This window comes from Colwellia sp. Bg11-12 (genome assembly GCF_014076955.1).
In the GTDB taxonomy this organism is placed as follows: domain Bacteria; phylum Pseudomonadota; class Gammaproteobacteria; order Enterobacterales; family Alteromonadaceae; genus Colwellia_A.
The window spans coordinates 173,014-403,699 of the sequence record NZ_JACGUZ010000071.1 but is presented as its reverse complement, the minus strand read 5'-3'; the positions used below and the strand labels follow the sequence as shown (position 1 = coordinate 403,699).

Sequence of the window (230,686 nt, the reverse complement as noted above, 5' to 3'; positions counted from 1 at the left end):
GACGCATTAAAAAACACGCCACTCATTTTACACCGTTCTCGTCCTTGGTCATGGCATCAATGGGCTGACAACGTCAATATTGACGATTTTGATCCGAAACAAATTATACAATTTGACAGTATGTTTGGCGTCGCACGTGCAGCTCAACAGGGAATGGGAATTGCTTTAGTACCACTTCCAATTAGTAAAACATGGTTTAGCGAGGAACTATTAGTGAAACTATTCGATGAAGAGCTAAATACCAATGACCGATACTATTTAATTCAACATGAGAATATGGAAAATAAAACTGAACTGACTTTATTCGCAAATTGGGTAAAAGAAACCTTCGCCAATGACAATAAGTAGCCTCGTAGGAGATGGGTGAAATTTATTCACTTAATACGTTTATTTTAATCGTTTGTTTAGCCAAATTAAACTTTCTATAGTAAACGTGCATTAACCCAATGCGCTTTTAAAAAGAGATACCAAAATGAATAGTGAACACGTTTTTTTAAAAAAATCATTAATGACTCTAGTGATGACTTTAGTGATAAGTAGCCCTTTAATGGCTTTTGAAAACAACTTAGCCTTAAAAGTGGCTATCGTTAAAGATGCTACTGGTAGTCAAGATATTGTTAAGGGAAACTTTAACTCGAGTATTAAAAAACTAACCGGACGTCATAAAAATGAAAATTCATACAACAGTAATATGAGTTTATGTGTTGCTTATTTACAAGCTGATAATGCCAAACAGTCAGAATTAGCATGTACTGCGGCAATCAACGATGTTGAAGCCATGGACTTATATAATGACAAAGCCCTATACCTTAAATCATTAAGTTACAGTAATCGTGGTATTTCGAGATATAAAAACAATGATATTTCTGGTGCCTTAACTGATTTAAGTGCAGCTGTGTTAATTGATGCAAACACGATTACCGTTGGTAACTTAAACATTGTAAAAAAGCGGCTCTATAAATCTCAAACCCTTGCTTCAACTTCAACACAGTTTGCCGAATAATCATCATTACAACGCTAATATTTAGGAGATACAACATGCTAAAGCGAATGCTATACAGTATTTCATCCGTAACTACTTTACTGCTTAATATTAAGCATTTATCAATAAGTCAGTGGGATATTGAAGAAACAGACAATACACAACACTTTAATAACTCGCGACAACAAAGGTAAATGAATGATCTATTTAAAATACAGTAGCAACGCAGTTAATTCATTTAACATTTAAATGATAAAAATAACGTTGCTACCTTATTTCCTTATACCCAACCCTTATAAAATCAAAGTACGGCAACCCCATTAAACACGCATTTTCCTATAAAAATACTTATCATTAAAATCGAGTTTTTATGAACTACATCAGTGTAATAGAGAGATATCATGAATATCACAAAGCTATTCATGAGCTTATGGCTTCAATCGTTGCAGGGGCTTTTGATGAAAATTTTTTTAACGATGAACGCTTACTGAAAAGCTCAATGGATTGGCTAACCAAACATTACCCTTTTATTGAGTTGATGTTCACTTTAGATGCCGATGGTATTCAACGTAGTAAAAACATTTCAAAGCATAACGCTGTCAATAAAAGCAGTGCAGAAGGCCCTGGAATAGACCGCTCTTATCGCCCTTACTATATCAAAGCAAGTGAAAATAATAACATTATTGTTACCGAGCCCTACTTATCAACCTCTAGCCATAATTTATGTATCTCTTCGTCAATGAAATATGCCAATAAAAATGGTGATGTGGTCGGTGTGTTAGTGATAGATATTAACTTATCTCAGGCAATTGAGTTTTTAATGGGCGATGTAAAACGAAAAAAATTCCACCCTTTTTTTGTTAGTATATATTCATGCATTGTTATTGGCCTTTTCTTTATCGTGGGTATTCTTTTATATTCGGCAGGTAGTGAAATAATTAATTTACTGCTTTCACCCACCCCTGAAGATCTTCAATTAAAACCGTTTGGCATTATTATTTTTCTGACCTTAGCACTCGCTATTTTCGACTTGGGTAAAACGACCATTGAAGAAGAAGTGCTCATGCAAAAAGATATATTACGCCACAGTTCGACACGACGAACAATAACTCGATTTATTGCTACCATCTTAATTGCTGTTTCGATAGAAGCTTTATTGCTGATGTTTAAATCGGTGCTTGGCTCGCCTGAATACTTAGTGAATGCAGTAGCGATGATGGCAACTTCAGTTGGACTACTGGTTGGATTAGGACTTTATGTTTATCTTGGCGCAAAAGCAGAAACATTATTAAAAAAATAGTGTTTGAAACATAAAGTTGTTGGTGATTTCAAGTATTAAAAAAAACCTTAACACGCCTGCTAAGGTTTTCATTGCTCTATTACGCTAGGGTTAACCCTAAGTTATATAAGGTTTTATCAAGGTGAATCATCGCTTCATCAGTAGGGCCAGGATAATCACCAGCAATGGGCACATTACCTAAATAACCTAAATCCTTTGTGCCTTCGGGGCTACAAAAGAAAGCAGCTAAAACAAGCTTTCTAAATCGACTAAATGCTCGAGAAATTCTTGTGAACTCTTCAGCTAAATCCTCTTTTTGATAAGCGATATCATCAATGATGTTAAGTTGATCTGCAGTTGACAATCCAGTGAAAGCCTTAGAAAATCTTAGTTTGGCTTCATCATTAAGCCAAACTAAAGCTGATAATATGGTTAAACGATCGCTTTGCTGTCTTTCATAGGGAGCACTTACCCATTCATCAACCACATCAGGAACATTAACTTCAGTTGCTGAAGGCACATGACCATCTCTAGGGACTAAGATATCAGCAAGTACTGCCACTAACGTTAGTTGCTCAGCGGTCAATGTTTTCGGCCAAGGTGATTTAGGCGGAATGATCATACTGGGATCTTTTCCGTAACCTTTCACTGTTATCGGCGATAGAGTCAAGTCAGGCCAATGCCCTTTTATTGAGTATCCCACCGCATTAGCGATAGTGGTCACCTGTTCACTGTCTTCACATCCGACAATCGAAGGTATTAACGTACTAGCCGATAATATGCCCAACCATTTTAATGATTCACGGCGAGTAATTGTCGATTTATAGTGAACATCACCGTCTTCTTTTATGATATTACTCATATTTACAGCTCCCCTTTACTTAATTGAGATGCTAGCCATGTCGCATTTCTCATGGCTAACGTCATAATAGTAAGCGTGCAGTTTTTATGAGGGTTAGAAGCGAAGACCCCAGCATCCATAACAAAGACATTTTTACAATCCCATGTTTGTCCATATTGGTTGGTCACTGAATCTTTCGGCGACTCGCCCATGCGAGTACTACCGACTTCATGAATAATTTGACCACCTTTTAAAATAGCCTTATCTGCACTCGGCAAAGGGTTGGTGAAAGTCGCTCCCATGGTTTCCAATATTTTTCTTGCAGTTTTTAAGCCGTGCTCAACTTGTTTAAGTTCGTGGTCAGCCCACTTCCAATGAAACTTGGCAACGGGTATTCCCCATTTATCAGTGACCTTATCGTCAATTTCCATATAGCAATGCTCATTAGGTAGCATTTCACCACGTAACGCTAAATATACGCCAGCGCCATAATATTGCTTGGCTTGGTCTTTAAGTTCTTTTCCATAACCTTGCAAGTTACCACTAACACCCGAGCCTGGTGCTCTAAAACCACTACCAATTTCAAAGTGATAACCACGAGGAAAATCGAGTTCACCTTTAGCGTGTTGCTTATGTCCCCACCAAGGAATAAATAAGTGGTTTGCAGTATGCCCGTCTTCGTTATAAATGGGACGACCTTCAAGCGCAGGAATATGAGCACCAACACCAGTGCCTGTAGAGTCCATTAAATTTCGGCCCACTTGTCCACTCGAATTAGCTAACCCATTAGGATGATGGGCATTTTTCGAGTTGAGTAATAATCTTGCTGATTCACAAGCGCTTGCCGCTAAAATAATAACGTTAGCGGCGAGCTTAATATCTTTACCCGTTTTTTTATCAACGTAGGTTAACGCGTTCGCCTGACCATTTTCATCAACATCAACTGTTCGAACCATTGCATCTGTAATAATTTTTAAATTACCCGTTGCCTTTGCCATTGGCAGTAATGACGTAGTCGTTTGAAAAGCGGCGCCTATTGAACAACCGTGTCCACATGGTGTTGCATAAAAACACGCCTGTCTGTCATCTTTGGGCCGGGTTAAAACGGCTCTATGCATTGGCGCGGTGGCAATACCTAATTTTTTGGCTGCAGCTGCTACTAAGAGTTCTGGAATACGCGCTTTAGGTGGCGGTTGTAATACCCCTTCAGCAGAATCAGGCATATCGTCTAAGCCCGTATTGGTGCCACAAATACCAACAAGTGTTTCTGTTTTATCATACCAAGGCGCTAACTCTTCATATTCAAATGGCCAATCTGCGCCTAAACCGTCGCGAGTTTTTCCTTTGAAATCATGTTCGCTAAAACGTAATGAGTACCTGCCCCAATGATTGGTTCGTCCGCCTAACATGCGTGCACGCCACCACATAAAATCAGAATTTTCACCGGTGGTATATGGCTCATTAGGTACTTGCCAGCCACCATCAACCGTCGCGTCATAAAAACCGAAGTCTTTATCAACATTACCTGCCCCCATCAATGGTGCTTCGGCATTTGTTTTAAACATTGGCGTTTCAGTTTTAGGGTCGTAATCTCGGCCTGCTTCTAACATTAAAACTTTATGGCCCGCTTTGGCTAACGTATACGCAGCCATTGCACCGCCAGCTCCAGAGCCAACAACCACGACTTCATAATCAAAATCTTTCATTATCTATCCCTGCGCTATAACGCTTTTATTTTTATATTTTTAAAAGCAACAGCATCGTTATGATCTTGCAAACCAATATGACCGACTTCGGTTAAAGCAAACCCCTGCCAATCTTTAAATTTACTTTTTGCGACAAGTTGCTGCCAGTTTTCACTACCGACAACAATGTCAGCCGTTAGTACATTGTTTTGCCATACCTTGAGTGATTTATTAATCATAAGAATACGTACGGTATTCCATTCACCTGCTGGCTTATGAGATTCAACAGGTGATGCGCTAATGTCATAGATTGAACCGGACAAATGCGAAGCAAGTTTGTTATCGCTATGGCGTTCATTATCAAGAATTTGCACTTCTACAGCATGAGAATATATTTGGCTGCCCACTTCGTCCGCCATAATAAAAATACCACTATTACCCGCAATTGATATTTTCCAATCTAATTTCAAGTCAAAATTTTCATAGGATTTTCTAGTCAAAATATCGCCAGCACCTTTTTCGCTGAGCCTCATTTCGCCTTGCTGTACTTGCCATTTACTGCTGAGTGTTTCTTTCTTGAAGCTACGCCATTGCGACATATCTTCACCATTAAAAAGTAACTGCCAACCTTGAGATTTTTCTGTTTCTGTCAGCTCGTTATCTTGAGCAGAAACTAATATGGGTGTGCTGATAAAAAACAATATTATGCTCGTTTTTATAACACTCAATACTGACTTTTTAGTGAATATTAACTTCTTCATTTGTTGACTCTTTTCAAAGTATATTAAAGTTGTTTAAGGATTTTATCTAAACCAATTTTGGACTGTTCAACAGCTTGTAATGGCGTTAAGCCATTAGGATATTCTTCTTGCTCAACGACAAACCAAAGTGTTCCACCAACCGCAATATTCGCTTTAGATAAATTCAACCAGTCAATAGTATCTTGTCCAATAATGGGGAGCTTCCCTAGAGTTCCTTCGGGTAAACGCACTTTATAATGCGTCGTTAATGTCCTGCCAGGATAGCGTTTTACATACTCAATAGGGTCTTTACCTGCGAAAGTTGTCCAACCTACATCTTGTTGCAATATCACGCTTTGTGATGTGTTTTGTGCAAGATAGTCCCAATAAGTAATTCCTTCGTAGGCGTCAAACTCATGATCATGATTATGAAATCCTGTTTTCATGCCCAACGGAGCCAGCTTTTTATCAAAATTATTCAGTAAAGACACAATTTCCTTAATACCTTCTGGGTGCCAAGCACGTTCATCCCAGCCAACAATCAACATGTTTACACCCAACTCTTTGTAGAATGCAACGGTCTTATCAAAATTTTTCTCGTTAAGTTGCTCAAACGAGATATGTGCTCCACTCCCCTTCAAGCCTAATTCATCAAGCACTGATTTAATGGCTTTTGAATCACCTGAAAACTCTCCGAATTCGTTAGCAAACTCAACACCTGAAAATCCCATTTGGGCAATTTGCTTTAATGTGCCTTTAAAGTCTGCTTTCACCTCATTTTTTACTGACCAAAGTTGCACACTTATTCTTGGCATGAGTAACTTGTCTGGTGCGATGCTTTTAGAAAAACATATCGGTGAGAAAGCTAATAATGCCGACATTAATACAATAAATTTTTTCATGGATGTTCTATTCCTTAAATTTTTACGATTTCATTCAGTACTATGCAAAGCTACCTTGCTGTAAACGTTGTTTTTTCATAAAAATGACCAGTCCGAAAAAAGCAAAAATTAGTACCAATGGAAACAAACTCAAATTAGCCAATGTTGCTTGACCCGCTGCGAGTTCTGCAACTTCAGATGTACTCTTTATTGCTAATGCTTGTTCACGAGCTTGATCAATCCAACCACCTATAACGGGGTTCCATAGACTTACAGCAAACATCCCTGCACCGCCTAGCATCGACATACCTAATGCTCCCGATTGCGGAATATTTTCAGCGACAAAGCCAATCATTGTTGGCCAAAAATAAGTAACACCAAACGCGAAGAGTAAGGCTGATACATAGACCATATTACCGGTCGCTATACTCATCGAGTAAATGCCTAAGGTGGTAACGATGGCAGAATAAAGCAATACGCCCGCAGGATTAAACTTGTGAATGATTGGCCCCGCAAAATATCGCCCTATTGCCATAACTCCAGTGATCATCGCCATAATTAGCATAGGTGAAGCACCTGATGCGCCAAGAATACGTTCGATCCACTGCTGGGTACCTAATTCACTGGTTGCCGTTAAGGTCATACAAAAGGCCATAAATAAAAATAACGGCGAGAATAGTGCTTTGATATTGTTACCCGTTGAGGTATCAATATTTTCACTTTCTGGAAATTGTTGACTCAAAATTAAATAACCATAAATGACCGTTGGAATGAGCATGATGGCAATTTGCGCTTGCCAACCAAAACTCATATCTGTCATCGTTTTAGAAATTAGCGCTCCTATGACTATGCCACCAGGAAACCACACATGAAAACGATTCAGCATAGTCGTTTTGTTTTTATGATACATATCGGTAATTAACGGATTACAACCGGCTTCTACGGCACCATTAGCAAATCCGATAAAAAAGCTGGAAATGAGTAATGTCCAAAAGCCCTCAGCAGACATGGTTAAGACTAAACCAATGATATGGCCAACAAAGGCAATAAGGACTAATTTCTTTGCGCCTAAAAAGTTATAAAGTAAACCACCAAACATAGTAGCAATGGGAAAACCTAAAAATGCCATAGCATTTATCCAACCCAATTGGGTATCCGATAAAGCAAAGTCTTGGCTAAGCTGTCCTAAGATCCCAGCTCTTATAGCAAAGGTCATTGCTGTTACGGTTAATGCTAAACAGCTAGCAATAAACAGCTTATTTTTATTAATTTCTGCTGTCATAATTTCCTGTTCCTGTTTCTATTTAAGCTCTTCTGGTTTTATCAACCTTAAAGCTCAAGTCCTAAAATTTTACGGTTCAATAAAGGGTTTTCATCACTTGAAGCAAAATCATCAAAAGCATGTTCTGGTGTTCTAATTAAATGCTTGGTGATAAAAGGAGCGCCTTCTTTGGCGCCATCATCAGGGTGTTTCAAGCAACATTCCCATTCAAGTACCGCCCAACCATCAAAACCATACTGTGTTAACTTACTAAAAATTTGCTTAAAATCTATTTGGCCGTCACCTAGAGAGCGAAAGCGCCCAGGTCGATTCTGCCAATCTTGATATCCACCATAAACGCCGCTTCGACCATTAGGTCTAAATTCTGCATCTTTGACATGAAAGGCTCTTATTCGATCATGATAAATGTCAATAAAAGCTAAGTAATCAAGTTGCTGTAAAACAAAATGGCTAGGGTCATATAAAATATTAGCCCTTGGATGATTGCCAGTAGCCTCAAGAAAACGTTCAAAGGTAACACCGTCGTGTAAATCTTCGCCAGGGTGAAGCTCATAACAAACGTCAACACCCACATCTTCAAATTTATTTAAAAGGGGTAACCAGCGTTTTGCAAGTTCTGCAAAACCATCTTCTACTAACCCGGGAGGACGTTGCGGCCAAGGGTAAATAGTTTGCCAAAGTAAAGCGCCAGAGAATGTAGCATGAGCCTTCAAACCAAAGTTAGCACTGACCTTTGCTGCCATACCTACTTGTTCTATTGCCCAATGCATTCGCGCTTGCGGGTTATTCTTAACTTCATCAATAGCAAAGCCGTCAAATTGTTTATCGTAAGCCGGATGAACAGCCACTAACTGCCCTTGCAAATGTGTTGATAACTCGCTAATTTCAAGTCCTGCTTCTCTGACTACCCCTTGAATTTCTTCACAATAGGTCTGGCTTTCATAAGCCAATTTTAAATCAAATAAACGTTTATCCCATGTTGGGATTTGTACGGCTTTGTAACCTAAACTCGCCACCCACTGGCAAATATTCGTTAAATTATTGAACGGTGCTTGGTCTTGAACAAATTGTGCGAGAAAAATTCCAGGCCCTTTTATTTGCGTCATCTTAGTTTTTCTCCGGAAATTTCGGTTTTATCTCTAGAGTAAAAGGGTGCCATTTCAGGTTTGATTGACTCGCAATGACAACATTTTCAATAAATGCCATACCACGAACGGCTTCTTCAATACCCGGGACATCAAAAGTAGCATTATCACTTTTCTCACCCTTATGATGAGCTCTGATCTGGGCGATAAAATTCTGATAGATATTGGCAAATGCTTCAAGGTACCCTTCAGGATGTCCCGCTGGCGTGCGCATTGCCCGCTGAGCCTCAGGACACATATCGCCGACACCCGCACGAATTTGTAATGTTGCTTGCCTATTAGATTTCAGCCATAACGTATTGGGGTCGAGTTGTGACCACTCAATACTTTTTTTATCACCGTAAATGCGCAGCTTTAAGTTGTTTTCATCACCTAACGATATTTGGCTAGCCAATAAAACGCCTTTAGCACCATTAGACAACTTAAGCATAACCGTGCCATCGTCATCTAAAGATCTCCCTGCGACAGTTGAGGTTAAATCAGCACATACATCGGTTATGTGTAAACCAGAAACATACTCGGCTAAATTAGCGGCATGCACGCCTATGTCTCCCATACAGCAGCTAACACCTGATTTTTCAGGATCTAAACGCCAGCTAGCTTGTTTACTTTTTTCGTCATCTTTTGAGGCTAACCAGCCTTGGCTATATTCCACAACAACTTTAACAATATTACCTAAATCACCTTGTTCAATTATGTGCTTTGCTTGTTTTACTAAAGGATAGCCATTGTAGGTATGTGTTAATCCATAAAGGCAGTTATGTTTTTTAATGAGACTTTCTAATGCCACTGCTTCAGATAAATTTAACGTAGCAGGTTTATCACTAAGTACATGAAAACCATGTTCTATCGCGGCTTTGGCAATAGGGAAATGCAAATAATTTGGCGTAACAATAACGACAAATTCCATCCTTTGCGCTTTAGGTAATAGGGCTTCACTTTTGAACATTTCGTCATAGCTGTCATAGCAACGGTTTTCGGGTAAGTAAAGCGAAAGCCCTGAAGCCTTACTTCGTGCCTCATTTGAACTGAATGCGCCACAGACCAATTCTATTTCGCCATCTATAAACGCAGCAATACGATGAACTCCGCCAATAAAAGCGTTTTGTCCACCACCGACCATCCCCATACGAACTTTTTTCATCAATAAACTCAGCACTCTTAAATTAATAATCACAAATACTATAGGGGTTTATTAAAAAACTGTGTTATTAATAAATCGGTTTCTAATGCAACAAATTCGGCGTCTGCTTTTTTAATTAAACGTACAAATATAAAATAGAGTTGAAATGAACGATAAAAATTTTGATAGTTTTGTTAATCAAATGGGGGTTAAGCAATTAATTCGCATGTTTGATCTATTACCCGATGTACTTTTTTGGATTAAAGATAACTCACATAATTTTATACATGCCAATCAGGCATTTATAGAGCACAAAGGCGTTAAGGGTATAGAGAAGATCATAGGTAAAACAGATTATGACTTTTCTCCGGCTCATATTGCAGAGCAATTTATTCGAGATGATGAAAAGGTACTAGCGGGAAAAAATGTTACTGAGCGATTAGAAATGAATATGACGCAATCGGGGGATACAGCTTGGTATGCAACATCAAAGCGTGCGATCACTAATGAAAATGGCGATACTATTGGTACTTATGGCATTACTCGTCATTTAGAAAAGCAAGCTAAAGCCTTGTCAAATGTTGATGCAGTAAAAGAGCCTGTTGACTATATTCGACAGAATTTTAAACACCCTTTTACTATTGAAGAACTCGCTGAAGTCGCTTATTTGTCAGTAAGTGCTTTAGAAAGACGCTTCAAAAAATATTTAGCTAAAACACCAAAACAGTTTATCAATGAAGTGAGACTTGAGAATGCACGTAAGTTATTGATCGAAACTAACATGCCTATCTCACAAGTGGGAGACGAAACCGGCTTTAGTGATCATAGCTATTTTAGTAAGCAGTTTCGTTTGTTTTTTGGTGAGTTACCTTCCGATTTTAGACGAAATTACTACAATAATCCCTAGCATCACTCGTAGAAAAATAGAGCAAACCTCTTATTTCGTAATTTTACGAAATACAATTCTTGCTTTTAATTCGTAATTTCGCTAAATTACGAATTAAGGTTTTATTGACGATGATAAATACAATGTCAGATGCATACCAAGCACTTTCTAGCCCTGTAAGGCGGAAAATATTAGCATTGCTAAAAGAAAAAGATTTGTCTGCTGGCGAAATTTCAGAGGAGATAGCAGTGGCCAAATCAACCTTGTCTGGACATTTCAATGTTTTAAAATCAGCAGACTTAGTGATCACCATTAAAGAAGGTACGACGATCATTTATTCATTAAACACCAGTGTTGTTGAAGATTTAATGAATGGACTATTTAATCTTTTCGAAAAGAAAAGCGGAAAATCAGAGAGTAAGGAGTCATTATGAATATTTTAAAGCTATGTTGGGGGATCGCTATAATCTCTCTTTTCACTTCGTTATATATGATCAATAGTTTACCTGAGGGTTTACAACTTCCCATTCATTGGAATATTGATGGCGAAGTAGATAGGTATGCCGATGGTTATATCGCTTTTTTATTTCCTCCAACGGTAATGATCATTATTTTAACTATTATTTCCGTATTAAGTGAACTTGACCCCCGCAAGAAAAACATACAATTATCGCATAAATCTATTGCAGCATTTAGTTTAGCGATCACATTATTAATGGTAACTATTCAAATCAGCTATATTGCTATGGTCAATGGTTTTGAAGTGCCTATGATGATGATTCTTGGATTCTCTATTGGTATATTATTTATTATTATTGGCAACTATTTAGGTAAAACCAGAAGTAATTTTTTTATTGGTATTAGAACCCCTTGGACATTATCGAGTGATGCAGTTTGGCAAAAAACACATCGATTGGCTGGTAAGTTATTTATGATCGCAGGTTTTATTATTGTTATTTCTTGTTCATTCATACCGAGTAATAACTTAGGAGTTTTAGTCATACTCACGGTACTACCCGCCGCTTTAATACCGTGCGTCTATAGCTGGTGGATATGGAAAGAAGAGCAAAAGAATGACTAAACTTATAATTAACACGCCAAGTAGCGTTAGTTAGTAAAATAGTAAATTACGATTATACTAACTAATAAGCCTTATTTTTTAGTTGGTATAATATTGAAAATTGCTTATCCCTTATATTTAACCCTACTTTTTTTGACCTTTGGCGCAAGTGCTCAGTCGGATACAATTTCACTTAATTACAAACCGAAATTAACACTTTATACTGAAAACTGGGCCCCTTACCAATATACTGATCCCCAGGGAAACGTAAAAGGATCCTCGATAGCAAAAGTAAAAAAAGTATTAGATGCCGCAAACTGGCCTTACGAAATTCAAGTAGTACCTTGGGCAAGAGCCATTTTTCAAATACATGTTGTACCCAATAGTTTAATTTTTTCTATTGCCCGAATTCCTGAACGTGAAAATAAATATCATTGGCTTGGTTTACTTAACACCGTAAAGTCAAAACTCATCACATCAAGTGAGAATAAAGATATAAAAATCAATAAGCTTTCAGATATAAAAAAGTATGTCTTGATACTAAAACGAAAGGAAGCTTCTAGCCTATATTTTTCAGAACATAATCTAATCAATGAGGAAAAAGTAATTTGGGTGACGAGCTCTACACAAGCACTTCATTTATTGAATATGGGCAGAGGAGATTTATATCCTGATACAGAAGTAGGCTTTACCTCAGCCGTTGAGAATAGCCCTTATAATTTGTCTCAGTTTAATTATGCTTACGACTTTACAGAGCTATCTACGAGTTTATATATAGCAACCTCTCGTTCTACTGACCTGCAACTGGTAAAAGACCTTTCCTTATTATTTAATGAAAAATAATAAACAATTTTTCTGAATAGCCTATTACAGCACTAGTCAAACTTCACCCTAGCGGGTAGAATCTAGCTCATCAATTTTTTAAGAACAATGAGATGCATTCAGATGGGTAGAGCATACCAAAACCGCAAATTGTCAATGGCGAAAACAGCCGGTGCGAAAACTAAAGTTTATTCTAAATACGGTAAAGCAATTTATGTGAGTGCCAAAGAAGGCGGTGTAGACCCTGACGGCAACTTAACACTTCGTGGTTTAATTGAACGAGCTAAAAAAGACCAAGTACCTACACATGTTATTGAAAATGCTATTAAGAAAGCATCTGGTGCTGGCGGTGAAGACTTTGTGGCGGCACGATATGAAGGTTTTGGTCCGGGTAACTGCATGGTTATTATCGATTGTTTAACCGATAACGGTAATCGTACCATTAAAGACGTTCGCCAATGTTTTACTAAAACGTATTCTAAAATTGGTTCATCAGGTACTGTTTCACACATGTTTAATCATCAAGCCGTATTTGCCTTTCAAGGTGAAGATGATGAAGCTGTTTTAGAGACCTTAATGATGGCTGATATTGATGTGACCGATGTTGAGCTTGAAGACGGTATCATTACTGTTTATGCCCCGCACACTGAGTTTTTCAAAATTAAAACTGAATTTGCGAATTCAATGCCAGAATTTGATTTAGAAGTTGAAGAAATTACATGGGTACCACAAACTTATACTGAAATTACCGGTGAAGATGACACGGCAAATTTTGAGAAGTTTATCGCTATGTTAGATGACTGTGATGATGTACAAAACGTTTATCATAATGCTGATATTGCCGAGTCATAATTTAACAGAGTACTGAGCTCAGGATGCTATTTCTCTGGCATCCTGTCTTCCCCATAATTACTTAGCCAGCTTTTCCAGCATGACATTGACCGCGTCTAAATGTTCTGGGTTGTTATGACACATCCCTTGGAATACTGCACAAATATCTAGAAAATCAGGTAAATCAGTACGCTGTGCCATTTTCATCAATCGCTTAGTTAAGCGCATTGAAGCGGTTGGCTTACTGGCTATATCCGTCGCTAAGGCTCGCACTGTTTCCATTAATAATTCAGGTTCAACAACATTGAGCACAACGCCCAATTCTTTTGCTTCATCCGCCGTTATAATACGTCCTGTGAAGGTGAGTTCAGCGGCCTTTTGATAACCGATAGCGCGTTGCATAAACCACGCACCACCATCACCAGGAATGAGCCCTAAATTAGCAAATGTTTCTCCGAATTTTGCTTTGGTTGAAGCAATACGGATGTCACACATATTAGCTACATCAAAACCTGCACCGATTGCTGCACCATTAATAGCCGCAATAATAGGCACTTCACATTTGTGTAAAGCAAGAGGGATTCGTTGAATACCTTGGCGGTAACGCGCTTCAAGTTCTTGAACATCGCCAGCAAAATCTCCACCACGCTCGGCCATATCTTTAATATTTCCACCAGAAGAAAATGCGGAGCCCGCACCGGTAATAATCAAAACTGCCACGTTAGCGTTTTTATTCACCCAATTAACGGTTTCAACAATATCATCCGCAATTGCTGTACTGGTTAACGCATTACGTACGTCATGACGATTAAACGTTAACGTAACAATATTATTGTCTAGGGCGAGTATGCAGTCTGATAATTGGGGAAGCTTTTCTTTCATCACTATTTCTCTTTAAGGTATTTGAGTGTTGACTTTTTTTCATCGCACTTCACTTGTTGCCAGTATGCTTCTAGCGTTTCGAGTGAGTGCTGTTCAAATATTATGCCTGAGTCTTGTACCTGCTTTTCAACACCATGAAATCGTGTAGTAAACTTCTGATTCGCTTGGCGTAATAGCTGTTCTGGGTCTTGCTTGGCATGACGACAAAGGTTGACAACCGCAAACATTAAATCACCGAGCTCTTCAGCCAATGCCTCGGGGTTATTCTGTTCAATCTCAACCTTAACCTCCTCAACTTCTTCCGCGACTTTAGCAAATACGTCTTCAATATTATGCCAATCAAACCCTGCATGAGCACAACGTTTTTGAATTTTAGCCGCTTGGCTCAGTGCAGGTAAATTTCTTGGAATATCCGCAAGAATACTGATGGGTTCGTTGGCATTTTTTTGTTGTCTTTCTTGCACTTTTTCATCTTCCCAATTTGCATTTATATCAGCATCAGAAACTAACTTTTTATCGCCAAAAACATGTGGGTGACGGCGGATCAATTTTTCACAAATGGCAGCGACCACACTGTCGAAATCAAATTGCTTCTGCTCTTGACCGAGTTGACTATAAAAAATAATTTGAAATAATAAATCACCTAATTCTTTTTCTAACTCAGAGAAGTCTTGCTGCTCAACAGCGTCAATTACTGCATCAGCTACTTCATAAGCTTCTTCGATGGTATGAGGAACTATCGAGGCAAAGTCTTGCTTAATGTCCCACGGACACCCTGTTTCTGGGTCGCGTAACGCTGACATAATCCAGCGAAGTTTATTCATTGAAGCTTGTTCAGTTAACATATTTATACGTTTTCCATAAGGTAGATAAAATAAAGCTAAAGTCTTTTAACCTCTAATACATCGTCGAGTTGCAGTAATTTCCCAATTAAACGACCTAATATTTCATTGTTTGGAATTTCGATATTTAATAACATAGCGACTGTTTGTTTACTGGCATCAGAACGACTTTCCATGCCGACAATACTGACACGTTCATTTGAGACAATCGTAGAAATATCACGGACTAACCCTTGACGATCACTTGCGATAACTTTAACCGTTGCAAGATAATTCTGTTGACTCTGCTCACCCCATTGCACTTCTACTTGACGCTCAGGTTGCTGATTTAATGCATTAGCGAATTGGTCACAATCGTTGCGATGTACCGAAATACCTCGTCCTTGGGTAATAAAACCCGCAATATCGTCACCAGGCACTGGATGACAACATTTTGCCATGTGTGTTAACAAATTACCGACACCCGATACGGTTATACCATTGGCGTCAGCTTTAAATTTTTGCTGAGTTTGTTGAGGTTTTACCAAGCTTTGTGGGTCAAGTTCAACAGGGGGGTTATTTCTTTCTTCATGATATTGCAAATGATTAATCACTTGCTGCAAGCGAGCATTACCTGAGCCTATCGCGGCATATAAATCATCAACGGTTTTAATATTAAAACGTTGGCTTGCTAACATTAAGTCTGCATCTGATAAATCAAGTTTAGATAACTCGCCATCTAACTGCTCTTTACCTGAGGCAATGTGTTTGTCACGGTCAAGAAGCTTAAAGAAATGTTGAATTTTCGATCTTGTTCTTGGTGCATGAGTATAATGCAGATTAGGGTTTAACCAATCTCGACTTGGGTTGGGTGTTTTACTGGTTAGTACTTCAACTTGATCGCCTGTTTTTAAACGATAAGTAAAAGGCACAATTCGACCAGAAACTTTAGCGCCGATACAACAATGGCCAACATTTGAATGAATATAATACGCAAAATCTAAGGGGGTAGCGCCTGCGGGCAAATCAATCACATCTCCATTTGGCGTGAATACATAAATACGGTCTTCAAAAACTTGGCTACGTAACTCATCCAATAAGTCACCACTTTCGCTTACATCATCTTGCCATTGTAATATTTTTCTTAACCAACTCACTTTTTCATCAAAACCCGTTTTTCTATCGGTATTTTTACCCCCTGCACTACCTTCTTTATAACGCCAATGGGCAGCGACCCCCATTTCTGCATCATCATGCATTTGCTGAGTTCTAATTTGAACTTCTACTGATTTACCCTCAGGGCCCAAAACGACCGTATGAATAGATTGATAACCATTGGGTTTTGGCGTTGCGACATAGTCATCAAATTCATTAGGTAAATGCTGCCAACTTGTATGAACTATGCCTAATGCGCCATAACAATCTTGTAGTTTATCAACAACAACTCTTACCGCTCTAACATCAAAGAGCTCTTCAAAATCAAGTGACTTGTGTTGCATTTTTTTCCAAATGCTAAAAATATGTTTAGGCCGGCCATAAACTTCACCATCGATATTTAAGTCTTTTAATTGCCCACTGAGGTTGCTAACAAAATCAGCCATGTATTGTTCTCGGTCAAGGCGTTTTTCATCTAATTGTTGGGCAATATCTTTATATACGTTTGGATGGAGGTAGCGAAAAGATATATCTTCAAGCTCCCATTTTAATTGGCCTATGCCTAACCTATTAGCCAGTGGCGCATAAATATTGGCTGTTTCTTTGGCAGCTAAAACACGTGTTTCTTCATCCGCATTTTTTACCAGTCGCAAGTAGCAAACTCGCTCAGCAAGTTTAATTACAACCGCACGTACATCGTCGACCATCGCAACTAACATTTTACGGATGTTGTCAACTTGGTTTGCAGACACTTGATTTGATTGACCTTGCTGCAGGGTTTTTATTGCCTGCATTTGGCTAACGCCATTACATAAGTTGAGTATTTTCTTAGAAAAATTTTCTTCAATGTATTCCAATGAAATACATTGATATTCATATAAGGGAAGTAAAAAAGCAGCACATAATGAATCACGGTCAAGATTCAAACTAGCAAGAATCTCGACCATTTCTAAAGACTTAGTCTGACACTCTTGCTGTTCAACGTAGAACTCACTCACTTGTTGCCAAAGCTTCTCGAGTGCTAAGTTTTTTTGGTCACTAAGTTCTAATGAGCTTAACCATTGCTCAAAATTTATTTCTGAAATTTGATGAGATTTACGTACCGACACCATAAAAATAACCTACTAAATTTTAGAGAAACAAAATGAATACCTACTTTACAAACAATACCATAGTCTCAATATGCTTTGTTTGAGAAAACATATCCATTAAGGATATTTTTTCAATACGATAACCTTGTGCTATTAATAACTCACTATCTTTAGCTAACGTTGCGGGATCACAACTTACATATAAAACGGTTGGAATATTTAAATGTGTCAATTGTTGCAGCGCTTCATATGCACCTGCTCGAGCAGGGTCTAATAGCAGCTTAGTGTATTTTTTATTGACCCAAGCTTCGTCCTTCCAATGGCTATTTAAGTCAGTTTGATAAAACTCACAATTAGCTAAACCATTTTGCAAAGCGTTTTTATGCGCATTAGTGACCATAAGCGCTACGCCTTCAATACCGACGACTTGCGCGACATTTTTTGCGATAGGTAAGCTAAAGTTACCTAAACCACAAAATAAATCTAGCACAATGTCTTGCTCAGTTAACTGCAACCAATCAATAGCTTGAGTTATCATACTTTTATTTATGTCGTGATTAACCTGAATAAAGTTATCACTACTAAAAGAGATAGCAATATTATTATCTAAAACATACTGTAGATTTTCTGGAATCGATTCATCTAGCGAAATTATCTCTTTACCAAAATCAAACAGCACATCACAACACAAATCATCACTGAATGTTTGCCAGTGCTGTTTATCTTGCTGGGTTAACTTATCAAGTTGACGCACCACAACAGTCACTTTTTCTGTAGCAATAACCTCTATATGACCAATAGCGTTTTTACCAGACAGTTTTTTTAGCAAGACTTTAAGGGGTGAGAAAATATTATTTAATGGCTGAATAAGTACAGGACAATTTTTAATATTAATTAAATGATTACTACCTCGCTGCCTAAAGCCAACAGTTGCTTGCCCAACTTTATTGTACTGCACACCAATACGGGCCTTTCGTCGATAATGCCAAGATTGACTGATTATAGGTGCTTGCCAAGGCAATAATTGATCATGATTATTACGCGAAAATAAGTCACTGACTTTTTGCTGTTTGAAGTCAAGCTGAGCGGCGGGTGACAAATGCTGTAAATCACAACCTCCACAACTGAGAAAGTGTTGACACTTCGCCGCTATTCGATCTTCATTGGGAACGATTACCGCTGTTAGCTTGCCACGGCTATATTTGTTTTTTTGCTCAATAACCTTCACCTGAACCACTTCATCAGGTAACGCACCATCAATAAATATAGGTTTTTTATTGTATTGACCAACGCCGCAGCCGTTAATATCAAGGCGCGTTATTTTAATTTTTACTTCTTGCCCTAATTCTTGTTTTTTAACTGTTGCTTTAAAAAAGTTGGCCATGACGAAATATACCTGTTAAGTGCTATAAATTTATATGACGATATGCCATGATAAGGTTATTCAAAGTCATGATTTTACACTAAAGTTCAGCAAATAATGCATAAAATAAGTCTGAAAGATTGGGTAATTTTACTTACCATAGTGCCAACCACGCTGATCGCTTTCTCGATCGCCAGCTATTTTTCCTATAGCCGGTATGATGAATTGAATAATTTTTTAACGCAGCGCTCACAAAGTATTATTGAACCCTTAGCGATTGCCAGCACTTTACCCATGTTGAACAAAGATCGTGTACAACTTCGTAATTTGATGAACTTCACCCATCGTAGTCAATCGTCTATTATCAAAAGTATTGCTGTTTTCACCAAAGATAACCAAGTTTTCGTCACCAGCTCTTATCACGGTGACGCTAATTTGCTGCGTCTTAAAGCTGGGCAAGTTATTCCTGATGGTACAATTTTTGCAAAAACGGGTGATGACTTTATTTTTCACAGCCCGATAGTTAATGAAACCTTAATTAATGACGCTACACGTTCCTCATCTCAAGATAATATCGGCTACATTGCTATGCAAGTTGATAGCAGTAAGATTCGGTTAAAACAGCAAGACCAAATGATATTCTCCTTTCTTATTGTACTTTTTGGTACAGCTTTTAGTGCCTTCTTTTCTTATCGGCTTATTAAAAACTTTACTCGTCCGATAGGCGCTATGGTGCAAGCTGTTGATCGAATAAGGGAAGGAAAGCTGGAAAGCAGAGTAACCGGACAATTGATTGGTGAGTTAAACTTTTTGAAAAATGGTGTCAATGCAATGGCTCAGTCATTAGGAGATTATCAAGAAGAAATGCAAGGCAGTATTGACCAAGCGACTACAGACTTACGAGAAAGTTTAGAGCAATTTGAAATACAAAACGTTCAACTTGATATTGCCAAACGAAAAGCACAAGAAGCCAATAAAGTTAAATCAGAATTTTTAGCCAATATGAGTCATGAACTTCGCACACCACTTAATGGCGTGATTGGTTTTACTCGCCAAGTATTAAAGACACCTTTAACCATTACTCAGCGTGACTACTTACAAACCATTGAGCGTTCGTCAGCTAACTTGCTGGCGATTATTAATGACATTTTAGATTTTTCGAAGTTAGACGCTGGAAAAATGGTGATTGAAAACATTCCTTTTTCAATGCGAGAAGCCGTAGAAGAGACTTTAACATTATTGGCGCCCACCTCTCATAAAAAAAATATCGAGTTATCTTTACGTGTTAACCCGCAATTACCTGATGCACTTATTGGCGATGCGATGAGAATTAAGCAGGTATTAATCAATCTAACCAGTAACGCAATGAAGTTCACCGACAAAGGCTCTGTTGATATAGATGTCGACAGCGAGCGTATTGAAAATAATATCGCTACTTTAAAAGTCACGATAAAAGATACGGGCATTGGTATGAGTAACGAGCAGCAAAAAACTATTTTTGACGCTTTTGGTCAAGCAGATAAAAGTGTTACTCGTCTTTATGGTGGCACTGGCCTTGGCTTGGTTATTTCTCAGCGTTTGGTTACTGAAATGAACGGTAATATGGGTTTTTCTACAGAGCAAGGCCAAGGTTCAACCTTTTGGTTTACTTTTCGTTGTGAAGTTAACCCTATTTCTCTTGGTAATATTTTTGATAACCATGAGCTTTCTGGAAAAAGTGTGCTTTATTTTGAACCTCATACTCATAGTCGTATTGCGACTAGTGAAATTCTTACCGATTGGGACTTGGACGTTCATCCGGCTCAAAACTTAGCACAAGTAAGCGATTTGCTCAGCGAAAAGTCACACTTTGATTTTGCCCTTATTAGTCATGATATCACGCCAACAGCGTTAGTAGAGTTGAAGGAGCTTATCGCAACACTTTCAACCAGCGTGACTCAAATTCATTTAGCAATAAACAGTAACTCTCCTAATTTACAAGAAGCACTGATTGCGAGTGGGGCCAAAAGTTGTTTAAGTAAACCAATCACACCAGAGCGATTAAATAAGGTCTTACTCCCTCAAAACCACCTACTTGATAACATTACATCAACCATTGAAGACAATAAGATCCCAGTAAAAATATTGGCAGTTGATGACAACGAAGCTAATTTAAAACTCATTAATGAACTTTTACTTGAACAAGTTACCGAAGTAACTACCGTTGTTAATGGTCAAGAAGCCGTAAATATTTGTAAAAATGAAAAGTTTTCAATGATATTTATGGATATTCAAATGCCAATAATGGACGGGATCTCGGCCCTAAAAAGTATTAAAGCGATGACTTTTAATGACAACACTCCAATCATTGCAGTAACGGCTCATGCCCTTAAAGAAGAAAAAGATAAACTGCTAAAACTTGGCTTCGACTCTTACATGACGAAACCCATTGACGAAGCGATGCTGCGCCATTGTATTTATGAATATTGTGATTTAACACAGCCATCACATGTTAAAACAATAAAAAATAGCAGCCTGAAGCGTACTCATTTACATGAAAACATAAATGAGACTAAAAACTTAACGATTGAGTCAACACATAATAATAAAGTGATTGACTGGCCTTTAGCATTAAAGCGAGCAGGTAATAAAGAAGAGCTCGCCAAAGAAATGCTCAAAGGTTTAGTGCAAAGCTTACCTGAAACTAAACTGAATATTTCTGAAGCGCTTACTTCACAAGATGTAGAACAATTAAAGGTACTCATTCATAAGCTCAATGGTGCTTGTTGTTATTCAGGAGTACCGAGCCTAGGGCGTGTCGTTCATCAGATTGAAACAGAGCTTAAAAGTGATGTCACCATTGATGACTTAGAGCCTGAGTTTTTTGAGTTTTTTGAGCATATTGATAATGTAATAAATCAAGCGCCTGAAATATTCAGCCATTCAACGAAGAACAAGCACTAGATACACTTTATTATTATAGATAATCAGTTAATGATCATTAACTGATATAGCTTTAGCCGTTTTTATAACCTAGCTGATTTACTGAATATTTGATTAAAGCAGTAACTGAGTAATATCTTGAACTAAACTTTTATTAGGTCTTTCAATGATCCGTCCTAATTCCTCTTTTTTAGTTTCATCTCGGTAAATGATAATAGTGGGTGTGTATTTGATATTATTATTTATTGCCAAGTGCTGAGGATCTGCTTTTTGATAATCAAGCGCAATAAGTCTTGCGTTAATATGCTTATTTGCTTTTAATAGTTTAAGTAATTTAGGCACTTCCCGCTCACTGTCATGGCACCAAGTCGCAAAATAAATATCTATTTTTAGCGTTTTAGGCCACTGAGCAATAAGTTCTTGCTCTTGCTCGCTGACTGAAAACGCCTCAAAATTTGTCTCAAATACGCTAAAGTCGTTCAACAGTTTAGCTTCACTGACCACACCCAATGCAAAATCATCGGCTTGCGCTGATAACGATAATAGGCTAATAAAAGCGGTTGATAACATTGTTAATAATAATTTTTTCATAGCGACTCTTGTTGGTTTATATCAGTATATACAAAACTGTAAACGTCAAAATCGTTTTAAGTATCACGTCTATCGTTTAGTCTTTCTTTAATTCGTTAGCTTTTAATAACATGGCTTTGCTTTCTTGTAAAAAGATATCGGCATAATCACCAAACCAATCAGATACTTGTGAAAACATAGTAACAAAAGCATCTTTATCACCCATTTCAACATCTTCTAACAGCTCTAAAAACCGATAAGCGAAACGTTTCATCATCGCGACATTATCGTGATTTGAAAAAATTATATCAGTATAAAGCACAGGGTCTTGTGCAAACAAACGCCCGACCATAATCAACTCTAGACGATAGATAGGCGAACTCATTTCAACAAGTTGTGAAATATCAGCTCCTTCTGTCATCAAATGATAACCATAAGCGATCGTTGAAAAATGTCGCATCACTTGCACCATCGACATTGCCTGATCGTGTGCTAAAGCATCTACGGGGTAAATTTTTGCCCCCCAGACCTGAAATTGTTTCAGCAACCAATTATATTGTTCAGGTAAGCGCCCTTCACAAGTAATAATGGTTTGTTTAATTAGCCCTGATACATCAGGTCCAAACATCGGATGTAAGCCAACAACAGGTCCTTTATGAACTTTCATCATTTCATAAAGGGGCATTTCTTTTACGCTGGTCACATCGGCTAAAATACATGTTTTTGATAAAAAAGATAACTTTTGGATAATCATTGATGTTAACCGAATAGGCACGGCAACAATAACAACGCCTGCTCCAGCAAGAATATTATCGCTATTTGACCAATCTTCCTGTTCGAGTATTTCTACCTGATAACCAGAGCGCTCAAATAAGTCGACAAATACTTTACCTAACTGACCACTACCACCAATAACAACAATTTTACCACACTCAGTATTAACACATTGATAACCACTCGCATCTTGGCTAATGTAAGAGTCACTCATTAATCGCCTTAAAATATCTTCGATTAATTCAGGAGATACACCAGCTTCCATCGCTTGTTGTCTGCGCATAGATAACAATTTAGCTTCCCGCTCAGGTGCATAAATAGGCATACCTACTTTGCTTTTAAGCTCTCCAACTTTGGTCGTGACTCTCCTGCGTTTTGCTAATAGCTCGACTAATTGAGTATCTATTTCATCAATTTCATTTCTCAGTTGATCTAACTGAGGAGCTATACTTTTATTATCCATTGGTTTACTCATTTACTTTTAGTGGCAGTTGCCTTCACTTCGGTTTACATTAAACGTTTTTTTAAGGCATCATTAAGTTTATTGGTCGCATTGGCTAGTAAAAGCGCGGTATCGTTAAAATCAATACATGCATCAGTGACTGAAATACCATATTTCAATAACTCTTTTGGACCACTCGTACTCTGGTTACCCGCATGAATATTACTTTCTAACATTATACCTATTATTGACTTATTACCTTCAACGATTTGATCAAAGACATTTTCTGCCACTAAGGGCTGACGGCGATAATCTTTGCTTGAGTTGCCATGTGAGCAATCAATAACGATACCAGGCTCTAAGCCATGAACACTCAATTCTTTCTCACACAACGCGACATTAACAACATCATAATTAGGTTTTTTGCCACCCCGCAAAATAACATGCCCATCAGGGTTGCCTGATGTTTTAATCAATGACACTTGCCCTTGACGGTTAATCCCCATAAAACGATGTGGAGATGCTGCTGACTGCAAAGCATTAATAGCAACATCTAAACTACCATTCGTGCCATTTTTAAAGCCGATTGGCATAGAGAGTCCTGAAGCCATCTCTCTGTGCGTTTGTGACTCAGTTGTTCTAGCACCAATCGCTGACCAACTAAATAATTCAGCCAAATATTGGGGGCTAATAGGGTCAAGTGCTTCGGTCGCTAATGGCAGACCTAACTCAGTTAAATAAATCAATAATTCTCGAGCTTTGCGTAAACCGGTTTCAACATCAAAGGTGCCGTCCATATGCGGATCGTTTATCAACCCTTTCCAACCAACAGTTGTGCGGGGTTTTTCAAAATATACACGCATAACAATATAAAGGTTATCTTGATGCTTATCGTGAAGCGCTTTTAATTTTTGTGCGTACTCTTTAGCAGCTTCAAGGTCATGAACTGAACAAGGGCCTGAAATGACTAATAAACGATGATCTTTTTTATGAATAATATTCGCGATAACTTTTCGGGCAGCCTTAACAAAATTCCGCCCGGTTTCTGACAAAGGCAATTCGTCTCTAAGCTGATCAGGTGTGATCAGTACATCTTCAGAATTAACGTGAATATCATTAAGTGTTTTCACATGAGTGTTTTTACTTGATAAAGAGTGAGGCATTGTATTTTCCATTTATCGCAAGATTATTTATTAAGGTAAATATAGAACAAAAGACTAAGTGTGACTTAGCAAAAGAAGGGAATGTAATAATATCGTTTATGTTGGATTTGCATAATAATTTTACCGATTGTAATTATGTAAAGTTAAGTTTACTCTGTTTGTATAGAATATCTTACAGATTATTTTTTTGAAGGTACAGGTTTTTTAGTGTTTTTATTCTAGCTTATTTAATTTTTGTGCATAAAGCCGCCTCTAATCGCTGTTTGTAAAAATATTACCAACCTAGATGCAGATACTTATAAATTATCTGGTACGAAAATGACGTGCACGCACTAATGCAGCGGAGAAACGCTAATAGCTACCATAGCGTTCATCCTAAACATAAAAAGCGCCCTTAGGCGCTTTTTATGTTTACAGTAAAGACTACATTGATGATTTAGCCACCATGAACAATTCGGTTACTGATTAAATGATCAACTACCGCTGGGTCTGCTAATGTTGACGTATCACCAAGAGTATCAATATCATTTTCAGCAATTTTACGTAAGATACGGCGCATAATTTTACCCGATCGTGTTTTTGGTAAACCCGGTGCATACTGAATGTAATCTGGTTTAGCAAAACGACCTAGCTCTTTAGCAACAAATTCTGTTAGTTCTTTAAGTAACTCTGCAGACTCGCTCGCATTGCCCATTAAAGTGACGTAAGCATAAACGCCTTGCCCTTTAATTTCATGTGGATAACCCACAACAGCAGCTTCTGCAACAGCAGGATGAAGTACTAATGCACTTTCGATTTCAGCAGTGCCTAAGCGATGACCCGAAACGTTAAGTACATCATCAACACGCCCCGTAATCCAGTAGAACCCGTCTTCATCACGACGCGCGCCATCACCGGTAAAATAATTACCTGGATACTGGCTTAAATAGGTTTGATAGAAACGGTCATGATCACCATAAACGGTCCGTAGCTGACCAGGCCAACTGCCTGTTATCATTAACAAACCTTGATCAGCACCTTCGAGGGTATTTCCTTCTTTATCAAACAGTGCCGGCTGTACGCCAAAAAATGGCTTACCGGCTGCACCCGGTTTCATATCAACCGCACCAGGTAATGAAGTAATTAAGATGCCACCCGTTTCTGTTTGCCACCAAGTATCAACAATTGGACAATTAGATTTACCAACAATTTCATAATACCAATGCCAAGCTTCAGGATTAATAGGTTCGCCAACAGTACCTAATATACGTAACGATGAAAGGTCTGATTGGTGAACTAAATCATCACCAACGCTCATTAAAGCACGAATAGCGGTAGGTGCAGTGTAGAAGATATTTACTTTATGTTTTTCACAAACCTGCCAAAATCGTCCGGCATCAGGATATGTTGGGACGCCTTCAAAAACCAGTGTCGTGGCACCATTAGCTAATGGGCCATAGAAAATATAAGAGTGGCCGGTTATCCAGCCAGCATCTGCGGTACACCAATAAATCTCACCATCTTTATAATCAAAAACATATTTATGAGTCATCGCAGCATAAAGAGAGTAACCACCACAAGTATGTAAAACACCTTTTGGCGTGCCTGTAGAGCCAGAGGTGTAAAGGATAAACAATGGGTCTTCTGCGTCCATCACTTCCGGTTCACAAACGGCTAATTGCTTGGCAGCTTCTTCTTCATAATTAACATCAATCTTGTCATTCCAAGCAACATCACCACCTGTTCGGGCAACAACAATAACGGTATGTACATTAGGGCATTCTGCAACAGCGTCATCAACGTTTACTTTTAAAGGAATAACACGTCCACCACGAAAACTTTCATCAGCGGTGATAACCACTTGGCAATCTGCATCGGCAACACGAGAACGAATGGCTTCAGTTGAAAAACCACCAAAAACAACCGAATGTACTGCTCCAATTCGAGCACACGCTAGCATTGCATAACCAACTTCAGGGATCATCGGCATATATATACAAACACGATCGCCTTTTTTAACGCCTCGTGCTTTTAGTAAGTTTGCAAAACGACAGACATGATCATGTAATTCTTGGTACGTAATTTTTTTGTCTTCGCTGGGATCATCGCCTTCCCAAATAATGGCAGTGTCGTTTGCTTTAGTCGCTAAGTGACGGTCAATACAGTTATAACTTACGTTTAATTTGCCACCAGAAAACCACTTAATATCAGCCGTTTTCAAGTCAACATCACTGACACTATCCCACGGTTTATACCAATCAAGAAATTTATCAGCTTGTTCAGCCCAGAATATATCCGGTTGCTCAATTGATTGCTTATACATCGCATCATAGGTTGCACTATCGATATGTGTATGTGCCTTGGCTTGCTCTAAAACTGGATAACAGCTTTTCAATTCGTTCATGTTGAGTCCTTCATTGCTGACTTGACGTTGCTAATATTATTATTGCTTAAATGGTCTTAAAATCCATATAAGCGGTAATAGATTTTGAGTTTTATTTTTAAAACAGTGGACAACATCATATAGGAAGTTAATTAGTGCGACTACTCAACTAAAGTCGAATACGACTGATTAATTTAACATTAAGCTGGAATAAATTGTTGTCCTTGCAATACATTAACACTGAAGACAATCAATGACAACGCTGTCATTTATCAGCTAAAAAAAAGCAAAAAAATTTGCACTTTGTTATAACAATATAACCGGTAGCGATTATGAGTTAACGAATAGTAATTTCTGGTGAACCGTTAATTTCGCCATCTTCTGTTATAATAACGGTGCCGTTATTATTCGATAGCACAGCAATACTACGTCCCTCTTCATTACGTATAAACAGTAATTCATAACCAAACTTACCTAAGCTACCCGCAGAAAACTTTTGAGCGAGTGATAACTTTTTCCACCAAACTGAATGTTCAGGAGGCTCTTTTCTTCTCTCAGTAAAGGGTTGTTTTTGTAAACGCATAACATGCCCGCCAATTAAGTAAATACTCACTACATTCTAGTAATATAGGCTCAAACACTTATCACACCTACTTTCAGTATAGAACAAATTGCTCACCAAGGGACTTTTATTATTTAACTAAGTAGAAAGTACCACAAACGCTGTTGCAAACAACGCTTCATCAGAAAGTGATATATGCCAATTTTTAGCGCCTAATTCTGTAGCTAGTACTTCTGCTCGATCATATAAATGCAGTTGAGGCTGGCCTGATGCTAATGATTTTATTTCAAAATGTTGAAATGAGACACCATTGGCTATCCCCGTGCCTAAGGCTTTTGATGCAGCTTCTTTTCCTGCCCAGCGCTTTGCTAAATAAAAAACTGGATTTTTTAATGATTGATATTTTTCATACTCTACCGGCGTAAGTACGCGAAGCGCTAAACGGTCCCGTACGTTAATTGCCATATTTTCTATACGGCTTATTTCAATAATATCAGTACCTATACCGACAACAGACATAATGAATCTCTTTTCTTAAAGCTCTCTTGTAAGCGCCGTATTAACATTTACAGATACTTAGCTACATTGAAGAAGGCAGCAATGTGACACATCCTGCCTTCGATATACTTAACGTTAACTTCGAGCTTCTAGCATCAACTGTTTCATATCACGAACAGCTCTATCTAGTCCGTCAATAACGGCTCGCGCAATAATAGCATGGCCAATATTTAGCTCTATGATCTCTTCGATGGCCGCAATAGGCTTTACATTAAAATAGTTTAAACCATGTCCAGCATTGACTTTTAAACCATTGGCATGCGCATATTTAATGCCTTCAATTAAACGGATCAGTTCAATTTTTTGATCTTGTTCATTTTCAGCATCAGCATAATGTCCAGTATGAATTTCAATATAAGGGGCTTTACTTGCAATAGCTGCATCGATTTGATTTTTATCTGCATCGATAAATAAACTTGTTTCAATACCTGCAGCAGATAATTGAGTAACTGCACGGGTAATTTTATCTAAATTAGCCACGACATCTAAGCCACCTTCAGTTGTAAGTTCTTCACGTTTTTCAGGAACAAGACAACAAAATACCGGCTTAACTTCACAAGCAATTGCTAACATTTCATCAGTGACTGCCATTTCTAAATTCATGCGTGTATGCAAAGTTTGCTTTAGCACGTGAATATCTCTGTCTTGGATATGACGACGGTCTTCACGTAAATGTACCGTAATACCATCAGCCCCAGCATGCTCTGCAACTGATGCAGCATAAACAGGATCAGGGTAATTTGTGCCCCTCACTTCTCGTAAGGTAGCAATATGGTCAACATTTACGCCTAATAAAAGTTCGCTCATTGTATTTATCTCTTAAATTTATGAATTTTTTGTAAATAATTTTCGGCTATTTAACGGTTTACCATCGAGTAAATGGTTAATAATTTGCCGCATCAATCCTTTATACGTTTGCATGACTTCTTTAGATGATAAATCTTCTTGTGCAATCGCTTTTAAATGCATTGAATTATAACCCGTTTGCACCAGCTTAGTGATTGCAGGCACAAACCCCTTCTCTGGAAGGTAATGGTAATGACTGTTATTTTCTGAAAATAGTGGTGAATAATCAATAGTCATTCCTAATTCTTCTAATAATCTATTTTCGAAGTGTCTCAATATAAATTCAATGGGACGTTGTTCAGATAGTTGTGAAATACTTTCTTGATATTGGCAATAGAGTTCATCGTAGGGAATATGTTCTCCCAATAAACGCACTTGTAGCTCGTTAAGGTAGAAACCACTGTAGAGGTAATTACCGCTGAGTTGATATGATTTTCTTTCTGGTTCAACCCGCTGTAAATACTTGAGATTACCTTGCCCTTTCAATACAATTTTTAGTGGAGAGAAAGGTTGCAGTAAAGCTTTTTTATTGGATTTTAACGACTTACCTAAGTAAGAAATTGCAGAGATTTTCCCTTGATGGGATGTTAAGAATTCAAGCAATATTTGATTTTCACGATAGGGCCGTGAATGTAATAAAAATGCGCTTTGCTCAAATTCTTCCATTATTTTGGGTCCAAAAAGGCAGGTTAGCAACTAGCCAGAGTATTCATCCCCATAACCCAAGCTACGTAAAGCACGTTCATCATCTGCCCAACCTGATTTCACTTTTACCCAGGTTTCGAGAAAAACTTTCTGTTCAAAAAGTGCTTCCATATCACGACGAGCTTCTTGACCAATTGTTTTAAGTCGCTCTCCTCCGTTACCTATAACCATACGCTTTTGGCTTTTTCGTTCCACTAAAATAAGCGCATTGATATGGATAATACCTTTTTCGTCCATTTTAAATTGTTCAACTTCAACCGTTGTTGAATAAGGCAGTTCATCACCCGTGAAACGAATAAGTTTCTCACGAATGATTTCAGATGCCATAAATCGACTCGAGCGATCAGTAACGTAGTCATCCGGAAACCAAAAGTCACCTTCAGGAAGTGAGTCAAGGCAAAGCTGACGAATAGTATCGACGTTATCACCTTTCGCTGCAGATATAGGGACGATATCACTAAAGTTGTGCTTCTCGCCTAATTTTTGCAAGTGGGGTAACAACGATTCTTTATCTTGCACGTTATCTATTTTATTAATAACTAAAATACAACGAGCGCCTGATTTTTTGATTTTACTGAGTACAAGTTCGTCATCAGTTGTCCAATGTGTCCCTTCAACAAGAAACACAACTAATTCAACTTCGGCAATTGAACTGCTGGCTGCACGGTTCATTAAACGATTAATCGCGCGTTTTTCGTCTGAATGTAACCCAGGAGTATCAACTAATACCGCTTGCTTATTTTTTTCGGTTAAAATACCTAAAATTCGATGGCGAGTCGTTTGTGGTTTACGTGAGGTAATACTAATTTTTTGACCTAACAAGCTGTTAAGCAATGTTGATTTACCAACATTAGGACGACCAACAATAGCAATTAAGCCACAATGTTTATTTTCACTTGTCATGATGATTTCGCTGAGTTATTTTTTATCAAAAATGAGCGCGAGTACTTGTTGCGCTGCGGCTTGTTCGGCTTTTCGGCGGCTAGTGCCTTTAGTGATAACTTCAGTATTTATCACACTAGTTGTGCATCGCACAGTAAATTGCTGGTTGTGAGACTGCCCACTTGTATGAATAACTTCATAAAGTGGTAAGGCAATTTTCCGTGCTTGTAAGTATTCCTGTAACCGTGTTTTAGGGTCTTTTTGCTCGTTACCCGGCTTAATGATATCTAAACGTTCAGCAAACCAACTCAGCACTAACGCTTTAGCGGTATCGTTATCTGAATCTAAATATACAGCACCAATAATAGCTTCAACGGCATCTTCTAAAATTGAGTCTCGGCGGTGTCCTCCACTCTTTAATTCACCAGGACCTAAAATTAAGTATTCACCTAAATTAAAGCCTCGTCCAATTTCGGCTAATGTTACGCCACGAACAAGACTAGAACGCATGCGAGTCAGATCACCTTCATCATGAGAAGGAAATTGCTGATAAAGCACTTCAGCAATAACAAAGCCAAGGATAGAATCACCCAAAAACTCTAAACGTTCATTGTGCGTACCTTTTGCACTGCGATGCGTTAACGCTTGCAATAATAAGTCGGTATTGTTGAAGGTATACCCTAAATTTTTACTGAGTCTTGTGATTGCGATTGCTGAGCTTTTAACCATTAATTAATCCAGCCTAAACGTGAGAAGCGCACATTAGTTGGCACCCATTTAGGTAAAAAACTGCTTTGATCGCGATCAAAGTCAAAACTCATCCAAATAGCGATTGCTTCGCCAACAAGATTTTCTTCTGGCACAAAACCCCAAAAGCGTCCATCAAGACTATTATCGCGATTGTCACCCATCACATAATAATGACCCGCGGGTACTACAAATTCATCTTGCTGTGTACCTGCTTGCTTATAATAATATTGAGTACGCGGCAATATTTGGTTATCAATTAAAATATCATGGCTTTTGTTTGGCATATCAGCTGTATAACGACTAAGCCCATACGAACCATCTGGTGACTCAGTTTCTTTTTTAAAAGTATTCACTACTTGTTCAAAGTCTGGACATTTAGCATCACTTTCTTGACAGGCAGGTTTGATATAGATTGATTTATTACGATAAATAATTCTATCGCCCGGTAAACCAATAACACGCTTTATATAGTCAATTTTTGGATCTTCTGGATATTTAAAAACAACAACATCGCCGCGTTCAGGTAAACCTATTTCAATAAATTTATTACGTACTACAGGATCACGTAAACCATAGTTAAATTTATTAACTAAAATAAAGTCGCCATCTAATAGCGTTGGCATCATAGAACCAGACGGTATTTGAAACGGTTCCCATAAGAATGAACGCAAAATCAAAACAAAGGCTATAACCGGAAATATTTGCACAGCAGTATCAACAATCGTTGAAGGCTCTGCTAATTTAGCGGCAACGTCATCTGGCAATGCTTCTTGGCATTGCGCTTGAGCGTTCGCTAATTTTAATTGGCGCTGTGGCGCTAGATAAAACTTATCTGCTAACCATACAATGCCAGTGATTCCAGTAATAATAACCAGGAATATTGAAAAATAAACAGCCATAATTTCCTTACTAACTTTCTAATTTAAGTACCGCTAAAAACGCTTCTTGAGGCACTTCAACGTTACCCACTTGCTTCATCCGTTTTTTACCGTCTTTCTGTTTCTGCAGTAACTTTTTCTTACGAGAAATATCGCCACCATAACATTTAGCCGTTACATTTTTTCGTAATTGCTTAACCGTTGTACGGGCAATGACGTTATTACCAATCGCGGCTTGAATGGCAATATCAAACATTTGACGATGAATAAGTTCTTTTAATTTATCAACGAGCATACGGCCACGTGACACTGAGTTAGCTCTGTGGGTTATCATCGCTAAGGCATCAACACGGTCGCCGTTAATCATTACATCAACGCGCACCATATCAGCAGCTTGGAATCGTACAAAATTATAATCAAGAGAAGCATAACCGCGACTCGTTGATTTTAATTTATCAAAGAAGTCCATAACAACTTCAGCCATCGGTAACTCATATCTCACGGCCACTTGATTGCCGTGATAGATAATATCTTTTTGTACACCACGTTTTTCGATACATAAAGTAATAACATTACCTAAATGTTCTTGTGGTACCAAGATATTGGCTTCAACGATAGGTTCTCTGATTTCATCAATACTGTTGATTGCCGGTAAATCACCGGGGTTATCGATAGAGACGATATCGCCATTGGTACAAGCAATTTCATAGTTAACCGTAGGTGCTGTAGTAATAAGGTCAAGATCATATTCACGAGCTAAACGCTCTTGAACAATTTCCATATGCAACATACCAAGGAAACCAATACGGAAACCAAAGCCAAGTGCTGATGAGTTCTCTGGTTCAAAGAACAACGACGCATCATTCAAGCTTAGTTTGTTCAAAGCATCGCGAAAATTTTCATAATCATCTGAGCTTATTGGGAAAATACCCGCATAAACTTGTGGCTGAACTTTTTTGAAACCCGCTAAAGGCTTATCCGCTTCTTTCTTAAAAAGCGTAATGGTATCACCGACTGGCGCGCCATGAATTTCTTTAATTCCGGCAATAATAAAACCAACTTCACCCGTTCTCAAAATACCAGTTTCTTTTTGCTTAGGTGTAAATATACCGACTTTATCAATTTGGTGTGTTTGCCCTGTAGACATCACCACCATTTTGTCGCCTTTTTTGACTTCACCGTTCATAACACGAACGAGCGAAACAACACCTTGGTAATTATCAAACCATGAATCAATGATCAACGCCTGTAAGTTACCCGCAGGATCTCCTGTTGGCGCAGGAATATTTGCAACAATAGTTTCTAAAACATCTTCAATGCCGATGCCTGTTTTTGCAGAACACTGCACAGCACCCGTAGCATCAATACCAATAATGTCTTCAATTTCTTCACTCACGCGATCAGGATCAGCTTGTGGTAAATCAATTTTATTCAAAATTGGAATAACTTCTAGCTCCATTTCAAGCGCGGTATAACAGTTGGCAACCGTCTGTGCTTCAACGCCTTGACCAGCATCAACAACAAGTAAGGCACCTTCACAAGAAGCTAATGAGCGCGAAACTTCGTAAGAGAAATCAACATGGCCAGGCGTGTCGATAAAGTTAAGCTGATAAGTTTCACCATTTTTAGCTTTGTAATCAAGCGTAACACTTTGCGCTTTAATGGTAATGCCACGTTCACGCTCAATGTCCATTGAGTCTAGGACTTGTGCTTCCATTTCACGTTCTTGTAAGCCACCACAATGTTGGATCAAGCGATCAGAAAGTGTAGATTTACCGTGATCGATATGGGCGATAATTGAAAAGTTACGTATATTTTTCATAAATGGAAGTTCAAATAATGCTGTGGTTAATTCAATAGTGGCGCGATTTTATCTAATTTAGCGCTCTGCGGCTATCTTTATGTTGTGTTAACTTGTGTATATGCTCGTTCCATTTCAAGATACGGCTTTCAGCCTGTCGTTAAAGGCATAAATACTCGGCAGTAATTGAAGAGAATAACGATCGTATTGTCGACATTAATTAACGAGAGAGTCCCCTTTATCGCCTTACACATTTGGCTAGAACAAATACACTCGTTTTAGTCAGTAATTTCGACAATATTTATTGATGAATGATTTATTCGAAGAATGCTTGGGATTAATAAATTACAATATTTACCACGCTTTTGCTGATATTTTGCTAAAGAAAAGCCGATGTAACCACCGAAAGCACCTAATGCTATCGCCAGTAATTCGTGAGCGAATATTTCATTTTCAACAAACCATTGCCCAAGGGAAGATGCTATAACTAACCCGAGCAAAGGCCATAAATATACTTGCCAAGCGGTTAATAATAAATGTTTATCCGATAAACCTAAAACGACTGTATCGCCAATTTTTACCGGTAAATTTGTCTCTAGTTCTAATCTAAGTCTGGGTTGTGGAAAAGCTTTAGCCACCTGCCCGCTTCCGCAGTTATCAACTTGTTTACAGCCACTGCAACTTGATTTTATTTGGCTTTCAACCGTGACTTTACTTTTAACGGTTCGATCAGCGCTTTCATTTTCCGCTGAATCTATTGAAACAACAGTAGCATTCTCTTCAATCATGGTTTTGGTGGTTTTATCGTAATAGAGTCTGCAATAGCTTTTGCCGTTGTAGAAGGAATTTTTCCAACAACACTGACTTCAATCCCTTCATTCACTTGGTTCAATGCCAACGTTGCTCCGTCCATAGCGAAATCAGCATTACGTTGCTTTTCTTGACTACCATTAACGTAAATTGAAATATCGACAAGACCGTCACTCAATAGCATAAACTCAACAGGCTGTTTCGTGAGTGATATTTTATGGCGATTAGCATTAATTTGAGTAAAACCTTCCGGTAACCAATTAACATCCCATTGCAACTCTTGATGTTGATACTCTTGCGGAATATCAACTAAGACTGGCAGTTCAGTTTCATTTAACTGTAATACACTTTCAGATGGCTTATCCGTTATCTCTAAATGTGTGAATTGAATTTGCTCTAATTGTTGCCCTTGTTTAGTAACAATAGACAATTTTAATAGCATGCTCGATTGCTGATCTAACCAAAGCCAATAAGCATAACGATGAGCATTTTTTGCTTCTATTCTGATCAGTTGTGCGGGTCGACCTAAAACTCGGCTGCGGCCAACAGAAATAAAATCATATATGTTTTCTAACTGAGAAATATCGCCCGCTAAAATAGCAGGAATAGGCCCACTAATTTGTTGAGAGGTAACCGAATAAGGAGGAAGCTCTGGCTCAATGTAACTAACGGTATTGCCTTTACGAAGAATATCGCGACGCGGGCCATTGAGTAGAGAAAGTATTTCGAGTTCAGTGCCGGTATCATCTACACCATGAAACCAATGATATGGCTGTGCTTGATTGTTTTTGACGACAACAAAAGAAGTACTAAAATTCAGTTTATTTAATGCGTTAGATAAACGTTCAAGCCAAGCTTTTGCTGGCTCACTTTCTTCACCAATCGCTGAAAAGCTTATACTTAACAGTAGTAAAACATAACTTAATAATTTCATTTATTACTTTCATTTACCTTTTTATCAACAATAGAATGAGTTTCATTTTGATCATCAGTGTTAGTATCATTAACAGCCAATGAACTTAATTTAACCTGTTGCTGATGATCAGAAAATAAAGCATGAAAACGACGCTGTTGATCAATAAAAGCTTGTTTCTGTGAAGCCCTATCAGGCTCTTGAAAGTTAAGGCTTACCGGTTCAGCAGTGCCAGCCATAGGAATAGTTTTTACTATTTGGCTCGGTAAAATAGTTTCATTATTTTGAGCAACATTACTTTGTACACCTAAAACCATTAAACCTGCAGCTGAAGCGGCAATCGCTAGTTGGCCAAAAGGTTTCGCAAACGCGACAACTTTTGCCTTTAATTTCAACGCGAAAACGTTATTATTTTTCGGCGCTAAAATGGTTGGCTCTGCTGCAATAGCTTGTGCTATTTCTGCAGACAAATCGAGTTGTAAAACATCTGGAGTGTCGTTGCGTAATACATCTCCAATTAAATGATAACGATCCCAAGTAGTCGACAAATGTTCATCGTTGATAATATCATCAAACGCGTTGTCATCATGTTGAAAATCATCAACACAAGACGACACTGTCTCAAACTTATTTTCACTCATATATACACCTTAAAAATTAACACTAACATTCGTGTGAATTAAATTAATTTTATCTTTAATACAACAAAGCTAACGTTAATAACTAGTTTTGTAGTAGTGGCCTAATTTTTTTATCTACCGCGTCTCGAGCTCTAAATATTCTCGAACGCACAGTCCCAACCGGACAATCCATGATATGTGCTATTTCTTCATAACTTAACCCTTCTAGCTCTCGAAGGTTAATTGCTGTGCGCAAATCATTGGGTAACTGTTCAATGGTATCAAAAATAACTTTTTTGATTTCATTGGTTAATAATAACTTTTCAGGAGAAGCGTTTTCTCGTAAAGCTTCACCTGAGTCATAAATTTCTGCATCCTCAACTTCTATATCAGAACCTGGTGGTTTTCGATTGCTAGCAACCATATGGTTTTTTGCGCAATTAACGGCTATTCGATAAAGCCAGGTATAAAAAGCACTGTCCCCTCTGAAGTTAGGTAAAGCTCTATAAGCTTTAATAAATGCTTCTTGAACTATATCCGGTACATCACTGTGATTCTTTACATAACGCGACACTAAATTTGCTACTTTATGCTGATACTTTGTCACCAAAAGGTTAAAAGCAGCCTTATCTCCGCGCTGTACTCGTTCAACCAGTTTTTGGTCAACGTTTATTTCGCTCATTTGAGCCAATACTCCTAATTATCACTTACTTCTAAAATCCGGTTCAACATTTGGCTCATGGCAAACACATCAAGTAGGACTGCACTTATTTGAAAAAGTTCGAAAAAAGATCAAAATAATTCATAAAACGATAAGAATTTATTTATTTTTCGAAATACAGCCCGTTTTATCTGTTCCCACAGGTGAATAACCGTTAAGATTCCTGCTATATATATAGAATACATCAAAATCAAAACTTTATGAACAAACAACACAACTGCGACGTATTAATTATTGGTAGTGGTGCCGCGGGTTTAACACTTGCGTTACATTTAGCGAATAATGCCGATATTATTGTATTGAGCAAGGCGTTAGTTAATGAAGGCTCCACCTTTTACGCACAAGGTGGTATCGCTGCTGTTTTTGATGAAAATGATAGTGTGGCAGCTCATGTTAGCGACACGTTAATTGCTGGTGCTGGTTTATGCGACCAAGACATAGTGCAGTATACCGCTGAAAATGCCCGTGCATGTTTAGAATGGCTTATTGGCCAAGGTGTTAACTTTGACCAAGAAGAAGATGAACAAGGTGAATTACGTTATCACTTAACCCGTGAAGGTGGGCACAGTCATCGCAGAATTCTTCATTCTGCTGACGCTACCGGTCAAGCCATTCAAACCACATTAGTTGATCAAGTTAAAAATCATCCGCGTATTAGAATTTTTGAACGTTACAATGCTGTTGATCTAGTCTGTGAGCCACCAACTGATGGCAACAATCAACAAAAGCGATGTATTGGTGCTTATATCTGGAACCGAAATAATGAATGTGTTGAGCGTATTTTTGCTAAGAAAACAATTTTAGCAACAGGTGGCGCAAGTAAGGTTTATCAATATACTTCAAACCCAGATGTTGCCAGTGGTGACGGGATAGCGATGGCGTGGCGAGCAGGTTGTCGTGTCGCTAATATGGAGTTTAATCAATTCCACCCCACTTGTTTATTTCATCCTGATGCTGGAAACTTTTTATTAACGGAAGCATTACGTGGTGAAGGTGCTATTTTACGCCGTCCTGACGGTAGTCGATTTATGCCAAGTTTCGATGAACGAGCTGAACTTGCCCCGCGTGATATCGTTGCCCGCGCCATTGATTTTGAAATGAAGCGCCTTGGCGCTGATTGCATGTATCTAGATATTAGCCACAAATCTGTTGATTTTATTAAACAACATTTTCCTAATATTTACGAGAAAACTCAATCTTTAGGTATCGACATTACCAAACAGCCTATGCCCGTTGTACCTGCTGCCCATTACACTTGTGGTGGTGTGATGATCAACAAGCAAGGGAAAACGGATATCGATAGCTTATATGCTATTGGGGAAGTTGCTTATACCGGTTTACACGGTGCTAATCGCATGGCAAGTAATTCATTATTAGAATGTTTAGTCTTTGCCCGCGCCGCCGCTTTAGATATCGAACAGAAAATAGATCTTAAGCAAAGTATTGTCGTTTTACCCGCCTGGGACGAAAGTCGTGTAACAAACTCCGACGAAGAAGTTGTTATACAGCATAACTGGCATGAACTACGATTATTTATGTGGGACTATGTCGGAATTGTTAGAACAACAAAACGTTTAGAAAGAGCCTTGCACCGTGTTGAATTATTACAGAGAGAAATCGATGATTATTATCAAAATTTTCGGGTCAGTAATAATTTATTAGAATTAAGAAATTTAGTACAAGTTGCTGAATTAATTATTCGGTGTGCAATGGAACGTAAAGAAAGCCGTGGCTTACATTACACACTCGACTATCCTGAATTAAGTGAAGCAGCGACCTCAACCATTTTAACCCCCTAATATCAGGTATTAGCTATCCGCGTTATTGCTTAACTTAATAATAACGCGGCATAATCTTGCATATTGCTTGGCTGACAAACTCTTTTGAGTAATAAAATAGCTGGGTAAGCTTAGTTTTACTAGCCACCTTTTTAAGGGTGATTGTTGAAGCAGATAAGCATTTTCAGATGAACGACTTTCAAAGACCAACCAACACCCCCAAAAACCTATTCGACTTTCCGGACTTAATTGCCTTTTATCGTCAACCGAAAACTGACACTCCCCCCTTATATTAAGGGTAAAACTAGCGGGTTGGGTATAAATAATACGCATAAAGTTTATTTTATTATACGTATCTATAACATCTATATTAAACTTTAACTCGCTTGAGGATGTGTTGCACCATGGCGTTAAGTTCTTTGTCTTCACAGACCTTATGCCCCATAAACCAAGCAAATAACTCAGGATCTTGCTCTTCTAATAAACGTTCAAAAGTTTGCTTGTCTTTTTCTGACAGCAAGTCATAAGCCTCTTCAACGAAAGGCATAAAAAGTATATCTAATTCAAGCATTCCACGACGGCAAGCCCATCTTAAACGCGGTTTATTATCGGTTAGTGACATACAACACCCTGTAAAATAAAATCTGTACTTATTCTAGCAAAGTCATTTGCCATTACAAAATTGTTTATCCGATCCAGAGAAATAAACTAACGAATCTCACCAGCACCTTGAATTTTCCAAGAAAGTCCTCATTATTTAACCTAACAATAAAACAACAATGCTAACTTAATTATGACAACCTCTGTTGAAAATACCCTACCTAGTTACGATAACCTCCCTGATGCTTGTGCCATTAGTTTAGCTGAATATGGTGCAATTGCTTTACATGGAGCAGAACAAAGTAAATATTTACAAGGACAAGTCACTTGTGATGTAAACACGCTTGCAGATGATAACTTATTACTAGGGGGTCATTGTGACGCTAAAGGAAAGGTACTTTCTGTTTTTCGTTTAATTAATCGTCAACAAACACATTTATTATTGCAACCGACAGCAAGTATTAGTAAGTCACTCGTTGAATTGAAAAAATTCGGCGTATTTGCCAAAGTCACTATTGAGCAAACAGCAGATTTAGCGTTTTATGCGATTGCCGGAAAAAACGCAACTGAAATTTTGCATCAGCAATTTGTTGAATTACCTAATAGCTTAACCCCCGTTTTGCAAGTTGGCAGTACCACGATTGTGTATTTAGCGGGCAAGCTAAAACGTTATCTTATTATTGATGAAGCGAAGATTGCAGAGAAAATAATCAGTGACTTTTCATTAGCGATTTACCCACAAGCGCTGTGGAATTTAATCGAAATTAACGAAGGTTTTCCTTTACTCGCTCCAGAAACAGTTTCTTCATATGTACCTCAAATGTTGAACTTACAAGCGATTCACGGCATAAGTTTTACTAAAGGCTGTTACTTAGGACAAGAAACTGTTGCGCGTATGCAATATTTAGGGAAAAACAAACGCGCGTTATTTTCGTTAAAAAGCCCTTCAGCCAATAATGAGTTAATAACCTTGCAAGCAGGTGATATTATTGAGCAGCAGTTAGGTGAAAACTGGCGTAAAGCAGGTGACCTTCTAGCCAGTTATATCAGTGGTGATGGTATTTATTATCTGCAGGCTGTTTTAGCCAGCGATATCGATAGCACCACAAACTTACGAATTAAAAACCATGAAAACTCTGCTCTAAGCTTGGTTGAATTACCCTATAAATTAGCGGAATAGTCGCTAGTTATATTTATTTAAAATTTAGGATATATAATGAAAATTTCAGAAAATAAAGTTGTCGTTTTACACTACGCCGTATCAGACAGCGAAGATACACTCATCGACAGCTCTTATGACCACAGCCCTTTATCTATTATTCACGGTACAGGTTATCTCATTCCAGGCTTAGAAGATGCCTTAACGGATCATGTTGTTGATGATAAATTCGAAGTCTCAGTAAGTGCTGAAAATGCTTATGGTGATCGCCATGATGAGTTTGTGCAAACCGTACCCAAAAGTATGTTTGAAAGCGTTGAAGATTTAGCGGTTGGTTCACAACTACGCGCTACAACCGACGATGGCGAGCAAACTGTTATTGTTATTGATGTAACAGATGATGAAATAACCGTTGACGGAAACCATCCATTAGCGGGTATTGATTTAAAGTTTGATGTTGAAATTTTAGAAGTCCGTGATGCTACAGAAGATGAATTGAAACATGGACACGTCCATGGTGAAGGCGGTTGTGGCCACAGCCACGACTAATCACCATAAATAATGAGTTCGAAAAATAAAAAAGCGAAATATAAGTACATTATATTTCGCTTTTTTCATTAATTATTTGCCGCTAATTCTTCATGACACTGATAACTTTTTCACGCACTTCTTGATAACGAATATTTTCGCAACAGCCAAAGCCAGGTAACTGTTTTATTTTATTACGGCTAAAAAGCGGCACGGTTAATCCGGTTAAAAATCGGCACATCGTTTCTAAAGATAATACACCTTTGTGCTTGGTCGACATATGTTCGATAAGTGTCGTTAGCATGTCAACTATCGCGGCGTCATCCGGCAAAGTACTTCTTTGTGAGTAGCTTAGCTTAGCAAAGTTTCCTCGGCATACAGAACAATGCCCACAATTTTCAGGGGTGTTTTTATCATTAAAGTACAAGGATAAATTTCGACTCAGGCAAGACGCTAATTCAAAGAAGCGCACCAGTGTCGCAATACGTTTTATTTCTTTTTCTTCTTTATCAACAAAATAATCATGTAATGACTTAGCAAGGTTCTCAGCCGACAATAACCTTTTATTGACACTAAATACTTCAGTGATTTTTTTTGTTTCCAAGGTGATCAATTGTTTCTCTTGTAGGTATTCCAAAGCAACAATCACTCGACCACGGTCACAGCCATAATGCTGAAATAACGCATCAAAATCTGGCTCTCCCCATACTTTCTTAAAGCCACTGTAGCTAAAAATAGTCGCAAGGAAGTCTTTGCGCTCACCTTCAAAACAATTTAATACATCGTCTTTATTGGTGGTAAATTTATATTTGAAATCAGCAAAGTATGAAAACAAGGGTTTAATAACGCCCTGTAGCTCTAACTGAACAAGTAATGTTCTCATCGGTAATTGGCGAATATTACTGGTATTTGACAACGACAAGCCTTGTAATTCCCAGCGATCATTGAGGCATTCTTGTTGAATATTGTGTATAACACATTCGATACCACTCAGTTCAGGTGTGTCACCAAAAACAAAATTTTCAACAGTATTTAACCCGTCTAAATTAGCCAATGTAATGCAATTTGACGCTAAACCATCACGACCTGCACGGCCAATTTCCTGACTGTAATTTTCAATTGATTTTGGTAAGTCATAATGAATAACAAAGCGGATATCTGCTTTATCTATACCCATGCCAAAAGCAATAGTCGCCACGATTATTTGTACTTTTCCCGACATAAAATCTTCTTGGATCTTCTGCCGTTTTTCGCTAATAAATCCAGCGTGATAAGGTTGAGCATTCAAACCTTGCTGTGACAAAAAGCTTGCTACATACTCAGCGCTTTGTTGTAGAGTCACATAAACGATACCACAACCGGTTTGCGCGTTGATGTTCGTTAGCAATTGTTGATTTTTATCTTTGCTTGAAACCGCTAACACTGTTAAATCTAAATTGTTTCGATAAAAGCCCGTTTGCACAATATGCTCGGGTAAAATGTCGAATTTAGATGCCATGTCCTTTTTTACTTTTTTTGTCGCTGTAGCGGTTAATAAAAGTACCAGCGGAATATTCAGTTCTTGGCGATAGTTAGGTAGTTTTAAATAATCGGGCCGAAAGTTATGACCCCATTCAGAGATACAATGCGCTTCATCGACAACCAACATTGAAACATTAACGGAATCAATAAATTGGCGAAAACGTTCATTTTTAAAACGTTCAACCGACACCATAAGAATCTTTATTTTACCGCTGCGAGTATCCGCCATCACTTGCTGATTTTGTACAGGCGTTAATGTTGAATCAATACTCGCCGCCGCTATGCCTTTCGTCTCTAAAAAGGCTAATTGGTCTTTCATTAGCGCCAGCAAAGGAGAAACAACAATAGTTAAGTGAGGAAGTTCTATAGCCGCTAACTGATAGCATAACGATTTACCTGAGCCAGTCGGAAATATTGCGAGAGAAGATTGGCCATTGAGGAGCTGTTCAATCGTTTGTTGCTGCCCATCACGAAAGGCATCAAAGCCAAAGATTTGCTTGAGTGAGTTAACAAGAGATGACACAAGAAATACCTATTAAATAAATGAATTAAAAAAACGAGTACCAACAGTCAATTGAAAATAACTGTTGATACTCGTTTTATAATACCAGAGTTATTTAAAAGGTTTTAATCACTTTAACTTTATCACTAACTTTTGCAGCATCAATATAACCAATGGCATCAGGGTTAGCCGCAACAAAACTTAAAACCTCAGCATCGTTGTCAAATTCTGCTAAAGGTTTGGCCTTACCAGAAAAAATTTGCTTAGCCCAATAAGATTTAACTTGGTAGCTAGTCTTTTTCAACACTTTACTTTCAAACTCTTCTCGAGCCGCACTTTCATCCTTTAAATTTGCTGCCATGACAGAAGCACCGTTAGCGAATGTCTTATTTTTACCTAAAAAAATACGAGAGATGTCTCTATCGGTAAGCGCACTAGAATTAGCCGGATTAACAATAACAGCAATATCTGCAGAAGCCGTTAAACTAAAGCCTATTGAAAGTAAGATCGCAGTGATTTTTATGTATTTCATCATCAATCTCCTAAAAAACAGTTACAAGTGAAGTACGGAATAAGCCAGCATCATAATTGCTGTCAATGTCATCACTATGACTGGTATATTCAAACTTTAATGATGCTGAGCTATGAAAGTCCCAACGTAAACCAAGGGTCACATAACTTGAGTCATTTTTTTGGCTATTTATGGCGCTTTGTGTAGGTAATTTTAAAGCATCAAGTGGCGTACCAGCAGGTAAACCACGGGTAAAATCATCCACGGTCGTTTCATCAACACCGTAAGTAATATGCACTAGGTAACGGTCAAAACGTTTACCTAACATCACATAATAAGATTCTTCATCACCTAATACCGAGTTATCTATTTCAAGGTTAGTGTATTCACCTATAACGATAATGTCGTCAAAATCCATTTGAAAACCAAGTTCCCAAAAAGTACCTTCATTTTCACGAATTCTGGTGTTATCTCCGTAGGCTGAATAACCAAAAGAATCCCAGCCATTTGCAAGTGCGTCTAAGTCTGTTAGGGGTATTGATACGTCAGCCATAAAATAAGCCGCTCTTAAAGTTAGCCACTCTCTGTTAAAGGTAGCAGCGCCCCCTAATAAATTATCCATCTTAGGCTTTGTTTTTTCACCAAACGCTTCTATTTCATCGGAATTATTACCCCCAATGAAATGATAGGTACTGTCAAACTCTCCAATAGTCGTACTATATATAGCGCTAATCCCATCAAAGGTATTAAAAATTAAATCATAAACACCTTGAGGAGGTGTTATCCACGGATACGCATAAGAAACATCTAAAAAATCTGAGTACATATACAAAGGTGCACGCTGACGCCCGGCTAAAAGTCTTAGTTTATCATTTACATTATAGCTAACATAAGCCCACTCGAATTTGGTATCCCAGTCATTATCACCGCGAGAAACAATTTGTGCAGTAACATCAAGACCTTCACCTATATTACTTGATGCTTGAATAGCCAGTAAAGAACCATTTTTAAAGTCAAATGTATCGTTAAAACCATACAATTCTTCATCACTCGATGTAGTAATACCACCTGTTATTGAAGCAAAACCACTTAAATTAATATCTGCTTGAGCTGCATAAGAAATAAAGCTACTGGCTATCGCCAGTGCCGCTATTTTACTTTTCATATTATTCACCTTAGAGTTTATATTTTTATATTCTTACTGTATTGTTAAAATAAAGTTGCTTTAATAGAAGCTAACCCAATGAAGTATAGATGAATATTAGAAAAAGTGTCAGAGATCAAAAGCAAAATGATAAAAGATAAAGAAAAAATAAAATACCAGCCGCTTTTGAGTAAAAATCACTTTTGAAATTGATGTATATATCGTCAAACTTAACGTATTTCATACAGATGTATAAAATATGTTAAGTTCACTGAACGTTTAAATACTGATTATATCTCTGCAGCGATTACCGATATTTCAATGAGTAACGCATTTCGTGCCATAGCAGCTTCAACACAAGCTCTTGCCGGAGCAAAGCCCTCGGGGATCCAGTTATCCCAAATGTTATTCATTTTTGAAAAGTCACTCATATCTTTTATGTAAATTGTTGCCGATAAAATATGCTTTTTATCACTACCTGCTTGATCAAGTAGTTCATCAACTTTTTCTAACATTGAATATGTTTGTTCTTCAATACCAAGGCTCGCATCTTTACAAACTTGCCCGCATAAATAGATAACACCGTTATGCTTAACGATACGGCTCATTCTTGTTTTTGTTTCTTGTCTGATAATAGTCATTTTTATTCAGTAATTATTGATTTTGTTAAAGTATATACTCTAGCTACAACAGAATGTAGCTTCGATACAGGTACCATGAATAAACTTTGACCGATGAATATCAAAATAACTATTATTCGTTGGATCTTGCAATTAAACATTCACAAACAGGCTAATTAAAGATAAAGTCTTTAATAGATGCAATACTTATTAAAAAGGAATACTGATGAACATTAATCAGTGGGTTGACGAATTATTTGAAGTTTTCGATGAAGACAAAGATGGCGCGATTAGTCGTAGTGAATTTGTTGAACTGATTGAGTGCCTTTTACAAGATAAAGGCCTTCGTATGTGTGAGAGCATTTTTAACAAATTTGATGTCAATCATAACAACTCTATTTCTAAAGAAGAACTCAAAGCGATGGTTATTGAATTAGCGTTGTAATTCCTATCATTATAAACTTATGATGTACTAAAAATTTATCCTGAAAAATAAAATAATTATTTTTCGTCTAATCAAGAGCTTACCCAAGCTCTTTTTTTATATCAAAAACTCCTTGGTCTGACCTCTTGTTTCAACTATTTTTTCTGTTATCATTTCAGTGTACACGTGTGCACTGAAAAAAAAGAAACATAACAGGATAATAAATGACAAGCCAAGTAAGTTACAGCAAGAATGAAGAAATCGCTAATACATTGACTCACGCACTAGGTGCCATATTGTCTATTATTGCCTGCTATATGTTATTAACCGCCGCTATAGCCGACAATAGTTTAGTGAGAATAATCAGTTTCTCTGTATATGGTGCCAGTTTGGTTTTATTGTTTACCGCCTCCACTTTTTATCATTCTTTTCAAGATATTCATAAAAAGCAGCTTTTTAAATTACTTGACCATTGTGCTATCTACTTATTAATAGCCGGCACTTATACCCCATTAATGTTAATTTCATTGAATGATCAACTAGGGATGATTATGTTAATGGTTATCTGGACTTTAGCCATACTGGGTGTGTTCTTTAAACTAAAGTTTGGCCACCGTTATAAAAAAACATCTTTGATCACCTATTTAGGTATGGGACTCATATCAATAACAATTATTGAACAGTTAAATGAAAAACTATCAAGCGAAGGCTTAACACTACTGGCATTAGGTGGAGCTATTTATTGTCTGGGCGTTATTTTCTATGTGCAAAAACGGATACATTTCAATCATGCTATTTGGCACCTGTTCGTACTAGGGGGCGCTATTTGTCATTTTTTTATGATCTACTTATACCTATAAGCACAAAGACGAGTTACTCATCGCCCAAAATTATCGATTATCAAGGTAGATAATCGATAAAGCATATGCCATGAATGAATTTTTACGTAATGCCAACGTTAAAATTGACTATACCTGTTTATCAACAAAACGTTGTAATGACTGTAATATTACAGGAAAGTTTTCCCCGCCAAGTCCTAAACGAAAATATGCCCCTGGTAGCCCAAATAAACAGGCTGGATAAACGAATATTCCCGTTTGCTCGGCAAGTTTTTCAGCCCAGTTAAGTATCGGTATTTCGGTATGACATTTAACTAATGTGAGTAAACCTGCTTGGGGAGGATGCCAACTAAAATATGCCTTGTTTTTTTCGATAAATAGCTGAAATAAGATAATATTTTTTTTGATGATGGTATTATTTTTTGTGATTATTTTTTGGTGATTTTCCAGAGCAATTTCTGCTAATTTTTCATCAACAATAGAGGTGCAGATCGACCCTTGTGCTTTTACTGCTAAGAGTTTTTTCAAAAAAGACTTACTTTTAGACATTGCCCAGCCGATACGAAGACCCGCCAAGCCAAAGCTCTTTGATAACACCGACACAACAATAGCGCGATCGTAATCTAAATAACGATGGGATAGATCAACATTATTATAGTTACTCGCTTGGGATACATCGTCCGCTAAAAGGTAGCAATTAAATTGTTTTGCTATCGCTAAAATTTGCTCAGCGAATTTAGTCTCTATTATGCTACCGCTTGGATTATGGGGCGAATTGAGGACAATTAATCGGGTGTTTTCGTTTACTAAGGCTAAAAGTTCTTGCTGATTAATCTGCCAGCTTTGTTGAAAATCAACCGTTAGGCACTTTACGGTTATTCCCATCTGCTCTGCCATTGTTACTAAAGAGGGATAACACGGTGTGATCACCACAATTTCAATGGCTGATTGTTGCTCAACACTAGTACTGTTTGTTATTTCATCTTCAAGAAGCACTGTTTGGTAAATAGCAGACAACGCTTCTTGGGCGCCACAAAAGGTTAAAACATTGTCAGCCGTGAGTTGCGCTTGATGATGATTATAATCTTGATGAAAAGCGGCAATAAGTGATCGTAAACGGTGACTTCCACTTATCGACGCATAAGATAACACCTGATCACCCAACAACGCTTCGAGGCTAGTTTCACCTAAAAGGCACAATTGCGCTGCGGACAACGACTGTCCGCAAGAGTTACTCAAATTGTGCTTAATAGTGACCTTTTGATTTTCTGCAAGCTGTTGACCAAAGGCGATATGTGCCGGTAAAATATTTTTCATCACTGGCTATACTTTCCGCTGCCAAACCGACATTTCGGTGGTTGTCACGGTATAAGTACATTCGTTTTTCTTAATCACTCTCGTTAAGGGCTGTGCATCTAAAAAAATAAACTCTTCCGCTAATTTTTCCTGTAAACCATCAAAGCCAATAACATTTTCACCATTGACTTTAAGCCCACCCAACCAATTTTCTTTTTCAGTGTGTTTCGCTGAGTATTGATGGTCGGTTAATACAAAAAGTAAACCTTGTTTATTAAGTCGCTTAGACAGTGTGGCTAACAACTGTTTAGGTTGATAACTTTTTTCTAGCGCATGCTCTACTAAAATCGCATCATAACCTTTAAAAATAGGTTTTAAATTGCTCGCATCACCCTGACTAAAAACAATTTGGTCAGCGTTGTTGTTTAGCGCTAACACCTTAAGAGACACCTCATGAAAACTCTGTATGTCACCAGAAATAACGTTGGTGTAACGGAGTGTTTTCTGTTGTTGAAGTTGCACACCAAATTGAATATAACGCGCAGAAAAATCTACCGCATCAATATGCTGAAAATGCGCTGACAACTCAAAAGCAGTTCGTCCAACACTACAACCTAAGTTCAATAACTTGTCGGTATTAATGCCCAGAGCTTTTACTTTACTAAGCAATAATTGGCTAACTTGTTGTGAATAGTTTTCAACACTTAAATGTTGATCACCATAATGACTTTCGAGTTGCTGACAAACTTCACGATCAGTTTCATATCGATTAACCGGCGTTAATGGTATTTTGCCATCGATATTTTCAACATAACGAAAACCAGCATGCTGAGTAAAGTGACGACGAAAAGCATAACGAGACGACGGAATGGTTTCATTGCCGGTAGAAATCCATGAACCGCCTTTAATTAAGTTATGTTTACCATCAAAGGTTGGCGTAGAAAAATCATCATAAAGTGGATGAACTTTAAACCCCTCATAACCATCTATTGCTGACTCATTCCATTGCCATACATTGCCAATAACATCATAAAAATCCCCCGTTGAAAATTCATCAATCGGGCATGAAGAAGCGTAACGGGCTAAGTTTATATTACCTAATACTTGTTCTTCATTATCGCTGGCATTATTGATTAGACAATGCCACTGTGCTTCAGTAGGCATAGCAATATTTTTTTGAGTTTGTTCACTTTTCCAATGACAGAAAGCTTTCGCTTCTAAGTAGTTCACTTCTGCAGGCCAATTCAAAGGTAAAGGCATTTCATTAAGTAAGTTGCGCTGCACGTATTCATCGTTATTTTTTCGCCAAAAACGTGGCATTTCAGCTTTAGTGAAACTTAGCCACTTTTGCCCTTCTTCGCTCCAATAATGTGGCTTTTTGTAACCACCTGCATCGATAAAAGCTAAAAACTCTTGATTAGAGACTAAATATTTAGAAGCTGAAAAGGCACTAACCTCAACAGATAACTCACCATATTCGTTGTCCCAGCCGTAAGTTTCATCGGTCAACTTTTTCCCTAATACAATAGATTGTTCTGTAACAGGTAATAATTCGTTCGCTGGAGCCGTTGAAAAATGAGCACAACTTGTCCATTGTCCCGCAACTTCAGATGGTTGTGTTAAGCAATCTAGCGGTAACATGCGCATAATAACTGATGAAGTCTCAAGATGGATGCGTTCATGCTCACAGCCCATCAATATCACCCAAGCTAACGAGTCTTGTTTGATAGGTAAGCTAATTTCCATGGTATCAATAAGGTTATTAACCACAGTGAAAACTTGTTGACGGTATTCTCTTACTTCATCAACATTAGGCCAGTCGTAATGCTCACTGTTGAGATCATCCCAGCTCATTTCATCAACACCAACAGCGCAAACAGCTTCTAACTTGGTATTAACACGCTTATTAATGTACTTACCCAAAAGTAATTTATTAATAAAGAAGGTAGCCGTATGGCCAAAATAAAAAATAAGTGGATGGCGTAAAGTCTCAGGCCGTAAATAATAGGCTTCATCTTTGTTGATTAAAGCAAACAACGACTCGTAAGTCGTCCAAGTATTATGGAAGTAACTTTTTAGCTCGGCGCGTTTATCATCTGTAGATAAACCATTAAGCTGTGGGGTAATATTTTGATTATTAATAAGAGTCATATTTTATTTTTAAATTAATTATGATGTATGAGTGAGAATAAGTTTTTGTTGATACGGCGCTAAAATCATTTGCTTTATTTTATCACCTAATAATAACTGCCCTGATATCTGTTCACCATATGAACAAGTAAATAACTTATTTAAACGTTCACTAAACCAGTGGTCGTTATCAAATAAGGATATTGCACCTACGCATTTTGTCAAAGTATTATCATACAATGATGAAGGTAAATTTTGCTGATGAACTTCTTTACGGAGCAATCTTCGGCAGTTATCACTGTTATATACTTCAAGTGCATCAATTAAGTTCAATAAAGAATAAATAATATTAAAATAAGCATTATATTGCATACTTGAAGCGCCAATTCTATGTTCGATACGGGCGGTTTTTTGCCAGTTCTGCTGTTTAACTAAGACTTTATTGTTATGATCATAAAGTAAGGGTTCTTCACCCATCGCCTGATTATGCTTTCCTACTTCTTTGTACAAAGCGATACTGCCCTGGTGCCCACCTGAAATATCGATAGGTGAACATAACTCAGCTGCTAAGCCATATTTACTTTTTAATGCTAAACGCTCAAACGCTTCTTCTTCAGGTAAATATATTAAACAACAGTTTAAACTCGTATCAAGAAAACATTGCTGCAAATATTCACCAAACCCGCGTTCAACTATAATGTTCTTACCTGTGCTATCAATGGCACTAATATTCATTTGTACTGCATTAGGAATATGAACAGCCCGTGTTTCAGTGGTGAATATATCGCCGCTACCACTGGCTAATTTACCTTTATCACCAGACCAGACAACCGGTTTAATTAATGTTTTACTGATACCTTGTTCAGCAAATAATCGTGGTAAAAACTTTATTGCTCGGCTTAAATTCTCTGCTTCTTTTAAAGGTGACTGGCCGTTAAATAAAGAAACATACTCCCACTGACTATTCCAATACTCCGGCACTAATTCGCCATCAATTCCTGCATGAACTAGCTGACGATTAATTTTTTGGTAGTCCAATGAGAACTTTTTTATTTTACTATCGAGTTGATAACAACCTTCTAATTCAAAATGAATTACAGGGGTAAAACCAAGCTGTTTTATATAGCTTTGTAATAAGAGAATGGCTTGAACAGTTAACGGTGTTGTATTATTCATAAGAGGTAATGGCTTTCTATTGATATATAACCACATTGTTTTTACCGTTATGCTTTGCCTGATAAAGGGCAGCATCGGCATGTAGATATAATGCTTCGCTCGTAGGGCTAATTTGAGACAAGGAAGCAATACCGATACTCACCGTAATATGCAACCCTGGATTTTCTGGAAAAACTTGCTGGCTAATTTTTTTCAAAAGTCGTTCAGCAATTACTTTACATTGCTTTTCATCAGTACGAGGTAAAATACATAAGAACTCTTCCCCCCCAATACGGCCAATGATATCTTCAGTACGAAACACATCATGGCAAAGATCAGCTAATTTTTTAATAACTGAATCGCCAACAGGGTGACCAAAAGTATCATTCACACTTTTAAAGTCATCAATATCAAACAAAATAACCGATAATTTTGTTTTTTCAACTAAAATATCTTTACAGTAATTTGATAAATATTCGAAAATATAGCGACGATTATATAAATTTGATAAAGGGTCTTTAATGGATATCGCGTACATTTTTTTATTGTTTTTATACTGAATGGCTATCACAGTAATCACAATCACACCGCCACATAGAATAAATATCAATAAATATACGTTCTGTCGTTTTTGTTGATTAAATGACTCACTTTCTAACATGGAAACTTTTTCTCGTTGTTGAGTCAGTGCATTTTCAATATACTTTCGCTCGTTTTCCATTGCCGCTCGGGCACTGGTTAAGCGTGTGCTAGAATTTTTCACCAATAATTTGTTATATTGTTGATAATACTGACGAGATAATTGAAACGCTTCACTGTCATTATTTCTTGCGTGAGCAAGCTCTGAGCCAAGCTTTATTACTTCAAGTTGCCATTTAGTTCCTACCAATTCAGGTAACGACATAAATATATTTTCAGCTTTAGTCAACGATGCTTGAGCTTGTTCCAATTCACCTAATTGAATAAAGCAGTGAACTTGTTGCTTGTATAACTCAGCGTTATAGTCAATTAATCCATTGAGTGTTAATGCGCGATTAATAACCGTGATCGCTTGTAAACAATCACCTTTTTCAGCGAGTGTCATCCCTAAACCATAGGCAGAGAAAAAAGAAATTTCGGTGTTAGGAGTATAAGCGATTTTTTTTTGATAAAGCTCAAAATAGTGAATCGCTTGATCGTATTTTTGCCAGTAACGATAAGTTGCAGCAATGCCATAAATAGCTTCTGAGACATGCGCGGGATAATTCAAACGTTCATAAGTGTTTAGCGCTTTTTGATAGTATTCAATCGACTTTTCGTAATCATCTAAATAACCATAAATAGCACCGTAAGTTTCATTGATAACGGCAATCAGAAAATATTCTTTTAATGCATAGGCTTCCAAATAAGCCTCCTGCATTTCATTTAACGACAACTCATAAAGTTCAGTGATACTTTTTGTATAGGCAAGCTCTTGCTTAGCAATAATAAATAAATAGGTTAAGTTGCTTTTCTTAGCTATAGCCATCGCTTTACGAAGAATAAGTACAGAATCAGCATACTGTGCATCTCGGCGATAAATAAGACCTTGGTAAATATAAAGACTACTTTGAATTTTGAGTGGTGTTTTAACATCAATAAGTGCAACAGCTTGGGCAACTGTTTTATTAAAATCTTCATAGAAGTAAAGTAAATTTTCTGCTTGCGCTTTACGTAATAACCACCAAAGTTGGTGTAACTTAGGCATATCAGAAAAAACATTCTCTAAGGTTAATAATTTTTGATATGTTTGCAAAGGCCGTTGGCGTATTTCATCATCCATGTCTAGCTGACTAAATGGCACATCAGCTTGGGCTACTGATAGCATATTGTTATTTGCCAGCGATTGCCCACATAGACAAGCAAACATAATAAAGACAAACGAAAGAAATCGACAACAATCAAACTTCATGACACATCCGTGATCAATGATATTTCTATATTTATTCCAGAATTTAACTGTAGCATAGCCATTTTTTTAAAACGAGTTAAAGCATTTATTTGTAAGACTATTAATATAGTAACCCATAACGCTCAAGGTTAATCATTGTAGAGTTTGTTAAAGGCGCTCAATTTAAAACCTTGCAGGTATTGCTCGCCAACCTTTATTACCGGCACAGATCTAAAGTTTGCTCGGCGAAACTCTTTTTGTCCTGCCGCCGTTTTTACATTACATAAACGATATGGAATGTTGTTTTTTTCAAAGTACGTTTTCGCCGTATCACAATGCGGGCAGTTGCTCATACTATATAAAACAATTTTTTTCACGAGGCTCGATTTCCTTTATTATTGATGCAAAGGGTTATTATCAATAACACGCTTTTTGAAAGCATACTCTCAATACGTTTTTGACTACTGAACTTGCTAGTTTACATCAATTGACCTTAAGAAAAACATTCACAATTAATGCAAAGGTAGTGTTAATTGTTCGCCTTACCCTATTTCCCTTTTAAGAGCGTAAGCAATTATAGACACTTTAGTTACGTTACCACCATTAAAATCGACTGTAATAGAGGTAGTAGACACTTAGCATTAGCGAGTTATAAACCTTTAAGTTATGATAAAAGTACAGGTTAAACGTTAACAAATAGAAAGAGCAATAGACATGGAAGCAAACCAAGTAAATACGAGTTCACCTTTAATAAAAACCTTTGTTTGGAGTAGAAACATTCGCTTATTCCATTGGTTAAATGTCTTGTCTGTATTACTGCTTATTGTTTTTGGCAGTATTATTTATTTTAGTAAAGATTTAGGTGTTTCAACTGACGGTAAAGTACTGCTTAAAACAATTCATGTTTGGATTGGTTATGTTTTTGCAACAAATTTAATTTTTAGAATTATCTTAGGCTTTGTGGGTAAAGGCTTTGAACGTTGGGGACAAACACTCCCTTTTAGTAAAGCATTTAAGAAAGAGCTTGCTGATTTTAAACAAGATAAAAATAAAGTCTTTAAAGGTCATAGTCCACTTGGAAAAATGATGGTTGCCGCATTCATGATAAGCCTGACGGTGCAAATGGTTTCTGGTTTAGTCATTGCTGGTACCGATATTTATTACCCGCCGTTTGGCCAATATTTTGCTAGCAGTATTGCTCAAGATAAAAGCCAGGTGGCAATAATTAAACCTTACAGTAAAGAAAATATTGATGCTGATGCGTACAAAGAAATGCGTAGCTTTAGAAAACCATTTATAACGGCACACGTTTATAGTTTTTACATTTTATTGCTCTTGATCCCACTACATATTTTAGCGGTATTTTTTGCTGAGCGACGTGAGAAACATTCTATTGTTTCTGCAATGATCCATGGTTATAAGTATTTACCAAAAGATAAATGATCTCCTTGAGCTTCGCTAAATAGCGAAGCTCAAATTTAGCCATTAGGTGCAATAGGCATAACATATTAATGATGTTAATTTCACTCATAAAAATGAGCTGCCATACCACCGACGAATGCCATCAAACGAGCACTATTTTCACTACTTCAATTGCTATTTAATTGTCTCTGCATCATTTGCATACTCCTCAAATTTTAAGGACAGTATCTCTATAAAATATAATGCACGGTTAAAGAACAAAACAAACACTGTATAAAACATCAGTTATTGTGCTAAGCTTATTTTAATGGATAGTGTTGACCCATGGAAATTCTATTGAAACTATATATCGCCGAAAAACCAAGCTTAGGACGCGCAATTGCCGCAGCGCTACCCAAACCTCACAAAAGTCAAAAGGGCTATATTGAACTTGGCAATGGTGATGTGGTGAGCTGGTGTATTGGCCATATCCTTGAGCAAGCAGATCCCGAAGTTTATAACGATGACTTTAAGAAATGGCGAATGGATCACTTGCCTATTATTCCTGAGCAATGGCAGTTAACGCCAAAAGCACAAACACGTTCACAGCTTACCGTACTGCGTAAACTGGTTAAGAGTGCAAGCGAAATTATTCATGCTGGCGATCCCGACAGAGAAGGTCAATTACTGGTTGATGAAGTTATTGATTTTTTAAAGGTCTCTAAAACTAAAAAGCAACAAGTTAAACGTTTATTGATCAGCGATTTAAATTTACCTGCCGTAAAAAGGTCACTCAACGCATTAAAAAGTAACCAAGATTTCATGCCTTTATCTATTTCAGCACTAGCTCGTTCTCGGGCTGATTGGTTATACGGTATAAATCTGACTCGGGCTTATACCTTACAAGGACAAAAAGCAGGTTTTAATGGTGTACTTTCAGTGGGTCGAGTACAAACACCACTGTTAGGTTTAGTCGTAGAAAAAGATCGCCAAATAGCACACTTTATTCCTCATGATTATTTCGATGTTTATGCAGATATTATTACACCAGCCGGTGAGAAATTTATCGCTAAATGGCAGCCCAGTGATGCTTGTGCACCTTACATGGATGACAATAAAAAAATTATTAACAAAGCACTTGCAGAAAACGTGGTTGGCCGTATCGCAGCAAAACCCGCCAAGGTTGCCTTAGTCACCGAACAAGACAAAAAACAATTTGCCGCACTCCCTTATAATTTATCTTCATTACAAATTGATGCCGCCAAACAGTTTTCTATGAACGCAAAACTAGTACTTGATGTTTGTCAGGCCTTGTATGAAAAACATAAACTGATCACTTATCCGAGATCCGACTCTAGATACTTACCCGTCGAACATCATCAGCAAGCGAGTTCTATTATTAAAATATTAGCTGACTCAAACAATAAATACGCCGAATTTGCTAAAGGCGCTGACTGTAGCATTAAAAGTAAGACTTGGAATAACAGCAAAGTAAGTGCTCACCACGCCATTATTCCAACAGAAAAATCAACCAATAATATTGCGCTTAATTCTTTTGAAATAAATATTTATCAGTTAATTGTTCGCCAATATCTTGCACAGTTTTATCCTCCTTATTGCTACCAGCAAACGCAAGTAGAGCTTGATATAGCGCAAGGGAAATTCACAGTTAATGCAAAGGTCCCACAACAACTGGGTTGGAAAGTTATGTTCCAATCAAGAAAAACACAAAACAACCTGTCGTCTAATAGCGAACAAGACGCATTGTCAGAACAAATTTTACCAAAATTAACTCAGGGTGAAACTCTACATTGTGAACAAGGTTTAATTGCTGAGAAGGTGACACAGGCACCAAAAGCCTACAACGATGCAACACTACTCAGTGCGATGACAGGTATTGCTCGTTTTGTTCAAAATACAGAAATTAAAAAAATTCTCAAAGGTACTGATGGCTTAGGTACAGAAGCGACTCGAGCGGGTATTATTGATTTACTCTTTAAACGTGGGTTTTTACAGCGTATAGGAAAGAATATAACGGCTACAGATATTGGCACCTCACTAATAAACGCTTTACCTAAAATGGCTACAACACCAGACATGACGGCACAATGGGAAGCAACCCTTACAGATATTAGTGAACGAAAAAGTAACTATCAAAATTTTATTACGCCATTAACGGCAACATTAAAGAGTATGGTGGCTGAAGCCGGACAGCAATCTTTTGATCAACTGCCAAAGATACCTTTTAAGCGAAAAGCTAAAAGGAAACCCCGCTTTAAAAAAGCAGGATAATTTCCTTTATTATCTTTATACCTTCACCGCAACGCTCCTGTGAAAATATAAAGAAGGTGGCTAATTAAGAATGCCCGTTAGTATTAATACCGAGATCACGGCCAAACATAATAATAGCGTACGCTTTGCTAATCTCACCAATAAACAAGGCTCTGCGGTACAATCATCAGGGTCGACCATAAAGTCTTCAGATTTTTGTGCCACACTGATCAATATTTGATTAGGTTGTTTGTTGATATCAAAAAAGTTTTCTAACCATACTGGCATTGCTTTCGAAAAGTGCCCTACTAGCATGTAACCAAAAGCCACAAGGCGAACCGGTAACCAGTCAACCCAAAATAATATATCTTTTAATAGTGGCGTTTTATTTTTTTCAATATTATCTATTGGCGTAGCTTCAGCTTTACTTTCGGCATTTACATTAATATCAGCTTCATCATTTTCAGTATCTACACTCTCTTCTTTTGCCACGTTTTCGAATATTTCAGGCGATTCATTCATGGTAACCAATAAACGATAAAATAGTGCGCCTGCTGGTCCAAAAACAACAAAGAAAATCATAATAGCAATAAAGTATCGGTAGTTTAACCACACTAATAGTTGACCAAAACTCATTGGCGCGCTGCTAGTGTCTTGTTGTAGTTGGCTATGGTGCAATTCACAGGTTGTCGGTTCACCTCGAAAAGCTGACAATAAGTAATCTTTATAGCACTGTCGAGTTTTAACACAACCAAAACAAATAATTAAGATGAGAGTTGAAAAGACCAAATAGAGTAAGCCATCATCAACAAGTTCGAGTAATAAATCGCAAGCAATTACAGGTATGGCAATAAAAATCAATTGAGACACAATTGACTGCTTAGCTAAATGCATTAGTTTAGAGCGTTTAAATAAACCAACATAAGCATGAAAATAAGTTTTAAACTGCCATGATGTTGTCGACAAGTAACGTTCAGCGGCTAATGCAATAAGTAAGCTAATAAGACTCATAAGATTTTCCTAATTTTTTAATACACTTTTTAAGTGAGTATATACCCTTTGCTATTGAATTAACTAGACTTTAAACAATCATGAAAATGTTGCCAATTAAAAGCATTGCCCGGATCTGTTTTTCTTCCAGGAGCAATGTCACTGTGCCCTGCTATATTATTTTTAATACTTGGGTAATTTTGTTGGAGCGTTTGGGTTAATTGTGCCAACGAGTGATATTGCGCGGTTGTGTAAGGAATATCATCCGCTCCTTCTAATTCAATACCAATAGAAAAATCATTACATCTATCTCGTCCTTGATATGAAGATACACCAGCATGCCACGCTTTATCGTCGAACGAAACATATTGAATAATTTGCCCCTCTCTGGTGATTAGACAATGGGCTGATACTTTTAATTGAGCAATTTCATCAAAATACGGATGAGCTTTTACATCTAACTTGCCTAAAAAAAAGTCAGTAATATATCCACCACCAAATTGTTTTGGCGGTAGTGATATATTGTGCACAACCAACAAGTTTACTGTGTCGGTTTTCTCTCGCATGCTAAAATGTGGCGATTTTTGCTGCTCTTCATTAACAAGCCAACCCAAACTGATGGGCATATTGCATTTATGCTTTATTGCTAATTTATTTTTAAAGTCTTTCGTCATACAATGGCGTTACTATTTGATTTTCAAGATCTGTATGTAGAGTATGACTGAATTTGATCCGACAAACAAAATGGGAAAAATATTTATTTGGCTAGCTTGGTTCTTTGCCTTAGCATTATTGGTGTTTTTTTTTCAAGATGTACTTGATAAGCAATGGGATCCGAATAAAGACCCTCAAATGAATTTAAATAGTCAAGGTAAAGCCGAAGTAACACTGCAGCAAGACCGCCAAGGGCATTATGTAGTACATGGTGAAATCAATGAGTTGCCGGTAGTTTTTTTACTTGATACAGGAGCAACTCAAGTGTCAATTCCAGCGCACATTGCCGAAGAATTACAGTTAAAGGGTTATGGTTCGTCACGCGTTAACACAGCAAATGGCACGACCACTGTTTATCAAACAAAATTACAACAACTGAGTATTGGTAATATCTATTTGTATGATGTTGCCGCCCACATCAACCCCAGTATGCAATCAAATCAAATTCTATTGGGCATGAGCGCACTAAAAAGGGTAGAATTCAGTCAAGTAGGTAAGCAACTTATTTTACGTGAACGATAACTTACCAACGAAGATCTACTCGCTATTAGCGACCAACTGAAAACTGACTTAATTACTTACAAACAAGAGAATAAAATTCAATGCTTAGTGTGCAACTACAACATGATATTAAAAAAACAGTAACGTGGGCATTATGTGAAGACTTGGGCGTTGATAACGCTAATGCATTAAAAAATAGCCAAGATATTACGGCTGAACTCATTCCGGCTCAAAATATCGCGGTTGCTAATATCATTACCCGCGAAGATTGTATCGTTTGTGGTGTTGCTTGGGTAAATGAAGTTTTTGCACAGCTCGATGCTATTTACGGTACTCAAACTCATATCACTTGGTTTGTTAACGATGGCGAGAGTGTTAAGGCCAATACCACTTTATTTGAATTGTCGGGTAACGCACGCATTCTGCTTACTGGCGAACGTAGTGCTTTAAATTTTTTACAGTCACTTTCTGGTACGGCAACATTAACCAGTACTTATGTAAAAGAGTTGTCAGACACGAACACGAAATTGCTTGATACCCGTAAAACCATCCCAGGTTTACGTAGCGCGCAAAAATATGCTGTAAAATGTGGTGGCGGTGTTAATCACCGTATTGGTTTATTTGATGCTTTCTTAATTAAAGAGAATCATATTGCTGCGTGTGGTGGTATTGAAAAGTCGATTCAAACCGCTCGAAAAAATCATCCAAACTTAACCGTTGAAGTCGAAGTTGAAAGTATAGACGAACTCAACCAAGCGCTAATTGCAGGCAGCGATATTATTATGCTTGATAACTTTAGTCATGAGATGATTGAACAAGCCGTTATAGCAACCGCTGAAATTTCACAAGGTAAAACAAAGTTAGAAGTTTCTGGCAACATGACCATAGAAACGCTGAAAAGTTACGCAAAAGCAGGCGTTGATTTTATTTCTGTGGGCGCCTTAACTAAAAATATCAACGCCATTGACCTTTCTATGCGCTTTGTTTAGCAGTTAATTACCGAAAAATAGTTAAAAAGTTGTTATTTATTAACTGCTTTTTAACTAAAAGCCAAAAAAAGCCAAAAAAAGTGTCACAAAATTTTACATTTCCTAATTTTTGTCGCAAGATGAATTCAGCCCCCGTAATTATGTATGGAAATACCTATTATGAAAAATGTAAAATCTTTAAAAAATAAATCTTTAAATAAAGCCAAGGGTTTTACCCTTATTGAATTAATGATCGTTGTTGCAATCATCGGTATTTTAGCCGCAGTTGCACTGCCTGCTTATCAAGATTACACAAAGAAAGCTAAATTCTCTGAGGTAGTTTCTGCGTCAGGCGCAGCTAAAACAGCTATTGAAATTTGTTTTCAGACTGAAGGTACCTTAATTGGCTGTACAGCTGGTGCATTTGGTATCCCTGCGGATATCGTTGCAGCTGAAGGTTATGTAGCAGGTCTAACAACGGCTGATGGCGTTATAAGCGCTACAGGTACTGCTGATGTAGATGGCCTAACATATATTATTACTCCTGTTGCAGCCGCATCAGGCAAGCTTGTTTGGGATCAAACGGGTACTTGTGAAGCTGCTGGCTGGTGTAAGTAATTAGCTAATTGCATACTGGAAAGCTCCTACTCCTAATAGTAGGGGCTTTTTTTATACCTTGTCTTTTCAACTCTTCCTTTTTACGAAACTCAAAATGAATTAAGCTATACTTATAATATACATTATGAGTAAATAGATAATATTACCCTACCGCTAAAAGGTTGCCATGAAAGGTCATCATAAACAATCAAGTGTTTTAACTGCGCTTTCAAAGCATGATATTGTCGACAAAAACATGGTCGATAGTATTGGTGCTGAATTCCTTCAGCAATCAAAACCTTTTATACGATTTCTCATTGAAGACAAAAATTTAAACGCTGATAACATTGCCACCATACTGGCTCGCAGTTTTGGTTATCCAATCATAGACCTTAATGCTTTTGATACGGCGATGATCCCCGATGGTATTCGCAACGAAAAATTGATCCGTAAACATAATGCTCTCCCCTTATTTTTACGCGGCAAAGTTTTATTTGTCGCGATGTCGGATCCAACCAATCTAGATGCTTTAGAAGATATTCAATTTAACACCGGGTTTCCTACCGAATTAGTGTTAACGAATGATCAAAACTTACAAGTCTTTATTGATAAAATCCTTGAAGAAGAAAGTGATGCCTTAGATATTACCGATATTGATGCTGCGGAACTTGCAGGTATTGACGTTCAAGAAGAACGTAAAGAAGATGATGTCGCTACAGGCGATAAAGAAGATGCACCCATTGTCGTCTATATCAATAAGATATTACTCGATGCTATTCGCAAAGGGGCTTCAGATTTACACTTTGAACCTTACGAAAAATCTTACCGTATACGCTTTCGTGTTGATGGTATTTTAACTGAGATGGCAAAGCCGCCAGTATCACTTGCCTCTCGTATGGCTGCACGTTTAAAAGTAATGTCAAAACTCGATATCGCTGAAAGGCGAGTCCCCCAAGATGGACGGATAAAATTAGCCTTGTCCAAGAAAAAATCAATTGATTTTCGTGTCTCAACCTTACCGACAATGTGGGGTGAAAAAGTTGTAATGCGTATACTTGACTCTTCAAGTGCGATGTTAGGTATTGAAATGCTGGGCTATGAGCCTGCACAAAAGCAAATTTACATGGACGCTTTAGAGCAACCACAAGGTATGATATTAGTCACTGGACCCACAGGTTCAGGTAAAACAGTTTCTCTTTACACCGGGTTAAATATTCTTAATACCGAAGAGCGTAATATATCAACAGCAGAAGATCCCGTAGAAATAAATTTAGATGGAGTCAATCAAGTACAAATTAATGTGCGTGCCGGTTTAACTTTCCCTAATGCACTCCGCTCTTTTCTTCGTCAAGATCCCGATATTGTAATGGTAGGGGAAATTCGTGATCTTGAAACCGCTGAAATTGCCATTAAAGCCGCACAAACCGGACACTTAGTGTTGTCCACGTTACACACAAATTCAGCATCAGAAACCCTGACTCGATTATTAAATATGGGTGTTCCTTCATATAACGTTGCCAGTTCGGTCAGTATTATTATTGCCCAGCGTTTAGCTAGACGTTTATGTAATCGTTGTAAAGTTGAAGATGTTATACCTAGACCTGAACTAGAAAAACAAGGTTTTACCCCTGCACAACTTAACGAAATAAAATTATTTAAACCCGTAGGTTGCGATCAATGTACGGGGGGCTACAAAGGTCGTGTTGGTGTTTATGAAGTGATAAAAATCAGTGAGAAAATGTCTTCTATTATTATGGAAGGCGGTAATTCTATGGATATCGCTCAGCAGTGTCAGAAAGAAGGTTACAATAACTTACGCCAATCTGGCTTAGAAAAAGCACATCAAGGTGTAACGAGCTTGGCTGAAATAAACCGTGTGACTACAGCCTAGTTAAGCCAGCCAACTATTATTTTTATAGATGTTGACTAGTATTAAAATTATAAACAATTTAACTTTTACAGGTAACCAATAAAATGGCAAATTCAGGGGCTAAGAAACGAAAATTACCACAAGCTAAAGCTCTTGATATTTTTATATGGCAAGGTGTGAACCGCAAAGGTAAAAAGGTCAATGGTGAGCTTCCCGCGGCAAGCATGCTTGAATTAAAATCTCAGCTACGCAAACAAGGTATCACCCCAGGTAAAGTAAAGAAAAAGGCCAAATCAATTTTTGGTAATGCTAATGACAAGAAAATATTACCCGCTGACATTGCTATTGTTACCCGGCAAATAGCAACAATGCTTGGCGCTGGTGTTCCTTTAGTTCAAACGGTTGAAATGATTGGTAAAGGTCATAGCAATGGTAATATGCAACGGTTGTTAGGAGACATCAGTAATAAACTACAATCAGGTATTCCTTTATCAGAATGTTTACGTGACCATCCTAAATATTTTGATGACTTATATTGTGATTTAGTTAATTCTGGCGAGCAATCAGGCGCACTTGAGACCATTTATGATCGAATTGCTACCTATAAAGAAAAAGCTGAAGCGTTAAAATCTAAAATAAAAAAAGCAATGACTTATCCTATCTCTGTATTAGTAATAGCATTCATTGTAACCTCGATATTATTAATTTTTGTTGTGCCTGTATTTCAAGATATTTTTGCCAGTTTTGGGGCTGAGCTACCCGCTTTCACGATGTTAGTCATCGCTATATCTGAATTTATGCAAGCATATTGGTATTTAGGTTTAGCGGGAATATTTATAGGAGTTTACTTTTTTAAAAAAGCCCACCTTAATAGTCAAAGTTTCAGAGACAGTATTGATAGAAAAATACTGAAAATTCCTGTTATTGGTTCCCTACTCGAAAAAGCGGCGGTTGCCCGCTACGCGAGAACACTTTCCACCACATTCGCAGCGGGTGTTCCTTTACCTGACGCTTTAGAGTCTGCAGCAGGTGCTTCGGGTAATGCGGTATTTCGTGATGCGATTTTAGAAATTCGTGCCGAAGTATCGTCAGGTATGCAAATGAACTTAGCAATGCGTAACTGTAATATTTTTCCTGACATGGTCATACAAATGGTCGCCATTGGCGAAGAGTCAGGCGCCGTCGATGATATGCTTGCAAAAGTAGCAACTATTTATGAACAGCAAGTCGATGATGCAGTAGACTCTCTAACCAGTTTATTAGAACCGATGATAATGGCCGTTCTCGGCGTTGTTATTGGCGGATTAATTATCGCTATGTATTTGCCTATTTTTGAGATCGGCAAAATAGTTTAGTTTGTCGTACTGACGGTTCCTAATAATGTTCAAAATACTATTTAACAATAACAATAAAAGGATTTATCTTGTCTGAATTCATTCAACTATTAGAAAGTAACTCATTGTTTTTTTATGGCTTAGTTTTTGTTTTATCGTTAATGATAGGCAGCTTCTTAAATGTAGTTATTTATCGTTTTCCAAAGATGCTCGAACAAGATTGGTACTATGAGTGTCGAGAATTCCTTGCCGACGAGCTTAAAGATTCGCCCTCAAAAGAAGCAACTACTATCACCTTGTCAACGCCAAATTCTACCTGCCCACATTGCCAACACAGTATTCGTGTTTACGAAAATATTCCAGTGATCAGCTGGTTATTTTTAAGAGGAAAATGTAGTCAGTGTAAAAATCCAATTTCAGCACGTTATCCATTGATTGAAATATCCACCGCCTTATTAAGCTTAGTTATCGCTCAACATTTTGGTGTCACTCTTATTACCTGCTATGCCCTAATACTCACTTGGGGATTGGTTGCCTTAACGATGATCGACTTTGATCACATGTTACTACCCGACCAAATTGTTTTACCTTTATTATGGCTCGGATTAATAGCCAACTTATCAAATGGACTTGTGCCTATTGAAGATGCTGTTATAGGCGCAATTGCAGGTTATAGCAGCTTGTTCATTATTTTTTGGTTATTTAAATTAGCAACAGGCAAAGAAGGTATGGGGTTTGGGGACTTCAAGTTATTTGCACTCTTTGGCGCTTGGATTGGTTGGCAATTACTTCCCTTGCTTATTTTAATGGCTTCAGTAGTAGGGGCCATTATCGGTATCAGTTTAATGCTTTTTAAAAATCATCAAAAAGAACAAGCAATTCCATTTGGTCCCTATCTTGCGATTGCTGGGTGGATCACTCTTTTATGGGGAAACAACATATGGTCATGGTACCTTCAACAAGTTCTATAATTGTATGAGCATTAATAGTACTCAAAAAATCGTTATTGGTTTAACTGGTGGTATAGGTAGCGGTAAAACCACTATCGCCAATTTTTTTAGGGATTTAGGTGTCGATATTGTTGATGCCGACATTGCAGCACGAACAGTTGTTGAGCCTGGCAGCATTGCGCTTGCTAAAATATCACAACATTTTGGTTTGCAGTTTATTCAGCCCGACGGCACACTTAATCGATCTTTACTGCGTAGCCAAATATTCAGTAATGAACAAGACAAACATTGGCTCAACAATTTATTACACCCGTTAATAAGACAAACAATGCTAGAAGAAATACAGCAAAGCCAATCTCCGTATTGCTTACTTGTTGCTCCGCTACTTATAGAGAATAATTTACAAAGTTTAGTCGCACGTATTTTAGTGATTGATATTAAAGAATCTGAGCAAGTTAAACGAGCTGCTTCAAGAGACCCCAGTTCAATTGATGAAATTAAACGTATTATGGCGAGTCAAATATCAAGAGAAAAACGTTTAACATATGCAGATGATATTATAAATAATAGCCAAAGTGATTTAAGTATTATAAAAAATGATGTCATAAAGCTTGACCTAAAATACCGAAATTTGGCATCAAATTAGTAAATTTGTACAAATTTCAATGTTTTTAGTAAAAAAATTCGCCATTTCTGTTAGGTGTAGTTAGTATGGAAAATTAATCACCAAACTTTAGTGATGACAATAAATTAATGACAAAAATTTTATATGAACATCCGCTTAACGAACGGATACGTAACTACCTTAAACTCGAGCATTTGTTTACTCAAGCAGAAGATTGTTTGCAACGTAAGATTTCAGTGAGTCATCAGGTTTTTTTTAACGCGTTATTTGCCATTATTGATACATTAGAACGAAATGATGTGCGCGGTGATCTCATAAAAGATCTGGAGAAGTTAGAACAAAACCTAGTTATTTGGTCACAAGCACCAGAAATTGACTCAAGTGTTCTAGCTGAGAACCTACAACAGACTGTAGAGCTTATTTGCCAACTAAAACCTAATACGCCGCAATGGGCTCAACTTAAGCATGATAAGTTCCTAGCGACGCTAAAACAACGCTTTGCCATGCAAGGTGGCAGCTCAAGCTTTGATTTACCACAGTTGCAGTTTTGGTTACATCAAGACAGCGAAATACTCGCTGAAGATGTACAAGGTTGGTTAGCTTTGTTAGATCAAATCAGAAGCGCTTTAGCTATTATATTAAAATTTATTCGTCAACGAGCAAATTTCACCCAAATTAATACTGAGAGCGGTTTTTACCAAGACAATGGTGAAGGTATTTTATTACTTCGTATTAAGGTCGACCAAACATCACTTTATTACCCAACCGTTAGTGGCAGCCGTTTGCGCTACTCAATTCGGTTTATGTCACCTTGTGATAAAACAGGCCGTAAGTATTCAAACAAAGCCACTTCATTTGAATTGGCGCGCTGTTAGTATTTTTATTATTTATTTTGTATAATCACCTAACTACAGTATTTTATTACAAGCCATCATTATGCCTCTAAAAGTATCTTGCCCAACTTGCCAGAAAGAAGTTATCTGGCAACCAGAAAGTCAATTTCGTCCCTTTTGTTGTAAACGTTGCCAGCTAATTGATATTGGTGAATGGGCCGATGAAGGACATAAAATTTCACAGCCATTGCAAGGTGATGTTCAATTAACCGAAGAGATGCTTGATGCACTTGAAGGTGAGTTTTTACAAAGTAATAAATTTTTTGTTGAACCTGAGTAGTGACTAGTGCTTAATTTTTAATGCTTCAACAATTGCTGCATTAGCGGCAGGAAAATCTAGCTTTATTAATTCATCTAAAGTAAACCACCCTGATTGTTGCCCTTCTTGGGCAACAGGCTCTTGTTGAAAGTTGTCAACAACATAAACATCTAATCGTACTTTTTTATCACCATAGTCATGGTCGATTTCAATAAGTGGATAGCAACTAAGAATATCTATCGCAATCTCTTCCTGTAATTCTCTATGCAAAGCTTGAGCGACTGTTTCATCTTTTTCTACTTTACCACCTGGAAACTCCCATTTTCCGCCTTGATGTGCGCTATCAAGACGCTTAGTCAAAAAATACTCCTGCTCTCTAACAATAACGCCTACAGCAACATGCACAATTTTTTGCATTTTATTCCCTAAACCTTTTCAATTAAACGATTAATACCCACATTTGTTCTATCGGTACATACAAATTTACAAATACAGTGACAGATGGATATGTGCAATATATTTGGCCAAAAAAAACGCCAGTTAATAACTGGCGTTTTATCATATCAACAGACAATAACGACTATGTTAATTTACCGTGACATTGCTTATACTTTTTCTTTGAACCACAAGGGCAAGGCTCATTACGCCCAACACGAGGCATTTCTGGCTTACTTTCTACATTACTTACTGATTCATGCTTATATTCTTTAGGTACGTCTTCAGCTTTACGGTGTTGCTCTTCAACAGCTTCAACATCAGATTCTGCACGAATTTTAACTTTACTTAGAATGCTAATAACATCGTATTTTAGGCTTTCTAATAATTCACCAAACAACTCAAAAGATTCACGCTTAAACTCTTGTTTAGGGTTTTTCTGTGCATAGCCACGTAAATGTATACCTTGGCGTAAATGGTCCATCGCCGCTAAATGTTCTTTCCAATGTGAATCTAAGCTTTGAAGCATAACTGCTTTTTCAAATTGGCGAATAACATCAGCACCAACTTGTTCTTCTTTCTCAGTGTAATTAGCTTCAACTTCTGCGAGCAGTTTTTCACGTAGGGTTTCTTCGTGTAACTTACTGTCTTCTTCAAGCCATTTTGCAATAGGGAACTCTAATGATAACTCACCTTTAAAACGCTCTTCTAGACCCGAGATATCCCACATTTCTTCCATAGATTGCTGCGGAATATGCTGGTTTATAATACCTGTTATAACGTCCGTACGAATATTTTTGATCACGTCAGCAATATCAGCTTCGTCCATTAATTCATTACGCTGTTCATAAATAACTTGGCGTTGATCATTAGAAACGTCATCAAACTCAAGCAACTGTTTGCGAATATCGAAGTTACGACCTTCTACTTTACGTTGAGCATTTTCAATACTGCGAGTCACCCATGGATGTTCAATGGCTTCGCCATGTTCCATTCCTAATTTACGCATCATATTAGAAATACGCTCTGAAGCGAAAATTCGCATCAAGGCATCTTCCATTGATAAATAAAAGCGTGTTGAACCAGCATCACCTTGACGACCTGAACGACCACGTAATTGATTATCGATACGGCGAGATTCATGACGTTCAGTTGCTACTATGTGTAAACCGCCTAGCTCTAATACTTTATTGTGCTGTACTATCCATTCTTCTTTCGCTTTAGCGATGCTTTCTTTACTTTGATCTTTTAATTTAGCAACAATCGCATCAAAATTCCCACCTAATACAATATCAGTACCACGACCAGCCATATTAGTTGCTATCGTTACCGCGCCAACTTTACCTGCGTCAGCAACAATTTCAGCTTCTTGCTGGTGAAACTTAGCATTCAATACTTTATGCTTAATTTTTGCTTTCTTTAAAAAATCAGATAAAAACTCAGATGTTTCAATACTAATCGTTCCAACAAGCACAGGTTGTCCGCGTTCGACACAATCTTTAATATCTTCTAAAATCGCTTCAAATTTTTCTTCGCCGGTTAAATAGATTAAATCGGCTAAATCTTTACGGATCATCGGTTGATTCGTTGGAATAACGACGGTCTCTAAACCATAAATATGGTTAAATTCAAACGCTTCAGTATCAGCTGTACCTGTCATTCCTGATAATTTTTCGTAGATACGGAAAAAGTTTTGGAAAGTAATTGAAGCTAAGGTTTGATTTTCGTTTTGAATATTCACCCCTTCTTTTGCTTCAACGGCTTGATGTAAACCTTCAGACCATCGACGACCTTCCATTGTACGGCCCGTATGTTCATCAACAATGACGATCTCGTCATCTTTAACAATATAGTCAACATCTTTTTGGAAAAGCTTATGAGCACGTAATGCCGCCATAACATGATGCAATAATGTTATATTGGTCGCTGAAAACAAAGAATCTCCATCTTGAATAAGACCTTTCTCATTCATGATTTCTTCGATTCTTATTTGACCGTGTTCAGTTAGATAAATTTGTTTAGATTTTTCATCAATCGTGAAGTCACCTTCAACAAAGTCTTTTGATTGACCTGTATCTTTGTCTTTATCTTCTTCACTTTGTAGCACTAACGTTGGTACAACTACATTTATTTGACGATAAAGTTCAGAGCTATCTTCAGCTTGTCCCGAAATAATCAATGGTGTTCTAGCTTCATCAATAAGGATTGAATCGACTTCATCAATAACAGCAAAGTTTAATGGCTTTTGAGTGCGCTCTTCAGGCGAAAATGCCATGTTGTCACGTAAGTAGTCAAAACCAAATTCGTTGTTTGTTCCATAAGTCACATCTGAATTGTACGCGGCTTGCTTTTCAGCAGATGATAAACCAGCAATGTTGCAGCCTACCGTCATATCTAAAAATTCAAATAATGGTCGACACCAATCAGCATCTCGTGTTGCAAGGTAGTCGTTCACGGTAATTACGTGAACACCCTTACCGGTTAATGCATTGAGGTAAGAAGGAAGTGTCGCGGTAAGCGTTTTACCTTCACCCGTTCGCATCTCAGCAATTTTACCGTCATTGAGTACCATTGCACCGATCATTTGTACGTCAAAGTGACGCATACCAAAGACACGTTTACTGGCTTCACGTACGACAGCAAATGCTTCTGGTAAGATACTTGAAAGTGATTCTTCGTTGGCTAAACGCTCTTTAAATTCTGCGGTTTTTGCTTTTAGTTCTTCGTCAGACAGAGCTTCAAGTACAGGCTCTAGGGCGTTTATTTTTAAAACTTCTTTATTCATTTGTTTAATTAATCGATCATTACGACTACCAAACATTTTTGTCATTAACTTTACAAACATCTTGTTAAACCATATAGCTATTAGAAGAAACTCTTCCACTGAAAATAAGGCGACCATTGATGATCACATAAATTGTTTTTATTTTGCTTTTCTATACACGAACTTTATTGGATCTATTTGTGCATTATTGCGTAAAATTTCGTAATGGATATGAGGTCCTGTCGAGCGCCCCGTACTACCCATACGTGCAATAATTTGTCCTTTGCTTACCACTTCTCCTACTTTAACTAATAATTCTTTGTTATGACCATAACGAGTTTTTAACCCTTTACCATGATTAATCTCGATAAGCTTCCCGTATCCGTAACGATCACTTGCCCATGTAACAACCCCCGAACCGGTCGTTATTATAGCCGCACCTTCTTTACCTGCGAAGTCTAAGCCCTTATGAACTGCTGCTTTGCCACTAAAAGGGTCTTTGCGCACGCCATAATATGAAGAAAGCCAACCACCTTTTATTGGTCGACCAGACAAATAACTCGTATTTTCTATATGGTGACCCAAAGTCACAGATTCAAGCGTGGTTAGTTGATTTTCTTCATGTTGTAAACTTTCTTCTAATACTGATATTTCAATCAGCATCTCTGCCAATGTTTTTTTATGACTAGTTTGGGTTTGTAACATTGGACCACCAGAGGGTGGTAATTGTTGAAAATTAAATTCATTTTCGGGGATTGACGCTTCACTCGCTAGACGATCACCTAGTGCATTTAATCGTAATACTTGGCTTTGAAGTTCAGCAAGTTTCATGGTTAATGCTGTTAGTTGCGGTTCACTTAACTGATTTGGGTTTATTTTAGCGGGTGAATTCAGCGCAAAAGGTACCGTTTGAGGTACTTCATCAGCAGAAAAAAGTAAATGAATCACAAAACCTGAAATTAGTGCAAAAACAGCCATCGCAGATAACCAATGCAACTTATTCAGTGTCATTGAAAATCTAACGTTCTTTCCACGATATAGTAGTGTTAAACTCATATTTCTTAAATACTATTCCAAAGTAGAGTGGTTAATGGCACGGAAAACAAGAAAACCTTCAGATATGTCAGAGCTCTTTCAATCATCGAAAGGCACTTTGGCACAAATAGCGGCAAAAACCAACTCTTTAACTATCTTGTCTGACATTGTACGCCAAACATGCCCTGACCTGCCAGCAGATGTCTGGCATATTGCCAATTTTAAGCAAAATTTTTTAGTGATTGAAGTCACTTCTGCCGTTTGGAGCCAACGATTACAGTTTGAGCGAATGAATATTTGTCGAGAACTCGCTGTTGCCACTGACAATGCTTATAATCAAATTGAAATTAAAGTATCACCTTACCGTAATAAGGTTGTATATCAATCTGAAGAAAAACCTGCAGAGCCTTTACATATCTCTCAAAATACCGCGAATCAATTACTTGCGATTGCCAAAAATGCCCCTGAGAGTCTAAAGAAAAAACTAGAAAAATTAGCAAAGCACGCTGAAAAAAATTCAATACAATAATTTTTCGCTCTAGTCGTATCAAGACCACTTATTATTAAATAAAAAACCAGTCATTCGACTGGTTTTTTTGTATTCATCGTAAGAAATATTAATTAAAAAGCGGCAGCTGTCACTTCTTGATATTGAATAGGAGACGGTGTTTCGTCTTCATAAGTCACCCATTCCCAACTTTCTTTTTGTTTAAAGACTTCTCTTAACAACAAATTATTTAAGCCATGCCCAGATTTAAAGGCGTTTAACTCACCTAAAATGCTATGACCACACATATATAAGTCGCCAATGGCGTCAAGTATTTTGTGTTTAACAAATTCATCATCATAGCGCAGCTCATCTTTATTAAGCATGCGATATTCGTCAAGTACAATAGCATTTTCTAAACTGCCACCTAACGCTAAATTGTGCGAGCGAAGTAACTCGATATCACTCATAAAGCCAAAAGTTCGTGCTCGGCTAATTTCTTTAATAAATGAACAACTTGATAAATCCATGCTCATGGTCTGACAGGTTTTGGAAATAACTGGGTGCTCAAATTCAATAGCAAAGTTAATCTTAAAACCATGATGAGGTTTTAACTCTGCCCATTTGTCACCTTCTTCAACACGGACTGTTTTTTTTATGCGAATAAAACGTTTTGCTACTGCTAATGTTTTGATGCCTACCGACTGTATTAAATATACGAACGGTAATGCACTACCGTCCATAATTGGGATCTCAGGAGAATCAATCTCAACAATCAAATTGTCAATCCCTAAACCTGCGGCAGCCGATAACAAGTGCTCGACGGTGGAAATCTTGACACCTTGCTCATTGACTAAGCACGTACATAAAGTTGTCTCGCCCACAGCTTCAGGCGTTGCTGAAATTTCAACAATCGGATCTAAATCTATGCGGCGAAAAACAATACCGGTATTTGCTGGCGCAGGACGGAGAGTCAACTGCACCTTTTCACCTTTGTGCAAACCAACACCAACGGCGGTTACACTGTCTTTTAATGTACGTTGTTTAATCATAAATGCCTTATTAAGCTTTTACTAACCTTGAAATGCACCGTCCACTTTTGACGGGCGCACAATATAGCAGAAAAACATAACAAAATCAAAATATCAGCTTTTAGCTTTATTTTATTTCACACATAACTGTTCAACCAGTAATGTTCTGATAACAAGTCAATGGAATAAGAGTAGACCTGATGATCACTACTTTTATTCGCTCATTGCACAAATAAGCCTTTATATTAATCCGCTTGCTTGCGTAAAAATGCAGGAATATCTAAATAGTTTTCGATATCAGCTGCAGTTTGTACTTGTGCATTACTATCTTGCATGGTTATGGGTGCTGCATTTACTTCTGCCTGTGGGCTAGCAATATACTCTTGTCCAACAGCAATAGGTGCCATTGAAGGTGCAGGATTTACTAACGTTATATCTGGCTTGCGATCTGCCCCAATACCGGTAGCAACTACAGTTACTCGCAGTTCATTACTCATTTCAGGATCAATAACCGCACCGACAACAACGGTTGCATTTTCTGATGCAAAAGCTTTTACTGCATTACCCACTGTTTCAAATTCGTCAATACTGATGTCCATGCCAGCAGTAATGTTAACCAAAATACCACGGGCACCGGATAAGTCTACATCTTCAAGTAACGGACTAGAAATGGCAGCTTCTGCAGCTTCTTCAGCTCGGTCTTCACCTGATGCTGTACCTGAGCCCATCATTGCAGTACCCATTTCTGACATAACAGTGCGTACATCGGCAAAATCGACGTTGATTAAACCTGGACGTGTAATAAGCTCAGCAATACCCTGTACAGCGCCTAATAATACGTTGTTAGCAGCTTTAAAAGCGTCAAGTAATGACGTGCCCGGGCCTAAGACTTTTAATAGCTTTTCATTGGGAATGGTAATTAACGAGTCAACACTTTTTGACAATAACTCAATACCTTGATCCGCATAATTCATTCGCTTTTTACCTTCGAATGGGAACGGCTTAGTGACAACCGCCACTGTTAATATACCCATTTCTTTTGCTATTTCAGCAACAACTGGAGCAGCGCCCGTTCCTGTACCACCGCCCATACCCGCGGCAATAAATACCATATCAGCACCTTGTAAGGTTTCTCTGATCGTTTCTCTGTCTTCTTCAGCACTTCGACGACCAATTTCAGGATTGGCACCAGCACCTAAGCCTTTAGTGACGTCAGCGCCAAGCTGCAAAGTAACATGGGCTGCTGAATTACGTAAAGCTTGTGAATCTGTATTTGCAGTAATAAATTCAACACCTTCAATGGTTTGGCAAACCATGTGTTCAACTGCGTTACCGCCACCACCACCAACACCAATGACTTTAATTACTGCTTCTTCGTTATGATCTTCCATTAATTCAAACATTTAATACTCTCCGATTTTTATTATGTTTTGTTCCACCAAAACGCGATTTACTTATTAACTTTTACTTAGCCATAAGACTGCTATAAAAGTATCTTTAACCATTCTTCTAATAGTTACCTTGGTAAGCGTTTAAAACTCACCTTTAAACCAGGCTAAAATTCGTGAGGTAATGCTAGCAATACCTTCACTTTTATTAGCCTCTGTACTTTGTTGTTCATTTGCTTGCATACCGTAATGCAATAAACCGACAACCGTTGAATAAGTTGAATCATCAACGTATTCTTTTAAACCACTCATACCTTTAGGTTTAGCAACACGTACCGGCATTTGAAACACTTCCTCAGCGAATTCAACAACACCTTCCATTTTGGCTGTTCCACCTGTTAATACATAACCCGCCGCTATTTGATCTTCTAATCCTGCTTCACGTAATTCTTCTTGAATGAGTTCAAAAAGCTCTTGATAACGAGGCTCTACAACTTCTGCTAACGTATGACGAGACATTGAACGAGCAGGACGACCGCCAACACTTGGCACTTCGATGTTCTCTTCCATACTCACCATTTGGCGAAGCGCACAAGCGTACTGCACCTTAATTTCTTCTGCGTGGCTTAATGGCGTTCTAAATATTTTGGCAATATCACTGGTGACCTGATTACCCGCCACAGGAATAACCGCGGTATGTCTTAAAGCACCGCCAGCAAATACCGCGATGTCCATCGTGCCTGCGCCCATATCAACCACACAAATACCGAGCTCTTTTTCATCATCCGTTAATACAGCATAACTAGAGGCTAACGCTGAAAAAATCAGTTGGTCAGCTTTTACTTCACAGCGCTCGACACATTTAACAATATTTTTTGCCATATCGTTTGCGCAAGTCACAATATGAACTTTTGCCTCCATACGCACACCTGACATGCCGATAGGACTTTTTATCCCATCTTGACAGTCAATGCTGAATTCTTGTGGTAGCACATGCAACATGCGTCGTTCAGCTGAAATAGGCACAGAACGTGCGGTATGTATTACGTTATCAACATCTTCTTGAATAACTTCTTTGTCGTTAATTGGCACCATACCGTTTTCATTTTGACAACTGATATGCTTACCTGAAATGCCTAAATATACCGAACTAATTTGGCAGTCAGCCATTAATTCTGCTTCGTTGATGGCACGTTGAATTGATTGAATAACTAAATTCAAATCATTAACACCACCTTTATCCATACCACGAGCAGGCTGATTCCCAACACCTACGATGCTTAATTGATTGTCTGGTGTTATTTCACCCACAGCAACAGATATTTTCGACGTTCCTATATCTAATCCTACTACTAGGTTTCTTTCGTTTACTTTTGACATTAAAGTTAAGCTCTTTGTTTTTTCTCTGCGGTTTTCCAACCAACAGCGAGTCCAGTGTCATAACGTAAATCAACATAATCTACTTGCTGATTTTCTTTTTTTGTTTTTATTATTTGTGGATAAATATCCATAAAACGTTGTACCCGCTCAATCTTGTTTTCTCGGCCTAAATTGAGCGTTATGCCGTTATTAAGCGTTAACTGCCAAGAGTGACGCTCAGTAAGTAGCAGTTCATCAATTGATAAGTCACTAAATTTCAGTAACTTACTTAAATTAACAAAGTTATCTAATGCAAGATTTTCACTACCTTCTGGGCCAAAAAATGCAGGTAACGCAGACAGTAATCGTGATGTATCTGCTTGAAATGCTTTACCGTATTCATTGATCAGAAAATCTTCATTCCACAAAGCAATCGGCGTTTGATCAACAACATAAATTTTCAGCTCATTAGGCCATTTTTTACGTACAGAAACTGAGTACACCCAAGGTAGTTCAGCCACTTTTTGTTGTACATCGTTAACATCAACGTTAAAAAAGTTACCTAAATTGACGCTTTCAATAGCGTTTTCTATATCTTGTCTAATAGTGAATGGCATCTCGCCACCGATAACAATAGAGGTCACCGGAGTTGATTCTTCAGATGACATCTTATTATTTAAAAACCAACTGAATGAAATAATAGCGACGATCACAAGCACAAAAAATGTTACACCTAGCCAAAATGACCAATGTAATTTTTCTTGCTGCTCTGCCATTGATGCTGCCAATGACGTTTGATTATGGCTATTTTTTGTCATTATTTATTGACCAGTGGTCCTGTACTTATTTCAACTATTTTTGTTACCAGTTCACTAAAACTTAAACCATGTACTTTTGCTGATTTAGGCACAAGTGATGTTTCTGTCATGCCTGGTACCGTATTTACTTCAAGTAACTGCCATTGATTTTTATTATTTCGCATAACATCGACACGACCCCAACCTTTTGCTCCCGTTGCTTTAAATGCTTTAAGCGCTAAAGCTTGCAGTGAGTGCTCATCTTCCTCACTTAAACCCGCGGGGCAATGATATTGCGTTGTGGTTGATTGATATTTTGCTTCATAATCATAGAATTCACGGGGTGTTTCCATATGAATAGCTGGTAGAGCCTCTTCACCTAAAATAGCCACGGTATATTCCGGGCCATTGATCCATGCTTCTACTAAAATTTGTTCATCGTATTCAAAAGCTGCCGTTAGTGCTTGGTGTAACTCATTAGCGGTTTGCGCTTTAGCCATACCAATACTCGAGCCTTCGTTCGCCGGCTTAACCATCACCATACCACCGAGTGCATCAAGAATATTGTGCGCTTGAGTTTCTTGATAATCATTTTTTTCCACAATAGCAAAAGCGGCGGTAGGTAAACCATGAGCTTGAAAAATTTGCTTACTACGAATTTTGTCCATCGATAATGCCGATCCTAAAACATCAGAACCGGTATATGGAATACCCATATACTGCAAAGCACCCTGCACGCACCCATCTTCGCCACCTCGACCATGTAAGGCGATAAACACACGATCAATATTACGCGTTGTTAAATCAGTTAAACAAAAACCTTTTGTGTCAATAAGCTCAACGTCAAAACCTGCTTGTCGTAAGCCACCTGCAATGGCTTTTCCAGAATTAAGTGAAACGTCTCGTTCTGCTGAATCTCCGCCATATAAAACAGCTAATCGTTGGTCTTTAAGTGCTTTCACTTTTCAGTCCCTTTTAAGTCAACATTTAATAACGGATTTTTAATGATTTTTCGTGCAATGACGCCAATAGTTCCAGCCCCTTGTGTGATCACCATATCGCCATCTTGCAGTTGCGCGTGCAATAACTCTGCTAACTTTTCAGCATCGCTGACATAAATAGGCTCAATTTGACCACGTTGGCGAATACTTCGAGCTAAACTTTTGCTGTCAGCACTGATGATAGGTGTTTCACCAGCGGCGTAAACATCAAGTAAAAATAAGCAGTCAACTTCAGATAACACTTCAACAAAATCTTCATACAAATCACGAGTACGAGAATAACGATGCGGCTCAAAAACCATCACTAAACGCTTTTCAGGCCAGCCGTTCCTCATCGCTTTAATGGTTGCTTTGACTTCTCGAGGGTGATGTCCATAATCATCAACTAAAACCATTTCGCCTTTATCGGTTGCTAAATTAGCAAGCTGTTCGAAACGTCTACCGATACCCGCAAATTTTTCTAAAGCACTCACAATAGCTTCGTCTGCTACGCCTTCATCGGTCGCTACGGCAATACTCGCCAAGGCATTGAGCACATTATGCTCACCGGGTAAGTTTACAGACATATCTACATCAGCAAAGCCTTCACGTTGCACGGTAAAATAACTAACTCCACCATTTTGTTGAAAGTTTTTCGCGCGCACATCGGCATCTTCACTAAAGCCATAAGTGATCACTTGACGACTCATTCGCGGTAATAATTCACGCACGACTGGGTTATCAATACAAACAACCGCTAAACCGTAAAATGGCAGGTTATGTAAAAATTCAATATAAGTATCTTTAAGCTTTTCAAAATCACCTTGGTAAGTTTCCATGTGATCTTCATCAATATTGGTGATCACGGAAACCATCGGTTGAAGATGTAAAAATGACGCGTCACTTTCATCAGCTTCAGCAATTAAGTAGCGACTGGTGCCTAAACGTGCATTGGTGCCAGCACTGTTCAATAAGCCGCCAATCACAAATGTTGGATCTAAATCACCTTCAGCAAAAATACTCGCGATCAAACTTGTTGTTGTTGTTTTTCCATGAGTACCCGCAATGGCAACACCATGTCGAAAACGCATCAATTCGGCTAACATTTCAGCACGGCGTACCACTGGAATACGTAATTTTTGTGCGTTCAACAACTCTGGATTGTTAGCGTTAATTGCGGTTGAAACAACAATGACGCTAGCGCCAATAATATTATCTTCGCCATGGCCTATAGTAATCTTCGCACCTAAGGCTATTAGACGGGTAACTACTTGGTTTTCACCAATATCAGAACCGGTAATTTGATAACCTTCATTTAACAATACTTCAGCAATACCTCCCATACCTGCTCCGCCTATGCCGACAAAGTGAATACACTTTACTCGTCGCATTTCAGGCGTTTTAATCGGTGCTGTGTTATTGGCAATTTTGTTTTTCATTACATTACTCATTTGTGAACTAACTCCGCGCAAGTATTCGCAACACAATGTGTTGCATCAGCGTGAGCAGCGTCGTGTGCAGCTTTCACCATAGATCGCACGACACTGTCAGAAACAAAGAGGCTGTTAAGCATTTGCGCTAAAGCTGTTCCGTTAAATTCTTTTTGTGGTAATAATTTTGCAGCACCACGAGAGACTAAATACATCGCATTTTTTGTTTGATGGTCATCAACAGCGTGTGGAAGTGGCACAAATATCGCGGGTTTAGCCGCCATCGCTAATTCTGAAACCGTTAAGGCACCCGAACGACAAACAACGACGTCAGCCCACTGATAAGCAGCAGCCATATCTTCAATAAATTCTGTTACTTTTACTTTGTCTGCTGACAAGCCAAATTTTTTATAACTTTCAAGTACAGCCGTTTGATTATCACGACCTGTTTGATGCCAAACATCAATATTTTGTAGCTGGATCTGCTTTAATGCCTGCGGCACTGTATCGTTTAAGATTTTAGCGCCAAGGCTACCCCCCACCACTAGCACTTTTTTACTACTGCTAGGGTTTGTGGGTACAACCGGCGTTAAAGCTGTTATTTCTTTACGTAATGGGTTACCAACCACTTGAAAATCAACATTACTTGCAAAAGCATTAGGGAATGCGCTTAACACTTTTGTTGCGATCTTCGCTAAGTAGCGGTTTGTCATGCCAGCAACCGCATTTTGTTCATGTAGCACTAAAGGAATACGCATTAACCATGCAGCAAAACCGCCTGGTCCACTTGCATAACCGCCCATACCTAATACAACATCAGGCTTTATCTTACGTAAGAGCCTAATTGACTGTAAAACCGACTGTAATAATTTAAACGGTATTTTAACGCGCTCAAATAAACTTTTATTACGAATACCCGCAATATTAATAAAAGAAATGTCGAAGCCGTGTTGCGGAACAATGGTTGCTTCCATACGCTTTTCAGTACCAAGCCAATGTATCGTCCAGCCTTGTGCTTTTAGCATTTCTGCAACGGCTATACCGGGAAAAATATGTCCACCCGTACCACCAGCCATCACTAATAAAGTAGGTGATTTCTTGCTAGTTTTTTCTTCAAATCCAGTCATATTGTTCACCCTCCTTATCATGTTCTGTTTTGGGTTTTTCTGCTGCTTTATTGATCAAGTTATTTTTCTTTATTTTGCTTTTTTTTAATTTTTTCTTAGTGGTTGCCTGAATACTTTGCAAGCGGATCTCATGATCAATTCTCATTAAGATAAACACCGCCATGGTCATGATTATCATCGAGCTACCACCGTAACTTAACAACGGCATGGTTAAACCTTTCGTGGGTACTGCGCCGACACTAGCCCCGACATTAACCGCTGCTTGAAAGCTAATCCAAATACCAATAGCGTAAGCAAAAAAACCTTCAAAATATTTTTCTTTTTGAAGCGCAATTCTGCCAAGTAATAGTGCTTTAATCACTAAAAACATGCTCAATAATAAGATCACGCTTATACCAACAAAACCAAACTCTTCTGCTACAACCGCCATCACAAAATCAGTATGTGCTTCAGGTAAATACTCTAACTTTTGAATACTATTGCCTAAACCTTGTCCAAATATTTCGCCACGGCCATACGCCATTAATGACTGTGTTAATTGATAACCACTTCCAAAAGGGTCTTCCCACGGGTCTAAAAAGCCAGTAACACGCGCCCAACGATAAGGAGAAAAATAAGCGAGCGCGGATAATAAACTAATGCCAACGCCAGATACACAAGCAAATTGCCAAAGTTTAGCGCCCGCTAAAAATAGTAAGCCAAAAGTAGTCACAAACATCACAATAATGGTGCCTAAATCGGGTTGCATTAATAACAATGCGCCGAGTACACCAAAGACAATCAGTGGTTTAGCGAACCCTTTCACATTTTCCATAACTTCATCGCGGCGGCGTACTAAGTAAGCAGATAAATAGCAAAAGAAAAACAATTTTGCCGGCTCTGCCGCTTGCAGGGTGATCGGCCCAACAACAATCCAGCGTGTTGACCCATTAACGGTTCGACCAATGACTAAGACCACCATTAAAAGCAAAATCCCCACGAGCAACAAATGCCCACTGTGTTTTTGCCAAAGGCTCATCGGTATACTCATGGTAATAAAAGCGACCATAAGGCTTATACATATATAGATAAAATGACGTTCTACAAAGTGGAATGGGTCGTTAAATAATCTTTCTGCAACCGGCATTGATGAACTTGCTACCATGATTAAGCCAATCATATACATACTGATCGCGAGTAATAAGTAGCTGCGATCAAACGTCGCGCTACTCTGACTTTGCTCTATTGATAACCATTGTGGTAATTTTATATTATCGAGACGCGATAAAACGGATGTAGCCATTAGTTCACCTCTCCCAGTAATTGAGTTTTGTTCTGTGAGGCAATATTATTAACGGCGTTAACAAAAACATCACCGCGCTCAGCAAAGTTTTTAAACATATCAATGCTGGCACAAGCCGGGGAAAGTAACACGATATCGCCAGATTTAACGATATCGCGTAACGTATTCACCGCTTCTTCAATACTGATGACTTGAGTATTTTTCGTTTGAGCTTGCTTTGCTAACAAAGCAATCTCATTACCGTCTTTACCTAAGGTAAAAACGTGTTCTACATATTTCGCTATAACCGTTTGTAAAGAGGAAAAATCAGCACCTTTGCCTTCGCCACCAGCAATAACATATAAGTTATTCGTTGCGGGCATCATTGCAGCTAAGCCTTCTATTGCCGCAAGTGTTGCACCCACATTGGTTGCTTTAGAATCGTTAATCCATTGTACATTTTTATAATTTGAAACAAGCTGACAGCGATGTTCTAAGCTTTTAAATTCAACAAGATGTTTTACCATTTCGTTTATAGACCAACCTGCACAGTGTCCCAAAGCTAATACAGCCAAACAGTTCAATGCATTGTGTAAACCTGCTATTGGCAGCTTATCCACACCAATAAGCGCTGTTGAGCCAAACATACATTGTGTTTGCCCATCAATTACATCAAGTCCAAAGTGACCTTGCGTTGCGGGCCCACTTCCAAATGAAATAACATTTTGTACGTTCCCCGTAACATGAGTGCTTACATCGTCACGATTAATAACAGCTGTTTGACACTGCGGGTATATGCCCTGTTTTATTGCTTTATAATTTTCTATTGTTTTATGACGATCTAGATGATCATCACTGATATTTAATACCGCTCCTGCAATCGCTTGCATACTGCGTAACGTTTCTAATTGAAAACTAGAGAGTTCTAAAACTAAGCAGTCGAGTATTTTTTTTGATTGATCAAGAACAGGAACGCCAATGTTTCCACCTAATTCAACTTTTTTACACAGTTTTTGTCCTACAAAAGCTAATAAGGAAACGACAGTAGATTTACCATTAGACCCCGTTACCGCGAGAATGGGCGTATTATTGTTTTGACAATAAAGCTCAACGTCACCCGCGACAATGGTCTTTTCATTTATTGCACCAGCGATATCGGCAATATGGGTATCAATACCTGGGCTAACCAATAGAATATCGGCTGAAGCGATAAGCGCTTTATCCCACCGACCTAAAATTAATGGTATTGATGGAAAATCTTGTTTAAAAACATCAACATTTAACGCGTTTTTACGACTGTCATTTACCGAGCATGTTAGGCCATTTTCTATTAAATAACGCACACAAGACAACCCTGTTAATCCTGCACCGAGGACAACAATTTTTTTGGCTGTTAACTGCGCGATTGCTAGCGGAGCTTGTGAGGTTTTTTGTGTCATTTTATACTTTTATACCTGTATTTTTTCGCTTAATTAATAATAATTAACGAAGTTTTAATGTTGCTAAACCAATGAGTACTAACACTAACGAGATGATCCAAAAACGGACAATAACTCTAGGCTCTGGCCAGCCTTTTAATTCGTAATGATGGTGAATAGGCGCCATACGGAAAATACGTTGACCACGTAATTTGTATGATCCAACCTGTAAAATTACCGACACCGTTTCCATCACAAAAACACCACCCATAATGAACAAGACTAATTCTTGACGAACTAAAACTGCGATAACACCTAAGGCAGCGCCCAATGCTAAAGAGCCAACATCGCCCATAAAAACTTGTGCTGGATAAGTGTTAAACCAAAGAAAACCTAAACCTGCACCAACAATAGCGGTACAAACAACAACGAGTTCACTCGCCATGGCTATATGAGGTATATGTAAATATTCAGAGAAATTTGCATGCCCTGTCATGTAAGCAAATATCGCAAATGCACCGGCAACCATTATTGTTGGCACTATCGCTAAGCCATCTAAACCGTCGGTTAAATTAACCGCGTTACTTGTACCTACAATGACAAAATAGGTCATCCCCACATAGAAAATACCCAGTTGAGGTAACACATCTTTGACGAACGGAATAAGTAAACTCGTTTCTTCTGGACTTTGCGCAAGAGAATATAAAAACAATGCGGTCGCTAAACCCGCGACAGTTTGCCAAAAATATTTCCAGCGAGCGATTAAGCCATTGGCGTCTTTTCGAATAACTTTTCTGTAATCATCAACAAAACCAATAATGCCAAAGCTGGTGATAACAAAAAGCACGACCCAAACATAGGTATTACTTAAGTCTGCCCATAACAAAACACTGACGATAATCGCCGCTAAAATTAAAATCCCGCCCATGGTCGGCGTACCCGTTTTGACCAAATGGCTTTGCGGACCATCGTCACGAACCACTTGACCCACTTGCATATTTTGTAAATAACGAATCAGTTTAGGGCCAAAGTATAAAGAAATAATTAACGCCGTTAAGGTACTGACAATGGCACGAAACGTTAGATATGAAAAAACATTAAAAAAACTGTAATACTGTGTTAAATATTCACTTAGCCAAACTAGCATGAACTTTTCTCCGATGAATTATGTTCTAAAGTTGACGAAGAGAGATCTGCCTTTTTACGCCAGTTAATAATATCTTGCACTACATTTTCCATACGGGCGCTACGTGAACCTTTAACTAAAATAGAGATCGCTTGTTGTTCATTTTCCAACAAGGAAATTAAGCAACGCATTAATGGTGTTCTTTCACTGAAATGGTGTCCCTGAAAAGCATCTGCTGAGCTTTGGCTCAACACACCAATGGTGAGTAATTCATCAATTTTACAGTGTTTAGCATACTCGCCCACTTCTTGATGATAACCACGCGCTTGCGCGCCTAATTCACCCATGTCACCCAAAATAAGGATGCGACGACCAGAATAGCTTGCCAGTAAGTCAGTGGCGGCTTTTATTGATTCAACATTCGCATTGTAAGTGTCATCAATTAATTTAAACGTTGGTGTTAACTGATGTAAGTTCAATCGTCCTTTCACTGACAACATTTCTGCCAGACCCAAACGAATATCATCAAGGCTTGCACCAAATTCTAAAGCAATGGTTGCTGCCGCTAAGGCATTACAAACATTGTGTTTACCGGGCACTGTTAATTCAATAAACGTATTGCCGCAATAGGTATGTAAAGTGAAGCTTGCACAACCGTTATCGTCGAGCACTGCATCACTAGAAAAGCAGTCAGCCGTTTGTTCGCAGGAGAATGTTCTTACCTTTTTATCGGTTAAGCGCCATTGCCATTTATTAGCTAATTTACAATCTTGATTATAAAGTGCCACGCCATTGCTGCTTAGCCCTTCAAAAATTTCACCTTTAGCGCGCGCAACACCGCATAAATCGCCAAAACCTTCTAAATGAGCCGCAGCAATATTATTAATAATGGCGACATCAGGCTTCACTAATGCTGTGGTATAAGCTATTTCGCCCATGTGATTTGCGCCTAATTCAACGACGGCAAAGTCATGTTGTGGTTCAAGGCGAAGTAACGTTAGTGGCACGCCAATATCATTATTAAAATTACCGTTTGTTGCTAATACGTTGCCTAGACGCGACAAAATAGCTGCGACCATTTCTTTAACTGTGGTTTTACCGCTACTACCAGTGATAGCAACCGTTTTAGGGGCAACTTTTTCTTTTACATAAGCCGCTATTTTACCTAATGCTATATGGGTATCGCTTACAATAATTTGAGGGATGTCAATTTCACATTGATGATCAACAATAGCGGCTTCACAGCCGAGTAAAATGACCTGTTCAAGAAAGCGGTGAGCATCGAAATTAGGTCCTTTTAATGCAAGGAACAATTCACCTTTAACTAAAGCTCGGCTATCAGTATTGATACTATCAATAGTAATATCTTTTCCAACAAGTTTGCCATCAACGGCCAGCGCTATTTCAGCTAAGCATAATGGGATCATAAAATAGCTCCGACAATTTCATTTTTTTGTTGGTAACGTTCATAAATTGATTTGATAAATTCACGTTCGTTATAGTTAATTTTTTCTTTACCCACAACGATATACTCTTCATGGCCTTTACCGGCAAGCAAGACCATGTCGTCAGCTTTAGCTTTTGCTAATGTGGCTACAATAGCCAATTCACGGTCGAGTAAAACGGTAACATCCTCAGGTTTAATACAACCTGCAAGCATATCAACGACAATATCTTCAGCTTGTTCTGTTCTTGGGTTATCAGTAGTAAATACGAGATGGTCAGCACAATTTTCCGCGGCTTGCGCCATCAGTGGCCGTTTACCTTTGTCTCGGTCACCACCGCAGCCAAAAACCACCCATAAATCGCCGATACAATGATGACGACAAGCATCTAATGCGCTTTTTAAAGCATCAGGCGTATGTGCATAGTCAACGATAGTGGTCGCCTTTTCATGGGCTTTGAAGGTTTCCATACGTCCAATAATGGGGGTTAACGATTTAACCGCAACGGCTATATCACTTAATAAGATATTTTTGCTCATTAAAACAGCGATAGCAGCAAGTAAATTTTCAATATTGAAATCGCCAATTAATACACTTTCAATTTTTTGTTCGCCCAGATGCGTATTCAGTGTGAATTTAACACCACTCGCATCCGTTTTAATATTGCAAGCTTGTGCATAAGCTGAAAATTTCGAAATAGCTAACGATTTACCATAAACAATAGTGGTTTGCTTATTTGGCCAATGCGCTAACCAATGTTGAGCTTGCTCGTCATCACCGTTTATAATCGCTATTTGCGCAGCATCATGGCTAAAAATTTTGTATTTAGCGTTAGCATAGTTAGCCATTGTTTTATGGTAATCAAGATGATCGCGTGACAAGTTAGTAAATACCGCAATATCGAGTAAGTTGGCCATAACACGTTGCTGTTCAAGCGCATGAGAAGATATTTCCATAGCCACATTTTTGCAATGGTCAGCCGAAAACTCAGCCATTAACTGATGCAACTGTGTCGCAGCTGGTGTAGTGTTCTCAACTGCTTGTAGTGATTCAATTTGTCCAGCGCCATTAGTACCTATAACAGCCGTTCTTTGTTGGCAGCTCGCTAATAATTTTGAAATTATTTGACTGGTACTGGTTTTGCCATTCGTGCCAGTAATACCTATCACTGTCATCGTTTGTTGTGGATTTTGATAATAAGCTTTTGAGAAAGCAAAAAGTTGTTCATTAAGCTTATAAAAATAGACTTGTGGTATTTTTTTGTCTGAGTCTGCTTTGGTTAGATAAACAATCTGACCATGCTGCGCTGCATCTGTGCATTCAGCGATAACGAAAGCACCCTCTAATGAGACGGCTTTAGCAATGTAATCATTGCCATTTTGCTGACTTCCTATCACCGCACAAAACACGTCGCCTGCTTTTAATTTACGCGTGTCGTTAACTAAATCGCCCAAGCTAAGAGGAAAGTCTGCTTGTTCTGCCAACCGTTCTGTCGGTAAATTAAACGCCTTTAAAACATCAAAAAAATTCGTTTGGCTCAATGAAAAAGTAAAATCAGGCATCTGCTTGCTCCTGTTTCGCTTTCGCTACCGGTTTACCTTTACTTTCTATCGGTCTATTTTCAGCAACACTTTTTGCGTCAGGTGCAATATTCAATACCCGTAGTGCGCCCTTCATGACTCTTGAAAAGACAGGAGAAGCGACTTCACCGCCGTGGTATAAATCACCGCCAGGTTCATTGATCACCACCACAACAACAATAGCGGGATCAGAAATAGGCGCCATACCCGCAAAGAGTCCAACGTACTCATTACCGTAACCACCCGCAAAAGCTTTAATAGCAGTGCCAGTTTTACCACCAACACGATAACCTTCTACTTTAGCATTTGAAGTATGTTCATCAACAACGTGCTCTAGCATCCCTACAACTTCTTGACTAGATTGCTGCGAGAAAACACGTACATCACGTAGCGGTATAGTATCAAGGGTACCTTGCTTAATAATAGTCAGTGGTTTTTTAATACCGCCATTAGCTAATGTTGAATAAAACCTTGCCAGTTGTATAGGAGTAACAGCAACCCCATGCCCCCATGACAAAGTGGCTAGTTCAAATTCAGACCAACGATGGCGATTATGCATAATACCAGAGCTTTCACCGACTAAGCCCACGCCAGTTTGTTCGCCAAACCCCGCATCAAAAAACTTATTAAGTAAAAATTCTTTTGGTACAGAAAGGGCTAACTTAGTGGTACCCATATTTGATGAATGCACTAAAATATCAGTAACACTTAGTTTTCCACGGTTAATCGGATCACCTACACGACGTCCGCCTAAGCGCATCCAACCTGGACTGGTATCAATAATGCTATCCGCTTTAACTGAGCCAAACTCTAATGCAGTTAATGCGGTTAATGGTTTTAAAGTAGAGCCTGGCTCATAAAAATCGGTAATCGCTCGGTTTCGAAAACGATGAATTGCCGTATTTCGGCGATTATTAGGATTATAAGACGGGCTATTAACCAATGCTAAAATTTCGCCCGTATGAACATTCGTAACAACAACTGAACCTGACGATGCTTTAAATGCTTTAACGGCACCTTTCAATTCTTTGTAAGCAATCGCTTGTATTCGTTGGTCAATACTTAATACGATATCTTTAGGCTGAGTAGATGCTTGTTCAGAAAGAATTTCTATTTTGCGACCTTTCGCATCTTTACGGTATTGTTTTTCACCATCAGTACCGGTGAGCAATTGATCATAAACACGTTCAACGCCCTCAATACCTTTATCATCAACGTTGGTAAAGCCAACAACATGAGCGCTAATTTCTCCTGACGGATAAAAGCGTTTTGATTCTTTACGTAAATGAATGCCAGGTATTTTAAGTTCTTTGATATATTTAGCCATAGCGGGCGACACTTTACGTTCAACGTAAACAAATCGTTTGCTTGGATTTTTAATGATCCGTTCAGTCAATTTATTTACATTACGCCCTAAAACATCAGCAAGTGCTTGCCAATGCTCTTTCATTGCGAGGGCATTATTTTCCATAACTATTTTAGGATCAGCCCAAACAGTTTCAACAGGTACACTTATTGCTAGTTCACGGCCATTGCGATCGACAATTGAACCTCGTTGTACCGTATGAGCTGTAGTGCGTAATGAGCGCATATCCCCTTGTTTTTTCAACATGTCAGGTTCAATGATTTGGATATATGCACTACGGGCCAGTAAACCGGCATAGACAAACACAATTAGGCCTAGCACCACGTAAAAACGCCATGCCACCGAAATTTGCTGTTTGTCTGGTTGTTTCTTCACTAACTTGCTCATTATAGTTGAATGATGACTTCCGAATTAATGTTCGGTCTTTTCATCTGTAATAACTTACCTGCTTTGCTTTCTATCGTGCTGTGCTCAGCTAGGCTGTTTTGCTCTAATAATAAATTCCGCCATTCAATATCTAATTCATCTCGTTCTGTTAATAATATTTCCAAACCACTGGTGGTTTGGCGGTTTAAATGGGTAAAGTAAATCACCGAAAATGCTGACATTACGACCATTAGTAACAACAAATATGTAAGTATATGTCGCTGAATGTCATACCAAATATCAAGTGGCAGTGCCATTTTCGAGTTTGCCATATCTATACCAACCGCATTAATGCGGTAATCTCATTGCAACCCGCATGACTGAGCTTCGTGAACGTTTATTTTCTTCCACTTCACTTTCACTAGGTTTTAGTCTTCGACCAATCAAGGCTAATTTTTTACCTTTATTGAGCTCTTCTTCACTAATAGGTAAGCCGCGAGGAACTTTCTTTCCTTGTGAGTGCTTTTTCATAAACTGCTTCACAAGGCGATCTTCTAACGAATGAAAGCTAATCACCACTAAACGGCCATTTTCTGCAAGTACGGACAGCGATGCAGCCAGCACTTTTTCGATTTGCTCTAACTCACTATTAATATAAATGCGGATAGCTTGAAAGCTGCGAGTCGCAGGATGCTTTTTAATTTCGCGTTGTGGCGCAGTCGTTTGAATAATTTTAGCTAATTGGCTGGTACGGGTATAAGGTGTTTCTTCACGGGTATCAACAATTGCGTTAGCAATTCGCCATGCATGTTTTTCTTCACCAAAGGTACGTAATACCCAAGTAATGTCTTCAACATCAGCCACAGCTATCCACTCAGCAGCTGTTTGGCCACGTGTAGTGTCCATACGCATATCGAGTGGGCCGTCTTTCATAAAGCTAAAGCCACGTTCTGCTTCGTCGAGTTGCGGCGAAGATACACCTAGGTCAAGTAAAATACCGTCAACTTTTTCAAGTAACTGATGTTTTTCTGCAATGTTTTCTAAATCGGCAAAACCTTCGTGTTCGATAGTAAATCGAGCATCATCAGCAAATTTTTCAGCCGCTTTAATCGCAGTAAGATCTCTATCAATGGCGATGAGTCGTCCATTTTCAGAAAGCTGAGAAAGAATAAGCGCTGAATGGCCGCCTCGGCCAAAAGTGCAATCGATATAGGTACCATTGGGGTTAATAGCGAGTCCGGCTACTGCTTCGTCAAGCAATACCGAGATATGTGAATTATCTAATTTCATTTTGGGTAATACCATGTTACTGAATACCAAGTGATCAATTCGGTATCGGGTTTATTAACTATTTTTAGTCTTAATTTTGCTCTTTACAGTGATAAATCTAACAAGCGGTCAGTCAACTCAATTTCACCTGACTGAATTTGGCTAATGCCTTTTTGCATTTGCGCTTGCCATGCATTTTCACTCCAAATTTCAAACTTTTTCAATTGTCCAACCAGCATCACACCTTTTTCTAAATTGGCATGAAGACGCAACGGACCATTAATCAATAAGCGACCACTCTTATCAATTTCACAATCAGAAGCATTACCTAAAAGTACTTGCTGTAACAATCGCTCTTGTGGGTTCATGCTAGACAAACTACACAATTTCAATTCTATTTCTTCCCATTCAGGAAGCGGGTATAGGAGTAGGCAGGGATGTTGAATGTCGACGGTACAAACCATTTTTCCTTGGCAATCAGCAAATAGCTCCTCGCGGTACTTGGTCGGTACCGTGATTCTATTTTTACTGTCGAGCGTAATTGCGCTAGTGCCTCTGAACATAATCCCTGCTTTATTATTTTAGTAATCCCTTAAGATCCACTAATTCCCACTTATTCCCACATTGATACAGTTTAGTGAGAAAAGTAAAGCCATGTCAAGCAAAGATTAGTATAAATGATTAGGCCTAACACCAATAAAATTAAGGCTTTGAGCAAAGTTGATGAATTTGTGGGGTTTTGTGGATCATCACCCCAACATATGCATTAAAATTAATTTTTAAGCTGTTTTCGAGGAAAACATCAGCGGTTAGCGACCACTTACGTGATACCAGCCAGCCCTATTATTACCCCCCTAAAAGCGAAGTATAATTTCAACTTAGTTGCGAAGAGATGGATGACTAACGTCTTAGTAAAGCTAGTCGCTATCGATTGTTGTTCAGTAAAGTTGAGTTGATTAAAAAGTAGAATAAAGACAATACCACCAAACGCACCTGTCAAATTCACAAAATAGCGCCAAAGACAGCCATAAAACTAACTACCCCATATACATTGACGCTTTCAAGTGTTGTGGGACAGAAAAGCATGCCAAGCCAGATAGCAGTAAAGGGTAAAATGAAGTTAGGATTGTTTAAGCAAAGGAACTCATCAATAATCAATGCTAGCTTTGCTGATCAAGTTTTTCAGTTAGAAATACAATCGCTGCTGCTGATAAGTTTTTGTTAGAAATATAACTGCGTCCTTTAGCATGCTTTATCAACCAACCCAGCTGGGTCTTTTTGATAAATAGCACATCAGACCACAACAACGTTAGGCTGGCATAAAATGATTTACTCACTATTCCTTGTTCATCTATCGTCAAGTCAACATTACCTTTTGCGGCTTTACTGAGCATTTGGCGCATAACCCACCAAGGTTTTTGATAATAAGTACTCACGGCTTCAAGAATGCCTAAAGCGAAAACAAACCAAGCGGCATAGGGATTCATTTGCGTAAACAGCACCAATAACATGCCCGCAATAGTTAAAGCGATTGATTTTTTATAAGCATTGATAGGGGTAACAATAACAACAGACTCACTAAAGCATTCTTGAAAGTGTGCTTTATCTAGTTCATAAGTTGTTGAGTAAGAAAACGGCTGCGACATAGTGGTTAGAAACTCAGGTAAAATAATAGTGTTATTTTACCTGAGTTTCTTTCAAATGATGAAGTAAATAGTCATTAATAGTTGTGACTATTTAATCTTCTTCATTGAGCGTTGGATTAACAACGTCTAACGTGATGTTTTCCTCTGCAATCATCTCAACTTCGACGCGGTCAACACGTTGTAAGCCTCGTGGTAATTTGTTACCTCGACGACCACGCTCACCGCGGTAATGTTCAACATCACTCGGCTTAAGGGTTAACTTGCGTTTGCCCGCATGTAACGTTACCGAACTGTCAGCTGAAATTACGTTAAGTAGCGAAACAAATTCTTCACGACTTTTCGCTCTAGCAGCAGAGATATTAATAATTTTATTACCTTTACCTTTGCTTAATACCGGTAGGTCTTTGACAGGAAATACCAACATTCTACCTTCAGACGTAATAGCGAGTACTAACATATTGTCAATATTGGTGATAGGTAATGGCCTATTCACTTTGGCGTTTGCTGGCAAGCTCAGTAATGCCTTACCATTTTTATTACGACTGATCATGTCAGAGAATTTCCCAACAAAACCATAACCAGCATCACTACTGAGTAAGTATTTACTTTCATCACTCGCCATTAAGCTGGTAACAAATGTTTCACCTGTTGATAAGCTAAAACGACCACTTAAGGGTTCGCCTTGGCTTCGTGCGGTCGGTAAGGTATGTGCATCGGTTGTATAAGCACGCCCCGTTGAGTCTATAAAAACTACCGGATTATTACTGCGCCCTTTTGATGAGCATAAGTAACTGTCCCCTGATTTATAACTCAACGCTTCGGGTTCAATGTCATGACCTTTAGCACAACGCGCCCAACCTTTTTGAGACACAACAACGGTAACCGCTTCACTGGGCACTAAATCTTTTTCAGAGAGTGCTTTGGCTTCACTGCGTTCAATAAGTACCGAACGACGGTCGTCACCATATTTTTCAGCGGCTTCTTGAATTTCCTTTTTCATCAGCGTGTTCATACGCGCTGTTGAATTTAAGATTTTTTCGAGATATTCACGCTCTATATTAAGTTCTGCTTGCTCTGCTCTTATTTTTATTTCTTCAAGTTTAGCAAGTTGACGAAGCTTAATTTCTAATATTGATTCCGCTTGACGTTCTGATAAATCAAAACGGGAAATTAATTCCTCTTTTGGCTTATCAAAATTTCGGATGATTTCAATAACTTCATCAATATTTAAATAGGCGATCAACAAACCGTCTAATAAATGCAAACGTGCCAAGACTTTGTCAAGACGATACTGTAAGCGACGACGAACGGTTTCGCGGCGATACTCAAGCCACTCAGATAAAATTACCCGCAAGTCTTTTACAGCAGGCTTATTATTTAAACCAATCATATTTAAGTTAACACGGTAACTTTTTTCTAAGTCGGTGCTTGCAAACAAGTGATTCATTAATTGTTCTATATCAACGCGATTAGAACGAGGAATAACAACTAAACGTGTCGGGTTTTCATGATCAGATTCGTCACGTAAATCTACCACCATGGGTAATTTTTTCGCGTTCATTTGTCCGGCAATTTGTTCGAGTATTTTTCCTCCCGAAGCTTGATGAGGTAAAGCAGTAATAACAATATCACCCTGCACTACTTCATAAATTGCACGCATTTTTATGCTGCCTTTACCGGTACGATATATTTTTTCAATATCGGCTTTAGGGGTAATTATTTCAGCATCTGTAGGGTAGTCAGGCCCTTTTACATATTCAAGTAAATCACCAATTTCTGCTTTAGGTTGTTCTATAAGATGAACACAGGCATTGGCAACTTCACGTACATTATGAGGCGGAATATCAGTAGCCATCCCCACCGCAATACCTGTAATACCATTTAACAATATATGTGGTAAACGAGCAGGTAAGGTTTTAGGTTCATTCATGGTACCGTCAAAATTGGGTGTCCAATCTACAGTGCCTTGTCCTAATTCAGCCAATAATATTTCACTAAAGCGTGATAGACGTGATTCTGTATAACGCATCGCGGCGAACGATTTTGGATCGTCCGGCGCACCCCAGTTTCCTTGTCCGTCAACCAATGGATATCGATATGAAAACGGCTGAGCCATTAGCACCATCGCTTCATAACAAGCAGAGTCGCCATGTGGGTGAAATTTACCCAACACATCGCCAACAGTACGTGCAGATTTTTTATATTTAGCGTTAGCAGACAAGCCTAATTCAGACATGGCATAAACAATACGTCTTTGTACGGGTTTCAAGCCATCGCCTATATGTGGCAAAGCTCGATCCATGATCACGTACATCGAATAGTTTAAATAAGACTCTTCGGTGAATTGTCGAAGTGGCCGCTGTTCAATACCTTCTAGGCTAAAATTAAGCGCGTCTGACATGAATTAATTCCTGAGTTGTCATCCTGTTAAGCGATAGCCCTAAAGGTGACTTTGATTATTATTTTTAGATTATATTTGCTAGGCTCTAGCTTATATGATTATACGAGAGGGGAAAATACTTCTTTAGCAATATGTCTAAATTAGTCGTTATTATCTTGGGTTTGATCCTTAAACTGACAAACTTGATTGCGACCATTGCCTTTAGCAGAGTACATGGCTATATCAGCAGCATTAAGTAAATCGTCAAAATTTGGCGCGACTTGCTCTAAACAAGCGACACCAATGCTTACAGTGAGATTTTGTTTAATGTTAAATTCAGACAAGTCTTTGTTCGCCACTTTTTCGCGTAAACGCTCAGCTATAGCTTTAGCTTCAGCACAACCGACCCCAGGTAAAACCCCAACAAACTCTTCTCCGCCTAAACGAGCAAACAGATCCCGAGAACGCATAGTTTCACTACCTAATTGGGCAATTATTTTAATAATTTCGTCACCAACATCATGACCATAATTGTCGTTTATATTTTTGAAAAAATCTATATCAAGCAAAATAACACTTAAGCTTTGTTTTTCATCTATTGCTTTACCTACCGCTTGAGCACCTTTTTCAAATAAAGTACGTCGGTTGTACAAGTTCGTTAAACTGTCAATTTTTGCTAAATATCTTAATTTTTTCTTCACTTTGATTTGTCTAAATAAAAGTATAAGAAAAACAACAACAGTAATGAACAAAATTGAAATATTACGTTGTTGGGCAAACTTTTTATTTTCTGCGGCAATAATTTTTAAACGTTTAATTTTATTTTGGTTGGCTAATAATTCATTCTGCTTAATTTTTTGATCTGTGGCATAGGTTTTATTCAGGTCTTTGATCTTTTCTGCACGGGTCCCATCAAAATATTGATAACCATTTCTTATATATTTTTTCTTATAATCGAATGCTTGCTTAAAGTCTTTCTGAGCAGAGAACGACTTAGCTAAAATAAGGTTTACTTCTGAAAACTCAGGTAAATACAACTGTTTTTCGGGAATTTCATCTCGTAAAACCAATGTTTTTTCAAGCCAAATTATTGCCTGTTTATCATTGTTTGAGTAGTGTTCGATTAAACCATGTATAAAAAATATTAAATATTTTTCTGCTGCGTTAAAGGTTGAGTTAATGTCTTCGAGTTGCAATAAAATATCTTCAACTTTAGCGGCATTCGTTGTAGATTTTTGTTGTACGAGAGATAACAAAGACAAAATTCGGTCATTAACGGGTAGAGGTTCTTTATTGTCAAAAATATTTTCGGGACCTACTGATACGCTTAAACTATTATTTTCTAGAGCGCTTACTTCATCCGCGCCTAAAAAAGGTCGAGCTATTGAAGAAAATGCAGCACTTGCAAAACACAGGCTCAGCAAGAGACTCTTTGAGATACCCGTGAAAAAAGTATGTCTCATTAAAAGTACACCCTATTTTTACCTAATTTTTTAGCTTGATACATATTAATATCCGCATCTTTTATGAGTTGAGCAAAACTTTTATCACTTTCTCTTTGGTTAGAAGATATACCAATACTTACTGTAACACTTGCAAGGTCTTTACAAGACCAGACTTGATTATAAATACTTAAGCGCAACCGTTCAGCAATCTCATAAGCACTTTGTGATGACGTATCAGGTAACAAAATAATAAACTCTTCACCACCAAAACGGCCAAAACTGTCATTTTCACGCATAATACTATTTGCTAACTCAGCAATATCTTTAAGTATTTTGTCGCCAGTATTATGTCCAAAATTATCATTTATTGCTTTAAAGTTATCAACGTCAAGCATAAGTAAACTAAAGAAACTTTGTTCTTTTTTTGCTTGAATAAGCATTTGTTCGCCCAATTCCATCAAGCGTCGGCGGTTAGCAACGCCAGTTAAATCATCTATTTGGCTAATGCGAACTAAATGTTTTTGACTTTGTACCATTTTAAGTAAAAACCAGGCAAGCGATAATACGACCAAGGCCACAAAAAATATCAATAATTGTAAGTTTTTTTCATGGTAAGTCACATCGCTCAGTTGCATTATTTGTACAGAACGCTCCTGCTCAAGAATTTTATTTTTTAAGTCTGCTTGCTTACTTTCATAACGCAGCCTAAGTTCTTCAACCTTTTCCATATTTACGTTCGACTGATCGTTAAATAAACGAGTGAGATATTGGGACTGTTTTTCGTAAGCTTGTTGATATTTTTCTGTTTTATAATAAATTTCAGACTGCAAATACATTAAATTATAATGTGAATAGGTATTTTTAGTTTGACTGTTTCGCGCTAATAAATTTTCAGAAATGTCTAAACTTTCAAGTGCTTCATCGTAGCGTTCCATTGCTTCAAGCACGTATGCCTTGTTTACATTAAAATACAATAACGCATTATGCTGCTGCACGCCTTTAAGGTGCTTTTCTGCAAGCGTAATATACTGATAGGCAACGTCTAAGTCAGGCGTTTTTTTCATAGCGTGTGACATAGATAAACGGGTGTAAACACCACCAATAAGTTCGTCATTACTTAATTTACTCGCGCTTTCTATAACCTCTTCAAACAAAGGGATCGCTTGTTCATAACGATTTTCTTCCATGTGATTTATCGCAATATTTTGTAAACTATTTAGCGCATAAAGTTCCATGCCTGCTTTTTTATAATGTTCATAAGACGCTTGGTAGAATTTTACTGATTTTTGAGAATTAAACATATAAGAGTATAAAATACCCAATTCACTATTAACCGACCCTTTAAGCTCCTCATTATCGAGTGTATTCGCAATGACCAAAGCATTATTGAGCATAGTTAGTGATTTTTCGAATTGTTCTGTTAAGTAATAAACTGCACCTAAATTTATAAAGCCATCAGCAATAAATTTTTTCGCATCTAATGATTCAGCGACCTCTAAACCATTCAGATAGTTTTCTACCGCGCCACTAGCATCCCCTAGGCTTTCTAAAGAAAAACCACGTAAATAGGAAAGTTCTGAAATTAAAATGGTTGGGCTAGTTAAATGCTGTGCTATTTTCAAACCTTGAGACGCAGCATTATGGGCTAATTTATATTGAGAGGTTTCAATATAAATTTCTGCCATTACTTGAAAGTATTTCACCTGATTTTCAACAGTAAGCGCGTTGATATTTGTTTGATAAGAATCTAGCAGCGCAAGTGCACCGGTAATATTGGTATTTTGTAAGTTTTCGACCCGTTCTACAAAAAAGGTGAAGTCACTATTTATTATTTCATCATTGGCAAATGTTTGCATTGATATGAATAAATAGTTAATTAAGAACCAAAAAATCAAGGCAACTTGTTTATAACGTTTTTTTAACAAATTCAACCTCTTATTTATAGTTTTGATGATCCTTTGATCAACTTCAGTTGCAGTATAAAACGATTTAAACCGAATGATAAACCGTTATTTATAATTAATTATTTTTCATTTTTTTTGATAAAAAATAAAACTAGAACAACAACAAGTTTTAATATAAATTAGTAACGTTTTCAGCATTATAAAGTCCCTGTAGCTCAGTTGGATAGAGCAAGCGCCTCCTAAGCGCTAGGTCGGACGTTCGAATCGTCTCAGGGACGCCACCTTCAAAGCTTGCAAATAATTTTAGCCAAGCATTAGGCTGTGATTCTTATTTTACATGAATATGTTAATGGCAATATTAGTTGAGCTATTTATGTCAGTTTTCTTGAACAACAAACTGATTGTTCATTGACGTAAATAAATGCATTCATGCCTTGAAAAACAGCATTATTAGAAATGTCATGTTACTTTATACCTCGCTGCCACCCTGAATATCCCCTTTATTTTAAACATAAAAAAGCCTCGTAAAACGAGGCTTATAAAATATATACGTCCACCATCGAGTATTACTTACTGGTTGACTTTTCTACTGTAACGTCCTTGTCACCTACGATTGAGTTATTACTCAATACTGCTAAAACAGCTAATACGATTACCGCAAAAAGCACTGTTGTCAGCTTAATTCCTCGTGAAGATGACCTGTTCATAAATGTTCCTGTGTCAGGTGTTTTTGTTGTTATTTTGACATCTGTACAAAACTCAACCAATCTATACGATTAATATCGATAATTCAACCATTTATCAGCAATCAATTTAGATGAAATACAAACAACCCTATAGTTACATTATGTTAACATTAGTGCCATTTTTAGAGGTTTGATCTAACTAATACTAAAAAAATCACTTATTTGCATAATATCGTTTGCAGTTTAGTGGTGGTCTAGGCGAAAATGGCATCACTTTCACCCTCATATACTTAGTTAAATATAAGTATAAATATAATAAAGATTTGGAGTCAATATGCCGTCTCGTCAAGAACTGGCCAATGCAATTAGAGCTTTAAGTATGGATGCCGTACAAAAAGCGAAATCCGGACACCCTGGAGCCCCAATGGGCATGGCAGATATTGCCGAAGTATTATGGCGCGATTTTCTCAAGCATAACCCAACTGACCCGAACTGGACTGACCGCGATCGTTTTGTTTTGTCGAATGGTCATGGTTCAATGCTTATATATTCTTTATTACATTTAACCGGTTATGAATTACCGATTGAAGAATTAAAGAACTTCCGCCAATTACATTCTAAAACACCTGGGCATCCAGAATATGGTTATACTCCAGGCGTAGAAACAACCACAGGCCCGTTAGGTGCTGGTATTTCTAATGCAGTTGGTATGGCAATAGCAGAAAGAACACTTGCCGCACAATTTAACCGTGATGGTCACGATATTGTTGATCACTTTACTTATTGCTTCTTAGGTGATGGTTGTTTAATGGAAGGTATTTCACATGAAGTATGTTCATTAGCTGGCACGTTAGGTTTAGGCAAACTCGTCGCTTTTTGGGACGACAACGGTATTTCAATTGACGGTAAAGTTGAAGGTTGGTTTACTGATGACACCCCTGCTCGTTTTGAAGCTTACGGCTGGCACGTAATAAGCGTTGACGGTCACGACTCAGCGGCTATAGCAGCGGCAATTACAGCAGCTAAAGCAGTCACTGATAAACCTTCAATGATTTGTTGTAAAACGATTATTGGTTTTGGCTCACCCAATAAAGAAGGCACGCATGATTGTCATGGCGCACCATTAGGTGATGACGAAATTGCAGCGACACGTAAAGCGTTAAATTGGCCACATGCCCCTTTTGAAATTCCAAGCGATGTTTACGCTGAATGGGATCAAAAAGAAAAAGGTCAATCAAGTCAAGTTTCTTGGAATGACCAATTTTCAGCATATCAACAAGCTCACCCCGAACTTGCTGCGGAATACGAGCGCAGAGTTATTAAAGGTGATTTACCAAGCGACTTCGAAGAAAAAGCCAATGCCTTAATACAGGCTTGCCAAGATAAAGGCGAAAATATTGCTTCGCGCAAAGCTTCGCAAAATACTATTGAAGCTTTTGGCGCTATCTTACCTGAGTTATTGGGTGGTTCTGCCGATTTAGCTGGATCTAACTTAACGTTATGGTCAGGTTCAAAAGGTATTGAGAAAGACGCTGCAGGTAACTACATTTATTACGGCGTACGTGAATTTGGTATGAGCGGTATTATGAATGGCGTTTCATTGCACGGTGGTTTCATTAACTACGGCGCAACGTTCATGATGTTTATGGAATACGCACGTAACGCAGTTCGTATGTCGGCTTTAATGGGTATTCAAAATATATTTGTCTACACTCATGATTCTATTGGTCAAGGTGAAGATGGTCCAACACATCAACCTGTAGAGCAGTTAACTAATTTACGTACGACTCCGAATATGGATACTTGGCGCCCGTGTGATGCAACAGAATCTGTTGTTGCTTGGAAGTCAGCAATTGAACGTAAAAATGGCCCTACGTCATTAATATTCTCTCGCCAAGGTTTAGCTGCGGTAGCACGTAACAATGAGCAAGTAGCAAACATTGCCAAAGGCGCTTATGTATTACAAGACTGTGACGGCACTGCTGACGTAATTTTAATTGCGACCGGCTCTGAAGTTTCTTTAGCGCTTGATTCAGCAAAACAATTAACCACTGAAGGTAAAAAAGTACGCGTAGTCTCTATGCCTTCTACCAACACTTTTGATGCTCAGTCAAACGAGTACAAAGAATCGGTATTACCTTCATCAGTAATAAAGCGTGTCGCAATAGAAGCGGCGCACACTGATTTTTGGTACAAGTATGTTGGTTTTTCTGGCGCTGTTGTCGGTATGACAACCTTTGGTGAATCTGCACCGGGTAACGTGTTACTCGAGCATTTTGGCTTCACGATTGCAAACGTTGTTAAAACAGTAAACCAGCTTTAAGTATTAACCAAAGTCTATAAGCTAACACCCTTAAGCGACATAAATCATCGCTTAAGGGATTGTTACTTTTATTAATATCATAAATAATGCTATCAACCTATGCCGATAAACTTATGTCTGTAAACATTGCTATCAATGGCTTTGGTCGAATTGGCCGAAGTGTGGCTCGTGCTTTATATGAAAATGCTGATAATAGCTATCTAAAGCTCGTCGCTATTAATGAAATTGCCGAACCGAAAGGCATCGCCCACTTATTAAAATACGACACCACTCATGGTCGTTTTCCTTTTTCAGTAGAGTTAATCGATGATCAATTAGTGATCGCCGGCGATGTAATAAAACTGAGTCATGAGAAGTCACTTGGCGATATGCCATGGAGAAAAAATAACATTGATATCGTCCTTGATTGCACTGGTAAATTTGCCAATCAACGCGATGGAAATATTCACTTAAGTCAGGGGGCTGGTAAAGTACTTTACTCTTACCCTGGAGAACAAGACGTTGATGCCACCATTATTTATGGAATTAATCATCATCAGCTCAGTGAAAAAGATAAAATAGTTTCAAACGGCTCCTGTACAACAAACTGTATTGTACCCGTGATAAAAGTAATTGATGAAGCTTTCGGCGTTGAAAGTGGCAGTATCACAACCATTCATTCATCTATGCATGATCAACAAGTTATCGACGCTTACCACCCAGACTTGCGCCTTAGTCGGGCAGCAAGCCAATCTATTATTCCGGTTGACACAAAATTGGCGGCAGGCATTGAAAGAATACTGCCCAAATTTGCTGGTCGTTTTGAAGCGATAGCCGTTCGAGTGCCTACTATTAATGTTACTGCGATGGATTTAAGCTTAACCTTGTCGACTGATGTTGATATTAACGCGATTAACCAAGCGATTATTGCCGCCCAAAATAATGGCTTACAAGGTATTTTAGGTTATACCGAAGAACCACTTGTTTCTGTAGATTTTAATCACGACCCACATTCTTGCATTGTCGATGGTAACCAAACGCGTGTTAGCCATAAACGTCTAGTTAAAATGCTAGTGTGGTGTGATAACGAATGGGGGTTTGCCAATCGAATGATAGATACAGCAAAAGCCATGGCGAAAGATATTCAGCTTAAAAAATAAGAACGATATAAATACCCACAACTTTAAAATTTATCCAATAGGAAACAGCAAATGTCAGTAATTAAAATGACCGACTTGGCGCTCGCCAATCAAAGAGTTTTGATCCGTGAAGATCTCAACGTACCTGTTAAAGACGGAAAAATAACCTCTGATGCTAGATTAAGAGCAGCTTTACCTACCCTTAAACTCGCTTTAGAAGCGGGTGCAAAAGTAATGATCATGTCTCACCTTGGTCGTCCAACAGAAGGTGAGTACAACGAAGAATTTTCTTTACAGCCCGTCGCTGACTATTTAGCAGCAGCATTAAATGCTCCGGTACGTTTAGCGAAAGACTACTTAAACGGCGTAGATGCAAAAGTGGGTGAATTAGTTGTTTTTGAAAACATTCGTTTTAATGTCGGTGAAAAGAAAAATGATGATGTTTTAGCGAAAAAATTAGCGGCACTTTGTGATATTTTTGTGATGGACGCATTCGGCACGGCTCACCGCGCGCAAGCGAGTACACACGGCGTAGCAAAGTTTGCCCCTATCGCTTGTGCAGGTCCTTTATTATCTGGTGAATTAGAAGCACTTGGAAAGGCACTTGATAACCCTGCACGTCCTTTAGTGGCGATTGTTGGTGGCTCTAAAGTGTCAACAAAGTTAACGGTACTAGAATCTTTAGCTAACATTGTTGACCAATTAGTGGTTGGTGGCGGTATTGCGAATACCTTTATTGCCGCAAATGGTCATAATGTTGGAAAATCATTATACGAAAAAGATTTGCTTGATGAAGCTAATCGCTTAACGGCACAAGCAAAAGCAAATGATGGTGATATTCCGGTACCTACCGATGTTATTACTGGCACAGAGTTTTCAGAAACAGCCATCGCAACAATAAAATCTGTGAATGATGTGACTGATGAAGATATGATTTTTGATATCGGCCCAGATTCAGCGCAAGCATTAGTTGAGATAATCAAAAATGCTGGCACTATTGTCTGGAACGGACCTGTAGGTGTTTTTGAATTTGACCAATTTGGTCGTGGCACAGAAACTATTGCTAAAGCTATAGCTGAAAGTTCAGCTTTTTCAATTGCCGGTGGTGGTGATACTTTAGCGGCTGTTGATAAATATAATATCGCCGACAAAGTCTCTTATATTTCAACAGGTGGCGGTGCTTTCTTAGAATTCTTAGAAGGTAAAAAACTACCTGCTGTCGCTATTTTAGAAGAACGTGCTCAGTCATAAGTAATTATCTACAAAAAAACATCAAATAATTAATGTTATTGAAGCCCTGATTTATTTTATAAATCAGGGCTTTTTCATTAATAGATAACCATCATTGTCTCTTCAACGAATAAAGTTTTTATAAAACAAAAATATCACTTTGTCATAAGTTCTGCTCTTTCGTTGTAAACTTACAAAACAAAAGTATAAATTTCTCTTCAATAGTGAGTTAAATGGGATTCTTGACGGTAATTATCGAACATTATTTAAATTAGACATAAAACAAACAAATAAAAACCACACAAGCGACATTTTTTTCTTTTGCCATGTCAATTTCTTATCTGATATACTTACGTTACGAAAGCTTAAATTTCATAATGAAACTTGCGTTTTGAAATTAAGTAAAAACACTATATGACATCTTAAATACTTAGGAGTAATTCAATGGCTTTAATTTCTATGCGCCAAATGTTAGATCACGCAGCAGAATACGGATACGGTATTCCCGCTTTTAACGTTAACAACTTAGAACAAGTCAGAGCAATCATGATCGCTGCAGACAAAACCAATAGCCCTGTTATTTTACAAGGCTCTGCAGGTGCTCGTAAGTATGCTGGTGCTCCTTTTTTGCGTCACCTAATTCTAGCTGCGATTGAAGAATTCCCTCATATCCCTGTTGTTATGCATCAAGATCATGGTACTTCACCTAGTGTTTGTCAGCGTTCAATTCAATTAGGTTTTTCATCAGTCATGATGGACGGTTCTTTGATGTCTGACGGTAAAACACCTTCAAGCTACGAATACAATGTAGATGTAACCCGCAGAACTGTCGAAATGGCTCATGCTTGTGGTGTTTCTGTTGAAGGTGAATTAGGTTGCCTAGGTTCTTTAGAAACCGGAGAAGCTGGTGAAGAAGACGGTATTGGTGCAGTAGGTATTTTAACGAAAGAGCAAATGTTAACAGACCCTGAAGAAGCCGCTGATTTTGTTAAGAAAACTCAAGTTGATGCTCTAGCTATTGCTTGTGGTACTTCTCATGGTGCTTACAAATTCACCCGTCCACCAACAGGTGATATTCTAGCCATTGACCGCATTAAAGCGATACATAGTCGTATCCCAAATACCCATTTAGTCATGCACGGTTCATCATCAGTACCGCAAGAGTGGTTAGCAATTATCAATGAATTTGGCGGAAAAATCCCTGAAACTTACGGTGTGCCAGTAGAGCAAATTCAAGAAGGTATTAAAAACGGTGTGCGTAAAATCAATATTGATACCGATTTACGTTTAGCTTCAACAGGTGCTACTCGTCGTTTCTTAGCGCAAAACCCAAGTGAATTTGATCCTCGTAAATTTTTAGCTGAAACGACAAAAGCGATGACTGAAATTTGTATTGCTCGTTATGATTCATTTGGCGCTTCAGGTAACGCAGATAAAATCAAACCGCTTTCATTAGATACTATGTTTGATTTATACGATGCTGGCAAGCTAGCTGCTATTGTAAAGTAGTTAACATCTCATCAATAAAAAAAGGGCTTAGGCCCTTTTTTTTATAAGCATTTTTTATAATATTATTAGAAATATTTATAAAAATTCTCTATAATCATCCGCTATTTTATTATGGAGTATGAAAAATGGACAATATTACTAATTGGTTAGTTGAAAACCAGCCTATGTTACAAGAAAATCTAATAAAATTTATCATCGCGATTGCTATCTTTATGATTGGTAAATTTGTCGCAAAACTCATCAGTTCAGCAACAAAGAAAATCCTTACCCACAAAAAATTTGATAATACCGTAACTTCTTTTATCGCTAGCTTAATTTATGGCTTAGTTGTGATGGTTGCCTTTATTGCTGCGATTTCTCACTTAGGTTTTAATACCACATCATTAGTGGCCATTGTTGGTGCTGCAGGTCTTGCAATAGGCTTAGCATTACAAGGCTCGTTATCAAATTTTGCTTCCGGCATCTTACTTATTTCATTAAAGCCTTTTAAAGCAGGCGATTTTGTTGAAATTTCAGGTACCGCAGGTATTGTTGAAGAAGTGCATGTATTTTCAACACAGTTAAGAACCGGTGATAACAAAACCGTTATTATTCCTAATGGTGGCATTACAAGTGGCACCATTACAAATTATTCAGCTAAACCAACCAGAAGAATAGATTTAGTGATTGGTGTTGGTTATAGCGCAGATTTAAAGCTAACAAAACAAATATTAAAAGATGTGGTTAGTCGCCATGACTTAGTTTTAAAAGAACCTGCTATTACCATAGGTGTTAGTGAATTAGCCGATAGCTCAGTAAACTTTATTGTTCGTCCATGGGTTAAAACAGCAGATTATTGGCCTGTGCATTTTGATTTATTAGAAGCAATTAAAATTGCCTTAGATGACGCTGACATTGAAATCCCATTCCCACAACTTTCTGTACATGTTAATCAAGAGACCAAAAATGAACAATAAATTAGCAATTGTTGCCTTATGCGGCAGCTTATCACTTAATACCTTTGCCGAAGAAGTAGAAGCTCCTAAAGATCCATTAAGCATGTCAGCGGAATTAGGCGCACTATTTAAAACGGGTGACAATAAAAGTACCGATATAAAAGCAGGCTTCGATTTAGATCATGAATTAGGCTTATGGCGAAGTACTGTTCGCTTTGACTTGCTTGCAAGTAAAGCTGAGATTGAAGATGAAGACGGTGTTGAACGCTCTCAAACAACAGATCAACAATGGAAAATAGTCGGTCAAACAAACTATACCATTGGCACTAAAAAAACTAATTACGTTTATGGAAATGTGTCACACGACGACAATCGTTTTGGTGGATTTGAAACTCAAAGTTCGATTTCTACTGGTTGGGGTCGTCGTTGGTATGAAAGTAAAATGGCTACCTTTGATGCTGATATCGGACCAGGTTACAAAAAAGACGTAGTGCGTTTAGAAGATGAAAACGGTAATGAGTACACTGAAAACAAAGGCGCTTTCATTATTCAAGCGCAAGCATTGTACACGCGTAAATTAAACGAACATGTTAAATTTAAACAGCGATTTGTTGCCAAATACGCCACAAAAAGTGGCGAAAACAGTAATTATCAAGCTGAAAGCTCTATTACAACAAAATTGATTTCGACTTTACAGTTAAAAGTTAGCTTTAAAATTGATCATAATACTGATGTTGAAGAAGGCAAAGAAAACACCAATACACAAACAGCCTTAACGCTTGTTTATAGCTTCTAGTTTACCTAAACTAAGATGCATTATTTAGCCTTCACCCCTTTGAAGGCTAAATAATTTCCGCTTTATCCCCAGTATCAATATCTATTAGCACGAATTTCATCCCCTTTTTATTTCAACGCCACCCAGCAATAATTATTTAAATTCAACGGCAAAAAAAAACCCTAACATTAAAAATGCCAGGGCCTTTATTATTTATAAGCGATGAAAAAAACGTTTATTCCCATTCAATCGTCGCGGGTGGTTTACCTGAAATATCGTAAACAACACGAGAAATACCATCAATCTCGTTAATAATACGGTTAGATACTAACCCTAAGAAATCGTAGGGTAAATGTGACCAACGCGCTGTCATAAAATCAATAGTTTCCACACAACGTAATGATACTACCCAGTCATATTTACGTGCATCACCCATAACGCCAACTGACTTCACCGGTAAAAACACCGTAAACGCTTGGCTTACTTTGGTGTATAAATCATGTTTGTGTAATTCTTCAATGAAAATAGCATCTGCACGGCGTAATAAGTCAGCATATTCTTTTTTCACTTCACCTAAAATACGTACACCTAATCCAGGTCCAGGGAACGGGTGACGATAAAGCATATCGTAGGGTAAACCAAGCTCTAAGCCTATCTTACGTACTTCATCTTTAAAGAGTTCACGTAAGGGCTCAACTAGCCCTAATTTCATGTAATCAGGTAAACCACCAACATTATGATGCGATTTAATTACATGTGCTTTACCCGTTGCAGAGGCCGCTGATTCAATTACATCAGGGTAGATAGTACCTTGTGCTAACCATTTAGCATTATCAAGCTTGTTCGATTCTTCTTCGAACACATCAATAAAAACATTACCGATAATTTTACGCTTTGCTTCTGGCTCACTTTCACCCGCTAAACGGTTTAAAAATCTATCTTCTGCTTCAATTTTAATGATATTTAAACCGAAGTGGTCACCAAACATATCCATGACTTGCTGGCCTTCGTCTAAACGAAGTAAACCATTATCAACAAATACACAGGTCAATTTATCGCCAATCGCACGATGTAGTAACATCGCAACTACTGATGAATCAACGCCGCCTGAAAGACCTAAGATAACTTCGTCGTCTCCGACTTGAGCTTTCATTTTAGCGATAGCATCATCAATAATCGATGATGCAGTCCATAATTTTTCACACTGACAAATTTCAACAACAAAGTTTTCTAAGATACGTAAACCCTGTTTAGTGTGGGTCACTTCAGGGTGAAACTGCACACCATAAAATTTCTTTTCTTCATTTGCCATTGCTGCATAAGCACAACTTGAAGTTTGAGCAACCGTAGTAAAACCTGTTGGAATAGCAGACACTTTATCGCCGTGGCTCATCCAAACGTCAAGCAAAGCATTACCATTAGTACCAATACTGTCTTCAACATTGTTAAATAACGCAGATTTTGCAATAAGTTCAACCGCAGCATAACCAAATTCTTTATGCGTTGAACTTTGTACGCCACCGCCAAGTTGTTCAGCCATTGTTTGCATGCCGTAACAAATGCCTAATACCGGAACACCAGCGCTATAAACATATTCAGGTGCGCGAGGTGAATTTTCTGCAGTGACCGACTCCGGGCCGCCAGCTAGAATGATACCTGTAGGGTTAAAACCTTTTATTTGCTCTTCAGTTACATCCCAAGACCAAAGCTCACAATAAACACCTATTTCACGAACGCGACGCGCAATTAGCTGGGTATATTGAGAACCAAAATCTAAAATTAGTATTCGGTGATCATGAATGTCTTTACTCATGTTGTTTTCCTACTTTATTTAACTATTTATAAAATGAACAGGCTGAGTTGTTATCTCATTAAGATGTCAACTCAGCCTGCTTGAATTTTTTTTTCTTACATCAATAAAAACGTAAGAATAGTTGAGTTTGATGCTAGTTAATACTCTGGCAAAGAAGAGGCACGGAGTTGACGTTAGTCAATGAGTACCTCTGATGCAGCCATTATGTTAAATAGCAATAAAATCAGCTGTTCGATTAGCCCATACGATAGTTAGGTGCTTCTTTAGTGATTGCCACATCATGTACATGTGACTCACCCATACCCGCAGAGGTTATTTTCATAAACTCTGGTTTCGTGCGCATCGTCTCAATATCTTTAGAGCCAGTTAAGCCCATTGATGAACGTAACCCACCCATTTGTTGATGAATAATGGCTGAAACTGGACCTTTATAAGCAACACGACCTTCAATACCTTCAGGTACTAATTTGTCTGCCTCGCCATCTGTCTTTTGAAAGTATCTGTCACTAGAACCATCTTTTTGAGCCATAGCACCTAACGACCCCATACCACGATAAGACTTGTAGTAGCGGCCTTGATAAAGCTCAACTTCACCAGGAGATTCTTCAGTACCCGCTAACATGCTACCAACCATAACGCAGTGCGCGCCAGCAACAAGTGCTTTAGCAATATCACCAGAGAAGCGAATGCCACCATCAGCAATAACAGGAATACCTGTGCCTTTAAGCGCTTCTACCGCATTCGATATAGCGGTTAGTTGTGGCACACCAACACCCGTAACAATACGCGTAGTACAAATTGAACCTGGGCCAATGCCAACTTTTACTGCGTCGACACCAACGTCGGCTAAGGCTTTTGCGCCAGAGCCAGTTGCAACATTACCCGCAACAATTTGTAAGTCAGGGTATTTATCACGAGTTTCTTTAACTCGGTCAAGAACACCTTGAGAGTGACCATGAGAAGTATCAATTAATAGAACATCAACTCCTGCGGCAACTAATGCGTCAATACGTTCGTCAGTACCTGCACCAACACCTACTGCCGCACCAACACGTAAACGACCAAGATGATCTTTACAGGCATTAGGCTTGCTTTCAGCTTTTTGATAATCTTTAGCGGTAATTAAGCCAACTAATTTGAACGCATCATCAACCACTAAAATTTTCTCAATACGGTTGCTGTGCATTAAGCCTAGAATTTCTTCACGTGCAGCACCTTCTTTCACCGTCACTAAGTTTTCTTTAGGTGTCATCAGTGCTGATACTGGCTTAGTTAAGTCAGTTTCAAAGCGTAAATCACGACCCGTAATAATACCGGTAAGATTGCTATTTTTATCAATAACAGGAAAACCAGAAAACCCAAGGTCATCGGCTTTATGCATGACTTCTTCAATCGTAAAGTCAGCATTGACTGTCACGGGATCTGAAACAATACCACTTTCGTATTTTTTTACTTTCAATACGTTAGCTGCTTGTTCAGCAATCGTCATGTTTTTGTGGATAAAACCTAAACCGCCTTCTTGCGCAAGTGTAATAGCAAGAGGTGCTTCAGTAACTGTATCCATAGACGCAGAAACCATAGGTATATTCAAATTGATTTTACGGGTTAATTTAGTTTTTAAATCAGCCGTGTGTGGGAGTACATTTGAATGAGCAGGTACAAGTAATACGTCATCAAACGTTAGTGCTTCTTGGGCAATTCTTAGCATCGCAACATCTCTCTAAAAAGGTTGGTTAGGGAGTGAATATTGCGGCAGAATTTTAACCGCTTTGTGGTTTGAGAACAACTTAAATTTAACGATAAACTAAAATAAATATCCCGAGATAGTTTGAAGAAATATATAACACACACGTTCCACTTGAATATGCGGGATCGAGCTTGAATGATAAACGCCTTTAAGCCAGATATTGATTGAAGATAATAGTTATTCTATTTTTGAAATCAATAACGTAGAATAAAGTGTTTATAAACTAGCCCTTCGGGGAAATCTGAGCAAACCCAAGTAGAGCGAGTATATCGACTAAAATCGCTTTCACATTATAAAAAGTAAGTGATTTATGGCTACGCAGCACATTTTACAAGTTAGTGAACTCACAAAAAAAGTAAAGTTCATGCTAGAAAGTGAACTTAATACCGTATGGTTATGTGGTGAAATATCAAATTTCATTGCTGCTAGCTCAGGTCATTGGTATTTATCACTCAAAGACAGTAAATCACAAGTGCGATGTGCAATGTTTAAAGGCAACAATCGACGAGTAAGGTTAGCGGGAAGTTCAACACCACGTAATGGTCAGCAAGTTTTAGTGCGTGCCAAGGTTTCTTTGTATGAGCCTCGAGGTGATTTTCAATTAATTATTGAAATGATGGAAGATGCCGGTGAAGGCATATTAAGGCAACAGTTTGAACAATTAAAAAGCAAGTTGAATGCACAAGGATTATTCGGCCAACAATTTAAGCAAGCAATTCCTAGAAACATTACAACTGTTGGTGTCGTTACCTCACCAACAGGCGCAGCAGTAAAAGATATTATTTCTGTTCTGCAAAGGCGTAACCCCGCTATTGCAGTCGTCATTTATCCCGCCCTTGTTCAGGGTGAGCACGCCAAAGGTGATATTGCTCATGCTATTGATATCGCCAATCAACGTGAAGAGTGCCAAGTATTAATTGTCGGTCGTGGTGGTGGCTCTCTAGAAGACTTATGGCCCTTTAATGAAGAAGACGTAGTCAATGCTATTTTTCACAGTCGTATTCCTGTGATCAGTGCTGTGGGTCACGAAATAGACACAACATTAAGTGATCTTGTTGCTGATTTAAGGGCACCAACACCGTCCGCTGCTGCAGAGCTCGTTTCACAAGACAATAGTGAATTACAAACGCGATTACGTGAGTTGTCAAAGCGAGCTCAACATTTATTTACTCAAAAAGTTAAACAAGAAAATTTAACCTTACAGACTTTAATACATCGATTGACGCAAGTTCATCCCGAAAGGAAACTTCAACAGTACCAGCAAAAATCAGATGAGTTAAACATCCGCCTAGATAAAGTAATAAAGCATCAGTTTGAACGTTTTAGGCAAGCCCCCGAAAAACTAGCCAGAGATTTACAATATTGCGATCCAAGTAAAGTTATTATTCAACATCAAAAGACACTTAGCCACTTAGATGAAAAATTACAAAGAGATTTTCATCTTATTGTAAAAAACAAAACTGAACATTTTGTCAGTGTCATTGAACAGCTTAATATTGTTAGCCCACTCGCAACGATTGCTCGTGGCTATAGTGTCAGTAGAAATAGTCGTCATCAAATTATTAGAACAAAAGATCAAGTGAGTGTCGGCGATGAAATATCCATTCAAGTGAACGACGGCAGTATTTTTACAAAAGTTATCAGCAATGTTTAATTTTCAGCAATAACGGCATGCTGAAGTAATTTTATTACTGAGGCTTTGCTTTTCTCTTCGAATTTTAGTCCAATACAAAGACCATTGGCTTGTGGTTTATAACTACACGTTTCGGCTAAAAACTTTAAGTTGCCGAGTCCTTGAAAGTCTTCAACGACTAATTCGACAGATTTATCTTTTTCCATCACCAAAGATTCACCATTATTAATCAATACTTGGCAGCCGTTCACTGAAATATCTATAATTGTCGCTTGCCAATATTCTTTGGCGATTTTTATCTTTGCAACAATGTCGGTATCAATGCGCATTGCTGACCGTAAACTTTGTAAGCTCACTGAACGAGGGAAATCAAGTACGATTAATCGAGAGGGAATTTGTAGCGTTTGTTTCACATTACTCACAAAAGCAACCACAGCGCCCTCATGCCCTTCAATTAAACCACGAACGGTAATTCCCGTTCCTTGAGTGATATGTTGCGAAAAACTGCCTAGTTTTTTAGGGTCTGGAAATTGTATCAACACATAATGTTTTGGCAAATAACCAATAAAGGTGCTGCGAAATTTTGCTTTTTGTCCTGCTGGTGTTGCTATATCTATCGTGATGGTTGAACCTGATTGCAATAAACCCAGATTTCGATTTAAGCGGTTAACCAACGCAATTTTTTGAGGGGTAGCAGCCATAATGTTAACATTTAAGAATAATTCTTTTAAATGTAGCACTTAGCAAAAAGCCAATCAAATGATTGGCTTCAGTAATACGCATTTAATACTAGAAAGACATAAATAATTAGTCTTTTTTATAACCTTGAGTCGCTCTTGCCATTTTCTTTTGCTCGGTATAGGTCAACTTCTTCTTACCTGCAAATGGATTACTGGTTTCTCTAAACTCAATTCTAATAGGCGTACCCATTATTTTTAATGATTTACGGTAGTAGTTCATTAAGTAGCGCTTATAAGAAATAGGCAATTTCTTCGCCAAGTTACCATGAATAACAATAATAGGCGGGTTATAACCACCGGCATGTGCGTATTTAAGCTTAATTCGACGTCCTTGATGCATCGGCGGTTGATGATCAAATGCAGCCATATCAAGTATCTTGGTAACCATTGAAGTCGATATACGTTTTGTTGCAGAAATAAAAGCTTCTTCAACCGACTCGTATAAATGACCAACGCCTGTACCGTGTAATGCTGAGATAAAGTGGATACGCGCAAAATCGATAAAACCTAAACGACGATCTAATTCAGTTTTAATACGATCTTTAACATGCTCTTCTAACCCATCCCATTTATTAACGGCTAGCACTAACGAGCGACCGGCCTCTAAGATAAAACCTAATAAACTTAAATCTTGATCAGAGATACCTTCACGAGCATCAATAATTAATAAACACACGTTCGCATCTTCAATAGCACGCAAGGTTTTAATTACTGAATATTTTTCAACAACATCAGTGACGTTTTTGCGACGACGAATACCCGCCGTATCAATAAGGGTATATTCACGACCATTATGTTCCATTGGAATATAAACGCTATCACGGGTGGTACCTGGCGCATCAAACACAACAACACGGTCTTCACCTAATATACGGTTAGTCAGTGTTGACTTACCAACGTTAGGCTTACCAATAATGGCGAGTTTGATTTTATCGTTTTCAAAAGGTGCTTCTGCAATTTTTTCTTCATCAGTCTTAGCTGAGAATTCTTGTGTACCATCAAATTCATCATTTTCGCGGGCTTCACCCAATGCTTCTATGTGCGGTGTTAAGGCCAACGTTAATAACTGGGTAACACCACGGCCATGAGCCGCTGCGATTTTATGCACAGTATCACCAAGTGACAACTCATAAAATTCAGCAACAGCAGAGTCGGCGTCTATACCATCAACTTTATTCGCCACCAAAAATATCTTTTTATTTTGTTTACGAAGATAGTCGGCAATACCTATATCCGCTGATGTCAAACCATCGCGCGCATCAACCATAAACAATACGGCATCAGCTTCTTCTATCGCCATCAGTGACTGTTCAGCCATCAATGCATCAATACCTTGCTCATTGCCGTTGATACCACCGGTATCAATAACAATAAACGGATGATCTTCTACTTTCGCTTGACCATATTGGCGGTCACGCGTTAAACCCGGATAATCTGCTACAAGAGCATCACGGCTTCGGGTTAATCGGTTAAATAAGGTCGATTTGCCAACATTAGGACGTCCGACAAGTGCAACTACTGGAAGCATGTTTACCTCTATAAATTCATTTGTAGAGTAAACACCGCTCTGCAAAATGCAAAACTTTTACTCTATATAATAACAAACAACGGCTCCAATGCATTTTGCAATGGAGCCGTTTAATTCTAGCCGATAAAAAAAATTATGGAATTTTTATCGCTTGTAAATCACCATTACGTGATTGTGCATAAATAATATTTTCGTGAACAGTTGGCGTAATATTTAAACCACTGCTGTCTACTTCATGGCGAGAAACAATATCTCCTGTTACTTGGTCTATAAAGTGAAGATAACCTTCAAAATCACCAACAACAATATAGTTACCTACAACGGCAGGTCCTGTAACACCACGATTTGTTAATGAAAGCTGACTCCATTTCTCAAAACCGTTTTGGCGGTCAACCGCATAAACGTGACCTTTAACATCGGTTAGAAAGATAGTATTACCATCGATAGACAAGTCATGATATGACGAATATTGACGTTCCCAAATCATGCGACCTGTCCGTAAATCAACAGCGGTTAAGCGACCTTTTACAGAAATACTATAAACTTTGTCGCCATAAATAAGTGGCGTAGAATCAACATCAATCACACGTTCTAATTGTGTAGAACCCACCGCTTCACCGACTTCTATAGTCCAACCTTGCTGACCACTTTCAAGGATATAAACACTCAGCGTTCCATCAGCTGAGCCAACCATGACTCCGCCAGAAGAAATAGCAGGAGAACTTACACCACGTAACGTTAAAGCAGGAACTTCTTGCTCGATTTGCCATTCGTCTTGACCATTCGATGCATTAAAGGCCTTAATAACACCAGAAGCGGTATTTACAACCAAAATCCCAGCATCAATAGCAGGAGCCGCAATAACTTCTCCTTTTACTTTACCTTGCCAGTCAAGCTTACCGGTATCAGCGTCTAATGCGAATACTTCACCATTTTCACTACCAATAAATATTTTCTGAATACCCGTGATCGGGCCCCCATTTAATAAAGCAGATTGGCGACTATCAAAAAATCCGCGGTCACCTTTTATATCACTTAAATCTGTTGACCAAATTTCATCACCATTTTTAAGTTCAAACGCAACAACGTCACCCTCACGACTCGCACTATAAAGCTTGCCATAAGCAACATTGGGTTTAATACGCGAAAAGTAATCGCTTACACCATTACCAACACTTGATTCCCAAAGCACATCAGCTTCAAATGTTTGATTAATCTCTGTTAATTCAGCAACTTTTGTCGCCTCATCTTCTTCATCAGTTGACGAGCAAGCACTTAGTCCTAAAGACAATAGCGCTATCGCTAACAACTTTTTATTAAAGCGTATTTTCTTAAGCATATTAATGATCAGCCTCTTTATTTAGCAATAGATGATAATTGGGCTAAATCATTTAATTTCATTTGTAATGCACTGTTGTTTGCTTGACCTTCAACGTCAAGCGCTGTTTGATAAGCATTACGAGCAAGTTCTGCTTTACCTTGTTTAAAGTACGCATCGCCTTTAGTTTCTTCAACAGCGCCTTTAAATGATTCAGGTAGCGTCACAGAGAGTGTCACTAAAGCTTCAGTGTACTGTTCAAGTTGTATTTGTACGCGTGCTAACCGAACACTAGCAATAGCTTTAATACCTTGATTTGTAGCACTTTCAATAGCAGTAGTTAAGTGTTTAGCCACTTGTGGCCAATCTTTATGAGTAGCGGCTTCTTTTGCTAAGGCAAAAGCGGTTAATGAAGCATAGCTCGAGTCTTTATTTTCAGTAATGAATTTATTCGCACTTGTCGAAAAAAGCTGTTCATCTTTACCGGCGCTTTCCATAACAGTTTGATAAGCATCAGAAGTTTCAACTTCGTTAGCTAACTGTGCATCTTTATAATAATTGAAACCAATAAAGCCAGCAAAACCTAATACTAAACCAGCAATAACGGCAGTACCATTTTCTTTCCAAAAACCTTTAATGGCTTCTACTTGTTGTTCTTCTGTTTGATAAACGTCCACTACTTCACCTTAAATTAAACTGTTTAATAAAGCTGGCACTTGTTCAAGCGACACCTTTTGCTGTTCATGTTGTCCACGCAAATACTTAATCGTTACGCTTTGCTCAGCAAGTTCATCTTCACCGATGATAATTGCCACTTGCGCACTCGATTTATCTGCCCGTTTCATTTGTTTTTTCATATTACCACCACCGCAGTGGTTTTGTATGCGAATATCTTTAACTTGATTGCGCCATTCTTCACTTAGTAGTGCGGCTTGAATATCAACACCTTCACCTAAACCAATAACATAAACATCAACTTGTGCGCGAATGTCATTGACTTTTTCCAAGCTCGTTAACATTAATACTAAGCGTTCTATACCTAAGGCAAAGCCAAATGCCGGCGTTGCTTTTCCACCCAACTGCTCGACTAGGCCGTCATAACGGCCGCCAGCACAAATAGTACCTTGTGCGCCTAAGCTGTCAGTTACCCATTCAAATACGGTGCGATTGTAATAATCTAGACCACGAACTAAACGATCGTTAATCACATATTTTATACCTGCAGCATCTAAACGCTGACAAACACCCGCAAAGTGGGTTGTAGATTCTTCACCAAAATAATCACTTAGTTTTGGTGCGCCAATTAAAGCGGCTTGTACATCTTTGTTCTTACTATCTAAAACGCGTAATGGGTTGGTATGCATTCTACGTTTAGAGTCTTCATCAAGTTGATCTTCTTTTTCAGTCAAGAAAATCACTAAAGCGTCACGATAATTTGCACGTTCTTCATTTGAACCTAATGAGTTTAGCTCTAGTGTGACAAACTCATTGATGCCAAGTTCCCGCCAAAGACGAGAAGTTAACATAATAATTTCTGCGTCTATGTCAGGTGTCGCAATGCCAAAGGCTTCTAAGCCAAATTGGTGAAACTGACGATAGCGACCTTTTTGTGGGCGTTCATGTCTAAACATCGGCCCCATGTACCATAAACGTTGTTCTTGATTATACAATAAGCCATGTTGATTACCGGCACGGACACAACAGGCAGTGCCTTCTGGTCGAAGCGTTAAACTGTCGCCGTTACGATCATCAAAAGTATACATTTCTTTTTCAACAATATCGGTAACTTCACCAATAGAACGTTTGAAAAGCGTTGTAGATTCAACAATTGGCATACGTATTTCAGCAAAACCATAGCTACTAGCCACTCGGCGTAAAACTGTTTCAACCATTTGCCAAATAGGAGTTTCAGTGGGTAAACAATCGTTCATTCCCCTGACGGCTTGTAATGTTTTACTCAAAGTAAGGTTCTCTCTTATCTACTGTAAAATAGGTAATTATAAAAAAAGGGAAAAATTAAATGCAGCGCGCATTATAGGCAGTTTGAGACGAAACGTAAATAGTATTACGTTTCTCTCTTTTTTGGTTTGCTCGACTATTCGATTTCTTTAACATCTATTTTATAAGCGGCGTCGAGGAGTTTCGCTTTTGCGCGAATTCGCTCTTCAAGTTGATCAACCAAATTGTTATTATCAAAACGCTCTTTCTGTCGAATACCGTCTAAGTAGTAACCACTTTTTCGACTACTACCGGTTAAGCCTAAATCGGAAATAATCGCTTCACCTGGGCCGTTAACGATGCAGCCGATAATTGACACATCCATCGGTGTTAAAATGTCTTCAATACGTTGTTCTAAAGCGTTAACCGTTGCTATAACATCAAATTCTTGACGTGAACAGCTTGGACAAGCAATGAGGTTGATGCCTCGGCTACGCAATTTTAACGATTTTAGAATATCAAAACCGACTTTGATTTCTTCGATAGGGTCTGCGGCTAAAGAAATACGCAAGGTATCACCGATACCTTCCGCTAATAATAAACCTAAACCCACCGAGGATTTTACTGAACCCGAGCGCAAACCACCCGCTTCAGTAATACCCAAGTGAAGTGGATTATCAATCTGTTTTGCGAGTAATCGATACGACTCGACAGCAAGAAACACATCAGAGGCTTTAACACTGACTTTAAACTGATTGAAATTAAGTCTATCTAAAATATCAACATGGCGCATGGCTGATTCAAAGAGGGCTTCAGGCGTTGGCTCAGTATATTTTTCTTGGATGTCTTTTTCTAAAGAACCGCCATTCACACCAATGCGAATAGGTATATTCAAATCACGTGCGCATTCAACCACACTGCGAACTCGGTCTTCACGGCCGATATTACCAGGATTAATACGTAAACAATCGGCACCATATTCAGCAACTTTTAAGGCAATTCGATAATCAAAATGAATATCAGCAACCAACGGAACTTTGACGAGTTTCTTAATTTCACGAAAGGCTTCTGCTGCATCCATGGTCGGTACACTCACACGGACTATATCAGCGCCCACCGCTTCTAATGCTTTAATTTGTGCGACCGTTGCTGCAACATCAGTGGTCAGGGTGTTCGTCATTGACTGTACGGTGATTGGTGCATCGCCACCTACAGGAACATTACCCACCATAATTTGACGAGATTTTCGGCGGATAATTGGGGATTCTTTAAACATAATAATTCACAATTTTTGTGGTTGATCACTTAAACGTGATTAACGTTATTTATACAAAATACCGATGACTAATTCGTAACAGGCAAAGTAAACTTAGCGATATTGCCCATATTAAATTGGCTCATATCAATGACTTCATCAGCAAAATTTATTGCCACTAATTCAGGTTTACCTAAAGTAACATCAAAAGGTGCTTGACCAGATATTTTCATGACGTAACCCAGTTTTTTAACACCCCAAGCAATGCGCTCGCCGGTTGCATCAGAAATATTTACCCAACAATCTCCTGAGAAAGTAAAAGTGACATTGGTTAACGTCACTTCTGTCTCATCAGCTTCACTTACTGATGCTGTGTTAACTTCAGTTTGCTCTGCAACGTTTCTACTTTCTGTGTCAGCTTCCAATGTTGATGTATCTGTGATTTCCTGATTTAACACGATAGAAGGGGCTGCCGGTGCTTCGACAATATTATCATTATCGATATCAACCTTAGCCACTAATGACTCAGTGACTTGTGGCTCAGCAAGACTATCAGGCTGTTCATTTTTTTTAGTGACTGATTTTGTTATTTTTATTTCAACATCTTCTTGAAAGGTTTGGGGTTGATCTTGTTCTTTATTATTTTGCATCCACCATACGACAGAAGAGCCAATAAGAATGGCTAAAATAAAATAACTGATCCACATAATGCGATTACTTTCTGCTAATTTTTCAGTACCTTTAGAAAAGCTTTGCAGTTTAGATGCCTGTGCTTTAGCAATATTTAATTGCTGATAACTAACAATGACATCGTCTTGAGATACATTAACTAACTTTGCATAGTTTCGTAAATAACCTCGATTAAACGTTTCAGGCAAAGAGGTATCAAATCGCTCACTCTCTATTTCATCAACTAAAGAGAGTCGAAAATTTAGTTTGTCTGCTACATCTTGCTGAGTTAATCCCGCCTTATTCCTAGCTTCACTAAGAATTTGTCCTGGCCCCATGACATTAACCTCTTCAGAAGGTTCTTCTAGGACATTATTATGCACTTCGTCTGACGATGCATCTGCTTGTGACTTGTTAATGTTATTCGCCTTTTCAACATGGATCATTGATTTTTCTCTTGTTCGATACTTTTAGTCGCGTTATTAGCTGGTGAAGTATTCATATGTTCAGGAGCAGAAATATAAAGCTTTTGACCGAGTTTTAACACATCGCTACGTGAAAAGTTATTCCAACGTTCTAGTGTTTTCATATGAATATTATACTGCGTTGATATACTAAATAAGCTTTCACCCACCCCTACCGTATGTATTATAGGATTAAGCTCTGCTTTTAAATCGCTTAGAGAATTTTTCACGGTAATAGGTTTGTCAACGAGATTTTTAGCGTCTTTTATTTTGTTATTTATTTTTTCAACACGTTTTTTCCGAGGTTTATTTGGTGATAAAACAACAACACGTTTAGTCGAAGGCTTTACAGCTAACGCGAGTGTTGTAGCTTGGTACGCCTTTGCTAAATCATCTGCTTCAATTTGGGCAAGTGCATTCAAAATATATTGTTTAGCCTGATAAGAGTTTGGAAACATTTTTACCAGCATGCTCGCGTAATTCTTAGCGATACGACGGTTACCTTGCTTTTCAAAAACTTTATAAGCTAAGGCAAGCGCTTGCGGACTAAAGCGACGTGTTTCTTTTTCATAGCGACTTAAATAATTTTGTGCGGTTTTATAGTCTGCAAAAGCATATTGTAAACGCACCATTTGTAATAATGCTGACGCTCGATTAGGGCTATGCTGAATAGATTTTGTGAAGTATTGCTCTGCTTTAACAAATTCATTCGCTTTTAATTGGCAAAGCGCTAGATTTTCGTAACTTTGCGATACCATCAAATAAGTAGGAATTTCTATCGCTTTTAACGTGTATTTTTCAGAAGCTTCATACTTTTCGTGTCGACAAAGAAAAACACCATAGTTATTTAACGTATCAGGATTTTTTGGATCTATTGACAACGCTTTTTCATAAGCGTTAGTCGCAAGATCTGACTCACCAACGACATCATAATAGTGGGCAAAGGCCGTATAAACTTGTGACAAATTAGGGGAGAAACGCTTTGCTTTTTCTAAGTTTAATTTCGCTTGCGTCGTGTTGCCCATTTTTAAGTAACCAAGACCTAACGATATCCGAGTCATCGCCATTTCATTATTACTAGAATCGCTTTCCACCACAGGTGTGGTGCTGTCATTCTCATAGCTTTGTGTTACACATCCAGAAAGGACGGTTAACAAAGCGATAACGCTCGTTACCAATAACCGCGGTATAAATTTAATCATATTGCAGAATGTCACTTATCTTAATGTAATAATTACAGATTATACCTATACCCGCTCTACTTCAAGACGCTTGTTCAGGAACATGTATAACTTCGCGGTTAAGAATATCAATGAAGTCGTCGCGCACCCTTACAAATTATTTTATTGTAAAGGTTATGCTATCAGTATAACGAGTATCTGCTTCCTTTGAGTTAAGACAATAGAGCAGGTGCATATACCCCAAATATAAAGTATTAGACCAACTTAACTGAAATCTCTTGGTCATTAGACATTTCAGTTTTTGAAGAATTCATCGCTGTTCGCTTTGTTCTATCAAAAACATCACCTGCCAATTGACCACAAGCTGCATCGATATCATCACCGCGAGTACGACGTGTGATCACGGTTAAACCGTATGACTGTAAAACTTTGTCGAAACGGTCAATTCGTGAATTACTTGAGCGTTTATAAGGCGAGCCTGGGTAAGGATTAAATGGTATAAGATTAATTTTACTGGGTAAGTCTTTCAACGCAATAGCAAGTTCATGCGCTTGGTCGGTACTGTCGTTAACGTGATCTAGCATCACATATTCAATTGTTGCTTGTTTATTCGCTTTTGAACCCTCGATATAACGCCCTGCTGCAGCAATAAATTCTTCTAATGGATACTTTTTATTGATCGGCACTAAGACATCACGAAGTTTGTTGTTACCGGCATGAATTGAAATAGCTAATGCACAATCTATTTTTTCTTTCAACATATCAAGCGCAGGAACAACACCTGAGGTACTTACCGTTACACGACGTTTTGATAGGCCGTAGCCTAAGTCATTCAACATAGTATCAAGCGCCGGAATTAAATTTTTCATATTCAATAACGGTTCGCCCATCCCCATCATTACAATATTCGTAATCGGGCGTTTGCCAGCAATACGGGTCGCGCCAATATCATTAGCCACACGCCATACCTGACCAATAATTTCACTCATTGATAAGTTACGGTTGAAGCCTTGTTGCGCTGTAGCACAAAAAGTACATTCAAGTGCACAGCCTACTTGTGATGATACACATAAAGTTGCGCGATCGTTTTCAGGGATCCATACTGTTTCAACTTCTTGACCCCCTTCTAGGCGTAAAGAATATTTTATCGTACCGTCTGTTGATACCTGTTTTTCTGAAATTTCTGGTGCGCTGATTTCAGTATCACGTTGGAGTTTTTCACGAAGTTTCTTATTTAAATTAGTCATTAATTCAAAGTCAGAGTAACCAAAATGATAAATCCATTTCATCATTTGATCAGCGCGAAATGGCTTTTCGCCAATTGAAGCAAAGTATTCACGCATCCCTTGATGATCTAAATTTAATAGATTTACTTTTTTCTTTACCGCAGATGCGGTTGGGCTTACTACTTCAGTCACTTCACTCATGATTCACTACTTCTCAAACAACAAAATTACAAAAAACAATTGTACAACTTTTATACAAAGCATGACAATTTACAGATCAAATTATATCAAACCTTAACGCTTTTAATTAAACTTCTCTTTATGTAAAACAGAGACTTAGCAAACTAAAAAGTTTAAGGTTTATTATAAGTCTAAAAATAATAAAAGGATTTTACTGAAAACAGTAAAACCCCTTCATATTTCGATTTCTACTTTAATCACAGCAAATGAAGTGAATTCAAGAAGATTGCACGGAGCTTACGTTAGTAAGTGAGTACTTTCGACGAAGAATTCACAAAATTTGTGAAGATTAAAATCAGATTAACGAGTGCGTGGGCAAATTTCGTCGTCTGAGAAGAAGTAAGCAATTTCACGTGCAGCAGATTCTAAAGCGTCAGAACCGTGAGCAGCATTTTCGTCGATGCTATCAGCAAGATCAGCACGGATAGTACCAGCAAGTGCTTCAGCTGGGTTAGTAGCACCCATGATTTCACGGTTTTTAAGAACAGCGTTTTCGCCTTCTAAAACTTGAACCATAACTGGACCAGAAGTCATGAAAGAAACTAAAGCGCCAAAGAAAGGACGTTCGCTGTGTTCAGCGTAAAAGCCTTCAGCTTTTTCTTTGCTTAAGTGAATCATTTTTGATGCAACGATTTTTAAACCAGCAGTTTCAAAACGGTTGTAAATTTGACCAATGAAGTTTTTAGCAACTGCGTCTGGTTTTACGATAGAAAAAGTACGTTCGATAGCCATGATAAGCCCTTATATATATTTTAAATAAAATAGGTGTATAAATTTTGGCGCGATTATAGACGAATTCACGCAGAAAAACTAATATTATTCACGAATAAGCGGTTTTGCTTTTAATGTGGCAAAAGCAGATAAGTATGGCATTAACCATTATATTACCGCTTAATCTTTAACAAGGATAAAGTGATAATAAGCAATATAGCTGTTCGTCGTTGGCCAGCTTAGGGGGTTAACCCATTAGGATATTTCATCAACAGCTTTACTTAATTGTCACCCTCAAAAACAATGTACAACGCTTAATTAACAGCAGCTCGCAATAAAGTCATATAATTTAGGTAGCCAACCTTATTAAAATTACTAGAGTGATGATTCATAAAACCATGTAAGTATTCAACTTGTGTTATTTTTGCATTCGGTTTCTGTTTAAGCTTGTTAATGAGTTCAAGCACATCAAAGTGTGATTCACGTTTAGGGAACACTAAATTTATTTTATAACGCGGCACTATCTCTGTGAAATTTCTGATTTGTGAGCCATAAAAACAAAAGGCTTGTTTAACATAGTGATGATTGCTTAGCGAGAGTTTCCAAATAGCCGAAGCTCCAATACTAAAACCAATCAGTGTTGTCTTAGTATCAAGTGAAGCTAAAACGTTTAGCACCACTGAAACGTAAGCGTCAAGCCCAACCGTTGCAATGAAATAATTATAGGCATTTGCTTCATTCTTAAAGCCCATACTCTTCCCTTGGTATGGGTCAATAATAATATTCGCTCCGAGTTTATCTTTAAGTTTGATTAATTGAGGAGTGAGGCCAAAGACATCTGAAACTATAATGGTATTGATAATTTTTCTGTACTCCTGCGTTTATTATTTTGTTTCGAGTTTTATGTTGAAATATATCCTCTGGACTAAGAAGACACGATATCAATGACAAGTAGTACTAAATTCTCTGCTGACTTTTCCCAAAAGCCTTTTTCAGACTCTTTTTTTTGATATTCTTTCTCTATACACCCTTTATATAGATCATCACCGGGTTTCACCCGATGCTTTTCTGCGGCATTAACGACATGAATGCAACGAGTGCTGTCGGCTGACTGCATGGATGTACAACCAGAGCTAACACTTAAAGTTAACAAGATGAGTATTAGTTTTTTCACTTTAATCCTTTATCACTCCATAATAAATTATTTCTAACCCTTGTTAGAAATAATGAGTGGCAAAAATTTGCAATTAATAGCGATAGCTAATTTTGCTTTGTCTAACTCTGCACGTCATAACGCTAGAGTGACTAAGCCAACTGCAAATTGGCATCCTTGCGCAATAATTTCACTTACGTTTATTATAATCATCTAATTAAATACACAGTAAATATTGAAATAGTACTCTTCTTATAATAGGTATTTTACCTGCTACAGGCGACTAACTGTGGCTTTATCAACAAAATAAAAAAATGAGTAGGGATAAATTCACGACAATAAGTGATGACTAAGCAAACTCTTTATTAGTGAGGTAAACCAATTTCCAAATTGAATTCTTCAGAGCTTTTCCACAGATTAAGCAGTATGTAAAATTCTTCTATTTCACTTGCGGAGGCGGTTAAGGAAAGCACTGTTTCAGAGAGGGTATTCATACGATTAAATTCATTTTTTGTCATTATTAACACTCCTTGTTATTTGTTAATCAATTATGACTTAAATGTTATAAAAATCAATGCTTATAGGCCGTTAGTTTATGATGTTTTAAAGACAGGTTCACTAGAGTAACTAAGATTGTTAACGATGTTGTGCTTTATTAATAAAATTTTTCATACAAATCGTATAAATTTTGTGGCGTCTGCAAAAAAAATAGACCTAATGCGGTCTATTTCTCAAATACGTGGGTAATATAAGCTTAACTAAACACTACTTCGACGATATTTTCTATATTCTGGTTTCCAAAAGTTACGCTCTATTTTTGCCAGTAAACTTTCATCATCAATGCGTAAAGCTAAGTTTTGATCAAAAGCGACTTTAGCGACGGCAAAGGCTATTTTTCTACTTAAGCTCGCAATTTCGGTTAATGGCGGCAGTAGTTCACCTTGGCCGGTATTAGCAAGTGGCGAAGCTTCAGCAAGCGTTTCACTGGCCACTATTAACATTTCATCAGTTACTCGATTGATGTTCGCTGCAACAATACCTAACCCTAAACCTGGGAAAATATAACTGTTATTACATTGCACGATTGGAAAAATTTTACCTTGATATTCAACCGGTTTAAATGGACTACCCGTAGCAACAATGACTTCACCTTCCGTCCAATTAATCACCTGCTCGGGTGTAGCTTCCACTTGTTTAATAGGATTACTGAGTGGGAAAATAATTGGCATAGGGCAATGTAATTTCATCGTTTTAATAACGTGTTCGGTAAATAGGCCAGGAACACCTGAAACACCAATAAGAATATCTGCCTGGGCATTATCCATCACTTCTAATAATGTCGCGTATCGGCCTGAAATATTCCAGCTTGAAATTGCAGAAGGAGATTGTACTAATTTTTGCTGGAAATCACGCAAATCAGCCATGCCATCTGTTAATAAACCAAAACGGTCAACCATGAAAATTTGACTACGTGCTTGTTCTGCTGAAATACCTTCACTGATCATTTGCGCAATAATTTGTTCTGCAATACCGCAACCCGCCGAGCCACTCCCCACAAAAACAACTTTTTGCTGTGATAGCCTCGTTTCTTCACCTAGCTTGCGGCCTTTAATGCGACATGCCGCTAATAAAGTCCCAACCGTAACCGAAGCTGTTCCTTGAATATCATCGTTGAAACAACAAATTTGATCACGATACTTAGTAAGCAATGGCGTTGCGTTAGGTTGAGCAAAATCTTCAAACTGCAATAATACATGTGGCCAACGACGCTTCACGGCTTGAATAAAGATATCGACAAACTCGTTGTATTCTTCTTGATTAATCCGCTTATGGCGACGTCCCATATACATAGGGTCGTTCAATAGTTTTTCATTGTTCGTGCCAACATCCAGCATGACTGGCAAGGTATATGCGGGACTAATGCCTCCACAAGCAGTATAGAGTGAGAGTTTACCTATCGGAATCCCCATCCCTCCTATGCCTTGATCACCTAAACCAAGAATTCGCTCACCATCGGTAACCACAATGACTTTTATTTTGTTCTTTGTCGCATTACGAAGAATATCATCCATATGGTGTCTATCTTCATAAGAGATGAATAACCCACGCGAGCTACGATAGATATCTGAAAATTGCTCACAAGCATCACCCACCGTAGGCGTATAAATAATCGGCATCATCTCAGTCAAATGTGCTTGGACTAATCTAAAAAATAAGGTTTCATTATTATCATGAATAGTCCGCAAATAAATATGTTTGTTTAAGTTGGTTCGAAACTTATTATATTGCATAAAGGCACGTTCAACTTGCTCGTCGATGGTTTCATAACGAGGAGGCAAAAGGCCGATTAAGTTAAAGTTGGAGCGCTCTTCTTCATCAAAAGCGCTACCTTTATTTAATAGTGGCGTTTCTAACAGACTTGGACCCGCATAATGGATATATAACGGACGTTTTATTTTTATTGTCATAATAATTTTTTATCTGGACCATAGGGTTGATGAATGGTGAAAATTCATAATGATGATATTAAACGATAGTATAGGTCAAATCAGGCTTATAAAACAACCAATTACCGATGAAGAGTAAAAATCTCTTTAACTTATTTGTATTCAATCAACCTCAGAAATCCACGCGAGTTGTATGGCTTCTAGCACTCTTTCGCCACAGTGTTTTGGATCATCATCAAAATTTTCAAGGGCGACTACCCATTGCATCAATTCTGGAAAATGTAAGGTCAAGGGATCAACATCCGGATGTTGTTCCATTAAATCTAATGCTAACTCTAATGAGTCTGTCCAACGATATCCCATAAATAATTCCTATATAAAAAAGATTAAAATAACAGGTTAAACCACAATGCATCTATTGCAATCATAATAATTAACCAAATAAACATTCTTCGGTATTTCAGGCAAAACTGACAATCGGTTTGCCACCATTTTTTCAATGTTTCTTTCATTAAAACAATTCACCTTCGTGCTTTGCCATGAGTATAATCTAGCAAACAATATTTATCTAAAATAGTAGAGAATACAGATGAGTGAAATTAAATTTACATCAGTCCAAAAAGAATTACTGATCCATAAGCTACAGCAGTACTTTTCAACCGAACTCGATCAAGATCTTGCTCAATTTGACGCTGACTTTTTACTTGATTTTTTTACTAAAGAAATGGGCAATCATTTTTATAACCAAGGTATTTATGATGCGCAGCAATTACTAGCAGAAAAACTCGACGACATTACAGATGAAATGTTTCAATTAGAAAAACCAGCCAGTTAATTATCCGCTTAAAAAACAAGTGAAGGTGCAGTAACTATTTATATTTTTTTCACCGCTCGTTGATTTATCGCAACGATTATTATGGTAAATGCGCTAAAATGACATTAACGATCCTTTGAAACAAAAACTATGATGCAAATTACCGATTTACAAGAAGCGCAGAAAACTCTCCCCATATTTCGTTTAGGCTTCCGTCCCTTTTTTTTAGGGGGTGTTATTTTTAGTTTAATTGCCATTACCTTGTGGTTATTGATTTATAAAGGGGCCGTTAGTTTTATTCCTTACGGTGGAGGGTATTGGTGGCATATTCATGAAATGATTTTTGGCTTTGGTAGTGCAATTATTGCCGGATTTTTACTCACTGCAGTACAAAATTGGACCGGACTTCCTAGTGTAAAAGGTAAGCAGCTTGCGGCACTATTCTTTTTATGGCTGCTAGGTCGTGTTGTTATGTTAATGCCTAGTTTATTAGGTGACTCATTAAGCGCGTTTATAGATTTAAGCTTTTTGTTAGCGGTGGCTTATACGCTAGCAAAACCTATCTTAGCGATAAAACAATATCGAAATTTATTTTTTGTGCCTTTATTAGTCCTATTCACGATCGCCAATGGTGAAATGCACTTAGCCAGTATTTATCCACAAAGTGTGTCGTTGAACTACTCTGGTTACGCTGGGGTTTTATTAGTCGTGTTTTTAATGTCTGTGATGTCAGGGCGTGTTGTACCTATGTTTACTGCTAACGGCACTCAAACGACTAAAGCAACACCTTCACCATTACTCGACAAACTCGCCAATGGCAGCTTAATGCTTGCTATGCTGATGTTATTGTTACATCCATTAATTGGTTTTGTTCCAATGTTTTTTGGCGTCATACTAATTTTTGCTGGCTTGTTTCAGTTGATCCGTTGGTTGAGATGGCGTCCTTGGATAACACTTGGTGTACCCCTTTTATGGTCATTACATTTTGCGATTAAATTCATTTGGTTTGGCCTTATATTACTTGGATTTAGCTACATTATTGATGATATACCTACCCATCATGTTTGGCATTTATTAACCATTGGCGGTATGGGTGGTATTGTCTTGTCAATGATATCTCGTGTTTCTTTAGGACATTGTGGTCGCCCTTTAACGCCCCCTAAAATGATGTCGTTTGCGTTTGCATTTATAACACTATCAGCAATGGCTCGAGTCTTTGGTCCTTGGTTGATGCCAGAAAGAACCCTGTTATTTGTTGATATAAGTGGTTTTTGTTGGTTAGTTGCTTTTGGACTCTTTACTTTTTACTACGCGCCAATGTTATTAAAAGCAAGAGAAGATGGCCGCCCTGGTTAAACAAAGTCACGCTCATTTTCATCGAGGAAAAACGAATAAATACAAGGTATAAAATTTAGTAAGTTGTTATTCTACTTATCAATTTTATAATGAAGTCGTTATTCGTTTTACTCCTTAAAAATGAACAGATATATAATCAACTTGGTTATATGTGTGATTGTCGTTTTTTTTCACCTTAAATTAACTTAAGCTACCCCTCTCACTTTATTTTTGAAGATAGCCATGCAAACCGTTTTTTTAGATCAACAAACTTTTAGCCCAAATATTTCTTTGGCAAGTATTGAATCTCAGGTCAGCAAGTTAATTTGTTATGCAACAACGACAAACGACCAAGTGCTTGCACGTTGTAAAAATGCTGACATTATTATTACCAATAAAGTGGTTTTATCTAAAAATATACTTGAGCAATTACCTCAGCTGAAATTAGTTTGTATTGCCGCAACAGGCATGAACAATGTTGATCTGGCTGCAGCGCAAGTGCTTGGCATTAGTGTTAAAAACGTCAGTGGTTATTCACAAGCCTCGGTGAGCCAGTATGTGTTTGCGCAAATGCTTGAATATTTCAGTAATACCGCACACCACAACAACAATACTAAACAAGGCCATTGGCAAAACAGCGATACTTTTTGTTTTCATGGTAAAGGCAGTCAAGAACTTGCCGGAAAAACGATAGGCATTATTGGCTTTGGGTGCTTAGGTAAGGCAGTGGCAACTATTGCCGAAGCTTTTGGTATGAAAATACTTATTGCTGAGCGTCTTAATGCAACAAAAACAAGAGAAAACCGCCATAGTTTTAACCATGTATTACAAAATTCAGATGTCATTAGCTTACACTGCCCGCAAACAGATGAGACAACAAACTTAATAAACCGTGCAAGTTTATCGCAAATGAAACCCTCTGCACTATTAATTAACACCGCTCGTGGTGCCTTGGTAAATAGTGAAGATTTATTAGAGGCATTAAAGAATAAAGTAATTTCCCACGCGATACTTGATGTTTTAGAACAAGAGCCTCCTGCGGCTAGTCACCCTTTAATAAGTGCCCTAATGCAAAACGACATAGATAATTTATCTTTAACTGCACATATTGCTTGGGCAAGTCTTGAATCACAGCAGCGATTAATTGATTTAGTTGCTTTAAATATTAAAAACGTTAACCCCCTATAAATTTTATTTATAGGGGGTTTGATAAAGCATTACTGAACTTAGCGCTGTTCAGTAAATTCAGCTTGCACTTAATAGTAACGGTTAACTTTCTCTAATAAGATAATCGAATGCTGATAATGATGCTTTAGCGCCTTCACCCATGGCAATCACAATTTGTTTGTAAGGCACAGTTGATACATCTCCTGCGGCAAATATACCGGGCTCCGAAGTATGACACTTCTCGTCAATGATCACTTCGCCATACTTTGTACATTCCACAACACCTTGTAAAAAGTCACTGTTTGGTAATAAGCCTATTTGGATAAAAATACCCGACAAGCTTTGCTGTTTCATTTCACCTGTTGCTCTGTCTTCATAAGCCAGCGCAACAACTTTACCATTTTCTGCAATCACTTCTTTGGTCGCAACATTTTTGATAATCGTAATTTTTTTATGTGCTTCCGCTTTTTCTACCAAGATGTTGTCTGCTTTTAAGCCCGGTAAAAATTCAAATACAGTCACATGATTAACCATACTCGCCAAATCTAACGCAGCTTCTATGCCTGAATTACCACCACCAACCACGGCGACATCTTTACCTTTAAAGAAAGGGCCATCACAATGTGGGCAATAAGCAACACCCGAACCTATATTCTCTTTCTCTCCCGGTATACCCAGCTCACGCCATTTAGCACCGGTAGCAATAATAACCGTTTTAGACTCAATAACCTCACCACTAGAAAGGTGTAACTTTTTCGGTGCTTTACTTTCTGGCTGCCCTTTTTCAATTTTTTCGACACGAACAAACTCTTTTGTCGTTATCTCGTAATCGTTTAAGTGAGCTTGCATATTACCCGTGAGTTGTGTGCCTGTTGTTTTAGATACCGAAATTAAGTTTTCAATACCTACTGTATCTTTAACTTGACCGCCAAAACGGTCAGCAATAATAGTGACATTTAGCCCTTTACGCGCAGCATAAATAGCGGCGGCAACGCCAGCAGGACCTGCGCCGATGACAGTAACATCTTGTAAAGGCAACTGTTCATTATCATCGCCATCTATAATATAAGGAAAACGTTCAATAAGTTTGTCAACTAACTGCGCCGTATCTATTTTGCCGTTCGCAAATAACTTACCGTTTAAGTAAACACTGGGCACACCTTGAATATTGCGTTCATCAATTAACGTTTTAAATAAACCACCATCAATCATTTCACTGCTAATGCGGTCGTTTAATAAAGCAAACTGGTTCAACGATTGCACAACATCAGGACAGTTATGACAGCTTAAAGAAATGAAGACTTCAAAGTGTAAATCTTCAGTGATTTTCTGCACCATTTTAGTCAAGGTGCTATCAAGTTTAAGATCAGTACCTGATGACTGTAATATAGCAAGTATCAATGAATTAAATTCATGACCACTGGGGATGCCAGAAAAATGTATACCGTTATTTTTGCCTTCTACCTCTAAATAAAAAGTAATTGGACTACGTAAGCTTTCGTCACGTTCAACGACAATGAGGTTGTCAGATACAGAAGATAATTCTGTTAAAAACTCTTTTAATTCGTTGCGCTTTTGATGTTCACCCGTCTGTAAAACAAGCGATACTTTGTTGGTCATATTTTGGGTATAAGCTTTTACTGCATTTAAAATATCTTCACTTAACATGGGGCTACCTCATTATTTAGATTTTTTGATTAACATATGTCATCTTATTGGATGGGATGAAGCGGAAGTCGTTAACGATAACAACGACTTCCGCCAATTTAGAGCGTGCCTGACTTAAATTTTACCAACTAAGTCTAAACTAGGTGTTAAAGTGGCTTCGCCTTGTTCCCAAGCTGCAGGACATACTTCACCATCGTTTTCACGAACATATTGTGCTGCTTTAACATTACGCACCATGTCTTTTGCACTGCGACCAATACCGCCAGCATGTATATGAGCCACTTGAATAACACCATCTGGGTCGACTAAGAATGTACCTCGGTGTGCCATGTGATCTTCTTCAATCATCACATCAAAACCACGGGTAATTGTGCCCGTTTGGTCACCGATCATTGGAAATTTAATTTTACCAATTGCTTCTGAAGAATCGTGCCATGCTTTATGTGAAAAATGGGTATCTGTTGATACTGAGTAAACTTCAACACCTAAGCCTTGCAACTCTTCATACTGGTTTGCCATATCTTCTAATTCAGTAGGACAAACAAAAGTGAAATCTGCTGGGTAGAATAAGAAGATTGACCATTTGCCTTTAGTGCTCTGTGATGTTACTTCAACAAACTCGTCGTTATGAAATGCTTGAGCTGTAAATTCTGGGATAGTTTTGCCTATTTGAGCCATGTGTAATTCCTCTGGGTTATAAAAATCTTTAGTTAAAGGGTTTTGTTTTAAAAGCATGTTTGCTTTCGATGTGGGTATACTAAAGTTAACTCAGTAATAAATAAATTTGATTAAATTGATTTTAATGTTCTAAAAAACAGAACTATTGAAATGAGCAGGCGCAATAGAGGATGAGTCCCCTGTTAAGATGATAAAGTTGAAATCGCAATTAAAACAGCAGTAAAGAAGATGACTAATTCCATAATTCTGATTAAAATGACATTTACGTTCAATAAAAATTATCATCAACAACATGATCTCAATAAAACAATTACACTATGCACTCGCCGTTGAAAAGACCTTACACTTTAAAAAAGCCGCAGAGGCATGCAACGTATCTCAATCAGCCTTAAGTACAGCAATCAATGAGCTTGAAAAGCAATTAGGGATGATCATATTTGAGCGTAATAACAAGCAAGTATTAGTCACCCAAAAAGGGCAGTTGATACTTAATAAAGCCAAAAGAGTAAAGTTAGAACTAGACGAATTACTGCAATTATCACAAAGTGATAACCAGCCGTTTTCAAGCCCAATGACCCTAGGCGTTATTCCAACTATTGGCCCATACCTTTTACCTAAAGTACTGCCCGAGGTAAGGCATCAATATCCAAATTTCAAATTAAGAATATTAGAAGAACAATCACATACACTGATTGATATGGTTCGAACCGGAGCGATTGACGCAGCAATACTTGCGCTGCCTTACCCTATAGAGGGGTTGATGAGCTTTGATTTCTGGCAAGAAGACTTTTATTTAGTCTGCCATAAAGATGAATGCCCTCAAATGATGGAAGAAATTACCAATGAAGAGCTAGAAACCGAAAAACTGATGTTATTAAAGGATGGTCATTGCTTAAAAGAGCATGCATTAGCCGCCTGCCAATTACAAAACCCAAAACAAGGATCTGATTTTGGTTCAGCAAGTTTACATACACTCATTCAAATGGTCGCGGGTAAACTAGGTACAACACTCGTACCGCAAATGGCATTAGACCAATTAACTCATAATGAATCGGAACTAAGAGCGATTCATTTGAATGAACCTGGCCCACATAGAACTATTGCCTTAATCATTAGACCTAATTATGTCAGAACTAGTGAATTAAGCCTGCTCAAAGCTATTTTTACAGCACAACTCACGCAAAAGTGTAGCTAACATTACCAGCTATATACTTCAATTAAATAGAACTATATATTAAATTTTATCAAATTTACTGAATATCGATGTTAGGCCACAATGGTTTATCTTAAATACATCAGGTAGCCAAAATGAAAAAAATTATTAATAACATCAAAAATATTTTTAATACAAAAAGTGATAAAAAATCCGAGGTTAATTGTAACTACTCAAACAACTATTATGGTGATCAGTATTGCCAAGCAAATAAAAAATAGGGTTAATCAAAATCAATTAACCCTTTCTCATGCTCGGCTCGCTCGTTTAACAAAAAATGCTTTTAAACAAAACGCTGCAGACTCACCATCAAAGGTGGTGGTCTTTTCACTCAAAAAGTAAGATGGAATATACCATGGGGATTTTTCAACATAATCAGCAACCTTGACGATATCGTTTAAATAAAACATTTTAAAATTGCGAGATTATCTAAGAATTATTCACAGCAACATCAATGAAAGAATAAAGCTTTATTAGAAATAACTATTTTAAATACAATCAATTAAAAACATGAGATGATGGTTTATCTATGGAATCGGATATAATTTACAACAAATAATTTAACCATCCACACTATTAATATGGACTTACCTCATGAAAAAAACACTCTCAATAGTTATCATTATTATTCTATCGATTGGCCTCGTAGCCCCTAAATTGGTAGGGAATCAATTTTCGACAACCCTTAATGTGATCGCTGAGAAAATGAATAATACGCCGGGCTATACTGTAGAAATTCAAACCATTAACTCACACTGGTTTTCTACCGACGCGCTAGTTACCCTCAGTTTAGATACCACACACTTAACCGGGTTATCGGATCCAGCCCTTAGCGATGATTACTCTGTAGTTTTTGAAGTAAATGCCCAACATGGTCCTTTCCTTTTCAATGAACAAAGTAACTTAGCTTGGTTATCATGGACTGCAAATGTTGATGGTGAAACACTTCGAAACAATCTTGATTGGTCAGATAATACAGACTTTTTCCAAGCTAATGGCTTAATAGACCTCCTTGGTGATTACGACTACCAAGATACCGTAACGGCATTCACTGCAAATATAACAGATGAAAACGTTAATTTAGTGTTTAGTGGTTATCAGGGGAATGGGCAATATAATGGGCAAGATCTTACCTACCAAGGTAATGTGGCAAAGTTAACAGCAACGTCTAATGAAGGTGATTTTTCCATGAATAATTTCACTGTAGATATGTTAGTTAACGCCTCATTAGAAGAAATATTTAATAACAACTTCTATGACTCTGCAACAACGGTCAACTTTTCTTCGATTAACTTTAACAATAATGAAAGTGAAATCATCAATCTTACCGACCTATATGTCTCTGCTTCATTATTATTAAATAAAGCAAAACAATTAGGTAATATTCAGGTTGCTTATGGGGTTAAAGCCGCAGATGTTAATGATTACCAAGTTCAAGATTTAGCACTTGAACTAGCGATTAATAATATCAGTGGACAATTTATTAAAGCCTACCAAGATTTTAGTCAAACACTGGGTAATACCAGTGCGGAAGACATGCAAGAAAAAATGTTTAACTTTACACAAGAAAATTTACTTTTATTGCTCAGTGCTGGACCAGAAATTAATATCACTAGCTTACGAGGTACTTTTCCTGAAGGAAAAGTGAATAGCACAATGCACACCAGTTTAGTTGATGTATCAGCATTACCAACGCCAATAGAAGATCAGCAATTTTGGTTTTCTCATGCACTTATTAATGGCAAGATAACGGGCGATAAAGCCGTTATTGAATTGTTCGCTAAACAATTCATGAAAAAACAGCTACAAACTAACCCTCAAACACAAGATATGACAACAGAAGAAATAGACAAAATGGCCGCTCAACAAGTGCCTCAAATGTTAAATATGTTAGTGGAGCAAGGCTTGTTAGTTGTAACAGACACCCATTACACAACTGATTATATTTTGAAGGACAGTCAATTTAAAGTGAATGAAAAGCTTATTCCACTGCCTTTTTAAACTGATTAGCCGCTATTATTGACTAAGAGTCGTTAAGCTATTGATTTATTTATACTTGTAACTTAAGGCCTAATATAGAAGAAAAAATAAGGGCCGCTTTGAAACAAGCGGCCTAAACTCTCACTAAAATCTTTCAGGTTGATCAATTTTAGACAACCTGAAAATCACTAATGCTCTGCATAATGACATGAGATAGCATCAATCACTAAAACCATTCATCTTTTACTTTTCCATAATGAAAATATCCCCATTGTCCAACACGTCTCAAAGGCGCGAATGGAAATTTAGGTAATTCACAGTTATACAGTGGAAGATTTTCTATTGCGGAGTCGATAGCTTTTTCAGCCACTTTTTCAGCTAAACGCTTACCTGCTTGCACCGAAAATGACACACCTGATCCACAATAGCCCATGCTATAAAAAATATTTTTCTTCGTGTTTTGATAAATATGAGGTAAGTCGTCTAAAGACATACAGATCCAGCCTGACCAAGCATACTGGTAATTAAGCTTAGCTAAAGGTGGAAAACTTGTTTTTAATACCGCTAATAAGCGCTGAGCGTAATAAGGATCATCCGCAGACTTACCCGTTATAGCGCCACGGCCACCAAATAAAATACGGTTGTCTGGTAGCTTTCGGTAATAGTATTTGAGCGCACGCGTATCCATCACAACATTAGACGTTAAGAAGTTACACTCTGCAAGCTGCTGTTCTGACAGTGGTTCAGTGACAATAATTTGTGAAAGCACCGGTAAAGTTCGGTCTGTTGTTAATGAATGAAAACCCTTGGGTGTATAGCCATTAGTTGCAATAACAATTTTTTTAGCATTAACCACACCTTTAGGTGTAATTAATTTTTGTTGATGTCCTTCATCCAGTATTTCTAATACGGGTGAACTGGTGTGAACTTTAGCGCCAGCTTCACGTGCTAATCGTTGATAACCCCATGCCAGTTTTAGCGGATTCAAACCAAAACCATCTTGATAACGAATAGCGCCATAAGCATTTTTATCGTCCATGTATTGTTGACGAACTTCGTTTTTCGTTAAAATTTCTACATCACTATTTTTGATACCCGCAAAGGTTTTTTGTTGAAGTTTTGCTTGGCTAATAAGCTCGGCCAACTTACTTGGTTTATGAGCAACTTTTAAAAAACCACGTGTTTGTACGTCGCAATCAATGCCTTCAGCGATGAGTGACTTTACCGTTTCTACGCCTGCACACATTTCATCATAAATGCCGCGCATTACCTCTTCACCCCACTTCTGCGCCATATCGCTATAAGATTTACGACCTGAAGACTTTAAAATAAAGCCCGCATTTCTCCCGCTACAACCCCAAGCTGATTGATTGGCTTCTAGTACATGCGCTTTAATACCATGCTCACGCGCTAAATATAATGCACAAGAAAGCCCTGTATAACCTGCACCAATGATTGCAACATCAACGTCGACATCTTGACTAATTTGTCCATCACTTTGTGGGGCATTATTTTGTATATCAGCATTTTCAGCCCAATAGCTATCAGGGTATGCTTCGCCGCAACCGGGCGATTTGTCATGTAAGGGATCGTACATCTTTTTAACACTGCTCTAATAAAGAAAACCACGGAAACCTTACCGTATTTATTATAAATTTGCTAAGCTGAATGTCTAAAATACAATTTTATTTAAATAAATATTCAACATGAAAAAACAGAGCAAAGTGGAAAACCCTCAAGTGTCTTACCGTGAGATGTTACCTAACGATTTTTCAGCAATAATCGCTTTGGGTACGGCTGTTCACGGGGCGGGTTATATTGATGATTCAAACATGAACATCTGGTATAACAAAGGCTTATTGAAACCGCACGGTGGTGTCGAAATAAACGCAAACTTTGTTGCTTACCTTGGTGAGAAACTGATTGGTTTTCGATTAACTTACGCGATTAATCAATGGGAAATTGACTCATGGTGTAGCCCTAAACTATGGCTGCACCCTACCGATAAAGTCTGTTATTTCAAATGTAATACGGTTGATGAAAACTATCGAGGTTATGGCGTGGGCAGTCAGCTACTCAAATTATCAACACAAGCAGCGATTAAACAAGGTGCAACTGCTGGCATTAGCCATTTATGGAAACAAAGCCCCGGTAATAGTGCCGTAAAATACTTCACAAAATGTGGTGGCGTATTAATTAAAGAGCATCCTGAACGTTGGAATGAACTCAGTAAACAAGGTTATGAGTGCCCTGCTTGTAATGATGAGTGCCACTGTGTTGCAGCAGAAATGATCATCAGCTTTGAAAAATGATCCTTGTTGTCATTGAACAATAAAGGTATTTACCATTGCTGTCGTTATCGATGAACACCAAGGTCTACAGGTTATTGCTAACGGCTTTGTATCAGACAATGATCCGAGAATGAATCAAGGTTATCGTTTTTAGCTTTAAGATAGGGTTGACTCAGAATCACTCAGCAACCCTGCTTAATAATGAAAATAATAGGTAAAATATATTGCGACTATTTAATAATATGTAACGTTGTTTGTCGACCATCAATATACCGAACACTGTTACCATCAAAAAAGGCTTCTTCTTCCAGCATAATTCTAATTTCCTTATCCCACATTTTCAAAAAATAGGCATTGTTAAGCTCAATAGAGTAAGCGGTATTAGCATGTAAAGGATATTCTCCACTGCCAACAACACCTTGCTGAGAATCCCACATACCAAGAGTAGTACCAGCCGCATGGCCGTGATAACCAATAGGATGAGTATAAATTGTTGGTTTAAGATCTTGTTTTATCGCCTGATCTCTCGCACGTTTTAATATGTCGTTGCCTGTTCTTCCTACTTTAAACTGATCAGTAAAAATATCCTGCAGTTTAAGACCACTGTTAAATGCAGAAACAAGTTCTTCTGGTGGACTCATCTCGCCACTATTTAAGACATAAGCATGCTGTTGTGTATCGGTATTCAATCGCAAATAGCTAATACCAAAATCAACATGTAATAAATCGCCCGCCTGAATAACATTATCTTGGTAGCCATTAGTAAAACTATCAACATCATCAAATTTATTGTTATCTTTTCGTTGAATATTAATACTTGGATGAAACCATGTTTGTAGTTTTAACTCTCTAACTCGCTCTCTAAACCACCACACTAAATCGTTAGATGTCGTTTTACCGACTTTAATAACTTCATTAGAAAAGCCTTGCGCTATAATTTCATGGGCAATCGCAACAATATTTTCATATATCTCTACTTCTTCAGGTATACGATGCTCTAACCAAGCAACACCTAACGCCTCGGCAGAAACCACCCTTGATTGATATTTATCAGGTAAGATCGATAAAAATTTATCTTTATCTGTAGCAACTAACCCGTCGGCATGTGCCCAAAACTCGGACTGATTAATACCAATTTTTTTAGGGTTTATTTTTGTTATCAACGCCAGTAATGCTTGCCATTGATCCGGATGTTTACTTTTGTCCCAAGCCTTTTCAAAAACACTACCGACTTTATAAGGGGCAATAGCAAAGGCATTGACCTGACCTTTTTTATCGTTTGAAAAAACTAATATGGTGGTTCGACGCGCAGAAAGCCAAGTAGCAGGCAGTAATGTTTTTAAAATAGGATCTTCATTATATTCTCGACTGATCATCACCCACATATCGATACCCGTTTCATCCATTAAACGCGGCAGCAGTTTCGATACTCTTTTCTCAGTGATCTTATCAATAAAAGCAGCACGCTCTTGCATAGACAAAATTTTCTGCACTGCTTTTTGCTCTGCAATAGCAGAACTACAGATTAGAATCGGCCAAGCGATTAAAAATAATCTAAGAAATATTTTCATTAAAAACCCTCAAATTTAAAGTTAATTCAACATACTACCAACAAATTGTAAGCAGTAAAAATAAAACAGTAAACGAAATGCTTATTTATTCTGCCGATAATTCATACAAACATTTGAGTGAATTTCAGTCATGGCTTTCAAATTCATCCTCATTATTATCACAAAAAGCAGCAATGTTAATGTTTAAGTGATATCAATAGGATTGTCGATGAGCAACAGGGTAAATATTTTATCCGTAGTACTGACAATATTGATAAAAGTCATGGTGACTTATAGATATTTATCGAATAAAAATTGATTAAGGTATGACAATAAAAGAAAAGATCATTTTCTATATAAAAATGATCTTAACATGAAGGTTTACATACAACGACTTACGTTAGACTTGCTTGATGCCTGTACTCAGAAAAAGTAAGTTCAACGTTGAAGGTTGCTTTGTTACTTATGCTCCTAACTTGTGCTACTAAATGTATTAAATTTTTTCGAACACGGTAACTCTTAGCTTTCGATCAACATTGTCATCAGGAAAATCACACTCACTGGTAAAGCGCTCAGTCATTTTCAATGTATCAGACGATGACGCTATAATCTCAGCATCTGATTGATCCCATGTAGCGTCATAACGATGAAATAAGCAAATTAACCAACCTCCAGGGTTCAAAAGCTTTGAACAAAGGCTGACTAATCGTGAAAAGTCTTGTCCCTTAGGCTGATGTTCTGAATAAGGTGATTTATATACTTTCGGCGGAGGGTCTAAAATAATACCATCGAACCGCTGACCATTCTTTATCGCTTTAGGTAAATGTTTATAGATATCACCCTGTATAAAGCTGCGAGTTCCAAAATCCATGCCATTTATTTCATAGCTATTTTGGATACGTGGTAACAACGCTTTCGATTTGTCGAGATGAATCGCTGCTTTTGCACCACCTTTTAAAGCGGCTATACCGAGACTTCCCGTAAATGAAAATAAGTTAAGTACTCGGCGCCCTTCACTATTATGAGCTAACCATTTACGAACAGGGCGCGCGTCGAGATACAAGCCACAGTTATGCATCGCATCAGGCAGTAACCCATAAGATATGCCGTATTCTTTAGCGAACTTTGGTGCATCTGAAATGTCACCATGCAACGCGTACATTCTATCTTTTAACCGCAAACCGATTGATTGATCGCCTTTAGCCAGAATAAGTGTGAAGGGAAAACACTGTAAAAGCGCATCTTTAATCTCGTCAAGGTCATCACGAATGTCATCTTTGTACTCAACGATAACCATTGTGCCAAATTTCTCAATAACGACACCTGACGCGCCTTCTGTGTAACCATGGAAAACACGCCAACAATCAAATTCATCAGACTCAAGTAAGTCTTTTCGATCATTCCATGCTTTTTCGATTAGCTCGTGCCAATTTAGTGTCAAATCTATGCCCTGCCCGTAAGTATCTTTTCGTGTTTATTGTTGGTATTCGTTAACAAGTAAGTTAATAAATACCGACAACCCCTTAAATATTGTAAGAACGGATGGCTCCCCATAAACATCCTAGAAAATCAAAGTAATAACAGGACTCAGGAACTCGAACTTATTAATTGACATTATAACGAACTACCCATGTGTTAACACTGATATCCACACAGAAACAACGCGCTTAATAAAACAGAACGTACTTAGATATACCCATTTAACATAAATAGTATATAAATAAAAACGAAAATGTTGTGCTTCCTAATAGGGCTAACTATTGAGTAAGCACTTAATTTTCAGCACAATCGCCATACTATTTACATAAGTAAATATTAACCGAAGATTTTTTTGAGCAATGAAGGTGAGGCGTTAAGTTCAAGCGCATTTTCTTTTGCGGTCGGCATAACATCAACATTAGTTAGCGCTAAGGCATTAAAATCAGTAAGACTTGGATAGTTCACCGCAAAATTTTTGTGCTCAAAATCACCGGTAGCAGGGTTAAATCGATATTCTTTTGCCCACTCAATAATGTTTTCAGTCACTTGGTTAATCGCTTCAACAATGTATCTTACTTCTTTGTCAGAGGTGGTAGGGTGAAATGAAGCACGGATCCAACCGGGTTTTTCCGCGTAGTCACCCATGTTTATTTTTTCAATGATCTTATTTGAAGTATCGTGATCAACATTTAATAATATATGCCCATAAGTCCCTGCACATGAACAGCCACCACGTGTTTGAACACCAAATTTATCGTTAAGTAAGCGCACCACTAAATTATAATGAACATTGGGTATATAAAAAGAAACAATCGCTAAACGGTCTTTAACATTTTTCTCTAACATCACCACGTTGTCATTTTTTGCTAATTCGTCCATTACATAATCAGTAATTTCTTTTTCGCGAGCGGTGATCTTATCAACGCCCATGGCATTTTTAACTTTTATCGCCAACGCGGTACGAATACATTGTAGAAAACCTGGAGTACCACCGTCTTCACGCATTTCGATATTATTAAAAAAGCTATGCTCGCCCCACGGGTTTGTCCACGTTACCGTTCCGCCGCCTGGATGATCTGGCACTTTATTTTTATAGAGCGCTTTATTAAAAATAAGAACACCTGAGCTACCTGGCCCACCCAGAAATTTATGTGGTGAAAAGAAAATGGCGTCTAAACTTTGTTTTGAATTCGTTGGATGCATGTCAATATCGACATAAGGCGCCGAACAAGCAAAATCAACAAAACATAAACCGCCATGTTCATGCATTATTTCTGCTAATTCATAATAGGGTGTTTTAATACCGGTAACATTTGAACAAGATGAAAATGAGCCTATTTTAACTTTTCGATCTTGGTATTTTTCAAGTAATAAATTCAAGTGTGCTAACGAGGGTAAGCCGCTGCTGTCAGGGTCAACAATTTCTAAAGTTACGTCACACTCATACCATGTTGTTTGGTTTGAATGATGTTCCATATGCGTAATAAAAACGACTGGCTTATCGCAGTCATCAAATTTCACTTGATCTTGCATACGCTCAGGAATACGCAAACCCAGAATGCGTTGAAACTTGTTAATAACACCGGTCATTCCTGCTTCTGCTGTAATCAGTACGTCATTGTCACAAGCATTTACATGACGCTTTATTATTTTTTGTGCATCATGATAAGCATTCGTCATCGCACAACCTGTTAAATTAGTTTCTGTATGCGTATTCGCAACAAAAGGACCTAGGATATTCGTAATATAGCTTTCAATCGGCGAGTAAAGTCGACCACTTGCTGTCCAATCTGCATAGACAATATCTAATTGCTGGCCATTAATTTCATGTGTTAACGACTGACCAATAATATTATTTCTAAAGGGAAGAAAGTGATTTTCAAGTGACATGATTTTTAGCTCGCGGGTTGTTTCGATAAAATAATTCTAACAAAAAACCAAATACGAGCAACCATAAACCAAGATAAACACCAATTACGCAAAATAATTTCAAATAACAGTAATTAGGAGAAAAACAGTCTAAATTGAACACTTATATGTTCGGCTAACGAAAACTCATTTTTTAGCAAAAATGATAAAATGCTTGAGCTTATTTGTATTTAAGCTGATTAGTAAAACAATTCGTCGTACAAACCTGTTTACTTGCAGAAAATTACGTTAGGTTAAGGGTCGTTTTTTCACTTCAAGAATGTATAGACATGAACTTTTATTTAGGTCAATTGCTCGTTGTACCAGCGATTATAATTACCCTTAGCGCTTGCCAAATAACAAGTAACAATGCAGCTTCAACTCACAATACAGCCAATGAACAATTTGATACTGCGGTTCAGCAACTATTAAATCATCGTTCAAGCAAGGGACTTTATAAACAAGATAATGTCGAAAATGAAGCCGAGAAAAAAGAAAATTTATGGCCTGATTTATCACCACAAGCCTTAGAGAAAAAATACCAAGAACGCCTAGCCATCGCATCGGTATTTGAAGCGATCAATCAAGATGCCCTTTCAGACGATAACCAGATTAATTATTCCATTATCAAGGCTCAACTCGATAATAATATCGCTAACTATCACTTTAAATCACATTACATGCCATTTAAATCTGAGTTTGGTTTTCACTCAAATTTAAATTTTGTTATTAATAATACAAAATTTAGAACAGAAAAAGATATTGAATTATATCTAAACAAGCTATCGGCGCTTCCTGAATATTTCGATCAAAATATTTATTGGATGCAGCAAGGCTTGGCAACAGGTATTACTCAGCCTCAAGCAGTGTTAGTTGGCTATGAACAATCGATACTTGCCTTTATTCCTGAGCATATTAAAGATTCTGAGTTTCTTAAACCTTTTACCACCGCATCTAATTTAATTAACGCTAAAGTGCTAGATGATAAAAAGCAGCAGCTTATTACAATATTAGAAGCCCAAGTGATTCCTGCTTATCAGGGCTATTATGAATTTTTTACCCAAGAATATTTTCCCAAGGCACGTAAAAGCATCGGTGTTTCCGAAACGCCTAACGGTAATGAGTTTTATAGCAACCGTGTAAAGCACTACACCACAACAGACATGACACCTGAGCAAATTCATGTATTAGGCTTGAGTGAAGTTAAACGCATTCGCCAAGAAATGGCTGAGATTATTGCAAAAACGGGATTTGAAGGGTCTTTCACTGAGTTCACGCATTTTCTACGTACAGATCCACAATTTTACGCGAAAACACCATTAGCGTTAATTAAAGAAGCTTCATACATAGCAAAACAAATGGATGCAAAATTACCCACCTTATTTAAGCATTTACCACGGTCGCCTTATGGCGTTGCACCTGTGCCAGAAAGTATTGCGCCTAAATATACTACGGGCCGTTATATTCGTGCGCAAAACGATAGTCAGCCGGGTTATTATTGGGTAAATACCTATGCATTAGATAAGCGCCCTCTTTATGTATTACCTGCCCTTACGTTACATGAGGGCGTGCCGGGACATCACTTGCAAATCTCGCTTAATAGCGAATTAGATAATTTACCATCATATCGCCAAAATGCTTATATTTCGGCCTTCGGTGAAGGCTGGGGTTTATATGCTGAATGGTTAGGCATTGAAGCGGGAATTTATAAAGATCATTACAGTAACTTTGGCCGATTAACTTATGAAATGTGGCGTGCAGCTCGCCTTGTTGTTGATACGGGTATGCATGTTAAAGGTTGGTCAAGAGAGCGCGCGATTAACTTTATGACTGATAACACTGCACTCTCAACCCATAATGTAACAACAGAAATTGATCGTTATATTTCTTGGGCAGGACAAGCGTTATCCTACAAAATTGGTGAGATAACCATCAGAAATCTACGTAAAAAGACAGAAGCTAAATTAGGGAAAAACTTTGATGTACGTGAGTTTCATCATCAAATTTTGAAAAACGGCTCGGTACCTTTACAAGTGCTTGAAGATCAAATTAACGCTTATATTAAAGCAACATTAGTAATGTTTGCTGAAAAATAGACTAAAACGAGTAAAAAAATAATTATCTTTAACGTAAAAAACTAAAATTGATATTAATTTAGTTCAACAATATAAATTATATTCAGCCGTTAGTTCATAAATTAATTTGGATGATTGTTCCGACCTCACAAAATAAAGTATTTATTTTTCCTCTACCTCTAATACTTTCAACATTAAAATTGGCAAAACTATTGTTATATATAAATAGACTTTTATTTTTCTATGGCGTAGTCTATTTCAGCAAGTTAATATCTTGTAAACATTAAATCAAAATGGAGTTAAGTAATGGATAAAAATAATAAAGTAGAATTAAATACATTAATTGAAACGTTTGAAGTTGAAGAGCTAGAAGAACGTTTAGAATTTGCAGGTTGTCATTGGGGTAATAGTGGTGGTGCAGAAGGTTCCATACATGAAGATGATGGTAATATTGGTAATTGTCACGATTAATTTATAATTTTTTTAATCACCCTAATAATTATGCAGGGTGATTTTCCTTACAGAAATACTTACTTAAAATAATATGAATATAAAAAAAAAATCAAATGTAATATTACTTGCATTAACTACTCTGATTATGACCATCATCGGCTGTGACGAAAATAAAGCTGAAATAAAGAGCATTGACGGTGAATACAGTTTTGTTAGTTCATTAGAGAAGAATAGTAAAGCAAAAGTAAAACTTGACGTATTTATTAATTTTTCATGTTCACATTGTTATAACTCCCACAAAAGAATGCAGACCTTACAAAAAAAATATGGAAAACGACTAGCTGGCATATTTAGACCTTTAATCAAAAAAGGCACTAACGATAGTATACTGAGGCTTTTTCATATAGCGCGCAAAGAAAATAAAGAAGCTCTTGCTATAGAGTCATTCTACCATGCTAAATTTAAAGAAAATTTAGATTTATCTGAGCCTGAAGTTATCGTGAATATTGCTGAAAAATTAGGACTCACAAATGAGTATCATAAAATGCGTGACTCAACATGGGTAGATAGAGCTATCAATTTTGATGTTTTGCTCGCAAGTAATTATAAAATTTACAGCACTCCCACCTGGATTATAGAAAAACAATTAAAAATAAAAACTAACTTCAATAATCTAGAAGTAGTCATCAATAGCTTATTGCTTAAATAAGTCGTTACGGAGTCAGAATGGAAACTATTCAGCATAAGATTATCGATACTTATACCACCATTATAAAAAATACGCAGGCAGTATCAAGCGAGGAATTATCTCATTGGTGTTCTACTAAAACGTTTACAGAACACTACTTTTATGTCGATTTAATCTCTTACTTTAGCCCGTTATATTCTTCTGCTAATGAGAGTGAATTAGAAAGTTTTTCAGTGATTTGTTTAAGCTTTTTGCGTGGTCTCATTGGTTTTGACAAATTAATTGATAATAATGAATCTGCTAAATTCAAATTAGGATTAGTAAACTATGAGATAGCAATTAAGCTCACAACTGATATCTTTCCAAGTAACCATGATTTTTGGCGTGACTTTACAAAAATACAAGCTTGTTTTTTCAGTGCTATTGACACCGAAAATGTACTTAAAAATCAAAATAATTTTAGCAAAAATGAATTTGAGTTACTTAGTCAGTACAAATCAGCTTATGTGAAGGTTGCCGTCAGCCTACTCAGTCATATAACAAACGATTTTAGTTATAATAAAAAACTTAATAATTCATTAATGTCATTACATATCGCAATGCAGTATATAGATGATATCAAAGACTTTAAGCCTGATGTCGCAAATAACCAAGTTACCTATATTTATAGTCAAACCTGTAATTTTTTAACCGATATTGGAATTGATTTTACCACTATTAAAAGTGATAAATTATATAAATATATGTTATTCAGTGGTCTTGCGATCCAACATTGTCAATTCGCAATATCACACCTGAAACAAGCATTAACTTTTGTTTCAACTTTAACTATTCCCAAATATGTAAAGTTTTTGCACAGCGAGTTAATGCAAACAGAAAAGATGATGTGGATGATTGAAGATATTATAGATAGCCATAAACTTAAATCACAGTTGTTTAAAAATGAGCTGAGACTCAATAAACAAAGTCACATAGATAATATCTATGAATCGAAAGAGCGTGCAGTTAGTTTTGTATTAGAAAAAACATCCAAAAATGACTACTGGGAAAGCTTTTTAACGGATAATGGGAAAGGTAAACTTTGGGTCAGCTCCTTTATTGCATGCCAATTATTATCTGCAGAAGTATCAAGCGAAAAGTTTAATGCTGTGTTAACAAGTTTGTCTACAGTGCCTCCGATGCAATTTGCATTCAATGGAAATACCGTAAAGGATGGAGATTCATCGACATTCTTCATTCAGCTATACAAACTAAATAAACAACCTTTGTCAGAAGATATGCTAGCTTCTTGGTTAAATTTTTCAAATGATGATGGCAGTTGGTGTACATATCGTAAAGGTGGAGTTACTCCCATGCTAGGTAAGGAGCCACTCGACTCCCAAGGTTGGAACAGTAATCACATCTGTGTTGCTTCAACTGCCGCTGTAGTTTTAATCAGTCATTTCGATGAGCTCCTTGCTAATAAAACCATTAATTATTTGATTGCGACTCAACAAGCAAATGGACAATGGCCATCATACTGGTGGACTAGTGATATTTATGCCACATCATTTGCAGTTCAAGCGTTATCTCTATCAAAGCGTAAGGATGCTAGCTCAAGTATTGAGAAAGCATGCCAGTGGCTTATAAGTAAACAAAATAGGCTAGGCTACTGGGGTGATGCCTTTTATACGGCTTTAGCAATTAATGCGTTGCTTAGCCAAGATAAAAAGTATTTAAGAGAGATAGAGAAAGGTATTAAGTGGTTACTAGAAAACCAGTTAAATGATGGTAGTTGGTTCACTGAAAACGTATTAAGAATACCACAACCCGATGTCCTTCAACCTGAAAAAATAGACAAGTGGCGAAATTCTCCATTTGGTTATAATACCTTGACCTATGATAATCAGCGTTCATTTACCACATCATTGATTATTAACTCTTTATTTCAATTTACTAAATTTAAGAAGAAAAATTGTGCTAATTCCATATACCTATTCACTCAATGAAGAAGCACCTGATAAATGGATAATATCCTTTGAAACAGGCAGTCACTTTATAGTTAATCTTAAGACAGTAAAATTCATGGGTATTTTAAAAAAGTCAGCTGACATGAAAAACGCTTATAAAGTTTATTGTGATCACGATGAATTTCAACTTTGTTCTTTTAATGAATTTACATTACTTACAGGTAATATCATTGATAGATTAAAGCTGGCCGTTGATAAGGAATATAAAGCCCAACCATCATATATTCATTTTAAATTTTCAGTAATTCCTACTCGTTATATAAAATATGTTACAAAACCATTTACGAGTTTATTTACTCTTAAAATATTTATTACGACCTATATCTTTAGTTTACTCTTTAATTTATCTAATTTATATTTTATAAATACTGAATTAATTCCTGAGTTGTCGTATACAAATGTTACTTTCATTATTATACCGCTGTTACTTTCTACACTTTTTCATGAAATAGGGCATTTGGCTGCTTGTAGACAGTATAATGCTAAGCATGGAGAAATGGGCTTTGGTTTTTATTTCATATTTCCAGTGGCTTATTCTGATGTAACTGGTATTTGGGCTCTCCCTAAATATCAGAGAATACTGGTTAACTTGTCTGGTGTTTATATGGAGTTACTATATACGTCTATTCTCTTCACATTATCACATTGGTTTCCAAGCCTAGCTTATATAGGCATTATCATTATGATAAGAGTTGCGTATACTTTTATTCCTTTTCTGAGAAATGATGGCTATTGGATATTAAGTGATCTGCTCAATGAACAGAATTTATTGCCACGTTCACGAAAAATTTTAAATAAATTATTTAAACACGTAAGAAATCTTAATAGTGACTTTTTTCATCAATTAGATAGAAAAGAGAAAGGGCTGTTGGTATATGGAATTATAAATGCCTTATATTTCCCTCTATTTATGATTTACATCGCGACCTCATACACAAACTATTTAGTTAATTTCCCCTATTTATTAACAAAGTTAGTAAGTGGTGAATATATGCTTAATAAGTTATCAAGTGAATTCTATATAGCATCAATATTTTATCTTTTACTGACAATCAGACTAGTTAAAATATTGAGAAAAGTTTTAATAAAATCTCAGTACTATACTAATTCGCAATGGAAAAATAATGACATTAATTCATAAGATACGAAAAACTTGGTTATATATACTATTTTTTGCCTTGAATTTTTTATTGGTTAGCGCATCAGCACAGACTTCATCTGCTGTCACTATGTCAAAAGGCAATCACTTATATCAACAAGCACAACAATCAGAAAAAGATAAACAGTACGAAAAAGCGTTAGAGTATATTGAACAAGCTGAGATACTTACGCCAAATAATAGTGAAATTTATCTATTACACGCCAATATTTTTAGCAAACTAATAAACAGTGCCAGCATATTTAGTATTAGGGGCTATTTTGTTGGTATGCGTGAAAATTTGGAGAAAGTTTTGCAGTTAACGCCAAATCATATTAAAGCTAAGCATTTGCTTGTTGATCTTTATATGATGCTGCCTGGTTTTTTGGGGGGTGACAAAGAAAGGGCACAAATATTAGCAGACCAACTTCATAAGCAAGATCCAATCGAAGGGAATATTGCCAACGCTAATATTCACAGACAAGAAGAGAGTTATTCAGCGGCTATTCATTTACTCCAAACAAGCATAGCTTTAGCCCCTCAAAGATTAAAAATACAAATAGATCTTGCCGAGTTACTCAGCAAAGTAGGAGAAAATATAGAGGCTATGTCACTCTATTTGTCATTAAGCGGATATATTCAAAATATGGAATCAATGGATGATAATGCATCCCAGCAGCTATCAATTGTCTTATGGGAGATAAGTGCCCTTGCATTGCAAGAAAAAAATTACTTTATCGAAGCTGAATCGGCAATGACAACTTATATTAAATTACATACTTCAGATGATAAAAAACTAGGTAGGGGTTATATGCGACTTGCAGATATATACCTATCACAAGATAAAAGTGATTTTGCAAAAACTTTACTTAACAATGCAAAAACAATCATAAATAGCAAAAAAACAATTGATAAAATTAATAATAAACTCAAATCTATATGAGGAAAGTAATGGAATACGTAGTATTAGTTGATGAAAAAAACAATGTATTAGGGACTAGAAACAAAGCAGACGTCCATAGAGAAAACACACCATTACATAGAGCATTTTCTGTTTTTATTTTTGATAATAAACAACGTTTATTGCTACAGCAAAGAGCAGTACATAAAAAAACATGGCCATTAGTTTGGTCAAACTCTTGCTGTGGCCACCCTATGTTGACAGAATCAAATATCGAAGCGGTTAAAAGGCGATGTCAATTTGAGTTAGGTATTGATGTTTTTGATATTTTAGAAGTTGCCCCGTACAGGTATTGCTTCAGCTATCAAGGAGTTATGGAGAATGAAATTTGCCCTATCTTGGTTGTCAGATATAACGGTGAATTAAATATTAATACCGATGAGGTAAAATCTACACAATGGATTCATTGGAAGAATTGGTTAAAGCAAATTGAAACTTCATCTAACCTCTATTCACAATGGTGTATTGAAGAAAGTTACATACTGGAACGGTCAAAAATCTTTAAAGAATGGCTTTCACAAAATCAACAATTCTGCACCCAAGAGTAATCAAAACTGACTCTTTTTAATAAAAACTATATAGCGCTCACTGCTTCTGTTGTTATTCACGTGATTATTTTACTTTCATTGAAGGGGGTCGTGCCCTCTTTACCTGAAAAAAAATTAGCACAGAAGAAAATCATCAAAAGTTATTTATATAATTCATCAATAGATGAAATCAAAATAATCAAAAGTAAAGACATAATCGATGCTCAAAAAACTAATAGCTACATTGTAAAATCAACTAAAGTTGATAAACATGAATTGCCAAAACCAGAAACAAGTAAAACGATTACAAATAACGGTCCTGCTTCAAATAAGATAAAAAACACACTAAAGTCAGCTACAACGGTGAGTACTTCAGTATCAAAAAAACCTGAAGAAAATTCGAATAAAGTAATTGATTTTTCTGCATATGAACAATTAAATAAATTAAAATTGTCTATTAATAATAAAGTAATTAAAGAAGCGCTAGTTGAGTCTCAGCGTTTTGAGTCCATGTCTTTGATGCATGCAGATCCTGAACCTGTCCCTCACTCAATAACAAAAACTGAAAGCGTACTTGAAGGTGCGAAAAAAATGAATATGAGGACCTCTCATTATGGTAATACCACTGTATATAAAGATAACAATGGTATCTGCACTAGCGTTACTGATATGAGTTATTTAGGTCTTGGACCCATGAAGAAAACTCGAATACGTCGATGTAGTGAATCTAAATTTGACAAAACATTTCGCCTTCATATGAAGGACGTTTTAAGAAAACTAGGAAAATAAACTTATTAAAACTCTCAGTTATTGATATAGAAAATTATAAGTTTACCGTTTAACCAAGCAAATAAACTGCCTGACTAGTAATATATAACTTAGCAATCGCCACAAACTGGACAATCGGGCTGTTTTTTCAAGCTAAATTGTTGCCATTGGTTTGATAAACCATCAAACATATTTAGCTGGTTAATATGTATAGCGTTGCCTGTTAATAACTTTATGGCTTGCAACGATTGCATACCTGCAACAATCGCTAATACAGGTCCGACAATACCTACGGTTTGGCAGTTATTTGTTGGCGCTTTTTCACTGGCAGGAAATAAGCATTGATAACAGGCACTTTCTGGGTCACGAGGGTCAACCACTAACTGTTGACCGTCAAATCCCGTAGCTGCCCCCACAATTAATGGCGTTTTTTTATCAACACACACTTGGTTCAATAAATAACGCGTCGCGATATTATCAGTACAGTCGATTACCACATCGACCTGCTCAATATAATAGTGAGCTAATTCTGTATCGAGCATTTCATCAATCACCTCAACCGTAATATCACTATTATGCTGTTGTAATTTTTCTGCGCCAATATCCGCTTTATTTGTACCAACATCACTTTCGGTAAATAATATTTGCCGTTGTAGATTAGTTATATCAACGTTGTCGCCATCAGCAATAAACAAAGTACCAACGCCTGCTGCAGCTAAATATAAGCTCACTGGGTTACCTAAGCCGCCCATACCAACAATGAGTACTTTAGCATCGCGCAAAGCTAACTGGCCATTCTCACCTATTTTTTTTAGCATAATTTGGCGACTGTAACGTAGTTGTTCGTGTTGAGATAACATAAGCAGCATAGTTTCCTAAAGAAGATTAATAACGTTTACATTAGCGCAGTGAACGCACTGCATTCGCTTTAAATTGAATAAATATACTTTGGCCTATCGTTAACGATAAACGTTTAGCTGACCATGTAGTGATCGTCACAAAGAATTTTTGCTCCGAACAAGTTACAGTTAACAGCACTTGCTTATCACTTTTGTCAAAACAGGTTATGGTCCCAAACAAATGATTAACAATAGAGCTTTCGATAGGCTCATGTAAGGTGATACTAATATCACTTGCCGCAATAATACAGCGTACTTTTTTTTCTTTGTTAGGTTCATGATCACAAGCAATAAATATTTGCTGTTCGCCCAATGCTAAGCTTGTTAAACCGTACTCAGGTAAGTGCGATTTTACAGTTAACGACAAACTGGTTTGGTGCAATATTTCGTTATTTGTTGTCAATTGATGAATAACTTCGTGGATATCACCATGATGACTCACTTTGCCAGACGATATCACCAACAAATTATCAGCAAGCTGTTGAAGCTCGTCTAAAGAATGGCTGACATATAGCATGGGTAAATTAAGCTGCTGTTTCACTTTTTCGAGTACGGCTAGTAATGTTATTTTATTTCTATCATCGAGAGCACTCAGCGGCTCATCAAGTAATAATAATTGGGGCTCTGCTAGCAAGGCTCTTGCTAATGCTACTCGCTGTTGTTCCCCCCCAGATAGTTGAGTAACGGCTTTACCAAGCAAGGGTTTTAATTGCGTTAATTCGATTATTTCTGAGAAATCAAGGACACAATTCTTATTACGTTTTTGACCGTAATGCAGGTTATCTTCAACACTTAAATGAGGGAATAAACGACTATTTTGAAAGACTAAGCCGATATTACGTTGCTGCGGAGCCACAAAGGTTTTTGTTGCACTGTTAAGTAGTTCATCGTTATCAATAGATAGTGTGCCGTGCGCCTGCTTTTCAAGCCCTGCGATCACTTTTAATAACGTCGACTTTCCTGAACCTGAATGCCCAAAAACACCGGTAATACCACACAAGGATATTTTTTCGTCGATAGACAATAAAAAGTCGTCATGTTCAACAATAAAATTAAGCGCTAATTCAGCCATCAATTAAGCCTCTTTGATTTATTCGCTTATTTTTAGTTGGACGATTAAGTAAATAAATCAACGACAATAAAACAAGAGAAGAGATGACTAAACTGATTGAAATAATATGCGCTTGAGCATAGTCAAACGCTTCAACATGATCAAACAAGGCGATTGAAAGCACACGTGTTTCACCAGGAATATTACCGCCAATCATCAAGACCACACCAAACTCCCCTACCGTATGAGCAAAGCCTAAACTGGCTGCGGTAATAAAGCTCGCTTTGGTAATTGGTAATACAATCGTGAAAAATCGATCAAAGGCGCTAGCACCTAACATAGCAGCCGCTTCTAATAAGTCGTCACCCAATTGCTCAAAAGCCTTTTGCAGTGGCTGAACGACAAAGGGGAGTGAATACAACACTGAACCAATAACAATGGCCGAAAAACTAAAGGCGAGTTGTTGTCCCGTTGCTTGTTGCCAAATTTGTCCGGGCAAATATTGCGGCGAAAATAGCAGTAATAAATAAAAACCCAATACGGTTGGAGGTAAGACTAAAGGTAAAGCCACTAAAGCCTCGATAAAAACTTTCGCTCGACTTTGCATTTTAGCGAGAAACCATGCTAGCGGAGTACCGATTAACATCAGAATAATGGTGGTAATACCTGCCATTTTAAGTGTGGTGATCAGCGCAAGAATATCAGGATGGGTATTATTCACTGGTGTTACCTTCATCTTTCATTCCATTGAGTTTCGCATACCCTGATTCAGCAATAAATTGCTGAGCTTGCTTGCTCATTAACAATGAAACAAAACGCTGGGCTTGTTGAATGTTTTTACTGCGCTTTAAAATCACTAATTGCTGTTTTATTGGCTGATGAAAATGAGACGGTATTAACACGCCCTTAAAATGGTTCAACACTAATTGGCTATTACTGACGATACCTAAGTTTACCGCTTGTGAACGTGTTTGCTGAAACGTTTGAATAATATTAATACCTTGAATGAGCCGTGTTTTATAACTGTCCCACAATTGTAAATGTTCTAACACCTGTTTTGCCGCTTTTCCATAAGGAGCTATTTTAGGATTAGCTATAGCCAAGCGGTGCTGGTTATTTTTCAAAGCCGTCAACACATCAGTAGTGATCTCTTTTTTGGCAGACCAAAGCGCTAACGCCCCATAAGCATAAGTTTGCTGACTATCTTTAACCGCTAAATCGGCTGTAGTTAATAATTGTGGTCGTTCAGTATCAGCAGATAAGAATACATCAAAAGAAGCGCCATGTTGAATTTGAAGAAATAAGGTACCGCTAGAAGCAGCAATAATAATGGGTTTAGGAAAATTTTCTTGATTGAGGTTAAAACGCGCTAATAGTTTTGTTAAGGTCGGGGCGAAGTTAGAAGCTACGGCAATACGTAAAGGTTTATCATCGAGGCCTAACGTGTTTTTAGCCCTAACGTCAGTTGATGAAAGAAATAGCAGCACGATAAATATAAAGCCAGCTAATGCACGAGTTAGCAATAAGCTCACCGCTATTTACTCCACGCCTGTGCTTTTTCTTTATCACTGGTTTTCGCTTCTAACCAGCTTTCACCCAGTTCAGTGAGTTCTTTTTTCCAAAATGGTGCTTTTACTTTCAAAAAATCCATAATGAATTCGTTAGCGGCAAAGGCATCTTGACGATGCTTGCTGGTTACACCCACAAAAACAATTTGTTCACCAATGGCTAACTGACCTATACGGTGAATAACTTTTACGCGGCCAATATTCCAACGTTGTTTCGCTGTTTCTATAATTTCAGCTAACAGCTTTTCAGTCATGTCTGGGTAATGCTCAAGGAATAACCCTTTTACTTTTAGCCCTAAATTATTATTGCGCACGCGGCCACTGAAGGTAACAACAGCGCCATCTTCAACGTTATGTTTCTCTAAAAGATTAACTTCAACACCGTGATCAAAGTCTTCGGTTTGAATACTAATCTCTGGGTACTTATTAATGAGACTCGTCATATTCACTATTTTATCCTCCAGTGACGGGTGGAAAGAAAGCGACTTCGTCTCCTGCTTTCACCGAAAAGTCACGATTAACCATTTGATGATTAACCGCGCAAAGCAATGAATTATTCGTTAAATAATGTTGCCAGTCATTATTTTGTTGCCCTAAAGCCAATTTTACTTCTGCAACGGTATTAACGTTCGTCGCACTTATTTCAGTACCGCCACAGCCGAGTTCTTCACGTAGAGCAGCAAAAAATATCACTTTGATCATGCGTTATCCTTCATTCTTATGTTCCTGTAAAGCTTGCTCAGCTTTTGCTTGCCAAGAGCCTGATTTACCCCCTTGTTTGGTCATAACACGAATACCATGAATTTCCATTAAAGGGTCTGCTGCTTTGCACATATCAAATAAGGTTAAACAAGCCACTGAAACAGCGGTTAATGCTTCCATTTCAACCCCCGTTTGCCCAGTTAACTTACACAAACTGGTCACATGCACTTGGCTGTTTTCTTCATCGATAGTGAAATCCACCTTTACTTTTGTCAACATTAACGGATGACAAAGCGGAATTAAATCACTGCATTTTTTGGCAGCTTGAATGCCAGCAATACGAGCGACAGAAAACACATCACCCTTTTTATTGTCACCTTGAGTGATTAACGACAAAGTGCGCGCCGACATTTGAATATAACCTTCGGCAGTCGCTGAGCGTGACGTCATAGCTTTTTCAGTAACGTCAACCATATTCGCTTCACCACGTTTGTTTACATGGCTTAACGTTGGCTCGTTTGTATTAAGCTGTTCGCTAGGATGGCTCATTAATCACGTGTCTCACACACTTCTGCCATTTTTAAATGTGGCACAAAATTACAAGGGCGATGGCTCGCATCAAGTTGTTCTTTTATCAGTTTATCCCATGCCGTTCGACAAGCATTGGTTGAACCAGGCACACACATAATAACGGTGCTATTTGCAATACCACCAAAGGCACGCGACTGAATCGTTGATGTACCAATTTCATCAAGTGAAATAGCACGAAAAACTTCACCAAAGCCTTCAACATTTTTGTCAAATAAGGGCAATAATGCTTCAGGTGTATTATCACGAGCCGTAAAGCCAGTACCGCCAGTAGAAATTATCGCCTGCACAGTATCATCAGCTATCCATTTTGAAACGATGGCGCGTAATTGATAAACATCATCCTTAACAATCACTTTATCGCTGAGTTTATGACCGGCCTCTATTAAGCGTTCAACCAGTACTTGCCCAGAAGTATCATTAGATTCATCGCGGGTGTCAGAAACAGTTAATACGGCAATTGATAAGGGAATAAAAGCGTTACCGCTATGTAAAGAGCTCATGGTTTTTCCTAAATTTTATTAATATTTAAATTATCTTCTAGATCAATGAATACTCATCATTTTGCACTCGCCTACATGGATGTAGGTATTTAGGCTCAGTCGGCAACAATAACCTGCGTTTCAGGGTCTCGTAACTAGAGACAGAGACAAGTTCAGTATGACGACTTTTACATTTTTTTACCTAAAGAATTAATGCCCAACAGTGCTTGTTGCCATTCTTGCGGTGTGTTGCTATTAAATAAGCACTGTGACGACTTTATTGCTAAAGCCTGATGCGGTACTTGTGCAAACATAGAACGAATAGAAGGGCCCTTTTTTATCTTGCTATTACTTTTGGTTAAACCACTGGTATTACCTTGTAAGTATTGCATAAAATGCGTAGTAAAAAATTGCTCAACAAAAGCATTATTAGGTAAATAAAGCGGTAGAAAATGATCGGTAAAAAAGCAGGCTTTTTGGGCTAATTCACCTTTGATTTTTAACTGCGCAAGTGTTTCCTTGGTCATTAAAGGTAAATCAACCGGTAAAATGAGTAATGATTTAGGCTGGTATTTTTTAATCACGCTATAAATGCCACCCATTGGGCCAAGGTCGGCAAATTGGTCAGTAACATAATTTTCGCTGTTCACATCAGTTCCATCAACATAACCACTGACAACAATATTATTTATACCTATATTTTTCAGCAAGTTTTTACTGTAACTAAGCATATTTTCTTTGCCATCTGCTTGCCCATTCACCGCAGTATTTTCACGCATTAACAAGGCTTTATTAGTGCCCATCCGAGAAGATTTTCCGCCCGCTAATACCACGCCTAAACACGCTTGATTAAACAAATTTGCATTCATCTTAGCCGCCCAACATCGCTAGATTTTTAGTGGCACCGGTCAATTTGTCCTGCAAGAAATGTGTGGCTTTTTTATCAGTCATCATGGCGCGAATTTGTTCTTTCAACGGTTCGACATCATCTTGTTGTAAATATTCTTTGAGCGGTAAACCTTCTTCGGTAAATAGGCATAAATGCAATTTACCTAATGAGCTTACTCTTAAACGATTACAGGTATTACAAAAGTCTTTGCTGTACGGCATAATTAAACCAATTTTTCCTAAATAATCAGGATGATAAAATTCTTGTGCTGGCCCTGCTGCTTTATCATTAACTACAGGCAACCAACCATCGAGTATTAAATTTTGTTTAATGCGTGCACCTTGTACATGTTGCGCATCAAAAAATTCCTGGTTATCACCGGTTTGCATTAACTCAATAAAACGTAAAGTCACTGGAGTCACTTTCAGCCAATCAAGAAAGGTTTTAATATCGTGACCGTTGTATTCACGCATTAATACCGTATTAATCTTAATCGTTGTACGACCATCGGCCAACGCCATATCAATACCTTTTAAAATATGGGGTAATTTATTATGACCGGTGATCGAATGAAACATGCGCGGGTCGAGACTATCAATACTAATATTAATCGCGTCGATCCCAGCATCTAACCAACTTTGTAAATGCTCAGGTAATTTATACCCATTGGTCGTTATTGCGACTTTTTTAATACCGGGGGTTTGCTTACATGCAGCGATAATTTCAGGTAAATCTTTGCGCAGTGAAGGTTCGCCACCCGTGATACGAATTTTCTCTGTCCCCATTTGAGCAAAAGCATTAGCTACACGCTTAATTTCGTCAAAGGATAAAAAGTCACGATCATGGTCGCATGAATAACCATCAGGTAAGCAATAGGTGCAACGGAAGTTGCAAACGTCAGTTATAGAGAGGCGCAAGTAATAAAACTTGCGACCGAAGTTGTCTGTTAACATCTCACCTTTCCAAATGTAGGGAGGCTAACAAGTTTCCTTGTTAACCCTGGTGGTTATAGCAAAATTACTATGAACCACGGCTTAAATAGCATTCTAAAAAAAGATTTAGCTAGAAAAGCTCGGCGAATAATTCAATTAATGAATGGTAGTATAGTAAACTATTTCACTATTAAAATACGGCTTGATAATAAGTAATTTTGATTTGTATCAAAAACTGATGACTTAAAGCATGTTCTTTGGCCGCGAATTTACGGCATAATAATGTATTCTTATGCCATTAAGTGACTTCCATTGAGCGCTTATAGGTATTACACGCAAGCGGCGCTAATTTACCGCATAATAAAAAAAGAGTTACCTATGGTTGATTGTTGTTCTGCTCCTGGACTATTACCTTTCGAACAAGCGATGGAAAAAATGTTATTGGCTATAAAACCAATAACTGAATCTGAATCTATTCCTTTAGCGCAAAGCTTAAATCGCGTGTTAGCCAATAATATATCAAGCCCATTAAATGTGCCTCCTCATCATAATTCAGCTATGGATGGTTATGCGTTTACCTTAACAAGTTTACAGGCGACTAATAAATTAACAATGGTAGGTCGGTCGATGGCTGGCGCTCCTTTTCAAGGGGAATGTAAGGCAGGTGAATGTATACGTATTATGACGGGTGCAAAATTGCCAAGCTGTTGTGATACTGTAGAAATGCAAGAAAACTGCCAAGCAAACGATACCAGCATTACCTTTCTAGAAACGCGAGAATTTAACGATAACATACGTTTTTCTGGCGAAGATATTGCCATAAACCAACAAGTATTTACCCAAGGTAAAAAGCTCTCTGCAATTGATATTGGCGTACTCGCCTCTTTAGGTGTACCCACAGTGGAAGTTTTTCGTAAAATTACGGTAGCGGTATTAGCAACCGGTGATGAACTAAAGTCTCCTGGGGAAATGCTTAATGATGGTGATATTTATGAAAGTAACAGTCATGCGTTAATCGCTATGTTAACCAAGCTCAATGCCACGGTTATTAACTTTGGTATTATCGCCGATGACGAACAGGCAATACGCACAGCCTTTGAGCAAGCAGACCAGCAAGCTGATGTCGTTATTTCTTCAGGTGGTGTTTCTGTAGGTGACGCCGATTATACTAAACTGATACTTGAACAATTAGGTGAAATTGGTTTTTGGAAAATAGCCATGAAACCAGGTAAACCTTTTGCCTTTGGAAAACTCCCCAACAGCTATTTTTTTGGCTTACCCGGTAATCCAGTTTCTGCTTTGGTTACAGCGCATCAATTAGCGGTCCCTGCGTTATTAAAGTTGCAGAATGCCCAACCAAAAAAAATGCCTTTATTGAGAGTGAAAACAGCAACGCAATTAAACAAACGTGCCGGACGCATGGATTTTCAGCGGGCGGTTTTGTCAACAAATGAGCAAGGTGAAATGACCGTTACTAGTACAGGTGGTCAAGGCTCTGGCATCTTAACCAGTATGTCTTCAGCTAACTGCTATATTATTTTACCGGCGAGTCAAGGAACGGTATTAGCAAAAGAAATAGTGAATGTGCAATTATTTGATGACGTTATCCAATAACAGCCTTTAAAGGCGAAGCGAGCTTTAACATCTTGATGAAAAATACGGCTAAAAAACATTATGACCGTTAAAATATATTGCCTGCCAGGTACCATGTGCGATCAACGCTTATGGCAGGCTTGCACTGAGCACTTACCTGAAAATATTGAGCTTATTCATATTGCCATCCCGGTAAAAAGAAATATCGATGAAATAGTCACTGCACTTAAGCAACAATTCCCTGCAGGAAAAATAAATTTAGTTGGATTTTCTTTAGGCGGTTATTTAGCTTCGGCTTATGCATTGAAATACCCGGAAAAAATCAACAAATTACTGCTTATTTCTAATATGTCTTACTCGTTACCAGAGGCTGAATTAAAACAGCGAAGTCGAACGATCGCTTATTTAAAAACTCATGGTTATTTAGGGATCCCCACAAAACGAATCACCGCCTTGCTTGATGTCAGTAAACAAAAAAACTATGACATCATTAACTGTGTGCGTGAAATGGATACAGACCTTGGTAAAGAAACGCTTATTTATCAATTAACAGTAACAACCCAGCGTGAAAATTTATTAATAAAACTACCAAAGCTGCACTTCCCTATTCAGTTCTTAATTGGCGATAACGACTTACTGGTTAAGATCAATCTTATTGAAGCCATTGCAACGCAATCTCCGCTTATTTCTTTATCAGTACTTAATAACACCGGTCATATGTTACCCCTTGAACAGCCAGAAAAGTGTGCACTTAACATCAAGCGTTTTTTTATCGAGTAATGATACCAATTCTACTTAGTTTCTTCCCGCTCAGCGATATTTAGAAGGTTTAGAGGCAAGGCATTGATTGATGAGAATGGTTATTCCCTTATCAAAATCAATAACGCAGCCTGTAAGCCTTTTAAACTCGCCCTTCGGGAGTTTCCCAGCGATTCGATAACTACAGAGAATTACTTTCATATAGAATAGCTATATACAAAATAATTCTATTTGTTCTCAAAGCGCTGGGAAAATCTGAGAGGGAACTAACTAAGTAGACTTGGTATAAGTAAACAAGGTAAAATAGCGCATTATTTTTATGCCAAGGAATTCCCGTTGAGCCAGCTTAGTTTTTCCACCTTAAAACTCAAACCTGAGTTAATTCAAAATTTAGAATCTATGGGTTATCAACAGATGACCGACATTCAAGCACAGAGCTTACCCACCATTATTGCCGGTGGCGATGTTATTGCCCAAGGTAAGACTGGCTCAGGAAAAACAGCGGCATTTGGCTTAGGTGTTTTAGAGAAGCTTGACGTAAAACGTTTTCGTATTCAATCACTTATTCTCTGTCCAACGCGTGAATTGGCTGACCAAGTAGCGAAAGAAATTCGTAAATTAGCCCGTGCTATTCATAACATCAAAATACTGACCCTGTGTGGCGGTATGCCTTTTGGTCCACAAGTTGGCTCACTAGAACACGGTGCTCACATTATCGTTGGAACACCTGGCAGAATAGAAGATCACTTAGGTAAAGGTACGTTAAAGTTAGACGATGTGAACATGCTCGTACTCGATGAAGCCGATCGTATGCTAGAAATGGGCTTTCAAGCTTCTGTTGATTTTATTATTAGCCAAATTCCTCAACAACGACAAACCTTATTATTTAGTGCTACTTACCCACCAGAAATTGCCGATATTGCTAAAAAAATAATGCAATCACCAACAAAAGTAACGGTTGAGGGCAACCATGAAGAGAGCACTATTTCACAACACTTCTATAAAGTAGAAAATGACAGTGAACGCATTGACGGTATTCGCTTATTATTATTAAAGCATCAACCAGAATCGAGTATCGTTTTTTGTAATACCAAAAAAGACGTACAAATAGTTGTCGATGAGCTACGCAATTATGGCTTTAATGTGCAAGATTTACATGGCGATTTAGAGCAAAGAGATCGTACCGAAGTATTAGTGCGCTTTTCTAATAAGAGTATCTCAATTCTAGTCGCGACTGATGTTGCCGCGCGTGGTTTAGATATTGATGCCCTAGATGCAGTTTTTAATTATCATATCGCTCGCGATAGCGAAATACATGTGCACCGTATTGGACGAACAGGACGAGCAGGAAGCACCGGTATTGCTTGTTCTTTTTTTAGTGAAAAAGAAAGTTACAAAATAGGTTTATTAGAAGATTATCTTGACCGTACTATTGAAGGTGAATTACTGCCTGATGCTAGCGTATTAAACGCTTCAGTGTATGCGCCTAAAATGGCGACGATACAAATAGACGGCGGTAAAAAGCAAAAAGTTCGTGCTGGCGATATTCTTGGCGCACTTACTGGCGATAAAACTATTTCAGGTAGCGAAGTGGGTAAGATCCAATTATCAGATAACTGGGCTTATGTGGCTATCAGCCGAAAATTTGCCAAACAAGCCTTTAAAAAACTCAGTGACGGCAAGTTAAAAGGCCGAAAATTTAGAGTGAGGTTGTTATAGTCAACACCGTAAAATAGTGCTTAAGAATAACGAGGTTTTATAAAACGATTGTATTTAATTAAAAACCTCGTATAGTACTGTATTCATATACAGCTTAAATTGTATTGTATAGGCTGTTTTATCATCTATGATAAAACTATCAAGCGTAATATTGATCAGGTAAGGAAAAGTAATGGCAGTTGAAAGTCGATTTGTCGTCATTAGACAAGGTGTGGAGGTAGAAACATTCATGGACAAAAAAGCAGCAGACGAGTATGACAAAATGCTTGATATGGCTGATAGCTTAGCCGAAATGTTTGAAGGAACCACATTAAATATTGATGAGAAAGTGCGTGAAGAACTTTGTATTTACTTAGCTAAAAATCGTGAAGAAGTGCTTGTTGCACTCCAGGCCAAAAAAGCTAAGCCAGAGACCCCAGCAAAGAAGAACGTAGCCGCGCCTGCTGAAAAAGTAAAAAGTAGTGAATTACCTTTAGAAACTGAAGCAGTTGTAAAAGTAAAAGCACCACGAAAAGCTAAAGCAAGTTAAATGACTTGAATTAATGCACACCAACTTTAAATATATTTAGTTATGTTGTCATATCAGCTTATTCGTAGTGTCAAAAGAAAAACGGTTGGCTTACAGGTTAAGCACGGGAAAATAATTATCCGTGCGCCAAAATATGTATCCGAGCAAGATATTGCTCATATTGTTAAATCAAAAAGCATTTGGCTGCAAAGAAAAATTGCCGAACAAAACGCCCAACCTGCCGCTAAAAATGATTATTATCAACAAGACAGCCAATTACTGATTAATGGTGAACGTAAAACCCTTGATATTCATTATGGGCTATTTCCTGACGTCACCTTTGATCAAGATATTATCATTGTCACACTTTCTGATAAATTAAAAACAAAAATTGCAGCTGATATTAAACAGCAAGATAAATATGTAAAACAGCAACTTCAAGCTTGGTTAAAGCAACAAACTCAACTTTATATTGATCAAAACCTGTGTCACTACGCAGAAAAAATTGGCGTTTTACCTAAGTCATTCAATGTAAGATTGTATAAATCACGCTGGGGAAGTTGTAATAGTAGAAAAGAACTGAGTTTTAGTTCTTTATTAGCAATGACACCTAAATGGATCATCGATTACGTAATAGTTCACGAACTGTGCCACCTTCGGCACATGAATCATTCAGCTGATTTTTGGCAATTAGTTGCCTTACACTATCCTAACTACTTGTTAGCAAAAACTTGGCTAAAATCTTACCAAAGTCAATTGCAATGGCCTACGATTTAACTACCAAGCTCACCTCATAGCGATAAATCGGCACGCAGGTAAAGACGGTGCAAGCTCGATTTAAAAACTTCAATATCAAAAAATGAAAATTCGCAAAGATATCTAAACCTTACAATAAATTATTGGCACGAATATCGCTTATCTTTTACTCACTAATTTAAATTCACCAGAGAATGACAACCTACTATCCGTTGTTATTATCAAGAGATGAAGAGATAAGATATGAAACTAAAAACCTACAACTGGAAAGCAGCGGCGATTTATACCCTTTCTGCAATAATGTCTATTATGTTAATTAATGTAATCATTAGCTTATGATTTACAGGGAAGATGTTTATAATATGTTGCAACATTAGGTTTTCTTAATTTTATTATAAATAAAAGCATAATAAATCAGCTTTTTGTGCTTTATTAATTAACAGTGCACTTTATTTAAGGTAGATTAGCGTTATAGAATAAAAATAATAAAGGATGCCCAATCACATGAGCTTTTCAGTTCTTGTTTGTGATGACTCTAATATGGCACGTAAGCAAGTTTTACGTAGCTTACCCGAGCAACTATCAGCCAATGCACAATTAGCAACAAATGGCCAAGAAGCCGTTGAGCTTTTACGGAGTCAAGAATTTGACATTCTTTTTCTAGATCTTACGATGCCAGTTCTCGACGGTTTAGGTGTTCTACAAACACTAAAAGATGAAAATATTACCCCTGCAATCTTCGTTATATCCGCTGATGTTCAACCAGAAATGCAAAGTAAAGTCCTTGAGTTAGGCGCGAAAGCTTTTTTGCGTAAACCCGTTCAATTAGATGTGCTTAATACTCATTTACAAAATAATGGTTTTTTATGAGCGATCTCAGCTTAAATGAAGATCAGCAAGATTGTTTACAAGAAATTATCAATGTTGCTATGGGTCAAGCAAGTGATCAACTTGCTCGATATTTAAACACCTTCGTTTATTTGAAAGTACCTAGTATTGAACAAGTTAGCACAATTAGTCTCCTTGATATGTTAAATAGTAACGAGAATTCTGCTGCTGTTGTCAGTCAGGGCTTCTTTGGTTATGAAGGCATTCGTGGTGAAGCACTTCTGATGTACAAGCCAAAGGACTCTGATCGTCTCGGCGACTTACTTGGCTATGAACCTGATGAATTATCCGTTGAAGAACAAATTATCGACCTAAGCTCTATTTTAACCACCACGTTCTTGAATGTGTTTGCCAAACAAATAGAGAATCAGATGTCTTATAGTGCTCCACGCCTGTTAGCAGGCTCACAAAGTGCGATATCCGATCATCTTGCTCAACAGTCTTTTAATTGGGACTTAGCATTAAAAGTTAAAATAACTTACCAAGTAACTGATTATTCATTTAATTGCGACATGGTTTTATTTATTCCAGAATCCGCCATTATTAACATCAAAACAGTAATCGACAGAATTCTGGAAGCGTTCTGATGTCTCCCGATGATATTTGTACTGATATTGCCAACAAATTAAATACCGGTATTATTATCATTGATAGCAAGTACAATATTGTATTTTGGAATCGCTATTTAGAAATTCATGCCGATAAAAAGCCTGAAAATTTTATTGGTCAAGATATTTTCCAAATTTTTCCTGAGTTGCCAGAAAAGTGGTTAAAAAGAAAAATTGAAAGCGTCTTTCAGTTAAAGACACAGTCTTTTTGTTCTTGGGAACAAAGACATCACCTTTTTGAATTACCCCATACTCGCCCTATCACGACAAACAGTCACTTTATGGCACAAAACTGTACCTTTTTACCCCTTGAAGCTAAAGAGGATAATGAGCACGTTTGTATTCTTATTGAAGATGTTACCGATGTATGCCATTACCAAACCCAACTCAATAAGACACTAGAAGAGCTTGCACAAGCCAATCGGATCGATGGTTTAACCCAGATATTTAACCGCAAGCATTGGGAAGAATGTTTAGAAAAAGAGTTTTCACGCGCTCGTCGTTATCAACATGGTTTAGCACTGATCATGTTCGACTTAGATCATTTCAAATTACTTAATGATACTTATGGGCACCTTGGCGGAGATCTCGTACTAATAGAAACAGCAAAAGTTATTAGTTCATTATTACGTTTAGGTGATTTATTTGGTCGCTACGGCGGTGAAGAATTCGCTATTATTCTCCCTAATACTGATATAATCGGTGCGCTTGATGTTGCTGAGCGAATTCGAATTGCGATCAGTAAAAATGTCATTAACTTTCAAGAAACTGAAATAAAAGTTACTGCTAGTGTTGGTGTTGCTGTTATTAGCGAAAAAGACACTCGCTATGAAGACTTAATATCCAATACAGACCTTGCTCTATATGATGCTAAAGCATCTGGAAGGAATATTGTTTGTGTTGCAAAAGATTTGATTCAAGTTAAATAATTGAATAAAATTCCCTTAATATACAATATAAACAACCTTTCTTCCCTTTTTTGAATAAAATATAACTTTTTATTCAGAAATAACTATTGACAGTAAAACACTGCTCAGGCATTTTATAACCATGAAAACATTTGTCCGTCGTATTACCATTATTATTATTACTACCACCCTCACAGGGATGGTGGTCATCGGCTGACGTGTAAAAAACACAATAAATAAAAGCCCGTGACTCTTAAAGTTCCGGGCTTTTTTTGTTTTAAGGTTTTTGAATCTTTGTAAATGCTTTGGCTCGCAAAGCATTTACAATAAAAAGGAAGTAAAATGCGTGTATTAAAATTTGGTGGTTCGTCTCTCGCCTCAGCAAAACGTTTTGTGCAAGTTGCCAAAATCATATCTGACCAAAGTAATGACTCTGCTGTAGCAGTTGTTGTTTCAGCTCCGCAAGGCGTAACGAATCATTTAGTTGCTATGGCAGAGAATATTAGCGATGAAATAAAATTACAAAATGATTTAAAACATTTCAGAAAAGCAATTATTAGCATTATTGATGATCTTGGTGCTAGCTTACCCAATTTCAGTCCCGTGCACGCAGAGCAAACCCTTATAAACTGGGAGCATCAGCTTTCTCGTTTTTTACAGGGCGCGACAATGCTGTCTTATTGCCCAGACCATATACGCGCTATTATTATCAGCATAGGTGAACGTTTAAGTGTTGCGTTGCTTGAATCCGTATTAAGCGCACAAAATATTGAGACTTCAGTCATTGAACCAGAAAAATTTTTAATCACCAATGATGCATCACTTAATGCGGTCGCTGATTTAGTTCTGTCAAAAGAAAACTTTCAAAACCATTACAACAAACTCAATAAAGTCGCCTTAATGCCGGGTTTCATTGGTGTTAATAAACAAGGGCAAGTCACTACACTTGGTAGAAACGGTTCTGATTATTCTGCAGCCGTTCTTGCTGTTTGCGCTCAAGCTGAATGTTGTGAAATATGGACAGATGTTGATGGTGTTTTTAACGCAGATCCTCGCCTGATTAAAGAAGCAAAATTACTGGATTATTTGTCTTACCAAGAAGCAATGGAACTTTCATATTTTGGCGCTAGCGTGCTACACCCTAAAACAATTGGCCCCATTGCTCAATTTCATATTCCTTGTTTGATTAAAAATACGGGGAACCCTGCGGCACCAGGGACTTTAATCTCTAATGAAGATGACAAAACTAAAAAAGTTAAAGCAATATCTAATCTTGATGACTTAACCATGATTAATGTTTCAGGCCCCGGCATGAAAGGAATGGTTGGGATGGCGAGTCGTGTATTTGCGGCAATGAGCCAAGAAAATATTTCTTTAGTACTTATTAGCCAATCTTCTAGTGAATATTGTATTAGTTTTTGTATTCATACCTGTGATGCTGAATTAGCTGCGCAAAGTCTGCATCAAGAGTTTGAACTAGAGTTACTGAACGGTTTACTTGAACCTCTAAAATTACAGCATGAACTCTCCATTGTTTCACTGGTCGGTGACGGCATGCACCATCAACAAGGAGTTGCCGCTAAGTTTTTTAGCTCATTAGCTCAAGCTCGCGTCAATGTTATTGCCATCGCCCAAGACTCTTCTGAGCGTAGTATTTCTGTTGTAGTAGAGAAACGTAAATGTACTGATGCAATGAAAGTCAGTCATCAAAATTTCTTCACTCATAAACCGACTATTGATGTATTTCTTGTTGGCTGTGGTGTTGTTGGAAGTGAACTTATTGCACAAATAGCGCGTCAACAACCTAAACTTAAAGCACAGAATATTTCCTTAAAAGTGTATGGTATTGCGAATAGTAAAGGCATGGTCTTTAATAAAGAAGGCATTGATCTAGAAAACTGGCAAGCAGAAATGAATAATGAATCAACACCAGTAAGTGTTGAAAATATAAAGGCTTTTGTTCGTGACAATCATCTGATAAATCCAGTTTTAGTTGATTCAACTTCAAGTGAATCTCTAGCAATGAGTTATCTTAACTACCTAGAAGAAGGTTTTAATATTGTTACACCCAATAAAAAAGCCAATACCGATTCTTGGGAATATTATCAAGCGCTTCGAAGTGCTGCGCAAAAAACAAACCGCCGTTTCTTATATGAAACAACCGTAGGTGCAGGCTTACCTGTAATTGACACATTGCAAAGCTTAATTAAAGCAGGCGATGAGCTTGTTCGCTTTGAAGGCGTACTATCGGGTTCACTTTCTTATATTTTTGGTAAGTTAGAAGAGGGTATGACTGTTTCTCAAGCAACCGCTATTGCAAAAGAAAATGGCTTTACCGAACCAGATCCTCGCGACGACTTAAGTGGATTAGACGTTGCACGTAAGTTGCTTATAATGGCCCGTGAAGCGGGAATACCGCTTGAATTATCAGATATATCTATAGAACCAGTATTACCCGCAAGCTTCGATGCGAGTGGCAGCGTCAGTGAGTTTATGAAGAACTTAGTTAATATTGACGATGAATTTTCGCAACGCGTAAAAAATGCTCAAGAAGAAGGTAAAGTTTTACGTTATATTGGTAATATTGTCGATGGAAAATGCAAAGTTGCTATTGAAGCTGTTACCAGTGATCACCCCCTTTACAGTGTTAAAGAGGGTGAAAATGCCCTAGCCATCCATAGCCGTTATTACCAACCATTACCCTTCGTATTACGTGGTTATGGTGCAGGAGCTGCAGTAACAGCCGCTGGCGTTTTTGGTGATTTATTAAGAACACTAGCATGGGAGCAACAACACTAATGACTCTTTCCGTTTTTGCTCCAGCATCAATTGGTAACCTCAATGTTGGTTTTGATGTATTAGGATTAGCTGTTAAACCCATTGACGGTACTTTATTAGGTGATGTGGTTTCGATAGAACCTTCTCATGAAAATAAGCTTATTGTTATTGGCGAATTCGCCAATAAATTACCGGGTAAGGTCACAGATAATATTGTTTGGCATTGTTTGGTTTTATATAATCAAGCCCTTGAAAAAGAAAAACAACCCATACAGCAAGTGCTGTTAACTTTAGATAAAAAAATGCCTGTCGGCAGTGGCTTAGGATCAAGCGCATGTTCTGTTGTGGCGGCATTGGTTGCACTCAATGAATTTTATCAGCAATATTTCGATGAAAAAACTCTGTTGTTCATGATGGGTGAAATGGAAGCAAAAATAAGTGGCAGTTTACACTATGACAATGTTGCTCCTTGCTATTTAGGTGGGCTAAAATTAATGGTGCCAGACAAACAGGTTATTTGCAGAGACTTGCCTCAATTTGATGATTGCTATTACGTAATGGCCTATCCTGGCATTAATGTCTCAACAAAAGCAGCACGAGACGTTTTGCCTGCTCAATACAGTCGCGCTGATGCCATTACTTTCAGCCAAAACTTAGCCACTTTTGTTGATGCTTGTCACCGTCATGATAAAGAACAAGCATTTTCAGTGCTCAAAGACGTGATTGCAGAACCATACCGTAAACACTTGTTACCTAAGTTTGAACAATCCAAAATTTATCTCGAAGAGCAAGGCCATTTAGCGATAGGTATTTCAGGCTCAGGACCCACGCTATTTTGTGTCAGTGAGTCACTTGAAAAAGCTAGCAGCGCTGCACGTTGGTTACAGAAAAATTATTTACAAACAGACTCTGGTTTTGTCCATGTCTGTCAGGCTGATTTAGCGGGTGCGAGTAAACTACCTACTTAGTCACTTTATTAAAAAGTAAAAAACACCAAATTTATTAGGAATATGTTGTGAAATTTTATAATCTAAAAGAAAACGATGAACAAGTCAGTTTTGCGGGTGCAGTAAAGCAAGGACTAGGTAAAAACCAAGGGCTTTTTTTTCCAGAAACAATCCCTGTTTTAGACAATATTGACGAATTACTTGCTATGCCATTGGTAGAAAGAAGCGTACAAGTACTCTACCCTTTTGTTGAAGGTGATTTAACCAAAGATCAATTAACCGACATTGTCACGAGTGCCTTTAACTTTCCCGCACAAATTCAACCGATCAATAAAGACAGAGCAATACTCGAACTTTTCCATGGCCCAACGCTCGCCTTTAAAGATTTTGGTGCACGCTTTATGGCTAAATGCTTACAAGTATTTAGCAAAGACAAAAAGATCACCATATTAACAGCAACGTCTGGTGATACAGGTGCTGCTGTTGCCCACGCTTTTCATAATATTGAAAATATTCGCGTAGTGATCCTATATCCAAAAGGAAAAATTAGCCTGCTACAAGAAAAAATGTTTACGACCTTAGGTGGTAATATTGAAACGCTTGCTATTGATGGCAGTTTTGATGATTGTCAGGCCTTAGTAAAAAAATCATTTGATGATAAAGAGCTCGCCACGACCATAGGTTTGAACTCTGCTAACTCAATAAATATCAGCCGCTTATTAGCTCAGGTATGTTACTACTTTGAAGGTTTTGCTCAGTTATCTCGTCAAAAGTGTAAAACTGAGTTGAATGATGTTGTTGTTTCGATTCCCAGTGGTAACTTTGGTAATTTAACCGCTGGCTTATTTGCTAAAGCACTCGGTTTACCGATCAAAAGATTTATTGCGGCAACAAATGCCAACGATACTGTGCCTCGTTATTTAAAAACAGGTGAGTGGACCCCTCACACGACTGTTGCAACGATTTCAAATGCGATGGATGTTAGCGATCCAAACAACTGGCCACGCGTAGAGCACATGCTAAAATCGGGTATTGTACCCAGCGATTGTGTTAACGCTGTATCTATTGACGAAGAACAAACACAGTCAGCGGTTTTACAGCTTGCTAAGCTCGGTTATATTAGCGAACCACACGCAGCTATTGCCTATAAAGCCTTACAGTACAATGCCAACGAAGACGAATTTGGCGTATTTTTAGGAACAGCGCATCCGGCAAAATTTAAAGATGTTGTAGAAAGTATTTTAGGTCAACCTATTGGCTTACCTAAAGAACTTGCTGACTGCGCCAGCGAAACCATTTTATCAAAAGATATGGCCGCTAACTTTAGCGACTTACGTGACTATTTATTATTAAACGATCACTAATATCATCATTAATTAAATGGCTATTGCTCTGCTAAAAACACGCTTATAATGGCCGTTAATTTAAATTAACGGCCTTTTTTATGACTACCAAGATCAAGCCGCAATGGCAAAAAATCATCAATGAACAACAAGCTAGACCTTATTTCATTCAACTAAGCCAAGAAATTTCTCAACAAAGAACTGACGGTGAAATTATCTTTCCTGTACAAAGTGATGTATTTAATGCTTTTTGTTATCAAGATCTTAAAGATATTAAAGTCGTTGTTTTAGGCCAAGACCCTTATCACGGTGAAAACCAGGCCCATGGTTTAGCTTTTTCTGTGCAAGCTGGTGTCAAAGTTCCTCCCTCTTTAGTTAATATTTATAAAGAACTTACCAATGAATTCAGTGATTTCAAGAAACCCAATCACGGTTGCTTAACGCAGTGGGCTGAGCAAGGTGTTTTATTGCTTAATACGGTATTGACAGTAAAAAAGGCACAGGCACACTCTCATGCTAAATTAGGCTGGGAAACGTTTACTGATGCCGTTATAAATAGCATTAATGAAGAAAACAGGGGGTGTGTGTTTTTACTCTGGGGAGCTCATGCACAAAAAAAGGGGAAAAGTATTAATACTGATAAACACTTAGTATTAAATGGTCCGCATCCTTCGCCATTGTCAGCCTACAGAGGTTTTTTTGGCTGTCAGCATTTTTCAAAAGCGAATGAATGGTTATCTTCAAAAAACAGACAAGAGATAAATTGGCATTTACCCGAAAAAATTTAATTTTCACATCACAATACCAAGCCCTTAAAATACGCATAAAAAGGGCTATTTTTATTCACACGGTTTTATACCCTATTACTTGAATAATCCTAAATTTCTATCTGTAACGGCATCACGCCAACCACCTAGCCATTCTGATTTAGCATCAGTATTTTGATAAGGACATTTTTCTTTCGTTTTACCGGTAAGGCCTGCTTGATAGCCATTAGAATTTGCTCTACCTAGACGATCTCTTTTCTTTCTTTGCATGGTTAACTCTCCATCATTGCCTTGTTATATATTTTATTACTGTCGAATTAAACAGCAACCGACAATTCAGTTAAGATTAATCAAGAGACTAAATCAAGTCATTTAAAGGTTAAAAAAGTGCTTAATAAGAAATTATTAAGGGATGAAAAAAATTTACTTTTAGATTAAATAAATAAAACAATTTGTTACCGAAAAACGTTATTACCTATAAATATTAAAAATTTATTTTTATAAAAAATTATTTTAATGTTCTGGAATACCTAAACCGCTTGAACGTAAAAGAGGTTCTAACATACCTTCAAGACCATTGAGTTTGACTTCATAAATTAATTCCAGTTGCTGCCCTAACTTCCCCTCTGGAAAACCTTTTGATTTAAACCAAACTAAATAAGGCTCTGGCAATTTTAATAAAGGCCTGCCTGTATATTTTCCAAAGGGCATTATTTGATTCACAGCGTCGAGTAAAGCTTGTTGATCTGAAAACATATTTTTCTAACCATTAAATTTTCCAGCGAAGATGATAACCCATAAAGCTTTTGACATCATAAAAGTGTCACACGCTCTATTTATAATCAATACGAAATTATCGACAACTTCACACAGGGAACGGATATGTCCATAGTAAGAAAACGTAGTGCTGCACACAAAGCTTATATTCCTTCAAATGCGCGAGACAACCAATATATTTTAGCTGAATTTGCAGTTACTGATGAATTAATAAAGTTAGTTTCTCCAAACATTTCAACTAATAGCGCTCAACCTTACTATAATTTTTATCAAAACTTGTCACAGTTATTATTTACGCTCAGCAATGATTATGAAATAAAAAGTAGCTTGTTTATTGCTAACGACAAATTAGTACGTGTTCGCTACAGCCAAGAAATGCATCAATGGCAAACTAATCAGCAAATTTTATTTTATTACGATCCACAAAACCATGAACTACAAAACTCTTTTTTTGATGCCAGTATTCGTGCAAAAAAAATTACGTTGTTATTCTTAGCTTCAGGCGACGATATTCGTTTCAACGCTGCCATATTCCATCAAAAAGTAACAACATTACTTCATAGCTTTTCTGAGCAAATAAATTTACCGAATAAGGCTATTCGCCTGCGTGACCATCAGCATCTCACCTATGATTTATTTGCTAAGAATAAGGGCTGTTTAGGGACACAAGCACATAAGTTACGCCCCATTTATGACCGTTATAATTCTCATAATGTTGTGATATCACCCGACTGCTCGGCAATCAGTTATGCGGTTATTAACTTAACCATTGATAATCGTTTATTGGGTTTAGTTGATATAGATGCTAATTCTAAAGACCCCTACAATCCACTTTATACCTACTTAACCGATACTTTTTCACTGGTGGCAAAGCGATTTAATTTAAACAACGGCGCCTTAATTGCTAATGGTTTAGTGCCAATTGTTCGTCATAGTTTGCATGAAATAATTTCAAAGATAGGTGAACTACAAATGTTAGGTTATAACCCTAAACAAAGCCCTTGTGGCTTGGTTAGCAAATGGAAAGCGGATGAACTGGTTGATAATGTACAGTTGATTTTTGTTGCTACTACTGAGGATTCACAGCATAGCGGATACGGGAGATTTATTAATCAAATAGAGCAAGCCATGCGTTTATTAGCAACAGAGCTTGAAATTCCAATCAATAAAGATGAACTAACCGTAAGGTTTCATCAGCATATTGCTTATGACTTTCAAGAATAATGCTTAACGAGCGCCGGTATTAACCGTTGGTTTTTTTTGCAGCTTCCTTTGTAACGTTCTGCGGTGCATTGAAAGCTGACGTGCGGTTGCTGAAACATTACCATTATTAAATTTTAATACCTGTTGAATGTGCTCCCATTCAACTTGCTCAGTTGAAAGCGTTGGCTCATTTTTAATCTCTTCCCCTCTATTGGAAGTAGGCATTGAGTGTTTTATAGAAGAATTATTATTTTTAGCTAATGCCGATAACAACGTTTGTGTATCTACCGGTTTAGTGAGGTAATCATCAGCGCCAAGTTTTATTGCGTCAACAGCAGTAGCAATACTCGCAAAACCAGTTAAAAGAATAATGCGACTATGTGGTAGCAATTTTCTCATGGGAGTAATCAAATTCAAGCCACTCTCATGATGAAGCTTCATATCCAGTAATATAAATTCAGGTAACTGACGATGACAAGTTAATAACGCATCATTAATATTATCGGCTAACCAACAGCTATATCCATATTTTTCCATACGCCGTTTAAGCATACTTGCAAAAGCGCTATCGTCTTCAACAATTAATAGTTTCATTCACTTCACTTTACATACCATCAGTAATTAAGGGTAATTTTAACGTTACTAAAGCGCCACCATCAAGATGATTGGTTAAGGTTAATCTTCCACCTAATCGCTCTAAACTTGCATGACTCAAAAATACAGCCATACCTAAACCATGCTTGCTATTGACAGGTTTAACGCCTAACTCACTTAACGTTGAGGGAGTAAAACCCCGACCAAAATCACGAATACTTAGCAGCCAGTTTATTTGATCACAGGCACTGGATAGTTCAATTCTATCACTATTATTCATTTTAGTTGCTTGGACGGCATTATTGACTAAATTTAAAATCGCCGGTAATAAAGAGGCATCTGCTAATATTTCTGCGCTTTTACCTAATGGAGACTGATTATTATTAGGTAAAAAATTAGCACTAATCTCTGGGTAATTAAGACTAATATGTTCAGCGACCTGTTTAATAATGTCAGTACAATAAACTACCTTTGATTTTTGCTCTTTTATCTCAAAAACCATTTCACGAAATTCAGCTAAACTTTCACTACAGCGTAATAATTGTAATTGAAGGTCTGCCACCACCGGGTGTTCTGGTAACTCATCACTGAGCTCATCGACCAGTAGCTGTACTGTAGCAATAGGCGTGGCGAGTTGATGCGTTATTTGTGCTGAAGCAACACCTAATGACATAACTTTTTCTTGCTTTAATTGCTCTTCCCGAAAAGCCGCTATCGCTAATTCTTTCTGGGAAATTCTTCGAGCCATTCTCCCAACAACTGTAGCAACAACAATGCTAGAAAATAGAAAGTTAATCCACATACCAATAAAGTGACTTTCCATATTGCCATGCATAACTGACATGGGTAATAACCAAAGTAAAACACTGTAAGAAGCAATAGCTAGTAACGCAACCCCCCCTAACATTAGCGGGGGTAATGTTACAGCTGCAATAGCAATAGGGATAAGCAGTAAAGAGACGAAGGCATTAGTTGCTCCACCACTGTAATAAAGAATAAGCGCTAGAAATAAAATATCAGCACAAACTTGCCCAAGTAAAGCAAACTTATCTGCTTCTTTACCCGAACGATAATATAAATAGCTCGCTAAGGTAAATAAAATTTCGCTAAAAATAACAATGATTAACGGTAACCAAGGAAGTTGATATGCTAAAATTACATTAACAAAAAATATCAATATAAGCTGAATGATAATTGCCACACTACGCAGTAAGAGAACCGTGCGAACTTGATTGAATTTTCGAAAAAATAAAGACATAACGTTTGTTCTAGTTAATAGTATGTGTTGATATTACGCTAATTTTTACCTTTAAAACGGATCAAAAATAGTTTTTTTTAAATTTCAGATAAAAACATATAGACATCTAAACGTCTATTGCTGTACAGTTATTTTAATTACATATATTAAGGTTAATTTTAATGTCATCACATGAAGAAAAAATCACACTAGCTGGCGGTTGCTTTTGGTGTATTGAAGGTGCATACAACCAATTAATAGGAATTAAATCTGCAATCTCAGGTTATATGGGCGGTAGTGCCGCACTAGCAACCTATGAAGATGTTTGCTCAGGTCAAACGGGTCATGCCGAAGTTGTGCAACTAACTTTTGATAACAGCGAAATAACGAGTCGTGAAATCTTAGAAGTTTTCTTCACACTGCACGATGCCAGTCAGTTAAATCGTCAAGGCAACGATATAGGTACTCAGTATCGTTCAGGAATTTTTTATCACAATAAAGAGCAACAGCAAATTGCTGAAGATATTATTAAAGAAGTCGACGCTAGTAATATGTATAGTTCAGCTGTCGTGACCGAAGTAACCGAAGCATCAGAGTTCTTCTCTGGTGAAGATTTACATCAAGACTATTTTAATAACAATCCTGGCAACCCTTATTGCCAAGCGGTTGTTTCGCCAAAATTAGCAAAATTTAGAAAAACCTTTGTAGGTAAACTAAAACCTACAGAGACTTAGACTAAATAGATAGCTGATGTAGCTGAAAACTTTATATTAAGGCTTCATCAATATTTTTTATCTGGGTATAGGCCACGTTTTAAGTCTCTCCTATAAATAATAAGTGAGACTTTTAATGATTTACATACCGATGATTAATGACTTAATACATCAAGGTGTATAATTTTCTTCGATATTTATTCGCTAATGGATCGCCATCAGGCAAGGCCTTTAGCACATCAAGATATAAGTCTTTGCTCGCCGTGTCTGCACTATCTTTTTGCATGAGTCTAAATAATAATACCAACGCTTCTTCATGACGATTAACTTGGCTGTACTGGGCAACAAGTTGATGTTGTAGTTCTATATTATCCGTATCATTTGCGAGTTGAGCTTCTAGCGCTTTAATTTCAGGTGAGTCGGCCGCTTGGCTCGCGAGTTCAAGCTTAGCGATAAGTGCATGGTAGTAGCTGTCTTGATCAACCATCATAATCGTAGCTAATAATGACTCAGCTTCCACTACTTTACCTGTTTGCAAATAAACATCCGTCAACATTAATTTAATATCAGCACGTTCACTGTTGAGTTGATAAGCATTATTGATCACGGTAAAAGCATCATTAACATGATTATCTGCTAATAATTTTTGGGCCTGAATAAGCAGCAAATCTTCTTCTTTAGGTAAATGATTCGCTAAAAACTCTTTGATATGCTCATCGTTTTGCGGTCCAGTTAATCCGTCAAGTGGTTGACCATCTTTAACTAAGATAGCTGTAGGTAGCCCTTGAATACCAAACTGTTGGGCAATTTGTTGCTGAGTTTGACAGTCGACTGTGGCATATAATATATATTCTTCAAAACCTTGTAAGCCATGGGCTAACTTATCTTTTAGCTCTAAACTTTCCGGTACCTGCGCCGCCCAAAAGTCGACTAAGACTAACTTGGTCTTTGATTCTTCTAAAATAACTTGTTGAAAATTTTCTAGGGTAATTTCAATGGCATTTGTAGTCACATTCACTTCCATTTAGTTTATTGATGAGCGTCTATAATCTATATTTTGGGGCGATTATAGAAAGCTCAAGTGCCCTAACGCAAAAAGCTGAATTCCAGCAGGAATTCAGCTTTTTGCGTTAGGCGTGATAATAATTAGACTTCGCTCAATAACTCACGAGCAATAATTATTTTTTGAATTTCGCTCGTACCTTCATAAATAGTGGTAATGCGGACATCTCGTGCCATACGCTCTAATGGATATTCTTTAATGTACCCTGCACCACCCATCAATTGTAATGCGTCGTAACAAGCAATATTGGCTTTTTCAGCAGCAAATAACTTCGCCATAGAAGCTGATTTACCAAACGGTAAACCTTGTTCTTTTGTGTAAGCCGCTTGCATAAGTAACAGGCGGGCAGCTTCTAAATCAGTGTAACGCTCAGCGAGCTTCCATTGTAAACCTTGGAAGTTTGATAATGCTTGGCCAAATTGCTGACGTTCAGTAATAAATGCACGGGCGTAATCCATAGCGGCTAAACCAATACCTAACGCTAATGAGCCAATACCAATACGACCACCAGCAAGTTCGCCAACAGCAACGCCAAAGCCTTTATTTTCTTTACCCATCATAGCTGATGCAGGTATACGACAATCGTTAAAATTCACTTCATTGGTCGGTGATGCTTTTTGTCCCATTTTGTCTTCAGGTTTGCTTACTGTGATACCTGGCGTGTTTGCTTCCACTAAGAAACATGAAATGCCCTTCCCTTTTCGCGCTGTAGGGTCGGTTACCGCCCAAACAACAAAGATATCGGCAAAGCTAGCACTGGTAATATAAAGTTTACTACCATTTAACACGTATTCGTTACCATCAAGTACCGCTGAGGTTTTCATACCTGCGGGATCAGAGCCTGCACTATTTTCGGTTAAACAAAAAGCACCTGCTTTATATTCACCACTACAAATTTTAGGCAAATAATTTTGCTTTTGATCCTCATTACCCACCGCTTGAATAACCTCGGCAACCATATTGGTTACTGAAGTAGTAACCGCAGTTGAGGCACAGGCTCTTGCTATTTCGGTTATTGCTAAACTAAAAGCAACCGTACCGGCTTCTACGCCGCCATACTCTGCTTTAATATTTAACCCCATAAAGCCCAGTTCAGTTAGTTGCGCAAGCTTATTGAGAAAAAGTGTTTGATCTTGGGTTTCATCAAGTTCGGCCGCTACAGGAGCTAATTCACTTTCGGCGAATTTTTTTGCCATATCTTGAATCATCATCTGTTCTTCGGTTAATGATAAATTCATTACTTACTCACTTTTGTATTTGTATAGGATGAACATTTGAAAATTATTTCTCATGTAATATCTTTATTATTATTTCTTTTGTGTCTTAACTAAACGATATCAAAATCGATTAAGATCAATTAACCATTATAAACCACAGTAATGCGACGCCGAGTACTAACCGGTAGATAACAAATGGCATCATACCTACTTTTTCAAGTAATATGAGAAAGTAATGAATACAGGCATAAGCACTAAAAAAAGCTAACACACTGCCTAACCCGATAGCGTTCCAGTCAACAGGACCCGTTTCGGTAATTAATTTTAGCGTTAAATAACTCCCCGCCATAGCAATAGCAGGAATGGAGAGTAAAAAAGAAAATCGTGCAGCATTTTCTCGGCTTAAACCTAACATCAAACCAATGGTCATCGTGATACCTGAACGCGATGTACCAGGAATTAATGCGACAGCTTGTGCCAAACCAATGAGCATGGCGCCTTTAAACCCTAACTTTTCAAAATCAATATGCTCAGTCGTTTTTCTTTTACCCGCTTTAATATCAGCATAGCCAAGTAAAAAGCCAAAAATCAAGGTAGTAGCAGCAATCACCGCGGCAGTTCGCAAATGCGCTTCAATAAAGTCTTTGCCAAGTAAACCAAAGATACCTAATGGGATAGTGGCAAATAATATCCACCAAGCAAGCTTGCCATCAAAGCGGGTATTATCTCCCTTAATACTGCCAACCCAAGCAACCGCCATATTGGCAACGTCTTTACGAAAATATAAAACAACAGCAAGTAGCGTCCCCACATGTAAAGCAACATCGAGCGCTATGCCTTGGTCTTTCCAACCTAAAACAGCAGAAGGTAATATTAAATGCGCAGAGCTTGATACCGGTAAAAACTCCGTTAAACCTTGTAAAATAGCTAAAATAAATATTTCTGTGATGGTCATTGGTTATTATGTTCCTTATTTATAATTCAATTTTTTTTGTGGCTGGCTTTTCTAATTGGCTCTGCCAAGAAAATTTCACTTTCGTTAACGCTTGTTGATTTTTATCATATGCTTGCCAAAGTTGCTGATACGATTGCAATAAAATAGGGTGTTTTAACTGTGGAGCCACTTCAGCAAGCGGCCATAAAACAAAGGCATTCTCGGTGATTTCGGCACGGGGAATTTGTGCCGGAGTGTTTAACACTAAATCGTCAAAAAGGAGTAAGTCTAAATCTAAAGTGCGGGGGCTATATTTTTTGGCATCAATGGGGCGACCATTAGTAAACTCAATATCACGCAGTGCTTTGGTAACCTGTTCAATGTTAAGTTCGGTCGTTGCACCGATCACCATGTTATAAAATTCAGCGCCGTCAAAACCTACAGATTCACTCGCAAATAAAGACGATAAAGTCAGTTCGCCGAGTAGTAATTCAAGTGCTGTAAGCCCGGTATTTAGGTAGTGCTGACGGTCGACATTACTGCCAAGAGAAATATATAAGCGCGCCATTACCCATGTTTACTGTTATGTGATGGATGACTACGCTCAATTTCAACACCAACAGTGGCAGCGTTGTGCACAGCATTAGGCTTTCCAACTTTTAACTTAAGCCAGGGGATATGATAAGTTTCCATTAGAAACTTAGCTAAACGCTCTGCTAATGTTTCAAGTAAATCTACAGGGTTTTTATTAGCGAACTCTTCAATTTTTATTGATATTTCGGCATAGTCGAGTGTTTTAGCTAATTCATCATTTTCAGCGGCTCTAGCAGTATCCCAGCCCATCACTAGATCAATCACTAAAGTTTGTTTGATCCCTTTTTCCCATTCGAAAAAACCTATGGTGGTTTGAATGCTCAAGCCTTCAATATAAACTTTATCCATTAACGTATACTCATTATTTAATGAAACAACTAAAAATAGAAGCCGATTTTACCTGTGCAAAACTATAAAAACTAGGGGTCACTGATCAATTAATATTTTTTATTGCTATACATGTAAAAAAACTTATTTGCATTGCGATTACGACACGCTAGAATATCAAAAATTATTAAAATATTAGTGATAAACAGTATGTATTTTAATAATATATTTGGAGGTTTTTTATTAGCGCTTTATTAATAACACTGATGATCATGATTGCTGCCTATTTAGTCGGCTCGATTTCTAGTGCTATTTTATTGTGTAAATTATTTAATCTACCAGACCCTCGAACTGCAGGCTCAAACAACCCCGGCGCAACCAATGTTTTGCGCATAAGTAATAAATATATCGCTGCATTGGTACTCGCCTTTGATGTTCTAAAAGGGACTATACCGGTGTGGGGCGCATATTTTCTTGGCTTAGACCCTCTTAATTTAGGGCTTATCGCACTTGCTGCTTGTTTGGGGCATATGTACCCGATATTTTTTAACTTTAAAGGCGGGAAAGCTGTTGCAACGGCACTTGGCGTCTTACTCCCTATTGGTTTAGATTTAGGCGGCCTGCTAATTTTGACTTGGGTAAGTGTGATATATTTTACGCGGTATTCAAGTTTAGCCGCGATTGTTACGGTATCTCTAGCTCCTTTTTATATTTGGCTGTTAAAACCTTTATATATGTATCCAGTGATGATGCTATCGGTGTTAATTATATTTCGCCACAAAGATAATATTTGGCGATTAATTAAAGGACATGAAAGTAAGGTTACTTTTACTAAAACCAAGTAAAATCACTCGTTGAACCCCATCGTTATTATCGGTAACTGCTCCTGCATTCCCCTAATGTCCTACCTCCACTTAACCCCTTATAAAAATCAAAATTAGTGGCATATACGAATACTGAATGCAAAAGTCAGGGTCACTCAGGCAGCAAAACCAAGAGTGACTATATTTAGCTAATGTTACTTAAACAGCAGGTAAAGTATCTAATGGCCAACGAGGCGTGGCTTTAAACGATAAATCTGCGTCAGTTCCGGCTTTTAAACGTTGTAAACCTGCATAAGCGATCATGGCACCGTTATCTGTACAAAACTCAGGACGTGGATAAAAAACTTCGCCGCCCAATTTTTTAGTGATTTCTCCTAACTTTTCTCGAAGAGACGTGTTGGCGCTAACACCTCCAGCAATCACTAAACGCTTTAATTCACATTGCTGCAAAGCTCGGCGACATTTTATTGCTAACGTATCAACGACCGCTTCTTGGAATGCATAAGCAACATCAGCATGGGTTTGCTCATCCATACCTTCATTGCCTTGTGCTTTTTGTAACGCTATTTCTTTGCGAATAACCGTACCGGCAGCTGTTTTTAAACCACTAAAACTAAAATCTAAACCAGGACGGTCGGTCATAGGGCGTGGCAATTTGAACCGTCCTTGGGTGCCTTTTTCAGCCATTTTAGATAACGCTGGTCCACCTGGGTAATCAAGCCCGAGTAGTTTTGCGGTTTTATCGAATGCTTCACCGGCGGCATCATCAACCGATTCACCTAACATTTCATATTGACCAATACCGTCAACACGCACCAGCATGGTATGTCCACCAGAGACGAGCAAAGCAACAAAAGGAAATTCGGGTACATTTTCTTCTAACATCGGTGCCAATAAATGCCCTTCCATATGATGAACAGGCACCGCAGGTAGACCCCAGCCATAGGCTAAACTTCTGCCAATTGAACAGCCGACTAATAAAGCCCCGACTAACCCAGGCCCTGCTGTATAGGCAACACCGTCTAAATCAGCAGGTGTTAGATTTGCCTCTTTTAAGACTTCTTTAATTAAGGGGATAGTTTTACGGACATGATCTCGGGACGCTAATTCAGGAACGACACCGCCATAGTCAGCATGAACAGCAATTTGGCTATATAAACGATGCGCAACGATACCTTCGGGTAAATCACCTTCGCCGTCGTCATAAATAGCAATGCCTGTTTCATCGCAAGATGTTTCTATACCTAAAATTCGCATAATACCCTTAACCTAAAAATCTAAATAACGTTTACTTTCATTTTATCGAGCGATTTTAACGCCCCTATATAAGTATTATACCCATTTGATTAAGGTTGTGATCTACTTTTTTATGAAAAAATAGATAAAGGTAAACGAAGTTTTTATTCTTTTTAGCTATTTAAAATGGGCAGATATATAATAAAACGAGTATTAAATTAGCTAATTTTAGTTTTAGAAAATATTACACTTTACTTTAACTAGTGGTTAGCTTTAAAATACGTCACCCAATTTTGATAGAGTGGGTGTTTGCGAAGCAATAATGTTTAAGCAATACACCAATCATATAGATACATACTAAGGTTATACATGCCAGTAATTAAAGTTAGAGAAAACGAACCATTTGACGTTGCATTACGTCGTTTTAAACGTTCATGTGAAAAAGCAGGGATCCTTTCAGAAGTTCGCCGTCGCGAATCTTACGAAAAGCCTACTTGGGAACGTAAACGTAAGAAAGCTGCTGCAGTTAAACGTGCCGCTAAAAAAGTTTCTCGTGAAAACGCTCGCCGCGTTCGCATGTACTAAGATACCTTAGTAGTATTTAAGACTATCGAGTAAAATATGAGTTTAATAAATCAACTCAGAGATGAAATGAAAGTTGCTATGCGTGCTAAAGACAAATGTCGTCTTGGTGTTATTCGCATGGCTATATCAGCTGTTAAACAAGCCGAAATCGATCATAACCTCGAAGCAACTGATGAGAACGTCATTGCGATTTTAACCAAAATGGTTAAACAGCGTAAAGAGTCAATCAAGATGTTTACTGAGGGTGGTCGAGATGAATTAGCTGCTAAAGAAGCTGAAGAAGTAACCGCGTTAGGATTTTTTCTTCCGCAACCTCTTTCAAGCGAAGAAGTTAGTCAGTTAATTACGAAAACTATTGCCGATACCGGTGCAGCTTCAATGGCTGACATGGGTAAAGTAATGGCGGTATTAAAACCTTTAATGCAAGGTAAAGCAGACTTAGGCGCCGTAAGTGGCCAAGTTCGCAATACCTTGAACGCATAAAGGGTTGTAACAAAAGCTTACTCACTTAATCTTATAGAAAAATATTTTAAAGCCGTGAAATTTATTTCACGGCTTTTTTGTTTATATAAAGCTCACTTAACGTTTCATCTTAACGAGAAACTAAAAAACACCTACCCCATCAGGTAAATTAAGTTTAAAATAAACATCGCACAAACAACCAAAGATAAAGTAGTAATGACTGGTATGATCCCTCGACAATTTATAGATGACTTATTGGCTCGCGCTGATATTGTCGAATTGATCGATTCTCGGGTTCCCTTAAAAAAAGCAGGTAAAAATTATCAAGCTTGCTGCCCCTTTCATACCGAAAAGTCTCCTTCATTCAGCGTTAGCCAAGATAAACAGTTTTATCATTGCTTTGGTTGTGGCGAACATGGCAATGCCATTTCTTTTTTAATGGAATTTGATCGTTTAGAGTTTCCTGACGCGATTGAAGAACTTGCTTCTCATTATAATATGGAAGTGCCTCGCGAAAAAAACAACCATAGTCCTGCACAACTTAAACAACAGCAACAAGCACATCAACAAAAACAAGACGATTATGAGCTGATGGAAAAAATTAGTCGCTTTTATCAACAACAATTAAAAGTTGCCCAAGACAAAGATACCGCCATCGAGTACCTAAAAGGTCGTGGACTAAGCGGTGAAGTCGTTAAGCGCTTTGGTATTGGTTATATCAGCGATGCTTGGGATGGCATGATGAACATTTTCGCTACAAATCCTTCAGCAACGCAACAGCTTGTTGATTTAGGCATGGCGATTAAAGGAGATAAAAACCGTCCATATGATCGATTTAGAGGCCGAATTCAATTTCCTATTCGAGACAAGCGTGGACGGGTTATCGGTTTCGGCGGACGGGTTTTGGGTGATGGTACGCCAAAATATTTAAACTCTCCAGAAACACGTATTTATCATAAAGGCCAAGAATTATATGGTTTATATGAAGCGAAACAAGCCAATAAGCAATTAACACGTTTAGTCGTTGTTGAAGGCTATATGGACGTTGTCGCCCTTGCACAACATGGGGTTGACTATGCTGTTGCTTCGCTTGGTACATCAACAACGCCAGAACAATGCCAAACATTATTTAGAACCGTTAAAGAAGTGATTTGTTGTTATGATGGCGACCGCGCAGGACGTGATGCTGCTTGGCGAGCCATGGAGAATGCCCTTCCTTTAATTAACGACGGCACTAGCTTAAAATTTGTATTTTTACCGGATGGCGAAGACCCAGATTCATTAATTAGAGAAAAAGGTCAACAGGCTTTCGAAGAAATTTTAGATAACGCCACGCCTTTATCAGTATTTCTATTTGATCACCTTTCTTTGCAAGTAAATATGAATACGCTGGAAGGTAAATCAAAAATGATTGAATTATTTCAGCCTTATTTAAATAAACTTCCTGACAGCACGTTGAAAGATTCAATTTTAACCGAATTAGCCAATAAATTTGCACGCGGTAACGAAAAGCGTTTAGAAGAATTACGTAAAAAAAATGTCCAAAATAATAAAGCGAGTGCGGTAAAAAAACAAAGTAAGATCACACCATTGCGTCTTGCTATTGCATTATTACTTGAGCACCCCCATATCATTAGAGCATTACCCGATATTACCATTTTACAACAGCTCGATATGCCAGGTATCCCCTTGCTAAATAGTCTGTTAGTACTATGTAAACAAAATTCAGATATTAACAGTGGTCAATTGATTGAACATTTTCGAGGGACAACTGAAGGTAGCCAATTAACAAAGTTGATGTGCTTACAGCACTATGTAGAACCTGAAAATGCTGAATCAATGTTTATTGATGTAATAGAAAGTTTTTTAAACAAATTTATTGAACAACGCACAGAACAATTGCTTGCTAAAGAATATGAAAGTGGTTTAAGCAAAAGTGAGAAACAAGAATTACACAGTTTGTTAAGTGCGTAGCAAGTAAAAATAAGTTGAACTTAGTTTAACGCTGGCAATATACTAAGCAATTAGCTATAATTTCCGGCTTACTGTTTTCATTTTGATAGCCATAATTTAGGTGGACACTCGTCAATGAATCAAGCCCCACAATCTAGACTTAAAGAGCTCATTACCAAAGGTAAAGAGCAAGGTTACTTAACTTTTGCACAAGTTAACGATCACCTTCCACAAGACATAATCGATTCAGACCAAGTTGAAGACATCGTTAGAATGATCAACGACATGGGTATTCAAGTATTCGAAACTGCTCCAGATCAAGATACTTTGATGATGACAGAAGGTAATACTGATGAAGATGCTGCTGAGGCAGCAGCCCAGGCACTTGCTACGGTTGAAAGCGAAATTGGTAGAACAACAGATCCTGTCCGCATGTACATGCGTGAAATGGGTACGGTTGAACTATTAACACGTAAAGGCGAAATTGTAATCGCCAAGCGTATTGAAGAAGGCATTAAGGAAGTTCAGCGTAGTGTTGCTGAATATCCGCCGGCAATCAATTTCTTACTCGATATGTGGGACAACTTTGAAGCTGAAGAAGTACGTTTAACTGACATTATTGTTGGCTTTTTAGACCCTGATGCCGAAGAAGAAGAAATTCCAGCGGCAGCGACTCATATTGGCTCAGAACTTTCGAAAGAAGATCTAAGTGATGAAGACAAATCTGATGATGAAGACGAGGAAGAAGAAGATACAGGTCCTTGTCCTGAGCTTGCTAAAGAAAAGTTCACATTGCTTCGCAATGCCTATGAGAAAGCAAATAAAGTTATTGATGCTAAAGGTCGTGGTCATAAAGACGCACAATCAGCAATTGATGATCTAGCTGAAGTATTTAAAGAATTCCGTTTAATACCTAAACTCTTTGATAAGCTTGTTAAAAACATGCGTAGCGTAATGGATAGATTACGTATTCAAGAACGTTTAATCATGAAGCACTGTGTTGTTGGTGCGGGCATGCCTAAAACAACGTTTATTAAGATATTCCCTGGTAATGAAACCTCTAAAGATTGGTTTAACGAACAAAAAGCTGCGGGTCATGCTTACTCAGCAAAAATGTCTGATATTGAACTAGACGTTGAACGCTGTATTTATAAATTAAACCAATTAGAAAAAGAAACGTTCTTAAATGTACACGGTATTAAAGATATTAACCGTCGTATGTCTATCGGTGAAGCTAAGGCTCGTCGTGCGAAAAAAGAAATGGTTGAAGCTAACTTACGTCTTGTTATTTCAATTGCGAAAAAATACACCAACCGTGGTTTACAATTCTTAGATTTAATTCAAGAAGGTAACATTGGTTTGATGAAAGCGGTTGATAAATTTGAATACCGTCGTGGTTACAAATTTTCAACGTATGCAACGTGGTGGATCCGTCAAGCGATCACTCGTTCAATTGCTGATCAAGCCAGAACGATTCGTATTCCAGTACATATGATTGAAACGATCAATAAATTGAATCGTATATCACGTCAAATGTTACAAGAAATGGGACGCGAGCCAACACCTGAAGAATTAGCAGAACGTATGATAATGCCTGAAGATAAAATCCGTAAGGTATTAAAAATTGCTAAAGAGCCTATTTCAATGGAAACCCCTATTGGTGATGACGAAGACTCACACTTAGGCGATTTTATTGAAGATGGTAACGGTGAGCTACCAGTTGATTCTGCTACTGCAGAAAACTTGAAATTTGCTACACACGAAGTATTAGCTGGCTTAACCGCTCGTGAAGCTAAAGTGCTAAGAATGCGTTTTGGTATCGATATGAATACCGACCATACTTTAGAAGAAGTAGGTAAACAATTTGATGTTACGCGTGAACGTATTCGTCAAATTGAAGCAAAAGCGTTACGTAAACTACGTCACCCTTCTCGCTCTGAACAACTGAAAAGTTTCTTAGACGGCGAATAAACCTTTCATTTTTAAATAGATGACTTAAAATCCAGTAATTACTTACTGGATTTTTTTTACCTAAAATTAACTCGACTTAACCCATATTTTATAAAAGGACTTTCAATGCGCTTTATCATTCTATTACTTTCTTTATTTTTAACACTACCTACTTTAGCGTCTAAATCTGGGCCTATCGAAGTAACTCCCTTTGCAGGTTACCGTTTAGGGGGGGACTTTGATATTGCAGGTGACTTTTATGATATGAGTGAACCCCAATCGTTAGAAATTGAGATAGATGAAGGTTCAAGTTTTGGCGTAATTGTCGCTTGGCCTTATGATGATAAACGCCAAGGAGAATTACTGTTCAGCCACTATGAGAGTGAACTAATACCTGCAAGTTTATTAACACCATATACGAGTGATCTGTCAGTAAGCTATCTACACATCGGCGGTAATGTACCAATTTCAAACACCTTAATACCCGTTTGGTTTTCTGGTGGCTTTGGTGTTACGCATTTTTCACCTGATGCAAAAGAACTTGATGATGAAACCAAACTGTCGGTTAATTTAGGGTTTCATAGCAAATTACAATTAAGTGAACAGGTAGCTATTCGCTTAGGTGCAAGAGTCTATGCAACACTTATTGACGCTAAAGATGCAATGTTCTGTGATAACAATACCTGTGAAGTCGCAATATCAAGCGACATGTGGGTGCAAAGTGAATTATCAGCAGGTTTAACCTTCACGTTTTAAGACTTACTTCTCAACAATAATATGCTTGGGATCAGATAAAAATGTTTGGTCCGTGAGTGTATTCAAGAAAGCCAGCAAATCGTTTTTTTCTGCGGTGGTCAAAGTAAATCCTTTGATAAACTGACTTTTTAATGGATTATTTCGACCATCTCCTTGATGTTTTCCTGTTGTAATATTTCTTCCACCTGCCGCATAAAAGTCAATAACGTCGGATAAATTCGCCATACTGCCATCATGCATATAGGGAGCACTGACTTCAATATTACGTAAAGTGGGCGCTCTAAACCGACCATCGTCCCTTGCTAAGGTTGAAATTTCTGCTAAACCTGTATCATGTTTTGGGTAACCTGATTTGTGACTATTACTTACATTATACAAACCCGTATTATGAAAAGGCCTGCGATCAATTAGCTGTTTTTCATGGCTGGTAGACTGCGTAAAATTAAATCCACCATGACAATGATGACACTCGAGCCTTTCTGAGAAAAACAGATTCATCCCTCGTAAAGCTTCTGCCGAAATAGCATTGTCGTCAGCCAAATATGCGTAGGTATCAAAAGGTGAATTTAAAGAGACTAAACTGCGAACATAACTCGCTAATGCTTTGACAATTAAGTCGAAATTAACGGTTTGATTTGGAAATGCTTCGGTAAATAATATTTGATAAGTCTCTGAGCTAAAGCGTGCTAAAACCTCTTCTTCATGACCGGTTATGCCTAGCTCAACCGGCGATTCACCAAACATCGGAAGAAGTATTTGTTGCTCAATTGACGTTAAACCGTCGTGTGCCCACGTTAACGTTTTGTTATACGCAATATTAACTAAAGCAGAGGCATTACGTCTATGTGGTTGTGCTGTGCTGCCAAATGAATGTGGGATATTTTCACCAAAAGCAAACTCTTGATGATGACAACTTGCACACGCTTGTTGTTGATTAGCTGACAAATTCTTATCAAAAAACAGGCTCTTTCCTAAATTAACTTTTGCTTGAGTCATCGGATTATCTTGCGGCACTTGTGGTTTAGGGAATCCCGCGATAATTGGCCACTGATAATCACTTTCTAGCTTCTTATTATCACTACATGATTGCAAAACCAAGCAAATGCCAAAAGTGAATAAGCACTGAAGTGTTAATTTAACCCGATGTAGAAGCCCATTACTCATTATTTTTTGTCTTAAATAACAACGATTCATTACTACTATTCGCTCCCAAACCTAAATTTTTAAATAACATTTTACAGCTTTCTTCGTCGGCTGCCGATTGACAACTATTTTTGCGTGCTAATCCAACATCTCGCACTAACAACGCTAAATCAAATTCAATTGTAGAATTTTCCAAGGTAAAAGGTAAAGAAACAGACACGCGATTAGGATACAAACATTCATTTTTTGGTGCACGTACTGGGCTTAATGCTTTACAACCGGTAGAGCCTAGGTGAAATAGCCAGTCATCGTTTTGAGAGACTAACTCGGCCCGCATAAATTTATGCCCCCCTTGCCATCCCCAAAACATTGAAGCCTCATTTAATGGACTAGGTTGGGTTAATGGATTCAGGTGATTAAGTGCAAATGGTACACCTAAAGTAAAACGAATATCAGTAACAACAACCGATTCATCTAAGGGTATTAATTCGAGTTGCCAATAACCTTTGCCATTTTTTCTATCACAGATCTCTCCCAATAAAGCGACATTGTCTGCTTGATTTACATTTGTTGTCATCAACCAAGGCTGCCAACCATTCTTGCGGGTATTAACTTCAACGCCATGGATAAAAAACTGTAACTGCTGATATTGCCACTTTTGTGGTTCGCTACTTTTTAATTCATGAACATCAGAGAAGGTGCTTACACAGTTGATGGCAGTGTTTTTATAAACAGCTTGAAAAGTAATTTTGGTGGGGAGTGCCTTTTGAAAACATCCTGAAAGTAAGGTTATACTTAACCCAAAAATAGTAGTGACAGATAAAATTTTTTTTAATATATAACGGTTCATTTGAATAAGGCTTAATCGTTGAATGCAAAGTAATATTTACATGAGGTTAAGGTAATGTTAACGAGTTAGTTTTAAATTGTACGTTAACTTGCTATGGTAAAGCCATCAAATATTGAACAGCTAAATAAAAAACGAGCACATTATGGCTAAAATATCATTACCTCTTGGCATTGCAATTATTTCAATATCCTATTTTTTACTCTCTTCAAATACATTAGCTCATTCAGAGCATGATAAGTCGAGATTTGTTGCTATTAATGGCGTAGATAAAGACCGCTGTGATAATGTTCTTAGACCCTGCAAAACAATTGCTTATGCTGTTAGCCAGGCAAACAAGGGTGACAACGTACTTGTTGCTTCAGGCGACTTTACAATCACTTCAAGCGAAGAACTATTTTATTTAAAAAGCGCTCTTGTGTCAGTCGTTGGAGGCTATAATCAATTTGATCATTACCAATCGCAAAGCCCTCAGTCAAATGTGACCACTTTACATAATATTCCAATTGAAATGGTTGATGAGCTTCGTAGTAACGGTTTTCGCGTTATTGCTGATGGTAAAGCCTTTGCTAATGATAAAGATTTAAAACAAAAACTTGCAAGTTATTATCAACTCAGTGAAAGCCAAGCAAATGAACCTTGTGTTAATGGCAAAGCTGATATTTTTGACTGTAATAACATTGATTTGCTCGCTCATCTCCCATTAACTGCAATGTCGAGTGATCCTGTTGAAGGCAACGACATTTGGGGACATGTAGATTTAAATACGGGTAATGAATTTGCTATTATGGGTGTAACAAATGGTGTCGTTGTAGTTGATGTAACAGCCCCCATGACTCCTGTAGAAGTAGGAACTATTGCAGGTGTAACATCTCAATGGAGAGATGTAAAAGTTTACCAATACTTTGATGAAACTATCAATTTATGGCAAGCCTATGCTTATGTTACAACCGAAGGTGTTCGTAATGGTCCAACAGATTATGTGACTATTATTGACCTTAACAATCTTCCTCATTCAATAACCTTAGTTGAAAAGAATAAAGTGGTCAGTAGAGCCCATAATGTTTATATCACTAATGTTGATCATACCCTTAATATAACGCTTCCAGATCAAACAGCTTCACTGCAACTTATTGGCACAAACAGTAGGGGTGGAGCTTTCCAAAGCTATTCATTAGAAAACCCAAAAACATTAGTCAACGTTACTGCTAACAATTTTGGTAATGGCTACACCCATGATGGGGCTTCTCTTGTTATAGATGATCAACGTTCAGTTAATGATTGTGGTTTAACATCTGGTAGTTGTACTGTTTTCATTGATTTTAATGAAGACGTCATGAAGTTATGGAATATCACCGATCCAAATAACTCAACCCAGTTAGGTGCGGCTGAATATAACGACGTAGCTCCGAACAATAAATATGTACATTCTGGTTGGGGCACTGAAGATAAGCAGTTCATTTTATTACATGATGAATTTGATGAATTTCGTGGTGGATTAAACACCACCGTTAGAATATTTTCAATTGGGGACCTAACGAACCCAACACAGGTTGGCCAATGGACCGGTCCTACACAAGCGATTGATCATAACGGTTTTGTTCGAGGTAATAGATACTATATGTCTAACTACGAACGTGGCTTAACCATTTTAGACATTACGGATCCTACAACGCCTACTGAAGTTGGGTTCTTTGATACTTTCACACCGAGTAACTCAGCGAGCTTTAATGGTGCATGGGGCGTGTATCCATTTTTACCGTCAGGAAATATTCTTGTTAGCGATATTAACAGTGGTCTGTATGTACTAAAAGATAACGCTAAAGCTTCAACGAAAGGAATGTTCAGCTTTACCAGTAAAAGCACGCAAACCGCTCAAGGAACAACACTGAACCTCATTGTGCAACGTAATGGTTCAAACATTACAGAAAGTACTGCGGTAAGTTACCAAGTTATTCAAGGTAGCGCCAAAAAAGGTACCGACTTTGATATAGAAAACAACACACTCACTTGGGCTGCAAACGACAATGCGGATAAAACAATAAGTATTGATATTGCAGATGACCTAACAAATACCGAATTGTCAGAGTCTTTCTTTATACGTTTATATAATCCAACTAATGGTGCAACACTTGGCTCAAACAGTTACAACACCATCAATATTACTGGGTTAATAGACAAAGGAACGGGAAGCTTTGAATTCGACGAGCAAACAATTGCAGAGAATGTTGAGGAATACACCGTAAACGTTAACCGAATGGGTAGCACATCGGGCAGTATATCATTCCAATATCAACTCACTTCAGGACAAGCGATTATTGGTAGCGATATTATTGATGCATCGGGGCAAGTATCTTGGGGCGAAGGTGAAAGTGATACTAAAGAAATCATACTAACGATTATTGATGATATTGAAGAAGAAGAAGATGAAACGTTCACCTTAACCTTATCAAGCATCGATAATAGCCGATTAGGTGGCAATGCAGAAATTATATTCACGATTGCTGATGATGATCAAAATACAGCACCTGTAGTTACTCTAAGAGAAAATTTTGAAGTAAATACTAACCAAGGTGTAACGTTAACGGCTCAAGCCGTAGATGCAGAAAGCGACAGTATGACCTACTTATGGGAGCAAACAGCAGGCTCAGCGGTATCAATAACTAACGCTGATATGTTGTCGGCCAGCTTTACAGCCCCAAATACTTCAGCCTCGTTAACATTTAAACTTACCGCTACTGATTTCAGAGGGGCATCAAGTACAGGAAGTGTTATTGTTTCAGTAGTCGCCCCCGTTGTAGTAACACCAACCCCCAATACAAAAAGTAGCGGTGGCTCAATATTATGGTTAACAATCCTTTCATTATCTTTATTAACCAAGAGAAAAGTCATTATCAATAAATAGTATCTAGGCAATGGTGATATAAAATCACCCATATTGCCTAACAATTAAGCGAACAATGTAAAATTTAGCATTTTTTAAAAATACGCTAGTGACAACAAAATAAAAAATGCTTATACTTCACGCCGCTTTAAGTTGAAGTCTCAATTTAAAGCGGATAAAAAGATGGCCCCTTAGCTCAGTTGGTTAGAGCATTCGACTCATAATCGACAGGTCCCCTGTTCAAGTCAGGGAGGGGCCACCACTTTTTCTTCCAATCAAGTCCAAAAAAATCCAAAACTTTATTAAAACCAATGGTACTATCAATTTTAGTGTCGAAGACGATCCATTAACAATTTGCAATAGCCAGCCTTTTTAGTAACTCTCTGAGTAACACCAGCACAACATTATTATTTAACGTTCAAACACTTCGGGTATAGCCCATGGTTAGCTTTTGCCTCATCAATAAATAACACCACATAAACAAACATATCAAGGGCATTTCCTGCGCAAATGAAGCTAACTGTCTCTGACTCCCAAAGGGCAATTGATTGTAAAAAACAACATGCCAACTCACTAAGTGAATTAACATGACAAGTGTAACAACTTTTATTTGGGAAACGAGTCTTCACAGCTTATGGTGGTTGAATACCTCTAAAATGTCTTTCCGGTGATGCCTATTTTAATAGCAGGCGTAACAATTGATGCCCATTATTATATATTTCACGGGGAGTCGTTTACTGCCGCTGTTTTATTAGGTGTGCTCATTTGGGAAAATAATGCTACCGGTACCTATCAAGAGCAACGTATTGTGCATGATAAAGCGGGCACTGACATTTATTACGGTGTTGAAGCAGTCTATAAAATAAATTAATGATTAAAAATAATTATTTAAGGCCCATTATTGTATCTAAGCGGTACCTTAGGAGGGAAGGATTATGGATGACCAAAATTAACCGTTTAACGGCAATAGTGACGGTTATTTCTATCGAAGAAGAGACATAAAGTATCATATACTTTATTCAAAACCGGTTTATTCAAAATCTGTCACAGGATCGTCATTATATTTACGTGCCCACACCAATGCATTTTGATAGTAATCAGCTAATTCTTCATAATCAACATTAATCCTTTGAGCATTTCTTTTGGTGTTATACCAACTGCCTTTTTCATAATAGCTAACCGTGCTAAGAATATATTTTAACGTAGAGGGTTTATCGCTTGTTAGTGCTGCGACTACCTCAGCAGGTAACGATAAGCTATTCACTATTTTATCAAGTGGTGCATCTAGCATTGCATCTAACAAAGAAAACAACCCAACCAGAAAACTAGCCTCTGTATGTTCAGGTATCGTTTTCTCTGCGATTAATTCACAAAATCTTGCTCTAATAATAGCGAGTCGTGTTAATTCTTTTGGCTTTTTTTTAGCTAACGACCCAGCAGCTAAAAGTAGAATTAATTTCTTAGTTTGGGCTTCGCCTAAATATATTAATGCGCTTTTAATCGATGTTATCTCTTGGCTTATCGGTAAGATGCCAGAATTAATAAATTTAAATAACTTAAAGGAAAGCCCTACATCTCGCTCAAAATAACTGGTGATACGTTTAATATTCAATGTTGTTCTCAGACACTCTTGAATCAAACTTAACAAAATGGGTTGGTGGCTATCTATTTCATTACTTTCTGACATTTCAGGTCGACAGAAGTAATATCCTTGAAAAAAATTAAAACCTAATTTTTTTGCTTGTAAAAATTCTTCTTTAGTCTCAACTTTTTCGGCAAGAATCTTAAGATTCTTTCTCGCTTTTAGCTTCTTAATTAACGGGGATATTTTATCAAGTGGCGTAGCTTGAATATCAAACTTGATCAGTTTCATTAAATTGAAAAAACGATTCCATTCAGGCTTATAAACAAAATCATCTAAGGCTAAATGGTAACCTTGGTGATATAAATCTTTGCATACTTGATAAACTTCATCAGAAGGGGAAACGGTCTCAAGTATTTCTATCACGACTTGCTTTGGCGGTAAAATTAAAGGTAACCCATTTAAAATAGACTCTTCAGGGAAGTTAATTAAGGCGGGTTTATTATCAGTTATTAATCCTAACCCTTGATTAAGATGAGTTCTCATAATTAATTTTGACGTTGCTTTATGGGGATTAATTGATGGAAAGAAATTTTCAGGCCCGCCTCGATATAACAACTCATATGCTACAACATTTTCTTTTCGGTTCAATATGGCTTGTCTTGCGGTATATACTTTCATAATTATTATTCTCCTAATCCGTCAGGAATTTGAGCGAAGCGAAGATAAAAAAACATTTCATTTTTAGTCATCTACTATTATTTAAATTTTAAATTAATAATAAATAGATCGGGTAATAATCTATCTATTAACCCAAAATCACCTTTTTTATTAACTTTCATATCACCTAAAGCGGTATCAATTTTAACTGCGTCAAATAACATACTAAATCATTTTATGACAATAAGATTTTAGCTGGTTGTTTTAGAAGGTTTTTTACGACCTTGCCAGATAAAATCATCTAAACCGTCACTAAGCACATTATTTTCCTGCCCTTCACTCTGTTTTTTAAATTTATCGTGAAAATCATGGTTCTTCGCCTCAACAACCCCAGCCACACCTTCGTTGAAAAGTTTTATGACATCAATTTTTTCGTTTATTAAACTTATTATCGCCTCATCTGTAGATTTTATGTTTGTTAATAAAGCGAGTGAGTTTTCATTTAAGACACCACTTTCGTGATACATTTTATTATCTAAGGCTTGTCTCGCTTGAATATGAAAAATCGAAGATTTTAAACGTGTTGTTAATATGTCGAGCTGATCCAATTCTTCTTGTACATCGGCAACATTCACATACCCTTTAAATTGATCTGCTTTTAAAGTCATCATTAACATCATGCTGTGATTTAGTATCGCCCGCAATTCTGTTTCGTTATGAGGTATGGATAGCAGCGCATAAAAATTATCTTCCGCTGGAGGGAGTTGGCGAAAATGGAGCAGTTTACTTTCTATTTCAGCTTTAGCCTCAAGACGATTTTCCGTACGCTTTATCTTTATTAATGCATTTAGCGCCGTTAAATTTCTTTCTAAGCAAACTATCGAACTGACTGCGGTTAAAGATAATGACATACAGCCCTGAAGTAATCGCTGTCCACGCGTTACAATCTGTTGTAACTTCACGTATTTTTTGTTCTTGTCGACCCACTTTCTCTCTTTTATGCTTTTCATAAATTCAACTAATACACCTAATAACAAAGAGAGAACAACCAGTACTGAAATAGTTAAATACACTGTAAGCATCCTTATATTTTGACTTAGCTAGCTTTGTTACTTCTGTAAGGCCGAGATACTTCTTTATTATATTGTTTTAACTAAAGCAAACGTCTTTATAAATAAGTTTGCTTTGAGCTAAAGCGTTGATAAAAAAGTAAATACGCTAAGTGCTTTAGTATAAAAAAATAGAAATCCATTTATGATTTACACGTAAATTTGAATAAACAAGAAAAGCGAATAGAAGAAAGTTAGGACGCCGAGAGAAGGTCCTCCCGAGAAACGTATAGTAGAGAATGAATATACGTAATAACCTTGGTAGCCCCACTATCTAATCTGCAGTAGACTGGTGGCTTTGCGTCCTGATCTCACGATCAGTTTGCTATTAACTTGTTATGTTTGCATTAGACATGAAATTACAATAAATCACAACAAGAAATGACGAGAAATAAAAGTAATAGATAACAAGAACTAACAATGAACCTAAAGTTTCTTTTTTTAAAAAATAAAAAATTGTTACCTCAGTATTTACTGAGGCTTCATCAATAGGCATTGGAAAATAAATTGTCTTTCTTCAAACTTTTATAGATGGATAGTACATGGATCAATCGAAAAAGGTCACAGTGAAACTTCACTGTTTGTGCCAAATTTAGCTCATGATCCTATGCTATCAGTAAACTTGTAATCACTATTACTGAGCAAATACTCTTTAAACTCATTAAGGGGTAAAGCTTTTGCGTAATACCAACCTTGTCCAAGTTCAATATCCATTTTCAATAATTCGTCAACTTGTAATCTATTTTCAATGCCTTCAGCAATAATAGTTGCCTCTAATTTTTCTGCTATCGAAACAATATTAGGGATTAATGTCGACCGAATAGAACCTGTTTCCACTTCATCAATAAATGACTTATCTACTTTCAATGTATCAATATCTAACAACTTTAACTGAGATAAATTAGAGTAACCTGTACCGAAGTCATCGATAGATATTTTTATGTGGCTTTTTGAAAGCTTTTCTAATGTATCTCCTACCTTACTATAATGTAACTCTTCATCTTCTGTTACCTCAAAGCAAATTTGCAGGTTAGGCGTTATATTTTTTAACAGCTCAACACCTTTAAGAATATTGCCATTATTAATATCTTTTGGAAAAACATTAATGGAGAGGTAAAATGGCTTATCAATCACTTTAATCTCTTTAAAGTCATCTATTGCTTGTAAAATAAGATGTTCCGTCATGAGCCAAGACATGTCTAACTCACTAACGACAGAAATAAATTGGTCAGGGTAAAGAGGACCAATATGATCTTCAAATCGAGCAAGTAGCTCACACCCCATAACTTTACCTGTTTTTAGTTCAATTATAGGCTGATAATGAGGTTTAATGCCCTTAAAAGACAAGCCTAGTTTTATTCTTCTTTTCGTACTATAGATGTAACTGTACATCCATTGATACGCATGCAAAGTAGCAACGCCTGAGACTAAAGATATAAACATTAAAATTAATAAAACAGGGCCGACTTGAAATTCTGAAAAGTTTTTCTGTTGAATAACCACACATATTATCCCTTTAGGGCCACATAATTCTAAAGAGTGTGATAACAATCCCGTACTAAAATAAGGCTTACCCATTTTTGCTTTTTGTTGATAAAGATCTGGTTTTCCAAAAAGGTGTGTTATTTCATCACCCTTAACAGCTAATAACTCATACTCATTAAATTTTCTGTGTTCATATAAAATACCTTGGAACGACGCGACTATATTGTAATTATCCTTACGTATAACAATACCTTGAAGCGTTCTATCAAAGGTTATCAATTTATGATTAAACCAAAACTTATGCCCGTCGAGTATCAAATTAGGTGAAGTTTCTTTTATAGGTTTAGCTAAAAGACCAATACCCGTTGTACAGGTTAATAAATCATTGTTAAGGAAACCAATATCTTTAATATCGTTCGATTCAAATTGAGATTTTCGCATCGCCAATAAATTTTCATTAGAGCAGTTAGAAAAACCTTTGTTATTTAATGATGCTAAAACACTATATCCTTGCTCTGTGGTATTCACTAAATCGGCAAGTATATTTTCTCCCTGTTCCAAAAGCTGACTTTTTAATATGTAGGAATATATGAAAAATATGATCATTAAACTAAATAGCACACCAGATAAAAATGCCAAATACTTTGTCATTGAACCCATTCTTTGCATTTAATCAACCTCAAAAAATTTATAACATAATGATAATAAAGATTTAATATTTAGTTATAGGTTACTTTTTATCAAAACGCGAGAGTTTAATATTATGCATGTAACTACTCTGTAATCTCGCTGAGAAATAAAACCTTTATAGTGCAATAGTCTGCTGTGACTCGCTTAACCTCTATTGACCTTCCATAAAAAAACCCTTGGTGCGTAGTTAACGACACAAAGGGTTTTAATAAATCAACGAATAAGGGTTAGTTTACTTATCGCCTATTACTGTATAAACGATGCCTTAAGCACCTTTTAATGCTTCAGCGTTAATAGGAAGGTCTCTCACTCTAACCCCTGTTATTTGAAAAATAGCATTGGCGATGGCTGGCGCTATCGCTATCACTCCAGGCTCCCCCAAACCAACAGGAAACTCATCACTTTCTACAAATTCAATATCCAACTCAGGCATATCATTCATACGCAATGGTGAGTACGTATGTAAATTAGTATTACTCACCTGACCATTTTCTATTGGACTTTGCTCATGTAATGCTAAGCTCGTTCCCCAGAGCATAGAACCTTGTACTTGCGCTAATGCGCCATCAGGATGAACAATAACACCTGCATCAGCGACCATAGTGAGCTTTTTAACCGTCACTTTCCCTGAACTTGGTTCAACATGTACCTGTGCCGCACAAGCCATCCAAGCTGGCATAGTTCTTTCTTGTCCGGCACTGATTGCAATACCAATACCTTCATTTTTTGCTAGTTTAACATTCTTTGTTTTTTGCTTAAGTATGTTCAACACATTCGCTAATCGCTTGGCACCACCTACACTTTCAGGCGCTTTACCGGCTTGTTTACCTAGACCATCGAGCATTGATAAACGAAAATCAATCGGATCAGCTTTCATTTGATGCGCAATTTCATCAATAAACGACTCCACTCCCCAAACAATCCAACCTTGGCCGACTGATCTTAAAAATCCAGGCAAAATGGTTTGCTGTGCTAGGTCATTATTAATCGCTCGTACACGATTATTTTCTATGCTGTACCAGTGGTCAGCACCACTCGTTGAAAAAGGGTCTACACGAATTTTTTTATCTAGACTTTCAGGCATGAACCCTGGCGCCATCGTTAAAGTTGGCCAGCCAGCGGCAAAGACATGCTCCATACCGGTCAGCTGATTCTCTTGGTCAAATGAAGCTCGAAATAAAGCAACAGAAGGTGATCTTGGTTGATCAAATCTAGAATCATCTTCTCGAGTAAAGACCATTTTCACTGGTTTACCAACCGCTTTAGAGGTCAGCACAGCAGGAATAGCATAATCACCAAACAAACGGCGACCAAATCCACCCCCTAAATATTGCTGGTGCATAACGATTTTATCGTCAGCAACTTGTAGCGCTTTGGCGATCGCTGGCAAAGTTAACGATTGCCATTGATTACCCGTGTAAACGTGCCAGAGACCATCTTTCTCTTCCACTGTTGCATTAACTGGCTCTAGAGCAAAGTGTAACGCGGTATGCGTACGATAAGTCGCTTCGATAGTTTTATCGGCTTTCGCTCTCGCTGCTGAAAAATCGCCCTCGTTAACAAACAAGCCACCTTCACTCTCATCAGCAACTAAACGCTCACCTTCTTTTATAATATCTTGCTCACTGACTTTAGCTGTTTTACCTGCTTGATAACTTACCTTTAAAGCATCACCAGCTTTTATCGCGCCATAATATGTATCGGCTTGAACACTAACCCAACCTTGAATCAGGTCACTGGGGTCTTTTAAAATATGATAACCAAGATAACCTTTTACCTTTTTGGCAGCACTATCATCAACATTTGTTACTTTACTACCGTATCGGGTAGGCGGAAGAATAGGCCGAGCATAGACCATACCAGCCAATTCGACATCAATACCATAAACGGCTGAGCCATTAGTCTTAGCAGGGATATCAAGCGCTAAACCAGGTTTTCCAACGAGCGTTCTTTTACTTGCTGGCTTAAGTGGTAATGCGTCAATTTCTTCTGGAGTAAAAGCACGGTTAAACGTACCTTTGGCAACGATATCACCAAAACTAATTGAACGGTCTTGGTAAACGACTGCTCCATTCTCAGCACGACATTGGTCAACAGGGCAATTTAATATTTTGGCTGCGGCTTCTATTAATGCAATACGACCTGCGGCGCCGGCTTGAGAAAGAGGTTTAAATGTTTGAAATACAGACCACGACCCCCCTGTAACCATATATCCCCATTTAGGATCAGTATCTACATGAGTTATCGATACTTTCGACCAATCAGCACCTAATTCATCAGCAACAACGCGAGCAAGCGCAGTACCAATATGTTGTCCCATTTCAGCCTTAGCGATATTTATGTTAATTTCACCCATAGGATTAATTTCAAACCAAACGGTGGGTGAAAACAATTTACTTTGTAGCGTTTCTTGTGGGCTTAACGTTAAACTCGCTGCGCTAGCCAGTGGCGCAAAAGCCATGACAAGTGAACTGCTAACGGTACCCACTAAAAAACGACGGCGAGATAAGCTGACATTATTTTTTGCATCTTTAATATTTTGCATTGTCATACGCCCTATGATTGTTGTGTTGAAGAGGTGGGATCAAAATACTGCACATCAGCTGACATAACATCTGCAGCACTGCTAATCGCACTTTTAATACGAGCATATGCCATACAGCGACACAAATTACCGCTCATATGGTCAACTATTTCTTGTTCACTCGGCGATGGATTTTTTGCTAGCAATGTTGCTGCTTGCATGATTTGTCCCGATTGGCAGTAACCACATTGGGGTACCTGTTCATCAATCCATGTTTTTTGTAATGGATGATTGTTATTCAACCCCTCTATTGTGGTTATATTCTTATTCATCGCCGCTTGTAATGGAAAAGAACATGTTCTAACTGCAGCTCCGTCAATGTGCACAGTACAGGCCCCACACATGCCAATACCGCAACCAAATTTTGTTCCTTTAAAACCAAGTTCGTCACGAATAACCCATAACAGCGGTGTGTCGCCCTCGGAAGTAGAGGAAACATCTTTCCCATTTAACTTGAATGCAATCATATTTGTCTCTCCAATAAGTGAGTTGAAATTAACAACTCATAAATTTATTAAGTACACCACTTATTGAAGTGGCTGTTTTTTTATTTAAGCTTGCTTGGCACTCACTAATAATCGATAAAGCGATGCTCTCAGGATACTCATCACCTAAGTCAAGCCCCGCAGGACCAGACAACGTGACCGTTAACGCCTCTTCTTTAAGTTTTGCAACGTCCAATACCTGATTTTTTCGATGGGTGGGGCCCAACAACGCCATATAACTGATTGTTTCTTGTTGTAATACCGATAGACATGCGGCATCTAAAGAAACACTATGGCTCATTAAAATGACCGCATCAACAAGATTGTTACGCGCATACTCACCAACTGATTCAACGCTCCCCTTAAGAATAGTATCTGCGGCTGTAAAGTAATTTTTTCTTGCATTGGCCGCTCTAGGGTCCCATAGACTTACTGTCCAACCTAAAGTAGATGCTATATCAACAACTGGGCGAGCATCAACACCGCCGCCAATAACCAATAAGTGTGGCACAGGTTTAATTGGAGTAGATAACCATTGCTGATTATTTTTTTCTATAAGTACTGGCTTAACTGATGGTGTCGTTTGTGTTGCATCTGTTTGTTCGGTGAAATAAGCTTGTGTACTGCTTGCTGATATTTCTTGAAAATAAGTACCTGATTTACGTTTAGCTAATGCCTGATAAACAACTAATAATGAAAGGTAATCGTTTTGTTGATTAATTGCTTGTAGCAATATATGAACTTTACCACCACAACCAATACCTAACTGAAATGATAAATCATCTTCATCGCTACCGTCATAAGTTAACAAACTAGGTTTATTACTACTCATACAAGCTTTAGCGTGAATCAATATATCTCCTTCAATACAGCCACCACTTAACATACCAAATTGTTGACCTAGGCTGTTAAACAACATCATCGCACCGGTTTTTCTATAACTAGAGCCTTCTGTTTTGTATACAACTCCCAGAACCCATTCATAGTTGTCTTTATTTTCTTGCCATTTTTCCAACAAATGAAATAGCTGACTAGCCATGCATTGACACCTTTCTACCGAAAATATTTACATTAATTGTTCTTTAACATGGTCTACAAAACAATTGTAGTACAAAATAAACGCAGTTCACTGTTTTTATTTATGAACATTTAAGCTAAAGAACCTCTGATAAAGCAAGTATTACCAAACGCTTTCTCTAAGGCTAAATCACTAAAAAAATCATCTATTTAAATTTTAGATGATTGTTGTAATTAGCCCCGTTGTATAATTAAGTCTGTTTAAAGTTCAAACAAAACATCACTGCGAATTATATATTTAATACCTTCCGTAATCGGCACTGAACTGTGTATACAATGCAACGGGTGCATGCCATGAGGAAAGCACAATATACCACCAGCGGGGGTGCGAATATCAACGTTTTTAACTTTGTCGTTCCTCGTTGCTGGTTTAGTTGCATCATCAGCATTCACTAAGAAACGTGTTTCTCCCCCTTGAAAATCTTCACTTAAGAAGATTAAACAAGTCATTTGACTATAAAGTTCAGGGTAAGCATTAGTAATCAACTGGTCGTTAATAACACGGCTTCCTGGCCAAGAGCCATCAGAATGAGGCTTGAAATAATCATCAGGGTTATATCGATAAAAACGAAAACGCGCATTAATACCTAACGCTTTACTGCCAGCAAAAATAGCCTGTCGGTCATCCATTAAATGCGCCATACGCTGCCAAATAATACCATCTGTTTGCTCATCAACTATCCAAGTTAAACTGTCGTTGTGGCGAACACTTCGTGGCAAAGAAACAGCCGCATCAGGCAAGAACGCTAACTGTTCACTAATACTGATCAGCGTTTCACATTCCTCTTTGCTCAATACATTCAATAACTGAAATGCACCAGGCACCTGCGCCAAATCATGTCGTTCAATATGACTGGTATCAAATTTATCATTCAATTTCGCTGGGTTTGATTGACGGTTCCCCCATGCAGGTAAAGCAGTGTGTTCTGCGCCAGGCTCTAAAGCCGCGACAAAAAAATCAGCGACTGTGTCTATTTTTACATTCATATTTTACTCTATCTGTAACAGTTGTTAGGTATTGCAGCATATCTTTTGTTCAGCAATCGACAATTAAACTTATTGAGTTAAAGCACTTATTTGCTGATAATTCTCAATTGCGAAAATTGTCGATGACCAGCAGCTGTGCCATGAAAGCCAAAGCCACTTTGCTTGGCGCCAACCCATGGTCCTGGACCACCTGCCCCTTGATTAATTGCCACCATGCCTGCTTCCATTTGCTCAGCAACGTCATTTGCGTCTGAGCCACCAAAGACCACCGCACCTAAACCATATGGGCTGGCATTGGCGCGATCAATCGCCTCAGATAAAACGTTAAAACGACTTATAGCTACAATTGGACCAAAGGTTTCATCTTGCTCTAAAAGCATATCTGGCGTTATACCAGTCACGACAGTTGGCTGTATAAAGGGCAGTTCATAATGATGACTTCCCAACAAAAATGCCGCGCCTTTGGCATGGGCATCTTTTAATTGAGACAGCACTTTCGCATGCTGTTTAGGGTTAACAATTGGACCAATATTGACATTTTTTTCATCCCAAGCTCCGGCTTGATAGCGAGATGCAAAGGCAACTACTTTATGCTCAAACTCATCAGCTATACGTTCGTCAACATAAATACGCTCTGTAGAAGTACACATTTGTCCAGTATTTTCAAAAGAGCTCGCTACGGCAAATTGTACTGCCTTGTCAATATCAGCACTTGCCATCACAATGAGTGGATCGTTGCCACCCAATTCCATCACTAAACGTTTAAGCCCTGAAGCAGCGCTTGCCATAATATGCTTACCTGCAGCAAGGGAACCGGTGAAAGCAACCATATTGATATCGGCACTAACTAAAGCTTTGCCCGTTTCTGCATCGCCATGCACCACTTGTAATACGTTCTCAGGTAGTACCTGGTTCAATGTTTTAATAAAAAGATCAGCAACTAACGGTGTTTCTTCCGACGGTTTTAGCACAACACTATTACCCGCGACTAGTGCAGGCAACAACAAGTTGTTCGCCATAGCTAATGGATAGTTCCAAGGTGAAATAACAGCAACAACGCCTAAAGGTCGGTATTGCATCTTAGCCTCGCGTCCGATTGACTCACTCGTTAGCGCTTGAGCGATTTCTTGTGTAAAATATTCTGCATTCTCAATAGTGCCCGCGACTTCGTACCTTGCTCTGCGGTAGTCTTTACCCATTTCTTTGCTGATCAGTAATGCAAGCTGATCTTCAACTGAAATAAGACATTCGTAAGCCTGAACGACTTTTTGTTGACGTACTTCAAGAGGAAGTGCCGACCAAGATTTTTGCGCTTTTTTTGCGCGCAAAACAACCGATTGCATCTGCAAAGGTTCAGTAAGAGGAACATCACCCAATGGCGATCTGTTAATGGCATCATAAGAGGTGAGTGTTGGCATAAAATTTTTCCTAAAATGGCATTAATATTAATGCCTCTTGATAAGTAGCTCTATAGAGCAGTATTATGCTAGAGTGGTTAATTAAATCAACTAGTATACTTTTAGTAACCACTAAGCTCATAAGTAAAATATAATGAAAAACACTATAAAAACAAAGGATAACGTAAATAAAATAAATCCTAAAAGCTGTGAGCAACCTTGTCTTATTGAGCGGGGTATGAGAGTACTAGGGGGTAAATGGAAAGCGTCTATTCTTTGGCATCTAAAAGATGGCCCGGTACGTTTTAACGAATTATCGCGGATGTTAGCTGGCGCAAGCAAGAAAATGGTTGATCAACGTCTAAAAGAGTTAGAAGTCCAAGGCTTAGTTACGCGAGAAGTCATTAGCGATCGCCCTATTGCTGTTGCCTATGAAATAACAGATTTTGGCCGCACAGCATTAGATATTCTAGAAAGACTAAAAGATTGGACCGAAGAAAATAATATTTAGCGATATAGAGCGCTCAGCCATTAATTCCCTGTCTTGTGCTGGTAAATAATAAATAAAGTCTATCAAGCAAATTCATTGATAACCTAACAACTTACTGGACAATCACTTTCCATTAAACGATTTTTTTCTTTCTTAATGCCAACTGAACAAAGTAATATCTCCCCAGAATAACCATCAAAATACCACCAAGAACCAACGCAGATGACTCAATTAACCTAAGAGTAATAAGTTCGTTGGTAAAAATAACACCTCCTACGCCAGCAATCACTGGCACGAACAACTGAACAACAGCCGCTTGCGTGACAGAGAGCCCTCTAAGTGCGATATACCAAACAAAATAACCTATTCCAGAGGCTATAGCACCAGACAAAATGGCAAGTAAAATTCCCATTGAGGTTATATGAACATTATCAAGACCAAAAATTACCAGTATTAAGATAAAAGGAGAGGTACGTAAAAAATTATAAGCCGTGTCGCTCAGAGGATTTTTTGATGTTCTGCCTAGCAGAGTATAAAGTCCCCAAGCAATACCTGAAATGGCCATGAGAATAAAACCAATAAATGATGGAGTCACTAAGCTTGGAATAATTAAATAAACAAAGCCTGTGAACGCAATAACTAAACCTGTCCATTCAGTAAAGTGAAGTTTATTTCCTGAAATAACACTTACCATAATCATCGTTATTTGAACTGCGCCAAAGAGAATAAGTGCTCCTGTTCCTGTATCTAATGACACATAGCCAAATGAAAAAGCGATAGCATAAATAAAAAGCATACTTGCCGCTAACCAACTTCCCTTCGTTTTCGGTTTTTTCTCATTTGATTTACTTGTTAGTTGCATTACGATGATCAAAATAACAATGCCAGAAAGCAGTCTTATAACGGTAAAACTCGTTGCATCAATTGCATTCTCGCCCAATGCTAATCTACATAGCACTGAGTTTGCGGCGAATGCCAAAAGCGCAAAGAGCGTACTCGCCAGTGTTTTAATATAATTTGTTTTCAAAAGAGAAGGTCCTACTGTTTAAAAAGAACAACACCGTATGTAGCCAAAATTAAGAGGGAGTATATGTGTTTAATTGTTTATCAATGTTCAATAAAAGAGCAATAACAGGTGTTGTAAACACCATACAATTTTTACTTGTTCAAAATAATCTGTTTTTTTATCGACTTTATAATGAATGAAATCTATAACTACCCCACGTTAACACTTTTATCGGCGTTACAAACATTGATTTTATCAATTTTATAACGCTTGGTGCTAACATTTATTACTACGGCTATTGAGGGGTATGCCTATATTGCCTACAATAGCGCCCTATTTATTTACTACAGGTCATGAACATGAACGACACTAAATCGCTACCTGATTTACCAGATCACCTTTCGGGTAATCCCCGCAGCCCACATCATGTGGAAGAAATTTTTGAACACGATATTGGTATTCGTCTTAACGGTAAAGAGCGTTTTGATGTTGAAGAGTATTGCATCAGTGAAGGTTGGGTAAAAGTTCCAATGAACAAAGCGTTAGACCGTCGCGGCCAACCACTTTTGGTAAAGATAAAGGGAACTGTTGAAGCATTTTATCGTTAATACCTTTCAATGAAAAATTGCACACTTGGTTAGCCTGGTATAAACAACTTAAAAGGGGTCATATAAGCTTTATGCTGACCCTATTTAACCTGAAAAATCAGCCAAGCTTTATTTACGGGTTGAACTTATATATCTGCGATTAAATAAAAGAGGAGTAAACCTTTATAAGTATCATGAATCCCTGAACTTTTTAATAACGGCCAAGAATAAATCTCTCGCTATAATCTTTTTTTATTCATCTTTCAAACCCAATTTTTTTAGCAAAAAAATCATAGGACACCATTTGGTGAATGCCGATTGTATTAAGTTGCCGCCAATAAAAGCGGTAAACCATAGCCAATTAATTGATAATGAAACCGCTAGGATGAGTGAAATAAGTATCATCGTTCCCGCGATCAGTCGCAATGCATCGTTTATAGTCATGTTAACACCTTACATTAAAAAAAAGTAATTTAGATAAAGCTAAATTAGAAAAAGCTAATGTATCATATTATTAATGATAATATCAAATAAGTGCTACATTTATAATTGAGTAAGCGCTCAGCTAAATAGGCCATAGCAGGTAATGAGCCCACATAGCCTTAGATAATATTAATCGATGCTTTTATTTCTTTTTTTATCTGGATCAACAGGTTAAAATAAAAGCGAAGGGTTAATACCTTACAACTATTTATATTAAAAATATTTATCTAACTATAGATGTCATCGTTAAGCAAAAAATCAATAATCATAATCGAATAAACCGCGTCATATTAAGATTAACGGAAAAATAGGCTATCAATGTTAATAATACTCACATTTTTCACACTGTTTACTCTTTTAACCACTCTGCTTCCTTTATCACGATATTCACATTGGGTTATCAGGGGCATGGATTTTCCTCGCTTACAGTTCACAATATTTGCAATAGTTTTATTGATGGCCCAATTTATTTTTCTTGATCTGCAAATACTAAGTACACAAGCCCTTATCGTAACCACCGCATTTTGTTTAATTTGGCAATTATCTTGGATATTGCCTTATACGTTTATATATCCCAAAGAAGTCAAAACCTCTACTGAATTTGATATCGACAAACAACTCAGTATTATTACCTCGAATGTACTCACACCAAATCGCAATGCAGATAAATTAATACAGTTGGTTAAACAGCATAAACCTGACGTGCTGGTTACACTTGAATCAGACCAATGGTGGGAAGACAAGCTAAAAATATTAGAGGCTGATATGCCTTACAGCGTGAAATGCCCACTTGATAATCTCTATGGTATGCATGTTTTTTCGCGATTGCCTTTAGCTGAACAAGAGATCTGCTATTTAGTTGAAAAGGATGTGCCATCTATACATGCAACAGTAGAGTTACCCACAGGAGACAAAGTTCGAGTACATTTTCTCCACCCTGCTCCACCAAGCCCAACAGAGAACACTAAATCGGCACAGCGAGATGCTGAGTTGCTTGTTGTCGCTAGGAGCGTAGCAGAGAGTAATCAACCCGTTATCGTAACTGGCGACCTTAATGATGTTGCTTGGTCAGCCACGACTCGACTATTTCGTAAAATCAGTGGTTTACTTGACCCACGCGTTGGGCGAGGAGTGTTCAACACTTTTCATGTCGATTACCCACTGGTTCGATGGCCTTTAGATCATTTGTTTCACAGCAAACATTTTACGCTACAAAAAATTAAGCGTTTACCGTCAATTGGCTCAGATCATTTTCCTTTGCTCACTCGATTATCATTTACTGCGTTAAAGTGTAATAACCAAGTGGGTATAAAAGCGAATAAATCTGAGCATGAGTGGGCGAAAGATATATCGAAAGAAAACAAGGTTAAAAAGAGTGATGTGCCAAAGCCCGGCGAAAATCACTAAGCATTCTCACTCGTTTTACTTAACCACATCAGGAAAAGTCCCTTTAAATAAAAGAGACTTTTCCTGCATTTTGAATATCTTCTTATAGCGCTAATTTCTTGCGAATTTGATCAGTACATTCAGCTAAAACAATAGCGCCAGCGGTTGAAACATTCAAAGAATTCCCCATGCCAAACATAGAAATGTGTATTTGATGATGACTGAGCGTTAATGCTGCTTCGCTGACGCCCTTGCGTTCATTACCTAATACTAATGCACAAGAAGATGGATACGTAATATCTTTATAATCAACCGACTGCTGGCAGAGTTCAACACCAAAAACAGTATAACCATCGTCTATTAATGTTTGTAAGCTTTCAGTTGTGCTATTGCTGTATTCAATATCTACCCATTTAGCTTCATTTCTAGAAGCTTTTTTCAATTTTTTATCTGAAATAGTTAACTCGCCACAGATAATGATTTTTTCAATAGCAAAAGCATCCGCTAAACGAATGAATGCACCGATATTGTAGCTATTGGTGACATTGTCTAAAACCAATACTAAGGGAATTTTTGCCTGCTTTATGTATTCATCGCGGGTCGGTTTATTTTGTCTGATGTCTTCTTTACTTAACTGAATTTTTGAATGCATGTACATGGCTCTTATTGAATACTCTAGACTGACGCAGTCGCGTTGATCAATCCATTAAGGTAATATTTTTTGGTAAGGTAAATTATTACTAGGTAAACCCGCTATTTCAGCCAGTTATTATTGATGATTTCAAGGACGATTAAGCGCTAAATATTTTGTCGTGAAGGAATAACCATCCCCCCCCATTTTACCTACTGAGTCGATAAGTTCTTGGTTTATACCTTTTTCACTGTATATATCATCTCTCACAAAAACAGACTTCACATCTAATAGCACAAGAGTGCCTCCTGCGGGTAAATCACCTAAACTGATAATTTCCCTCAAAGTGCACTCGTAACGAATAGGTGACCCTTTAACAGAAGGCGGAGCGACTGTGCGACTGGTACTTTGCTCAATACCGGCAAGATCAAACTCACTTTCATTAATGCTAATACTCGCACTGGTTTGGTTCATTTGTTCCAGTAAGTGGCTATTCACGATATTGATCACACACTCACCCGTTTCTCTTAAGTTCTGTAAGGTATCTTTATCAACGCCAGTTCTTTGATTTACTTGTGTATAAAGAAGCACAGGAGGATTACAACTTGCCACGGTGAAGAAGGAATAAGGAGCAAGATTATCAACACCAGATTTTGAACGTGTACTGATCCAAGCGATTGGTCTGGGTGTGACCCCCCCATTTAGTAGACGATATTTTTCCTGAACACCAAGCTCTGTAATATCAAAGTTCATTAAACGCCTCCAGCCATTCGGTAAAAGAATTAGCGACTTTTTTAACGGTTGAAGCGCCATGGTCATAGAACCAAACGGCACTGTCAACTTGCCTAGCTAAACAATCACTAAGCTTGAAGCAAAACATGCTGCCCTTACAGTCAGAGGCGAATAATATATGACCTTTCGGCATACCACTCATTTCATACAGCTTTGAAAGTGTGAATACATCATCTAAGCTTAAAAAGTCTTGTACCTCAGTAATATCAACACCTAAATCGCAGATTTTAGTAAGAACATTAGGCGTGTGAACTAAACCGTAATTTGATATTAAGTACTTATATGAATCAGGTAAATAAGCCGCCAACTTGACTTCAAGCTCATTAATATCTTCAATGGCTATTGGCACCATAGCGTTTTTACTGCCCCAATTTTTTACAAAAAGATCAATGCTATTCATCTGGATACTCTCATTCTGTTGCTGTGTTATTTGTGTTGAACGCTTTATAATTTGCCAATATATTGTGCTTTAACCAAACTTGTCGACAAATAAACATAAAAATTTATACATGCTCAACATCTCGTATTCTAACAGTTTACGTAAATAGGATATGATTAATTAATGAGCTAAATAGTTTTGCTTGTTTAATAATTTCAGCTAAAAATAACACCGATAATCTGCAGCCAAGCCATTCATTTTATTAAGTGATAAAAAAAGCACCTAAAAAGGTGCTTTGATAAAACGTATATTTTATTTAACTAAAGACTAACTTGCTTTTATACGCGTAATATTAGCGCCAAGTGCTTGCAGTTTATCTTCAATATTTTGATAACCGCGATCGATATGATAAATACGATCAACTTGTGTCTCTGAAGTCGCCACTAACCCAGCAATAACCAAACTTGCTGAAGCACGTAAATCTGTTGCCATCACTTGTGCGCCATTTAACGATTCAACGCCACAAGAAATAGCCGTATTACCTTCAAGGCTAATATCAGCGCCCATACGTTGTAATTCAGGAACATGCATGAAACGATTTTCAAAAATAGTCTCTGTTGTGGTTGCTTTACCTTCTGCAATCACATTCAACGTAACAAACTGTGCCTGCATATCAGTAGGAAAAGCCGGATGAGGGGCTGTACGGATATTAACCGCTTTTGGCCGTTGATTCATCGTTAACTCTATCCAATCATCACCCGTGGTAATTTCAGCACCTGATTCTTGCAGTTTACTTATTACCGCTTCCAATGCTTTAGGATCAGTATTTAGACATTTAACCTTGCCTTGAGTAACCGCAGCGGCAACTAAAAAAGTGCCCGTTTCAATCCGGTCTGGCATAACTCGATACTCAGTACCTGATAACTCAGCAACGCCATCAATCGTCAGTGTACCTGAACCTGCACCTGAAACTTTTGCGCCCATCGCGTTTAAACAATTAGCTAAATCGACAATTTCAGGTTCACGTGCAGCATTTTCAATCGTGGTAATACCTTCCGCTAACGCTGCCGCCATCATTAAGTTCTCAGTTCCCGTAACGCTGACCGTATCCATAAAGATAGTGGCACCTTGCAAGCGTCCTTTATTACGAGCGATGATATAACCGTTTTCAACGTCGATATCTGCACCCATTAGTTTCAAACCGTGAATATGTAAATTCACGGGTCTTGCACCAATAGCACAACCACCAGGTAATGAAACTTCCGCATGGCCAAAACGCGCTAATAGTGGTCCTAAAACCAGAATAGAAGCGCGCATAGTTTTAACTAGTTCGTAAGAAGCACGACAATGATCAAGCGTACTTGCATCAATCACTAATTCATTATCACCTGACCAGTGCGCTTTAGCGCCTAATTGGCTTAATAATTTAATCGTGGTTTCAATATCGTTTAGCTTAGGTACGTTACTAAAAGTAATAGGTGTTTTAGAGAGGAGTGCTGACATAAGTATAGGTAAAGCAGCGTTTTTTGCGCCAGAGATGGTCACTTCACCCTTAAGGGCAGTGCCACCTGTTATTTTGAATGCGTCCAATAGAATATTCTTATCTAGTTATGAAAATTTAAAGCGGAAGATTAAACATTTTTTCACGTTGCCAAACTGACGTTGTGAACGTTTTAATCGATACCGCATGAATTGCACCCGCTTTAATTGTCTCGGCTAAAGGCGCATATATTGCTTGTTGTTTCTTTACTCGGCTTAATTCGCCAAGAAAATCGGCAACTGCGATCACTCTACATTGTGATCCATCAAATGCAACATGTAACTCATCAAGTTCAAGGGCATCATTAAGTAATTTTTCTATATCTGAAACTTCCACATTTATCTCCGGTTACTGACTAGACTAACGATCAGTTTTTGGTAAAAACATATCAACACAACTTAACTGGGCTAATTTTATTAAATCTTTTGGTAGGTTATCAAAAGTTAATTGGCAGTTTGTCTTATTACTTAATTCTAGCATGGCCAGTAGCCAGGCCAAACAAGCCGTGTCGACTTTTGAAACATTTGATAAATCAAAGATCAGGTTCCCTGATTTAATCAAATGCTTTGATTTTTTTTCAAATGAATGATCAATAGTTAATAAGGTTAATTCACCACTAAAAGTAACCCGTGAATCTTTTTCAATAAAACTAATTTGCTTCACTTCAATTCCTAATTTTCACAGAAATAGCATAATAACGCTACTTAAAAACGATTTTTTGATCGCTTTTTGTTTTTAACATTTCAGTAACGTACGGCAAACCTTTTTGACGGATCAAACCACTCAGTTCTGCTTCTTTACTGTCAAGTAAGCTAACACCTTCTGCAACCATATCGTAAGCTTTCCATTCGTTCGTTGTGGTATTTCTTCTCACACGAAACGAGATATCAATAGGAGGTCTACCTGGGTCTAAGACTGATGTTCTAACAGCAACTACTTTTGCTTCATCAAAGTCTTTTTCAGGTTCAAATTCAACTGCTTGTTGCTTATACAAGGTAAAAACTTGTGCGTATGAGGTAACCAAATACTCTCTAAATACATCAACAAAATCAGCTCGACTTTGTGTAGTTGTTTGATCAAAGTTTTTATAACCAATAACTTTCAATGCCGCATATCGGTAATTTATATAAGGCATTAGTTCTTCACGAACAATAACCTTTAATATTTCTGGGTTCTTGCGAATTTCAGTTTGTTCATCAGAAAAACGTTTAAAAGTCACTTTTGCCACAGTTTCGATCATGGCGTAAGGGTTTTTCTTGTCAACGTTATTTGCTGTCACGCTAAAACTACTAAATAAAGCGACCATTATTATTGCTGTAAATAATTTTTTCATGATATTAATACTCTCCATTTGTAAACTTACTAGTCACTTCCCTGACTAAATAAAAATTGTCCAATTAACTCTTCTAGCACGAGTGCCGGTTTAGTATCTTCAATAAAGTCACCTGGCACTAGGGTACCTACCGATTCATCAACAAAACCAGGTCGTAATCCAACATATTGCTCACCCAACAAACCCGCCGTTAAAATAGATACTGACGTTGCTTCTGAAAAATTAATATATTGTGTATAAATATCTAAAGTCACTACCGGCGTATAATCTTTTGCGTCAATGGTAATGTGACTAACACGACCAACAACAACACCACCCACTTTTATGGCTGAACGTACTTTTAAGCCACCGATATTATCAAACTTAGCATAAAGTTGATATGTTTCACTGTTTCCAGAAATACCACTATCCGCAACCTTTAGCGCGAGTACAAGTAACGCTGCGATACCTAAAGCAGCAAATAAACCAACCATTAATTCAATTTTCTTCGACACCATGTCTTTCACCAAACCTAAAAATAAAAATTATTATAAAATTAACTAACAGCAAACATTAATTTGCAAACATTAATGCTGTTAATACAAAATCTAAACCTAAAACTAATAACGATGATTGAACAACCGTTGACGTTGTCGCACGACTGATGCCTTCTGACGTTGGAACACAATCATAGCCTTTATAAACCGCTATCCAAGTTACAACAAAAGCGAAAACAACAGACTTTATCACCCCATTAAGAATATCTTTTTGAAAATCTACTTGGGACTGCATTACTGACCAGAATGTTCCACTATCAACACCTAACCATTCGACACCAACGAGATGTCCCCCAAATATACCTACCGCAGAGAAAATGGCGGCAAGCAAAGGTAAACTAATAAATCCGGCCCAAAATCGTGGTGCTATTACACGACGTAATGGATCAATAGCCATCATTTCTAAACTCGACAATTGTTCGGTCGCTTTCATTAAACCAATTTCAGCCGTTAATGCAGAGCCTGCACGACCCGCAAACAATAATGCGGCAACAACGGGACCTAATTCACGGAGTAACGATAACGCGACCATGGGTCCTAAACTACCCTCAGCGCCATAGCCCACTAAAATAGTATAGCCTTGTAACGAAATAACCATGCCAATAAATAAGCCTGACACAACGACTATCAAGAGTGAAAGTACACCAACAGAATATAACTGCTGTACCAGTAGTGGGAAGCCTTTACGAATATTGGGGACATGTAACAATGCAGAAAGTAACAAGATTATCGCTCGCCCTAGGCCTGCAATAGTAGCAATAATATTATGCCCTAAACTTTGTAAACTATTCATTATATCGGTTCCTTACCCAGTAACTCATCTTGATAAGATGCCGCAGGGAAATGAAAGGGTACAGGACCATCCGCTTCACCTTTGATAAATTGCTGAACCAGCGGTGATGTTTGTTTGCTGATTTCTGATGGAGTGCCATGGCCGATAATTTTCTTTTCAGCGATGATATAAATATAATCAGCGATACTCATGACTTCAGTAACGTCATGTGAAACAACCACTGATGTTAAACCTAACGCTTCATTTAAATCTTTTATTAAGCGAACAATAACGCCCATTGAAATAGGGTCTTGTCCCGCAAAAGGCTCGTCGTATAAAATCAGTTCAGGGTCTAAAGCGATTGCACGGGCAAGGGCAACTCTGCGCGCCATGCCGCCAGAAAGCTCCCCCGGCGCTAAATTTCGAGCACCACGTAACCCCACCACTTCAAGTTTCATTAATACCATTTTTTCAATTAACGACTCTGACAACTTACTATGTTCGCGCATCGGAAAAGCGATATTGTCATAAACACTCATATCGGTAAATAATGCGCCACTTTGAAAAAGCATACTCATGCGTTTGCGTGCTTCATAAAGTGCGCTACGGGATAATGTGGGAATATTTTGTCCGTCGAAAAGTATTTTTCCAGCGTTGGGTCTGAGTTGCCCACCGATTAAACGTAGTAAGGTGGTTTTACCAATACCACTAGGGCCCATTATCGCGGTCACTTTTCCTTTCGGGATCGACAAACTAATATCATCATAGATCACTCGTTCATCACGTTTAAACGTAAGGTTCTGGATATCGACCAAGTTTTCAAGCATAAGATTCTTATAACGTCACTGTTTGTTATTATTAAAGTCAGATGAATTTTACCTGAGCAATCAAAAAACGTCATTAAAATTGCGTTAAAAATGTAAATAAAAATCGTAAGAAAGCGTGTAAAAACGTAATAAAGTGTAAGATCCTTATCTCAGTTGATATTTTTTGCTTTAATGAAATATTAACTTTCACTATTTTTTAACAACTCGATACCAAAAAACAGTCTTTTACGTACTTTTTTACTTATTTTTCCTTAGATCCGATTATTTCTCTTTGTTTTTCCTTCGCAACCAGCGACAATTTACCCTCTCAATATAGGAGCCCTTAATGTTAATACAGATTCTAATTTTACTTTTTTCACTTGTTACTTTGGTATGGAGTGCCGATAAATTTGTTTTTGGTGCCTCATCGTTAGCAAGAAATTTTGGTATCTCACCTATGATTATCGGTTTGACTATTGTTGCTATGGGGTCATCAGCACCCGAAATGATGATAGCAGCGACCGCGTCTTTAGATGGTAATAACAATACCGCTATTGGTAATGCTATCGGTTCAAATATAACTAACATCGCTTTAGTGCTTGGTATTACTGCATTATTTCAGCCATTAAGCGTTTCTTCTTCAACAGTAAGACGAGAAATCCCGTTAATTTTACTGATTACCGCGCTCGCCTATTGGATGCTATCAGACGATTATTTTGGCTTTAATGAGGGCTTATCGTTAATGATTGGTTTTTTTGTGTATATTATTGCTTTGCTGCTAATTACCCTGAGAGCCTCTAAGAATAGACCGTTTGATGATCGATTGATCATCGATGCAGAAAAAGAAGTACCTGACGCGGTAAGTAAGCCTAAGTCGCTATTTTGGCTCGTTACGGGAATGGTTTTTTTACCCTTGAGCGCGGCTTACTTGGTCGACTCATCTGTTTTTATTGCCAAGGCTTTTGGTATTAGTGATTTAGTCATTGGCTTAACCGTTATTGCCGTTGGTACGAGCTTACCAGAACTTGCTGCAAGTATTATGAGTATCATTAAAAAAGAAGATGATTTAGCGTTAGGCAGTATTATTGGTTCTAATATCTTCAATATTTTAGCGGTACTTTCCCTTGCTGGTCTTATTGCACCAGGCGAAGTAGACTCAGATGCTGCAACACGCGATGCGCCTTATATGTTAGGTGTTACCGTCTTACTATTTATTTTGTGTTTCACTCGTCGTGCTGGCAGTTTTCGTATAACCCGCATGAAAGGCTTATTATTGATTGGCGCTTTTGTTGCTTATCAAATCTTACTTTTTAGCCAGATATAATAAAAACCATGCTAAATAGTGATTAATATAATAGAAATGGGCTAATAATGAACAATTTTAAACAACTAGCGTTAGACGTTATTCATATAGAACAACAGGCTATTGCAGAATTAACCCAGTACATTGATCAAAAGTTTGAAGAAGCTTGTCAGTTAATGTTTAACTGTAAAGGTAGAGTGATCATTGTTGGTATGGGGAAGTCAGGCCATATCGGTGGAAAGATTGCTGCGACCTTAGCTAGCACCGGTACGCCTTCATTTTTTGTGCACCCAGGCGAAGCAAGCCACGGTGACTTAGGCATGATCACTGGCGATGATGTCGTGCTTACTATTTCTTACTCTGGTGAAACTGGTGAAGTTTTAGCCATAGTGCCAGTGATAAAACGCATTGGCGCTAAGCTTATTTCGATGACGGGCAACCCTGCATCAACTCTAGCAAAACTTGGCGACATTCATTTATGTGTCGCCGTTTCACAAGAAGCCTGTCCGCTTGGCTTAGCACCAACATCAAGCACTACAGCAACCTTGGTGATGGGTGATGCTCTCGCTGTCGCCTTGTTAAATGCTCGTGGCTTTACCGCCGATGACTTTGCACTATCTCATCCTGGTGGTAGCCTAGGAAAGCGCCTATTACTGCGATTGGGCGATATTATGCACAGTGGTGAACGTTTACCTACGGTAAATGCTCAAGCCAAAATTAAAGACGCCTTAGTGGAAATGTCATTAAAAGGTTTAGGGATGACTGCAGTCATTGACAAAACAGGTCGCTTACAAGGGTTATTCACCGATGGTGACTTACGCCGTATCCTTGATGAACGTCTCGATATTCATCAAGACACTATTGAGTCTGTGATGACAAAAAATCCGACTATTGCTCATCAAGATATGCTTGCTGCTGAAGGTTTGAAGATTATGGAAGATAAAAAAATTAATGGTTTAATCATTGTTGATAGTAATAAAATGCCAATTGGCGCAATGAATATGCACGACTTACTTAAATCAGGTCTTATCTAATATGCACACATACTATGGTGAAATTACAGACGCTGCATTCAATGCGATGAAGAAAATCAAGCTGCTGATTTGCGATATCGATGGTGTTTTTTCTGATGGTCGTATTTATTTAGGTAACCATGGTGAAGAATTAAAAGCTTTTCATACTAAAGATGGTTATGGCGTAAAAGCATTAGGCGCTAGCGGTGTCGATGTTGCTGTGATCACGGGTCGAACTTCAAATATTGTTGCAACACGTATGTCAGCCTTGAATGTTAAATACATAGTACAAGGTGAAGAAAACAAATTACCCGCTTTGAAAAAGATGGCTCAGCAATTAAATTTAGCGCTCGATGAAATTGCCTATATTGGTGATGATATGCCTGATTATGAGTGTATCGACTATGTCGGCTTTGGTATTGCCGTACAAGATGCTCATCCAAGAATTTTATCAATAGCGAATTACACAACCTTTAATCGTGGCGGTTTTGGCGCCGTTAGAGAAATCTGCGACTTAATCATGCTTAGCCAAAACACTTTAGCAAATGCTAGTGGCGCGAGTATATGATATGAATAGACTCTATAGTTTAACGTTAGTATTTTTTATTTTAGCGGGCGCTATTTATGGGGTTATTGAATGGAGAAATGCCTCAATACCGCAGTTACAAGCGATTGACAAAACACTTACGCCTGATTTTATTGCTGAGAATTTACACAGTAATGTCTACAAGAATGAAGGAAGTTTAGCTTATGTTGTTGATGCACAGCGTATGGAACATTATCCTGAGCTAAACATTACCAATTTTGAGTTTCCTCAATACACCCTTCATCCAAAAAATGATGCCCCCACATGGAAAGTATCTGCAAATGAAGGCATATTATATAACAACAACCGAGTGAAGTTAGAGAAGCATGTGCGCTTGGTAGCAACCGATCCAAATAGCTTATTACAAGAAGTTCAAGGAAAATACTTTGAACTTGATTTAAAAACTAACATCATAAGTTCAGAACAAGAAATTAAAATTATTGGTAAAGGATTTACCATCGATGGTAAAGGTTTAATTGTCGACTTAAACACCAGCCAAATGACACTAACTAAACATGTGAAATCCATTTATGAAATTGTTAAAAAATAGCCTATTGTGCTTATTGTTTTCAAGCACCCTTTTTTCATCAGCTTTCGCTGAAAAATTTGATATCAAACAAAAAATTGAAATAAACGCTTCAAGACAAGCCGTTGATCTTAAAAATAAAATATTTAGCTATATCGATAACGTTGTGATCACTCAAGGCACATTGACCATACGTGCTGACTTGGTTCAAGTGCTAACTCAATCGGGTAGCGAAGAAAAAACTTATATTGCAAAAGGAAAGCCAGCAACGTTTGAACAAACACTAGCCGATGGTACCCCGCTTAGTTTACAAGCAGATGAAATAAGATATGAGCCCGGTAATAATCTAGTGATCATTTCAGGTAATGCTTTATTGCAACAAGAAGGCAGTGAAGTCAGTGGTAATAGAATTACTTACAATATTGATACTCAATATGTTAATGCTGAAAGTAAAACGAACGAGCGTACAAAAACAATTTTTCAGCCTAAAGAAAAAGTACAAGCGAAAAAAACTGACACAAAGACTCTGGAAAAAGGTAACTTATGAGTACGAGCACGCTAATGGCGAAAGGGCTTGCCAAGGCTTATAAAGGCAGAAAAGTTGTTAAGAATGTCAGTATGCAAGTCTCGGCAGGACAAATAGTGGGTTTACTCGGCCCTAATGGTGCAGGAAAAACCACCTCTTTTTATATGATTGTTGGTTTGGTTGAAAGCGATAGTGGCGATATTATTCTTAATGATGAAAACCTTACGTTAGCGCCTATGCATGAACGCGCGAGAAAAGGGATCGGGTACTTGCCACAAGAAGCCTCTATCTTTCGAAAACTCAGTGTTTACGATAATATTATGGCCATTTTGCAAACACGAAAAGAATTATCTGATGCAGAACGTGAAGAAAAGCTAGAACATTTAGTTGAAGAATTTAACATAGGTCATATTAAAGATAATTTAGGTATGAGCTTATCAGGTGGTGAACGTCGCCGAGTGGAAATTGCTCGAGCTTTAGCGGCAGAGCCTAAGTTTATTTTATTAGATGAGCCTTTTGCGGGTGTTGACCCAATTTCAGTAGGTGATATCAAAAAAATTATTCTACACTTAAAAGAACGTGGTATTGGTGTCTTGATCACCGACCATAATGTAAGAGAAACCCTCGATGTATGTGAACATGCTTATATCGTTAGCCATGGTGAACTTATTGCAGAAGGTAATGCAGATCAAATTCTTGCAAATCAACATGTAAGAGATGTATACCTTGGTGAACAATTCACGCTATAGTAGCTAATAAGTTAATAATATCTTCGTATGTCGAAAATATTCAATTAAAAATAATAGGAAGTTAATGACCTAAATGCGCCCTACTCTACAACTCCGCATAGGACAACAATTAACCATGACGCCTCAATTGCAGCAAGCAATCAAATTGCTGCAACTGTCAACGTTAGAGCTTCAGCAAGAAATTCAAGAGGCCTTAGAAAATAATCCATTATTAGAAATGGATGAATCATCAAACAATGCTGAAGATAAAAGTACTGACAACCTTGAAGAAGCTCACACAGCTGGTACAGGTGATGTTAAAGAGAAAGCCGTTTCTGATGGCAGCGAAGACTCCACACCCACCATCGATGAAATCACCACCACTGAAGCAATGGATAAAAATGATATCCCTGAAGAATTAAACATGGATACTACCTGGGATGACAACTACACCGCAGGTGCGGCGAGTTCTAGTTCAGGACCCGCTTCAGAAGATTATACTTACCAAGGCGAAACTCAAGATTCCATTCAAGATCACTTACGCTGGCAAATGGAATTAAGCCCTTTCACCGAAACCGATCGTGCTATAGCTACCGCAATCATCGATGCCGTTGACGATGCTGGCTACTTAACCGTTTCCAGTGAAGATATTCTAGAAAGTGTTGCCATTGAAGGTGTTGAACTTGATGAAATAGAGGTGGTACTAAAACGTATTAACCTCTTTGACCCTGTTGGCGTTGCTGCACGTTCTATTTCAGAATGTTTAATTATTCAACTTAACCAATTTGACCCCGCTACGCCGTGGTTAGAAGAAAGTAAGTTGGTTTTACGTGACCATATCAATCTGCTGGGTAGCCGAGACTATCGTACGTTAATGCGTAAAACTCGACTCAAAGAAGAACAACTTCGCGAAGTCGTCCGCCTTATTCAATCACTTGATCCTAGACCTGGCGACAGTGTTATCAAAAGTGATGATCAATACGTTATTCCTGATGTTTCTGTTGAAAAGAAAAATGGTCGTTGGGTTGTTGAACTAAATCCTGATACAGCACCAAAGCTGTCTGTAAATCAGCAATATGCTTCGATGTCTCGCTCGATGAAGTCAACGGCAGACACACAGTTTATTCGCTCAAATTTACAAGAAGCTAAATGGTTTATTAAAAGTTTAGAAAGTCGTAACGATACCTTATTGAAAGTATCGAACTGTATTGTTCAACGACAAATTGGTTTTTTCGAACATGGTAATGAAGCCATGCGTCCTATGGTTTTAAATGATATTGCCGAAGCTGTCGATATGCATGAATCAACCATTTCTCGGGTAACGACACAAAAGTATATGCATACGCCACGGGGAATTTTTGAACTGAAATTTTTCTTTTCAAGTCATGTAGGGACAGAAAGTGGTGGCGAATGTTCATCAACCGCTATTCGTGCATTAATCAAAAAATTTGTCGCGGCTGAAATACCCGCAAAACCATTAAGTGATAGTAAAATGGCTGATTTATTAGCCACTCAAGGAATAAATGTTGCTCGGCGTACCATTGCAAAATATCGCGAGTCACTTTCTATTCCTCCTTCTAACCAACGAAAAAGTTTACTTTAACGAAAAGATGAGGAATTAAGCTTATGCAAATTAACCTTTCTGGTCACCATGTTGAAATTACCGAAGCTTTACGAGAAAATGTCAATGTAAAAATGGCAAAGTTGACCCGACATTTTGACCATATCAATAATGTTCATGTTGTTCTCACCGTTGAAAAATCAAACCAAATTGCAGAAGCGACGGTTCATGTTAGTGGCACTGATTTACATGCCAAAGCTGAAAACCAAGATATGTACGCCTCTATTGATAGTCTTGTTGTTAAACTTGATCGGCAAATATTAAAATACAAAGGCAAAACGAATCAGCATTAATGCTGTTTTTCACCTTTTCTCTAATCAAAAAATGTAAGTAGTGTAATGAAGTTGCAAGATATCCTAACCCTTGACTGCACACTCTGTGCCGTTAAGGGCACTAGCAAAAAAAAACTCCTTGAAATAATTAGCGCCACTGCGGCAAAAAAAATTGATAACCTTGATACGCATCAGCTATTTGAAAGTTTAATGGCGCGTGAAAAAGTAGGTTCTACTGGCATAGGTAATGGTATAGCTATTCCGCATGGGCGTTTGTCAAATACCTCACAAGTCATTGCCGTTTTACTGACCAGTGAACAAGCGGTGGCATTTGACTCTATAGATAATCGCGGGGTGGATATTATTATTGCGCTGTTTGTGCCCGAAGAGAACTGCCAACAACATTTAGAAACGCTACAAAGTATTGCACAAGTATTTAGTACCAAACAAATCGCAAAACAAGTAAGAAAGTGTCAAAATTCGCAAGAGCTTTTTAATTTAATAAAGCAAGCTGCACGTTAATAAATACAATAAAAAGTCAGGAAAATTTAAATGAAACTCATGATAGTCAGTGGTCGCTCAGGGTCAGGTAAAAGTGTTGCATTACGTGTGCTCGAAGATTTAGGCTACTATTGCGTAGATAATATTCCTGTTAACTTGTTGCCTGCATTAGCCCATACCGTCATCAATGATTATGACAAAGTAGCGGTTAGTCTAGATGTCCGTAATTTGCCCAATGACCCTAATGACGTTTCAGAAATATTAGATTATCTGCCTAAAACAGTAAAACTCGATATACTTTATTTAGACGCCGATGACTCTGATCTTATTCGCCGTTTTAGTGAAACGCGTCGTTTACATCCGTTAATAAAACAAAATATTCCACTCGATCAAGCGATTTCTTTAGAGAAAAAACTGCTTGAACCTATTTCTACACGTGCGGGGTTGTATATAAATACCAGCCAGTTATCACCTCATCAGTTATCTGACTTGGTGCGTGAGCGAATTTTGGGTAAAACGTCTGCATCAATGGTTGTCGTATTTGAATCTTTTGGCTTTAAGCATGGTGTACCTCAAGATGCAGACTATGTATTTGATGCCCGCTTTCTCCCCAACCCTTTTTGGGAAAAAGATTTAAAAGGTTTTACTGGCTTAGACCAACCTGTTCGAGACTTCCTTGCTAGCCAACCGATAGTCACCAAATTTATCTGGCAAATTAACAGCTTTATGATGACGTGGTTGCCCCACTTAGAAAGAAATAACCGTAGCTATATTACTATCGCTATTGGTTGTACGGGTGGAAAACACCGTTCGGTTTATATTGCGGAACTATTAGCGAACAATCTACGTAAAGAGCGCGAAGATGTTCAATCTCATCATCGCGATATTAAAATACAAAGTACCTAAGAATAATCATCGCATGCCAAAATATAATAAATCATTAACCATTAGCAATAAGTTGGGCTTACATGCACGTGCTGCCACTAAACTCGCCCAGTTAAGTCAAAAGCTTAATGCTAATGTAACGGTTTGCTTAGACGGCAAAGAAGCTGATGCCAGTAGTATTATGGGCTTAATGTTACTGGCGGGTGGTTATGGAAAAACCGTTGAAATAATCACCCAAGGAGAAGATGCTCAGCAAGCCCTCTTTGATGTTTGTCAGTTATTTTCTGATAAGTTTGATGAAGATGAATAAGAAAAATACTGAATAAAAAATAAAGTTAAGTTATCATTCATTACAACACCTTAGCCAGCATACCCTGACTAAGATGATAAATATAATTTTCGTATTACTGCGGCACAGGAAAACTTTATGCCGGAAATTTCAGAGCAACAACAAAATCATCAACGCCTGCAACAAGTCAATAAAGCACTTGGTAGCGGTATGTTTGTGCACGTTCGAAAATTACTACAGAATATGCCAGCTTATGATATTGCTTTAATATTAGAGTCATCTCACCCTAAAAGTCGTGCCGTTTTATGGCAACTCATTGACGTAGATAACCACGGTGAAGTCCTTGAAGAACTCAACGAAGAAGTTCGCAAAGGTATTTTAAAAACCATTCGCCCTGAAAAATTAGCAGAAGTTGCTGAAGGGATGGATGTCGATGATTTAGCTGAGGTTTTACGTACTTTACCTGATAGTGTTTATCAAGAAGTATTAAGTGCTATGGACTCGCAAGACCGAGGTCGTGTAGAAGCCGCTTTATCATTCGAGGAAGATACCGCAGGCGGTATCATGAATACCGATACCATAACAATTCGCCCTGATGTGACTGTTGATGTGGTATTACGTTATTTACGTTTACGCGGTGACTTACCAGAAGCTACCGATTCGTTTTATGTGGTTGATGATAACAATCATTTTATTGGCGCCGTTTCTTTAGCCGCGATAATTACCGCTAAACCTGAAATTATAATTTCAACGTTAATTAATAAAGATATTGAAGCCATTCAAGCCCACTTATCTGATAGTGACGTTGCACAGATTTTTGAAAAATTTGATTGGTTTTCTGCGCCTGTCATTGATGATAAAGGCCGATTACTTGGACGTATCACTATTGATGATGTTATTGATATTATTCGTGAAGATGCTGAGCACTCTATGATGAGTATGGCCGGTTTAGATGATGAAGCTGATACCTTTGCTCCAGTATTAAAAAGTACCCAACAACGCTCTATTTGGCTGGGAGTTAACCTTATAACCGCGTTATTAGCGGTTGCTGTATCAAGTATGTTCGAAGGTGTTTTAAGCCAACTGGCGATTTTAGCCATTTTAAATTCTTTAGTACCCAGCATGGGCGGTGTTGCTGGTAACCAAACATTAACACTGGTTATTCGCGCAATTGCCTTAGGTCATGTTGGAGACTCGAATGCCAGAATATTACTGCAAAAAGAACTGGCTGTTGGTTTTCTTAATGGCATTATTTGGGCAGTATTAATTGCCGGTGTCGTGGCTATTTGGCAACAAAATTTAATGCTTGGTGGTGTAATAGCTTTTGCGATGTTGATGAATTTAACCGCTGCGGGAGTTGCGGGAGTTGCCATTCCTCTGTTTTTAAAACGGATGAACATTGACCCAGCATTAGCTGGCAGTGTGATATTGACAACTATTACTGATGTCGTGGGGATATTTGCTTTCTTAGGAACAGCAACGTTATTACTGACTTAACACTTACCTAAATATTGATGTATTGAGATCTTGCACTTCCTCAAGATCTCATCAATGCTTAGTTTTTATCTTATATTTAAGATGACAATTACTACTTAATTTCCAGCAACCTGCATCTCTTCAATGAGCAATGAACCCGTTAAAATACTGCCTCGTAAATCGACATCACTTCCAACAGCGACTAGGCCTTTAAAAATATCAGATAAATTACCCGCAATGGTAACTTCTGATACCGGGTAAGCAATTTCTCCGTTCTCAACCCAGAAACCGGCAGCGCCTCGTGAGTAGTCTCCATTAACCACATTAACGCCTTGTCCCATTAATTCAGTGACCAAAAATCCGGTACCGAGCTTTTTCAACATAGCATCAAAGTCACCACCATTGGCAGAGCCTTTGGCATTAATTTGCCAATTATGAATACCGCCGGCATGGCCAGTAGATTTAAGTCCTAATTTACGTGCTGAATAACTGGTTAATAGATAGGTTTCTAAACAACCATCAACAATAATTTCACGGTCAACAGTTTTAATTCCTTCACTGTCGAAGGCACTACTCGCTAGCCCTTTTAAAATATGAGGGCGTTCGCTGATATTTAAAAAGTCAGGAAAAACTTGTTTACCAATTGAGTCCATTAGAAATGATGATTTACGGTATAAATTACCACCGCTTATCGCCGCAATAAAATGTCCAAAGATTGAATTGGCAATATCGGCACGAAACATTACCGGCACTTTTCCTGTGGATAGTTTCTGCGCATTTAATCTCGATAGCGCTTCTTTTGATGCTTGCACACCAATATCAATACCATTGTCCATTAAATCAAAATCACGATTAACGGTATAAGCGTAATCGCGCTGCATATCATCGCCCTCAGAGGCGATCATTACACAACTTAAACTATGGCGAGAGCTTGGATAACCAACAATTTGTCCGTTGGTATTACCATAGACTTTATAGCCTTCAAAACTATCCAGAGATGCCCCGTCTGAATTAGTAATGCGAGGATCAAATGCTAACGCACTGTCTTCACATTCTTTGGCTAATTGAATCGCTTGGTCTGTTGATAATACTTTTGGATGATACAAGTCTAAATCTGCAGGCGACATTTCGAGCATATTCTTATCAGCTAAGCCTGAACAGTCGTCAACAGAAGTATATTTAGCGATATTAACCGCCGCTTGTACCGTTTGCTTTAACGCAGCTTCAGATAAATCAGCGGTTGAAGCACTTCCTTTTCGGCCTTGCTGATAAACCGTAATACCCAATGCACCGTCATTCGTAAACTCAACGGTTTCTACTTCACCAAAACGCGTGCCAACACTTAACCCTTGTTGACGGCTTATAGAAGCTTCTGCAGCGTCCGCCCCTAGCGATTTTGCTAAGTCGAGTACTTGTGCTACACGTTGCTCAACTTCTCTTAATTGTTCTTTCATCGATTCTTTAGCGTTCATCGTTTCAGTCATAATTTATTGTTTTCTTCTATAAATGCAGGAAATTGGAGAATATGCGCTGTATACCATAAGCACTTACGAGTATAATAGCGATAATTATCACTTTAATAACGAATATTATGCCCGACTCTGCTAACGATATCGATGAATTAGATGAAGAATTAAAAAGTAAATCAGAAGTAAAGCGTGAAATGATCCAGTTACAAATCTTTGGACAGTCGCTTATTGATTTATCTAAGCATCAGCGCAGTAAAATTCCTTTTACTGAGGAGATTAAGGACGCCTTAATTTTAGCTGATAAAATTAAAAACAAACATGAAGCATTACGTCGTCATGTTAGACACTTAGCTAGAATGTTATCTGAAGCTGATTTAGAGCCGATTAAACATGCGCTTGATGTTATGGCTAATAAACATCAGCAAGAGACAGCCAAATTTATTAAACTTGAAAAAATGCGTGATGACGTTATTGATCAAGGCAATGACTTTGTAGAAGCTCTACTGAACGAGCATGAGTCGATGGAAAGACAAAAACTCCGTCAATTAGTGCGACAAGCGTCAAAAGAGAAAAAAGCAGAAAAGCTAGGTAAGTATTATAAAGAGTTATTTGATTATCTAAAACTGCATACTAGACAAATAAACTAGTCGTTTATCTATAAAAAAACCTGCAGAAGCAGGTTTTTTAATATAATTTTTTGGGTGTTATCAAATAATGATAAATATGAGTCGCTAAATAACGCTAGCTACTCATGAAAACACTTATTTAAATCAGTAAAATAGTTAAAAACGTTTATTTGCTTGCGCGTGATACGTATTCACCGGTACGCGTATCTACTTTTACTGTTTCACCAATTTGAATAAATAAAGGTACGCGAATAACAGCACCGGTATTTAATGTGGCTGGCTTACCCCCTGTACCCGCAGTATCACCTTTTAATCCTGGATCTGTTTCTGTAACATCTAGATCAACAAAGTTGGGTGTTGTTACTGTGATCGGTGAACCGTTCCATAAAGTAATGGTGCAAATATCGCCTTCTTTTAACCACTTAATACAATCTGTAACTGCTTTTTCATCAGCTGCAATTTGCTCAAAGGTCTCATTATTCATAAAATGCCAGAATTCACCATCAGCATATAAATAAGCTAGTTCGGTTTCCATTACATCAGCGCCTTCACAAGACTCGCCTGATTTAAAGGTTTTTTCTAAGACTTTATTAGAAATAAGTTTACGAATTTTTACGCGACTAAAGGCTTGGCCTTTCCCCGGTTTTACTAATTCGTTTTCTAAAATGTTACAAGGTTCGCCGTCAATCATTAATTTAAGGCCAGCCTTAAATTGGTTTGTACTAAAATTAGCCATATTAATGTTCTCTTATACTCAGACAGATAACGCAGAGATTTAAATTGAAATTACAAATGCCGCAGATAATAACCCAAATAAGCGAACAATTGCACACTTCTTGGCAAAAAGAGTTAAGTAATGTCGTTACAGATCCGAAAAAGCTTTTACAAATGCTAGAAATTGACAGCCAAGATTATCTGCAACACTTTTCCGCACGTAAGTTATTTCCTGTGCGTGTACCCCGACCTTTTATTACAAGAATGAAAAAAGGTGACTTTAACGATCCGTTACTTAAACAAGTTATGCCGCTGTCTGATGAGTTTATTAACACAGAGGGCTACTCGACCGACCCCCTTGAAGAGCACGATACCGTTGCTGAAGGCTTATTACATAAATATAAACATAGAGTATTAATGATTATAAAGTCAGGTTGTGCGGTTAATTGTCGTTATTGTTTTCGCCGCCACTTTCCTTATAGTGAAAATAGTCCCAATAAAGTTCGCTGGCAACCCGCACTAAAATACATTGCAGACAACCCTGAAGTTAATGAAGTTATTTTTAGTGGCGGTGACCCTTTAATGGCCAATGATGAACACTTAGAATGGCTTATTAAACAACTAGAGCCTATTAAGCATGTAACACGCCTAAGAATACATACGCGCTTACCTGTTGTTATTCCACAGCGTATAACAACATCGTTAGTAGACATGTTGTCTCGAACTCGCTTAAAAGCAACGATGGTTTTGCATATCAATCATGCCAATGAAATAGACGCTAATGTCAATCAGGCACTTGAAAAACTACGTGTTGCGAGAATTCCTTTGTTCAATCAAAGTGTCTTACTAAAAGGTGTAAATGATGATGCCAAGCTATTATGTCAACTCAGTGAAACATTATTTGATAGTGGTATTCAGCCGTATTACTTGCATATGTTTGACCCCGTGCAAGGCGTTGCGCACTTTGATGTTTCTGAAAACCAGGCAAAAATAATTGTACAAGAAATGATGGCAACCCTACCCGGCTTCCTCATGCCTAAATTAGTGAGAGAAATTGCTGGAGAGGCTAACAAAACCCCAATCAATTTGGCATAATAGCGTTATATCGAAACAATATTTTATATAGAGACACCATGAGCGCAACTGTCAGTAAGCAACTCGTTGATAATATATCAATTATTTTAAAAAAATCGTTAACCGCTGATGCGACTTTAGCTGATTTAAGAACAAACAAACAAGCAAGCTTTGAAGCCATCTTTAAAACGGACGCCGGCTTCAAGTGTTCGGCAAATACTTTTCAGCCTTACGTGGAAGAAGTCGCGAACGATTTGATCTTTTGGCAGAAAACTTCAGATCAACAAACATTAATAGATACAGTCAAAAAAATAGAGAAACTTTTTACGGTACTCGCTAATTTTGAAGAAAGTGCAACCGTTACTCATTAAACTATTTGTTTAAAGCACCTATAAAAAAACCACCTTTAGTAGACGATAAAGGTGGCTTTTTTTTGGGTTACTTTCAAAAGTTGAGTCTTACTTTTCTACATAATTTTTGAACGTGTCTTTAAACCAATCATCAAGCAATTGCTTTTCATAACCTAACGCTTGATTTCTATACCTTAAGCTACCACCTGCCATAAAGTTCATATCTTTCAAATTAACAGTATCACTATGAATGATGGTTTTATCAGCATTGATTAACTTAAATGAAAATTTCATTCTTGGAAAATAAAGATCTTTAATAATTCTTATTTGATTCATACCACTCGCGTGTACATCGCCTGCTAAATCAACATCGGTCACTTCTATGTCAAGTGTCTGATCTTCAGGTAATGCTTTGGCGAGTTTTGAAAAATGTTTTTCAAATTCGCTAAACATATTTTCTCGAAAGCGCTTTCGACCTTCCGTACCCGCATCAATATCTCGGTATTTACTAGGCTCGGTCCAAGTTACATTTACCTTGGCAGCGTGGGCCGTAGGTAGCGCTATAATCATGCAGCCCAGTACTAAAACAGTCAATAAAGTAAGTAGTGGTTTAATCATCATTTATCCTTAACTATAAAGTTTATTAATACCGATAAGTTTATGTATATTTACCATAAATAAAAAGCGGCCCGAGCGTTATCTTAATTATAGTTCAATAGACGTTGTTCACTTTACGTTTTTAATGTCTGTTGTAAAAACGCTATTACCCTTTTATGACGCATTTTTACAGCAGAAAGCTTTAAATGACAAATATCAGCAATTTCCTTAAATTCTAATTCAGTACGATAACGCAGTAGCATAATGTTGCGATCAGCAAATGATAAATGCATTAATAGCCCCGAGAGCGACGTCGCAAGGTCTTCGTTATTATTTTCATCAGCAATTAAGTTTTCTAAGTATTCGTCACTTGGCTCAATGCTATCCCAACGGCGATCTCTTATTTTATTAATACATTCGTTATGCGCTATTTTGAATAGCCATGCTTTAAAAGATACCGCCCACTTAAATGTTTTCAAGTGAGCGAGTACCTTTATTATGGTCTCTTGTACAACATCTTCAGCATCAGGCAGATTATTAAGTAATTTTACACAATACCCCTTCAAAGTAGGTAGGTAGGGCGTAATCAATTGCTGAAAAAGACGCGTATCATAAGGCAGATTTGCTTGCACTAAGGCCACAAGCTGCCGTTCATTAGGCGAAGTCAAACCGTTAAAAAAGCCCTAATTATTGCTTAATAACTTTATTAGCTAATAAGAAGGTATTAGGTATCGTCGTTATCGACTCCTCCTCCCCCATAATTTTACTTGCTACGCTACCAATAGAGGCTAAGGTACCCTTAATGTTTTCTACCTCTATGCTATCCCCAACTTGGTACATCTCGCGTAAATAAACACCGGCAACAATTTCTTGTGCCATTGCTTTAGTACCAATCCCAAGAGAAATAGCAGCCGCCAAACCGACACTACCAATAAGTACAGTCATAATGTTGTTAAGGAGAGAAACATCTATATCTAACTGAGTAATAGACAATGAAACAGTGATAACAATAATAATACCGCGGCATACTTCAGCAACAGACCGACCATAATCAATTCCCGTATTTTTGGCCGCTATTTTTACCCCATTAAAAACAATTTGAGCGACAAAAAAACCACAAATTAATACCGCAAATGAAGCCAGCAATTTAGGTAAAAATAACACTAAGGTATCAATTAAACCTGAAAGCACCGTTAAACCAACGATATCTAAAGCCGCTAATAAAAATATTAACAAGAAAAATGTTGAAATAAGGCTTGCAACGACTTGACTGCCGGTCAAGGTAACTTCCATTTTTTTCAATAATGAGTCAAAACCAAGCTTATCTAAAAA

Annotated in this window: 223 protein-coding genes, 2 tRNA genes and 2 riboswitches (2 of these 227 running past the window's edge); of the genes, 90 read left to right on the top strand and 135 right to left on the bottom strand. The window is 37.7% G+C overall.

Annotated features, from left to right (window positions below):
• The 4 genes from H4J39_RS10780 to H4J39_RS10765 form a co-directional block, all read left to right on the top strand.
• Positions 1 to 348, top strand: partial view of a LysR family transcriptional regulator gene (locus tag H4J39_RS10780; protein ID WP_310649747.1) — the end only. 534 nt of this gene lie to the left of the window's left edge; only the last 348 of its 882 coding nucleotides appear in the window; the start codon falls outside the window, past its left edge; the stop codon is at positions 346 to 348.
• Between the two features lie 124 nt (positions 349 to 472).
• Positions 473 to 1,003: a hypothetical protein gene (locus tag H4J39_RS10775; RefSeq protein ID WP_182228148.1), complete on the top strand. Its 531-nt coding sequence runs from the start codon at positions 473 to 475 to the stop codon at positions 1,001 to 1,003.
• Positions 1,004 to 1,038: 35 nt separating this feature from the next.
• Positions 1,039 to 1,176 carry a hypothetical protein gene (locus H4J39_RS10770; RefSeq protein ID WP_182228146.1) on the top strand — a complete coding sequence of 46 codons (138 nt, stop codon included), beginning with the start codon at positions 1,039 to 1,041 and terminating at the stop codon, positions 1,174 to 1,176.
• Positions 1,177 to 1,352: 176 nt separating this feature from the next.
• Entirely contained in the window at positions 1,353 to 2,282 is a 930-nt protein-coding gene (locus H4J39_RS10765; RefSeq protein WP_182228144.1) for a PDC sensor domain-containing protein, read from the top strand.
• A 79-nt stretch (positions 2,283 to 2,361) separates the two neighbouring features.
• Here H4J39_RS10765 and H4J39_RS10760 read toward each other — a convergent pair whose 3' ends face one another.
• Genes H4J39_RS10760 through H4J39_RS10730 form a run of 7 tightly spaced genes read right to left on the bottom strand, consistent with a single transcriptional unit; the run spans position 2,362 to position 9,979 of the window.
• Complete coding sequence (locus H4J39_RS10760) at positions 2,362 to 3,123, bottom strand: gluconate 2-dehydrogenase subunit 3 family protein (RefSeq protein WP_182228142.1); 762 nt, start codon at positions 3,121 to 3,123, stop codon at positions 2,362 to 2,364.
• Positions 3,124 to 3,125: 2 nt separating this feature from the next.
• Positions 3,126 to 4,808 (bottom strand): GMC family oxidoreductase, encoded by a 1,683-nt coding sequence (locus H4J39_RS10755; RefSeq protein ID WP_182228140.1) that lies wholly within the window; start codon positions 4,806 to 4,808, stop codon positions 3,126 to 3,128.
• Between the two features lie 14 nt (positions 4,809 to 4,822).
• Positions 4,823 to 5,548 carry a DUF1080 domain-containing protein gene (locus tag H4J39_RS10750; protein ID WP_182228135.1) on the bottom strand — a complete coding sequence of 242 codons (726 nt, stop codon included), beginning with the start codon at positions 5,546 to 5,548 and terminating at the stop codon, positions 4,823 to 4,825.
• A gap of 23 nt (positions 5,549 to 5,571) precedes the next feature.
• A complete protein-coding gene (locus tag H4J39_RS10745; RefSeq protein ID WP_182228133.1) occupies positions 5,572 to 6,429 on the bottom strand; it encodes a sugar phosphate isomerase/epimerase in 858 nt (285 codons plus the stop codon).
• A 40-nt stretch (positions 6,430 to 6,469) separates the two neighbouring features.
• On the bottom strand, positions 6,470 to 7,690 hold the full coding sequence (locus tag H4J39_RS10740) for a sugar MFS transporter (RefSeq protein ID WP_182228131.1): 1,221 nt from the start codon (positions 7,688 to 7,690) through the stop codon (positions 6,470 to 6,472).
• A gap of 47 nt (positions 7,691 to 7,737) precedes the next feature.
• The gene (locus H4J39_RS10735) at positions 7,738 to 8,796 is read right to left on the bottom strand and encodes a sugar phosphate isomerase/epimerase (protein ID WP_182228129.1); all 1,059 of its coding nucleotides are present in this window, start codon (positions 8,794 to 8,796) and stop codon (positions 7,738 to 7,740) included.
• A 1-nt stretch (position 8,797) separates the two neighbouring features.
• Positions 8,798 to 9,979: a Gfo/Idh/MocA family protein gene (locus H4J39_RS10730; protein WP_182228127.1), complete on the bottom strand. Its 1,182-nt coding sequence runs from the start codon at positions 9,977 to 9,979 to the stop codon at positions 8,798 to 8,800.
• Between the two features lie 145 nt (positions 9,980 to 10,124).
• Here H4J39_RS10730 and H4J39_RS10725 point away from each other — a divergent pair, with 145 nt between their 5' ends.
• The 5 genes from H4J39_RS10725 (at position 10,125) to H4J39_RS10705 (ending at position 13,578) form a co-directional block, all read left to right on the top strand.
• Positions 10,125 to 10,865, top strand: a complete 741-nt coding sequence (locus H4J39_RS10725; protein ID WP_259368811.1) for an AraC family transcriptional regulator — start codon at positions 10,125 to 10,127, stop codon at positions 10,863 to 10,865.
• A 110-nt stretch (positions 10,866 to 10,975) separates the two neighbouring features.
• Positions 10,976 to 11,278 (top strand): autorepressor SdpR family transcription factor, encoded by a 303-nt coding sequence (locus H4J39_RS10720; RefSeq protein ID WP_220462177.1) that lies wholly within the window; start codon positions 10,976 to 10,978, stop codon positions 11,276 to 11,278.
• Positions 11,275 to 11,925: an SdpI family protein gene (locus tag H4J39_RS10715; RefSeq protein WP_182228125.1), complete on the top strand. Its 651-nt coding sequence runs from the start codon at positions 11,275 to 11,277 to the stop codon at positions 11,923 to 11,925. The genes H4J39_RS10720 and H4J39_RS10715 overlap by 4 nt, the downstream gene beginning before the upstream one ends.
• 93 nt (positions 11,926 to 12,018) lie before the next feature.
• A complete protein-coding gene (locus H4J39_RS10710; RefSeq protein ID WP_182228123.1) occupies positions 12,019 to 12,747 on the top strand; it encodes an ABC transporter substrate-binding protein in 729 nt (242 codons plus the stop codon).
• Between the two features lie 102 nt (positions 12,748 to 12,849).
• Positions 12,850 to 13,578 (top strand): YebC/PmpR family DNA-binding transcriptional regulator, encoded by a 729-nt coding sequence (locus tag H4J39_RS10705; protein ID WP_182177053.1) that lies wholly within the window; start codon positions 12,850 to 12,852, stop codon positions 13,576 to 13,578.
• A 57-nt stretch (positions 13,579 to 13,635) separates the two neighbouring features.
• On the opposite strand, the gene H4J39_RS10700 is transcribed toward H4J39_RS10705, so the two are convergent.
• The 4 genes from H4J39_RS10700 to rlmD are packed head-to-tail and all read right to left on the bottom strand — an operon-like array spanning position 13,636 to position 18,890.
• Complete coding sequence (locus H4J39_RS10700) at positions 13,636 to 14,439, bottom strand: enoyl-CoA hydratase-related protein (RefSeq protein ID WP_182228121.1); 804 nt, start codon at positions 14,437 to 14,439, stop codon at positions 13,636 to 13,638.
• A 2-nt stretch (positions 14,440 to 14,441) separates the two neighbouring features.
• Positions 14,442 to 15,284 (bottom strand): nucleoside triphosphate pyrophosphohydrolase, encoded by an 843-nt coding sequence (mazG, locus tag H4J39_RS10695; protein WP_182228119.1) that lies wholly within the window; start codon positions 15,282 to 15,284, stop codon positions 14,442 to 14,444.
• 35 nt (positions 15,285 to 15,319) lie between these two features.
• Complete coding sequence (gene relA / locus H4J39_RS10690) at positions 15,320 to 17,527, bottom strand: GTP diphosphokinase (RefSeq protein WP_182228118.1); 2,208 nt, start codon at positions 17,525 to 17,527, stop codon at positions 15,320 to 15,322.
• Between the two features lie 40 nt (positions 17,528 to 17,567).
• Positions 17,568 to 18,890, bottom strand: coding sequence for a 23S rRNA (uracil(1939)-C(5))-methyltransferase RlmD (gene rlmD, locus H4J39_RS10685; protein ID WP_182228116.1), 1,323 nt, complete (start codon positions 18,888 to 18,890; stop codon positions 17,568 to 17,570).
• 96 nt (positions 18,891 to 18,986) lie between these two features.
• On the opposite strand from rlmD, the gene barA reads away from it, so the two are divergent.
• Entirely contained in the window at positions 18,987 to 21,812 is a 2,826-nt protein-coding gene (gene barA, locus H4J39_RS10680; protein ID WP_182228114.1) for a two-component sensor histidine kinase BarA, read from the top strand.
• 93 nt (positions 21,813 to 21,905) lie between these two features.
• Here the strand turns inward: barA and H4J39_RS10675 are convergent, their stop codons facing one another.
• The 16 genes from H4J39_RS10675 to rpoE all read right to left on the bottom strand — a co-directional run bounded on the left by H4J39_RS10675 (position 21,906) and on the right by rpoE (position 37,109).
• Positions 21,906 to 22,382, bottom strand: coding sequence for a thioredoxin family protein (locus tag H4J39_RS10675; protein ID WP_182228112.1), 477 nt, complete (start codon positions 22,380 to 22,382; stop codon positions 21,906 to 21,908).
• Positions 22,383 to 22,458: 76 nt separating this feature from the next.
• On the bottom strand, positions 22,459 to 23,598 hold the full coding sequence (gene tyrA, locus H4J39_RS10670) for a bifunctional chorismate mutase/prephenate dehydrogenase (RefSeq protein ID WP_182228110.1): 1,140 nt from the start codon (positions 23,596 to 23,598) through the stop codon (positions 22,459 to 22,461).
• Positions 23,599 to 23,642: 44 nt separating this feature from the next.
• Positions 23,643 to 24,740 (bottom strand): 3-deoxy-7-phosphoheptulonate synthase, encoded by a 1,098-nt coding sequence (locus tag H4J39_RS10665; protein ID WP_182228108.1) that lies wholly within the window; start codon positions 24,738 to 24,740, stop codon positions 23,643 to 23,645.
• Positions 24,741 to 25,176: 436 nt separating this feature from the next.
• A complete protein-coding gene (acs, locus tag H4J39_RS10660; protein ID WP_182228106.1) occupies positions 25,177 to 27,123 on the bottom strand; it encodes an acetate--CoA ligase in 1,947 nt (648 codons plus the stop codon).
• Positions 27,124 to 27,439: 316 nt separating this feature from the next.
• A complete protein-coding gene (locus H4J39_RS10655) occupies positions 27,440 to 27,715 on the bottom strand; it encodes a hypothetical protein (protein ID WP_310649740.1) in 276 nt (91 codons plus the stop codon).
• A gap of 87 nt (positions 27,716 to 27,802) precedes the next feature.
• Positions 27,803 to 28,183, bottom strand: a complete 381-nt coding sequence (gene acpS / locus H4J39_RS10650) for a holo-ACP synthase (RefSeq protein WP_182228104.1) — start codon at positions 28,181 to 28,183, stop codon at positions 27,803 to 27,805.
• Between the two features lie 114 nt (positions 28,184 to 28,297).
• Entirely contained in the window at positions 28,298 to 29,029 is a 732-nt protein-coding gene (gene pdxJ / locus H4J39_RS10645) for a pyridoxine 5'-phosphate synthase (RefSeq protein ID WP_182228102.1), read from the bottom strand.
• An 18-nt stretch (positions 29,030 to 29,047) separates the two neighbouring features.
• Positions 29,048 to 29,734, bottom strand: coding sequence for a DNA repair protein RecO (recO, locus tag H4J39_RS10640; RefSeq protein WP_182228100.1), 687 nt, complete (start codon positions 29,732 to 29,734; stop codon positions 29,048 to 29,050).
• Between the two features lie 30 nt (positions 29,735 to 29,764).
• Positions 29,765 to 30,676: a GTPase Era gene (gene era, locus H4J39_RS10635; RefSeq protein ID WP_182228098.1), complete on the bottom strand. Its 912-nt coding sequence runs from the start codon at positions 30,674 to 30,676 to the stop codon at positions 29,765 to 29,767.
• A gap of 15 nt (positions 30,677 to 30,691) precedes the next feature.
• Positions 30,692 to 31,384: a ribonuclease III gene (rnc, locus tag H4J39_RS10630; RefSeq protein ID WP_182228096.1), complete on the bottom strand. Its 693-nt coding sequence runs from the start codon at positions 31,382 to 31,384 to the stop codon at positions 30,692 to 30,694.
• On the bottom strand, positions 31,384 to 32,304 hold the full coding sequence (gene lepB / locus H4J39_RS10625) for a signal peptidase I (protein ID WP_182228094.1): 921 nt from the start codon (positions 32,302 to 32,304) through the stop codon (positions 31,384 to 31,386). Before lepB ends, rnc begins: the two co-directional genes overlap by 1 nt.
• Before the next feature lie 10 nt (positions 32,305 to 32,314).
• The gene (lepA, locus tag H4J39_RS10620; protein ID WP_182228092.1) at positions 32,315 to 34,105 is read right to left on the bottom strand and encodes a translation elongation factor 4; all 1,791 of its coding nucleotides are present in this window, start codon (positions 34,103 to 34,105) and stop codon (positions 32,315 to 32,317) included.
• A 257-nt stretch (positions 34,106 to 34,362) separates the two neighbouring features.
• Positions 34,363 to 34,872 carry a SoxR reducing system RseC family protein gene (locus tag H4J39_RS10615; RefSeq protein WP_182228090.1) on the bottom strand — a complete coding sequence of 170 codons (510 nt, stop codon included), beginning with the start codon at positions 34,870 to 34,872 and terminating at the stop codon, positions 34,363 to 34,365.
• Positions 34,869 to 35,828, bottom strand: a complete 960-nt coding sequence (locus H4J39_RS10610; RefSeq protein WP_182228088.1) for a MucB/RseB C-terminal domain-containing protein — start codon at positions 35,826 to 35,828, stop codon at positions 34,869 to 34,871. The genes H4J39_RS10615 and H4J39_RS10610 overlap by 4 nt, the downstream gene beginning before the upstream one ends.
• Positions 35,825 to 36,448 (bottom strand): sigma-E factor negative regulatory protein, encoded by a 624-nt coding sequence (locus H4J39_RS10605; protein ID WP_182223637.1) that lies wholly within the window; start codon positions 36,446 to 36,448, stop codon positions 35,825 to 35,827. Before H4J39_RS10605 ends, H4J39_RS10610 begins: the two co-directional genes overlap by 4 nt.
• An 82-nt stretch (positions 36,449 to 36,530) precedes the next feature.
• Entirely contained in the window at positions 36,531 to 37,109 is a 579-nt protein-coding gene (rpoE, locus tag H4J39_RS10600) for an RNA polymerase sigma factor RpoE (protein ID WP_182177075.1), read from the bottom strand.
• A 239-nt stretch (positions 37,110 to 37,348) separates the two neighbouring features.
• Here rpoE and nadB point away from each other — a divergent pair, with 239 nt between their 5' ends.
• Entirely contained in the window at positions 37,349 to 38,947 is a 1,599-nt protein-coding gene (nadB, locus tag H4J39_RS10595; RefSeq protein ID WP_182228086.1) for an L-aspartate oxidase, read from the top strand.
• A gap of 9 nt (positions 38,948 to 38,956) precedes the next feature.
• Here nadB and H4J39_RS10590 read toward each other — a convergent pair whose 3' ends face one another.
• Both H4J39_RS10590 and H4J39_RS10585 read right to left on the bottom strand, forming a co-directional pair.
• Positions 38,957 to 39,259 carry a hypothetical protein gene (locus H4J39_RS10590; protein ID WP_182228085.1) on the bottom strand — a complete coding sequence of 101 codons (303 nt, stop codon included), beginning with the start codon at positions 39,257 to 39,259 and terminating at the stop codon, positions 38,957 to 38,959.
• Positions 39,260 to 39,296: 37 nt separating this feature from the next.
• The gene (locus tag H4J39_RS10585; protein WP_182177078.1) at positions 39,297 to 39,548 is read right to left on the bottom strand and encodes a succinate dehydrogenase assembly factor 2; all 252 of its coding nucleotides are present in this window, start codon (positions 39,546 to 39,548) and stop codon (positions 39,297 to 39,299) included.
• 171 nt (positions 39,549 to 39,719) lie between these two features.
• Here H4J39_RS10585 and ygfZ point away from each other — a divergent pair, with 171 nt between their 5' ends.
• Positions 39,720 to 40,706: a tRNA-modifying protein YgfZ gene (gene ygfZ / locus H4J39_RS10580; RefSeq protein ID WP_182228083.1), complete on the top strand. Its 987-nt coding sequence runs from the start codon at positions 39,720 to 39,722 to the stop codon at positions 40,704 to 40,706.
• A gap of 36 nt (positions 40,707 to 40,742) precedes the next feature.
• Positions 40,743 to 41,234 (top strand): peptidylprolyl isomerase, encoded by a 492-nt coding sequence (locus H4J39_RS10575; RefSeq protein WP_182228081.1) that lies wholly within the window; start codon positions 40,743 to 40,745, stop codon positions 41,232 to 41,234.
• Between the two features lie 82 nt (positions 41,235 to 41,316).
• Here H4J39_RS10575 and H4J39_RS10570 read toward each other — a convergent pair whose 3' ends face one another.
• From H4J39_RS10570 to H4J39_RS10555, 4 genes are all read right to left on the bottom strand, one after another.
• Positions 41,317 to 43,257, bottom strand: a complete 1,941-nt coding sequence (locus tag H4J39_RS10570; protein WP_182228079.1) for an ATP-dependent DNA helicase RecQ — start codon at positions 43,255 to 43,257, stop codon at positions 41,317 to 41,319.
• 94 nt (positions 43,258 to 43,351) lie between these two features.
• Positions 43,352 to 43,768, bottom strand: a complete 417-nt coding sequence (locus H4J39_RS10565; protein ID WP_259368810.1) for a phosphate ABC transporter substrate-binding protein — start codon at positions 43,766 to 43,768, stop codon at positions 43,352 to 43,354.
• Between the two features lie 10 nt (positions 43,769 to 43,778).
• Positions 43,779 to 44,912 carry a porin gene (locus H4J39_RS10560; protein ID WP_182228075.1) on the bottom strand — a complete coding sequence of 378 codons (1,134 nt, stop codon included), beginning with the start codon at positions 44,910 to 44,912 and terminating at the stop codon, positions 43,779 to 43,781.
• 269 nt (positions 44,913 to 45,181) lie between these two features.
• Entirely contained in the window at positions 45,182 to 45,532 is a 351-nt protein-coding gene (locus H4J39_RS10555; RefSeq protein WP_182228073.1) for a RidA family protein, read from the bottom strand.
• A gap of 205 nt (positions 45,533 to 45,737) precedes the next feature.
• On the opposite strand from H4J39_RS10555, the gene H4J39_RS10550 reads away from it, so the two are divergent.
• On the top strand, positions 45,738 to 45,956 hold the full coding sequence (locus tag H4J39_RS10550) for an EF-hand domain-containing protein (protein ID WP_182177085.1): 219 nt from the start codon (positions 45,738 to 45,740) through the stop codon (positions 45,954 to 45,956).
• Positions 45,957 to 46,159: 203 nt separating this feature from the next.
• A complete protein-coding gene (locus H4J39_RS10545; RefSeq protein ID WP_182228071.1) occupies positions 46,160 to 46,795 on the top strand; it encodes a hemolysin III family protein in 636 nt (211 codons plus the stop codon).
• A gap of 108 nt (positions 46,796 to 46,903) precedes the next feature.
• On the opposite strand, the gene H4J39_RS10540 is transcribed toward H4J39_RS10545, so the two are convergent.
• The 5 genes from H4J39_RS10540 to H4J39_RS10520 all read right to left on the bottom strand — a co-directional run bounded on the left by H4J39_RS10540 (position 46,904) and on the right by H4J39_RS10520 (position 53,641).
• A complete protein-coding gene (locus H4J39_RS10540; protein ID WP_259368821.1) occupies positions 46,904 to 48,091 on the bottom strand; it encodes an aminotransferase class I/II-fold pyridoxal phosphate-dependent enzyme in 1,188 nt (395 codons plus the stop codon).
• Between the two features lie 6 nt (positions 48,092 to 48,097).
• Positions 48,098 to 50,221 (bottom strand): 5-histidylcysteine sulfoxide synthase, encoded by a 2,124-nt coding sequence (gene ovoA / locus H4J39_RS10535; RefSeq protein WP_182228067.1) that lies wholly within the window; start codon positions 50,219 to 50,221, stop codon positions 48,098 to 48,100.
• Positions 50,222 to 50,239: 18 nt separating this feature from the next.
• Positions 50,240 to 51,376: a hypothetical protein gene (locus H4J39_RS10530; RefSeq protein ID WP_182228065.1), complete on the bottom strand. Its 1,137-nt coding sequence runs from the start codon at positions 51,374 to 51,376 to the stop codon at positions 50,240 to 50,242.
• Positions 51,377 to 51,392: 16 nt separating this feature from the next.
• Positions 51,393 to 53,285 (bottom strand): tetratricopeptide repeat-containing diguanylate cyclase, encoded by a 1,893-nt coding sequence (locus H4J39_RS10525; protein ID WP_182228063.1) that lies wholly within the window; start codon positions 53,283 to 53,285, stop codon positions 51,393 to 51,395.
• A gap of 128 nt (positions 53,286 to 53,413) precedes the next feature.
• Positions 53,414 to 53,641 (bottom strand): glutaredoxin family protein, encoded by a 228-nt coding sequence (locus tag H4J39_RS10520; protein WP_182228061.1) that lies wholly within the window; start codon positions 53,639 to 53,641, stop codon positions 53,414 to 53,416.
• Between the two features lie 337 nt (positions 53,642 to 53,978).
• Between H4J39_RS10520 and H4J39_RS10515 the strand changes: the two genes are divergently transcribed.
• On the top strand, positions 53,979 to 54,707 hold the full coding sequence (locus H4J39_RS10515; RefSeq protein ID WP_182228059.1) for a cytochrome b/b6 domain-containing protein: 729 nt from the start codon (positions 53,979 to 53,981) through the stop codon (positions 54,705 to 54,707).
• A gap of 315 nt (positions 54,708 to 55,022) precedes the next feature.
• The gene (locus tag H4J39_RS10510; RefSeq protein WP_182228057.1) at positions 55,023 to 56,957 is read left to right on the top strand and encodes a DNA topoisomerase III; all 1,935 of its coding nucleotides are present in this window, start codon (positions 55,023 to 55,025) and stop codon (positions 56,955 to 56,957) included.
• A gap of 60 nt (positions 56,958 to 57,017) precedes the next feature.
• Here the strand turns inward: H4J39_RS10510 and ampE are convergent, their stop codons facing one another.
• Positions 57,018 to 57,947: a beta-lactamase regulator AmpE gene (gene ampE, locus H4J39_RS10505; protein WP_182228055.1), complete on the bottom strand. Its 930-nt coding sequence runs from the start codon at positions 57,945 to 57,947 to the stop codon at positions 57,018 to 57,020.
• A 59-nt stretch (positions 57,948 to 58,006) separates the two neighbouring features.
• Complete coding sequence (gene ampD, locus H4J39_RS10500) at positions 58,007 to 58,552, bottom strand: 1,6-anhydro-N-acetylmuramyl-L-alanine amidase AmpD (protein WP_182228443.1); 546 nt, start codon at positions 58,550 to 58,552, stop codon at positions 58,007 to 58,009.
• Positions 58,553 to 58,643: 91 nt separating this feature from the next.
• On the opposite strand from ampD, the gene H4J39_RS10495 reads away from it, so the two are divergent.
• From H4J39_RS10495 to yacG, 9 genes are all read left to right on the top strand, one after another.
• The gene (locus tag H4J39_RS10495) at positions 58,644 to 59,162 is read left to right on the top strand and encodes a TIGR02281 family clan AA aspartic protease (RefSeq protein ID WP_182228053.1); all 519 of its coding nucleotides are present in this window, start codon (positions 58,644 to 58,646) and stop codon (positions 59,160 to 59,162) included.
• Between the two features lie 89 nt (positions 59,163 to 59,251).
• On the top strand, positions 59,252 to 60,130 hold the full coding sequence (gene nadC, locus H4J39_RS10490; RefSeq protein ID WP_404842690.1) for a carboxylating nicotinate-nucleotide diphosphorylase: 879 nt from the start codon (positions 59,252 to 59,254) through the stop codon (positions 60,128 to 60,130).
• A 159-nt stretch (positions 60,131 to 60,289) separates the two neighbouring features.
• The gene (locus H4J39_RS10485; protein ID WP_182228049.1) at positions 60,290 to 60,727 is read left to right on the top strand and encodes a prepilin-type N-terminal cleavage/methylation domain-containing protein; all 438 of its coding nucleotides are present in this window, start codon (positions 60,290 to 60,292) and stop codon (positions 60,725 to 60,727) included.
• A gap of 166 nt (positions 60,728 to 60,893) precedes the next feature.
• Positions 60,894 to 62,597, top strand: coding sequence for a type IV-A pilus assembly ATPase PilB (gene pilB / locus H4J39_RS10480; protein WP_182228047.1), 1,704 nt, complete (start codon positions 60,894 to 60,896; stop codon positions 62,595 to 62,597).
• An 83-nt stretch (positions 62,598 to 62,680) separates the two neighbouring features.
• Positions 62,681 to 63,931, top strand: coding sequence for a type II secretion system F family protein (locus H4J39_RS10475; RefSeq protein ID WP_182228045.1), 1,251 nt, complete (start codon positions 62,681 to 62,683; stop codon positions 63,929 to 63,931).
• A 68-nt stretch (positions 63,932 to 63,999) separates the two neighbouring features.
• Complete coding sequence (locus H4J39_RS10470; protein WP_259368809.1) at positions 64,000 to 64,881, top strand: A24 family peptidase; 882 nt, start codon at positions 64,000 to 64,002, stop codon at positions 64,879 to 64,881.
• A 4-nt stretch (positions 64,882 to 64,885) separates the two neighbouring features.
• Positions 64,886 to 65,506, top strand: a complete 621-nt coding sequence (gene coaE, locus H4J39_RS10465; protein WP_182228043.1) for a dephospho-CoA kinase — start codon at positions 64,886 to 64,888, stop codon at positions 65,504 to 65,506.
• A 107-nt stretch (positions 65,507 to 65,613) separates the two neighbouring features.
• A complete protein-coding gene (gene zapD, locus H4J39_RS10460) occupies positions 65,614 to 66,360 on the top strand; it encodes a cell division protein ZapD (protein ID WP_182228041.1) in 747 nt (248 codons plus the stop codon).
• Positions 66,361 to 66,421: 61 nt separating this feature from the next.
• The gene (gene yacG / locus H4J39_RS10455; protein WP_182177102.1) at positions 66,422 to 66,658 is read left to right on the top strand and encodes a DNA gyrase inhibitor YacG; all 237 of its coding nucleotides are present in this window, start codon (positions 66,422 to 66,424) and stop codon (positions 66,656 to 66,658) included.
• 3 nt (positions 66,659 to 66,661) lie between these two features.
• Here yacG and mutT read toward each other — a convergent pair whose 3' ends face one another.
• The 3 genes from mutT to H4J39_RS10440 form a co-directional block, all read right to left on the bottom strand.
• Complete coding sequence (gene mutT / locus H4J39_RS10450; protein ID WP_182228039.1) at positions 66,662 to 67,054, bottom strand: 8-oxo-dGTP diphosphatase MutT; 393 nt, start codon at positions 67,052 to 67,054, stop codon at positions 66,662 to 66,664.
• 163 nt (positions 67,055 to 67,217) lie between these two features.
• Positions 67,218 to 69,917: a preprotein translocase subunit SecA gene (gene secA / locus H4J39_RS10445; RefSeq protein WP_182228022.1), complete on the bottom strand. Its 2,700-nt coding sequence runs from the start codon at positions 69,915 to 69,917 to the stop codon at positions 67,218 to 67,220.
• A gap of 78 nt (positions 69,918 to 69,995) precedes the next feature.
• Positions 69,996 to 70,847, bottom strand: coding sequence for a M23 family metallopeptidase (locus H4J39_RS10440; RefSeq protein ID WP_259368808.1), 852 nt, complete (start codon positions 70,845 to 70,847; stop codon positions 69,996 to 69,998).
• Positions 70,848 to 70,926: 79 nt separating this feature from the next.
• Between H4J39_RS10440 and H4J39_RS10435 the strand changes: the two genes are divergently transcribed.
• Entirely contained in the window at positions 70,927 to 71,400 is a 474-nt protein-coding gene (locus H4J39_RS10435) for a DUF721 domain-containing protein (RefSeq protein ID WP_182228018.1), read from the top strand.
• A gap of 92 nt (positions 71,401 to 71,492) precedes the next feature.
• Here the strand turns inward: H4J39_RS10435 and lpxC are convergent, their stop codons facing one another.
• From lpxC to H4J39_RS10335, 20 genes are all read right to left on the bottom strand, one after another.
• Positions 71,493 to 72,410 (bottom strand): UDP-3-O-acyl-N-acetylglucosamine deacetylase, encoded by a 918-nt coding sequence (lpxC, locus tag H4J39_RS10430; RefSeq protein ID WP_182177107.1) that lies wholly within the window; start codon positions 72,408 to 72,410, stop codon positions 71,493 to 71,495.
• Positions 72,411 to 72,634: 224 nt separating this feature from the next.
• Entirely contained in the window at positions 72,635 to 73,792 is a 1,158-nt protein-coding gene (ftsZ, locus tag H4J39_RS10425; RefSeq protein WP_182228016.1) for a cell division protein FtsZ, read from the bottom strand.
• Between the two features lie 129 nt (positions 73,793 to 73,921).
• The gene (gene ftsA / locus H4J39_RS10420) at positions 73,922 to 75,157 is read right to left on the bottom strand and encodes a cell division protein FtsA (protein WP_182228014.1); all 1,236 of its coding nucleotides are present in this window, start codon (positions 75,155 to 75,157) and stop codon (positions 73,922 to 73,924) included.
• A gap of 5 nt (positions 75,158 to 75,162) precedes the next feature.
• Positions 75,163 to 75,954: a cell division protein FtsQ/DivIB gene (locus H4J39_RS10415; protein WP_259368807.1), complete on the bottom strand. Its 792-nt coding sequence runs from the start codon at positions 75,952 to 75,954 to the stop codon at positions 75,163 to 75,165.
• Complete coding sequence (locus tag H4J39_RS10410; protein WP_182228012.1) at positions 75,954 to 76,895, bottom strand: D-alanine--D-alanine ligase; 942 nt, start codon at positions 76,893 to 76,895, stop codon at positions 75,954 to 75,956. Before H4J39_RS10410 ends, H4J39_RS10415 begins: the two co-directional genes overlap by 1 nt.
• Positions 76,892 to 78,352: a UDP-N-acetylmuramate--L-alanine ligase gene (gene murC / locus H4J39_RS10405; protein ID WP_182228010.1), complete on the bottom strand. Its 1,461-nt coding sequence runs from the start codon at positions 78,350 to 78,352 to the stop codon at positions 76,892 to 76,894. The genes H4J39_RS10410 and murC overlap by 4 nt, the downstream gene beginning before the upstream one ends.
• A gap of 8 nt (positions 78,353 to 78,360) precedes the next feature.
• Positions 78,361 to 79,470 (bottom strand): undecaprenyldiphospho-muramoylpentapeptide beta-N-acetylglucosaminyltransferase, encoded by a 1,110-nt coding sequence (murG, locus tag H4J39_RS10400; protein WP_182228008.1) that lies wholly within the window; start codon positions 79,468 to 79,470, stop codon positions 78,361 to 78,363.
• On the bottom strand, positions 79,457 to 80,752 hold the full coding sequence (gene ftsW, locus H4J39_RS10395) for a cell division protein FtsW (protein ID WP_182228006.1): 1,296 nt from the start codon (positions 80,750 to 80,752) through the stop codon (positions 79,457 to 79,459). The genes murG and ftsW overlap by 14 nt, the downstream gene beginning before the upstream one ends.
• Positions 80,752 to 82,170, bottom strand: a complete 1,419-nt coding sequence (gene murD, locus H4J39_RS10390; RefSeq protein ID WP_220462175.1) for a UDP-N-acetylmuramoyl-L-alanine--D-glutamate ligase — start codon at positions 82,168 to 82,170, stop codon at positions 80,752 to 80,754. Before murD ends, ftsW begins: the two co-directional genes overlap by 1 nt.
• Positions 82,171 to 82,213: 43 nt before the next feature.
• Complete coding sequence (gene mraY, locus H4J39_RS10385; protein ID WP_182228004.1) at positions 82,214 to 83,296, bottom strand: phospho-N-acetylmuramoyl-pentapeptide-transferase; 1,083 nt, start codon at positions 83,294 to 83,296, stop codon at positions 82,214 to 82,216.
• Positions 83,290 to 84,702 carry a UDP-N-acetylmuramoyl-tripeptide--D-alanyl-D-alanine ligase gene (gene murF, locus H4J39_RS10380; RefSeq protein ID WP_182228002.1) on the bottom strand — a complete coding sequence of 471 codons (1,413 nt, stop codon included), beginning with the start codon at positions 84,700 to 84,702 and terminating at the stop codon, positions 83,290 to 83,292. Before murF ends, mraY begins: the two co-directional genes overlap by 7 nt.
• Positions 84,699 to 86,282: a UDP-N-acetylmuramoyl-L-alanyl-D-glutamate--2,6-diaminopimelate ligase gene (locus tag H4J39_RS10375; protein WP_182228000.1), complete on the bottom strand. Its 1,584-nt coding sequence runs from the start codon at positions 86,280 to 86,282 to the stop codon at positions 84,699 to 84,701. The genes murF and H4J39_RS10375 overlap by 4 nt, the downstream gene beginning before the upstream one ends.
• On the bottom strand, positions 86,275 to 88,053 hold the full coding sequence (locus H4J39_RS10370; RefSeq protein ID WP_182227999.1) for a penicillin-binding protein 2: 1,779 nt from the start codon (positions 88,051 to 88,053) through the stop codon (positions 86,275 to 86,277). Before H4J39_RS10370 ends, H4J39_RS10375 begins: the two co-directional genes overlap by 8 nt.
• Positions 88,053 to 88,364 (bottom strand): cell division protein FtsL, encoded by a 312-nt coding sequence (ftsL, locus tag H4J39_RS10365; protein WP_259368806.1) that lies wholly within the window; start codon positions 88,362 to 88,364, stop codon positions 88,053 to 88,055. The genes H4J39_RS10370 and ftsL overlap by 1 nt, the downstream gene beginning before the upstream one ends.
• A 16-nt stretch (positions 88,365 to 88,380) precedes the next feature.
• Positions 88,381 to 89,322 carry a 16S rRNA (cytosine(1402)-N(4))-methyltransferase RsmH gene (gene rsmH / locus H4J39_RS10360; protein ID WP_182227997.1) on the bottom strand — a complete coding sequence of 314 codons (942 nt, stop codon included), beginning with the start codon at positions 89,320 to 89,322 and terminating at the stop codon, positions 88,381 to 88,383.
• 83 nt (positions 89,323 to 89,405) lie between these two features.
• A complete protein-coding gene (mraZ, locus tag H4J39_RS10355; RefSeq protein WP_070374782.1) occupies positions 89,406 to 89,864 on the bottom strand; it encodes a division/cell wall cluster transcriptional repressor MraZ in 459 nt (152 codons plus the stop codon).
• Positions 89,865 to 90,461: 597 nt separating this feature from the next.
• Positions 90,462 to 90,947 (bottom strand): YcxB family protein, encoded by a 486-nt coding sequence (locus H4J39_RS10350; protein ID WP_182227995.1) that lies wholly within the window; start codon positions 90,945 to 90,947, stop codon positions 90,462 to 90,464.
• Positions 90,948 to 91,038: 91 nt separating this feature from the next.
• Positions 91,039 to 93,348, bottom strand: a complete 2,310-nt coding sequence (gene parC, locus H4J39_RS10345) for a DNA topoisomerase IV subunit A (protein WP_182227993.1) — start codon at positions 93,346 to 93,348, stop codon at positions 91,039 to 91,041.
• A 140-nt stretch (positions 93,349 to 93,488) separates the two neighbouring features.
• The gene (locus tag H4J39_RS10340) at positions 93,489 to 94,790 is read right to left on the bottom strand and encodes a GGDEF domain-containing protein (protein ID WP_182227991.1); all 1,302 of its coding nucleotides are present in this window, start codon (positions 94,788 to 94,790) and stop codon (positions 93,489 to 93,491) included.
• Positions 94,790 to 96,697: a GGDEF domain-containing protein gene (locus H4J39_RS10335; RefSeq protein ID WP_182227989.1), complete on the bottom strand. Its 1,908-nt coding sequence runs from the start codon at positions 96,695 to 96,697 to the stop codon at positions 94,790 to 94,792. Before H4J39_RS10335 ends, H4J39_RS10340 begins: the two co-directional genes overlap by 1 nt.
• Positions 96,698 to 96,880: 183 nt before the next feature.
• On the opposite strand from H4J39_RS10335, the gene H4J39_RS10330 reads away from it, so the two are divergent.
• Positions 96,881 to 96,957 (top strand) — tRNA-Arg (locus H4J39_RS10330).
• A gap of 285 nt (positions 96,958 to 97,242) precedes the next feature.
• Here H4J39_RS10330 and H4J39_RS10325 read toward each other — a convergent pair.
• The gene (locus H4J39_RS10325; RefSeq protein ID WP_182227987.1) at positions 97,243 to 97,383 is read right to left on the bottom strand and encodes a hypothetical protein; all 141 of its coding nucleotides are present in this window, start codon (positions 97,381 to 97,383) and stop codon (positions 97,243 to 97,245) included.
• A gap of 313 nt (positions 97,384 to 97,696) precedes the next feature.
• On the opposite strand from H4J39_RS10325, the gene tkt reads away from it, so the two are divergent.
• The 6 genes from tkt to H4J39_RS10295 all read left to right on the top strand — a co-directional run bounded on the left by tkt (position 97,697) and on the right by H4J39_RS10295 (position 105,273).
• Entirely contained in the window at positions 97,697 to 99,685 is a 1,989-nt protein-coding gene (gene tkt / locus H4J39_RS10320) for a transketolase (protein ID WP_182227985.1), read from the top strand.
• A gap of 113 nt (positions 99,686 to 99,798) precedes the next feature.
• On the top strand, positions 99,799 to 100,824 hold the full coding sequence (gene epd, locus H4J39_RS10315) for an erythrose-4-phosphate dehydrogenase (RefSeq protein WP_182227983.1): 1,026 nt from the start codon (positions 99,799 to 99,801) through the stop codon (positions 100,822 to 100,824).
• Positions 100,825 to 100,875: 51 nt separating this feature from the next.
• Positions 100,876 to 102,054, top strand: a complete 1,179-nt coding sequence (locus H4J39_RS10310; RefSeq protein WP_182227981.1) for a phosphoglycerate kinase — start codon at positions 100,876 to 100,878, stop codon at positions 102,052 to 102,054.
• A 423-nt stretch (positions 102,055 to 102,477) separates the two neighbouring features.
• Complete coding sequence (gene fba / locus H4J39_RS10305; RefSeq protein WP_182227979.1) at positions 102,478 to 103,542, top strand: class II fructose-bisphosphate aldolase; 1,065 nt, start codon at positions 102,478 to 102,480, stop codon at positions 103,540 to 103,542.
• A 125-nt stretch (positions 103,543 to 103,667) separates the two neighbouring features.
• On the top strand, positions 103,668 to 104,498 hold the full coding sequence (locus tag H4J39_RS10300) for a mechanosensitive ion channel family protein (protein WP_182227977.1): 831 nt from the start codon (positions 103,668 to 103,670) through the stop codon (positions 104,496 to 104,498).
• Positions 104,488 to 105,273, top strand: coding sequence for a YdiY family protein (locus tag H4J39_RS10295; protein ID WP_182227975.1), 786 nt, complete (start codon positions 104,488 to 104,490; stop codon positions 105,271 to 105,273). Before H4J39_RS10300 ends, H4J39_RS10295 begins: the two co-directional genes overlap by 11 nt.
• Before the next feature lie 214 nt (positions 105,274 to 105,487).
• Here H4J39_RS10295 and guaA read toward each other — a convergent pair whose 3' ends face one another.
• Positions 105,488 to 107,065 carry a glutamine-hydrolyzing GMP synthase gene (gene guaA / locus H4J39_RS10290; protein WP_182227973.1) on the bottom strand — a complete coding sequence of 526 codons (1,578 nt, stop codon included), beginning with the start codon at positions 107,063 to 107,065 and terminating at the stop codon, positions 105,488 to 105,490.
• Between the two features lie 235 nt (positions 107,066 to 107,300).
• On the bottom strand, positions 107,301 to 108,773 hold the full coding sequence (guaB, locus tag H4J39_RS10285) for an IMP dehydrogenase (RefSeq protein WP_182227971.1): 1,473 nt from the start codon (positions 108,771 to 108,773) through the stop codon (positions 107,301 to 107,303).
• 349 nt (positions 108,774 to 109,122) lie between these two features.
• Here guaB and xseA point away from each other — a divergent pair, with 349 nt between their 5' ends.
• Complete coding sequence (gene xseA / locus H4J39_RS10280; protein WP_182227969.1) at positions 109,123 to 110,466, top strand: exodeoxyribonuclease VII large subunit; 1,344 nt, start codon at positions 109,123 to 109,125, stop codon at positions 110,464 to 110,466.
• Here the strand turns inward: xseA and H4J39_RS10275 are convergent.
• The 15 genes from H4J39_RS10275 to iscX all read right to left on the bottom strand — a co-directional run bounded on the left by H4J39_RS10275 (position 110,463) and on the right by iscX (position 125,678).
• Positions 110,463 to 111,146: a PilZ domain-containing protein gene (locus H4J39_RS10275; RefSeq protein WP_182227967.1), complete on the bottom strand. Its 684-nt coding sequence runs from the start codon at positions 111,144 to 111,146 to the stop codon at positions 110,463 to 110,465. The genes xseA and H4J39_RS10275 overlap by 4 nt on opposite strands.
• A 106-nt stretch (positions 111,147 to 111,252) precedes the next feature.
• On the bottom strand, positions 111,253 to 112,713 hold the full coding sequence (der, locus tag H4J39_RS10270) for a ribosome biogenesis GTPase Der (protein ID WP_182227965.1): 1,461 nt from the start codon (positions 112,711 to 112,713) through the stop codon (positions 111,253 to 111,255).
• Between the two features lie 133 nt (positions 112,714 to 112,846).
• The gene (gene bamB, locus H4J39_RS10265) at positions 112,847 to 114,052 is read right to left on the bottom strand and encodes an outer membrane protein assembly factor BamB (protein ID WP_182227963.1); all 1,206 of its coding nucleotides are present in this window, start codon (positions 114,050 to 114,052) and stop codon (positions 112,847 to 112,849) included.
• A gap of 17 nt (positions 114,053 to 114,069) precedes the next feature.
• The gene (locus H4J39_RS10260; protein WP_182227961.1) at positions 114,070 to 114,708 is read right to left on the bottom strand and encodes a tetratricopeptide repeat protein; all 639 of its coding nucleotides are present in this window, start codon (positions 114,706 to 114,708) and stop codon (positions 114,070 to 114,072) included.
• A 9-nt stretch (positions 114,709 to 114,717) separates the two neighbouring features.
• Positions 114,718 to 115,992 (bottom strand): histidine--tRNA ligase, encoded by a 1,275-nt coding sequence (gene hisS / locus H4J39_RS10255; protein ID WP_182177141.1) that lies wholly within the window; start codon positions 115,990 to 115,992, stop codon positions 114,718 to 114,720.
• A gap of 134 nt (positions 115,993 to 116,126) precedes the next feature.
• Complete coding sequence (gene ispG, locus H4J39_RS10250; RefSeq protein WP_182227959.1) at positions 116,127 to 117,245, bottom strand: flavodoxin-dependent (E)-4-hydroxy-3-methylbut-2-enyl-diphosphate synthase; 1,119 nt, start codon at positions 117,243 to 117,245, stop codon at positions 116,127 to 116,129.
• Positions 117,246 to 117,313: 68 nt separating this feature from the next.
• Positions 117,314 to 118,339, bottom strand: coding sequence for a RodZ domain-containing protein (locus tag H4J39_RS10245; protein WP_182227957.1), 1,026 nt, complete (start codon positions 118,337 to 118,339; stop codon positions 117,314 to 117,316).
• A complete protein-coding gene (gene pilW, locus H4J39_RS10240) occupies positions 118,336 to 119,559 on the bottom strand; it encodes a type IV pilus biogenesis/stability protein PilW (protein WP_182227955.1) in 1,224 nt (407 codons plus the stop codon). The genes H4J39_RS10245 and pilW overlap by 4 nt, the downstream gene beginning before the upstream one ends.
• Before the next feature lie 233 nt (positions 119,560 to 119,792).
• Positions 119,793 to 120,965 (bottom strand): bifunctional tRNA (adenosine(37)-C2)-methyltransferase TrmG/ribosomal RNA large subunit methyltransferase RlmN, encoded by a 1,173-nt coding sequence (locus H4J39_RS10235; RefSeq protein ID WP_182227953.1) that lies wholly within the window; start codon positions 120,963 to 120,965, stop codon positions 119,793 to 119,795.
• 339 nt (positions 120,966 to 121,304) lie between these two features.
• Positions 121,305 to 121,736, bottom strand: a complete 432-nt coding sequence (gene ndk / locus H4J39_RS10230) for a nucleoside-diphosphate kinase (protein ID WP_182227951.1) — start codon at positions 121,734 to 121,736, stop codon at positions 121,305 to 121,307.
• A gap of 293 nt (positions 121,737 to 122,029) precedes the next feature.
• Positions 122,030 to 122,467, bottom strand: a complete 438-nt coding sequence (locus tag H4J39_RS10225; protein ID WP_220462174.1) for a hypothetical protein — start codon at positions 122,465 to 122,467, stop codon at positions 122,030 to 122,032.
• Positions 122,468 to 122,640: 173 nt separating this feature from the next.
• Complete coding sequence (locus tag H4J39_RS10220; RefSeq protein ID WP_182227949.1) at positions 122,641 to 122,889, bottom strand: hypothetical protein; 249 nt, start codon at positions 122,887 to 122,889, stop codon at positions 122,641 to 122,643.
• Positions 122,890 to 123,233: 344 nt separating this feature from the next.
• The gene (locus tag H4J39_RS10215) at positions 123,234 to 123,386 is read right to left on the bottom strand and encodes a hypothetical protein (protein ID WP_182227947.1); all 153 of its coding nucleotides are present in this window, start codon (positions 123,384 to 123,386) and stop codon (positions 123,234 to 123,236) included.
• Between the two features lie 240 nt (positions 123,387 to 123,626).
• Complete coding sequence (locus H4J39_RS10210) at positions 123,627 to 125,336, bottom strand: NAD-dependent malic enzyme (protein ID WP_182227946.1); 1,710 nt, start codon at positions 125,334 to 125,336, stop codon at positions 123,627 to 123,629.
• Positions 125,337 to 125,477: 141 nt separating this feature from the next.
• Entirely contained in the window at positions 125,478 to 125,678 is a 201-nt protein-coding gene (gene iscX / locus H4J39_RS10205) for a Fe-S cluster assembly protein IscX (RefSeq protein ID WP_182227944.1), read from the bottom strand.
• 226 nt (positions 125,679 to 125,904) lie between these two features.
• On the opposite strand from iscX, the gene H4J39_RS10200 reads away from it, so the two are divergent.
• From H4J39_RS10200 to H4J39_RS10190, 3 genes are all read left to right on the top strand, one after another.
• Complete coding sequence (locus tag H4J39_RS10200; protein WP_182227942.1) at positions 125,905 to 126,150, top strand: DUF2164 domain-containing protein; 246 nt, start codon at positions 125,905 to 125,907, stop codon at positions 126,148 to 126,150.
• A 129-nt stretch (positions 126,151 to 126,279) separates the two neighbouring features.
• On the top strand, positions 126,280 to 127,485 hold the full coding sequence (locus tag H4J39_RS10195) for an NnrS family protein (protein ID WP_182227940.1): 1,206 nt from the start codon (positions 126,280 to 126,282) through the stop codon (positions 127,483 to 127,485).
• 222 nt (positions 127,486 to 127,707) lie between these two features.
• The gene (locus H4J39_RS10190; protein ID WP_182227938.1) at positions 127,708 to 128,652 is read left to right on the top strand and encodes a D-2-hydroxyacid dehydrogenase; all 945 of its coding nucleotides are present in this window, start codon (positions 127,708 to 127,710) and stop codon (positions 128,650 to 128,652) included.
• 81 nt (positions 128,653 to 128,733) lie between these two features.
• On the opposite strand, the gene ahpF is transcribed toward H4J39_RS10190, so the two are convergent.
• Both ahpF and ahpC read right to left on the bottom strand, forming a co-directional pair.
• Positions 128,734 to 130,299: an alkyl hydroperoxide reductase subunit F gene (gene ahpF / locus H4J39_RS10185; protein ID WP_182227936.1), complete on the bottom strand. Its 1,566-nt coding sequence runs from the start codon at positions 130,297 to 130,299 to the stop codon at positions 128,734 to 128,736.
• 114 nt (positions 130,300 to 130,413) lie between these two features.
• On the bottom strand, positions 130,414 to 130,977 hold the full coding sequence (ahpC, locus tag H4J39_RS10180; protein WP_182177155.1) for an alkyl hydroperoxide reductase subunit C: 564 nt from the start codon (positions 130,975 to 130,977) through the stop codon (positions 130,414 to 130,416).
• A 292-nt stretch (positions 130,978 to 131,269) separates the two neighbouring features.
• Here ahpC and H4J39_RS10175 point away from each other — a divergent pair, with 292 nt between their 5' ends.
• Positions 131,270 to 132,172, top strand: coding sequence for a hydrogen peroxide-inducible genes activator (locus tag H4J39_RS10175; protein ID WP_182227934.1), 903 nt, complete (start codon positions 131,270 to 131,272; stop codon positions 132,170 to 132,172).
• A gap of 612 nt (positions 132,173 to 132,784) precedes the next feature.
• A complete protein-coding gene (locus H4J39_RS10170) occupies positions 132,785 to 134,191 on the top strand; it encodes a YdgA family protein (RefSeq protein WP_182227932.1) in 1,407 nt (468 codons plus the stop codon).
• Between the two features lie 205 nt (positions 134,192 to 134,396).
• Here H4J39_RS10170 and H4J39_RS10165 read toward each other — a convergent pair whose 3' ends face one another.
• Entirely contained in the window at positions 134,397 to 135,767 is a 1,371-nt protein-coding gene (locus H4J39_RS10165; RefSeq protein ID WP_182223617.1) for an FAD-binding oxidoreductase, read from the bottom strand.
• Positions 135,768 to 135,876: 109 nt separating this feature from the next.
• On the opposite strand from H4J39_RS10165, the gene H4J39_RS10160 reads away from it, so the two are divergent.
• Positions 135,877 to 136,482: a GNAT family N-acetyltransferase gene (locus H4J39_RS10160; RefSeq protein ID WP_182223616.1), complete on the top strand. Its 606-nt coding sequence runs from the start codon at positions 135,877 to 135,879 to the stop codon at positions 136,480 to 136,482.
• Between the two features lie 209 nt (positions 136,483 to 136,691).
• Here H4J39_RS10160 and H4J39_RS10155 read toward each other — a convergent pair whose 3' ends face one another.
• The 3 genes from H4J39_RS10155 to H4J39_RS10145 form a co-directional block, all read right to left on the bottom strand.
• On the bottom strand, positions 136,692 to 138,032 hold the full coding sequence (locus tag H4J39_RS10155; RefSeq protein WP_182227930.1) for a M24 family metallopeptidase: 1,341 nt from the start codon (positions 138,030 to 138,032) through the stop codon (positions 136,692 to 136,694).
• Between the two features lie 472 nt (positions 138,033 to 138,504).
• Positions 138,505 to 139,452 carry a class I SAM-dependent methyltransferase gene (locus tag H4J39_RS10150; RefSeq protein WP_182177167.1) on the bottom strand — a complete coding sequence of 316 codons (948 nt, stop codon included), beginning with the start codon at positions 139,450 to 139,452 and terminating at the stop codon, positions 138,505 to 138,507.
• A 374-nt stretch (positions 139,453 to 139,826) separates the two neighbouring features.
• Positions 139,827 to 141,380, bottom strand: a complete 1,554-nt coding sequence (locus tag H4J39_RS10145) for an aminotransferase class V-fold PLP-dependent enzyme (protein WP_182227928.1) — start codon at positions 141,378 to 141,380, stop codon at positions 139,827 to 139,829.
• Between the two features lie 308 nt (positions 141,381 to 141,688).
• On the opposite strand from H4J39_RS10145, the gene H4J39_RS10140 reads away from it, so the two are divergent.
• The 8 genes from H4J39_RS10140 to H4J39_RS10105 all read left to right on the top strand — a co-directional run bounded on the left by H4J39_RS10140 (position 141,689) and on the right by H4J39_RS10105 (position 150,038).
• On the top strand, positions 141,689 to 143,494 hold the full coding sequence (locus tag H4J39_RS10140) for a DUF885 family protein (protein ID WP_182227926.1): 1,806 nt from the start codon (positions 141,689 to 141,691) through the stop codon (positions 143,492 to 143,494).
• A gap of 285 nt (positions 143,495 to 143,779) precedes the next feature.
• Positions 143,780 to 143,944 (top strand): hypothetical protein, encoded by a 165-nt coding sequence (locus H4J39_RS10135; protein WP_182227924.1) that lies wholly within the window; start codon positions 143,780 to 143,782, stop codon positions 143,942 to 143,944.
• 73 nt (positions 143,945 to 144,017) lie between these two features.
• Complete coding sequence (locus tag H4J39_RS10130; protein WP_182227922.1) at positions 144,018 to 144,635, top strand: DsbA family protein; 618 nt, start codon at positions 144,018 to 144,020, stop codon at positions 144,633 to 144,635.
• A 17-nt stretch (positions 144,636 to 144,652) separates the two neighbouring features.
• Positions 144,653 to 146,602, top strand: a complete 1,950-nt coding sequence (locus H4J39_RS10125; RefSeq protein WP_182227920.1) for a prenyltransferase/squalene oxidase repeat-containing protein — start codon at positions 144,653 to 144,655, stop codon at positions 146,600 to 146,602.
• Positions 146,571 to 147,764, top strand: coding sequence for a hypothetical protein (locus tag H4J39_RS10120; protein ID WP_182227918.1), 1,194 nt, complete (start codon positions 146,571 to 146,573; stop codon positions 147,762 to 147,764). The genes H4J39_RS10125 and H4J39_RS10120 overlap by 32 nt, the downstream gene beginning before the upstream one ends.
• Positions 147,748 to 148,704 (top strand): lipopolysaccharide assembly protein LapB, encoded by a 957-nt coding sequence (locus H4J39_RS10115; RefSeq protein ID WP_182227916.1) that lies wholly within the window; start codon positions 147,748 to 147,750, stop codon positions 148,702 to 148,704. The genes H4J39_RS10120 and H4J39_RS10115 overlap by 17 nt, the downstream gene beginning before the upstream one ends.
• A gap of 8 nt (positions 148,705 to 148,712) precedes the next feature.
• Positions 148,713 to 149,270: an isopentenyl-diphosphate Delta-isomerase gene (gene idi, locus H4J39_RS10110; RefSeq protein ID WP_220462173.1), complete on the top strand. Its 558-nt coding sequence runs from the start codon at positions 148,713 to 148,715 to the stop codon at positions 149,268 to 149,270.
• Positions 149,271 to 149,360: 90 nt separating this feature from the next.
• Complete coding sequence (locus tag H4J39_RS10105; protein ID WP_182227912.1) at positions 149,361 to 150,038, top strand: hypothetical protein; 678 nt, start codon at positions 149,361 to 149,363, stop codon at positions 150,036 to 150,038.
• Between the two features lie 89 nt (positions 150,039 to 150,127).
• On the opposite strand, the gene H4J39_RS10100 is transcribed toward H4J39_RS10105, so the two are convergent.
• From H4J39_RS10100 to moaA, 10 genes are all read right to left on the bottom strand, one after another.
• On the bottom strand, positions 150,128 to 150,877 hold the full coding sequence (locus H4J39_RS10100; protein ID WP_182177175.1) for a HesA/MoeB/ThiF family protein: 750 nt from the start codon (positions 150,875 to 150,877) through the stop codon (positions 150,128 to 150,130).
• A 40-nt stretch (positions 150,878 to 150,917) separates the two neighbouring features.
• Complete coding sequence (gene modC, locus H4J39_RS10095; RefSeq protein WP_182227910.1) at positions 150,918 to 151,988, bottom strand: molybdenum ABC transporter ATP-binding protein; 1,071 nt, start codon at positions 151,986 to 151,988, stop codon at positions 150,918 to 150,920.
• Positions 151,981 to 152,703, bottom strand: a complete 723-nt coding sequence (gene modB, locus H4J39_RS10090) for a molybdate ABC transporter permease subunit (RefSeq protein WP_182177177.1) — start codon at positions 152,701 to 152,703, stop codon at positions 151,981 to 151,983. Before modB ends, modC begins: the two co-directional genes overlap by 8 nt.
• The gene (gene modA, locus H4J39_RS10085; protein WP_182227908.1) at positions 152,681 to 153,499 is read right to left on the bottom strand and encodes a molybdate ABC transporter substrate-binding protein; all 819 of its coding nucleotides are present in this window, start codon (positions 153,497 to 153,499) and stop codon (positions 152,681 to 152,683) included. The genes modB and modA overlap by 23 nt, the downstream gene beginning before the upstream one ends.
• Before the next feature lie 2 nt (positions 153,500 to 153,501).
• The gene (moaE, locus tag H4J39_RS10080; RefSeq protein ID WP_182227906.1) at positions 153,502 to 153,978 is read right to left on the bottom strand and encodes a molybdopterin synthase catalytic subunit MoaE; all 477 of its coding nucleotides are present in this window, start codon (positions 153,976 to 153,978) and stop codon (positions 153,502 to 153,504) included.
• Positions 153,979 to 153,988: 10 nt separating this feature from the next.
• The gene (locus H4J39_RS10075) at positions 153,989 to 154,237 is read right to left on the bottom strand and encodes a MoaD/ThiS family protein (RefSeq protein WP_182177179.1); all 249 of its coding nucleotides are present in this window, start codon (positions 154,235 to 154,237) and stop codon (positions 153,989 to 153,991) included.
• Positions 154,238 to 154,240: 3 nt separating this feature from the next.
• A complete protein-coding gene (moaC, locus tag H4J39_RS10070) occupies positions 154,241 to 154,786 on the bottom strand; it encodes a cyclic pyranopterin monophosphate synthase MoaC (protein WP_182227904.1) in 546 nt (181 codons plus the stop codon).
• Positions 154,786 to 155,328 (bottom strand): molybdenum cofactor biosynthesis protein B, encoded by a 543-nt coding sequence (gene moaB / locus H4J39_RS10065; protein WP_182177181.1) that lies wholly within the window; start codon positions 155,326 to 155,328, stop codon positions 154,786 to 154,788. The genes moaC and moaB overlap by 1 nt, the downstream gene beginning before the upstream one ends.
• Positions 155,329 to 155,495: 167 nt before the next feature.
• A complete protein-coding gene (locus H4J39_RS10060) occupies positions 155,496 to 156,176 on the bottom strand; it encodes a molybdenum cofactor guanylyltransferase (RefSeq protein ID WP_259368805.1) in 681 nt (226 codons plus the stop codon).
• A gap of 1 nt (position 156,177) precedes the next feature.
• On the bottom strand, positions 156,178 to 157,149 hold the full coding sequence (gene moaA / locus H4J39_RS10055; protein ID WP_182227902.1) for a GTP 3',8-cyclase MoaA: 972 nt from the start codon (positions 157,147 to 157,149) through the stop codon (positions 156,178 to 156,180).
• A riboswitch (molybdenum cofactor riboswitch) is annotated at positions 157,136 to 157,286 on the bottom strand. Its footprint overlaps the gene before it by 14 nt.
• 220 nt (positions 157,287 to 157,506) lie before the next feature.
• Between moaA and moeA the strand changes: the two genes are divergently transcribed.
• The 12 genes from moeA to ung all read left to right on the top strand — a co-directional run bounded on the left by moeA (position 157,507) and on the right by ung (position 170,723).
• A complete protein-coding gene (moeA, locus tag H4J39_RS10050) occupies positions 157,507 to 158,742 on the top strand; it encodes a molybdopterin molybdotransferase MoeA (RefSeq protein WP_182227900.1) in 1,236 nt (411 codons plus the stop codon).
• A 60-nt stretch (positions 158,743 to 158,802) separates the two neighbouring features.
• Positions 158,803 to 159,501 (top strand): alpha/beta fold hydrolase, encoded by a 699-nt coding sequence (locus H4J39_RS10045; protein WP_182227898.1) that lies wholly within the window; start codon positions 158,803 to 158,805, stop codon positions 159,499 to 159,501.
• 315 nt (positions 159,502 to 159,816) lie between these two features.
• Positions 159,817 to 161,199 carry an ATP-dependent RNA helicase DbpA gene (gene dbpA, locus H4J39_RS10040; protein WP_182177186.1) on the top strand — a complete coding sequence of 461 codons (1,383 nt, stop codon included), beginning with the start codon at positions 159,817 to 159,819 and terminating at the stop codon, positions 161,197 to 161,199.
• Positions 161,200 to 161,371: 172 nt separating this feature from the next.
• The gene (locus H4J39_RS10035; protein ID WP_182227896.1) at positions 161,372 to 161,728 is read left to right on the top strand and encodes a YebG family protein; all 357 of its coding nucleotides are present in this window, start codon (positions 161,372 to 161,374) and stop codon (positions 161,726 to 161,728) included.
• 42 nt (positions 161,729 to 161,770) lie between these two features.
• Entirely contained in the window at positions 161,771 to 162,484 is a 714-nt protein-coding gene (locus tag H4J39_RS10030; protein ID WP_182227894.1) for a M48 family metallopeptidase, read from the top strand.
• 483 nt (positions 162,485 to 162,967) lie between these two features.
• A complete protein-coding gene (locus H4J39_RS10025) occupies positions 162,968 to 163,333 on the top strand; it encodes a response regulator (RefSeq protein ID WP_182227892.1) in 366 nt (121 codons plus the stop codon).
• Positions 163,330 to 163,938 carry a chemotaxis protein gene (locus H4J39_RS10020; protein ID WP_182227890.1) on the top strand — a complete coding sequence of 203 codons (609 nt, stop codon included), beginning with the start codon at positions 163,330 to 163,332 and terminating at the stop codon, positions 163,936 to 163,938. Before H4J39_RS10025 ends, H4J39_RS10020 begins: the two co-directional genes overlap by 4 nt.
• Positions 163,938 to 164,888, top strand: a complete 951-nt coding sequence (locus H4J39_RS19310) for a sensor domain-containing diguanylate cyclase (RefSeq protein WP_182227889.1) — start codon at positions 163,938 to 163,940, stop codon at positions 164,886 to 164,888. Before H4J39_RS10020 ends, H4J39_RS19310 begins: the two co-directional genes overlap by 1 nt.
• A gap of 321 nt (positions 164,889 to 165,209) precedes the next feature.
• Positions 165,210 to 167,666 (top strand): bifunctional aspartate kinase/homoserine dehydrogenase I, encoded by a 2,457-nt coding sequence (gene thrA / locus H4J39_RS10010; RefSeq protein WP_182227887.1) that lies wholly within the window; start codon positions 165,210 to 165,212, stop codon positions 167,664 to 167,666.
• Positions 167,666 to 168,613, top strand: a complete 948-nt coding sequence (thrB, locus tag H4J39_RS10005; protein WP_182227885.1) for a homoserine kinase — start codon at positions 167,666 to 167,668, stop codon at positions 168,611 to 168,613. The genes thrA and thrB overlap by 1 nt, the downstream gene beginning before the upstream one ends.
• A 47-nt stretch (positions 168,614 to 168,660) precedes the next feature.
• Positions 168,661 to 169,956 carry a threonine synthase gene (gene thrC, locus H4J39_RS10000; protein ID WP_182227883.1) on the top strand — a complete coding sequence of 432 codons (1,296 nt, stop codon included), beginning with the start codon at positions 168,661 to 168,663 and terminating at the stop codon, positions 169,954 to 169,956.
• 80 nt (positions 169,957 to 170,036) lie between these two features.
• Entirely contained in the window at positions 170,037 to 170,723 is a 687-nt protein-coding gene (gene ung / locus H4J39_RS09995; protein ID WP_182227881.1) for a uracil-DNA glycosylase, read from the top strand.
• Between the two features lie 75 nt (positions 170,724 to 170,798).
• Here the strand turns inward: ung and rmf are convergent, their stop codons facing one another.
• Positions 170,799 to 170,972 carry a ribosome modulation factor gene (rmf, locus tag H4J39_RS09990; protein ID WP_182177196.1) on the bottom strand — a complete coding sequence of 58 codons (174 nt, stop codon included), beginning with the start codon at positions 170,970 to 170,972 and terminating at the stop codon, positions 170,799 to 170,801.
• Positions 170,973 to 171,215: 243 nt separating this feature from the next.
• Positions 171,216 to 171,458: a DUF3820 family protein gene (locus H4J39_RS09985; RefSeq protein WP_182177197.1), complete on the bottom strand. Its 243-nt coding sequence runs from the start codon at positions 171,456 to 171,458 to the stop codon at positions 171,216 to 171,218.
• Positions 171,459 to 171,584: 126 nt separating this feature from the next.
• Between H4J39_RS09985 and H4J39_RS09980 the strand changes: the two genes are divergently transcribed.
• Positions 171,585 to 172,703, top strand: coding sequence for a DUF3083 family protein (locus tag H4J39_RS09980; RefSeq protein ID WP_182227879.1), 1,119 nt, complete (start codon positions 171,585 to 171,587; stop codon positions 172,701 to 172,703).
• A 3-nt stretch (positions 172,704 to 172,706) separates the two neighbouring features.
• Here the strand turns inward: H4J39_RS09980 and H4J39_RS09975 are convergent, their stop codons facing one another.
• On the bottom strand, positions 172,707 to 173,276 hold the full coding sequence (locus tag H4J39_RS09975; RefSeq protein WP_182227877.1) for a response regulator transcription factor: 570 nt from the start codon (positions 173,274 to 173,276) through the stop codon (positions 172,707 to 172,709).
• 10 nt (positions 173,277 to 173,286) lie between these two features.
• Positions 173,287 to 174,534, bottom strand: coding sequence for a HAMP domain-containing sensor histidine kinase (locus H4J39_RS09970; RefSeq protein ID WP_182227875.1), 1,248 nt, complete (start codon positions 174,532 to 174,534; stop codon positions 173,287 to 173,289).
• Positions 174,535 to 174,695: 161 nt separating this feature from the next.
• On the opposite strand from H4J39_RS09970, the gene msrA reads away from it, so the two are divergent.
• Entirely contained in the window at positions 174,696 to 175,247 is a 552-nt protein-coding gene (gene msrA / locus H4J39_RS09965) for a peptide-methionine (S)-S-oxide reductase MsrA (protein WP_182227873.1), read from the top strand.
• 142 nt (positions 175,248 to 175,389) lie between these two features.
• On the opposite strand, the gene H4J39_RS09960 is transcribed toward msrA, so the two are convergent.
• The 5 genes from H4J39_RS09960 to folB all read right to left on the bottom strand — a co-directional run bounded on the left by H4J39_RS09960 (position 175,390) and on the right by folB (position 179,382).
• On the bottom strand, positions 175,390 to 176,238 hold the full coding sequence (locus tag H4J39_RS09960) for a tetratricopeptide repeat protein (protein WP_310649739.1): 849 nt from the start codon (positions 176,236 to 176,238) through the stop codon (positions 175,390 to 175,392).
• Positions 176,239 to 176,372: 134 nt separating this feature from the next.
• A complete protein-coding gene (locus tag H4J39_RS09955) occupies positions 176,373 to 177,527 on the bottom strand; it encodes an acyl-CoA dehydrogenase family protein (RefSeq protein ID WP_182177204.1) in 1,155 nt (384 codons plus the stop codon).
• 115 nt (positions 177,528 to 177,642) lie between these two features.
• Complete coding sequence (locus tag H4J39_RS09950) at positions 177,643 to 178,461, bottom strand: undecaprenyl-diphosphate phosphatase (protein WP_182227869.1); 819 nt, start codon at positions 178,459 to 178,461, stop codon at positions 177,643 to 177,645.
• A 19-nt stretch (positions 178,462 to 178,480) separates the two neighbouring features.
• Positions 178,481 to 179,008, bottom strand: a complete 528-nt coding sequence (folK, locus tag H4J39_RS09945; RefSeq protein ID WP_182227867.1) for a 2-amino-4-hydroxy-6-hydroxymethyldihydropteridine diphosphokinase — start codon at positions 179,006 to 179,008, stop codon at positions 178,481 to 178,483.
• Positions 179,008 to 179,382: a dihydroneopterin aldolase gene (gene folB / locus H4J39_RS09940; protein ID WP_182227865.1), complete on the bottom strand. Its 375-nt coding sequence runs from the start codon at positions 179,380 to 179,382 to the stop codon at positions 179,008 to 179,010. Before folB ends, folK begins: the two co-directional genes overlap by 1 nt.
• A gap of 245 nt (positions 179,383 to 179,627) precedes the next feature.
• Here folB and plsY point away from each other — a divergent pair, with 245 nt between their 5' ends.
• Entirely contained in the window at positions 179,628 to 180,206 is a 579-nt protein-coding gene (gene plsY, locus H4J39_RS09935; RefSeq protein ID WP_182227863.1) for a glycerol-3-phosphate 1-O-acyltransferase PlsY, read from the top strand.
• Positions 180,207 to 180,383: 177 nt separating this feature from the next.
• Here the strand turns inward: plsY and tsaD are convergent, their stop codons facing one another.
• On the bottom strand, positions 180,384 to 181,442 hold the full coding sequence (tsaD, locus tag H4J39_RS09930) for a tRNA (adenosine(37)-N6)-threonylcarbamoyltransferase complex transferase subunit TsaD (RefSeq protein ID WP_182227861.1): 1,059 nt from the start codon (positions 181,440 to 181,442) through the stop codon (positions 180,384 to 180,386).
• A gap of 348 nt (positions 181,443 to 181,790) precedes the next feature.
• On the opposite strand from tsaD, the gene rpsU reads away from it, so the two are divergent.
• The 5 genes from rpsU (at position 181,791) to H4J39_RS09905 (ending at position 187,127) form a co-directional block, all read left to right on the top strand.
• On the top strand, positions 181,791 to 182,006 hold the full coding sequence (rpsU, locus tag H4J39_RS09925; RefSeq protein WP_011045067.1) for a 30S ribosomal protein S21: 216 nt from the start codon (positions 181,791 to 181,793) through the stop codon (positions 182,004 to 182,006).
• A 36-nt stretch (positions 182,007 to 182,042) separates the two neighbouring features.
• Positions 182,043 to 182,489 (top strand): GatB/YqeY domain-containing protein, encoded by a 447-nt coding sequence (locus tag H4J39_RS09920; protein WP_182227859.1) that lies wholly within the window; start codon positions 182,043 to 182,045, stop codon positions 182,487 to 182,489.
• A gap of 195 nt (positions 182,490 to 182,684) precedes the next feature.
• The gene (dnaG, locus tag H4J39_RS09915; protein WP_182227857.1) at positions 182,685 to 184,442 is read left to right on the top strand and encodes a DNA primase; all 1,758 of its coding nucleotides are present in this window, start codon (positions 182,685 to 182,687) and stop codon (positions 184,440 to 184,442) included.
• A gap of 114 nt (positions 184,443 to 184,556) precedes the next feature.
• Positions 184,557 to 186,392, top strand: a complete 1,836-nt coding sequence (gene rpoD, locus H4J39_RS09910) for an RNA polymerase sigma factor RpoD (protein ID WP_182227855.1) — start codon at positions 184,557 to 184,559, stop codon at positions 186,390 to 186,392.
• Between the two features lie 105 nt (positions 186,393 to 186,497).
• A complete protein-coding gene (locus H4J39_RS09905) occupies positions 186,498 to 187,127 on the top strand; it encodes a hypothetical protein (protein ID WP_182227853.1) in 630 nt (209 codons plus the stop codon).
• A 3-nt stretch (positions 187,128 to 187,130) separates the two neighbouring features.
• Here H4J39_RS09905 and H4J39_RS09900 read toward each other — a convergent pair whose 3' ends face one another.
• Both H4J39_RS09900 and H4J39_RS09895 read right to left on the bottom strand, forming a co-directional pair.
• On the bottom strand, positions 187,131 to 188,291 hold the full coding sequence (locus H4J39_RS09900) for an MbnH family di-heme enzyme (protein ID WP_182227851.1): 1,161 nt from the start codon (positions 188,289 to 188,291) through the stop codon (positions 187,131 to 187,133).
• Positions 188,284 to 189,120 (bottom strand): MbnP family copper-binding protein, encoded by an 837-nt coding sequence (locus H4J39_RS09895; protein WP_182227849.1) that lies wholly within the window; start codon positions 189,118 to 189,120, stop codon positions 188,284 to 188,286. Before H4J39_RS09895 ends, H4J39_RS09900 begins: the two co-directional genes overlap by 8 nt.
• 142 nt (positions 189,121 to 189,262) lie before the next feature.
• Here H4J39_RS09895 and H4J39_RS09890 point away from each other — a divergent pair, with 142 nt between their 5' ends.
• The 3 genes from H4J39_RS09890 (at position 189,263) to H4J39_RS09880 (ending at position 192,872) form a co-directional block, all read left to right on the top strand.
• The gene (locus H4J39_RS09890; protein WP_182227847.1) at positions 189,263 to 192,022 is read left to right on the top strand and encodes a choice-of-anchor B family protein; all 2,760 of its coding nucleotides are present in this window, start codon (positions 189,263 to 189,265) and stop codon (positions 192,020 to 192,022) included.
• Positions 192,023 to 192,186: 164 nt separating this feature from the next.
• Positions 192,187 to 192,263, top strand: a tRNA-Ile gene (locus tag H4J39_RS09885).
• A 408-nt stretch (positions 192,264 to 192,671) separates the two neighbouring features.
• Positions 192,672 to 192,872, top strand: a complete 201-nt coding sequence (locus tag H4J39_RS09880; protein WP_182227845.1) for a hypothetical protein — start codon at positions 192,672 to 192,674, stop codon at positions 192,870 to 192,872.
• Between the two features lie 159 nt (positions 192,873 to 193,031).
• Here H4J39_RS09880 and H4J39_RS09875 read toward each other — a convergent pair whose 3' ends face one another.
• The 9 genes from H4J39_RS09875 to H4J39_RS09840 all read right to left on the bottom strand — a co-directional run bounded on the left by H4J39_RS09875 (position 193,032) and on the right by H4J39_RS09840 (position 204,078).
• Entirely contained in the window at positions 193,032 to 194,264 is a 1,233-nt protein-coding gene (locus tag H4J39_RS09875; RefSeq protein WP_182227843.1) for an EAL and HDOD domain-containing protein, read from the bottom strand.
• 77 nt (positions 194,265 to 194,341) lie between these two features.
• A complete protein-coding gene (locus tag H4J39_RS19165) occupies positions 194,342 to 194,467 on the bottom strand; it encodes a hypothetical protein (protein WP_259368804.1) in 126 nt (41 codons plus the stop codon).
• Positions 194,468 to 194,494: 27 nt separating this feature from the next.
• Positions 194,495 to 195,316, bottom strand: a complete 822-nt coding sequence (locus tag H4J39_RS09870; RefSeq protein WP_182227841.1) for a hypothetical protein — start codon at positions 195,314 to 195,316, stop codon at positions 194,495 to 194,497.
• A 293-nt stretch (positions 195,317 to 195,609) separates the two neighbouring features.
• Positions 195,610 to 195,689, bottom strand: a riboswitch (cyclic di-GMP riboswitch).
• A 260-nt stretch (positions 195,690 to 195,949) separates the two neighbouring features.
• The gene (locus tag H4J39_RS09865; RefSeq protein ID WP_182227839.1) at positions 195,950 to 197,506 is read right to left on the bottom strand and encodes an EAL domain-containing protein; all 1,557 of its coding nucleotides are present in this window, start codon (positions 197,504 to 197,506) and stop codon (positions 195,950 to 195,952) included.
• Positions 197,507 to 197,792: 286 nt separating this feature from the next.
• Entirely contained in the window at positions 197,793 to 200,078 is a 2,286-nt protein-coding gene (locus tag H4J39_RS09860) for a xanthine dehydrogenase family protein molybdopterin-binding subunit (RefSeq protein ID WP_182227837.1), read from the bottom strand.
• 5 nt (positions 200,079 to 200,083) lie between these two features.
• The gene (locus H4J39_RS09855) at positions 200,084 to 200,578 is read right to left on the bottom strand and encodes a (2Fe-2S)-binding protein (protein ID WP_182177236.1); all 495 of its coding nucleotides are present in this window, start codon (positions 200,576 to 200,578) and stop codon (positions 200,084 to 200,086) included.
• A gap of 28 nt (positions 200,579 to 200,606) precedes the next feature.
• Positions 200,607 to 201,635 (bottom strand): XdhC family protein, encoded by a 1,029-nt coding sequence (locus H4J39_RS09850; RefSeq protein WP_182227835.1) that lies wholly within the window; start codon positions 201,633 to 201,635, stop codon positions 200,607 to 200,609.
• A 239-nt stretch (positions 201,636 to 201,874) separates the two neighbouring features.
• Complete coding sequence (locus tag H4J39_RS09845; RefSeq protein ID WP_182227833.1) at positions 201,875 to 202,660, bottom strand: 2OG-Fe(II) oxygenase; 786 nt, start codon at positions 202,658 to 202,660, stop codon at positions 201,875 to 201,877.
• An 86-nt stretch (positions 202,661 to 202,746) separates the two neighbouring features.
• Positions 202,747 to 204,078, bottom strand: a complete 1,332-nt coding sequence (locus tag H4J39_RS09840) for an aldehyde dehydrogenase (protein ID WP_182227831.1) — start codon at positions 204,076 to 204,078, stop codon at positions 202,747 to 202,749.
• A 133-nt stretch (positions 204,079 to 204,211) separates the two neighbouring features.
• On the opposite strand from H4J39_RS09840, the gene H4J39_RS09835 reads away from it, so the two are divergent.
• A complete protein-coding gene (locus H4J39_RS09835; protein ID WP_182227829.1) occupies positions 204,212 to 204,568 on the top strand; it encodes a helix-turn-helix domain-containing protein in 357 nt (118 codons plus the stop codon).
• A gap of 112 nt (positions 204,569 to 204,680) precedes the next feature.
• On the opposite strand, the gene H4J39_RS09830 is transcribed toward H4J39_RS09835, so the two are convergent.
• A complete protein-coding gene (locus H4J39_RS09830; RefSeq protein WP_182227828.1) occupies positions 204,681 to 205,574 on the bottom strand; it encodes a DMT family transporter in 894 nt (297 codons plus the stop codon).
• 338 nt (positions 205,575 to 205,912) lie between these two features.
• On the opposite strand from H4J39_RS09830, the gene H4J39_RS09825 reads away from it, so the two are divergent.
• Positions 205,913 to 206,161 (top strand): DUF3297 family protein, encoded by a 249-nt coding sequence (locus H4J39_RS09825; RefSeq protein WP_182177242.1) that lies wholly within the window; start codon positions 205,913 to 205,915, stop codon positions 206,159 to 206,161.
• A gap of 231 nt (positions 206,162 to 206,392) precedes the next feature.
• Here the strand turns inward: H4J39_RS09825 and H4J39_RS09820 are convergent, their stop codons facing one another.
• A complete protein-coding gene (locus tag H4J39_RS09820; RefSeq protein ID WP_182227826.1) occupies positions 206,393 to 206,584 on the bottom strand; it encodes a DUF2892 domain-containing protein in 192 nt (63 codons plus the stop codon).
• Between the two features lie 495 nt (positions 206,585 to 207,079).
• Between H4J39_RS09820 and H4J39_RS09815 the strand changes: the two genes are divergently transcribed.
• Positions 207,080 to 208,030 (top strand): endonuclease/exonuclease/phosphatase family protein, encoded by a 951-nt coding sequence (locus H4J39_RS09815; RefSeq protein WP_310649738.1) that lies wholly within the window; start codon positions 207,080 to 207,082, stop codon positions 208,028 to 208,030.
• Positions 208,031 to 208,112: 82 nt separating this feature from the next.
• Here H4J39_RS09815 and H4J39_RS09810 read toward each other — a convergent pair whose 3' ends face one another.
• From H4J39_RS09810 to mlaF, 10 genes are all read right to left on the bottom strand, one after another.
• The gene (locus H4J39_RS09810; RefSeq protein WP_182224800.1) at positions 208,113 to 208,661 is read right to left on the bottom strand and encodes a TrmH family RNA methyltransferase; all 549 of its coding nucleotides are present in this window, start codon (positions 208,659 to 208,661) and stop codon (positions 208,113 to 208,115) included.
• Between the two features lie 129 nt (positions 208,662 to 208,790).
• Entirely contained in the window at positions 208,791 to 209,393 is a 603-nt protein-coding gene (locus tag H4J39_RS09805) for a flavin reductase family protein (protein WP_182227822.1), read from the bottom strand.
• Positions 209,383 to 209,832: an SMI1/KNR4 family protein gene (locus H4J39_RS09800; protein ID WP_182227820.1), complete on the bottom strand. Its 450-nt coding sequence runs from the start codon at positions 209,830 to 209,832 to the stop codon at positions 209,383 to 209,385. The genes H4J39_RS09805 and H4J39_RS09800 overlap by 11 nt, the downstream gene beginning before the upstream one ends.
• 306 nt (positions 209,833 to 210,138) lie before the next feature.
• A complete protein-coding gene (murA, locus tag H4J39_RS09795; RefSeq protein ID WP_182227818.1) occupies positions 210,139 to 211,401 on the bottom strand; it encodes a UDP-N-acetylglucosamine 1-carboxyvinyltransferase in 1,263 nt (420 codons plus the stop codon).
• Positions 211,402 to 211,429: 28 nt separating this feature from the next.
• Positions 211,430 to 211,687 (bottom strand): BolA family protein, encoded by a 258-nt coding sequence (locus H4J39_RS09790; protein ID WP_182227816.1) that lies wholly within the window; start codon positions 211,685 to 211,687, stop codon positions 211,430 to 211,432.
• A gap of 24 nt (positions 211,688 to 211,711) precedes the next feature.
• Positions 211,712 to 212,014, bottom strand: a complete 303-nt coding sequence (locus tag H4J39_RS09785; protein ID WP_182227814.1) for a lipid asymmetry maintenance protein MlaB — start codon at positions 212,012 to 212,014, stop codon at positions 211,712 to 211,714.
• A gap of 37 nt (positions 212,015 to 212,051) precedes the next feature.
• Positions 212,052 to 212,684 carry an ABC transporter substrate-binding protein gene (locus tag H4J39_RS09780; RefSeq protein ID WP_259368803.1) on the bottom strand — a complete coding sequence of 211 codons (633 nt, stop codon included), beginning with the start codon at positions 212,682 to 212,684 and terminating at the stop codon, positions 212,052 to 212,054.
• 29 nt (positions 212,685 to 212,713) lie between these two features.
• Positions 212,714 to 213,181 (bottom strand): outer membrane lipid asymmetry maintenance protein MlaD, encoded by a 468-nt coding sequence (gene mlaD / locus H4J39_RS09775; RefSeq protein ID WP_182227810.1) that lies wholly within the window; start codon positions 213,179 to 213,181, stop codon positions 212,714 to 212,716.
• Between the two features lie 55 nt (positions 213,182 to 213,236).
• Positions 213,237 to 214,013, bottom strand: a complete 777-nt coding sequence (gene mlaE, locus H4J39_RS09770; protein WP_220462172.1) for a lipid asymmetry maintenance ABC transporter permease subunit MlaE — start codon at positions 214,011 to 214,013, stop codon at positions 213,237 to 213,239.
• The gene (gene mlaF, locus H4J39_RS09765; RefSeq protein ID WP_182227808.1) at positions 214,013 to 214,819 is read right to left on the bottom strand and encodes a phospholipid ABC transporter ATP-binding protein MlaF; all 807 of its coding nucleotides are present in this window, start codon (positions 214,817 to 214,819) and stop codon (positions 214,013 to 214,015) included. The genes mlaE and mlaF overlap by 1 nt, the downstream gene beginning before the upstream one ends.
• Before the next feature lie 325 nt (positions 214,820 to 215,144).
• Here mlaF and H4J39_RS09760 point away from each other — a divergent pair, with 325 nt between their 5' ends.
• From H4J39_RS09760 to mgtE, 12 genes are all read left to right on the top strand, one after another.
• Complete coding sequence (locus H4J39_RS09760) at positions 215,145 to 216,122, top strand: calcium/sodium antiporter (protein ID WP_182227806.1); 978 nt, start codon at positions 215,145 to 215,147, stop codon at positions 216,120 to 216,122.
• Positions 216,123 to 216,169: 47 nt separating this feature from the next.
• Entirely contained in the window at positions 216,170 to 217,135 is a 966-nt protein-coding gene (locus H4J39_RS09755) for a KpsF/GutQ family sugar-phosphate isomerase (protein ID WP_182227804.1), read from the top strand.
• Position 217,136: 1 nt separating this feature from the next.
• The gene (gene kdsC / locus H4J39_RS09750) at positions 217,137 to 217,682 is read left to right on the top strand and encodes a 3-deoxy-manno-octulosonate-8-phosphatase KdsC (RefSeq protein WP_182227802.1); all 546 of its coding nucleotides are present in this window, start codon (positions 217,137 to 217,139) and stop codon (positions 217,680 to 217,682) included.
• A gap of 1 nt (position 217,683) precedes the next feature.
• Complete coding sequence (lptC, locus tag H4J39_RS09745; protein WP_182227800.1) at positions 217,684 to 218,250, top strand: LPS export ABC transporter periplasmic protein LptC; 567 nt, start codon at positions 217,684 to 217,686, stop codon at positions 218,248 to 218,250.
• Positions 218,231 to 218,773: a lipopolysaccharide transport periplasmic protein LptA gene (gene lptA / locus H4J39_RS09740; RefSeq protein WP_182227798.1), complete on the top strand. Its 543-nt coding sequence runs from the start codon at positions 218,231 to 218,233 to the stop codon at positions 218,771 to 218,773. Before lptC ends, lptA begins: the two co-directional genes overlap by 20 nt.
• Positions 218,770 to 219,501 (top strand): LPS export ABC transporter ATP-binding protein, encoded by a 732-nt coding sequence (gene lptB, locus H4J39_RS09735; protein ID WP_182227796.1) that lies wholly within the window; start codon positions 218,770 to 218,772, stop codon positions 219,499 to 219,501. The genes lptA and lptB overlap by 4 nt, the downstream gene beginning before the upstream one ends.
• A gap of 73 nt (positions 219,502 to 219,574) precedes the next feature.
• On the top strand, positions 219,575 to 221,083 hold the full coding sequence (locus H4J39_RS09730; RefSeq protein ID WP_182227794.1) for an RNA polymerase factor sigma-54: 1,509 nt from the start codon (positions 219,575 to 219,577) through the stop codon (positions 221,081 to 221,083).
• Positions 221,084 to 221,106: 23 nt separating this feature from the next.
• Positions 221,107 to 221,394 (top strand): ribosome hibernation-promoting factor, HPF/YfiA family, encoded by a 288-nt coding sequence (hpf, locus tag H4J39_RS09725; RefSeq protein ID WP_182227792.1) that lies wholly within the window; start codon positions 221,107 to 221,109, stop codon positions 221,392 to 221,394.
• A gap of 45 nt (positions 221,395 to 221,439) precedes the next feature.
• Complete coding sequence (ptsN, locus tag H4J39_RS09720; protein ID WP_182227790.1) at positions 221,440 to 221,895, top strand: PTS IIA-like nitrogen regulatory protein PtsN; 456 nt, start codon at positions 221,440 to 221,442, stop codon at positions 221,893 to 221,895.
• 30 nt (positions 221,896 to 221,925) lie between these two features.
• Complete coding sequence (rapZ, locus tag H4J39_RS09715; protein ID WP_182227788.1) at positions 221,926 to 222,780, top strand: RNase adapter RapZ; 855 nt, start codon at positions 221,926 to 221,928, stop codon at positions 222,778 to 222,780.
• A gap of 13 nt (positions 222,781 to 222,793) precedes the next feature.
• Positions 222,794 to 223,069 carry an HPr family phosphocarrier protein gene (locus tag H4J39_RS09710; protein ID WP_182227786.1) on the top strand — a complete coding sequence of 92 codons (276 nt, stop codon included), beginning with the start codon at positions 222,794 to 222,796 and terminating at the stop codon, positions 223,067 to 223,069.
• 117 nt (positions 223,070 to 223,186) lie between these two features.
• Complete coding sequence (gene mgtE, locus H4J39_RS09705; protein ID WP_182227784.1) at positions 223,187 to 224,545, top strand: magnesium transporter; 1,359 nt, start codon at positions 223,187 to 223,189, stop codon at positions 224,543 to 224,545.
• Positions 224,546 to 224,640: 95 nt separating this feature from the next.
• Here mgtE and pmbA read toward each other — a convergent pair whose 3' ends face one another.
• Positions 224,641 to 226,008, bottom strand: coding sequence for a metalloprotease PmbA (gene pmbA, locus H4J39_RS09700; protein ID WP_182227782.1), 1,368 nt, complete (start codon positions 226,006 to 226,008; stop codon positions 224,641 to 224,643).
• A 107-nt stretch (positions 226,009 to 226,115) separates the two neighbouring features.
• Between pmbA and yjgA the strand changes: the two genes are divergently transcribed.
• Positions 226,116 to 226,640 (top strand): ribosome biogenesis factor YjgA, encoded by a 525-nt coding sequence (gene yjgA, locus H4J39_RS09695; protein ID WP_182227780.1) that lies wholly within the window; start codon positions 226,116 to 226,118, stop codon positions 226,638 to 226,640.
• Positions 226,641 to 226,785: 145 nt separating this feature from the next.
• On the opposite strand, the gene efp is transcribed toward yjgA, so the two are convergent.
• Positions 226,786 to 227,355, bottom strand: a complete 570-nt coding sequence (gene efp / locus H4J39_RS09690; RefSeq protein ID WP_182177267.1) for an elongation factor P — start codon at positions 227,353 to 227,355, stop codon at positions 226,786 to 226,788.
• 56 nt (positions 227,356 to 227,411) lie between these two features.
• Between efp and epmB the strand changes: the two genes are divergently transcribed.
• Complete coding sequence (gene epmB / locus H4J39_RS09685) at positions 227,412 to 228,428, top strand: EF-P beta-lysylation protein EpmB (RefSeq protein ID WP_182228427.1); 1,017 nt, start codon at positions 227,412 to 227,414, stop codon at positions 228,426 to 228,428.
• A 38-nt stretch (positions 228,429 to 228,466) separates the two neighbouring features.
• Positions 228,467 to 228,778 (top strand): hypothetical protein, encoded by a 312-nt coding sequence (locus H4J39_RS09680; RefSeq protein WP_182227778.1) that lies wholly within the window; start codon positions 228,467 to 228,469, stop codon positions 228,776 to 228,778.
• A gap of 87 nt (positions 228,779 to 228,865) precedes the next feature.
• Here the strand turns inward: H4J39_RS09680 and H4J39_RS09675 are convergent, their stop codons facing one another.
• From H4J39_RS09675 to H4J39_RS09665, 3 genes are all read right to left on the bottom strand, one after another.
• Positions 228,866 to 229,375: a DUF3016 domain-containing protein gene (locus H4J39_RS09675; protein ID WP_182227776.1), complete on the bottom strand. Its 510-nt coding sequence runs from the start codon at positions 229,373 to 229,375 to the stop codon at positions 228,866 to 228,868.
• 113 nt (positions 229,376 to 229,488) lie between these two features.
• Positions 229,489 to 230,022, bottom strand: a complete 534-nt coding sequence (gene sigX / locus H4J39_RS09670) for an RNA polymerase sigma factor SigX (protein ID WP_182227774.1) — start codon at positions 230,020 to 230,022, stop codon at positions 229,489 to 229,491.
• 19 nt (positions 230,023 to 230,041) lie between these two features.
• Positions 230,042 to 230,686, bottom strand: the 3' portion of a protein-coding gene (locus H4J39_RS09665; RefSeq protein ID WP_182227772.1) for a mechanosensitive ion channel family protein. Its footprint extends 180 nt past the window's final position; 645 of the gene's 825 nt are visible here — the last part of the coding sequence; its start codon lies beyond the right edge, outside the window; its stop codon occupies positions 230,042 to 230,044.

What these genes read in the sequence shown, in the direction of transcription:
- H4J39_RS10540 (WP_259368821.1), bottom strand. Translation starts at nt 48,091, where the DNA reads ATGAAAAATATTTTACCGGCACATATCGCCTTTGGTCAACAGCTTGCA.
- H4J39_RS10775 (WP_182228148.1), top strand. Translation starts at nt 473, where the DNA reads ATGAATAGTGAACACGTTTTTTTAAAAAAATCATTAATGACTCTAGTG.
- H4J39_RS10495 (WP_182228053.1), top strand. Translation starts at nt 58,644, where the DNA reads ATGACTGAATTTGATCCGACAAACAAAATGGGAAAAATATTTATTTGG.
- pilB (WP_182228047.1), top strand. Translation starts at nt 60,894, where the DNA reads ATGAAAGGTCATCATAAACAATCAAGTGTTTTAACTGCGCTTTCAAAG.
- H4J39_RS10020 (WP_182227890.1), top strand. Translation starts at nt 163,330, where the DNA reads ATGAGCGATCTCAGCTTAAATGAAGATCAGCAAGATTGTTTACAAGAA.
- epd (WP_182227983.1), top strand. Translation starts at nt 99,799, where the DNA reads ATGTCTGTAAACATTGCTATCAATGGCTTTGGTCGAATTGGCCGAAGT.
- H4J39_RS09985 (WP_182177197.1), bottom strand. Translation starts at nt 171,458, where the DNA reads ATGTTTTCAGATCAACAAGCTTTACTCGACGCTGTGAATCAAATAATG.
- msrA (WP_182227873.1), top strand. Translation starts at nt 174,696, where the DNA reads ATGTCATCACATGAAGAAAAAATCACACTAGCTGGCGGTTGCTTTTGG.
- H4J39_RS10550 (WP_182177085.1), top strand. Translation starts at nt 45,738, where the DNA reads ATGAACATTAATCAGTGGGTTGACGAATTATTTGAAGTTTTCGATGAA.
- ftsZ (WP_182228016.1), bottom strand. Translation starts at nt 73,792, where the DNA reads ATGTTTGAATTAATGGAAGATCATAACGAAGAAGCAGTAATTAAAGTC.
- kdsC (WP_182227802.1), top strand. Translation starts at nt 217,137, where the DNA reads ATGCACACATACTATGGTGAAATTACAGACGCTGCATTCAATGCGATG.
- mgtE (WP_182227784.1), top strand. Translation starts at nt 223,187, where the DNA reads ATGCCGGAAATTTCAGAGCAACAACAAAATCATCAACGCCTGCAACAA.
- murD (WP_220462175.1), bottom strand. Translation starts at nt 82,170, where the DNA reads ATGACACAAAAAACCTCACAAGCTCCGCTAGCAATCGCGCAGTTAACA.
- pilW (WP_182227955.1), bottom strand. Translation starts at nt 119,559, where the DNA reads ATGATTAAATTTATACCGCGGTTATTGGTAACGAGCGTTATCGCTTTG.
- H4J39_RS10555 (WP_182228073.1), bottom strand. Translation starts at nt 45,532, where the DNA reads ATGACTATTATCAGACAAGAAACAAAAACAAGAATGAGCCGTATCGTT.
- H4J39_RS10705 (WP_182177053.1), top strand. Translation starts at nt 12,850, where the DNA reads ATGGGTAGAGCATACCAAAACCGCAAATTGTCAATGGCGAAAACAGCC.
- H4J39_RS09850 (WP_182227835.1), bottom strand. Translation starts at nt 201,635, where the DNA reads ATGGCTAGTCAGCTATTTCATTTGTTGGAAAAATGGCAAGAAAATAAA.
- H4J39_RS09680 (WP_182227778.1), top strand. Translation starts at nt 228,467, where the DNA reads ATGAGCGCAACTGTCAGTAAGCAACTCGTTGATAATATATCAATTATT.
- mutT (WP_182228039.1), bottom strand. Translation starts at nt 67,054, where the DNA reads ATGCAAAAAATTGTGCATGTTGCTGTAGGCGTTATTGTTAGAGAGCAG.
- H4J39_RS10100 (WP_182177175.1), bottom strand. Translation starts at nt 150,877, where the DNA reads ATGTTATCTCAACACGAACAACTACGTTACAGTCGCCAAATTATGCTA.
- pmbA (WP_182227782.1), bottom strand. Translation starts at nt 226,008, where the DNA reads ATGACTGAAACGATGAACGCTAAAGAATCGATGAAAGAACAATTAAGA.
- lptB (WP_182227796.1), top strand. Translation starts at nt 218,770, where the DNA reads ATGAGTACGAGCACGCTAATGGCGAAAGGGCTTGCCAAGGCTTATAAA.
- thrB (WP_182227885.1), top strand. Translation starts at nt 167,666, where the DNA reads ATGACTCTTTCCGTTTTTGCTCCAGCATCAATTGGTAACCTCAATGTT.
- H4J39_RS10740 (WP_182228131.1), bottom strand. Translation starts at nt 7,690, where the DNA reads ATGACAGCAGAAATTAATAAAAATAAGCTGTTTATTGCTAGCTGTTTA.
- rnc (WP_182228096.1), bottom strand. Translation starts at nt 31,384, where the DNA reads ATGGTTAAAAGCTCAGCAATCGCAATCACAAGACTCAGTAAAAATTTA.
- H4J39_RS10340 (WP_182227991.1), bottom strand. Translation starts at nt 94,790, where the DNA reads ATGAGACATACTTTTTTCACGGGTATCTCAAAGAGTCTCTTGCTGAGC.
- moaB (WP_182177181.1), bottom strand. Translation starts at nt 155,328, where the DNA reads ATGAGCTCTTTACATAGCGGTAACGCTTTTATTCCCTTATCAATTGCC.
- H4J39_RS10075 (WP_182177179.1), bottom strand. Translation starts at nt 154,237, where the DNA reads ATGATCAAAGTGATATTTTTTGCTGCTCTACGTGAAGAACTCGGCTGT.
- H4J39_RS09815 (WP_310649738.1), top strand. Translation starts at nt 207,080, where the DNA reads ATGGCCCAATTTATTTTTCTTGATCTGCAAATACTAAGTACACAAGCC.
- H4J39_RS10525 (WP_182228063.1), bottom strand. Translation starts at nt 53,285, where the DNA reads ATGAAGTTTGATTGTTGTCGATTTCTTTCGTTTGTCTTTATTATGTTT.
- parC (WP_182227993.1), bottom strand. Translation starts at nt 93,348, where the DNA reads ATGTCAGACGCGCTTAATTTTAGCCTAGAAGGTATTGAACAGCGGCCA.
- lpxC (WP_182177107.1), bottom strand. Translation starts at nt 72,410, where the DNA reads ATGATTAAACAACGTACATTAAAAGACAGTGTAACCGCCGTTGGTGTT.
- ahpC (WP_182177155.1), bottom strand. Translation starts at nt 130,977, where the DNA reads ATGGCTCAAATAGGCAAAACTATCCCAGAATTTACAGCTCAAGCATTT.
- H4J39_RS09875 (WP_182227843.1), bottom strand. Translation starts at nt 194,264, where the DNA reads ATGAAAGTATATACCGCAAGACAAGCCATATTGAACCGAAAAGAAAAT.
- H4J39_RS10760 (WP_182228142.1), bottom strand. Translation starts at nt 3,123, where the DNA reads ATGAGTAATATCATAAAAGAAGACGGTGATGTTCACTATAAATCGACA.
- H4J39_RS09860 (WP_182227837.1), bottom strand. Translation starts at nt 200,078, where the DNA reads ATGACAATGCAAAATATTAAAGATGCAAAAAATAATGTCAGCTTATCT.
- ung (WP_182227881.1), top strand. Translation starts at nt 170,037, where the DNA reads ATGACTACCAAGATCAAGCCGCAATGGCAAAAAATCATCAATGAACAA.
- H4J39_RS10545 (WP_182228071.1), top strand. Translation starts at nt 46,160, where the DNA reads ATGACAAGCCAAGTAAGTTACAGCAAGAATGAAGAAATCGCTAATACA.
- H4J39_RS09975 (WP_182227877.1), bottom strand. Translation starts at nt 173,276, where the DNA reads ATGAAACTATTAATTGTTGAAGACGATAGCGCTTTTGCAAGTATGCTT.
- acs (WP_182228106.1), bottom strand. Translation starts at nt 27,123, where the DNA reads ATGAACGAATTGAAAAGCTGTTATCCAGTTTTAGAGCAAGCCAAGGCA.
- H4J39_RS10560 (WP_182228075.1), bottom strand. Translation starts at nt 44,912, where the DNA reads ATGAAAAGTAAAATAGCGGCACTGGCGATAGCCAGTAGCTTTATTTCT.
- H4J39_RS10190 (WP_182227938.1), top strand. Translation starts at nt 127,708, where the DNA reads ATGCAAACCGTTTTTTTAGATCAACAAACTTTTAGCCCAAATATTTCT.
- tyrA (WP_182228110.1), bottom strand. Translation starts at nt 23,598, where the DNA reads ATGGATAATAAAAGTATAGCTCCTCAGTTAGATCAACTGAGAAATGAA.
- H4J39_RS10170 (WP_182227932.1), top strand. Translation starts at nt 132,785, where the DNA reads ATGAAAAAAACACTCTCAATAGTTATCATTATTATTCTATCGATTGGC.
- H4J39_RS10585 (WP_182177078.1), bottom strand. Translation starts at nt 39,548, where the DNA reads ATGTCACTAACCGATAATAAACCGCGTTTAAGATGGGCTTGCCGTCGT.
- H4J39_RS10610 (WP_182228088.1), bottom strand. Translation starts at nt 35,828, where the DNA reads ATGAAATTATTAAGTTATGTTTTACTACTGTTAAGTATAAGCTTTTCA.
- H4J39_RS09780 (WP_259368803.1), bottom strand. Translation starts at nt 212,684, where the DNA reads ATGAAAAAATTATTTACAGCAATAATAATGGTCGCTTTATTTAGTAGT.
- rsmH (WP_182227997.1), bottom strand. Translation starts at nt 89,322, where the DNA reads ATGAAATTAGATAATTCACATATCTCGGTATTGCTTGACGAAGCAGTA.
- ftsL (WP_259368806.1), bottom strand. Translation starts at nt 88,364, where the DNA reads ATGGCAAACTCGAAAATGGCACTGCCACTTGATATTTGGTATGACATT.
- guaA (WP_182227973.1), bottom strand. Translation starts at nt 107,065, where the DNA reads ATGAGTAAAGACATTCATGATCACCGAATACTAATTTTAGATTTTGGT.
- H4J39_RS09970 (WP_182227875.1), bottom strand. Translation starts at nt 174,534, where the DNA reads ATGTCTTTATTTTTTCGAAAATTCAATCAAGTTCGCACGGTTCTCTTA.
- H4J39_RS10745 (WP_182228133.1), bottom strand. Translation starts at nt 6,429, where the DNA reads ATGAAAAAATTTATTGTATTAATGTCGGCATTATTAGCTTTCTCACCG.
- H4J39_RS09980 (WP_182227879.1), top strand. Translation starts at nt 171,585, where the DNA reads ATGTCCATAGTAAGAAAACGTAGTGCTGCACACAAAGCTTATATTCCT.
- H4J39_RS10675 (WP_182228112.1), bottom strand. Translation starts at nt 22,382, where the DNA reads ATGAAAAAATTATTATTAACAATGTTATCAACCGCTTTTATTAGCCTA.
- H4J39_RS10435 (WP_182228018.1), top strand. Translation starts at nt 70,927, where the DNA reads ATGGCACGGAAAACAAGAAAACCTTCAGATATGTCAGAGCTCTTTCAA.
- H4J39_RS10060 (WP_259368805.1), bottom strand. Translation starts at nt 156,176, where the DNA reads ATGAATGCAAATTTGTTTAATCAAGCGTGTTTAGGCGTGGTATTAGCG.
- ahpF (WP_182227936.1), bottom strand. Translation starts at nt 130,299, where the DNA reads ATGTTAAGTGAAGATATTTTAAATGCAGTAAAAGCTTATACCCAAAAT.
- H4J39_RS10140 (WP_182227926.1), top strand. Translation starts at nt 141,689, where the DNA reads ATGAACTTTTATTTAGGTCAATTGCTCGTTGTACCAGCGATTATAATT.
- H4J39_RS09760 (WP_182227806.1), top strand. Translation starts at nt 215,145, where the DNA reads ATGTTAATACAGATTCTAATTTTACTTTTTTCACTTGTTACTTTGGTA.
- yacG (WP_182177102.1), top strand. Translation starts at nt 66,422, where the DNA reads ATGCCTCTAAAAGTATCTTGCCCAACTTGCCAGAAAGAAGTTATCTGG.
- H4J39_RS10375 (WP_182228000.1), bottom strand. Translation starts at nt 86,282, where the DNA reads ATGCCTGATTTTACTTTTTCATTGAGCCAAACGAATTTTTTTGATGTT.
- moaA (WP_182227902.1), bottom strand. Translation starts at nt 157,149, where the DNA reads ATGTTAACAGACAACTTCGGTCGCAAGTTTTATTACTTGCGCCTCTCT.
- secA (WP_182228022.1), bottom strand. Translation starts at nt 69,917, where the DNA reads ATGTTTGTAAAGTTAATGACAAAAATGTTTGGTAGTCGTAATGATCGA.
- lepA (WP_182228092.1), bottom strand. Translation starts at nt 34,105, where the DNA reads ATGAAAAATATACGTAACTTTTCAATTATCGCCCATATCGATCACGGT.
- efp (WP_182177267.1), bottom strand. Translation starts at nt 227,355, where the DNA reads ATGGCTAATTTTAGTACAAACCAATTTAAGGCTGGCCTTAAATTAATG.
- murC (WP_182228010.1), bottom strand. Translation starts at nt 78,352, where the DNA reads ATGAAAAACAAAATTGCCAATAACACAGCACCGATTAAAACGCCTGAA.
- H4J39_RS09800 (WP_182227820.1), bottom strand. Translation starts at nt 209,832, where the DNA reads ATGAATAGCATTGATCTTTTTGTAAAAAATTGGGGCAGTAAAAACGCT.
- nadB (WP_182228086.1), top strand. Translation starts at nt 37,349, where the DNA reads ATGAACAAACAACACAACTGCGACGTATTAATTATTGGTAGTGGTGCC.
- H4J39_RS10605 (WP_182223637.1), bottom strand. Translation starts at nt 36,448, where the DNA reads ATGAGTGAAAATAAGTTTGAGACAGTGTCGTCTTGTGTTGATGATTTT.
- H4J39_RS10515 (WP_182228059.1), top strand. Translation starts at nt 53,979, where the DNA reads ATGGAAGCAAACCAAGTAAATACGAGTTCACCTTTAATAAAAACCTTT.
- H4J39_RS09890 (WP_182227847.1), top strand. Translation starts at nt 189,263, where the DNA reads ATGGCTAAAATATCATTACCTCTTGGCATTGCAATTATTTCAATATCC.
- H4J39_RS09905 (WP_182227853.1), top strand. Translation starts at nt 186,498, where the DNA reads ATGCGCTTTATCATTCTATTACTTTCTTTATTTTTAACACTACCTACT.
- pdxJ (WP_182228102.1), bottom strand. Translation starts at nt 29,029, where the DNA reads ATGAGCGAACTTTTATTAGGCGTAAATGTTGACCATATTGCTACCTTA.
- mlaF (WP_182227808.1), bottom strand. Translation starts at nt 214,819, where the DNA reads ATGCTTGAAAACTTGGTCGATATCCAGAACCTTACGTTTAAACGTGAT.
- thrA (WP_182227887.1), top strand. Translation starts at nt 165,210, where the DNA reads ATGCGTGTATTAAAATTTGGTGGTTCGTCTCTCGCCTCAGCAAAACGT.
- H4J39_RS10755 (WP_182228140.1), bottom strand. Translation starts at nt 4,808, where the DNA reads ATGAAAGATTTTGATTATGAAGTCGTGGTTGTTGGCTCTGGAGCTGGC.
- rpsU (WP_011045067.1), top strand. Translation starts at nt 181,791, where the DNA reads ATGCCAGTAATTAAAGTTAGAGAAAACGAACCATTTGACGTTGCATTA.
- H4J39_RS10750 (WP_182228135.1), bottom strand. Translation starts at nt 5,548, where the DNA reads ATGAAGAAGTTAATATTCACTAAAAAGTCAGTATTGAGTGTTATAAAA.
- ftsW (WP_182228006.1), bottom strand. Translation starts at nt 80,752, where the DNA reads ATGGCTACATCCGTTTTATCGCGTCTCGATAATATAAAATTACCACAA.
- H4J39_RS10125 (WP_182227920.1), top strand. Translation starts at nt 144,653, where the DNA reads ATGGAAACTATTCAGCATAAGATTATCGATACTTATACCACCATTATA.
- barA (WP_182228114.1), top strand. Translation starts at nt 18,987, where the DNA reads ATGCATAAAATAAGTCTGAAAGATTGGGTAATTTTACTTACCATAGTG.
- rlmD (WP_182228116.1), bottom strand. Translation starts at nt 18,890, where the DNA reads ATGGCCAACTTTTTTAAAGCAACAGTTAAAAAACAAGAATTAGGGCAA.
- H4J39_RS10770 (WP_182228146.1), top strand. Translation starts at nt 1,039, where the DNA reads ATGCTAAAGCGAATGCTATACAGTATTTCATCCGTAACTACTTTACTG.
- mraZ (WP_070374782.1), bottom strand. Translation starts at nt 89,864, where the DNA reads ATGTTCAGAGGCACTAGCGCAATTACGCTCGACAGTAAAAATAGAATC.
- guaB (WP_182227971.1), bottom strand. Translation starts at nt 108,773, where the DNA reads ATGCTAAGAATTGCCCAAGAAGCACTAACGTTTGATGACGTATTACTT.
- rpoD (WP_182227855.1), top strand. Translation starts at nt 184,557, where the DNA reads ATGAATCAAGCCCCACAATCTAGACTTAAAGAGCTCATTACCAAAGGT.
- H4J39_RS10590 (WP_182228085.1), bottom strand. Translation starts at nt 39,259, where the DNA reads ATGCGTATTATTTATACCCAACCCGCTAGTTTTACCCTTAATATAAGG.
- der (WP_182227965.1), bottom strand. Translation starts at nt 112,713, where the DNA reads ATGCTTCCAGTAGTTGCACTTGTCGGACGTCCTAATGTTGGCAAATCG.
- H4J39_RS10045 (WP_182227898.1), top strand. Translation starts at nt 158,803, where the DNA reads ATGACCGTTAAAATATATTGCCTGCCAGGTACCATGTGCGATCAACGC.
- H4J39_RS10700 (WP_182228121.1), bottom strand. Translation starts at nt 14,439, where the DNA reads ATGAAAGAAAAGCTTCCCCAATTATCAGACTGCATACTCGCCCTAGAC.
- mlaD (WP_182227810.1), bottom strand. Translation starts at nt 213,181, where the DNA reads ATGGTGTCGAAGAAAATTGAATTAATGGTTGGTTTATTTGCTGCTTTA.
- ovoA (WP_182228067.1), bottom strand. Translation starts at nt 50,221, where the DNA reads ATGACTCTTATTAATAATCAAAATATTACCCCACAGCTTAATGGTTTA.
- H4J39_RS19165 (WP_259368804.1), bottom strand. Translation starts at nt 194,467, where the DNA reads ATGTTATTTGACGCAGTTAAAATTGATACCGCTTTAGGTGATATGAAA.
- H4J39_RS10030 (WP_182227894.1), top strand. Translation starts at nt 161,771, where the DNA reads ATGTTGTCATATCAGCTTATTCGTAGTGTCAAAAGAAAAACGGTTGGC.
- H4J39_RS09710 (WP_182227786.1), top strand. Translation starts at nt 222,794, where the DNA reads ATGCCAAAATATAATAAATCATTAACCATTAGCAATAAGTTGGGCTTA.
- H4J39_RS10275 (WP_182227967.1), bottom strand. Translation starts at nt 111,146, where the DNA reads ATGGCTGCTACCCCTCAAAAAATTGCGTTGGTTAACCGCTTAAATCGA.
- tkt (WP_182227985.1), top strand. Translation starts at nt 97,697, where the DNA reads ATGCCGTCTCGTCAAGAACTGGCCAATGCAATTAGAGCTTTAAGTATG.
- H4J39_RS09835 (WP_182227829.1), top strand. Translation starts at nt 204,212, where the DNA reads ATGAAAAACACTATAAAAACAAAGGATAACGTAAATAAAATAAATCCT.
- H4J39_RS10200 (WP_182227942.1), top strand. Translation starts at nt 125,905, where the DNA reads ATGAGTGAAATTAAATTTACATCAGTCCAAAAAGAATTACTGATCCAT.
- zapD (WP_182228041.1), top strand. Translation starts at nt 65,614, where the DNA reads ATGACAAAAATTTTATATGAACATCCGCTTAACGAACGGATACGTAAC.
- H4J39_RS10035 (WP_182227896.1), top strand. Translation starts at nt 161,372, where the DNA reads ATGGCAGTTGAAAGTCGATTTGTCGTCATTAGACAAGGTGTGGAGGTA.
- murG (WP_182228008.1), bottom strand. Translation starts at nt 79,470, where the DNA reads ATGACTGGATTTGAAGAAAAAACTAGCAAGAAATCACCTACTTTATTA.
- H4J39_RS19310 (WP_182227889.1), top strand. Translation starts at nt 163,938, where the DNA reads ATGTCTCCCGATGATATTTGTACTGATATTGCCAACAAATTAAATACC.
- folB (WP_182227865.1), bottom strand. Translation starts at nt 179,382, where the DNA reads ATGGATAAAGTTTATATTGAAGGCTTGAGCATTCAAACCACCATAGGT.
- H4J39_RS10145 (WP_182227928.1), bottom strand. Translation starts at nt 141,380, where the DNA reads ATGTCACTTGAAAATCACTTTCTTCCCTTTAGAAATAATATTATTGGT.
- H4J39_RS10370 (WP_182227999.1), bottom strand. Translation starts at nt 88,053, where the DNA reads ATGAGCAAGTTAGTGAAGAAACAACCAGACAAACAGCAAATTTCGGTG.
- H4J39_RS10245 (WP_182227957.1), bottom strand. Translation starts at nt 118,339, where the DNA reads ATGATCCATGTTGAAAAGGCGAATAACATTAACAAGTCACAAGCAGAT.
- H4J39_RS10195 (WP_182227940.1), top strand. Translation starts at nt 126,280, where the DNA reads ATGATGCAAATTACCGATTTACAAGAAGCGCAGAAAACTCTCCCCATA.
- H4J39_RS09840 (WP_182227831.1), bottom strand. Translation starts at nt 204,078, where the DNA reads ATGCCAACACTCACCTCTTATGATGCCATTAACAGATCGCCATTGGGT.
- H4J39_RS10350 (WP_182227995.1), bottom strand. Translation starts at nt 90,947, where the DNA reads ATGTCGCAGCCGTTTTCTTACTCAACAACTTATGAACTAGATAAAGCA.
- H4J39_RS10665 (WP_182228108.1), bottom strand. Translation starts at nt 24,740, where the DNA reads ATGCCTCACTCTTTATCAAGTAAAAACACTCATGTGAAAACACTTAAT.
- mlaE (WP_220462172.1), bottom strand. Translation starts at nt 214,013, where the DNA reads ATGAATAGTTTACAAAGTTTAGGGCATAATATTATTGCTACTATTGCA.
- H4J39_RS10235 (WP_182227953.1), bottom strand. Translation starts at nt 120,965, where the DNA reads ATGAGTGAAGTGACTGAAGTAGTAAGCCCAACCGCATCTGCGGTAAAG.
- H4J39_RS10130 (WP_182227922.1), top strand. Translation starts at nt 144,018, where the DNA reads ATGAATATAAAAAAAAAATCAAATGTAATATTACTTGCATTAACTACT.
- ftsA (WP_182228014.1), bottom strand. Translation starts at nt 75,157, where the DNA reads ATGTCAAAAGTAAACGAAAGAAACCTAGTAGTAGGATTAGATATAGGA.
- H4J39_RS10300 (WP_182227977.1), top strand. Translation starts at nt 103,668, where the DNA reads ATGGACAATATTACTAATTGGTTAGTTGAAAACCAGCCTATGTTACAA.
- H4J39_RS10715 (WP_182228125.1), top strand. Translation starts at nt 11,275, where the DNA reads ATGAATATTTTAAAGCTATGTTGGGGGATCGCTATAATCTCTCTTTTC.
- ptsN (WP_182227790.1), top strand. Translation starts at nt 221,440, where the DNA reads ATGAAGTTGCAAGATATCCTAACCCTTGACTGCACACTCTGTGCCGTT.
- H4J39_RS10225 (WP_220462174.1), bottom strand. Translation starts at nt 122,467, where the DNA reads ATGGGCTTTAAGAATGAAGCAAATGCCTATAATTATTTCATTGCAACG.
- H4J39_RS09805 (WP_182227822.1), bottom strand. Translation starts at nt 209,393, where the DNA reads ATGAACTTTGATATTACAGAGCTTGGTGTTCAGGAAAAATATCGTCTA.
- dnaG (WP_182227857.1), top strand. Translation starts at nt 182,685, where the DNA reads ATGACTGGTATGATCCCTCGACAATTTATAGATGACTTATTGGCTCGC.
- H4J39_RS10615 (WP_182228090.1), bottom strand. Translation starts at nt 34,872, where the DNA reads ATGATTGAAGAGAATGCTACTGTTGTTTCAATAGATTCAGCGGAAAAT.
- lptA (WP_182227798.1), top strand. Translation starts at nt 218,231, where the DNA reads ATGAAATTGTTAAAAAATAGCCTATTGTGCTTATTGTTTTCAAGCACC.
- H4J39_RS10485 (WP_182228049.1), top strand. Translation starts at nt 60,290, where the DNA reads ATGAAAAATGTAAAATCTTTAAAAAATAAATCTTTAAATAAAGCCAAG.
- H4J39_RS09675 (WP_182227776.1), bottom strand. Translation starts at nt 229,375, where the DNA reads ATGATTAAACCACTACTTACTTTATTGACTGTTTTAGTACTGGGCTGC.
- H4J39_RS10720 (WP_220462177.1), top strand. Translation starts at nt 10,976, where the DNA reads ATGATAAATACAATGTCAGATGCATACCAAGCACTTTCTAGCCCTGTA.
- ygfZ (WP_182228083.1), top strand. Translation starts at nt 39,720, where the DNA reads ATGACAACCTCTGTTGAAAATACCCTACCTAGTTACGATAACCTCCCT.
- moeA (WP_182227900.1), top strand. Translation starts at nt 157,507, where the DNA reads ATGGTTGATTGTTGTTCTGCTCCTGGACTATTACCTTTCGAACAAGCG.
- H4J39_RS09730 (WP_182227794.1), top strand. Translation starts at nt 219,575, where the DNA reads ATGCGCCCTACTCTACAACTCCGCATAGGACAACAATTAACCATGACG.
- rmf (WP_182177196.1), bottom strand. Translation starts at nt 170,972, where the DNA reads ATGCAAAGAAAGAAAAGAGATCGTCTAGGTAGAGCAAATTCTAATGGC.
- acpS (WP_182228104.1), bottom strand. Translation starts at nt 28,183, where the DNA reads ATGTCTGTTGTCGGTATAGGTACTGATATTATTGAAATAAGCCGTATA.
- iscX (WP_182227944.1), bottom strand. Translation starts at nt 125,678, where the DNA reads ATGGGATATCGTTGGACAGACTCATTAGAGTTAGCATTAGATTTAATG.
- modB (WP_182177177.1), bottom strand. Translation starts at nt 152,703, where the DNA reads ATGAAGGTAACACCAGTGAATAATACCCATCCTGATATTCTTGCGCTG.
- H4J39_RS09900 (WP_182227851.1), bottom strand. Translation starts at nt 188,291, where the DNA reads ATGAGTAATGGGCTTCTACATCGGGTTAAATTAACACTTCAGTGCTTA.
- ampD (WP_182228443.1), bottom strand. Translation starts at nt 58,552, where the DNA reads ATGCCCATCAGTTTGGGTTGGCTTGTTAATGAAGAGCAGCAAAAATCG.
- H4J39_RS09820 (WP_182227826.1), bottom strand. Translation starts at nt 206,584, where the DNA reads ATGACTATAAACGATGCATTGCGACTGATCGCGGGAACGATGATACTT.
- H4J39_RS10735 (WP_182228129.1), bottom strand. Translation starts at nt 8,796, where the DNA reads ATGACGCAAATAAAAGGGCCTGGAATTTTTCTCGCACAATTTGTTCAA.
- moaC (WP_182227904.1), bottom strand. Translation starts at nt 154,786, where the DNA reads ATGAGCCATCCTAGCGAACAGCTTAATACAAACGAGCCAACGTTAAGC.
- H4J39_RS10440 (WP_259368808.1), bottom strand. Translation starts at nt 70,847, where the DNA reads ATGACACTGAATAAGTTGCATTGGTTATCTGCGATGGCTGTTTTTGCA.
- relA (WP_182228118.1), bottom strand. Translation starts at nt 17,527, where the DNA reads ATGGTGTCGGTACGTAAATCTCATCAAATTTCAGAAATAAATTTTGAG.
- H4J39_RS09755 (WP_182227804.1), top strand. Translation starts at nt 216,170, where the DNA reads ATGAACAATTTTAAACAACTAGCGTTAGACGTTATTCATATAGAACAA.
- H4J39_RS09855 (WP_182177236.1), bottom strand. Translation starts at nt 200,578, where the DNA reads ATGATTGCATTCAAGTTAAATGGGAAAGATGTTTCCTCTACTTCCGAG.
- H4J39_RS10175 (WP_182227934.1), top strand. Translation starts at nt 131,270, where the DNA reads ATGATCTCAATAAAACAATTACACTATGCACTCGCCGTTGAAAAGACC.
- H4J39_RS10165 (WP_182223617.1), bottom strand. Translation starts at nt 135,767, where the DNA reads ATGTACGATCCCTTACATGACAAATCGCCCGGTTGCGGCGAAGCATAC.
- recO (WP_182228100.1), bottom strand. Translation starts at nt 29,734, where the DNA reads ATGGAAGAATTTGAGCAAAGCGCATTTTTATTACATTCACGGCCCTAT.
- fba (WP_182227979.1), top strand. Translation starts at nt 102,478, where the DNA reads ATGGCTTTAATTTCTATGCGCCAAATGTTAGATCACGCAGCAGAATAC.
- era (WP_182228098.1), bottom strand. Translation starts at nt 30,676, where the DNA reads ATGACAAGTGAAAATAAACATTGTGGCTTAATTGCTATTGTTGGTCGT.
- H4J39_RS10725 (WP_259368811.1), top strand. Translation starts at nt 10,125, where the DNA reads ATGAACGATAAAAATTTTGATAGTTTTGTTAATCAAATGGGGGTTAAG.
- H4J39_RS10575 (WP_182228081.1), top strand. Translation starts at nt 40,743, where the DNA reads ATGAAAATTTCAGAAAATAAAGTTGTCGTTTTACACTACGCCGTATCA.
- idi (WP_220462173.1), top strand. Translation starts at nt 148,713, where the DNA reads ATGGAATACGTAGTATTAGTTGATGAAAAAAACAATGTATTAGGGACT.
- H4J39_RS09955 (WP_182177204.1), bottom strand. Translation starts at nt 177,527, where the DNA reads ATGAATTTATCATTAACCGAAGAACAGATGATGATTCAAGATATGGCA.
- H4J39_RS10325 (WP_182227987.1), bottom strand. Translation starts at nt 97,383, where the DNA reads ATGAACAGGTCATCTTCACGAGGAATTAAGCTGACAACAGTGCTTTTT.
- H4J39_RS10215 (WP_182227947.1), bottom strand. Translation starts at nt 123,386, where the DNA reads ATGACAAAAAATGAATTTAATCGTATGAATACCCTCTCTGAAACAGTG.
- folK (WP_182227867.1), bottom strand. Translation starts at nt 179,008, where the DNA reads ATGGCGCGCTTATATATTTCTCTTGGCAGTAATGTCGACCGTCAGCAC.
- epmB (WP_182228427.1), top strand. Translation starts at nt 227,412, where the DNA reads ATGCCGCAGATAATAACCCAAATAAGCGAACAATTGCACACTTCTTGG.
- rapZ (WP_182227788.1), top strand. Translation starts at nt 221,926, where the DNA reads ATGAAACTCATGATAGTCAGTGGTCGCTCAGGGTCAGGTAAAAGTGTT.
- H4J39_RS10025 (WP_182227892.1), top strand. Translation starts at nt 162,968, where the DNA reads ATGAGCTTTTCAGTTCTTGTTTGTGATGACTCTAATATGGCACGTAAG.
- ispG (WP_182227959.1), bottom strand. Translation starts at nt 117,245, where the DNA reads ATGTTTAAAGAATCCCCAATTATCCGCCGAAAATCTCGTCAAATTATG.
- mazG (WP_182228119.1), bottom strand. Translation starts at nt 15,284, where the DNA reads ATGTTAACTGAACAAGCTTCAATGAATAAACTTCGCTGGATTATGTCA.
- H4J39_RS10730 (WP_182228127.1), bottom strand. Translation starts at nt 9,979, where the DNA reads ATGAAAAAAGTTCGTATGGGGATGGTCGGTGGTGGACAAAACGCTTTT.
- lepB (WP_182228094.1), bottom strand. Translation starts at nt 32,304, where the DNA reads ATGGCTGTTTATTTTTCAATATTCCTGGTTATTATTACTGGAATCACT.
- H4J39_RS10475 (WP_182228045.1), top strand. Translation starts at nt 62,681, where the DNA reads ATGGCAAATTCAGGGGCTAAGAAACGAAAATTACCACAAGCTAAAGCT.
- H4J39_RS09895 (WP_182227849.1), bottom strand. Translation starts at nt 189,120, where the DNA reads ATGAACCGTTATATATTAAAAAAAATTTTATCTGTCACTACTATTTTT.
- H4J39_RS09825 (WP_182177242.1), top strand. Translation starts at nt 205,913, where the DNA reads ATGAACGACACTAAATCGCTACCTGATTTACCAGATCACCTTTCGGGT.
- mraY (WP_182228004.1), bottom strand. Translation starts at nt 83,296, where the DNA reads ATGCTAGTTTGGCTAAGTGAATATTTAACACAGTATTACAGTTTTTTT.
- H4J39_RS10155 (WP_182227930.1), bottom strand. Translation starts at nt 138,032, where the DNA reads ATGAAAATATTTCTTAGATTATTTTTAATCGCTTGGCCGATTCTAATC.
- H4J39_RS10295 (WP_182227975.1), top strand. Translation starts at nt 104,488, where the DNA reads ATGAACAATAAATTAGCAATTGTTGCCTTATGCGGCAGCTTATCACTT.
- H4J39_RS10765 (WP_182228144.1), top strand. Translation starts at nt 1,353, where the DNA reads ATGAACTACATCAGTGTAATAGAGAGATATCATGAATATCACAAAGCT.
- bamB (WP_182227963.1), bottom strand. Translation starts at nt 114,052, where the DNA reads ATGCTTAAGAAAATACGCTTTAATAAAAAGTTGTTAGCGATAGCGCTA.
- coaE (WP_182228043.1), top strand. Translation starts at nt 64,886, where the DNA reads ATGAGCATTAATAGTACTCAAAAAATCGTTATTGGTTTAACTGGTGGT.
- H4J39_RS10310 (WP_182227981.1), top strand. Translation starts at nt 100,876, where the DNA reads ATGTCAGTAATTAAAATGACCGACTTGGCGCTCGCCAATCAAAGAGTT.
- modC (WP_182227910.1), bottom strand. Translation starts at nt 151,988, where the DNA reads ATGGCTGAATTAGCGCTTAATTTTATTGTTGAACATGACGACTTTTTA.
- hpf (WP_182227792.1), top strand. Translation starts at nt 221,107, where the DNA reads ATGCAAATTAACCTTTCTGGTCACCATGTTGAAATTACCGAAGCTTTA.
- H4J39_RS09845 (WP_182227833.1), bottom strand. Translation starts at nt 202,660, where the DNA reads ATGAATGTAAAAATAGACACAGTCGCTGATTTTTTTGTCGCGGCTTTA.
- H4J39_RS09920 (WP_182227859.1), top strand. Translation starts at nt 182,043, where the DNA reads ATGAGTTTAATAAATCAACTCAGAGATGAAATGAAAGTTGCTATGCGT.
- H4J39_RS10210 (WP_182227946.1), bottom strand. Translation starts at nt 125,336, where the DNA reads ATGACAATAAAAATAAAACGTCCGTTATATATCCATTATGCGGGTCCA.
- tsaD (WP_182227861.1), bottom strand. Translation starts at nt 181,442, where the DNA reads ATGCGAATTTTAGGTATAGAAACATCTTGCGATGAAACAGGCATTGCT.
- H4J39_RS09950 (WP_182227869.1), bottom strand. Translation starts at nt 178,461, where the DNA reads ATGACCATCACAGAAATATTTATTTTAGCTATTTTACAAGGTTTAACG.
- ampE (WP_182228055.1), bottom strand. Translation starts at nt 57,947, where the DNA reads ATGAGTCTTATTAGCTTACTTATTGCATTAGCCGCTGAACGTTACTTG.
- H4J39_RS10565 (WP_259368810.1), bottom strand. Translation starts at nt 43,768, where the DNA reads ATGAAATACATAAAAATCACTGCGATCTTACTTTCAATAGGCTTTAGT.
- rpoE (WP_182177075.1), bottom strand. Translation starts at nt 37,109, where the DNA reads ATGAGCGAAATAAACGTTGACCAAAAACTGGTTGAACGAGTACAGCGC.
- H4J39_RS09865 (WP_182227839.1), bottom strand. Translation starts at nt 197,506, where the DNA reads ATGCAAAGAATGGGTTCAATGACAAAGTATTTGGCATTTTTATCTGGT.
- H4J39_RS10115 (WP_182227916.1), top strand. Translation starts at nt 147,748, where the DNA reads ATGACATTAATTCATAAGATACGAAAAACTTGGTTATATATACTATTT.
- murF (WP_182228002.1), bottom strand. Translation starts at nt 84,702, where the DNA reads ATGATCCCATTATGCTTAGCTGAAATAGCGCTGGCCGTTGATGGCAAA.
- ndk (WP_182227951.1), bottom strand. Translation starts at nt 121,736, where the DNA reads ATGGCTATCGAACGTACTTTTTCTATCGTAAAACCAGACGCAGTTGCT.
- lptC (WP_182227800.1), top strand. Translation starts at nt 217,684, where the DNA reads ATGAATAGACTCTATAGTTTAACGTTAGTATTTTTTATTTTAGCGGGC.
- H4J39_RS10135 (WP_182227924.1), top strand. Translation starts at nt 143,780, where the DNA reads ATGGATAAAAATAATAAAGTAGAATTAAATACATTAATTGAAACGTTT.
- H4J39_RS10530 (WP_182228065.1), bottom strand. Translation starts at nt 51,376, where the DNA reads ATGAATAATACAACACCGTTAACTGTTCAAGCCATTCTCTTATTACAA.
- H4J39_RS10415 (WP_259368807.1), bottom strand. Translation starts at nt 75,954, where the DNA reads ATGACAAAAAATAGCCATAATCAAACGTCATTGGCAGCATCAATGGCA.
- xseA (WP_182227969.1), top strand. Translation starts at nt 109,123, where the DNA reads ATGGCTACGCAGCACATTTTACAAGTTAGTGAACTCACAAAAAAAGTA.
- H4J39_RS09880 (WP_182227845.1), top strand. Translation starts at nt 192,672, where the DNA reads ATGCCTATTTTAATAGCAGGCGTAACAATTGATGCCCATTATTATATA.
- H4J39_RS09810 (WP_182224800.1), bottom strand. Translation starts at nt 208,661, where the DNA reads ATGCATTCAAAAATTCAGTTAAGTAAAGAAGACATCAGACAAAATAAA.
- H4J39_RS10160 (WP_182223616.1), top strand. Translation starts at nt 135,877, where the DNA reads ATGAAAAAACAGAGCAAAGTGGAAAACCCTCAAGTGTCTTACCGTGAG.
- yjgA (WP_182227780.1), top strand. Translation starts at nt 226,116, where the DNA reads ATGCCCGACTCTGCTAACGATATCGATGAATTAGATGAAGAATTAAAA.
- moaE (WP_182227906.1), bottom strand. Translation starts at nt 153,978, where the DNA reads ATGACGAGTCTCATTAATAAGTACCCAGAGATTAGTATTCAAACCGAA.
- plsY (WP_182227863.1), top strand. Translation starts at nt 179,628, where the DNA reads ATGATCATGATTGCTGCCTATTTAGTCGGCTCGATTTCTAGTGCTATT.